Here is a 230686-nt window from a genome sequence, read left to right as displayed (position 1 = left end):
TAGCAGTTATGGTATAATTATGGTATTGTGTATCGTTTTTGGAGAAAAGGAGGCTGGACAGGTGACTGTGCAACCGATAACGAATCGACCTGTCACTAGGTCGGATGTCATGAAGGGATTAAAGGAGTTGGGAGTTCGGAGCGGCATGACATTGCTTGTTCACTCGTCGATGCGCAGCATTGGACGCTTTATTCCAGGCGGGGCCTCGGCCATTCTTGCCGCGCTAACCGAAGCGGTTGGCCCGGAAGGGACGCTGGTGATGCCGACACAGTCTCATGACTTGACTGATCCTTCGACCTGGATGAACCCGCCTCTGGATGAGTCATGGTGGGAACTGGTACGCGAGGAAATGCCCGCTTATAATCCGGCCTGGACGCTGACCGGGGGGATGGGCATCATTGTAGAAACGTTCCGTGGCCTGCCGGGAACCAAGCGCAGCGGGCATCCGCATGTTTCTCTGGCGGCACGTGGACCTGCTGCTTTGGGATTACTGACAGATCATCAGCTCAACTATGGGCTGGGTGAGCATTCGCCCTTGGCAAAGCTGTATGAGGCAGATGCCTATGTGCTGCTGTTGGGCTGCGGACATGACAGCAACACGTCCTTGCATTTGGCGGAATATCGAACAGCCTATAATGGACGAGAAGTGATCACGCATCAAGCTCCTATGATGGTGGATGGAGCAAAAGCGTGGGTATCTTTTCAGGATTTTAATATTACCTCAGATGACTTTGAGAAGCTGGGACTTGATTTTGAACGGGACTGTCCCTCAGCTTTTACGCGAGTGAACATTGGAGAGGCTTCATGTTTTTTCGCGAGGCAACGTGATTTGGTAGACTATGCGGAGCAGTGGTTGTCCACCCATCGCTAAAGCTTCTGGACAGTAAGAATTTCTAAAAAGTGAGATCAAGGAATAGATCGCAAGGGGGAACGCATATGGAGAAGACGCCGCACACCCGCCGCGAGAGTCAGGATGGCCCGCATCAGGGGGCCGCTATCCCTCCCGGTTCTTCGCGGCGTTCCGTTTCAAATGAACCAGCCAATCCTTCGCGCCGCCATTTTTTGAAAAAAGCGGCTTTAGCCACAGCCGGAACCGCGCTTCTGGCTGGAGGATATGCTTCCTTATGGGAGCCTAATCATTTGGAAATTACACGCTTCAACTTGACTCTCCCTCGTCTTCCGTCTGCTTTCGACGGAATCAGGGTCGTACATTTCAGTGATGTACACTTGGGTTTTCATATGGATGAGCAGGATCTGCGCGAGCTTGCGGACCGTATAGCAGGTCTGAAGCCAGATTTGCTCTGTTTTACAGGCGATATTGTAGATGACTATGCAGTATCCATGAAGGCTGCTGTTCCAGTTATGGCTTCGATGCACGCCACACTCGGCAAATTTGCTATTCTGGGCAATCATGATTATAGAGGCTTACCAGCCGGAGTTCAGGAATTATACCCGAAAACCGGATTTACGTTGCTGAGAAACGAGCATGCGATTGTAGAGCTTGCGGGACAGCGTGTAGCCATGGTCGGTTTAGAGGATAACATTATGGGCAAGCCCAATCCGCAGCGTGCCATCCACGGGCTACCTGATGAGATGTGCAAGCTGCTGCTGATGCATGAGCCGGACTATGCAGATGTAGCGGCGCAAATGTCCTTTGATCTTCAACTGTCGGGGCATACGCATGGAGGACAGGTACGCTTGCCGGTCATTGGAGCACCAATGCCGCCTCCGGGTGGACGCAAGTACATCCAGGGGTTATTTCATGTGGGAACAGAGAGAATGCCGCTGTATGTCAGCCGAGGCATTGGCATGACACATTTGCCGATTCGCGTGCTGTGCAGACCAGAGCTTAGTGTCATTACGCTAAAATCCGGCCAATAGGCCATGATCTTTTTTTCATCTTTATCATATATGTTGGAACTACATAAAGATGGCTTGAATGTAGTGTAGAGATGTAGTCGTTTTGGACAAAGGAGTGAGGTTCAGATGGATCGTATTGCTGTCATTTCAGATATTCATGGCAATTGGCCTGCCTGTGAGGCGGTGCTGGAGGATATTGCTTCCCGAGGCATTAGCCGTGTGTTTTGTTTGGGGGATCTGATCGGCAAAGGGCCTAGCCCGTGCGAGGTTCTGGATGCTGTCCGTCAACGTTGTGAAGTGGTCGTGCGGGGGAATTGGGATGAGCTGGTTAGTATTACGGATGATCTCAATTTTAGCTGGCAAGCCGAACGCTTGGGGGCAGAACGAGTGCAGTATTTGGCACAGTTACCGTTTCATTATGATTTCAGAATGAGCGGACGCCGTATCCGTCTGGTGCATGCCTCGCCGCAAAGTGTATATCACCGTGTGCAGCCATGGGATGAGCCGGAAAAACGGCTTGCCATGTTCGATCCGTTAGCAGAAGAAAATGGAAAAGTTGCTTTTGCTCCAGATGTTGTGGGATATGGTGATGTGCACAATGCTTTTATCCAGCATTTTCAGGGAAAAACCCTTTTTAACGTCGGCAGTGTCGGGAATCCGTTGGATGTTACGCAGGCTTCCTACTGCATTTTAGAGGGCGAGATGGGAGAGGATCAACCTACGTCCTTCTCCATTCATTTTGTACGTGTACCTTATGATATAGAACTGGCGGTAAAACAAGCGGAGGAAGCTGCTGTGCCTTCTTTGCCGTATTATATTCGAGAGCTGCGCACAGGAATTTACCGCGGGATTCAGGACCTGGATTAAGTATGGAAACATTCATTTCTAAAAGCCAATCCATCCGCAGGGGGGAACATTGTGCTGACCAGAGAAATGCTTCGTCTTGGGCTACCGGAGCTTTACGCCCGCCGAGTCCGATTGCGCCAGCTAAGAACGGAGGATTATCCCGCGCTGGAAAGGATTCTATCCGATCCATTGGTGATCCAATATGTGAATCGAATTCGCAAACCAGTCAATACACGAATGCGGCGTCTGGTTGCGCAAATTAAAATATCTGCTGATTCACTAGATTCCCTGCATTTTGCGGTGGAATGGCATCAGAGAAATACAGGAGAAAGCAATCTACTAGGTGAATCCAATGAGCTTACCTCCTCACCGTTGCTCGGTATCGTCTCTTTTCAGCAATGGAATGAAAGAACGGGTGAGGCACAACTGGGCTATATTCTGGATCGTCCTTTTTGGGGACAGGGGCTGGCTACAGAAGTGGTGGGAGAAATGCTGAATTTTGGTTTCGGATCTTTGAAGCTCAAGCGGATCGAAAGTCGTTGCCAAGAGGATAATCAGGCTTCCATGCGCGTACTTATTAAAAATAAGATGCGCCTGCTGCGTACAATTGGTGCTTATGATCCCTCAGGAGAGGTGCCGAGTGTATTGGTATTTTCGATGAACCAAGGAGATTATGCATAGAAATGGCAGTGGAATATTTTGTTACAAAGATGAAATATAACTGCAAAACAACTCTAACACAGGACGGGTACAATACAGACATGACCCCCTTTTGAATAATAAATGTTGCTGGGACCCGATGATTCGGGTCCTCTTTTTTTGTTATTCTATAGTTAGGACTGAACAGGAAAGAAGGGCTGATATTGGCTTTGAATATATGGAGTGCAGACATTCATCATTTATTTGACCAATTCACGGAGCTTGTGGATGGTCGTATTCATCATAAAAAATCGGAGCAACAACTCACGCTTCCCCCGCATATGGGCAAGGGAAGCATGACACGCACACAGATTCGCCCAGGTATGGAAATCGTGGTCACGGATCTCACCTTTGAACAGAATATGAAGCTTCATATTCAGGAGGCTTGTCCGCTCTTTGAACTCAGCTATTGCTTAAACGGTGAAATATACTGTGAATGGAACGGCAAAGAAAGTCATACCAATCGTTTGACCGGGAATGTTTTATATTTAGAGGATGAACTGGTTTATGAGGAAAAGAAGGCAGGAGTTCGCCATCAAATGCTGGAAATACGATGTTCTCCACAAGAGCTTTTTCATTATGCCGGAGATATCGCAGAAAAGCATAGCATGCAAACATGGTTACAGCGTTACAAGGGGAATATTGACTCTTATGCGGATACGCCAGCCATGCATAAGTGTGTTTTTGACATGATACATTGCAACTACAATGGGACGATGAAACGGTTATACATGGAAAGCAAGGCAATGGAGTTTATTGCATTATTTGGGGAGATGGATGGACATGAAACAAGGGGGACAAGCCATTTTATAAGTCGTGAAGATATATCTAAGCTCCAAAAGGCTCGTGAATTCGTCATTCTTCATTTTGAACATCCCCTGTCTATTCAAGCGCTGGCTCGAAAGGTTGGGCTTAATGAATTCAAGCTAAAGAAGGGATTCCCCCATTTATTCGGAATGACTATTTTTGAAATGGTGCGTAAGCAAAGAATGGAAAAAGCACTCTGGTACTTGGAAGTTGAACAATTAAACATTGGAGAGACTGCCTTTTCAATTGGGTACAGCAACGCCAGCAATTTTACGACAACCTTTCGAAAGTATTATGGTTGTAATCCTAGCGAATATATCAAGAAAATACGTAACCCAGATACATTTTCGAATAAATCTTAATGAAACCAATCCTTCAAGCATGTCCATCGTGTTTGGAGGATTTTGCATATGTGCTCCTTCTATAGGGATAGAAAATACCTCCGTAGGTAGAGCCTCCTTCCTTTATAGATGATAATGGTTATCAAGTTGAGATGAGAAATGAAAAGATCAAAGATAACCATTATAGAGTTGGAGGAACTACCATGAAAGATCGTTTTGCCATATCCATGACTAATCCTCAAGCAGTACAGCAGGTAGACTCGCGTCGCTGGTACGCATTAGCTCTTATTTTACTTCCCACTTTGTTGATTTCATTGAATACATATATGATGCAGGTTGCCCTTCCGATGATGCAGGCGGACCTGCACGCCAGCTTTTCGGAGGCACAGCTCATATTTACGGGCTATTCTCTGGGATTGGCTGTGGCCTTGATATTGGGTGGCAAACTAGGAGATATGTATGGTAGAAGACGCATGTTATGCATCGGGGTGTTGGGTTTTACATTGATGGCTTTGTTAGGAGGGATCGTATCGCACCCTATGTTGATCATTATGATCCGTGTGCTTCAAGGGATATCAGCTGCCATGATTCAACCTCAGGTTCTATCTATCATGCAAAGCAGCTTTCTTCCCAGAGAGAAAGGGCTGGTATTTGCGATTTATGGAGCTATCATTGGGGTTGGGTTTACACTTGGTTTAATTCTGGGTGGATTTTTGGTAGACTGGAACCTTTTTGGCCTGGGTTGGCGTATTATTTTCTTTTTTAATGTTCCCTTTGGGCTGTTAGTGTTACTCTTTTGTCCTATTATTTCGGAATCCTATGGCAGATCCGTGCCAAACATGGATTGGGCAGGGGCTTTTCTGTTGCTTCTTGGTTTATTGTTGTTTGTCTATCCGTTGACAACCGGACAAAAGCAGGGCTGGGCTTCATGGACATGGGGTTATCTGCTGTTGTCCATTCTGGTTTTGGTTGCTTTTATAGTTACGCAAATGGGAAAAGAAAAGAAGGGAGGCTCGCCTTTTATTCGTCTATCTATATTTAGAAAGAGTTCATTCGGCGCAGGGATATTGACGGTAATTGTCATCTATCTTAGTATGTTTTCGTTCTTCTTTATTTTGAATTATTATGTACAATCCGGTTTGAAATACAGTGTTCGATCCACAAGTATGGTCTTTTTACCGCTAGGTGTTGGCTTTTTTCTTACCTCATTATGGTCGTCTAGGCTGGTTAAGAGGTGGGGGAGCAAGGTGCTGAAATCAGGTATGCTAATCATGGGGATTTGTAGCTTTCTGCTCATTGGATCGTTACATCTAGATGCGTTCCACCTATTTCATATTCAAATTATCATGATACTAGGTGTATATGGTTTGGGTCTCGGAATGGCCACAACGCCACTGGCTCATGTCGTCCTGGGTGCTGTATCGGCTAAAGAGGCAGGAACGGGCTCAGGCTTGTTCACGACCTTTATGTACTTGGCTAATTCGTTGGGAGTCGCTTTGATCGGGTTCTTGTTCTCTTCCTCGCTTCATCACACGCTTTCAGAAGCTAAATTGTCAGATTATATTAGGGCATTCTCTATCTCTGTGGCGGGGAGTGGCCTTCTTGCCTTGGCTGGGCTCATTTGTATTTCAGTTTGTTACAAAAATGAAACATAAATGCAAAGTTACTTTAACATAGAGTGGGTACAACATAGACATGACCCCCTTTGAATTATATATATATTGCTGGGACCCGAAGCTTCGGGTCCTCTTTTTTTTATGATTTATAAGAACGGTTCAGGCTAGTTACCAGTTCTGTAAGCCATTCATGTAGGGAGAGAAATGAGTACCCCTCTGACTGGGCTTTGGACGTATCCATGTACCACGATTGTGTAATACCAAATGGAGACATGTACTCATCTGCTGTTTTTTCTTTCATCACAGCTTGTTTTCCCGTTACCTGCTCAATGATCGAAATGAGCTCTCCAATCCTCACTGTACCGTCGGAGCAAGCATTTACGGGACCAGTTAAATGAGTGTGACCAAGCCAAAACAGAAAATCTGCGGCTTCATCGGAACGAATAAATGAGATTTGTGCTGCGGAATTAGGGACTCCGATTTCTATTCCTTCACGAACATGTTCGATATGAAAATGAAGCCTTTTCGTATAATCGTCTGTCCCCAATACAATCGGAAAACGAACAGCAACTACAGGGAATGTAGCTTGCTGCATAAAAACTGCTTCTGCCTGCCGTTTAGCCTCCTGATATGTAAAATCGTCCTTCCCGCCCTTGCGAACCGGGTAAGCTTGAGGGTCAAAGATGCTCTCTGTCAGCACTTCCGGGCTCGAATCATAGACGGATAGGCTGGAGGTCACAATATATCTCTTGGCTGTAGCATCAAAAATGCGGCAGGCTTCGCTGGCTTCATCTGGAGAAAAGCAAATATTATCATAAACAACGTCCCACACTTGCTCACCTACCGCCTCAGCGAGCGCTTGCCGGTCGGTACGGTCTGCACAGATCCGCTGAATGCGGTCACCAAACGAATCGCTCGTTTGGCCTCGTGTGAGGATGGTAACGGAGTTCTCGGAACTCTCCAGCAGACGTTCCACCAGTCGCTTGCCAAAAAAGCGCGTTCCACCCAAAACAAGTATCTTTTTCATACTTACATCACTCCTTATAAGCTTGTTTTTATTAAGGTAGACGAAATAATGACTGTTAAGGATACAGGGCGAATGAAAAGAGTTTGATGAAGTGCTCTTAGTTACATAGCTCATCTAACAATTAAGTAAAAAGAGGAGGATCATAGGTTGTAGTGGAGTCGCATGTCCTGAGGGGCAGATGAATTTGAACCGGAGTGGAGAATTTGAATCTGGAGAAGCGCAGGCGTTCGCCTTTGCAATGGGATTCTACCCTTTAAAGGGCTTATAATATCCAGTGAATCCCGTTGCAACAGCGATCATAAGATCAAACCATTCGCATAACGGTGGAGCACCGCCTAATCTTACTCTCCTAGAAGCTTCAAGAAATTGGCCGGCACCGTAATTTGCTGATTATTAATCATAATCTTCCGAAGCTCCTCTATGGAGTCTTCTTCACCTCTAGCGTCTTTAATCTCCTTAATTTCACGATGCAGTCGCTCCATTTGAAGATCGAGAGCATTAGCGGAATCTGCTGCGTTCTTTAATTCACGTGTCAGGTTTTCGGGCACAGACTGGTTGTATTTATAAAAGATTTTATGCTCCAGGCTGGCCCAGAAATCCATCGCAATGGTTCGAATTTGCACTTCTACGCAGACTAGCTCCTCACAATCCGACATGAATACAGGAACTTGAACCAGCAAATGCAGGCTCTGGTAACCGTTCGGCTTGGGATTCTTGATGTAATCCTTAATTTCCAGTACCTTCAAGTCACTTTGTCTCTGAAGCATGTTACTGACATCATAAATGTCAGAAATAAAAGAGCAAGTAATACGCAAACCTGCGATATCCTTGATATGATCTTTGATAGCATCCAGCGATAACTCGCTATTTTTACGAATCATTTTATTCATGATGCTCTCAGGAGATTTAAGGCGTGATTTGGTATGCTCAATAGGGCTGTAATCGTGCAATGCTTGAAATTCCTGCTTTAATATTTCAATCTTGGTTTCCATTTCGTCGAGCGCAAATTTATAGATGAGCATAAATCGCGTGATGTCATGCTTTAGCTTTTTAAGCTTGTTCATAGGATCTTCCAAGTGCATATGTAATTCTCCTCACACATAGATGTCATAATCTTGCTAAGCGTTCGCCTTTGCAATGGAATTATCACCTTATAAATTATAATCCCCAACAATCCCATTGCAGCAGCGTTCGTAAGATCAAATGATTTGCGGAGCGGCGACCCCCAACTTAAACAAATTTTAAAGCGCCACAGGAATTTTACGTTTTTCTTTAAAATAGACCCATTCCCGGAAGCCGATATCCTTCAGCATTGCCTTTACTTCTTCCCAGTCATCGCCTACCCGCGAAGGCTTATGGGCATCCGAACCAAAAGTGACCTCCACACCAAAATGGTGCGCTCTTTCTAAAATAGAAGCAGACGGGTACCATCCGCCACTTAGCTTGGTTTTACCCGAAGTGTTAATTTCAATCGTCACATTAGATTCCGCAATTACCTGCAAGGTTTCATCAATGGCTTCATCGGCAGGAATGTCTGAAAAGGCAGGAAAGTTTCCCTTCATTGCGTCAATATGACCCAAAATTTGAAACATGCCGCTTCGCGCAGATTCCTGAATGAGCGCATAGTAGGCTTGTTTGACCTCGATTTTACGAGCGTCGCTTAATTTGTTCCAACGGTTACGGTTAAAAATGCTGTTCCCTTCGACATTGTGAATCGACCCAATGAGGTAATCAAATGGATAAGGAGCCAGAGTGGAACGATATAATTCAGCAAAATCAGGAAAATAATCCGTTTCCAATCCGAGGAGCACGTCAATACGGCCTTCGTATTCCTTTTTAAGCTGTTGTACCTCTTCTACGTATTCAGCAAGCTGTGACTTAGCCATATAAATTTTAGGAAAAGCCTGATCCTGTTCGCTGCCCAGGAAAGGGGAATGGTCCGAAATACCAATCGCTTGTAAGCCCGACTGAATGCCTGCTTCAATGTAATCTCGAATGTTTCCGTCTGCATGACCGCAGCGGAAATGATGGGTGTGCAGATCAAATTTCATAGCCTGTCTTCCTTTCGTAATCAGGGTTTATATTTCGTATGGTGTTCATAGCGAATTACGTTATTCAGAACTGGTGAAATTCGTCTCCGGCATCCCCTTCAGATCACTTAAAAATTGCTGCATGGCTGAGTTTAGATATCGGCCGGATTTATAAATCACTCCTACCGGATGACTAACTTCCAGCTCGGGAATATGGATCATTTTTAATGTGCCTGCACGCAGTTCAGAAGTGACCGATAGTCTGGAAATAATGGCAGCACCGAGATTAATTTCGACCATCCGTTTGACTTCCTCGCTGCTGGACAACTCGATCACGACATGAGGTACGATTTGGTGCTTTTTAAATACATCATCCACGAATTTTCGTCCCACCGTATCGGGAGAGAGCAGAATCAGTGGAATTTCCCGAAGGGCCTCAATGGTAGCATGTGGTTGTGAGGCCAGTGGATGAGTAGGAGACACGACGAGCTCAAAGGAATCGTAGTACAGAACCGAAGTGCTTAAATTGGGATTACGTTCAATCAGATAACCGATGCCAACATCAATAAGTCCGTTCTCCACCTGCTGATAAATCATTGAGGAAGCCATGGATTGAATGGAGGTTTTGATGAGAGGGAACTGATCCTGAAAGTAGGAAAGCACGCGCGGTAAAATTTGAATAGCGATGGATGTTGTGGTGCCCAACGCAATGTGACCCTGCGGTGTTTCGTTTAGATCGTATAATTTTTGTCTTAATTCCTCAACAACCTCTAATATGCGCTCGGCGTGTTCCAAAAAAACAGCTCCCCGGTCGGTCAGGGTAACAGGCTGGTTGCGGTCAATCAGAATGGTTTTGAACTCATCCTCTAGACTTTTAATTTGGGCGGACACCGCCGGCTGCGTCAAATTGAGAAGTTCCCCGGCTTTGCGGAAGCTCATCGTTTTGGAAATCATGATAAGTGTTTCAAGTTGACTGATGTTCATGAAGTTCCTCCTCTCTTTTCTTAATCTTATCGCAGCTGTATAGAATGAATATTTTTAGCCAATCCCATAGGTTCATATGTAAAACCGTCGTTATGCTTTATTTCATTAAATTATAGGTTATTCGAGCAGGAAGGGCAATGAATCGAAGCAGAGCACCTTAAAGTGTGGTATATTGGGAAATAAAGACTAAAGTCCTGATATACTTCAAAAATAATCAATCTAAAACCGGTAAGAAGCAAAGATATAGGACATTATTCACATTTTTTTGTGATGTAGCTATAAAAAATTACCGGGTAGCTGTCGATAAGTGATATAGAGAGCATTTTATTGAGGATCGATTCGTTTTACAGTAATATTTAATTAAAAAATTCTAATTTAAATGGGACTTTTGTTGTATGTCTAAAAGCCCATCGTAAAGGGGCGCTTTGATCGTGAAGGCAGAAGTGATAAATCCTTTTTTGGAGTCGGCGCGACGGGTCATTGAACAATTGATCCAAGTATCTCCTTCACCCGGAAATCTTGGTGTGAAAAATGTCGAGCTGGTGGACGACCACATCTGGATTATGATCGGGATGACCGGACAGCTTAGCGGAAATATTGTGTTCGGCCTGAATGAACAGGTGGCGCTACGTATGGTATCAGCGATGATGGGCGGATTTGTGTTGACTGAAATTGATGAGATGGGAAAAAGCGCAATTTCAGAATTGGGCAATATGATTAGTGGGAATGCCAGTACGATTTTGTCCAGTCAGGGAATTGTTGTGGATATTACGCCTCCGCAGGTCATGAAATCAGAAAACTTGACCACTTTTGTGCCTCAGCGTGCCCTTTATATTCCGCTTACGGTGGAAGGAATCGGTGAGCTGGATATTCAGGTGATGATCTCTTAATATTAAAGGAACAAGTTTCTTTAATGTGGAGGGATGACCGTGAATATACTACAGGACAAGATAGTTGTGATTACAGGTGCATCTAGTGGGATTGGCGCCCTTTGCGCTCAGTTGTTAAGCGAAAAGGGCGCGATTCCTATTTTAACAGCACGCTCGCAGGAGCGACTGAAGCAAGTATCTGCGGGAATCAGCGGCAGACATGAGCTTATCCAACTGGACGTCACCCGCCAGGAGCAGGTAGAAGCTGTTGCTGCACGAGTATTGGAACAGTACGGACGGGTCGATATATTGCTTAACAATGCGGGCTACGGAAAGTTTGAGTATTTTAATGAAACCGATCTGACGGAGTTTGAACAAATGATGGACGTGAACTACATGGGTGTTGTTCGCTGCATCAAGGCGTTTCTGCCGCAAATGACAGAGCGGGGCCATGGACAGATTGTCAATGTAGCATCAATGGCCGGGAAAATCGGGACAGCCAAATCGTCTTCTTACACAGCGACGAAACATGCGTTGCTCGGTTTCAGCAATGCGCTCCGGCAAGAGTTGCGCGGGAGTGGAGTGACTGTAACGACGATTAATCCGGGGCCGATTGACACACCCTTTTTTGAGCTGGCAGATCCTTCAGGAGGATATGTTCGAAATGTAAGCTGGTTTATGCTAAAACCTGATAAGGTAGCACGGCATATCGTAAGAGCGATGGAGCTTGGCAAGGAGGAGGTTAATCTGCCACGTTGGGTATCTCCTTTTCTCAAGCTGTATCAGTTAGCTCCCAGACTGACCGACAGGCTGGGTCATGGTGTGATGAATAAGAAATAAAAGATGTCCCGCAAGCCATTAGCTATGGTGAGGGACATCTTTTATTTTTGTGATTTGGTAACAGGGCTATTTTCGCATATAATGGAGAGTAACGAATTTACGTATAGGGGTTGGACCTTTTCATGACATTGAATTTTGAATCGCTCGGCGTTGAACAAGATCTGTTGGACAAACTGACTGAGCATGAAATTACACAGCCTTCGCCAGTTCAGGCAGAGGCTATACCGGAAATAATGAAGGGAAAGCATGTATTGGCGCGCTCACAAACTGGCACAGGTAAAACACTGGCTTATTTGCTGCCGCTGCTGCAAGTGATTGACCCACAGAAAAAGGCTACGCAAAAGCTGATACTGGCTCCAAGCCAGGAACTGGCCATGCAGATTGTACGCGAGGGTCAGCGCTACGGAGAGCATCGCGGAATCCGTGTACTCGGTCTGATTGGTGGGGCGGCTATCAAACGTCAAATCGAAAAGCTCAAGGATCATCCACAGCTTGTCGTGGGTACACCAGGACGTGTACGGGAACTCATCGCTTCGAAAAAGCTGAAAATGCACAATATTACTACCATTGTCATCGATGAGGTGGATCAGATGTTCCAGCTCGGTGGAGCAGGCGATGTAACCAACATATTGGGCACCGCCCAACGTGATCGTCAATTGGTATTCCTGTCCGCAACGCTGAACGATGAGATTCAGTCGCTGGCAAAACGGGAGATGCGTGAATACGTAGAAATTGGGATTGATCCCGACCAAAAGACGGCCAGTGGACTGGAACACTATTACTTTGTATCTGAAGAACGGGATAAGGTGGATATGCTGCGCCGTCTGGTGCGTCATTTTAATCCGAGAAAAGCGCTGGTGTTCGTGAATACGACCAATGCCATCGGGGAGATTGAAGCCAAGCTCAAGCATATGGGGCTGACTACGGCGTCCTTGTATGGAGATGCGGATAAAGTTACGCGTAGCAACGTGTTGGCCAAATTCCGCGAGGACAAGCTCAAAGTACTGGTCGCTTCGGATGTGGCAGCTCGTGGTCTGGATATTGAGGGACTTGAAATGGTCATTCATTTTGACCCGGCTACGGATAGTCAAGCTTATGTTCACCGTGCAGGACGGACAGGACGGATGGGACGCAAAGGATTAGTGGCATCGGTTGTCACCGACCGTGAAACGTTCATCATGCGTAAGTTCTCCCGTGAACTGGGCATTGACATCGCAGAGCGTGCGTTGCATGGAGGTCGAGTAGTTGTGCCGCGTCCGGCGGATGCCAAGCGTGCACCTGTAAGACCATCCGAGGCTAGATCCTTATCTAACGGAGCATCGACGGAGGACCGAAAGGCACCTGTTCGTGCCGAAAACGGACGTCCTGGCAGAAATTCCGCTAACGGTTCAGCTCCAGGCAAGAGCAAAGGAGCAGCCTTGTCCAAAGCAGGAAAAGCACAGCGCGAGCGTGATCGCAAAAACAAGGGTGCACCAAGATGGCTGAAGGAAAAAGGATCAAAACCGAACGAGTAGGGAGAAGAGGGGGAGCCATGGAACAACAGCCTGTGTTGCAAATTAACGGACTGACCGGCGGATATAGCGCCAAGCGCCCGGTGCTGCATCAGATTTCGCTGGATGTGAAACCGGGCGAAATGGTAGGACTGATCGGTCTGAACGGGGCCGGGAAAAGTACGACCATGAAGCATATTTTGGGCCTGATGACACCGCAGGCCGGAGAAATTCGTGTGCAGGGGCATAAGCAGGATGAGAATCCCGAGGAATATCAGGGAGCCATTGCTTTTGTACCTGAATCTCCAGAGCTGTATCCTGAAATGACGGTGATGGAGCATATGGAATTCACGGCCAGAGCGTACGGAGTTAGCGAAGCAGATTTCCGCACGCGTAGTGATCAAATGCTAGACTTGTTCCGTATGCGGGATAAAAGTGGGAGTATGTCGATGCACCTGTCTAAAGGGATGCGCCAGAAAGTGATGATTATGTGCGCATTTTTAGCGGGACCGCCGTTGTATGTCATAGATGAACCTTTTTTGGGGTTAGACCCGCTGGGTATTCGTTCCCTGCTTGACTTTATGTTAGAGATGAAGCGTTCGGGTTCGTCCATTCTGCTCAGTTCTCATATTTTGTCCACGATTGAAAATTATTGTGATCGTTTCATTGTACTTCATCAGGGTGCCATCATTGCACAGGGGACGCTGGACGAAGTGACAGCACAGGCGGGTAAGCCGGGCATGCCGCTGGAAGATGCATTTTATGAGCTGGTACAGGGCAGGGAATGAGCATGGATTTGCAACGTTTGCATAAAGAAAGACGTGTAGCGTTCTGGGGACAGGTGCTGCCCTATCTGGGCTATGTCATTCAGAGCGGTCTGGCGGTGGTCTTCGGCTTTGCGCTGATTGCCTTTGCCGCATGGTACACGTCGCTACTGATGCATACTCCACCGGATTTGCCCATCCGCTGGATCATGCTTATTGTGGCTATTCCGATTGCTCATGCGAGCTTTCGTACGTATTTAAACGCAGCGGATATTGTTTTCCTCCGTCCACAGGAGCACGCGATGCACCATTATTTTAGGGCCAGCCGGATTCGGGGTGTGGTGTATAAAATATTCGGTTTGCTATTGCTGTCTATTATCGTGTGGCCGCTGTATATTCGCAGTGATGCGGCGCCTAAGCCGTTGCTACTGACCCTGCTACTGTTTGTGCTGTTAAAGCTGCTATTCAGCTACGGCGGCTGGCAAGAGCTTCGCATGGTATCGATTGGCGGGAGTGTAGGCTATCGTCTGCTTCGGTGGGTGTTGGCTGTGCTGATGGTAGCCGCATGGCTATGGCAGCCTCCACTACACAGCGTGCCATTTATCATATTGGTCGGTGTGGTGTACGTGCTTGTTCTGCGTTTTCCGGTCAAGCTGCTAGTGGCTTGGGAAAAGCTGATTCGTACAGAGGGTATGCAGGCTGCTCGGGTGATGCGCACTTTGGGCTGGTTTGTCGATGTGCCCGCCCTTACGCAGAGAGTGACGCCACGTCGTTGGCTGTCCTGGTTGGGAGGTAACATACCTTGGAACAGAAGGGGAGCGTATCGTTACCTGCTGTTTAAGACATTCCTGCGTACAGAGCCAGCAGGTATTGTCATTCGGCTTGGAATTCTGGGGTTGTTAATTATATATATCACCCATGCTAGCTGGATTGGGATTGCAGTATATTTATTTTTCATATTCCTCATTGGTGTACAGGTTACTTCACTAAAGCAGTATCACAAGGATTCGTTGTGGCTTCAGTTATATCCGATTCCTGCGCATAGTCGTCGTGCGTCTTTTCTCGACTTTGTTGTTCGGTTGACGTTGCCGGCTGCTGTGGTTCTGTGGCTTCCTTTTCTGGCAAAAGGAACGGAAGATCTACTGTCTACACTGCTCACGCTGCTTGGGGGAGTTGCAGTAGTGTTCTTGTTACGAGGCGCTCAAGCCAAAAAATGGCGTTTGGACGGTCAGGATGAGGAAGAAGTGTAATTTGTATCTATGTGAATAAAGTAAAGGCTAATTCGCAAGCAGCAAGAGCTGTCTGCGAATTAGCCTTTTTTGTACGCTCGCTGTTATCGTAGCCGTGGGTGCAGATTTCCGCCTGCTTATATAAAGAGCGTTTTGCTGATGATAACTAATAAAATGAACAGTACCAGAATTGTTCCTGTGCTTGTGAATGCGCCGTAACCACCGTAACCGCCTCTTGTTTCTTCTGCTCCCATGCTCATTCTCCTCTCGGTCATTGTGATAAAGGACTACATCGTATCTTATGAATTGGATTTTCAGATTGCGTGGGCCAATGCTCAGGTATGTTGCTGAATCGCCTTATATTTTTCATCAGATGTAGGGGGGGATAGAGGAAAAGACACGTATTATCGAGAATAGAAGAAGTACGTAGTCATTATTACTTGGAAAGTGGGAAAGACGAGATGCTGGTAGATAAGCTGCTCGTGAACATATTTCTTGTGTTTGTACCGTTATTAGTATATAGCGCTTTGTCAGATCATCGGCATAGGAAACATACCCCGTTGCTTATGGGAGGGGTGCTGGGTGTGTCTTCTGTGCTTTGCCTTATGTTTTCGTACATTTGGTATGGATTATATTGGGATCTCCGATATGTTCCTTTGATCCTCTCTGTTTTATATTTTGGTCCAAAGGCAGGGCTTCTGAATATAACGCTGATAGTGATGGCTCGTATGTATATAGATCCTGAGTCTATGGTGGTGAGCTTTCCCAGCATGATGTTGTGTTATTTGGGCCCTCTCTTGGTGAGAAAAAAGTTTATACAGCTCAATAGTATGTTGCTTCGGGTGGGCATGAATATGCTAATGAGTATATGGACCAATATTGCCATGCTTATATTTCTGTTAATACATTCCTGGGCCAATGGCAGGCTGGATAAGGATGAGATCGAGCTGATCCGGGCAATACTCTGGTTCGGTGTGATTCAATTGCTAAGCATTGGAGCCTCCTCTTTCTGGATGGAGTTTAGTTTGGAACGGGAAGAAATGAGAAGAAAGATTAAATATGCTGAGCATCTGAATACGTTAGGTGAACTGGCTGCCTCTATGGCTCATGAAGTAAGGAATCCGTTGACCGTGGTTAAAGGGTTCCTGCAAATGGTTCAGTCAGGGCTAGAAGGGAAAAATCGCAGATATATTGCTTTGGCACTAGCAGAGGTCGATCGGGCTGAAAGAATTATTAGCGACTATCTGAACTTATCCAGACCGCAGATTGGGAACACAGAGCTGATGGATTTGTCTGGCATGGTTCAACAGATTGTTTTGCTTTTGAAACCGATGGCGACCAAGCAAGGCGTAAGACTGTATACTGAGCTAAGGAATGAAATATACGTACATATGGATCGTAATCAGCTGTTACAGGCGTTAATACATGTGACGAAAAATGCGATCGAAGCTGCGGATGATGGGGGCAGAGTATACATAAAGCTGGCGATTCAGGAAGAGAAGGCATGTCTGCATATTAGGGATACGGGAAAAGGCATGAGTCAGGAGCATCTGGAGCGAGTGGGTACTTTGTTTTTTTCAACCAAAGAGGTAGGAACGGGACTGGGAACGGTCGTCTCCTTTCGAATCATTGAAGCTATGAACGGAAGTATACACTATGAGAGTGAGCCGGGAGTCGGAACCGAGGTAGTCATCCTGCTGCCACTCGCACAGAAATCTTTGCTCGCTGCTGAAGGATAGTTTGTTGCGAAGTGTGACTTACAATGGTTCAGCTCATTAAAAAGCGGTATGCCGCAACATCCGGCATACCGCTAATGATGTTATATTTAATCTGTTACCTATTAGGCGTTCAACAAATCTTGTGCGCCACGGTAAACAATGTCATACAGGTCTTCCAGGTACTCTTCCTCGATACATGAGAATGCGATTCGGAGATCATATTCACCCAGCGCAATCGTCCCTACCCCATATTGTTCCAGCAAATGTGTGCGCAGTCGTTCAGCGGACAAGCCGTTCAGCTTGAGGCACATAAAATAACCCGAATTGAAAGGATAGTAGCTCCATACATCTCCGTATTTTCCACTATCGAGTAACGCTTTGACTTTATTAGCCCGACCCTTCATAATCTGGAACTTTTCTTTCTTCTGTTGTTCAAAGTCCGTTGACTTGAGGGCATCCAGGACGAAGGTTTGAGATGGGTGAGGACCGCTCGAAATCGTTGCCCGGATAATCCCTAATGTTTTTTGTTCCAGTGCGCTCAGTACATCCTGATGTTCCGAAGCAAAGGTAATAAATCCGACACGGAAGCCCCAAACGAATTCTTCTTTGGTAGCTCCGTCAATTTTGACTGGTAGAATTCTCGGATGAAGTCCAGCTAACTGACCGAATAGTGATTCATGCAGGGAGTCCTCGAAGAACAGACCAAAATAAGCGTCATCCGTCACAACTACGACATTGATGCCTGCTTCCGCGGCTTCCTGGATGGCAGCAACAATCGCTTTACCCTCTTGGACTCCCGGTGTGTAGCCTGTCGGGTTATTCGGGAAGTTCAGCACAACGATCGCTTTGCCGTATTCTTTCTGTGCCAGTAGCGCGTCGCGTAATCCTTCACTATTAAAACGTTGATCCTCTGTGAACAACGGGAAATTCACCAAACGTCCATGACGGCGAATACCGAAAGTCAGCTCATAGTTTTCCCAGTTTTTGTCTGGGTAAATAACAGCATCCCCTTCATCCGTGAACAGGTCGGCAACGATGCTCAAACCGTGGGTCAGCGCGTTCGTCACTACGGGAAGGCCGTAACTTTTTCCAGCCAACGAAGGGTTTTCCTTCAGCATTTTGTCGCGCCATACACTACGTAGTTCAGGTTTGCCCGCAGGGGGAGCGTAAGGGTATAGATCCTTGGGATTGTAAGCGGACAGCTTTTCCTGAATGACCTCCAAATGCATAGGACCATTGCCTTCTGTAGCAATGCCAATCGTAGCGTTGTACTTTTTAGCAAGCTTCCCTGCTTCTGCGGATTGACTCAAAATCCCTTCTTTTGGGAAATAAATTTCTTTCCCTAAAAGAGAAAGCATTTGATATACATGCTCGTTGCCTGTCTGAATGTTTTGGTTTAACTGCGCTGCCAGTGGATTCATTCCCGTTTCATCCTTCCAAGTCATTTTGATTACATATTATAGCATTACACACGGTAAGCGTCACGCAAAAGCATCTGGAACATAAAAGCGCATTTTTTTGCTTAATGACGGCGCTGAGCTTATATTATAAATTAACGGGTAGAGGACAACCAAAGATTAACAAAAGGAGGTGCAGATTTTGCTGGATACATCTGCGTCATCGTTTATCCTGTTGTCGGCCTTCGCCAAAATTGTGTGTGAGCCGGGCTGGAAGTGGCAGGTACGCGAGAAGCCGATGCCAAACTATGATTTATTTTATGTATGGAGCGGAGAAGGAACAGTGGTCTTAAACGGGACGTCGTATCCGGTGAGCAAGGGGAGCTGCTTCCTGTTCAAGCCGGGGGATGATACCCGTGCCACACATAACCCGCAAAAGCCGCTCATACTTACCTATATTCATTTTGATCTTATCGAACAACCAAAGCTAATTCCTGCAAGCTACCGTATGCTGGAGGAAACGTTCGAGGTAGAGCATATGCTTGCCAGATACGTTAGACTACGCCTAGAGCGTGCTTACGGAGCTGACGAGGAAGGCAAGCTGATCCTGAAACAACTGATGATTCATCTGCTGCGTGCGGACCGTAAGGAGCCTCAGGAGCAACAAGCCAGTAACCAGCTCACCGAGGTCATTCGAGAAACGGCCAACTACGTGCGTCAGCATCCGGGACTTCCTCATCGCGTCGAGGATTTGGCTGCACGAGCGGGGCTGTCACCGCGTTATTTTTCAATTAAATTCAAGGAGCTGCTGGGTGTTTCCGCGCAATCTCATATTATCAGCATGCGGATTGAGCGTGCACAGCATCTATTACTACATGCCGGAATGAATGTGACCGAGGTGGCAGAGGCTTTGGGGTACCGTGACATCTTTTTTTTCAGCCGCCAATTTAAGCAGTACACGGGGAAAAGTCCGTCTGAGATTCGGTAATGCTATGGACGGTGGACAAGCTGTTTCGGATTTAGGCGTGAAGAATATAATGGATAAATTCCAAAAAAGGACCCGGGCAGTTACGCCGGGTCCTTTTTTATATGAGCAATTTAACATCATCCGATCCCAATGCTCATATGTGTAGCTATAATCCTGTTATGATAAATTCACTTTTGCTTTGGGATCATGTCGAAAGCAACCCAGACGTTGTCCCATTTTCACCGCATCCCCCAGCTTCAATGCGGGGTCTGGCTCAAACGTGCCGTTTTCAGTTAGCAAAACAACAGTTGATCCAAATTCGAAATAGGCGAGATCGTCTCCTTTTGTCCATGAGACGGCCTTATCATCCGTATATTTGATGCTACTCACATTCATTGCGCCAACCTTGACGACCGCCACCTCACCATATTCGTGGGCAATGTACGTAATCTGTCGTTCATTGCGGCTAAGAACTGCTCGCATATGTTGCAAGCCGAAGTCATTCACTGGGTATACCTTGCCGCGCAGATGCTCTTTTTCTACCAGCGTACCGGATACTGGTGCATGAATGCGATGATAATCCGTCGGGCTGAGATAGAGCACAAAAGCATAGCCGTGTGTGTATTTTTCAAGACGCGGAGAGCGGTTAAGAAGCTCTTCCAGCGTATAGTCCTGCCCTTTGACATTTAAAAGAGTGCCGGACGTAATTGGGCCAGTGAAAGTAATCCGTGCATCCACCGGACTGGTCATCACCTCGGCGTTCGTATCAATCGGGCGCATGCCCGCTTTTAATTTGCGTGTAAAATAGGCGTTTAGAGAACGGTATTCCTTCCATTCCTGTTCCGCCTCATGCGTCTGGATCTGGTACGTACGTATAAAGGTGGGGATAAAAAGTCGGCTTGCACCGCTTTGCGCGAAGGAGCCTACAATCCGGCACACCCACTTGTGCGATGATAGCTCCGTCATGAGCCGCAGCCACTGTTTTGCCATTACAGATCCCCCTTGTTCATTTCCGAGCCGTCTTGGCCGGAACCTGTCCGGCCGCTCTGAACTATATTGACACAGAATGTGACGTAAATCAATACAGTGGACGGCTTGGTGAACGTTCGGTGTCTGACGAAGGCATCCGTTCGAGAAGCCAACGAGCGTAAGCCATCGGCTGAGAGTATGTTTCTTTCCAGACATTGTGCATGCCCGCCTGGCTGAAGCCATAGCGCTGGTCACGACCGTTGCATTCGATAAAAACAATCTTGCCTTCATGGGTAATTCCCAGATCCAGACCGACGTCGGCGAGACGGGGAAGGGTTTGTGCCAGTCGGTGCACGATTTGTAATGAGAGTCGCTCCAGTTCATTCATCAGCCGGACTGCGTTCGAAGTCTGAACTGTCTCTGTTTGTGATAACACTTCTAGTAAGGAACGGGCCGTACCGCCCTGTGCCACATTGGAGACGAAGGTGTGGGAAGGAGCAATTTTAGCATACATGCCTGTCACACCCCAGATACCGCCATATCCGCGCTGAACCGACACACGGACATCAAACGGACGATTGTTGTACAAAGCAAGCGGTATGGTTTCCTGTACGATATGAGGCACCTGCAGCAGTCGCTTGTGCAGAAATAATGGGAGTTCTCCGACATTCAAACGTAGGGTGGACCAACGCTCAGGTATAGCCGGATGAGCGCATTGCAAAGTCCAGCCTCCGCGGGAATGCCGCAGACGCATAATTCCTCTACCCACGCTACCGCTACTGGGTTTAATTACAACATCTCCGGTTTCTTCCAACAAGGTATGGATGGAGGAAAGGTTGCCTTGCAATGTTGTGGGGAGATGGATGCGTAGCAAAGGGTCTTCCTGCAGAATTGCATGTATATGGTCTTTGTGGAAACGGTTTTGTTCATTAAAAATATAGAACCCCTTTTGTACAAGCTTGCTGATATCTCTAGCATTTTCATTTTGCCGATAGAGAGTCCGATTGTGGATGACCGGCGGCAACGGAAGAATCATCTGCCGATACTCGTTGCCGTGTTTAACATAAGCCCGGCATGTTCCGGTCGCTATATGAATATCCTCCAGACGAAGAAAGCAGGGGATGAGCTCGTAGCTTAACCCGGCGTCCTCGTAATTGGCGATAGATTCATATCGCGTCCTCATGGCGGGGATGCCCCGGTAGGTTGCCGGGTTGAGCATGACGCCGACATGCAACATGAGTATGTCCGCCCTCCTTGTAGTCACTCCAACTGATCATACTGTGATTCTAGTCCATCATATGTATCAAAGATCGGCCAGGCATGGACGCTTGCCTTGCGGTAAGCCCAAAGTTAGAAGCGAGGCACATTTCAGCGAGGCAGACGATATGATACAAGATGAGTGTTGAAGAGTGTTGGAATAAGCTCAGAAAGTAGGTGAGGTGATGCAGAGGCCGAAGGTAGCAGTCGTTACACCGGGCTCCTTTGTTATACCTTCGCCCCGCAGCAGTTCTGTGGAGCGGGTAATTGCCCGCATGGTACCGCTGGCTAGTCATGAGCTTCAAGCGCAGATCTATGGCATAAAGGGAGCAGAGGCACCGGATCATGGCGATGTCGACGGAATTCCCTGCATGCGTTATACGCGGGGAACAGGATATATTTCTGAGGTGATCGCTGATTTAAAGAGATGGTTACCAGCGGTAGTAGATGTACACAACCGTCCGGCAGTTGCGTATGCAATTCGCGAGGCTTTGCCCGATAGCCGAGTTGTGTTGACTTTGCATTCGACCACGTTCATCCGGGAGCCTTACCTCAAACGGAAGGATATGGGCAGGCTGCTGTTGTCGATGGATCGCATTATCGTGAACAGTGCATATTTGGGGGCAATCGTAGCTTCTGACTGTCCCGAGGCCGTCAGAGAGCGCATCGTCATAAACAAGCTGGGTATCCATCCCGGCGATTTCCTGCCACGGTGGACTCCAGCAGCAGAAGCAGCCAGATCGGCGCGATTGGACGATTTCGGCTGGTCAGGCCGCCAAATCATGTTATTCGCGGGCAGACTGATGCCAGGGAAGGGCGTCCACCGGCTGCTGAAGGCCCTGCGGCATGTGGTTCGCGCCTGCCCGGACGTACTGCTGCTCATTGCAGGTAGTGCCTATTACGGGCATGACCGTCTCACGCCATACACGGCGTCGTTGCATCGGCAGATCCGTAAACTAAGGTTGGGGAAGCATGTGCAATTCCTGGACTATGTTCCGCATCCAGCATTGGCCTCGCTATATCAGCTAGCCGATGTGACCGTTGTTCCTTCAGTGAAGGATGAGGCCTTCGGGCTGGTCAATCTGGAAGCCATGGCGGCAGGAGTACCTGTGGTCGCTTCACGAATCGGCGGTATTCCAGAGGTTGTACAACACGGCGAGACAGGCTGGCTTGTGTATCCGTCTCACGGTGAGCAGGAAATGGCCGATGCCATCATCAGGCTGCTCCAGCAACCAAGCTTGCGACGACGGATGGGAGAAGCCGGGCTTGGCGAGGTACGGAGACGATTTTTATGGCAACACTCAGCACAACGCTGGGCACAAATCATAGCGGACTGCGTAGCGGAGTGACGTAGGCGCTGTTACGCGCATAGGCTATCTTATAGGCATTAGCCATGATTCCCAGCCGGGTGAATGAAGCGGAGCGACCGCTGGTTCACTCCTGTGCCAAAGGAGCGGTCACCATGAACCATCGTACGAACCATAGCCCTAAGGATAAAAGAACAGCACGGCGTAACCTTTCTCATGCGGTTCCCTCCCCCCGTGTTAACAAGGAGAAAGCGGCTTCGACTTCCGGCAGTCATAAATCGAACCAGCGTGGAACGGCAACGGTCCCTGCCCCCGTAGAGAAGGACACATCGGTTCAAGCTATAGAGGAAGCGGCATGGAAGAAGCATAAGCTCCCCAAAACGCTAGAGGAAGCGATGCAGATGAATCGAGCATCTGTACTGCTGTTGTCAGTGCCTGAGTCAGATACAGAATACAGGTTGGATAACGACAAACCGTCTATTACGACGGAAGATCAGGCAGAGCAAGATTCGTTACTGGATTGTTCCATAACCAGTATTCACATTGCTGAAGGAAGACCACGCCCAAAGCAACGTGTGGTCTTGTCTGAGCAAGATATCGATCTAGCTTTCGATACGGAGAAAGAATTAAGCCTGAATGTCATTCACGACGGATCAGCGACCAGTGACGAGGCTTCTGACGATCATATAGCTTCACCTCAATATGGGAGCATTTCTTTTCACCTCCCCGCACAAGCGGATAGGGGTGAAGTGAGCGTTGTATTTGAGAAGCCTTTTATAGATACACAGTATGTAATCACTGCCAATGCGAGTATACCGGGAGTGATGGTATCCGTCACACAACGTCAGAGGTATTCAGCAGTACTTACTGTGGAACGCATACACTCAGGTCCGAGATGTGAAGGGTTGGTCCTTTGGATCGCGCTGGGGCAATAATAAGAAGCCGGAAATATAATTACCAATAATTAACTTTATACTAGAAAAAAGGCGTCCCATAGTGGGACGCCGTATACATAAGAGACAAGGGGGGAGACTTGTAATACCGGGGAAATTTATATTATTTCACTTATCTCACACCTACAGCGTCAAAAGACTTCATAGCAGAGGTTACGGCTATTGAATTTTCACCATAACTATCTTTGGCCGCTTGGATCACAGCGGCACGCGCGGTGGAGAAGTTAGATGTGGAAGTCAGATAATTGGTGAAGGCATTATAATAAATATATACGGCTGCATCACGTCCAATTCCATCTACCTTGACACCATGGAAAGTGCCTCCTTGTGCCAGTAGATAGTAGGCTTTATTAATAATACCACTATTAATGTGGGCTCCACCATAATCCTCGTTGTTAGGATCAGGATAGAGATTGCTGTAGTGATCGACTTGACCGTATTTGACAGGATCGGAAAGGGAGCGAATGGCGTCGCCCTTAATATTAGGGGTATAAGCGACTTTGCCGAAATCCCAATTGGTGCGCTCAATGTCGTTGCCTATAATATCTGAGATGGCTTCACTTAATGCACCAGATTCAGCGAAATACACGAGCCCTGATGAATGCTCGGTTACACCGTGTGTCAGCTCATGGGCAACAATTTCAAGGTCGCTGCTAAAAGGGGCAAATAACGTGCCGTCTCCGTCTCCATAAAGCATATGAGTGCCGCCCCAGTGGGCATTATTGTAGTTCTTTGCGCCGTAATGGACTGCCGAAGCGATGGCCATGCCATGCCCGTCAATGCTGTCGCGTCCAAATCTATCCTTGTAATAATCGTAAGTGCGGATAGCGTAAGCGTGGGCATCCACCGCAGCCGGATCTTCCCATACGTTATCGGAATCTGTATACAGCGTGCCGGGGAGCGTCTCGGTGTTGTGGACGTTATAAGTTAGGATTCCTTTACCACGAGTCGTATCTTTTAGTTGATACTTTTTGCCCGAAGCTGTTGTGTCAAATGTTTTGGTATCACCGAATACACCGCGCCCTGTGCCGATCACTTCGTTAAGAAGGTCATACTTGAATACGATTTTTCCGTCATTAGCGTCAATAAAGTAACGTGTGCGCAGCAGAGCGGGCTGTAAAGTATTAACTTCGGTTACATAGACGAGATGTGTTGAGTCTCCATCGGGATAGATGTACAGTTCTGCTTTAGGGTCTACACTTGGTTCCAGATTGGCAATCTTGGGGATAGAGGATGCAGGTTCTACCACTTCCAATTTACTGTTCTCCAGTTCAACTGCTTTATCCAAATCCAAGGAGTCCTTATCAGTAGAAATTGATAATTCATTGTTAGATGCTTTTTCGTAAGTGTCTTTACTTACACTACTTGTATCCTCGTAAGGTTCAGGAACGATTTGAACGGAGGAGGAGAGAGATTGAACCCGTATAGCTGCATCTTCATATGCGGTATATACAGCCTCAGTAGCACTGATTTTTGGAGTTGTATTTTCTTTAGCATTGGCTTGTTGATCTTCCGAAATGACCGCTCCCACATAAGAGGTGATTTGGCCAGACTTGTTCACATGGATGGTCTGTTCGGCTCCAAATACGGGAATTCCGTTTACATATTGTTTTAACCGATAATGCTTTGTACCAAATTTGTCACTGGTGCGATCCACGATACGAAATTGCTCGTGCACAAGGGAACCGATGTGGGTATCGTCCAGACTCAATAATGTTTTTTGTTGTCGATTTAAAAAGCTCCAGACCAAATTGTCGCCTGTTACCGTTGAAGGAGACTTCCAGTTCACCGTTTGGAATGTTGGTGTAAACTGAGTCGGATCGGGAACAGAATTTTCAGCTGCGGAGGCCCCGGGCGCTATAGATCCTAATAACATAGCTCCTCCTAGAAGTGAAACCCATACTTTTTTCAATTCATACTCACTCTCCCTAGTTAATGTTGAGGTAAAAAACACCCTGTTTGAAGAAGTCTTGCGTCATATATGTAAGTCTTGTTGCTCTTTTGAAACGTGAAGAAGCTGGATAAAAATGACCTTATGTAAAATATTAAGGTTTATTTTTTTGCAATTTCATCGTCTCGGCTCTGATATTAGCACAGAGGTTGTCGAACGAGAAGATTAATTTTACAAAATACCCCAAAATGAATCTTTAGTCCCTGATTTACTGTTTATTTGTCTTATCTAGTCGAAAATGATCGGAAAGGACTCAATGAACAAGAAAAGGGCGCCCCTTTGAGGGGACGCCATAAATAAGGGGGGAAGGGGCGCAGACTTGTACACTGCACCCCTATTTTTTCGTCCATTATGAGCAGGCCTAAGTGACAGTTGCACAACGGCAAAGGTCTATGGACGGGATATGAGGATTATAGCGTATATGATTTAGTTTACGCCTACAGCGTCAAAAGATTTGGCAGCTGCAGTTGCTTGTGCCGAGTTCGCACCGTACAGATCATTTGCTGCTTGGATCACAGCAGCGCGTGCGTTGGAGAAATCGGAAGAAGAAGTCAGGTAGTTCGTAAAGGCACTATAGTAAATTTGGACCGCTGCATCGCGGCCAATTCCATTTACTGCTACACCATGGAAAGTACCACCTTGTGCCAACAGATAGTAGGCTTTATTGATAATGCCGCTGTTCGTATGAACGCCACCGTTATCGGAGCTGCCTGTATACAAGTCGGAATAGTGATCTGGTTGATCATATAGCGTAGGATTGGACATAGAGCGCAGAGCATCGCCTGCAATGTTTGGCGTATAAATATCATCGCCTACAAGCCAGTTTTTACGCTGAATGTCATTGCCGATGACGTCCGAGAAAGCCTCATTCAATGCACCGGACTCTCCGTAATATTCCAAATTCGAAGTGTACTCTGTGACACCGTGAGTAAGTTCATGACCTACCACATCGGGGTCCCCACTGAATGCGATAAATGTGCTACCGTCCCCATCTCCATAAGTCATTTGGGAGCCATTCCAGAAGGCATTGTTGTAGCGGCTACCGTAATGGACTGTCGAACGGAGTTGCAGCCCGCGTCCGTCAATGCTGTTGCGTCCGAATTTGGACTTATAGTAATCATATGTTTTGGCAGCATATGCATGGGCATCCACGCCAGCTGGATCATTCCATACATTATCGGCATCGGTCAGAAGGGTACCTGGGATGCTTTGACGGTTGGAGGCCGTGTAGGTCACAATACCATTACCGCGTGTTGTATCTTTTAACTGGTAGCTACTACCGGAAGCCGTCGTGGTGAATGATTTGCTATCACCAAGCACACCTTTACCTGTGCCTGTCGCTTCATTAATGATGTCATACTGGAATACGATGCTGCCATCATTGGCATCAATAATGTAGCGAGTACGCAGTGGAGCAGGTTCTAAAACATTGACTTCTGTTACATAAACCAGCTGCAGGTCATCCCCTTTAGGATAGAAGTACAGATCAGCTTTAGGATCTACTTCTGGCTGCAGATTAGCGATTTTGGCAATGGAACTTTTTTCTGTCTCCACCGCCTCAATTTTGCTATCTTTCAGGGCAGATGCTTTATCAAGACTCAGCTCGTCCTTATCAGTAGATAGCGTTTTTCCGTTGTTAGTTGCTTCAGTGTAAGTGTCTTTGCTTACACTGCTTTGTTCCTCAACATCTTTAGAAATCGTATCGTCGGAGGTAGGGAGGGCTTCAATCCGTGCAGCTGCTTCTTTATATGCAGTGTAGACTGCTTCAGAAGCGCTGATTTTTGGAGTTGTACCTTGCGTAGCTTCAGCTTGCTGATCCTCAGTAACCACCGCTCCTAAGTAAGAGGTGACCTCACCAGATTTGCCCACATGAATAGTCTGTTCAGCTCCATATACGGGAATCCCGTTTACATACTGTTTCAGCCGATAATGGCTCACACCGGACTTGTCGCTTGTGCGATCAACGATTCGGAATTGTTCACGTACACTAGAGTTGTCCGCACCCAGTAACGATTTCTTTTGCCGATTCAAATAGCTCCATACAATGTCGTCCCCGGATACCGAGGAAGGGGCTTTCCATTGCTCGGCGTGAAAGGTCGGTGTAAGCTGAGTTGGCCCCGAAACGGAACTCTCCGCTGATGCACCAGACGCGACAGACCCTAATAACATAGCTCCTCCAAGAAGCGAAACCCATACTTTTTTCATTAAAAATTCACTCTCCTCGATTATTGTCAGGATGAATCATCCTGTCTTGAATAAGGCATTGCGCCATTTATGTAGGTCGTGTTGTCGTCTGGAATAGAAGAAAATGGAACATGAAGAGAAATACCGAAGTGTTATTCATGAAGCGTACGTGAAAAGAGGGTACTGCAGTATGAAGCATGTAGCTTAAAAAGGTGACAAACTCCTCCTTTCCTGTCGTATAAAAAGAAAATAGAAAAATGGTGGATAATGGAAAAATATTGACTTATGCAAAAAAAACAAATGTTGATTTTTTGAACTCCCATCATCTGGCTCTGATATTAGCACAGAGAATGACGAACGAGAAGATCTATGTCACAAATTTATCCAAAATGATTCTTTAGACCCTAATAACTCATTTATTTAATAGGATTAATAAGTTATGTAAAAAAAAGTCGAAAATTGCTGTGTCGAAAAGACTCCACGATTGCCGTTACACACGGCTTTTGGACCGCATAGGTTATGTTGAACTGTCCTAATCATGCTGTCCATCTATACAGCAGGAAGGGAGGTGAGACGGGAGCATGAAGAAGCAGGGAAGAGCTGGATACAAGATCAAACGGAGGCGGCATTCCGGCGCTTACTATCATTCTAAGATGTGGCTGCCGTTACGAATGCCGAACATGCATAAGAATCCGGTAGCCCCTACCATGAGGGAGGTACTCGACACGGAGAGAGGGGCACAGATCGGCGAAGAGCGACCATCTGAACCGTCATCAGTGGGAAAGTTTTTCGTATCTGTCATTATTCCGGCCATGAATGAGCAAAAAACAATCGGAGCTGTGATTCGCGAAGCGCGCCGTGTCCATCCACATACAGAGGTTATCGTCGTTGAGAACGGATCACACGATAGAACGGCGAAGGTGGCAGCAGCGGCGGGAGCTCGTGTGCTTTCCTTTCCGGAACCGCTCGGACATGATGTTGGCCGTCGTATTGGAGCGGAGGCGGCATCCGGACAGATCCTGCTTTTCCTGGATGGGGATATCGTCATTCCCTGCGTTAGACTCCGGCCGTTTATACACGCCATATGTGCAGGGGCGGATGTGGTGCTGAATGATTACCATGGACCTGTGAATCGTACGCCCGCACACCCTGTAGTGGAGGCAAAGCATGTATTGAATATCTTGTCGAATCGTGCTGATTTAGGGGGAGCATCTATGACTGGCATTCCACACGCCATAAGTCAAAAGGCTCTGAAGAAAATAGGTCTAAAGCCCTTGGAGAAGCCTCCTTTATTTCAAGCTATGTCCATCGCCTCTGAGTTACGAGTGGTGACTGTATATGGAATAGCTGTCGGAAAAATAAATGCGACACGTAAAAAACAGAACGGCAAGGACCCGCTGGCAGATGTAATTGTTCAGGATCATCTGGATGCCATTGCCTGGCTTACATCGCGTCTGGGAACGCGTGCGGGATATACGGATTTGGAGCGCAAACGGATCAGAGACGAGGTGAAACTGTGAATAGACAGTATCGCAGAGGGAAGCGTGAAGAACCGAGTTGGGGCATGAGACGTGTTCAGCGAAAACGAGGAACGACGACTTCAATGCATAGCCGTAGGATGAGAAAGCCCACACCTCGGGCGAAAGGAATGACCGAAGTGACTCCGCCTGTGGAACGCGAAGTTCCGGGAGATATTGTGTTACAGGGAACGGCAGCGGCCGTGGTCAGCGCCTGTAATGAAGAGTCAACGATTGACCGGGTACTGGGCGAGCTGGAAAAACTTCCGCTTACGGAGATCATTGTCGTATTGAACGGCTGCACGGACGGCACGCGCTCCACCGTAGCCAAACATCATCCCAGTGTGACTCTTGTCAACGTGCCGGATCGACTGGGGCATGATGTTGGCCGGGCGGTAGGCGCGCGCATGACGCAGGCTGATATTGTGCTGTTCGTGGACGGAGATTTGCCGATTCCAGCATCTGATTTGCTGCCTTTTCTCCACGCGGTGGATCAGGGAACGGATGTTGCGCTTAATGATCTGGGCAGACATTTGCCGCCCTATGCCCAGCAGGACAGCGTGACACGGTGCAAAGCATTCCTGAATCGCGTACTGCGCAGGCCGGATTTGGGATCAAGCTCATTGACCGCCGTACCGCATGCATTATCTCGGCGTTTACTGGATCAGCTTGGCTCAGCCGTGCTTGCCGTACCGCCAAAAGCCCACGCCATGGCAATTCTGCATGGCATGATCGTGGCGGCAGTACATGCTGTCGATGTCATTAAAACAAACCGTAAGCGGACCTTCAATGTTGGCAAAGGGAACGCTATGGAACAGTTGATCGTCGGTGATCATGCAGAGGCACTGACGGCGGTGTTTCAGGTAGCCGGGTATTCCCCGCTCGGGCCTGTTCCAACACGGGTAGACGTTGCCAAAGGGAGGAATGCACAATGAGTCTGACGAGCATCATTATTCCGACTTATAACGGCCTCCATCTGTTAAAGCCGTGTATTGAGGCGATTCGGACACATACGATAGATGTACCGTATGAAATCATTGTTGTGGACAACGCTTCGAATGACGGAACGGATGATTTTTGCGCATCCGAGTGGCTGATCAGCATACGTCTTCCTGAAAACAGGGGCTTTCCAGCAGCATGTAATATGGGGCTCCGGCTGGCTTCGGGTGATCAGTTCGTTATTTTAAACAATGATGTGACGGTTACGCGGGGATGGCTATCGATTATGTTGGCTGCATTGCAGAGCGAAAGCATGGTGGGATTGGTGGGACCGGTGACGAATTACGTCAGCGGTATTCAGCAGATACACGGATTGGAAGGAGATTTGGCCAGTTGTCTGAGATATGCGGAGCAGAATAATGCAAGTAATCCCTCCAGATGGCAGGAGGTCAAGCGGTTGGTCGGGTTTTGTTTGCTGTTCCGGCGCGATCTGATGGAACGGATCGGATTGCTGGATGAACGGTTCAGCCCCGGACATTATGAGGATGACGATTATTGTCTGCGCGCACGCGTGCATGGCTACAAGCTGCTCATGTGCAACGACTGTTTTGTCTATCACGAGGGGAATGCGAGCTTCTCACGCTCGGAGACTTCCTGGATTGAAGAGCTGATCGAGCGGAACTATCGTTTGTTTATAGAGAAATGGAGCATAGATCCCAGAATGTTCATCGAAACTGGGAACACTGGGGTTGCATGCACTGAACATGCTGTCGAAGGAGGAAGGAAGATATGAAAGGGGTTATTCTCGCAGGAGGAACCGGATCGCGCCTTCATCCGTTGACTACATTACTCAACAAGCATCTGCTTCCGGTCGGCAAGTATCCCATGATCGTATATGGTATCGAGAGGCTACGACAGGCTGGAATCACCGATATGCTTATTATTATTGGTAAACAATCGGCCGGGCTGTATACCGATTTTTTGGGCAGTGGCAGTAATTATGGTGTCCAACTGACATACCGGATTCAAGAAAAGGCGGGCGGCATTGCGGAAGCACTCGAACTGGCAAGAAGCTATATGCAATCAGAAGAGAAATTCACTGTTTTGTTAGGTGATAATTTGTTCAAGGAAGACTTGGGACCTGTGATCGAAAGGTTTAAGCAACAGCCCCCAGGGAGCGCCAGAGTGTTGTTGAAAAAGGTAGCAGATGCTCGTCGTTACGGGGTACCCGTATTTGATCCTGAGCGCCCGGAGAGCATTACGCGGATTGAAGAAAAGCCGCAGCATCCCCAATCCAAATATTGCGTTACGGGTATCTATATGTACGATACTGCCGTGTTCGATAAGATCCGGCAAATTACACCTTCGGCACGCGGTGAGCTTGAGATCACGGATGTTAACAACTGTTATGCCGCTGAAGGCAAGCTGGAATATGATATTTTACGGCGCTATTGGAGCGACGCAGGAACCTTCGATTCCCTTCAGGAAGCTGGAGTGAAAATGAAAGGACTTCTACCCTGATCTCAACGAAACACCATCCGGCCGGGCCAGGCATATAGTATAGGCATAATGCCACCCGGAGGAGTGAACGGCATGAAACGCCTGAGTATGCAAAGGAAACACAGCAAGCGGCTCGGAAAGAAAGGCTATTGGTCAGGATATAAAAGGGGCCAGGAGCAGGGCAACAAGTTGGGCCAGGCTTCGTTCGGCAAGGTTTTTGAAGGTGTCAGTATTATCATTCCGTCCTGCAATCAGCTTCAGCAGCTCCGCGCATGCATTCACCGTATTGAGGAGAATACGAGCCATCCTCATGAAATTATTGTGGTGGACTGCGGATCGACGGACGGGACATCCACCTATTTGCTCCGTAAAAGCATCGCTGTGCGTTATGCGCTGTTAAAAAAGGATGTTCAAATGATAGGTAGCCTGAATCAGGGGCTGATGATGGCAAAAGGTACAACTATTGCGGTATTGGATCAAAACTGCATGGTGACCCCCGGCTGGTTGGATCGGTTATTAGGGTGTTTATACAGCGATCCGCGTATTGGTGTTGTCGGGCCTGTAACGAATGGTCCATTCAAAGAACAGCAGATTGAGGTTCCTTATATGAACGAAAATGGAGCCCGTCCATTTGCCATGAGCTTCAATATTCCCAATCCGGATGCATGGCGAGAGGCCGAAAGCTTAGCCGGATTTTGTTTATTGCTGCGCAGAGAGACATTGGAAAAAACGGGCTACTGGGACGAAGGCTGCCACAGTACTGAGGAAGCCCATGCAGATTGGCTATTGCGTGTGCGTTTGTTGGGGATACGTATGGCAATTGCCGGAGATGCTTTTATCCATTATGAAGAAAGAGATCGGGATACGGTGTATGGTTTTCCTCAAACGACCGAAAAAAGCGGTTCAATGGAGGAAAGCAGCCGGAACCGATCCTTTTTTGTACAAAAGTGGGGAGACGCGGATAAGCTGTTCCGCAATCTGGAATTCAGTACAGCGGAGACGGACGGCCAGATATCAACAGGTAAGGAAACACACGTATCAGCGGCAAGCTTTTATCCCATCGGAGCGGTTGTTCAGGGACCGTCCGGTGCAGTATTTCGGTTAGAACCGGGAAGAAGGCGGTATCTGCATGGAGTCAGTGCTGCGGGAGGTGAAAATGTGTGCCCTGTTAGAGTGTCTCAGCTGGATTTGTTGGTGCTTCCCTTGGTAGGGAAGCCGGAGGCTACAGTTTCCGGCAACATTGATGCACCTACAGCTGAGCTGCCAGAGGAACCCATTCCTGTACTGGCGGCTCCCGATCTGGAGAACATGTCCATGCTGCCCACACTGAATATACCGGCTCAACGCAAGCGATGGATCGAGGTATTGTATGCTGAGGGCGGGCAACTGTATCAAATCGGTAACGGCTGGAAAAGGCCGTTCCTTACCCTGTACGCTGCGATGAGCTGGCGGGCAGAGGACTACCGAATTCAGTTTTTGTCTCCCGGAGATTTGTCGGCTTTGGTGGAGAAGCAGCCTATTATTGCTCCACCGGTGCTGCACGGGCATCTGTAATGATCTGAATAGGCGCTTTTAGGCGGAACCGACTACTCGCTGCGGCATACGCTGTAGTAGCGGAAAGCCCGTAGGTAATTCGTGCGTTCCGCACGGCGGAGCACATAAAGGAGGGGCTTATGCATAACGAGTTAGATGATTTGCTGATCCACATTTCGCACTCGCAGCAGCAGATGTCAAGGTTGTTGGATGCGGAACGGCAGGTGGTTGTGCGCATGGCGCAGATCATACATGAACTGCCAGATGAGGAGCCGCGTTTTGACGGAATTCCGGGCATTCTCGACAGCTCGGGACAAGTAAACAAAAGCATTGTGGCCTACTTGAACGGTATTGCCGATCTTCAGGAAGCAATGGCTGAAATGCTCGTTCGTGTCGTGAAAGAGACGGCATACCCGGAAGAGGAGTAACGTACCAACCGAGGGCAGGGAGTGAACACATGAGTAGGGAACAAGCAATGATTCACATGCTGGACGCAGCCTCCAAAATGCAGCGGAATGTGTCTATGATCCTGGAGGCCAAGGCGGTCGAAGCAGAAAAAGTGCGTAATTGGGCGTTGAACCATCTGGCCCCCCACGCATTTGACACCGATGAAGAGCAGTTGGGACGGCCTTTGGAAATTCACGAGCAGATGGTGGAAATGCTGGAGGGATTAACGCGGCTTCAGACTGGACTTTGCAGCAATCTCAAAGCATTGCTGGATCAGGATGAGCAGCAGGGTGGCGGCATGGAAGGGATGATGGGAGGAATGGGCTCGGGGGATATGAACTAATGAGCATGAGGCGTGAACGTGAGATCAAGCTGGATATGATGGAGTCTATTGCTGCCAGCCAGCACGCCGTTGCTCGGATGCTGACCAGTCTTGCGGACTTGACGCCCCATGCGGATATGTCGGCTACCCGTCTGGAAGAAACCATTCGTATACTCAGCAACTACCAGGGCGAAATCACGCAAATGTTGGCGGGTATTCCATTAAGACGGCAGGTATATGGAAAACCGACTAAGCCGTGGCTCCATGTGCCTGTTCAGAAAAATGAAACCAACACGAGAAAGCAAAGGAGGAATGGAAATGAGTACAAGGTGGGAACGCGCCACTCGGGACAAAGCCCGCAAAAGACGTAAAGATGCCCGGCGTTCCAGCATTCGCAGATTAAAACGAAGAAGAAGACGTCTCCTTGCTCTAAGACGCCGTAAAAGGGGACTTTATTCTGCACGTAGAAGACATCCTCATTTGCGGCGGCGGAAAAAACCTCAAGCTAACCCGGTGGCAGCCCCTTCTGCGGAGAATCCACAGCCCGGGACTGTTGCATTGGAGCATGATCCGCAGGCATTTCAGCAGGGATATGATGCAGCTTACAACGAGGGTTTCAATTCAGGTTTTGCCAAAGGTTATGAAGATGGACACCAGCTCGCTTACAAAGCTCAGTAAACTGGGCAAATCATTCTATTACTGTTCACCCCCGAAGCTAACAGCTTTGGGGTTATTTGCGGTTCGGCAGTTGGACGGGCAAACGCCAATTTTGTCCGGGCAGTGGCAGTCGTCCATGATGCGTTTGACCCCTCCGCATATAGTTTAGGAGTGACAGAAGTTTATCCTACAACAGGACAGGGTGAAGGATGTGAACGATCAACAAAGCGGAAATGAACGCGAAGCGTACCGATGCGGCTATCGGGAAGGACGCAGAATGGGCGGTTGCACGGCTGCTCTGTCACAGGTCGTGGCAATACAGCCTGCTGTTCGTCATTTGAAAGTGTTGTATATTCCGCAAGGTTTCGCAGCTATAGACACAGGTGTGCAAGAGGCATTAGGCCAAATATGCAGCTCATGCGCCATCGGTACACCTGCTACGATGCTAGCTGACGCCGAGGCTCAACGTCCAGACCTTGTGCTGGTCATGAACGGGCTGCATGTTTTTCCGGCGGATCATCTGGAGCAGGTGCAGCAAATACGAGCCCTAGGCATTCGGACGGCCATATGGTTTGTAGATGATCCTTACTTTACGGAGGATACGGCGTTGATCTGTCAATCCTACGATGTCGTATTTACGCACGAAATTTCTTGCCTGCCGTTTTATCGCGATCAGGGAGTAACGAGGGTTCACTATTTGCCGCTGGCTGCGTCAGCTCGTATCTTTTATCCCCGAAGGGTAGAGCGGGAGCATCAGCATGATATTTGCTTCATTGGAAATGCCTTCTGGAACCGTGTGAAGCTGTTCGACCACCTTGCTCCCTTCTTGGCGGACAAAAGAGTGCTGATCGTAGGTGGACACTGGGATCGGCTGACCCGGCGGGATGTGCTGGAACGCTTTATCCGTCCGGGTTTTATGGAGCCGGAAGAGACCGCTCAATATTATAACGGCTCCAAAATTGTCATCAATATGCACCGCCCGACAGACCCCGGACTGGATAATCGGAATACACACCAGCTTTCAGCGGAGTCCATCAATCCTCGGACATACGAAATTTCTGCTTGCGGCACGCTTCAAATGACGGATGTTCGGAAGGATTTGAGCCGTTATTACCGACCAGGCTATGACATTGAAACCTTCTCTGGAGCAGAGGAATTGAAAGTGAAGCTGGACTACTATCTCAAGCATGACTGGGAACGCGAACGCATGGCCTGGCGCGCATTGTACACGACTATGCAAAAGCATATGTACTCCAATCGCATGGAAGAACTGCTGGACAAGGCGATGGCCTAAAGTAAACACCATAAACAGTGAGGAGTGAAAGTGATGACGATATCTACGACAGGACCGTATGACCCGGCTGTTCACCAGACGGCGGCAGCCTCCTGGGAAAGGGGGAGAATTGCGGGAGTGCATGACGGATACGACGAAGGATATCTGCGCGGACGTGCTAACGCAATTGTTGCACGGATGAAAGCAGTTTTCCCTTTTCGACAAGTCCATGTACTGTATGTCGTCTCTGGCAAAGGCCTTCCGTATTCTCCGCTGGATGAGGCGGTCATTACCACGTTGCAAAGCATGACGGCTCAGGTTACCGTAACAGACCCACGTCAGCCGGTAGGAGATATTGCCGCTCAGCTCCGTCCGAATCTGATGCTGGCACTGGATGGAATGGATCTTCCGTTGGAGCAGGTTACTGCGGTACGCCAGTTGGGCATCCCCACCGCCATCTGGCTAACGGACGATCCATATTACACCGATACGACGACCAAAATTGTTACGAATTATGATTATGTGTTCACGTTAGAAATGAACTGCATGGAGCTGTACCGTCAGTTGGGTTGCACGTCTGTGCACTATTTGCCCTTTGGAGCATTTCTGACTCACTATTTCCCACTCAGCTCGCCCGCTTCGGTACGACGTGAGATTGGGTTTACAGGCTCAGCCTACTGGAACCGCATCTATTTCTTCAATCCGATTATGCCGCAGCTCATGGCTCGTAACATTAAAATCAACGGAATCTGGTGGGATCGTCTCCCGGATTATCAGTCGTATGGTGACAAAATTGAGCTGGGTCGCTGGATGTCTCCGGTCGAAACCAATGATTCGTATAACGGCAGCAAAATCGTAATTAATCTTCATCGTTCCCATCAGGATGATTCGGTGAACAACAACTCACTGAAAATTCCGGGGGCTTCGCCCAATCCGCGCACGTTTGAAATTTCTGCCAGTGGCACGTTGCAACTGACAGATACAAGAGATGATCTGGCTCGTTTTTATAAGCCGGGGGAAGAGATAGAGACCTACAGCTCTCAGCAGGAATTGCTGGAGAAGGTTGAGTTTTATTTGACGCATGAAAAAGAGCGCCATGAAATTGCCCTACGTGCTCTGGAACGAACCCTGCGGGAGCACACGTATGGTCACCGGATTGACCAACTGTTGTCGGTCATATTTCCATAAGGTGATTCACACGTCCGATGGTTGCTATTTTAAAGGAGGTGAACTCCGATCAAGCCGAAAATGATGCTATTCAGCCATGTTAGCAACGTCCGCAGTATTACGGGGGCAGAGAAGCTGCTATTGCAATTTTGTCTAGACATGCGTACGTACTTCGATTGTATTCTCGTAACGCCTGGTGAAGGGCGGCTGACCTCAATGGCCCGCAAGCGCGGAATCACCGTTCTGACACAGAACCTGTTCATGCTGCATGGCATGTATACCCCATATGAGGGATTGGCGCAGGATGCGGAGAATTTGCGGACCCATGTGGCGTATGCACCGTTGTTCCAGATGCTTCGGCATGCTCGACCTGATGTGGTGCTGGTCAATACCTGTGTGAACGTCATGCCTGCAATGGCTGCCCAAGAGCTTAATATTCCGGTGATCTGGAAAATAACCGAGGTCATTAACCAGAATGCGTATACGCCAGTTTCTGTTTCTATCATTGAGCGCTATAGCCAATGGGTCATCGGCATTTCGCAAGCAGTAATGCGTCCTTTGCATGGTGGGGGACTGACACGTCCGCATACGGTGTTGTCTCCCTGCCGGGATATGGATATGCCATCTCCCAAAGAGCATGTGCTGGAACGGAAAAGGAAACGTGAAAAACTGGGGCTGCGGGATTTCCATATTTGCATTGGTTATATTTCTTCCTTTATTTACGAAGCCAAAGGGCTGTTGCCTTTTGTCCAAATGGCTCTAAAGCTGTGCGAAACCAATTCACGGTGTCGTTTCTGGATCATCGGCAGCTCAGTGGACTCGGAATATTACGTAAAATGTGTCTCTTTAATCCGCCAATCTCGTTATAGCCGCCGTTTCCAGTTCAATTCATTCGAGGAATCCGTATCAACGGCCTATAGCGCAATGGATATTGTTGTAATCCCAAGTATGGTGGAGGAAGGCTTTGGCCTGACTGCCCTGGAAGGGCTGGTATACGGTAAGCCCGTGGTAGCCTTTGCGCAGGGTGGACTTGTGGAGTTGATGGAGGCGACCGGAAATACAGATTTTTTGGTAGAGCCGGGCAACAGCGACATGCTGGCGCAAAAAGTGGGCTATCTGCTCGATCATCCCGAGGAAGTGGAACGGATTGGTGTGCGTAACAACAGTGCGGCTACACGTGTATACGGACCTGATTCCTACCGAGGTAGTTTACACCTCATGGTCAGTCAATGGGTATGTCATCATCCGCATTGGTTCCCGTTGATTCAGCAGCCGGGTGGACCTGTATGGACGAGGGAAGGCGAAGGGTTGCGTCAGGTCACCGCTCTACCGGAGGGATATACCAGCACGATTCGAGAATTTCCCGAATCGGTAGTGTGTCAACTGCCTGTGCTGGGTCTGCCGCCAATCGAATATGCAGCTATTCAAGGCTTGCCACAACCAGTATCCCCTTTACCTGACTCACCACCCGAATTGCCCCGCGGCAAGCGTAGTATTCGGGCGAGATGGCCAAAGGGCCGCAAGCGTACCCGACTGCAGAATCGCAGGTATAAGAGAAGCGGCGGCAAGAGTCGCCTCAAGAAAATTCACGGGTCCCCGTTGTCGAAGGGACTTTATCCGAAAACCAAGTCCAGACAGAAACTCAAGCGGAAATTCAAGCACCGGTCACGGCGACACAACACGCACAAGCAGAAGCGAGTCACGCTCAAGGCTGGACAGCATACAAAACGACGGTCCGGGTGAACCTACGCCGGACCGTTGAGATGAACGTTAAGCTGGAGCACAGCCAGTCTGCTGGATGGCTATCCTTCATTGAACGCTACAATTCAATGAAACAACGACAGCAAAGGTGGGTTCCAAAACCATGAAAATATTGACCGTGCTCGGCACAAGACCGGAGATTATACGGCTCAGCCTGATCATTCCGAAGCTGGACCGCCATGCAGATGAACATGTGCTTGTGCATACGGGCCAAAATTACACCGAAAGCCTGAGCGGGCAGTTCTTTCGCGAGCTGGGACTGCGTGCCCCGGATTATGTACTTCAGGAGAAAGCGGGGACACTGGGCAAACAGTTGTCCGCCATGTACTCGCAGATGGAGGATATTTTAAACAAGGAACGCCCCGATCATGTGCTATTGCTCGGTGATACGAACAGCGCTTTATGTGCCTTACTTGCGGAACGTATGGGTTATCCGGTCGTGCATATGGAGGCGGGGAACCGCTGCTATGATCTGGATGTGCCGGAGGAGAAGAACCGACGTGTCATTGATGCGATATCTACCATTAATATGCCTTATACGGAGCAAAGCAAGCAGCACCTACTACGCGAAGGCTTCCCAAGCCAACGAATTATACTGACTGGAAATCCGATCTACGAAGTGATGCAGCACTATAAGAAAGAGATATCGAGCAGTGGAATTTTGAAAAAGTTGGGACTGTCGCCGGGAGAATATTTCCTGGTCACTGCCCACAGAGCTGAAAATGTGGACCATCCACCGCATTTGCTGGCTATTTTAGATGGTCTTAACCGGGTAGCCCAGCAGTTCGGGCAGCGGGTCATTTGCAGTATTCATCCCCGCACTGCCGCCCGAATCGCAAGCCACCCGCCGATCCAGCTTGATCCGCTAGTGGAATTTCACGAACCGTTCGGTTTTTTTGACTTCGTTCTGCTGGAGCGGCATGCCCGCTGCGCTTTGACGGACAGTGGTACCGTACAGGAAGAATGCTGTGTCATGGGGGTGCCGACGGTTACGATGCGCCGGACGACCGAACGGCCGGAAACGGTAGATTGCGGCAGCAATATCGTGTCTGGTCTTGATGGCGAGGTTATAGCAAACGCAGTAGCCATAATGACCGGGATGACCCATAAGTGGCAATGTCCCGCGGGCTATCTGGCGGAAGATGTGTCGGATAAGGTAGTTAAATTTCTGCTTGGAGGGAAACGGCATGTTTGAAAACCAACGTATCTTGGTTACCGGCGGTACCGGCTCCTGGGGGCATGAGCTGGTTACCCAGTTACTGCCGCGTAACCCCAAAGAGGTCATTATCTTTTCACGCGGAGAATCCAGCCAGGTTGCAATGAATAGGCAGTTTGAGGATGAACGGCTCAGCTTCTGTATTGGCGATATTCGGGATAAGGATGCGCTGACTACCGCTTGTCAAGGAGTGGACTATGTATTTCATTTGGCAGCGCTCAAACACGTTCCCGTCTGTGAAGATCAGCCCTACGAGGCACTCAAAACCAATGTCGTAGGCACCCAAAACGTGATCGAGGCCGCTGTGGCCAATCAGGTAAAGAAAGTCATTTATATATCGACTGACAAGGCAGCGAATCCGTCCAATTTTTACGGCATGACGAAGGCGATTGGAGAAAAACTGATGGTTTACGCCAATCTGCTGAATAGCGATACACGTTTCGTGACGGTGCGCGGCGGTAATGTTTTGGGCACCAACGGAAGCGTGGTGCATCTGTTCCAAAGCCAGATTCGCCAAAAAGGCAAGGTTTCGATCACAGATATGAACATGACCCGCTTCTTCCTGACCTTGCGTGATGCGATCAGTCTCCTGTTCAAAGCCTCGGTGGAAAGTGTCGGCGGGGAAATTTTTATCATGACCATGCCAACCTGCCGTATTGTGGACTTGGCTGAGGTGCTCATTGAGGATTCAGGTGTGGAAAACGTAGAAATTGTAGAAAAAGGTGTGCGTCCCGGCGAGAAAATTCATGAGATTTTGATGAGTGACTTTGAAAGCCTGACGACGGTAGTCTATGACGAGCAATATTTGGTCATTCTCCCAACGCTGAATATTCCTCAATTAAAGGACCGCTATAATCAGTGCCCTCCCGTGTCATTCAGCAGCTTTAGTTCGGAGTTTAATTTGATGTCGAAAGAGGAGATTCGCAGCATTCTCCAAAGCGGGGGGTTCATCAAATGAAGCTGCTTATTTTGGGTGGTAACGGCATGGCGGGCCATGTTCTGGTTAAGTATTTCCAAAACCAGAGCGGGTATAACGTGTTCTACACCACCCGTGATCCCGAAAATAAAGGCGGTCTGCTGCTGGATGTAAAGGACAGCTTTATGGTGGAGCAACTGGTACGGAGTGTACGGCCAGACGTTATGATTAACGCGGTAGGCGTACTGAATCAGCATGCCGGGGAGGATCAGATTGCAGCATACCAAATCAATGGCTTGCTGCCACATCTTCTCCGGCGGATAGCGGACAGTATTGGTGCCCGATTGATTCATATCAGCACGGATTGCGTATTCGAAGGAAATCGGGTACCTGGTTTATATAAGGAGACGGATCAACCCGATGGGACAAGTGCCTATGCTTTGACGAAAATACTCGGAGAAGTAAAGGCCGCAGGGCATCTGACTATCCGTACCTCCATTATCGGGCCGGAAATTCGGCCGGGAGGCATTGGTCTGCTGCACTGGTTCTTGCAGCAGAGCGGAGACGTTAACGGGTATCGCCGAGTCTTTTGGAACGGGGTTACGACGTTGGAATTAGCGAAGGCGATACAGGTGCAGATGAATGAGCCGCTGGACGGACTCATTCATCTGGTTCACCCTGAACCGATCAGCAAGCATGATTTGCTGCTGCTGTTCAAAGACATCTGGAAAAGGGAGGATATTCGGATCGTGCCGAAAGATGAGCCGGTGCAGGACCGGACGCTTCGTTCTACCCGGGCCGATCTGCTCTACGATGTTCCTCACTACAGCATCATGCTGAAGGAGCTGCTGGAATGGACGGAAGCACAGCGGAACAACGTCGGCCTGTCATAGTCATTACCGGAGCGGCGGGCTATACCGGGATGCATGCTTGCCGCCATTTTGCAAAGCTCGGTTGGGAGGTAGCGGCGCTGACTCGCACTGCCGCTTCCGTCCCAGAACTGATCTTACTGGCTCACGATGATGAAAATAACAGCCCAGAGGCGGAGACCCGTAGCTGTATTACGCCTTATGTGTGTGACTTGCTCGACAAGAAACGTCTAGGCGAAGTCATTAGACAGATTGCTCCAGATTATGTGCTTCACCTAGGTGGTAAAAATTCCGTCCCTGAATCTTGGCAAAGCCCCCTGCTATACATGGAATCCAATGTACTGTCCACTCTGTATCTGCTCGATGTACTGCGACCTTTCCCCAAAGCCAGAATTGTTGTGGCGGGTTCTCGGCTAAAGACGGCTTTGCAAGCACCGTATCATCCAACGCATCCATACAGCCTTAGCAAAAGCCTTCAAGAGGCAGTCGCGCTCTCGTGGGGCGCGCTGTTCGAACAATCCGTCATGCTGGCAGAGCCTTGCAACTTGATCGGTCCGGGTCCATCTACCGGATTTTGTGCATTACTCGCGGGGTATATCGTTCAGACGGAACGTCTGGAGGGGCAGTCCGTAACTGAAACAGCCCCGTTCCGGGTATCTTCCCGACATGCGCAACGTGATTTCCTCGACGTTCGTGATGCCGTTCGCGCATACGGTGTGCTATTGGAACAGGGTGTGCCAGGCCGAGTTTACTCGGTCTGCACAGGCCGCATTGTGGAACTGGGCAATATCGTAGAACGTATGGTTGGGCTGGCCAAAACATCTATTCCCATACAATGGGGGGATGTGGCAGAGTCAGCATCCACCGAGGCATACCGTGCGAAAGAGCTGGAGGACATGGGCTGGAAGCCGACCATACAGCTGGGGCAATCGCTGGAGGATATGATTCAATACCGCCGAGCTGGAAAGGAAGGAACGATATGAGACCGAAAGTAACGATCGTCATTCCCTTTTATAACTGTGCATATGTGGATCAGGCTTTGCAAAGTGCACTAGAGCAAACTTATGGCCCCCTCGAGATTATTGTCGTCGATGACGGGTCCACGGAACATGTTGATATGCTTCAGCCCTATCGTCCATATATACATTATTTAGGAAAATCCAACGGTGGAACAGCCAGCGCCCTGAATCATGGTATCCGACATGCCAGCGGGGAGTATATTGCGTGGCTCAGCTCCGACGATACCTATCATAGGGACAAAATTAATAATCAGGTTTCTTTTATGGTGGAAAACGGTGCGTACATCTCCCATACCAATTTCAATTTCATCAATCAATACAGCCAAGTCACAAGCTACCAGGCAGCCGCCGTGTTTCCTTCTATGACGGAGTTTTACCGTTTTTTTCAGCAAGGAAATCCGGTCAATGGATGCACGGTTATGTTTAAAAAGGAGCTGTTTGCACATATCGGTTTGTTTGATGAACTGCTGCCGTACACACATGATCTGGATATGTGGTACCGAGTGATGCTGGCGGGATATCCATTTCCTTTTCTGAACGAGTCATTGGTTAACTACCGCTGGCATGATGAAATGGGAACCAAAAAACATTGGCCCGCTGTGGAGCGGGAGTACAACATAACCCAAGCACGTTATCGAGATCGCTTCAGTCAGGTGTTGAGTGGTTTATCCTCATGAAGCCGAAAGTCTGTCAGGGGGGATTGATATGGTAGATACGGGGATTGTTATGCCACTGTACAAACAGGATATCGGCTATCTGCAAGCCGCGATCTCATCCGTACTAGCCCAGAGCTACAGGGCATTTCGCTTCATCATTGTTATTGACGGAGCGCCGGAAATGGTGGGACCAGCGCTCCACGCAGCAATGGGAGACCCGCGCGTTCAGTTGGTTACGCTCCCTCAGAACAAAGGAGTATCCCATGCCCTTAACTGGGGATTCGATGAGTTGTTTAAAGATCCAGCGATCAAGTATGTGACCTGGGTATCCAGCGACAATGTTTATAATTCTTCCTTTATTGAACGATTGCGGCAGGAGCTGGAGCAGGGGCCGGACTCACTCGGCCTTGTGTTCTCTACCTTCCGCCAGGTTGATGCATATGGGAACCCGTTGTATGACGAGCAGCATCAACAAGCTTTGATCCGGTACCAAGGCCAGCCGCATCATGAACTGCTGAATGCCAGCATTGTCGGGGTTTCATTTATGTACAAAAGCAAATATGCCCGCCAGATTGGCGGCTATCGGCTGCAACCAGTTGAGGATTATGATTACTGGCTGCGGCTGACCGAGACGTGCAGCATGAAATTCATCCCGGAGATCCTGATGGATTACCGGGTGAATTCCACATTTAGTGTATCGGCTGGTTTGCACAGCCAGAAGGAGCACCGACGCTGGCGGCGCGCATTCCAAATCGCCAAGTATGAGGCAAGAGCACGCCGGGGCATCCCACTTGAAATGACCATTTTAATGCCTGTCACGGATATGGCTCAAGCTGAATCATTGCTGGATAATCTGCTGGAGCAGCACTACAGCAATTGCGTGGTACGGTTGCTGGATTTAACGCCAGAACAGGGAGCCAGCGCTTTCCTGTCGATGATGCTCGATCCTCGGTTAACCGTAACGCCACGTCAGCATTATTCGGTCCAAGAGGCACTGGTTCAGGCTATTGGTGAAACAACGACCCGCTTTGTAGTATGCTTCGGTGTCAAACCATATATTGCTGTGACGGATTTGCTGTATCTTACGGATTTGTTGCGCCCATTACAGGATACACATGCCTTTTCCTACTACACAGATGACCACTCAACCATCGGCAGCGGCCGAGGGGTTCAGTCTGTACCACCGGAATGGAATTACGTGTATTACACCCACAGATTGCATCAAGCACTGGAACAGGGCAGCTTTTAAATAACAGGAGACAGCGCCGGGATTGTGGTCAGCTCTGACTGAAGAACACGGTGTTCCTGTACAACATTACCAAACTGATCCAGTCCAAAGTTGGAGAGCACAACATTCGCTGGAGCAGCGGAGGCCACGTTGTATTGTACCTCATAGGCAAGAACCCCTTGTATAAAGAAGGTACGGCGGGCAATGGAGTTTGCAGGTAAGTTTACCGATGTCACATACAGTGGTGTCTTGGTATCCGGTACAAGCGAGAAAAAAATTTGGATGGTCACGGTTGCCGCATTCACCGTATCCTCGTTGACCAAATTTACAACGACATTGGAGCAGGCAGTACCAAAATCTCTAGTGTTGGTCATATATCCGGTTGTAAAAGCCAATCGAATCATCCTCTCAAAAAACAGAATATTGGAAAACCCCTGAAGGGATGCTTCTATACTATGAATCTATCGAAAAGAAAGCTTGTATGGTTGTCTGTAGGCTGTGCTGAAAAAAGTACATTTTAATAGAAATACTTCAGGCACGTCCATTTATATAATGAAGGGAATGCTCACGATGCCCTTTAATTTTCAGGTAACACCCAGCGGCTTGCCCAAATTTGAGCCCAGTGTCGCCGTTAATTTGTTGAATCCGAATATTGTTGTGGCTGTCGCTGTTGACTTTAGCAGCGGGCCCCCGTTGATTGGACTGTATCGTTCCTTGGACGCCGGGGCGAACTGGACTGATACTTTACTGCCAATTCCACCGGGATATACAGGAGCCGAGGCAGGAATGGTAGCCTATCTGTTCCCGAATATTTTCATCATATCCGCACATGTGTTTCCGGGAAATGAGAACGGGGCTGTCGTGATCTATCGCTCTACGGACGATGGAGCCACCTTTGATCCTCCAGTGGTCATTAATCCGGGCTATGGAGATTACATTAATAATGACTGGACCAATATCACGACGGATAACGCCGGGGCAAGTCCCTATCTGGGGCATGTCTATGTTACGTATAACCGTCAATATAATGTGGATTTTAATGCTCGTTCTGCGGCGTTCTACCAGCGTTCCACCGATGGAGGACTAACTTGGGATCGACCGTTATTGCTTTCGAATATCCAATCTTCTACAGAACGACCTGAACCTGCGGTTGACAAATATGGCAGTGTCTATGTCAGTTGGATTCGTACGGGGCCACAAACACCGGCTTTTTTTATTCGGAGATCCTTTGATGGAGGGGCAACTTTCAGCGGGGATATTCTCGTATCCAATATAACGCTGGTGCCCAATCCTTTGCCCGTCCCCGGTTATGACTTTCGGATATTGAATTTCCCCAGCTTGGCCGCAGACTGCTCGGGTGTGCCATCCACAACAAATACGCTATATGCCGTTTGGCAGGACTTTGGTCAGGGATACAGCAATATTTTGTTGTCCAAATCAAGCGATTTCGGCGGTACCTGGGGTGCTCCGATCATCGTGACGGACAGCCCGCCAGGCTCGCAAAATTTCTTTCCTGCGATTTCGGTGTCGCCTAAGACGGGTCTGGTCGTTGTCGTGTACTATACCAATCGCTTGGACGGCTTTAATCTGGATGTGTTCGCCGCCCAATCGTTAGATGGAGGCAACACCTTTACGAACAGTCGTCTCACGACGACCTCCTTTAATCCGAATGTCGGTGGAGGCGAATCAGAGCTGATCGGCGACTATATTGATGTCGCCATCGTACCGCCGAATAGTTACATTTCCGTCTGGACGGATACGCGTACAGGCAGCCTGACGATTTTTGCCGGTGTACCGGGAGGTGAAGCCTGATGCCGAACGTACAGCTCACGCCGAACGGAAGGCTGGCGCAGGAACCGAGTGTAGCTTTCAACCTGCTCGACGGTACCATTGTGTCTGCGGCGACTGATTTTACGACAGGGACGCCGTTGACGGCGGTATACCGTTCAGGTAACGGCGGTGTCTCTTTCACCCAGCAGATTTTACCGCTACCAGCCGGCTATGTAGGGGCGGAATCCCATAGCGTCAGCTACGGTTTTCCCAACTTGTTTGTCATAGCCTGTCATGTATTTACCTCGGATGGGTTGAGCGGTACCATCGCTACCTATGTATCCAGAGATAACGGTAATACATTTGATCCACCCGTGATTGCCCAGCGAGGGTATGGGACATTTGTCAACAATGTTGAGGTCAGCGTGAAATTTGATACTTCTCAGGTCAGCTCCTATACCGGAAACATCTATTTATGTTATACGCATCAATACAATCCTGACTTTTTTGGCGGAACAGTCATGTTTTTCCAGCGTTCGCAGGATGGAGGGATCACGTGGGATACACCCGTGGTGCTCACCGCTGGCTCCAATCAGATCACGCGGGGGGAAATCACCGTGAGTATTACTGGGGTGATTTATGTCGGGTACATTGTAACGAATCCGGTTAACCAATATCAGGTCATTGTGTCCTTCAATGGGGGGACAGCATTCAGTTCTTCGCTGCCTGTGTCTTCTGTTGTCCCGGTTCCGAGTCCGTTGCCCGTGGCCGGCTTTGGCTTCAATGTGCTGCCGATGGCCAGCATTGCGGTAGATCGCTCTACTAGCCCGAATCAGGGAACACTTTATGCGGTCTGGCAGGATAATCGGGCAGGATATGCGGATGTACTGCTCGCCCGGTCAGTGGATGGTGGATTAAGCTGGACTGCACCGCAATCGGTGACAGGAGCCAGTGCCGGGGCACAGCATTTTTTTCCGGCCATTGATGTTTCGCCTGTGACCGGCGTGATTAAGATCGTATATTATACCAATCAAATAACGACCTCTTTATTAGACGTATTTGTGGCCGAATCAACGAACGGAGGGAATACATTTACGAACCTCAGAATAACAGACAGCTCCTTTAATCCTAACGGGATTAGTCCGGTTCCCGTCGTTACGATCGGTAATTTTATTGATGTAACGATCGTGCCGAATAATGGATTTTTTGCGGTCTGGACAGATGCGTTATCGGGTTTCCAGCAAATTTACGGAAGTAACGGAATGTAGCTCAGCGTACGAGACAGAGGAGGTGAGCTGTTTTGAAAATTTTGTTGGCTACGTACTGGCCGATTCCTCATTTGGGTGGCGTATGGCCCTTTATGCTGCAAATTAAACGGAGACTGGAGCTACTGGGTCACACGGTAGACTTGATGGGGAACGGACCGGATACACCTAAATACCATATTGTTTTTGAAGATAGGGAGCTACTGAAGGATCAACTGCTGCCCCTGTTGCATACGAAGCTGAATGAATCGGCTGTCCCTGTATTACATCTGGATTCATGGGTGCAGACGGTGGAAAAGGATCGATACTGTATGGAACTGGCAGCGGCGTATTTCGGGGTTGAGCAGTATGATGTTATTCACACGCAAGATGTTATTGCGACGCGTGCTCTAAGTCGGGTCAAACGTAAGGACAGTGCATTGGTAGCGAATATTCATGGCTCGCTGGCTCGTGAAGTCATGATGGCTCTGGAGCGGGATCATGAGGAGGGTTACCGTGAGACGCTGATGTGGAAATATTATTGGGCGCTGGAGCACTATGGCGCTCTATCCGCGGATATTACCATTACGTCTACAGAATGGATGAAACAGACGCTCGTGCGTGAGTTCGAAGTGCCTGAGCAGCAGATTGCTACTTTCCAATACGGATTGGATACCGAGCACTTCTGGGAAGTCCACGCCCGGGGAACGGACGTCGTACGACCTGAGGGGAAAAAAGTTATAATTTGTCCTTCACGGCTGGTCTATATCAAAGGGCTGCATTATTTAATAAGCGCTCTTGGCCTACTGAAAGCAAGTCGTACGGATTGGGTTTGCTGGATTGTCGGGGAGGGAGATAAAAGGGAAGAGCTTCAAACACAGGCGAAGGAGCTAGGGCTGGAGGAAGACGTGGTTTTTCTGGGACATCGTGAAGATGTACCTGCTCTTTTACAACTGGCGGACCTTTTTGTTCATCCGAGCATACAGGACAATCAGCCGTTTTCGGTCATGGAGGCGCAGATTTTGGGGCTTCCGGCAGTGGTTTCGGATGCGGGTGGACTGCCGGAAATGGTGAAGCATGAACACACCGGACTGGTCTCCCCGGTTGGCGATGTGGAGGCACTGGCAGCTCATTTGCAGCATTTGCTGGCTCAGGATGAAGTGCGGATAGCTATGGGAAAACGTGCCAAAGCATGGGGGACCGCGCATTGGTCTCTGGATGTTATGATTGAGCGGCTCGTGAATATTTATGGGCAAGCGCTGAATCAAGTACGTTGAGTACGTTGATTCAACAGTTAGGAGGCAGAGCATGACTTTTCCTGTCGTTGGTGACTTGTACAACCGTATTTTTGAAATCCAGCAGTCGCACCCGGATATGAAGGTCGATTACGCAATATGGAACCGAATTAACACTTCGTTGCCGGAAGATTATAAGCTGCCAGACGCTGACATTTTGGAACGTCTGAGACAATCCGCACCATGAGGGCACAGACCATATAAAAAGGCAGGTCGGGCTTAAAACTCCCACCTGCCTTTAGTTTATTTCAGCTCATTGTCATCCAGTTTTCGTCAATCTTCATAAACGGAGCCTCGAATTATGAGCGGTCCCGTAACAACAGCACGGCGGTCAGCTGATTGTACGGTCAAGCAGTATACATAAGGCTCTGCCTGTTTTCCCGTTTCCTCATAGCTTAACTCAGCAAATCCCTCCTGATAACAGGAATCCTGCAACCAATCCAGCATAGGTCCCCGCTCATCATTGCGACGCAATCGAATGTCTAGCTCCCCGATATCCCAGTTGAGCAGCGGATTTTCCCATGCCAAAGAGACTTCAATGACAATATGTCCTTCAGATTCACTTGCAGGAATGATTAATGTAGAGAGCACGCTCTCCTGCTCGGTGACCTGAAAAGGCAGTGCATATGTGCCTGGCTCAGCTTTATTTTGAACTGAATATTTCAACATACCTTCTTCCTCCTCTGCCCGTTCATTAGGGCGTCACGGTAAAATGACTGGCTGTACGTTTAGCGACAACGTTCCCGTTTTCCAAAAATTCAGCCAGGATAAACAGCGTTTCCGGATTGTAAATACTCGTCACCACTCGCAGGTAAAAAGGATGTTGGGCGGTCTCCATATCCTTGAGTTCTAGCACGGAGTCAGCTTCAGGAGAAGGGCTCAATCGAAGGAGCTGCCGTCGGAAAACGCCACTGTCATTTCCCATTTCCAGCAACACATCGACGGCTCTCTTTTCGCGATTGAAAAAGGTCACATGGCAGCTTTCTATATGGGCGCTGTGGTAAGCGAGATGATGATCGACGGTTAAAAGAAACACGGACATATGATGATGCCTCCTTGAATTCCGTTAGGTTATCAGCCTTAATATGATATGAAAAATAACCGAGATTGGACTGGATAGTTGTACGCCTCTTTGACAAAAAGCGCATTGGTGTCCAACCCTTTTCGCCGTGCTGTGCATGTAATGTAGAGTGGAACATACTACGGCCTGAAGTCCCTTTTCGACTACAGAAGAAGGGCGCTGAGGGATGGGTCGTATTAAAAAAGGAGGCACGGCTATGAGACTCGCACAGCTGGCAGGGGAATATGAAGCGGTCTTCAGTCTGGGACAAAACTGTACACCTGCCATTCAATTGGAAAAGAACCGTTTGCGGCCGTTTGCCGGGGTACTGGATTGGATGATGTCTGACACGCTGTCCGATGTGAACCGCTTGCTAGAAAATCGGTTTGCCGGATTTATGGATTTGCCCAATTTAAGTGTCGTTGGTACGAGCCAACTGAATTATATGGTCAGAGATATCGCTTATAATGTGATCTCGGTGCATGATTTTCCACAGGAACGCAATACGTCCTCAGATCTGGTGACCTATCCCGAGTTCAGGGAAAAGATAGACCGTCGTATCGAACGTTTTTTTGCAAAAACACAGATGGCGAAGCGCAGCTTGTTCGTCCGTATGCTGGGAACCTATGAAGAAGTAGAGGAACTGGAACGTATTTTGTCAGGCATGGTAGCGAATGAATTTCGTTTGTTGGTGGTGAATTGTTCCGGTGTAACGGAGTTGACGGAGGTGGATTGGCAGCTTCCACATGTATGCGCGGTGGAAATGCCTTTTGCCGATGTATGGAATTACAAGAGTGATCCGCACTGGCGTACTCTTTTTAAAGGGATGACCTTGTCTTCGGAAAGGGGAGGGCGCCGTGCTTGAGCGGTTGCAGGGGGATTATGATGCTGCATTCAGTCTGGGTGGACATTGCTTGCCTTCCATTCAGCTGGATAAAAACGGACTGCGTCCCTATGCGGGTCCGCTGGACTGGATGATTTCCGGTAACTTGTCACAGGTCAGTCGCTTGCTGGACGCCCGTTTTGCCGGTTTTATGGATGTTGATAGTCTGCGTGTCACGGGGCACGATTACGGCGAGCATAATTTCATGGTCGAGGATGCAAACTATGGGATTACAGCGGCACACCATTTTCCGGTTAGCGAGAATACATCGGAGCAGCTGACTTCCTACCCTGCATTCAAAACGACGCTTGATCGCCGCATCGCACGTCTACTGGATCAATTCGCGCTTGCGTCTCGTCTGCTACTGGTTCGTCTCGGGGGGAGTCGGGAGCAAGCGGTGGAACTACATGATGTGTTATTGCAGAGGATTACACATGATTTTCGCTTGTTATACGTGGATTACACAGGGACTGATGGTGTGACGGAGCTGGATTGGGGATTGGAGCGGCTGGTTTCAGTGGAGCTGCCGCCTGAGGATATATGGAAGGGTCAAGATGAGATGTGGAGTTATATGCTGGAAAATGTCAGGCTGCATGTCTGAGGTGCTGAGATTCTAGAGACACACTATAGATTGTCTTCGGACTGTGCTTGTGCCTGCGCCAAGCTATAGGGAGTCGCATAACATGATGCGAAGGGAAGTCATATGCTTCGGTTCAAAAGGAGGGTGAGCTAGTGAAGGCTTTGGTCACCGGGGGAGCCGGATTTATTGGTTCTCAGCTGGTACGTGCGCTTGCTGATTCGGGCATCAGAGTGCATGTGCTGGATAATCTGACGACCGGGAATATCGCAAATGTGGACCCGCGCGCAGTCATGCATATTGCGGATATTCGCAGCTCTGAAGCTAGGACGCTGCTGATTCGGGAAAGCCCGGATATTGTGTTTCACTTGGCCGCACAGGCGGATGTACAGCAATCCATCCATCAACCCGATGAGGACGCGGATGTGAACGTGCTGGGGACGATTCATTTGTTGCAGGCTTGTCATGAAGCCGGTGTGTCAAAATTTATATTTGCGTCCACGTCCGGTGTATATGGAGAGCTACAAAAGCAATGTATACAGGAAGACGATCCCGTGGAGCCGATTTCAGGCTACGGACTGTCCAAGCTGACCGCAGAATCGTATATTCGACTTTTTTATCGGCTGTACGGGTTGAACTACACGATTTTGCGTTATGGAAATGTGTATGGTCCCGGTCAGGCTGCGAAGGGAGAGGGTGGTGTAGTCGCTCTCTTTATGGAGCGGCTGAAAAAAGGAAGCCCCTTGCTCATTCACGGTGATGGGACACAAACCCGCGACTTTGTGTACGTCAAGGATGTCGTTCGAGCGAATATGGCGGCTATTCATGCAGCGGATCAACGCACAGTACATGTAAGTACGGGACGAACGACGTCCATCAATCGACTGGCCTACGATTTACTAAAGCTGCATGGTTCGTCTGTCCGCCCTGTATATTCACCGGCGCGAGCGGGAGACATTCACCATAGCTGTCTTAGTAACGCAGTCGCCAGACATTGGCTTCGTTGGGAACCGCTATACGGCATTTCTGCCGGTTTACAGGAAACGTATGTGAGCAGTATGGGCTCAGGCAAAGAAGGTATGTCTTGATCAAAAGCGCGCGGATATCAAGAAAGAGACTGAGGAAATACTCAGCCTCTTTTTCATTTGAATAGCAATTAGATGTTCTCGCCAGCCAGCTTCAAGGCTTGATCCAGGACTGCTGCACCGTTTCCTCTACCATAAGCCAACGTGTCAATGACATCTACAGGAATGCTATAGGGAGCAGCAATTTCGGTTACTGCCTTTTTACGCATCCGTACTTGAGGTCCGAGCAAAATAGCAATCACAGAATCTGTAATGCCTTCCAGCTCTTCCTTAATGGTGCTTTCGGGGATGGCTTCGATGTTCAGCTCTATGGATCTTGCTGCTGCTTCTTTTTTCATTTTAGAAACCAAAATGGATGTGGACATACCCGCAGCACATGCCAGAATAATTTTTTTCATCGTTGAGCGCCTCCAGAAATTCATTTTTAACTACTTATACTCTTCACCCAGATCAGCAACAAACGAGCGTTCCTTGATAGCAGCTTGATACCAGTAGCCGGATTTCTTCAAATGCCGACTTCGATCATTGTCTAGGTTAATTTCCACCAGTCCGTAGCGATTTTTAAAAGCATTCATGGGAGAAACGTTGTCTGTAAAGGCCCACAGCATATAACCTGTACAGTTGGAGCCTGCTTCTACAGCTTGTAACGTGTAGTATAAATGCTCAGTTATAAAGTCAATACGATAGTCGTCCTGAACGATGTGCTCCTCATTTTTGAAGGCAACCTCATTCTCAATGCCCATACCATTTTCTGCGACAAACCACTCGATATTGTGATATTCGTTCTTGATACGCATTCCCATATCGTAAATGATTTTCGGATAAATCTCCCAGCCCCGTGACTTGTTCATTCTTTTACCCGGAAGATCAAAATGCTCATAGTAGTAAGAGGGGTGAAAGGGGGTGTTTTCATTCCACGTTTTACTCTGCGCTTTGACCCGGTGGGGATAATAGAGATTGATTCCGACGTAGTCAACGGTATTTTTCTTAATCACGGTCAGTTCTTCCGTTGTAGCTTCAAATGCAATATCATGCTTGCCCATGAGATCGAACAATTCTTGTGGGTATTCGCCTTTAATAAGCGGGTCCAGAAATACTCGATTGTAAAATAAATCATACACATGCGCCGCGTATTGGTCATGAGGGGCGCTTGATCGGGCATACGTGACTTCGGGATTCAGAATAACGCCTATTTTAGCCCCGTGCTGACTATAGTTATTTGCTTTGAAAAGCTGTACACACTTCGCGGTAGCCAGCGTTTTATTATAGTTCCATTGCATCCACTTCCGCGTATTTTGTTCATAGGGATAGCGGAGGGCATCTAGATAGACACGCGTTTGTACAACAATGGGCTCATTAAACGTAAACCAGTGCTTGACCCGATCGCCGTACCGTTCAAACACTTTTTCCGCATATTTTACAAACAGTTCCACTACATGCTTGGAGGACCAGCCCTCATATTTGTCCAGCAAATAAGCGGGTACCTCATAGTGTTCCAGACAAATCATCGGCTCGACTCCGCTTGCAATCAGCTCATCAATGACCCGGCCCATATAATCCGCATACGTTTCATCCACCACTACATTCTCATAATCCGTTAAGAAGCGGGACCAATTAATAGAAGTACGATAATGGGTTAAGCCAATCTGCTTCATCAGCGCAATATCTTCGGTATAGCGATTATAAAAGTCCGTTGCAACCGCGGGTCCATATCCATTGTGCCAGACATAGCGGTCATTTTTGTACCATTGGTCTAGGTATGAGTCCTGACCTTCCTTTTTACCGCTCCATCCCTCTGTCTGCCAAGCGGAAGCCGCTGCACCCATGATGAAATTCGACGGAATTTGTATCGTATGTTTAGCCATGACATGTTTCTCCTTTTCATTGTATAAAGAATGCGTTTTCAATTAATTGATGTATTTCTATAGTAACGCATTATTCAGCCGTTCGCTTGTTGGCAATTTTGACGAACGGGAAATAAATGATAATCGCTACCACAATACAAATAATCTGAGTTACGACGGCGCCAATGCTTCCACCTGTAGACAGGTAGGCATTAATAATAGGCGGAGTAGTCCATGGAACCATGACGACGGCTTTACCTGCAAATCCAAGCAACGTCGAGAAGTAACCAATCGTTCCTGTGATGAGCGGAGTAATAATGAAAGGGATAGCCATCAATGGATTCAACATAATCGGAAGTCCAAAAATGACAGGCTCATTAATATTAAACAGACCCGGACCCAACGAAAGCTTTGTTATTTCCTTCATATCTTCACGCTTGGAAGCGATCATAATACAAATCAAGAGAGCCAGCGTAATTCCTGAACCACCGATACTCATGTATACGTCCCAGAAAGGCATCGTAATAATGTTCGGAATGGGCAGTCCTTGCTCATAAGCAGTCATGTTGACGGTAATCGCGCCAAGCAGCAGGGGTTCACGAATGGGCTTTACCATTTGGTTCCCGTGAATACCGATCACCCAGAAGATTTGCGCAACCAGCATCAGCACCAGTATACCTGGCAGTCCCTGTACTACGGTCTCCAGAGGTTTTTGCACCACATTATAGACGGCATCGTACAGGTAGAGACCTGTAAACTTATGAAAGAAAAATCCGAGCATTGAGAAGACTGTCACCGTTATGATGGTTGGTATCAATGCAGAAAAAGAAACGGCCACATTGCTGGGAACACTTTCAGGCATTTTGATTTTTAGCTTATCGGACTTGCCCAACTTACTGTACAGCTCAACGGATAGGATGCTTATGAAAATACCTAAAAACAAGCTCTTGGTATCCGTAAATTGACGGGCTAAGACGTCTGTTACTTTTTGCATGTCACCGTTAACCATCAACTCTATCGTGGTTGGTGTCACAGAGATAAAACAGATTAAAGCAAGCAAACCGGGGAAGAGATTTTTCTCACCGTTAATTTTTCCTAGCTCCAGACCAATCATGAAAATAGCCAGAATGGTAAGGATATTCAAGCTGGCATAGTTAATGCCCGAGAAAATCGGTTTGTACTCAGCCAGGAATGAGAACGGCTTAAAATGCGCAAGGCCATTGACCGGGTCCATGACCATATTAGAAATCAATACAGCAAAGGCACCGACAATAATAACAGGCATCAATGTGATAAAAGCTGATTTGATCGCTATAATATATTTAAAATTATTGATTGCATTTGCTACCGATGTGAGGCCCTCGACCAGTTTGTCTTTGAATGCCATGGGATAGCGTCCCTCCCTCTACAATTTCGGTACGAATTGATCAATGCGTTCATACAGGTCTACAAACTCTGAGGCCATATCGCGAATGGTGATGGCATTCATCAGATGATCTTGAGCATGTACCATCATGACGGACATCTCTGTTTTTTCACCCGCTGCTTCCTTGCGGATAATTCTGGTTTGAATTTTGTGGGAGGACACCAGTTCATTTTTTGCTGTGGCTAATTCATCTTTGGCTTCCCGAAATTTCCCCGCCTTTGCAAGCTCAATCGCCTCCATGGCCGAGCTGCGTGCATTCCCTGCGTATAATATAATTTGGAATACAATCTCTGTATCATCCATGTCCTCCATGTTCACGGCGTGCTCTGTAGATTCATCATTATTCACGTGATCCTCTCTCCTTTCAATCATCCTCGTCGTATGGCTATTATAATTTGGAATCGCTTTCAACATAACGCACATTATTTCCTCTTCTTAACGGAAATAAATTGTTCTTCATACTCCTCATGTTCAACAATTTTTATGCAACACTTCTATGAATTCTGTATATGATTTGCAGCGAATAAGCTGCTGGACGAGCTGTTCATTATTTAAAATTTCAAGCAAAATATGATACATAGTCTGTAAATCTTCTGATTTGGTGCGCTGTATACAGAGCATACAAATAAACTGTACCGGCTTGCCATCCCAATCGATTGCTTTTTGTAATGTACAGATGGCCCAAAACGTAGAATCTGCGAAAGGTTCCATCGGATGCGGGATCGCGACCAAGTTGCCAAATGAAGTGGGGGAAACGGCTTCACGCTCTATTACAGATTGCAGGAGGGGGCCTTTTACAAGATCTGCTTCGTGTATTTTTTCGGCTATAAATTCAAGCACTTGGAGTTTGTTCTCAAACTTCTGCTGAAGAAAGACCAATTTTTTTCGTACATACTGCACAGCAGGAAGTCTGGCCTCAGAAATGGCTTGCTCAATTTTAGTAATATCGGAACCGCCTAAAAATGTATTCACATGGATCATGGGGATAGAAAGCGGTTCTGAAATGGGGATCGTGCTAATGACAAAGTCCAGTGTATCCAAAGGCATTTGTTTCAGCTTATAAAATTCAGTGGTTCCCACGATATCCAATCTGGAACCGAAGACCGATTGAAGCTTATAATACAGCAGCTTAGCGCTGCCGAGTCCAGAAGCACATACGATCATACATCTTTTGGGCGCGTCCTCCATTTTCTTTCTTTCCATCGCGACTCCGATATGAATGGCTAAATACCCAATTTCATTTTCCTCGATGTGTATATGAAGCCGCTGCTTGATGACTTCCGCAGCAATGATACCTGCTTCAAAGGCAAGCGGGTAATTGGCTTTGATTTCATCCAGCATAGGATTACGCAAATTCATTCCGTATTGATAACGGTTAATGACCGGTTTGAGGTGAAGGCAAAATGCAATCAGCAATTCTTGATCGTTATGAATGTTCATCTTCAACTGCTGATCAATTTGGTCTAGTATTTCGATAGTCAGTTCGTAGATATCTTTATCAATGATCTTTTTAATCTCCACCTCATCCATACGGGCACTAACGACGGTCCTTACACCCAACAGGTGAACAGCAATGTACGCAACTTCAACAAGTGGAAAGGAGTGCTTCATGATTTGTTCCAAGGCGGATACGATCTCAGTCGCCACCCTAAACTCTTTCTGCGCTTCAATTTTTTTCATCTCTTGCGGATAATACGACACATACCTTTCTTCGCGAATACGCTTACATGCTATGGCGATATGAATGACCAGATTGTTCAGGGCAATGTCCGACAACTGAATATCATGGAAATCAATACGATCCAGAATCACTTCTCTTATGAATTCCATCTCTTCGTTAGAGATCAGAAGAGGTGGTGACACCTGTTGCTCGCCTATTTCATCTAACCTGTTAAATATATAGTCGGAAATGCAATAACGCAGCTTGGCCTCATTACCTTTGACTCGAATACCATGATAGGGTCTATTCTCCAGAGATAGTCCGTAAGTTGCCAGTAACTTGCGCAGTTCTTTGAGGTCATTCTGTAAAGTAGATCGACTAACATACAGGATCTCGGCTAAATCATCAAGTTTGACATATGCATTGGTAAGCAATAGCTTTTTCATTAAAAAACGGTTTCTAGCTTCAGAAGAACTCGCTAATGGATAGGGCACATGATGATCATAATCCTTTAATTGCTTCAGTAGATGATGAAATGCTTGTTCGTCCCGAACCTCTAACTTGTAGCCTGTTCCTTTAAGGGGCTTAACTGCTGCTCCATGCTTTGACAACAGAGCACCCAATTCCTTTAAATCCGTTCGTATCGTTCGAGAAGATACCTTCAATGCATTTGCCAAGTGTTCTCCTTTGACCATCTGTTCTGCAACCAGTATACGAAGAATATCAAAAATACGCACAACGAGCCCCCTTTCTTAGCTGTTCTGATGAACAGTATACAACGGTTAGAGCGTAACCAAAAGAAGGATTAACAGCAGCGTGAATGCTAGATGACCTTGACACACTAGCAGATTCGGGGATATAGTGGATACAATAAGTCTTTGATTGAGGTGTAGTTATGAAATTTACAAAAGCAACGAATTATGCTCTGCACACTATGCTCATGCTCGTTACTGATTCGTCGGTGAAGCCGGTAGGTGTTCAGCAACTAGCCGAATCCCAAAATGTTTCACCAACTTATCTTTCGAAAATTTTGACAAGGCTTGTGAAGGCTGGGATGATCGAATCGGTTTCTGGAGCCAATGGAGGCTATCGACTTTCTCGTCATAAAGAGGACATTACCTTTTTGGATATTATCCATGCCATTGAAGGAACCAATTCTTTGTTTGAATGTGATTTTGTCCACGGCTCCGAGTGCCTGATTCAAGCTGTAATGAGGGAAGCAGAGGAGAAAATGGAACGACATCTTAAAAATACGAAATTGTCCGATTTGGCGCAAAAGCAAACGCAAGTTTCAAAGTAAGCGACTTTATATAGAAAGAGGGTGGTTGCCAGTTATGTAAAGCTTTTTTTTGTTTTATTGCAGACATAAAGAGTCTTTAATATCTCTTAAAAGGAGTTGGGTGTTATGCTGTACGATTGCGCTATTATTGGCGGAGGGCCCGCCGGATTGAATGCAGCCCTCGTGCTTGGCAGGGCCAGAAGAAGTGTGGCTTTGATTGATAATAATCGGCCCAGAAATGCGGTTACGCATGCGTCGCACGGTTTTATTACGAGAGACGGCGTAACGCCGGCCGAGTTCCGCCGTGTAGCTTATGAGGAAGTGTTGCGTTATCCGTCTGTCCATCATCTGCAAACCGAGGTTGTTTCGATTACAAAAAACGAATCTGGCTTTGAGGTACTTGATTCGTCAGGCCATCGCGTTCAAGCGCGGAAATTGATATTGGCGACGGGCGTAAAGGAGATATTCCCCGAGATTGAAGGTTTTTATCCGTTATACGGGAAAAGTTTATTTAATTGCCCTTATTGCGACGGCTGGGAGTTGCGGGATCAACCGCTTGTCCTCGTCTCTGAATCGGCAGCTATATTTCATACAGCCAAACTACTCCTTAACTGGAGTAAGGATTTGATCGTCTGTACGAATGGTCAGGCATCCCTGTCGGACGAGCAAAAAGAACGGCTCTATTCTAAAGGAATCATCGTAATGGAGCAACCTGTTGCGGCGTTCATCGGTCACAATGGAAAGCTTGAGCATGTGCGCTTTACGGATGGCACTCAAGTCCCGAGGGTCGGCGGCTTTGTGTCTCCCCAGTTTGTACAAAGTGCACCGTTTGGAGAACGTTTGGGCTGTGAAAGAACGGAGTCGGGCGGGATCAAGACGGATGAAGCGGGGAGAACCTCCATACCTGGTGTATATGCTGCTGGGGATTCATCGTACTTCATGCCTTCCCAGTTGATTTTTGCCGCGGCCGACGGCAGTCGAACCGCTGCGAGCGTAAATATGGATTTGACAGAGGAAGATTTCAACGAATAACGATAAATTTGAATATCCCATATGGAGTCCGAAAATAGAAATGGCCGCCAACACGGCGGCTTTATTCTAAAATCATAGAGAGAGCAAGCAATAATAAACCAATGATCATAGGTCATTTCAAGGCTACACAAGATCTTCTTTCAATAACCTCCGTATTCACAAGAACCTGGGTATGATGCCCCTGATGATTGTTAAGCCTCTCCATAAGCAAGTTTACAGCAGTTCGGGCCAAAATATCCTTTTTCACATGAATGGTTGTGAGTTCCGGGCTAATGACCTTGGCTTCATGAATATTATCAAATCCCATGACGGAAATTTGCTCAGGCACTCGAATATTCATTTCTTGAAACGTTTTAATGGCACTGATCGCCATATAATCATTTTCACAAAATAGGGCCGAAGGTAGCTCATTCAGTTCATGAATAGCTGTTTTAAATGCGTCCTGTGACATCACAAGCATGGGATGCATATCAAATGTAAGCCCATTTTCTATGGAAAGATTGTGCTCCTCTAAAGCCGCCATAAACCCTTCCTTTCGTTTTGTAAAGTTAAGAATCCTCGTACTGGATTGTACGTATCCTATCTTTCTGTGTCCTGACTGAATTAAATATTGGCCTGCCTGATACCCACCAAGATAGTTGTTAATAGATACGAAACTGGCATCGACGTGTTCAAAGCAAGTATCCAGAATCACAATATTGGAATGAATGGATTGTATGGAATGAATAATCTCAGAAGTTAAATTGGTACCAAGCAGAAGTATGCCTGAAGAAGGCTGATCTTTTTCCAAAGCAGATAATTCTTCTTCGAGGCTATGGCTATCAAAAGACGAAAAAATCAAGGTGTTTCCATGTTCTCTCACCTGATTGGTAATATGATGAATTAACTCGTTGAAAAATGGAAGTGAATCATAATGCTCTGTTACGATGTCTGTATTTTTACAGGCCACAAAGCGTATCACATGATGATTTTTAATAACTTCCTTGCTTGTCTTCATGGTGCGTGGTTTATATCCATGCTCTTGAGCTATTTTTAGAATTTGCTCCTTGGTTTCTTCACTGACTCCGGGTTTGTTATTAAAAGCAAGAGAGACAGCAGATTTTGAAACACCTGCAAGCCTTGCAATATCATCAATTTTCAATGTGGAACCCCCTATTGAACTAAACTACATAAATTATATCATTACTCTGGAAGAAAGTTTAGCTTATAAACTAAACTAAACTAAATAACTAAAAATAAAAATTCGTTGACCATTTATGATTTATAGTGTTAATATTCAAGTGTAAAGCGCTTTAATTTAGTTTATTTTGCGAAATAATCATATAAATTTAGTCGTTTATTTAGTTTTGTTTAGATAATTTTGTGAATACAGCAAGAGAGGAAGGGTGATTTATTTGAGTTTAAACATGGCTGAAAATCAAAGAAGTTTTACAAAAGAGGAAAAACCTTTTTTTTATTTGGCAGATACGGTTTGGAGTGTATTTACCAACGCGACGATAGAGGAGTGGAGCGATTATCTTGACTATCGGAAGATGCAAGGTTTCAATGTGTTGCAAATCAACATGCTCCGACAATGGGATGCAAGTGAATCGGATCTGAATCTACAGCCATTTGCATTACTGGAAAATGGGGATTTCGACTACCATACATTAAACGAAGCTTATTTTGACCGGGCAGAAATCATGTTGAAAATGGCTGTAGAGCGTGGATTTGTTCCGGCTCTGGTTCTATTGTGGTGTAACTATGTGCCGGATACATGGGCTGAAATGTTCCAAAAGGGTAATAAAATGCCGTTTGAATGCGTTGAACCCTATGTAACGTACGTCGTAAACCGTTTTTCTCCATTTGATCCTATTTTTCTGATCAGCGGGGATAGTGATTTTCCGACCGAACGTGCCAATTCCTATTATCTAAAAGCACTGGAAATTGTACAACAATTAAGCCCTGCAAGCTTAACTACGCTGCATATTCAAGGAAGATTGAGAGAAATTCCTCCAGCCTTTGAGAAACACCAGGGTCTTGGATTTTATATGTATCAATCAGGACATAATTCCGAGTTTCAGCATGTGGGCCATGAGATTGCTCAACATTTCTACCATAAGCCGGATATACGGCCTGTCATTAATGGAGAGCCATGTTATGAACAAATTAGTTATAGCCGCAATGTGTATGGCAGATACACAGCACTGGATGTCAGAAAAGTAGCATGGCAAAGCCTCCTTGCAGGCGGGGGTGCGGGCATTACCTACGGAGCACATGGCATTTGGAGCTGGCACAAAAAAGGAAAGAAATTCGGCATTGTAGAGGGGGAAGGATTCGATAGTCCCTATGATTGGAGAACAGCATTGCGATTTGAGGGCGCATGGGATTATTCCTTTATTAAATATTTGTTTGAAATGTATAACCTGATTGGCGTAAAGCCGTTGGATATTGTTTTAAACAAGACAGAGGAAATCAGAGCTGCGGGGAACGAGAATACCATTGTCTTGTATGTCCCGGTTAACACGAAGGTACGGCTAAGTATCAACGTGCAGGATTACAAGTTTACAACGATTGATTTAGCCGTGAAGCGGTTTGCCCAAACCGACGTGTCCGTCCAAAAGGATCAATCGGTGCTAGACATGCACAGCTTTGAAAGTGATGTTGTCATCATCGGAACGAAATAAAAACAGAGAAGAATGTGGATGGAGTGAAGCAACATGTGGAAAATCGGCGTCATTGGAACGGGATATTGGTCGGAAAAACATATAAAAGCATGGCAGTTTATCTCGGATGTAGAAATCCAAGGATTTTGTGATCGAAATAAAGGCTTACTTTTTGAAAAAGCAGCTCAATTCCATATCCCTACTGAATATTGTTATACCAGTCTGGAGGAAATGCTAAGCGAAGCGGATATTGATGTCGTGGACATCATTACACCTCCTGAGACACATCTGGAACTGGTTCGACTGGCGGCCGCAGCCGGAAAACATATGATGTGTCAAAAACCTTTTGCACGTTCTGTAGAGGAAGCTGAGCAAATTGTAGGTATTGCTGAAGCAGCAGGAGTCAGACTTATGGTGACCGAAAATTGGCGTTGGCTTGAGCCTTTTCAAATTATAAAAAAATTGCTGGCAGAGAATATCGTTGGGAATATGAATGTTATACGTTATACGCATACCGATTTTTATTCGCCGAGGTTTGCTCCGGAAAAAGAGCTGCCGCAGCCATTTTTCAGAGATATGCCCAAGCTCTTGTTTTATGAAATGGGAGTTCATTGGCTGGATACTTGGCGTTTCTTATTCGGTGAACCTCAGCGTTTGTATGCGGAAACCAAGCGAGTCAGCCCATACACACAGGGAGAAGACACGGGCATTATTATGTTAGGTTATGAACATTATTTTGGCCTCATGGATATGAGCTGGGCGACTCGTAGGGAACTGAATGGGCAGCTGCCGGAGCAGGTCCTTCCCGATCATAAAGAACAGCTGGTGATTGAAGGCGATGAGGCTACCCTAAAACTGTATAACACAGGTAAATTATCTCTCATTAATAATCAGGGAGTCGAAAAAGTATTGGTTGAAAAGACTGAATTAAACTATGAGGAAAGCCATAAAAAGCTACAGGCTCATTTTATAGATTGTCTCAACACGGGAAAAGAATTTCAAACGAGTGGTCACGACAATATCAAGACCCTTCAGCTTGTATTCGACACCTATGACAGCGCAGAAAATCATAAAGTTCATGTGTATTAAGAGGCAACAGGATGTCCATTAACGATATTGTGATGTATGTTATCGCTCTTTTTTTAGTGCTGGGTGCATTGGATCAATGTTTGGGAAATCGCTGGGGGTTGGGACAAGCCTTCAACAATGGGCTTATGACCATGGGTTCTCTTGCCCTAGTCATGATAGGAATTGTTTCCTTGGCTCCTGTACTCGCCTCATGGTTGATTCCTATTGTTTCACCATTATATGTGGCAATGGGTGCCGATCCGGCATCCTTTGCCAATACGATATTGGCGGTAGATATGGGAGGATACGCGCTTGCGGCAGAAATGGCGCACAGCCAGCAAGCGGGCTTATTTTCCTGGGTTTTTCTAGGGACCATGTTTGGCCCAACGCTCGTATTTACGATTCCGGTTGCCCTCGGCATTTTGGGAAAAGAGGATCATCCATATTTTGCAAAAGGAATCTTAATCGGTATCAGTACAATTCCCGTTGGTTGTTTCATAGGGGGAATAACCGCTGGTTTTGACGTGATAATGATTTTAAAAAATCTGATTATTCCCATGCTTCTTTCAATAATCATTATGCTGGGTTTACGTCTATTTACGGAGCTTACGATCCGATTGTTCAAGTGGTTTGGTAACGGCATTAGGCTTCTATCCCTTGTCGGTTTGGCAGCGATTGGGGTCGAAACCTTAACTGGATTTGTGATTATTCCCAATATGGCTCCGTTGTCTGTCGGTGTGCAAACGGTTGGAACGATTGCTATTGTATTAGCGGGTGCGTTTCCGTTGGTTGCTTGGATTACAAAAATATTTAAAAATCCGCTTCAACGGGCAGGACGTTTGCTAAGCATAGATCCATCGACTACTGCGGGTCTTGTGGCTAGTCTTGCTCATAACATTCCTACGTTCACTTTAGTCAAAGAGATGGAGCCCAGAGGCAAAGTGATCAGTATTGCTTTTGCTGTCAGTGGATCTTTCGTTCTGGGGGGACATCTTGGCTTTGTAGCAGGAATGGACAAGAATATGGTGATTGCCATGATCGTGGGTAAACTTGCAGGCGGGATCAGTGCCGTAATTGTCGCAGTTATAGCACATCCAGCTACTACGAATAGAAAAATAGAAAGCGCATCCAAGAAGGAGTGAACATGATGGATCATAAAAAAACAGCCAAAGAAGTATGGAGTGCCGTGGGCGGAAATGAAAATGTGAACAGTGTCATTCACTGTGTCACTCGATTGAGATTTAAACTGAAGGATAATCAATTGCCAGATAAAGAAAAGATCAAGCAGATTGACGGTGTCATTACCGTTGTAGAAAGTGGTGGCCAATTTCAGGTGGTCATCGGGAATGAGGTTCCCAAAGTTTATGAAGCTCTTTTGGATACAATGGGAGTAAAGCATGGAGATCAGATGGTTGAAGATGATCAAAAGAATGAAAAAGCGAGCCTATTCAGCCGCTTTGTCGATGTAATTTCAGGTGTGTTCATGCCCGTTGTGGGTGTGCTCGCTGCTGTGGGGATTCTAAAAGGACTATTGGCCTTATGCACATCCCTGGGCTGGATGACTGATCAGATGGGCACGTATAAAATTTTATATGCGACAGCAGACGCAATGTTTTATTTCTTTCCGGTTATTCTAGGGTTTTCAGCAGGTAAAAAATTTGGAGGAAACCCGTATCTGTCTGCCGTTTTGGGAGCAGCGATGGTGTACCCGACCATTACTTCCGCCTTTACGGATAAAACGGCGTTGTCCTTTTTGACCATACCTGTCGTTCTGATTAATTATACTTCTTCTGTTATACCTATCATTATTGGAGCGTTCTTGGCAGCTAAGGTCGAAAAAATGATAAGTAAGTATGCACCTGCTTCCATTAAAATGTTCATGGTGCCTTTTCTGACTTTGGTCATCATATCACCGCTTGTTTTTCTGGTTGTCGGACCGATAGCAACTATAATCAGCGATGGGTTAGCCAAAGGCTCCATGTGGATTTACCAGTTAAGTCCGGCTGTAGCTGGTCTCGTTCTGGCCGGGTTCTGGCAGGGCATTATTATCTTCGGTCTGCATTGGGCATTCATTCCAATTCTCCTGAATAATGTAGTCACGAACGGGTTTGATCCGATTAACGGTATGCTTTTCTGTACGACTTTTGCGCAAACAGGTGCGGCATTTGCTATCGCTTTGAAATCACGGGACCCTAAATTAAAACCTATCGCCACTTCTGCCACAATTGCGGGTTTGATGGGGGTTACTGAACCAGCTATTTACGGGGTTACTTTACCCGCCAAAAAACCGTTTATTTTAGCCTCGATCGCTGGAGGTATAGGAGGAGCTGCTGCAGGCTTACTCGGCTCAACGGCATATGGATTTGCTTCAGGCGGCATTTTTGGTATACCTCTATTCATTAATCCAAAAGGCATGGATGCAGGCTTCATCGGCTTTATTATATCTTTGGTTGTAGCTTTTGTAGTCGCATTTATTTTGACCTATCTTTTCGGTTATAAAAATGCAAAACCTGCGTCTGAGATTAAAATTGCAGATGAAAACAAAGAAGTAGAAAAAGCGGTATTCAGTCCTCTACACGGTGAATTGATTCCTTTAACTGCAGTAAAAGATGAAGCTTTTTCCAGCGGTGCGATGGGCCAGGGGGCCGCAATTATTCCGAAAGTAGGAGTAGCCTATGCGCCATTTAACGGAACTGTTGTTACCGTTTTCAAAACCAAGCATGCCATCGGTCTTATTTCTGAGGATGGAGTTGAACTGCTCATTCACATTGGGATTAATACGGTCAGCTTGAAAGGAAAACATTTCACTTCCTTTGTGTCTGAAGGGGATACGATTCAAAAAGGGGACAAGCTGGTTGAATTCGATCCCAAAGCTATAGGGGATGAAGGATATGATATTACCACATCCGTCATTGTAACCAATACAGCCGTGTACACGGATATTTTAGTTGAAGATCCCAAGGATATTCATGCAGGAGACCGCTTACTAAAGATTAGATAGATTCCAATATTCCATAATAAAAAGGCAAGTTAAAGCTGACGATGGCCCGTATATAAAAAGGGTTGTCGTCAGCTGTTTTTTAGTTACCTCACACCCAGCGTGTTCATCATCTGCCTGAAGGAGCGCACATATTTATCCGGTGCCAACAGACTAACGATTCGCTCCAGCCCTTTCCTGCGGATAGATTCGCGTTGAGGTACGTTGTTCATTAGGTCTAGTCCTTGCAGTATCGCCTGCAAGATGTCTCCCTGCTGATAAAATTTACCGGTTTCGTTGTGGTCAATAAATGCTCGTACTCCGTCTGAATCAGAGCTTAATACCGGGCAACGACAGGCCATCGCCTCAGCAACCGCATAGCCGAAGCCCTCTACCAGCGAGGTCGATAGCAGGTAGCCACCTGAGTCGCCAATCATGGAATAATACAGAGGCATTTGGGCATGAGGCACACTTTGAAAACGCTCGATCACCGAGGACATGCCAAGCTGAGCAAGCATTTTTTCGAATTGTATTTTATCTTCTGGCTGTGACAATGTGTCGTCATAAAACATCCAAATCCGAAGGTCCGCACGATTTTGTAGCATCCAGTAAGAAATGTCGATAAAATGCCTCCAGTTCTTGTTGGGCTCCAACCGCCCCACCCAGGCAATAATCGGATTGATCGGAGGAGTGTTAGGTACATAATTAAATACGCTGGTATCCAGTACGTTTGGAAATACATAACGATTAAGCCATGGACACATGTCGGTAAATAGCTGCACCAGATGAGTTGTATTGGGCAAGAGCACCGCGTTGGCATGTCTCTGAAGATACGGAACTGCATCCGCGACCACCCAAGCAGCCTCTTCGTGAGAACCAAAGCCCTGCGATTCATAGATTAATACCCCCTGATAGCCCAACATTCGCAGTCTGGGGAGCATAGGATAATCCGATGAGACGATAATTGCATCATAGCGGTTAGTCATTACCAGCATTCGAATTTCTTCTTCAGAGGAAGTCATGAATACAGGAATATCGCCGTTCAGGTTTTGCATCCCTGTACCTTGCTGATAATAGAGAAGATGACATTCAATCCCGTCCTGCATGAGCACTTTACAGCGTTGGCGGTTCAAGGTTTCTACGCCGCCGCTCGGTATATAAAAAGTAAATAGAACTTTGATCTCAATAACCTCCTTTGCCAATCAAAAGCTCCTATACCAAGTTATTCAACTAACAGAACGGGGTGTGGGTTTCTATGGAAGCCTAGATTGAATTAGCGCATAATTATGGCTAAGGCGAGAATCGTCCGGGGAGCGCTCTGTTGCTTCTCTCGCATATTCACAAGCTTTGTGTAAAAGGCCTAACTCGTAGCAAGCGAGGGCACCAAGATCATACAGTGTGGCGTCCCAGCAAAAATCTTCTTGCATGTACGTATCGGGTCGTGTTGAAATACGCAACGCTTCTTCAACCATATGATAGACGGCGGACCAGTTCCGTGTATGATAAGCCAGCTGAGCCATTTCCGTGTAAGGTTCACGTAAATACGGCGCTTCCGCAATAGCCCGGTATAACCAACGTGTTGCCTCCTGCCATTGTTCACTTGCTTTATAGGCTCTAGAAATAAAGCGCATCGAAGCGCTGCGTTCATCTGCCCAGCGTGCCTGCGGCATGGCAAGATGTTGTTGCAATGTAGTAATGCACTCATCCCAGCGGCCATGATACATATATTCTCGCCCCAAGTAATGCATGTTGCGGTCATCCTCGGGAAACTCGCGCACAGACTGCTCCAGCAGCGGAAGGTATTGGCTGCGGGATTTGTGCGGATCGGGATCATGATACAAGCGGAGCTGATCGGATCGAATGCTACGTTCTTCACCCTCCCCGATATATTCAAGCACCTCGTGAACCGGGCGTACCCAGCGGTAACCGTGACGAGTGTGTATTTTTTCTTTCCAGAACCATGTATAAACGGTATCTTGCCCAGGCTGTCCATGCGTAAAGGCATATAGCATCCGGGTAGTTCCTTCCTTCCAGTTACGTTCCAGCCGCGACCGCCAACCTTCCTCCCAGACTTCGTCCAGATCCGTGCAGACACAAATATCTATATCGTCAGGGACCAGCCGCAGGGACTCATTGCGAGCCTTGTCAAAACGCCAAGGATTTACCTCGATACGATGCACCTCTGCACCCGCTTCGCGTAGCAGGGAAACAGTATCGTCTGTAGAGCCGGTGTCCGCTACAATGACAACATCGGCTTCACGCATGGTGTGCATCCAGCGTTTGGCGAATCGGGCTTCATTTTTGCTAATGGCATAGACAGCTATCTTGTACCGATTCGATTGTTGCATTCCGCTTGCTCCTCCTTTGACTTACTTAAAGATTGAGGGGTGAGTATGGGAGACATCTCTATTGGGGAGGATTCAGGATTGAGCTGAAAAATTGCCGATTATGCAGGACATGCGGGTCGTTGGGAACGTACATTGCAGCTTGTTCGTTGTGCCAATTCGCACGTGTGTAATCCTTCATCCGAAAATGGCAAATGCATAGCTGGATATGAGGAAACCACGTTTGGTACGCGTCCTGCACCGGGCCCATCGTGTCGGGAGGATTCAGAGTGGTAGCCATGTCGTACCAATAAATAGCTTTGGAGATCTCATTTTTATGCAAAAAATAATGACCTATCCGACAGCATAGATCTGCCCTGGGCGTATCGAAGGTCAAACTATGGAGCGCCGCGGTAATACTTTGCTCCAGCTTGCCAAGTTGTTGCAGACAGTCGGCCATTTTGCTACATGCACTAATCGCATCCTCTACCCAGCACTGTCCGGTATCCAGAAAATTCTGGTAAGCCTGCACGGCTTGCTCATATCTTTCATTATCTCTTAACTCGTTAGCGTAGTAGTAGAGGTCACGAGGAGAGAAGGCATGACCTTGGGCGAGCAACTTCTCATAAATTCGCAGATTTCTTCCTGGAGAGACTGTATGTGTTCTGGTGTGAGTTATGGAGATATCGGCATGTTGAATATTCCCGTCTACGGCGAGGTACTCATGCACGGCTCCGTGCCAACGGAATCCGGCTGACCTTCTGATCAAGCGGTTTCGGCGAAAATGTAGGGTGACATTGCCATGATCATCAAAGCCATAATGATAATTCATAGACACGGAATCGACGGTTGGTACGGCTGAGGAATCAAGGGTTTGCTTCAGCTCAAGCAGCTTGACGGCATCCTGCTCCTTCAAAATATCATCGGCATCAAGCCAGAGAATGTACTCCTGCGTAGCTTGCTCAAACGAATAGTTACGTGCAAGGGCAAAATGATCTACCCATTCAAATGGAAAAATTCGATCCGTAAAGTTGCGACATATGTCAATGGTCCGATCCTGTGAACCTGTGTCCACGATGTTGATTTCATCCACAATAGAATGGATCGATTCCAGGCAACGGCCAATGGTATTTTGATCATTTTTGACGATCATGCACAGGCTGATACTGATCAATTGAGCATCACTCCTTTGGGAACCATCTGAGGGTTCGGGTCAATCATAAAGTTGGATTTAAAAGGGGTTTGATTTATAGAAGCCCTGCCACAATCGCGGCAGGGCAAGGATGACAAAGCCTTAACATGCTGTGCGGCTTTGTCGATAAGGTATGGTATATCGTTTGAAATCTACGATGTGGTAATAATAGGAGGTTAGAGTCCGGTAGGTCCAGTCGGTCCAGTTGGCCCCGTAGGTCCTGTAGGTCCAATCGGTCCAGTATCACCCGTAGGCCCGATCGGTCCAGTAGCGCCCGTGTCGCCAGTGGCACCGGTAGGTCCAACAGGTCCAGTAGCGCCAGTGTCGCCTGTAGCACCTGTAGGTCCGGTAGGTCCAATTGGACCTGTAAATCCAAGGCCAAATGGCCCCGTTGGCCCTGTAGGTCCAATCGGTCCTGTGTCGCCAATCGGTCCGATCGGCCCGATTGGTCCAGCAGGTCCGGTAGCACCAGTGTCACCCGTAGCACCCGTAGGTCCGACAGGTCCAGTAACACCAGTGTCGCCCGTGGCACCCGTAGGCCCGACAGGTCCGGTAACGCCAGTGTCGCCCGTAGCGCCAGTAGGCCCGACAGGTCCGGTAACACCTGTGTCGCCCGTGGCACCCGTAGGCCCGACAGGTCCAGTAACACCAGTGTCGCCCGTAGCACCCGTAGGCCCGATAGGTCCGGTAGCGCCAGTGTCCCCCGTGGCACCCGTAGGCCCGACAGGTCCGGCAGCGCCAGTGTCCCCCGTGGCACCCGTAGGTCCGACAGGTCCAGTAACACCTGTGTCGCCCGTGGCACCCGTAGGTCCGACAGGTCCAGTAACACCAGTGTCGCCCGTGGCACCCGTAGGCCCGACAGGTCCAGTAACACCTGTGTCCCCCGTGGCACCCGTAGGTCCGACAGGTCCGGTAACACCAGTGTCGCCCGTGGCACCCGTAGGCCCGACAGGTCCGGTAACGCCAGTGTCGCCCGTAGCGCCTGTGGCACCCGCAGGCCCCGTAGCACCTGTAGCGCCACTAGCGCCTGTAGCACCAGTTGGGCCGGCAGGTCCGGCTGGACCCACAGCTCCAGCTGCACTTGCTTTAACAAGAGCAACGGCATCAATAGCTACATCAGCGGTGTTAGCCAAGGCGTTTTTACTAATAACCAAAAAGGCATAGGCTGCGTTGGCTGGTACAGGAGCTGTTACTTCGTATAGGCTTTGCCATGTCCCATTCACAGCGTCTGGTAATGTACCTGCACTCAAATAGGTAGTTAGCCCCGTGCCAAGGAAGCCAAAGGTTGCGTCATAGTAATACAGAAAAATGTTAACTTGAGGACTGGACAGACTTCCTATTTTTGCAGCTGAAAGGCTTAACGTATAACTTTCGCCTGGTGCAGCAAAAACGACCTGGGAAAGAGATGCATCTACTGCGCCTCCTGTCAGGATCGCACTATAAAAGTTTGTCTTTTTTACAGATAAGTTAGTGACAGTCACATTGACAGAGCTCCAAAAAAGGGTTGATCCGATCTCGAAGTCGCCGTTAGAAACTAGATTGGTAAACAATACACTCATCGCTTTTATACACTCCCTTCACACGTTGTAATGATAGTAGATGCGAATCCATACCTTAGCGAACCGTACAAGTTTCTGAGGGTAGATGTGTAATTTTGTGTTCACATTTCAGACACATTATTTTAAGCTTCTATTTAAGTGACGTTAAGCTGGAGTTATATGTGGGGGATTATTATTAGAATTTAAAAGTGTAGCATAAGGTGCGAGGAGACCGCTCCGCGAAGGCTTTGGGCTTCCGATCGCTGTTGCCGTGGGATTTTTTTGTGATTAATAAGACATGTAAAGGTAAAAATCCCAAGGCAAAGGCGAACGCTGGCGCTTCTCCAGCTCCAAATCCTCCGCTTCGCTGCTACCCGCTACTGATGCAACATTTTAGGTGGGAGGGAAGTAGGGGAGCAGCAGGGAGAAGATTACGATAAAGGAAAGGGTGGAACATGTGCTCAAAGTGCAGCAGGTGAGCAAGTGGTATGAGGGCAACCGGGGTGTACATAAGCTGGATTTTGAAATGCAGCGCGGTGAAATTGTTGGTTTCCTGGGGCCGAATGGTGCGGGTAAAACGACGACGATGCGCATGATTACAGGGTATCTTCAACCCAACGAGGGAGTGATTACGATTGATGGTATCCCGATTCAGGATAAGGGCAGACAGGCCCGTTCCAAAATCGGTTATCTGCCGGAGACTCCCCCTTTGTATGAGGATATGTCCGTAAGATCCTATTTGAAGTTTGTAGCTAGTATTCGGGACGTGCCTGCGAGAGAGCAGAAGCTGCGTATTTCGGAGATGATTTCCAGGCTAGGACTGAATGGGCGGGAAAAACAATTAGTCCGCAGTTTGTCCAAAGGGTATAAACAGCGCTTGGGACTGGCAGGTGCGATTATTCATAACCCGGATTTACTGGTGCTGGATGAACCGACTTCGGGTTTGGACCCCAATCAGATTTTGGAGATTCGTCAGCTCATTCAGGAAATTGGCGAAAATCATACGGTATTGCTAAGTACACATATATTGCCTGAGGTGGATGCGTTATGCAATCGTGTTCTCATCATCCATGAAGGGAAACTGGTCATGGATGGGCGCCCTGACGCGCTCGGCGGTTCGATGGAAGATGGATTCAAGGTGAAGGTGGAGGTCAGAGGGAAGCGTGAGCAGGTGCTGGATGTCCTGCGTAATTGGGGAAAAGTAGAGGTTGAATCTATGGCGGCCACGCAGCCTCCAGCGAACACGAAGCTGACTGCCGCAGAGCCAGATATGACCGGATTGCTACTCACAGGAGCCTCCGGTGAGGATTTTCGCGAAGAACTATTTTATGTGCTGTCTGATGCGAAGCTTCCGATTTTGGAGATGAAAAAAGAAAGCCTTAGCTTGGAAAATATCTTCCAGCAGTTAACGACCCGCGAGACGGAAGAAGGTCAGGTCAGCGATCCAGCAGTACAAGATCTACATTCCTCGGAGAATGCAGCCCCTACGGCTATCACGGTGGAGCATGGAGATGCTGCGTCCGGCGACGATAAGGCTGAAGAAGATAAGGATACAGGAGGTAATCGGTCATGAGGCGTTTGTTCGCGGTCTGTCAAAAAGAGCTGCAAGCCTATTTGTGGACACCAACGACCTATTTTGCGCTTGCAGTGTACATGCTGCTGACGGGGTTACTTTTTTATACAAATTTTGTTATGTATCAGCCTAGCATTCTGGACTATCGGCTGGTACTCGGTGACACCTTGTCCATGCTGGTGTTCGTCGTCCCATTACTTACGATGAGGCTGGTTGCGGAGGAATTCAGGCAAGGTACGGATGAACTGCTGCTTACCTCACCTGTGAGTGTGACGGAAATGATCGTGGGTAAATTTTTGGCGTCGCTGGGCATGTTGCTCATATTAGTGCTGTGCAGTCTAGCGTATCCGGTCGTGATGTCCTTTTATGGGTCGCTGGATTGGACACTGGTATTTACATCTGTGATCGGTCTATTTATGCTTGGCGCAGCCATGATGGCGATCGGCTTATTCGCTTCGACGCTTTCACAGCATCAGATGATGTCGGCGGTCGTCGGTTTTATTATTTTACTTGTGTTCTGGATGCTGGATTCGTTTGGTGGACAGACGGGTGCATCTGCGGCGGTACAGCAATGGCTGGAACCTTTTTCACTAACCGCACGGTTTGACAGTTTCACCAAAGGATTGCTGAATGGAGCCGATGTGATGTACTACGTGACGGTGGCGGTGCTCTTTTTGCTATTCAGCATCCAGGTGGTTGAACGGAAACGGTGGAGGTAATGAATATGAAAAAATGGCTGGGTCATACCAATAGTGTGGTACTATCAGTTGCTGCTATAGGTATTTTTATTTTATTGACGTTATTTCTGCGGTCGTTAGGGGGCTTTCAACTGGATCTGACGGCAGGCAAGCAGTATACGCTGTCTGACCAAACGTTGACGACCATCCAAGGTGTAAAGGAAGACGTACGGCTCATTGCTTTTACCGTATCTACTTCACAAAATCAGAAGCTGAACCGGGATGTTACGGACATGCTGAATGAATATGCCAAGCGTAACAACAAGCTTAAGGTCGAACAATACGATCTGAATCAGGAACCGATACTGGCCAAGCAATATGGTGTTACTTCAGCATCTATTGTGTTGGTGCAGGGGGAGAAGAAGCGGGTTATAGATATTGGGAGTCTATTTACGCAAGCTCAGGGGAGTGGTGAAGGGGCATACCAATTTACCGGGGAAGAAAAGCTGACTAGTGGACTGCTGGGATTATCATCTACCCGTCAAGGGAAAGTGGTCTTTCTAACTGGACATGAGGAAATCCCATTGTCCCAAATGACTGAATTAAGCAGCTCACTGTCACAAGATAATGTGAAAACAGAGGAAGTTCAGCTTAATCAGGCGGGTAGCGTGCCCAAAGATGCGTCTGTATTGGCTATTGTCGGACCAGAACGTGATATCAGTGCAACGGAACTGAAGAGTATTCGTACGTATCTGAATGAAGGCGGAAAGCTTTTTATGGCACTAGGCTTTCACCCGAACATGGGGGCCGATTGGAAAAACCTTGATGCATTAGCAGCTGATTATGGAGTGAAGGACACTCATGCCATCGTGGTGGATCAGGAACAGACGAATACACTTGGACCTCTATGGACGGTTCCTACCTTCGGCAGTCATGCGATCACCGATAAGTTGGCGGCTTCCAATCTGTACCCGGTTCTTTCACTGTCTATTGCTTTGCAGGCAGGAGAGCAGAAGGATTGGAAGACGACGCTTTTGATGAAATCTTCTGCAGCCAGCTATGGTGAAACGAATATCCAAGGACTGCTGAACAACGAAACGCAAAAGGATGACAAGGACCCGCAGGGGCCGCTGAATCTCGGTTATGCGGTAGAAGGGAAAGACGGCAAGCCCAAAGCCGTTATTCTCGGAACGTCGGCCCTCTTAAGCGACACTGAGATCAGCACAGGAGGCAATCGAGACTTTGTGCTGAACAGTCTGAATTATGTGCAGGAACACTCTGATGGACTCACCATTCGTCCTCGTCAGGAGCAGGATTATAAGGTAGCGTACTTGACTCCTGCACAAGCGAAAACGATATTGACCATATCTGTCATCGGATTGCCGTTGCTGTTCGCGGTCATCGGAATCTTATTATGGTGGAGGCGAAGAAGAGCATGAGAAAATGGATACCCACAGTGCTACTGTTAGTTGTATTGGGAGCGGGTATAATCTATGCAAAGAGCCAAAACTTCTTTCGTGAACAAGCGCCGGCGGCTCGCCAGCTGGTTCAGCTTACGCAAGGGGATATTACGTCTTTCGCGATCACTGGAAAGGACGGCAAGTCGGTGGAACTTGAACAACATGATGGTCAATGGAGTATGAGCAAGCCACGGACTTACCCATTAAACCAATATACAATAGACAATTGGCTAGCGGCGATTCAAAATGTAAAGTTGGGTGAAGTGGTGGAATCTTCTCCTAAAGACGTAGCCAAATATGGGATCAGCTCTACCAATGATCAGATTGAGATTAAGACCAAGAAGGGTGACGTTCGTACCTTTGCCTTCGGTGAAACGTTGCCTTCCGGAGAGGCTGTTTATGTATTATCAGACAAAAAAGAGATAGCTTCTGTACCTATAGATACACTTTCAGGGTTGTTGCTGGGTGCTGATGATTTTATAGATACAACGCCGTTCGATTGGGACGATACCAAGCTGAGCGGAATAGAGTGGGAAGGCCAAAATGCTTCATGGATGCTCAAATCCTCCGGTAACAGCGGAACCGGAGACAGTGCTTCCACATCTTGGACGCTGAACGGAAAGTCAATAGCCAGTGACACGGCGACTTCCCTCTCGCAGCAAATCAAAAACCTGGCCAGCAGTCAGGCCTTGCGCAAAGCCTCTGAGCTGAACAAGCCTGTTCACCGCTTTACGCTGAGCATATCGCTGGGTAAGGATGATTCCCAGCTGGTCTATCAGGGCTGGACGCTTAACGATGATCCAGATACCGTATGGATTGTACCGCCACAAAGTAACTGGGCTTATGGTCTGTCAGTATCTGACGTGAACCGTGCTGAACAGAATGGACACGACCAAGCTCAGACTGGAAAATAATCATTAGAATTAAATTAACGCACAAAGAGGCTCCAACGGCGGATGATCGTCGTCTGGAGCTTCTTTGTGTTCGTTACTCGTCAGGTTTGCTGCTTTTGGAAGAAGAATTGTTAGTGTCGTTTAATTCTTGGATAACCTGAATCAGCTCATGAAGTGAGAGATCCAGCTTGTCCAGCTTTTCCTCCATCGTGTGCAGGATGTGCCGCAACAAAATAAAACAAAGTCCAGCCGGAAAGCCTACGTTGGTAACCAGAGAAAGAGCATCATCCATTTGCAATGTATTCCCTCCTTTTTAGCCATATATAAAGGAAGGTAAATTAAAAGAACCATATACAACTGATTGTAAAAATAGTATAATAAATAAGAACAAGTGTTCTGATTTTGGTTGTAAAATAGGTTTGGAAATTACCCTATAGTATGAGGATTAGAAAAAGTCAAATCCAAAGAGAAAGGGTGATTTACAATGGATCAGTCTCAGCTAACATTGGTGGAACAATATCGAAAGAAGCTGTACCGCATTGCCTGGAGAATCCAGTATCGTGCTCGGGTACAAACCAATCATGAATTTGTAATGGAAAAGAACGAAGCCGTCAGTACCCCATCCTTTACAGAATCTTCAAACTCTAATATGTACACATTACAGCTTATCAACTCTCTATCTTCTGAGATCGGAAAAATGATCATCTTTGACCTTTACATACTAGATAAAACCGAAGCACAGATTGCAAAAGAGTTAAAGCTATCCCAACAGGCGGTGAATAAATGGAAAAAGAAAATGCTCAAAGAGTTATTTCGGATGCTGAGTTCGTCCAATTGCTAAAATTAGTACGAAGTGGAGATCAGGAGGCCATGTATAGGATACTTCAATTGTTCGAGGAAGACATTCAAAAGACCAGTCGGTATATTCGTATGTCCCGTGAAGATGCTGTCCAAAGCATTGTAACTGATTTTATAGAAGAACTGCGACAAGAGTTAAAAACAGTTCAATAGAAAAGTGGACAATGGATATAGCCTTGGCTATCCTTATCCGTAGGTTTACTTATTTAACGGAGGGCTTATAAGTTTATGAGTGATAACAGGGCTTCTTTTGAGAAAAGTATGAAGATGTACCCAGTCAACAGTATTCGTTCCAATGTCATCATTCTTGTTTTATTACTGTTAGATCTGTTTCTGGTTATCCCCTTAGTGGGAAATCCATACATTGCAGTTTACGTTTATGTACTGTTGCCACCGATTGTTATGATAAACATTTGGGCTCTAGTACTGGTCATCATGCCACGCAAATTGCAGTTGAATTACATTTTATTCCGTGGTGTATTTGGTTTGATTTGTTCTATAGGCTTCATGATCATGACACAAAAGTTTGCTTATGGCATGTTGGGTCTGGATACTTCATGGTATTTTATAGGTTCCTTTGCCCTTTATGGAGTCGCCTTGTATTCCTTTATAAAATATAATTTGGCGAAATTCAAAGATCCTTCAGAACATAAGAAGAAACCAAAAGTTAAGGAAAAAAACAAGAGAGCGCCTGTAGTGACGATCACCACATTTACTGGGGCTGGTTATCTGATAGCTAATGTTTCCCTCGGATTTGCTACACAACAATTAGTTGCCACAGTATTGATCAGTGTATACTCCATGCTGGCATTTGTTCTTTTCCATTTTATTATGGATTTACACCGCTACTATTGGCTTCATAAGCTGAGGAATCAGACAACGGATTGAACACAACGAATGGAACGAAGTATTACCTCTATCAGGATGTTTTGTAATGAATAAAAGCCTGCAAACGCCCCATATATGTAGGGGTTCGCAGGCTTTTTAGGTTGTAGATTTATTTAGTCAACATACTTATTGCCGTCAGCATCAATATAGATGGATTGAACAGCTGTGCGACGGTACGGATAACCTGCCTCTGTGGTGCCGCTAATTTCATAGGTTACAGAATAGATGCCGGGCTTGTCCGCTTTGGATAGCTCTATTTGTCCGGTAGGGTTAACGGTTTTTTGCTGTACCGTCAAACCTTTGGAGGCAGAAGTGACTCCTTGCTGCGGATCACCATAATATTGAACTTGGTAGGTAACTTGTGTAACATTGTCCGGGGAATCCTGTGGTTTCAGGTTTAGCTTCGGGCCCACTGCATTCAGATTGTATTTCAGCTCTGGAACTTGAACAGCCTGGTAACGTGCAATCAGGAGATATGCTCCTTGATCAGGAACTGTGACGTTCAGTTTATAGGTGCCCGGTTTTGGATTTTGAATGACGGCGTTATGATGCCAGGCACCAGCAAAAATATCGTCATCATAGCCTGCTTTCAGATTAATAATTTCACTGGTACCGTCAGGCTTGGTTAGTTCCAGCTTACTCACACGTTTATCGCTGATCCAGTCCAGATCAATGGATTTGACACCATTTTCAACAGTGAGGGTTTCTGAGGCTTTTCCATTATAATCGCCGCCTCGGATAAAGTATGAATTATCGATCTCGTTATAGGTGGATTGTACAGCAGAAGCAGTCAGGGAAGATGCTGAAAGTGCTTCAGTTTCCTGATTCAATGCTGGAGTGTTCGCTTGGAGGTAGGGTTGGATCAGGGAGAAGACGTAAGAACCGGTACGAACCTTGGCATGATCCCAAGATCCTATTTTAACTACACGTCCGCCGGGGAGCTTAGCGTTGTCGACTGTGACCACCCCATCATTTTTACCAAAGGTTGAGAGGTAAAGTCCGCCGAGTATGTAGGAAGCAGTGCCGTCAGACCAGTTATCACCAGCAAACGTGAAGAATGGAATTGTAGTTGCGTTGCTGAGTGCATCGGTCTTGGATCGGAAATACTTCATATAAGATGTTTGTAAAGTGGAGGTACCGGGATTTTGTGAGCCGACGATGTCTGCCAGCCATCCGGCCCAGCTGCTGTAGGCGAGATCTGCAAGTTGTGAGCCATGATGGGGACTGCTGAGGGTGATGACACGTTGAACATAAGGAGCAGCTCCGTTATATACGAGAGCGGTTTGAGTATCCACTCCACCTTTGCTGTGGGCGATGACAATGAGCTTTTTTCCAAAGTGATTACTGATGACCTTGATTTTGTCGGCTAAAAGCTTACCATTGTCCCACATATCCTGGGATGTACCATTTGTATCGTACAGATTAATGGTGGCCGTCTGGTATCCGGCGTCACGTGCGCGATGAAGCATGTCGTTATTATTTTTGGTCCAGACTTCAGCGCTACTGTTTAAACCATGTACGAATAATAATGCAGGTTTGGCAGGATCAACGCGATTAGGTGGTGGGCCTTCTGCCCAACTTCCGGCGGGATCTTTCGGGGGTTGGGGGGTAGTGGAGCCTGCAAAAGCGCCGACGGGTACAAGAGTAACGGATAACATAAAAATGAGCATCAAAACAGTGATCTTTTTCAAATTGAAAATCCTCCTTTGTAAAATAAAGTATTTTTCAAGCTTATTATACATGCCATCTTGTGGTAAATCATCAATTGTATTTCATATTTACATTAAAATTTTATTTTTTTAGTCATTTTTTAGTCAGGATATCCCTATGATTCATAGCGCATGATAATCTCGTCACACATTTTATAATGTATGGAGGATGAGTTCATGCCAGGAACTAAGAAGGTCATCAGTTTTACGATTTCTGCTGCTTTACTCGCCAGTATGGCTGCTTTGACCGGGTGCGGAAATGCCGATCATAACGTTCGTACGAACAGTACACGCTATAACGCGCAAAGCACACATCATATGGATGGTGTGAACCGTAATGGTATGGATGGTGTGAATCGTTATGGGGTTAAGTCCAATGGTATGGACGGGATGTCATTGAATGAAAATGGCAACCGAACCGGACATCCAGTCCGTAATCTGCAAGTCGATCGCAGTTTGTCCAAACGTATATCTGAGATGCCGGATGTAAAGTCTGCGACAGTGCTGGTCGGTGAACGACATGCCTATGTAGCCGTTTCCTTGAAAGACCAAGCCAACGAAACAGGTGTCGGTGCTCCAAGTATTGACGGTACTCCAGGTGCTAATAGTATTGGACGTAACGGTAATGTACCGAGTGTGAATGGCGTTAATGGCACTAGAGGAAACCGTACTACAGATACTACGACGCCTGGAATGACAGACAATGGAGTTGCCGGAAATGGAGTTACCGGGAATGGAACGCCAGCGCGTCGTGATGACGGTTTATTCGGTACGATGGGTACAGGCTCGTACGGTATGTTGCGTGGCTTGACGGACAACAATCGCGGAGATAACGGAAACACCACAATCGAGGGAGCAAGAACTGCATATGAACCAAGTGATGCAGTCAAGAGCCGTATCGCGAATAAAGTTAAGCAATTTGCACCTTCGATTGAACAGGTACATGTATCCGCTAACCCGGATTTTGTCAAACAAGCCACTGACTTTACACACAGTGTGCAAAATGGTCATCCGATTAGAGGCTTGAGCAATGAAATGGTGGATGTGATTGAACGTGTATTCCCGACCTCGGCGGCTGATACAAACCGTCCAATGGAAAATACAGCACCCACACGTCCACAAAATCATACGCCCGCGCCGATGAATCATCGCTAATTCAAACCCTATAAGTGTGTGCAATGCCAAAGAAAGAGCTATCCATCTCAGCGAATACGCTGGTGGATAGCTCTTTAGTTTTGGGGAATGATAACTATAACTGAATTATTTGCGCAATCCTTTAATCCATACGCCTTGCAGCTTCAAGTCTCCATCCAGTAACAGGATATCTGCTTGTTTACCTGCTTCAAGCGAACCTGTACGATCATCAATGTGCAAGGATCGAGCCGGATTCAGGCTGGCCATTTGTGATGCCGCGGGAATACTCATACCTACATGTTGAACCAAATAGCGGAAGCCTTCAATCATCGTTAGTGTGCTTCCTGCCAAAGTGACCCCATCCTCCAGTCGTGCTACACCGCCCTGCACGATCACCGGCAAATCGCCGAGCGTATATTTCCCGTCTTCCAGACCAGTAGCAGACATGGCATCTGTGATGAGAATGAGATTATGATCCTGCTTTAACCTAGCGAGCAGGGAAATGGCGGCGGGATGCACATGAATGCCGTCCGCGATGATTTCTGCTTCAATGCGCGGATCAGCAAGTACGGCTCCGGCGGCTCCCGGCTTGCGATGATGCAGCGGAGTCATAGCATTAAACGCATGCACCGCATGGTTCAGCCCCGCCGTCGCTGCCTGTTCAACCTCTTCATACGTAGCATCTGTATGACCGAGGGCCGAGGTAATGCCATGGCTGCAAAGCCATGCAATCAGTTCCAGCGCTCCTTCCCGTTCGGGCGCAAGCGTGAGCTGGCGAACAAGGCCTGGATAGCGCTGCTCCCATTCTGCCACCCATGAGAGATTCGGTGGCACGATATGTTCCGGGTTTTGCGCTCCTGGCCAGTTCGGACTGATGAACGGCCCTTCTAGATGTACGCCCTCCAACTGAGCATAGGGCATAGGTAGTGCCATATAAGCGTGAACTTCACTCAATACTCGGTCAATCTGTTCCTTGGGCGCGGTCATGGTGGTAGCCAGCATGGCCGTCGTTCCTTGTGAACCGTGAAAGGAGGTGATCGTATCCAGCACCTTTGGACTGGAGTCCATAAAGTCCTCACCGTTACCGCCGTGAACATGAATATCAATAAAGCCTGGTAGCAGATAGCCTCCTTCCAGACGCACAATTTTTACCGCTCTCGCTGCACTTTCTTCCTGATTTGCCAAGACTACCGATGTCCAATCGGCGGGCAAATTTCCCTCGGAACCAGCATAAACAATGGACTGCCCCTCAATGACGACAACCCCTTTTTCAATGATGTCATTTCCAACGACAACTTGCCCATACAGTAGCTGGGGTACGTTACCACTCATTTCATCTGACTTCAATTGAACCAACCTCCCGCTTTCTGATCCAGTAAAATAAGTACGTTGGGGTGACATTGCAGCAAAGAAGCCGGACACTCAGTCGTGACAGGTCCAGTTAAAGCCTGCTTTATAATGTCGGCCTTATCCGCACCAAAAGCTACCAGTATAATTTGCTTCGCCTTAAGAATCGTGCCTACTCCCATCGTAACTGCTTGCCTGGGTACAGCATCTATTTCGCCAAAAAATCGAGCATTCGCCGAGCGCGTACTTTCTTTCAAATCTACAACATGTGTGGCTCCAGCCAAGCTGTGACCGGGTTCGTTAAAGCCGATATGCCCATTATGACCAATGCCAAGCAACTGCAGATCCACGGGGCCATGATCCAGAATAGCCTGCTCGTGCGCTGCACATTCTGCTGCCAGATCTAGTGCATTCCCGTCAGGAACATGTGTATGGGATATGGGAATGTCGATATGCTGGAACAAGTGCTCATTCATAAAGCTTCGATAGCTCTGCGGATGTTCTGGGGGAAGACCAACATATTCATCAAGATTCACGGAATAGGCGCGTGCAAAACTGACCTGTTCCTTGCGGTACATATCCGCAAGATGTTGGTAAATGCCAATCGGCGTACTACCGGTGGCCAGGCCAAGCATGGCCTGTGGTTTGGATAGCAGCAAGCTAGCGATCACAGCGGCGGCAGTAGCGTTCAGGTCTTCACGGCTGTTCAAAATGCGTATGTTCATCTTAGTGACCCCCTGGTTGTTTTTTGAGCTTGCTCACTTGTTGATATGAACCTTCTAATCTTGGAATATATTTGTCAAAATCCGCGCTCACCATACCTGTAAACAGAATATCTATAATATGAAGCTGGGCGATGCGAGAGGCCATATCCCCACGTCGCATTCCTTCCTCCAATGAAGAGGAAAATAGCGCAATATCCGCAAGGCCTGCCAGCGTATTGTTTCCGAAGGAGGTTAGGGATAGTGTCTTGGCCCCCTGTTCCTTTGCACAGCGTAGAGCCGCAATGGTCTCCTGGGTTTCCCCTGAATAAGAGACGGCAAAGGCGACATCTTCCGCTCCGAGCGAGGAGGCAGAGGTGATCTGCATATGGGAATCTGCAAAGGCAGTGCTGTTCTTGCCAATACGGATGAGCTTCTGGTAAAAATCCTGGGCCACAATCGACGATGTCGCCATGCCATAAAGATCAATGCGGCTCGTGGCTGACAGCCATGCAATGGCCTGCTCCAGCTTGTCGAAATCCAGCAGTCGGGTCGTGTCTGCAATGGATGCGGTATGGTTCGCCTGAATAGCCTGCACGATTCGGGAAAGTGAATTTCCGGCGACAATATCCTGATAGGATTCTTCACCATTACGGTTGGAATGAGACAACTCGGCGGCCAGCTTCATTTTGAAATCGGGATAGCCTTTAAAATGTAGTGATTTGCAAAACCGCGTAACGGTCGCAGCACTTACACCACAACGCTCTGACAGCTCCCGAATACCCAGATGCAACACATCTTCCGGGGATTGCAGGATGGATTCCGCTAGCTTGCGCTCCTGTACGGGTAGCTGCTCCAGTCTATGGGCTAATGTATGAAGAATGGGGGACATGAGCTGTGCTCCTTTGGCTGTAGAGTGTTTGTGTGAAAATAAGTATCGTATATAAGGAGGATTTAAAGAAAAACATTTTCACGTGTATTGTAAAATAATTCTGCTGCACATGCAAGAGATGTGAGAAGAATTTTTATTAGATTTTGCGAAAAAATAGCCAGCGAAAATTGTAGAAGTTATCATACATTAATTTACATATTGCGAGTTTTACTTACAAAACAACCTATTGACTTGTCTCTTCATTGGAGGAGTATAATTGAATAAAGTTCCAGTGAAGGAATTTTTCTAGGAGCTTTCTTTGCAGAGGGCATCGTTGGGTGGAACGAACAGAATCTCATTCACAAGGAGGAGTTTGCTATGCAAAGCCAAGTGATTGAAATGATCAGCGCGGTTAAGGAAGATCCTGAACTGGTCGCTAAGCTGGATGGACATTCGGACATTATTCATGATGCGGGACTGGATTCGTTGCAGTTGGTTCATTTCATGCTGCAAGTGGAGGATGCGTTTGATGTGGAGATTGATTTTGATTCCTTTGAGCTAGAGCATTTGAGCTCGGTAGATGCGTTTTGCAGCTACATTCAGGGGATCAGCGATGCGGAACAAGCGCCGCATCTGGAGGGAATGGAGACGGTCTGACGTACAGCTAGGTACATGTGCCTGAAAATCCATTAAACGAGGTGTTAGCATGCAGCCCAAAAGCAATGTGCTGATTGATGAGAAAGCGTTCAAGCTCATCAAGCGTAACCTGAAAAACGCTTCTGTATCTTACCGTAACGCCACACAGGACCCTACTTTCAAAACGGACATGCCCCAGACGATCGGCATTAAGCTGACTAACCGCTGCAACCTGAGATGTACACACTGCTTTGAATGGAACGAGGAAGGCTACCATCACCAAATGGATAAAGAAGAACAAAACATGGATCTTGCTCCGGACATGCTCCGGCAAATTTTGAGCGAAACCAAGGAAGCCAAGTCCAGACTGTACATGTGGGGCGGCGAACCGATGTTTCATCGACGTTTTGATGAAATTTTGGACGTGCTGGCGGAAGATCGGCGCGAAATGACCTTTTGTACAAATGGGTTACTTATTGATAAATATTTGGACCGGATTTTGGATTTGTCCGAAAATCTGGAGTTATTAATAGCGATTGAAGGTTTTGAAAGAGAACACGATTTAATCCGCGGTAAAGGCACTTTTCAAAAAACAATGCGGCAGATGGATAAGCTGATTGAACTGCGCGACCAGGGATTGTACAAGGGACGGGTAACTGTCCATGCGGTCATTAACGATAACATGATCGGACGGATGTACGAATTTCTGCAAATGCTGGAGGACAAAAGGCTGGATCTGGTGCTGCTGACGTTCCCCTGGTACATTTCCAAAGAAACCTCCCTCAAAATGGATGAATATTTTACACGTAATTTCTCCTGGCTCCGACAACTTGAAGAAAAAAATATTAGTAGCTGGCATGCTTTCAAATATAAAATCAACCCGGATAACATCGATCCTCTGATGCAGGAACTACAGCGGATCAATGAGCGAGTATGGAACATTCGCGTGCGCTATCAGCCCGGTTTGGATTATGAGGAAATTGATAAATTTATCCATGGCGAGGAAATGGTCAGTCGTTGTTCCAATCATTGTTTGGCGCTCACCTCCAGAACAGATATTTTACCAGACGGGAAGGTCATGCCTTGCAAATTTTTCAGTGAATTCACGATTGGAAGCATGCGTGAGCACAGTCTGAAGGAGATATGGAACTCGGATGCGTATGAGAAAACTCGTCAAAAGATTAATCATGAAGGATTGACTCCGGTGTGCTCCAAATGCAGCGTATTGTATCTGCATGGGGCAGGCTCTCTGAAGTACATTTAGTTTTCTATGGATGTTGTTTGTTACTGGATGGAAGAGAGAGGGATGATGACAAGACGTGACGACTAAAACGATTAACCTTGTGGAAGCGCTTGCGCATGAACGAGACCATGGAGTCCTGATTTGGCTGTTTAATATCGGCGCAGAGCAAGTGTGGCATCCATCCCCCCGCAAGGGGGGCATGGTAGACCGGGATGAACAGCAAGTCGTAAACCGGATGGAGGAAATGAATCTCCTGCTATGTCGAAGTCAGGATGTCATTGTACTTCGGGAACAGCCGGATGAGGCGTTTCTGGACATGCTTCAACGGTTGGGCTTTAGCCTGCCGCGTATTGAGGTGCCGGAGCCTTCTGATCCGCTAACGCCGATCTCAGAGCTGGTGCTGGCGGATGAGGCGCTTTTGGCACGACTGCGTACGGTTGCAGATGCAGGCCACAGCAGCGGCGGAGCCAAAGCGTGGCTCGTCCCCTATGCGGTCACACCGCAGGAGGAAGCGATCGCGGAGCTTTGCGGGCTGGAGCTGATCGGCGCTCCATCCGCGGTCAGTGCTCAGGTGAATGATAAAATATTCAGCCGCCTGACCGCGCAAAAGCTTGGTTTTGCTGTCAGCGAAGGCGCTGTATGTGCAGACGAATCGGCGATCCGCAGGGAGTGTGCCAGACTGGCTGACTTATCGGATGGACCTGTGAAGCTGATTATCAAGCAGCCGCACGGTGCCTCGGGACAAGGCATGTATATGCTGGACGAGCTGTCCAAGCTGGACACGCTGCTGAGTGTGATGAGGCGCTTTGGCGGCTCGTCGCCATCTTCCGGCGGCTGGTTGGTGGAGCGCTGGCACAATAAGCAGATGGATCTGAACTACCAGCTCTGTATTGACGAGGGCGGTGGTGTGACGATGTTTTCGCTAAAAAGACAAAACGTGGATGGCACCGTATATATCGGATCTCAAGTGCCGGCTGAGATTGGTGATGCGCTGGAGGAAGAAGTGAGACGTTGCGCCTATCAGCTGGGTACGTATCTCTATTCCATTGGGTACACAGGAATGGCCTCTATTGACGGTTTTGTTGACGAAGAAGGTTTGCTGGTTCCAGTCATTGAGATTAACGGTAGGTTTACGTTATCTACCTATATTTCATTCCTGTCATCCGTCCTGGGAGAACAGCATAAAACATTATCCCGTTATTACCGCAACGTTACTGCTACACCTCTCACCTACAGCCGCTTGTGCGGGTTGCTCGCAGAGGAAGGCTTGCTCTATACGCCCGAACGTCCAGAAGGGGTGTTTGTGTATACGGCGGGTACATTGTCTGGTATCCCTGTGAAGCGGGGCTATGTGAACCGAATTTTCACACTTATTTTGGCAGACAGCTGGCAGGAAGCTGATGCGTATGCGCACAAATTGGAAGGTATCATTGCTGGATTAGGATGCTCATAAATTGGAGGGAATCAAAAATGAAAACAGATGTATACCATGTAGTACCCTTGCTGGAAAAGATTTTGAAGCTGACTCCGGGAGAGCTGGAACAGTTGACTCCAGATCAGGATCTGCGAACCTTGGGGCTGAATTCCTTATCCGCTGTGGAATTAATTGTAGAGTTGGAAAATGAGCTTGATATTACGATGGAGGACGACGATCTAGTGCTGGAGCATCTATCTACACTGCAAGGCATTGAGCGTCTGCTGGGCAAATATGCATAAGGGCGCCGAAAAGACAAGGTTGATGCAGGGATCCGATATGGAGACTCGTCATGATTCCATTGTGGACTATGGTGCAGAAGAAGTGGCAAACGCTCTTCCAGGGAAACATTGTGTATATTCTTCCCTGCGTACTTCATTGCGGAGGTACGGGGTGAACATGGCCGAATCCGAGCTATTCATGCTGTGTGGGAGTATGTGCGCAGAGTATGGTGGAGATTTGAAGCGCTTCGGACCTGAGAAATATCCAGAGCAGCTTCAAGAAATGGCAGCCAGTGGCGGACCTGTTATTCGGGTGGAACCGTGGGTCGCAGGTGTCAGCGATGAAACCGACCTGTTGCGGGTACTCACATCGGGCTACGGTACCATGCTGCATACGTCGAGCACCGCTTTAACCTATCACGATGTATATGTGAAAAATTACCCAAGGGGCCACGTGATTGAGTTGTGCGGGTTGGACTTGCAAGAACGGACAGCACAGGTGAATGATAGCTTTCTGCTCGATTCCTCGGGACATGCCATGACTTATGTGGGCTCAGCCCGGCTCGACGATCTGATGCAGGGCATTATTGAGTATGCATGGCTGGTGGAGCAGCCTGCCCCGCTTTCGCCAAGTGAGATGCATGCTGCGTGTGCTCATCATATTCGACAGTATTTGACTGGACACGAAGCCATCTGGAGAGGCGTACCTACGTCTAATGAGTCGGAAAGTCAAACGGGGAAAGCTGTAACAGGCAAGCAGGTCAAGCGGGGAGATGAGGGGTACCGGGCATTTGTCGGTGACTTCCGTCTGTTGACAGACATGGAGGATCAGGATTTTCGGACGTACTGTCATGAAATCTATTACAATCTGCGATTGGGCAGTGCCCTTCATTTGACGGATTATACAGCTGATTATTGCCTGCTGCATCAAGCCACGCTGGGGCCACAAACACAGCATGTAATTGAATTGGCACAGGGGCTGTACGCGGATTGGCACAAGCTTAATCTGCATATTTACAAAACAGGGCTTCAACTGCGCAAGCATCGGATGCCTGAGATTACGGAACGAGCTTTGCATTTAATTGAAAGACAGCGGCATATGCTGGAGGAACTGATGATTTTAGCAGAGCAAGCAGCCGAGTAGTTCAGAGCACTCGGCCTTATCAGACACAGGTGTCCTGCACAGAGGAAAGAGGAGGGGAATTGATTGCCGTCCATTACATTAAACCAATTGTCGAAAACATTTACGTACTACAAAAAGGAGCCGGGCGTGCGCAAATCGTTACAAAACTTGTTCAAGCGTGAGCAGCTGACCAAAGAGGCTGTACAAAATGTCAGCTTTAGCATTGAGGAAGGCGAAATTGTCGGATTTCTCGGTCCAAATGGAGCGGGCAAAACAACGACGCTCAAAATGCTGTCTGGCATTCTCCATCCCACGGACGGGGAGGCATCAGTACTCGGCTTTACCCCGTGGAAACGACAAAAAGAGTTTAAACGTCAGTTTTCCATTGTAATGGGACAGAAAAACCAGCTCTGGTGGGATTTGCCTGCAAGCGAGTCATTCGAGCTGAACAAGCTTATCTATGAAATTGATGAAAACCGTTACAAAGAGGCGCTGGATGAACTGGTCACCCTGCTTGGGGTGGAGGAACAGCTTCATGTGCAGGTTCGGCGGCTGTCTCTCGGCGAGCGTATGAAAATGGAACTAATCGCCGCGCTGCTGCATCGTCCACGGGTCATTTTGCTGGATGAGCCGACTATCGGACTGGACCTTGTTTCTCAGCGGCGGATTCGAGAGTTTTTCAAAGCCTATAACCGCACGCACCGGACGACCATCCTGCTGACAAGCCACTATATGAAGGATATTGAGGATTTGTGCGGTAGATCCATCATTATCAGCGGGGGCAGATTGGTCTATGACGGAGACTTACACAAGGTGAATGAGGTCATCGGTGCCCGTAAATTACTTAAGGTTCGACTGGAGATCCCCGTATCCAACCTAACATTGGCGAGCCTCGGCAAACTTCGCTCCAACTCGGAGCTGGAGGCGGTATTTGAGCTGGATGTAGAAGATACCTTGGCTTGGTCCAAAAAGATTTTGGACGCACTGCCTGTCGTTGATTTTACGATTGAGGACGTCCCGCTGGAAGAGGGGATAGCCAATTTGTACGATGGGGGCAGGCTGGCCGATGCGAAATAACAAATATGTGAAGGTACTCCAGCTTGGCATGCAAAACGAAATGGAGTATCGGGCTAATTATTGGCTCCAAATGGCGGGATTTATGCTGCCGATCATGACGCAAATTTTTCTCTGGCTAGCTGTATTCGGTTCTTCGGGACAAGCAAGAGTGTTGGGCTATTCTCTGCCAGAAATGCTGGTGTATGTGGTCATGGCGGGAGTAACTGGAAAACTGATTGCTACGGGCTTTGAATACGAAATTGCTACAGATATCAAGGAAGGTGGACTGGCAAAATTCATGGTACAGCCTGTGCATTATTTCGCTTACCGTTTTTGCCGGTTTATCGGAGGCAAAGTCATACAGTCCGCGGTCGTGCTGCTGGCGGCTGCTATTTTGCTGTTATGTCTTAGCCTGGAAGGACAAATCAGCTTCGGGCTATCGTACATCTTGCTTTACATATTGGCGTTGCCGGGAGCGCTTGTGCTTAATTTTGTGGTCTATTATGCGCTGAGCGGCATAGCCTTTTGGGTGACGGAATCGGCGGGGCTATTTTATACGCTGTCGCTTGTCATTTACGTAGCTAGCGGTACCGTGTTTCCGCTGACGATTTTTGGAGATGTTTTGGCCCGTCTGTTCAGTCTGCTGCCGTTCAGCTACACCGTATTTTTTCCGGTGAATGCGTTAACGGGCAAGCTGACTTTGCTGGAAGCCGCTAAAGGCATTGGCGTGCAATGGCTCTGGATTGTAGTGCTGGCGGCCGTATCACGCTGGGTGTGGCAAGCCGGGGTCAAACGCTTTGTCTCGGTGGGGGGTTAACATGAAAAATGTTTTCCGAAACGTTAGGCGCTACATCAGACTGTACTGGAAGTTTGTCCAGTTTTCCGTCATGTCGCAGATGGAATACCGCATTAATTTTATAACTGCTTTTCTGGTTGAAACGGCTTATTTGCTTATCAAGCTGCTGTACGCATCGGTTCCATACCGCGCCGGGACGGACATTAACGGCTGGTCTCCTGACGCCATATTGTTATATATCGGCGTGTTTACGATGATGAGCGGATTTTATAGTGGATTGTTCTACAGTAATTTTACAAGCCTGCCTGACAAAATTCGTACCGGCTCACTGGATGTGCTCATGACCAAACCCGTATCACTGCAATTTATGGTGACACTGCGTCAATTTGAACTAGGCTATACCGTGCCGAATGTAATTGGCGGCGGAATTATGACAGGGATCGGCTGGTATCGACTCGGATTGCCATTTAATTTTGAAACCGCAGGAGGGTTCTCTGTGCTGCTCGGATGCGGAGTGCTTACGGCATACTCCGTATTTTTGCTCCCCCAACTGCTGGCCTTCTGGATTATCCGCACGAACGGCGTTACGGAGCTGTCCAACAGCATTTTCGAGACAAACTATGTGCCGATGGCCGTGTACAGTAATCTGATTCAGCGTATCGGTTTGTTCGTGCTTCCAGTGTTTGTCATTTGTAATTTTCCGCCCATGTTCATTCTCGGCAAAATGGATACCGGGTTGGTGGTATGGGCATTTCTCGCACCTCTCTGGCTGCTGGCGATCATCCGCCTGATATGGCAGTTTGCTCTACGTGATTATACGAGCGCGAGCCAGTAGTGCTACCGTGTAGCGGGCCAATAATGAAGCAGGAAAGGAAGCAAATCATATGAATGCGATACCGAATCAGCGTCATTTGTATATGGGAACGTTCGAAGCGGAGGCTTACTGGCGGGATGCCCAGTTAGCTTCCCTGCCAGCCCTGCCTGACCGGGCTTCTTCTGCGATTGTAGCAGCCATGGATGAACTGCTGTTCAGCTTTTGCCAGCCAGGAGATGCGTTATTGACCCGTTATGCTATTTCGCCTGTACATCGTCAGTATATCGCGCAGTTGGGCTTTCATCCGGCTGTCAACGAACGAGATTTGACCGACGGCATGGAGCGTGCAGGCAACGTATCGGCCGCTTCAGTATTTGAACTGCTGGGCAGTCGTAAGGCCGATGCTGGAGAGGGGTTTCCTCAACTGGAAGGCTGTGTGCTTAGCCCGTTTGCGGGTTTACCGCATGTGGAGGAGGCTGCACGTGCTTGGGGGATAACACTGCATCAGCCACCGCTGGAAACGATTCGCAAGGTAAATGCCAAAACGTATTCCTCTGATCTGAAACGCAGTCTCGGTCTGCGCAACCCGGGCTATATCGTGACTTCGTTTGCAGATGTCGCTGAGGCGGGGCGTAAGCTGCTGCGGGATGGAAGCTTTTTAATCAAGGATGATTTTGGTGTATCGGGCAAAGGGAACCTGCACATTACCTCGACACAAATGCTGGACCGGATCGTATCGTATTTGCGTGGACAGGAGCGTAAAGGCAAACAGGTGCTTTTCCTTTTGGAGCCTTTTCAGGAGAAAGAGCGGGATTTTTCATGCCAATTTACGATTGGTGATGATGGAAGTGTCGATATCCTATCTGTACAATGGCTGGCTAATACTCAATTCTCTTATCGGGAATCCTTGTCGCCGGACGGGGCTTTTTTAGAGCGGCTGGAGCGCGAGGGCTATTTTAGCTTAATGCAGGATGTGGGACGGCAATTGTATCAGGATGGTTATTACGGCGATGTATGCATTGATTCCATGACACTTCGTGGTGGGAAGCTGGAGCCTATTATCGAAATTAATGCTAGAAAGTCGATGAGTTTGATCAAGCATCAGCTCGATACCTTTCTGGCCGGGAAAAATATGCGTGGCACGCTGACGAATTATTCACTGTCCCATGATGGCAGTCTATCCTATGAAGAACTGCTGGAAGGGCTGAAAGGTGAAGGATTGCTGTTCACAGGTGAACGTGAAGAAGGTGTCATGCCTCTGGGTGCCAATACATTATATGTGAACACAGGTGGACGAGATGGCGAGAACAAGATTGTAGGCCATACAAGCACGCCAAGCAGAAATGCAACCGGGCGCGGAGGCAGATCGCCTGCCAAGCAGGTTCGTGTGAGCGGGATTGGGGCCAGCGATGGCGGATCAGAAGGGAACGGCATGGCTAAGCTGGACTTGAATGGTAACAAAGAAACTGCTGGAAGCGAACGGGCACGAGGTAAGGGGCGTCTTTATTTAGAGCTGGTTGCTGCGAGCGATGAGGATAAAATGCGATTGACTACAAAGCTGGAGCGTTTTTTGGCAGAGCATCATTTTACAGTGCTGAATTAAACGGGAGGCGTATGAGCATGCGTAAGAGTACGGATAAGCTTATGAAGGTAACGATTTTGTGTTCCGGTTTCGGATTGGGCTTTTATACCCCTGGCTTGTTGTTGCAAGCGGGTCTTCGCAGGCTGGGCGTGGATACGGCGATTCATGTATTTGAAAATGTGCTGCCAGAATCGGCTCGTCTCAAGGTCGACAAAAGCCGCAAAGCTTACCATGACAATTTTGCGGTGGCCTTAATGTCACAAAAGGTTCCGCAGGATATGCGTAATTCACTGGATCTCGCTGCGATGGAAGTGCTGCTGAACCAATGGATGGAGGAGGATCGGCGGTATTTTATATGCTTATCCGGTCATTGGATGTATGTACTGGAGGAGTATCGTAAGCGCAGAGAACCGGAGTCGGTGCATGTGGACATCGTGTACATGGATTCGACACCTTCTCCTTCCTGGAAAAATCTAGCCAAGCATAACCCGCGTTTTGCGGAGGGCTGTGGAGAAATGACCTTTTTTGAAAATGATAAGAATAGAGTCAGCCACTATATTGATGTGCCGGCCGTGGAGTATGTACCGTTTGAAGCACGGCAATCCCGCTTATTCGTACATGGCGGCGGTTGGGGGATGGGCACATATCGTGACAAGGTTGGAAGGTTGGAAGAAGCGGGCTGGGAGCTGGATCTGCTGTTGTATGATCAGGATCAACCGGATGAACAGCGGGACAGTATACGCTATTTTCAGATGGACCCGCAGTGGAGGACATGGCAGCGTAATGAAGCCGGGGAGCATACATTTCCGCCTTTCGGAGAGGTAAAAAAGGGCGAGAAGACAGTGTATCAGGTCGGACCGGATTACCATAGCATGCTGGACCAAGCATGTCGTGTCCAGGCCATTGTCAGCAAGCCAGGTGGTGGCAGCCTAACCGACTCGTTCGCTACGGCCACTCCACTCATTATGCTGGAGCCATTTGGTGTGCATGAGAAGCATAATGCGGATCTGTGGGAACGTTTGGGATTAGGTATGCGCTACGAGACGTGGATTGAAACCTATAGTGGTAGTGCTCAGATACTAGAGGATATGCATCGGAGGATCGTAGAGCTGCGCAGTCGGACGCCGCGTTATATAGAGTCGTATGTGAATAGCATACAAATGCAGGCAAGAGCATCGGGAATGGAGCAGGGATTATGAACGCTGCGGCGGCTGCGCAAGAGCCTGCGATGCGAGATATTCGCTTTGGGATCATTGGCTGTTCTGCCATTGCTCCCCGTGCGTTGCTGGAACCGATCCGACATGTTGCAGGGGCACGCGTGACCGCGCTTGCGAACCGCACGGTTGCCAAGGCAGGAGAAATGGCAGATCGTTTTGGCGTCAGTGTCGTTTATCGGCATGCTGAGGATATGCTAAAGGACCCGGAGATCGATGCTGTATATATTGCGCTCAGCAACGACTTACATGCCGAGTGGATTGACAAAGCACTACGGGCTCATAAGCATGTGCTGGTGGAAAAACCGTTATGCCTGAATACGGCTGATCTGGCTCCCTTGGCAGCAACAGTCGAACAGAGTAGGGCTTACCTGCTGGAGGGAGTCATGGTGCAGCACCATCCTTGGCAGCATGAACTACGGAGGATCGTAGAATCGGGGCGTTATGGTCGCTTACGCTCCATAGAGACGAGTCTATGCATTCCGGCAAAAGAAGGACATGCGGACAATTACAGATCTCGTCCAGAGCAGGGTGGGGGATGCTTTTGGGATCTGGGCGTGTACTGGCTCCAGCTGCTTCAAGCCGTCGTTGGATTAGAGCAGGCGGAATTCCACAGTCAATCGGATTTCGATGGTCCTCATGGCTGTGACTGGACATTTCGTGCGCAAGCCCGTTATCCGAGTGGATTGGAGGCATCTGCCCTCTTTTCATTTGAGCGCCCTTATCGCTGTGCTCATGTACTGACCTTTGATTCGGCAGTAGTCACCTTGAAGGACTGCTTTCGGGCAAATTTAGGTTTTTATAAAATAACACTCAGGACGGAAATAAAGAAGGATATCATGCCGAATATAACAGATGTGGACGCACTGCCTGGGTTATCACAGACATCTTCGCATACCAAAACGGTTTTCGAGCCTATGAACTATTATGTCAATCAGTTGAATACCTTTTGTAGCATCATCCGGGGAGAAGCGGAGCCCATTCCATTTCGCGAGGCTGCTGAACGCGTCAGACTGCTGGCAGCCATTCATGAAGCAGCACGCTCGGGCGAGACGACTTATGCAGTATGAGTATGATTGTGTATTCGAGCGGAGGGAAGCGAATGATGCAAAATACTGAGTATCAAGGCATAGAGAGGAGGAGAACTCAGGTGATGGATAAAAAGGACGAAGCCTTACTGGAGCGTTTCGGCGAGCATCCGACGCCATTTTACTATTATGACGGAGACGCGCTACATGCCCACGTCAGCTCGTTGCTATCCCGATTGCACCCGGCCGTGCGTGTACATTATGCACTCAAGGCTAATGGTAACGTAGCCTTGGCTGGATTGCTGCGTTCGTTAGGTTGTGGTGTTGAGATTGCTTCTGCTGGAGAAATGTTCGTCGCTATGGAGGCCGGGTATGTTGCGGAAGACGTGCTGTACGCCGGACCGGGAAAAACAGTAGCTGAGCTGAACGAGGCGATAGCCTATGGAATCGGCTGTATTCATGTCGAATCGGTGAGGGAGCTGCGTCTGTTGGAGGACATTGCTGCCCAAGCGGGCCAGCTTGTTAGGGCAGCGGTTCGCATCAATCCCGATAACGATCTGTCTGGAGCAACGATTAAAATGGGTGGTGTTCCGCGCCCCTTTGGAGTGGATGAAGGGCAGCTGGATCACTTTTTTAAGGTGCTGGAAGATTGCCCACACGTCCATTTTCAAGGTATTCAGGTATATACAGGTACGCAAATGTTGAAATCGGATCAGATTTTAGCTTCATTTGCGAATACGCTGCAGCTGGCAGAACGGGTACAGGCTCAGTATGGTGTGGCAATGCATACGGTCAATTTGGGCGGCGGGTTTGGTGTACCTTATTTTGCTCATGAGCAACCACTTAATATGGATCACGTCATTGACGGACTGAACGCACTCGCGGAGCAGACCCGAACCCGCATGCCCGGGGTTAAGCTAATCATCGAAAGCGGCAGGTATCTGGTTGCTCAATCGGGCATGTATGTCTGCCGAGCATTGTATACAAAGGAATCCAAGGGAGAGAAGTTTGTCGTGGCTGATGGTGGCATGAATCACTACGCCGCAGCTACTTTTCGAGGACGCCGTATTAGGGACAACTACCCGGTGCGAATTATGCGCAGGCAAGCGGGAGAATCGAAAGAACCCAAAGAACGAGAAGTGGAAGCAACCCTACGGATGGGGCAGAGAGATGCTTCTGCTCAAACGGCTGTTACTGTCGAACAATCATTAGAAGAGGTCGCAAGCCGAATAGGGGGGCCTCCGGAGGAAGCATCCTTGGAGCTTGAAACGGTAAGTATTGTTGGTCCGCTTTGTACACCCGAGGATTGTATTGTGAAAAAAGCGCAGCTTCCTCCGATTCACGAGGGCGATTATATTGCCTTTCCGAATGCAGGTGCCTATGGATTAAGCTATAGTCCACTACAATTTCTGGGACATGCTACCCCGGCGGAGCTGCTCGATTTTCGTGGGGAGGTGCATGTCATTCGTGAACACGGTGACCGCACAGACCTGCTGCATCATCAGCGCATGATTCCGTTGCCTGAGGATGCGTTGTAAGTATGTAAAAAAACGCCAAACTCATGGGAACCGATACAAATCGGACCTGTGATTTGGCGTTTTTTACATGATGAGTAGGGTAGTATCGACTTCATTGTTACTTGGAGCTGTGCATTTCTTGACGCACAAGCTGCCATACCATAAAGATCAGTACAGCGATTTGTGGGACAAAGGTTTCCCAAGTTGGATACATTCCCAGCCAGCTAATGGACGGAAGCGAGGAGGCAGTGTGCCCCGGAAGCTTGCCAGCCACCTGAAGCGAATGAATACTTTCGCCCAGAAATCGGAATACGAGATAGTAAATCAGTACAGTCGCAGTCAGGAAAAAGGCACGAATCGGCAATCGTACACTGAACTTAATGATCGCAAACGCCAGAATGACTAGAACAACCGTCGCCGAGCTAATGCCGAGCAGCAATTGCGAGGTTTCGATGGCTGGAGCCATACCGACATAAAAGATAGCTGTCTCGGCTCCTTCACGCAGAATTGCGAGCGCAGAAACCGCAAATAGCGACCACAGACTTCCCCGTGCCAGCGCGTTGCCCACGCTGTTTTCCACAAAGCGGTTCCACGCGGCAGCATTAGATTTGCTATGCAGCCAGCTACCAACGGTCAGCATCAGCACGACCGCCACCAGCCCGGTGACACCCTCCAGCAACTCACGCATGCTGCCTGATGCGGCAGCTGCCACCAGTGTGGTGAACAGTACTGCCAGAATTCCGCTCAGCACCAGCCCCGTTCCGGCTCCTGCCCATATCCACCGTCCAGCCACGGCTTCGCCGCTTTTTTTGGCATACGCCAGCAGAGCTGCGAGCACGAGGATGGCCTCCAGGCCCTCACGCAGCAAAATCAGCGCAGCATCCCACGCAGTGTAAGAACGTTCTTCCGTCAACGGACGGAGTCTGTCCAGCATCTGATCAAGAGTCTGAATGGCTTTGTCCGTATTCGGTGGAGAAGACAGCAGATATCCTGAAGTCTCGGTCATTTCATTTTCAATTGCAGTGTAAGACGTCGGATCGGCAATTTGTACATGTCCTTCGACAGAAGGCCACAGAGCGATAAACTGCACTACCTTGTCAGCCGCTTGCTCTGATTGATTAGCTACAGCATCTTGGCGTGCGGATTCGAGCAAGGTGACTGCATCGCCTAGGGAAGCTACCGAACCATTCGCCGTTCCGGCAATCGTATTGCCTGCATTCGTTCCTTGACCTGTGTTCATAGATTTACCCTGACTATAATCAGACAGCAGAGTCGTTAATTCCTGCATTTCCTTGAGAGCCTGTTCTTGGCGAATGGGCTCAGCTTGCATGGAGATGCGGATGAGACTGATTTTAGTTTCGAGCGAACTGTATACCGGGAAATTGTCCAAACGAATCGGTGTTTCTACCTGATACCAGTCTTTGACGATTCGATCGTAATCCACCCGGGCAGCAGCCCAATCGCCTTTTTGCATGGCGGCCAGACTGCCCTTCGCCATGGGAAGCAGTTTTTCCGCTGCTTTGGCTCCAGCCGGGGCTGGTTTGTCCCCTTCGGCAGCAGTGACGTACTCATTGACCGAGCGCGCCAGCACGGATAAGGCAGCTTTCGCTGGTTCCCCGCCACCACTGGCGAGTGTTTGTTCCGCATCGGTGAGTGCTTGATCTACAGCCGCGATGTGAGCTGAATCTCCGCCATTTGTTTTGGCGGCCTCCCACAGCGTGCGGAATTCTTTCAGATCCTTGGAGGCTTCCGTCCATTGGGCTTGTCCCGCCTCCACTAGTGCTCCGCCCACTACAGGCATTAGCTGATCATTGGTGACAGCTTTGGCATCTGTTTGTGCAAAAGCGACCGACCCGGAAATGAACGGAGCTACGGTCAGCAGCAGAGCTGCCACCAGCACAAACACCCATCCCAAGCTTTTATTGCGCCGATTCATATAAATCCCCTTCCTTGCCTGCTGTTAAAATAACGTATCCCCGATGTAGCCGCCTTGCGATACACCTGGGAAGCAGGCGAACACCGCACTGCCTTTGTGTACAATGTATTCGTTCAGCTTGTCATTGCGTGCAAGCTTCTCCTGAATATGAACGAACTGCTTGAACAGATCACGCTGGTAGCTGATGAACAGCAGCCCAGCATCCAGCTGTCCTGTTTGCTTGTCCAATCCGCTTGAATACGAATAAGACCTCCGTAAAATATTAATGCTCCCGTCCCCATGAGCCAAAGCGACATGAGAGGTGGGAGGTGTAACCGGCTTGCCTTCCGGATTTTTGGCCGCCAGATCAAGCTTGTCGAACTCCTTGACCTTGCCGAGTGGGGCCCCGCTGCTGCGATGACGTCCAAAAGTATCCTCCTGGTCGCCCAATGTTGAGCGATCCCACACCTCTACTCGCATGCGTACACGGCGAACAGCCATATAGCTGCCGTCGCCCATCCATGCTGGTCCGTCACTGGCCTGTGTCCACACCAGCCGATTCATCTCGTCTGCCTTGGAGGTGTCGGGGTTCCCTGTACCGTCCTTGAAGCCCAGCAAATTGCGTGGTGTGCTTCCCGCAGGATCAGCCTGTGCTGTTCGCTGGAAGCCTTCCTGCGTCCAGCGAAGCACCGCCGTTCCTCTGGCGATACGTGCCAAATTACGCAGGGCATGGAAAGCTACCTGCAAGTCATTGGCACATACCTGCACTCCGATGTCGCCACCGCACCATTGCTCCTCCAGGGCATCCCCTTGAAAACGGGGCAGCTCACGGAACCCGGCAGGTTTAAGCCCTGCCAGGCCGTATCGTCCATCAAAAAAGGATGGGCCCACACCAAAGGTGATCGTCGTGCGGGATGGCGACAATCCTGCCGCCTCGCCCGTATCGGAAGGAGGGAGGTTGAGATTTTCATTATCGTTGCCAAGCAGCACGCCAGAAGTCATTGTAGCGCTTGCTTCCGTCCAGGCTTTGAAGAGGCTGCGCACCTGTTCCTTGTCGCTGGTTGTTAGATCGAAAGCGGCGAAGCAGATGAAATCCTGCGCCGGAGTCACAATACCTGCCTGATGCTTACCGTAAAAAGGGATTACATCTTTGGTATCCACATCCGTCATCATGCTTTCGAGACGTTGACCGGCTGACAGCACGGCTCCCACGCCCCCGCCGCCAAGCAGGAGGCCTAGTCCACCTACCCCGGCCAGCTTCAATAGGTCTCGGCGTGATACGGATTTGCTTTTTCCTGACAGCTCATCTTCCACTAGCTTCGCATCCTTTTTTACCAGATCGGCCTGTTCATTATGGGATTCCGCATACTGCGGCTTTTCTTGCCCTTTTTGCCGCTTAAAGCCTTTCATATCATTACACTCCTAACAATTTCCCCATTTGGGACAACGGTTCTGCCAAGGCATCGAGGTTTTGGCTCAACTTTTTAACTTCTTCCGGTTTCAGTTTTGTATACGACACATAGCCTTCTCCGTCCTTAAAAGGAGCCAACTCTTGCTGTAAGGCCGTAAAGCGCTCACCAATTTGTTTTTCCAACGCCGCATCTTTTTGGTTCAGATCTGTTTTCAAAATGTCATATATCTTTTGTGCGCCCTCCACATTGGCTGCAAAGTCGTACAAATCCGTATGAGAATATCGCTCCTCTTCACCCGTCACCTTCGAGGTGGATACTTCATTCAGCAACTCCACTGCACCCGTTACCATCAGGCTGGCGTCAATATTAACTGTTTCTACTTTGGCACGCAGCAGCTTGGCATCACTCAGCAGTCGGTCGGAAAACTCGTCCATTCCTTTGGTTGTGTTTTCTTCCCATAATGTTTTTTCAATCCGGTGAAAGCCGCGCCAATCCGCTGCATCCACATCACCGTCACGTGCATCAATATTCGGGTCAAGATCACCCAGCGCTTCTGCAATCGGTTCAATCCGTTCATAGTACATACGTGCAGGAGCATACAGCGCCTTGGCTTTATCCAGCTCGCCAGCTTTGACTGCGTTCGTGAATTCTTCTGTCTTCTTCACAAACGTATCGCATTGCTCGATGGCATAGGTGCGGTAAGCTGCTACCGCTTGATCAAAATTGGGGGCAGAAGCGGCAGGAGTCGTTGTCTGTGTTGTTGCTCCTGCATCTTTGGTCGTCGCGGCAGGCTGCTGAGTAGCAGTTCCGGTTTGTCCGCAACCTGCGAACAGAATAGAAGAGACCAGCACTCCGGCCGGTACGGCATAACGTAGTTTCATAATCAATGAACACCCTTTCTGGCCAAACTGGCCTTGAACCATAGTCTGTTGCGCGATACCTATATCGAATTTTTATTTTGATAATGATTATCAGTCGCGGTTTTTCTTATCATAAGGCTGGCCCATATGCCTGTCAATACATAAATTAGACGCAGAGTCCAACCCTCCATCGAAGGGAGTTAGTAAGGTGCCTATGCCCATTTTTATCCGCATATTGAACCATACCTGAGCACATGACATAAAATGTGTTGACTGTATCCCTTAACCTTGTTACACCACACAAAACCCGAGCAAGGAGGGGTGAAATTGACGAAGGGTAACGACCACAAAAACAAGTTTTTGTTAACTCACCGTGAACGTGAAGTATTTGAACTGCTCGTGCAGGACAAAACAACACGTGACATCGCCGGACAGCTATTCATTAGCGAAAAAACGGTCCGAAACCATATTTCCAATGTAATGCAGAAACTGAACGTAAAAGGTCGTTCACAGGCGGTCGTGGAATTAATCAGGCTTGGCGAATTAAAAATCTGACCTCTCGTTCCTTGCGGGGTACAAAGTCTTCTCGATGATCCTTCGACAGTGAAGGGTGGTCGGGAAGGCTTTTGTTTTGTGGTATGTTAGCTGATCAAACCTAGCAAGTTTATTCTATATTTCAAATTGAGGAGAGAAGCTGGAAAATCTATTGTAAACGTAAAACAAGCGAGTGTCATAGCAATGGACATTCGCTTGTTTTGATCGTTTTTTAGTTTAGAAACGATAATCCTGAAGCTGTTCCTGGCAGTTATCTATTCTTGCTAGCTCTGATTTGGGATAGCCCAGTCGTTTTGTTTTATTACTGCACATCCAGCAGGAACAATGGATTTTTCCTTTGTAGAATACACCATCGAATTTGATGACCCATACCCGGTGTGCTGAAAGCCGTTTTTTACGCTGAATAACACGTTTTCTGTGGTGCCTAAAATAAGCTCGATTACGATTTTTTTGATTAGGTTTCATTACCATCACGCTCCCTTGGGCAAAGGCTCAGCCCGCAGGAGAAACCAAGGGTATAAGTAATACTTCTACGGGCTGAGCATGATGGTAATCAGATTTAAAGGAAGAGACATGTATCCACCTGCTTGGAATTATTTTAAAGGTGAAAGTGGGGAGTGGATGTTCATTAAATCAAAGTCAACAATTAATTTTGTTTTTAGCATAAAATCAATGCCTAATATACCATCAAATCCATACGGGTCTTGAATAGAGCTTAGTTGAATTGGAAATGTATCTAATTGAATATGACCGATTTTTAGATGAGGAATTACCTGTTCGTAGCAAATTTCACTTGTACCGCCCACCCCGTACATCCGCTTTGCTCTCCCGTTAATGAAATCAATGTGAATGCCGATTTGGGCAAGTAAATCCGTATCAAACACTGTTGCAGCGCACCCTGTATCGAACAATACGTTTGGTAATAGAGCAGTTTGGTCGTGATGTCTCAAAGTTAAGGAAACAATTGGCAAACCATTATGGAGGTTAATCTTCATGTACGCTGCCGTACTCCTGAGAAAAACTCTTCTACAACCTCGACATCGGATCGACTGGTATGGAACACATACAGTTCGCGTGACGGATACAGTTTGTGAAAATGTTTATACCCGCTCCAAGCATCTTTTGGGTTATCGTAATCCTGAATAACCGCCATGTCTTCAAGATTGCGCACGCGATTATTGGAACTGGCTTTTATAGCCTCAACCAACACAAATCGCCTTGGATGTGATTCGGCAATTTCTTCCCATTTCATCGACTTCACCTCGCTCTTTTTGCTTTATTTTATTATAACATAAGCGGGGGGACGGCAAGGAAGCAGTAACCTCTACCATGTGATCAGTCCCGTAACCCTTTTAAAAAGGATGAAGGCTTTTGTTTTACAGAATAACCGCTGAAATATGTGGGAATTTGCGTGTAAATGATGTACTATATATAGAAGGAAGAAACTACCATTAGAGATCATAGTGCAACTAACAGGAGTAATCAAAACATAAGACTGTACCACAAAGTTATACTAAGATAGAAATGCATCTGGTGATAGTCTAAGAATATAAATCCCTACAAAAGCAGTATTCAGCATGACGACAGGATGGAAGATGGATCAGGTTTTGAGTTATACTTTTATATATAGGTGTTGAAGAAGAATCACAAGGCAGAAAAAGCTCGTTGCTTCAGGTAGTAGGAAGTAGCTTTTGCCTAGAGCTACCTGTGGTATATTCTTGATCGGAGGTGAATGTTAAGACATATGACACCCAACCAACACTTGATGACTTATACGCTGAACAGCGGTATAAAGGGAACGGTCGACCTAACCAGTAAGCAGGTGCAGGAATGGATCAAAGCATATCGAATTGGCAGCAAGTTTGTAACGGTTGTGGGAAAACAGTATTTTGGTTTAAACCCTGAGTTGGTAGCAGATTTCAAGGTACATAATGAATACTCGGAGCAGAGAGAACACATATCCATAATACAGCCTGTAATAGAACGCAAAGCTGTAGAACTGGACCCACTGGTAGAGGCGTACAGTCAGTATAAAACATTAATTCAGGTAGAATGTAAATGTGGTGCTTCCTATATAGAAGAGTCACCGCACAAAAGAACCAAGTGGTCATGCAAGGAGTGTAATAACATTGTGTTCCTGGATCGTAAAAAGGGCATGGTGGATACAGATAAAGGAAAGGCATGGTACATGACCAACAAATACTATGTGGAAAGACAAAGCAACTGACAGATTGTCAGTTGCTTTCTAACTATACACTCACACCTCTTGTGTGCCTACTAAAATGATATTAGGTCTTTTGCCAAATAATAAAATTGATGTTTTTTACGCTTTGTAGTACATTATCAAGTGTATTATAAGGAGGCTTCTCATGTACGGACATAGACAAGATGATACTTTATACATCATGACTTACACATTAAATAGTGGTATCAAGGGCACAGTGCCTTTGTCTAATCAACAGATACAGGAATGGCTTGAGTGTTACAGAATCGGCAAGAAATTTGTAACCGAGATTGGCAAAGAGTACTTTGGACTGCATGCGGAACTGGTGGCTGATTTTAAAGTGCATAATCAGTATTCAAGCTATCAGGAGGTTATTATCCCGATTCAACAGCCGGATACTGGCCTAAAAGAGTTGTCCCAGGCTTACAAATCAACTGAAACCTTAATTAAAGTAGATTGCAAATGTGGTACATCGTATGTAACAGAATCTCCCTTTAAGCGGACCAAGTGGTACTGCACCAAATGCCGGGAGATTGTTTTTCTCGACAACAAAAAGGGAATGGTGGATACTTCCAGAGGCAAGGCCCATTATATGACCAATAAGTATTTTGTGGAACGGGAAACAACTGGCGTATAAGCCGGTTGTTTTTTTGTTCGCAAGGTTTGTGTACGTCCTGACTTTTCAAAGCCGATTGCGCTATAGTGAAAAAGGGGAAAGATAAATCTTGATATAACGATAGTCAGGTGGTGAATGTCATCCGGGAAGATCATACGAATGGTGCAAGAAACCGCATGAGCACAAACAATGTGTACATAAACGAAACGCTTCATTTGGAACAAATCATAAGTGACCTGCGGGTGATGGGTTATGTGGCTTTTCATCATCATCCGCAAATCACAGGTGAGATTGAAGAGCTGGAGGCGTTAAAAGAGCAACTATTATCGTTTTTTCAACAGCATCATGTATTGTGGATTGAGCTTGACCCGCTAACGCAATATGTGGTGGTGAATAACATGGGGAAGGCCACGGTTCTCAAACTCATGGGTCGAAAAATGAACCCGCTACGGGATCTGAGAGCAAACGCTGCTTTGGCTGGACAGCCGCTGCATGAGTTGGATCGGGAGATAGAACGGCTCAATCGGCTGGCTCACCTGTTGCGCTACACCCGTTTTTCTTAAGCGACGGAACTAACGTAAAAAAGCATTCACGAAGTATGGATGATCCCATGCTGTGAATGCTTTTTAGTATCTATTTTTTACCGCATAAGATGAGCAAATCTACTGTGACATACGGTAAATTTATTTCCTGCACTCGCTGCCAGTCTGCTTCCGTAGCTCCCCACGATAAGGGAGTCATATGGAGCAAAGGTTTCAAGAGGTCGGCATTTAACATAAAACGATAGGTTACCCGTTCGGCGGATATAAGTTTAAAATGATCTTTAAATCGGCTTAATATATTGTCATTCGAATAAGCAGGCTTATTCTTTTTCTGTTCATACAAGCATCTCAATTCCCGAAGATAATATCGTTCGGGAATAACTTTCAGGACGCAGCCGTCCTCCGAAAGAATTCTTGTAAATTCAGCATAATTAGAAGGGGATAAAATATTGAGTACACCGTCAAATTGTTGATTTGAAAATGGACAATGAGCCAGATCGGCAACACACCAGAGGGGATGAGGATATTCTTTGGCTGCGGCCACAATACCTTCTTTAGACAAATCCATACCTACGCTTGTTAGCTCGGTGATTCCCTTCCAAGTCAGGTTATCCTGAATGTGGCTCAAATGAGTGCCTTCCCCGCAACCTGCATCGAGCAAGTAAAGGTGTGATTTTTGATCAAACAGCGGCTTCATAAATTTCATTATAGTGCTGCTTATTGCTTCATTTAAGGGATCGAAAAATCCGCTATTGCACATCATTCTTCTGGAGGAAAATAGTTGTTTATCATATTTGGTCTTATAGGACCGGGCGGCTAAATGTAAATACCCGTATTTTGAAAGATCATAGCAATGCTGACTCGTACATAGGAGGCTTTTACCTTCCACCATACGCATCGGTTGAGAGCATAGAGGACACCTAAAGAGATGTTCATGCTTACCAATCAGGCCAGCCTTCATCTCGTGTTTATTCCATTTGGACACAGAAAAGCACCCCGTTCATTCGTATTTGGTGAATGAAAAAAGGCACAGCCAAATAGACCCAACCCCTTTCGGAAAATGGTTGAGTTTTCATGAACTGTACCTCACATTACCGTAAACGAATAAACTGAATAATCATATTATGTAGCGCTCCTCCAAAAAAAATAGAAAGGGCTTTCGCCCTCTCTATTGTAACTTAGTCATAAGAAGTTGTCATGTGCTTACACCGATTTCAAAAACTCTACAATCGTCAGCAGACCCTTGTCAAAATTGTCTAAGTTGAAATGCTCGTTAGGCGCATGCAGGTTCTCATCTGGCAAGCCGAAGCCCATCAGCACGACTGGGGCAGTCAGCACACGGGAGAAGGTTTCCACGATTGGGATGGAGCCTCCATCCTTGGTAAAGAGGGCACGCACACCGTATACCTTCTCAAAAGCATCGGCTGCCGCTTGCAGAAACGCGTGGGACGGGTCGATGTTAAAGGCGTTTGCTTTTTCACCCTGTTGAATATCCAGAGTAGCTCCTGCCTGAACATGAGCGCGTAAATGGCGCTCGATTTTGTCCAGAATGTCTTGCGGATTCTGGTTAGCCACCAAGCGGCACGTGATTTTAGCATGAGCTTCTTTCGGAATGACCGTTTTCGTGCCTTCCCCTTGGAAGCCGCCGTATACACCGTTCAGCTCCAGTGTTGGACGCGCCCCAACACGCTCAACGAAGCTGAATCCTTCTTCGCCATAGAGGGAATCAAGTGCAAGATCTTGTTGCAGCTTGCTCTCATTGAAGCCTTGCTTCTCAAATTCTTCTCTCATCTCTGCCGATAATGGAGCGACATCGTCGTAGAATCCTTCGACGCTTACGCCGCCTTTGTCGTCATGCAGGGTTGCCAGCAAGGACACCAGAGCATGCAGGGCATTCGGCACACCGCCACCGAAAGAGCCGGAATGTAGATCTGTGTTCGCCGTGTGAATGGCGACTTCCAGTGAACATAGTCCACGCAAACCTGTGCAAATGGCAGGCTTCCCTTTTTCGATCAAGGAAGTGTCGGACACCAGTACAGCATCGGCAGCCAGACGTTCAGCTCCAGTTTGCAAAAACTCAAGCAAGTTCGGACTGGACACTTCTTCCTCGCCTTCAATGCAGAATTTGATGTTCAGCGGCAATGTGCCTTCCTGCTTCAGAATGGCCTCAACTGCCTTAATGTGCAAGAAAACCTGTCCTTTATCATCTGTCGCTCCGCGCGCATACAATTTTCCATCACGGATGGATGGCTCAAACGGCGGCGTTTCCCACAGGTGAAGCGGGTCTACGGGTTGTACATCATAGTGTCCATACACGAGGATCGTTGGTTTACCAGGTGCGTGCAAATGATCGGCATATACCAGCGGGTGCCCTTTGGTTGGAATGATTTCAACGTTTTCCAGACCGGCAGCAGTCAGTTTGGCAGCCAGCCAATCAGCTGCTTGGTTAATGTCCTTTTTGTGCTCCGATAATGCTGAGATACTCGGAATGGACAACCACTCCTGTAACTCGCCTAGTTGTTGCTCTCTGGCTTTTTCAAAATATTCGGAATAACTCATAAACTATGTATCCTCCTTTTTCAATGTAAATCGTGTGAATGTTGCGCTATCCTCCGAACCGAGGTTGTGGACGATATGTCTAGTTTACTACGTTTTGTGCTGAACGAAAAATAGGGAGATAAAAAAACGATTCTACCCGGGTCTGTTCAGACCTGAGCAGAATCGCCCCTAACCAAGCATATGGATGCACTTATGCGCGAATGTCCAGTTGACCCCCGAGATGAGGCTGTACGCTTTTTTCCATCATCTGCACTAAAGCCTGTCCTTGTTCACCGGCCTGATCCTTAGCCATACTTAATACTTTCACACTTACGGCTTGAGCTAAGCTGGCCTGACTCATACCTGTTGATAATGCTGCGATATCCATGTTCCAACCCTCCTTCATTGTGAAGACTCTTTCTCTGTATTTATCGGTTGGAACGGTTATTTTGTTTCATCCAATTGGAATTGTGTCAGTAAATCTTGAAGCTGCTCTGCCAGACGGGTCAAATCTGCGGCAGACGAACCGATCTCTTCCATGGAGGCGAGTTGCTCCTCTGCGGCTGCGGACACGGTCTCTGTATGGGATGCCGCTTCTTCAGCGATGCGTGTAATTTCCTCCATGCTGCTGACGACTGTACTCGTTCCATCTGCGACGCCAGCGGTAGAAGCTGCGACGTTATCAAGCTGCTTCGCTGATTTGGCTACTGCTCTACGGATGCGAGAGAAGGAGCGACCGGATAGGTCAATGGAATTGATACCATCATTTACGCGTTCCTTCGCTGATTCCATAGCAACCAGAGCTTCAGACACACCGTTCTGTATCCCTTGAATTTGTTCACGAATTTGTTGTGCGGAATGAGCTGAGTTTTCAGCCAGCTTGCGGACCTCTGTCGCCACGACAGCAAAACCTTTGCCATGCTCTCCTGCGCGTGCTGCCTCAATGGAAGCATTCAATGCGAGCAGATTAGTCTGGCTGGCAATTTCCGTAATGACAGTGACGATCGTTCCGATTCGTCCAGATCGGTCACTCAAAGCACCGATAATCGTATCCAGTTCTTCCACGGTAGTACGAATGCCGTCAATGGAGACGACGCTGTTGCCGATATGCTCACTGCCTGCATCCGACGCCTGAATGGCCTGTGTGGAGTAAGTGGTCATTTCAGCCATAGTTTCAGTCATCGCGGTGATGTCTGTTGCCATGTCGCTAACCCGTGTCTGATTAGCTTTAGCGCTGCCCACTTGGCGTTCGCTGCCTGCGGCCACATCTTGAATGGCTATGGTCACATGCTCGATAGCCCGGGTCGTTTGTTCTGCACCTGCTGCAAGCTCCTGCGAGGATGCCGACAAATTGCCTGTCATCGCTTGAATTTCTTTAATCATGTTACGCAGGTTATCTACCATTTGTTGAAAATATCTTGATAATTCACCAATTTCATCTGTGCTGGTCGTAGCTACGTTAATCGAAAGATTACCTTTGCTGATGGCATCCATAGAATTACGTAATCTTTGGATGGGCTTAAGTATACTGCTGATTAGCCACATTGCGAGTACACCAATGATGATGGCTGCAATCACCAACACGATGATCGTCGTGATAAGAATCGGCTGGGCGGAGGCACTGGTTTCTGCTTTGTCCATCGTTCCGGCAATTTTCCAGCCCGTCAGCGCATTAGTTTTGAAAATCAGGTGTTTGTCTACGCCATTAAAATCGTAACTAAAGCTACCTTCCTCGGAGGCAAACAGTTTGGGTATCGTTTCCCCCATTTTGGTACTTCCGCTGACTTCTGTCGGGTGGGTTACGATACGTTTGGTACCATCCAATATCATAATAAAACCATTTTGTCCTATTTTTAACTTTGTGATTTCTTTTAAATTATTCAGGTTCAGGGAAAGACCAAGAACGCCGCTGTTGTCGGGAAGTGTGCGTGAAATATACACAACGGGGACCTTAGCCGTATTGAGTCCAACCGGGCTGATTACGGTTTGTCCGGGTTTCTCCATGGCCTGTTTGTACCACGGACGCTCACGAGGATCGTTTGTGGAGCCTACGGCTTTACCAATAATGAGTTTACCTTCGGGAGTTCCGACAAACATATCAACAGCTTCTGCATGCATTTTTAAATATACTTGTAATTTTTTCAGAATGGCATCATCTGCTTCAGCACTGTTATCACTAACCGTCATCGTTGTAGAGTAATATTCGAGATCAGCAATTTTGGCCTGAATCGTTTGAGTAACCGCACGATCAGATGCGGTAACGCTAGACGTTGCACTGTCCAGTAATTGGCGATCTGTCTGGTTGTACGCTGCCTGATAGGAGAAAGAGCCCACAATAATACTAGGAACAAGCATGACCAGTAGAAATGCTGCTGTCAATTTCTTGCGTAGTGTTAATGTTTTCAGTCGTTTCAGTTGTTTCATTAAACCCCTGCTTTCTATCTACATATTCATTTCTGATATTTATACCATATGTAATTACTATCGGTTATTTTGAGCTGAATTGATAGATTTATTACTAATTTGTCCAATACGCTAAAGAATTTCTTGCATAGCATGGAGTATCTTGCAATTTGGAGGGATAGGGTATGGGTTTTTTTCTGGATATGAGAAGCTCCACCAATTCATCAAAAACAGGTGAGGGTCCCGATATACAGCTGGGTCCTATACCGGAGCGGTTCGGTTTGATCACCCTGCGAACCTTTCTTGTGCCGGGTCCGATTGTAACTTTTAGTGGTTCCATTGGTCTGATCGGTGAGCTTGGCGATACGTATGCGGTTGAAATCGTGCGTGGAGCCGACTATGATCCGAGCGAGGTAGTCTACCGCGCCGAGGGAGTACTGGGCGTGACTGGATCTAATGAAACGCAAGCTTTTAATGCACAGGATCTGTCCGCTCCCTGGGCAATACAAACCGTATATTCTTCTTATATTTCTGGTGTATCGACCACTGTTCGTAATGGTCCAGAGGTATTCACGGGTATTGCTTCGACTCCGTTTTTGTAAATATATCAGGTGAATATTTCTTTAGGAAATGCTCGCTGCCTGTTCGTGGTTCTCCTAGGATAGGCCGCTGCGCCCAAGCTTAACTAGCCACGAGCATAGACAGACATCTGCTGCAGGCTCGTGGCTATAATTCTCAACAACACCTAGAGCACAAATGACCTAGTTGTCGTAATTTCCTTTATGAGCGTGTTCTACAGAGTTGATTGTGCTTCTCGAATTCTAATTTTTTAAGATCTCTCGCAAATACACTGTCAACTCATCTGCTGCTTTGGCATGGGCGGAGAGCCCGGGATGGCTGCGAGATCCTATCGTTTCTTCCGTCGTGTTAGGCAGTTGGAATACGGACACATTCCGATCCATCGTTCTTTTCTTGTATGCGTCTACCGCTCGGTAGATTGAGGGCATCATCGGAGTACCCAGCATCCCATAGGCCCACACAATATGGGCAGCAGGATTGCAGGTCCGAAGATTGACAAGAAAACATTCGATAGCGCTTTCAAAATCTTGTAAATCCTCTTCATTGAATGTACCGTCCTCGTTCAAGCGTTGCTTGTACACTTTCCCGTTTGCTGGGTCCGTCCATGCAGGAGAATAAAAGGCTCCTCCGTCATTAGTCCCCAAATTCACTACGACCACGTCCGGCTGCCATGAGGTAAAATCATGATCTGAAAATGCCCCTAATGCTTCATTTCTCTCACCGGTTAGCACACCACATACCTGCTCATAATATGCGGGTATGTTTGCATGCGGATTATTATCCCAGCTTGTTAGGACACCCCATCCGCTTTGTGATAACACTCGGTAGTCCGCATTCAGTGCTTCGGCTGTTATGGCTGTATAATTGCGTAGTGCTGTGAACAGCATGGGAACCCAGTCTGTCTCCTCCTTCGCTCCAATCGTTCCTTCTCCCGAGGTAATGCTGTCACCGATAAATTCCACCTTGAGGGACTTATCAGTGACTGGCAGCAATTCCCCGTCAACCTTCAGGGCATGGATTTGCAACAAGCAGCGCGAGTCCGAACTCATAGGCTGGACATCCTTGACCACACGGACATTTTTGACCGTATCAGGGTTCAACCCTCTCAAAACACAGATCCAATGTCGTCCCGCGGTCACCATCAGGCGACTCATCGGAACATCATTGATGACAATACTGATCCAGGGTTCATACACCTGGTAATCGGCCTCAATTTCAATCCACAGCTCTGAGCCTTTGATGTTCAATTCAATGCCACTGCCTGTCCAAAACAGAGTAAGAGGTGAACGTGTTTGCGTAGTTCGACCATGAACCTTTACATGCTTTGCTTTTGTAAGTGGGTATGTCTTCAATCTCTTGTTATGTGACATTTAAACACCCTCCTCATGGTATATAAATGAATGCTAGTTTCTGTAATATTGTAAAAGAAGTGACAGGGAATCTCAAATTCTATTTCTAAACAAGCAAGGGTCCAAGGCTTTATATGGATTATTCTTTTCGATCACGGACTTTAGAACAACATATGATATCAAAGAAGCACCAGCCCATTGAATTTTGCTGGTGCTTCTTTGATATACGGAGCAAAGATTACTTGCTAAGTGGATTTTTTCACAAATATTATTTTATCTATTAATTAGCTTTGCCAAACATGACGATATTAATCGCCTTGCCGAAGTCTATACCTATTTTGCCAGTTAACTCTGCTGTTTTTTGTGCTAACACGACTGCATTGACACCACAAGAGAACAGCGCAATATCAAAGTCATCTTTATGTGCTGCGATCCATTGGAGTGTTTCAGGCATTTGTTCATATTGATGAAATGCCAGCGTGTGCGCGATATGCAACTTGTACGGATCGGCCTCAAGAACAGGCTTTACTTCAGCAGCCGCTCGGGTGACTAGCAGAATGCGTCGATTTTTCAGCATGTCCCAGAAAGCAGGTGTCTCAGCCAAATACCGATTCAGGCAGGCATGGCAAGTCAGCGCGGGGGAAAGAGCATAGTGAGCAAAAACCTGATCGGTCAGCTCCCGCTTCATATAGGATGGTGCTTTAATAGATTCGTCATCATATGGCAAAATGCCAGCAATGCTGGCTTTGCTCACTGCCTCAGCCACCGCGTCCCGTAGTTCCGTATTCGGTAGAAACAGTCCCTTTTGACCGAGATTGGCTTTGACCGCCCAACGTTCCTGCAATACCTTTTCCATCGGCCAGACGGTGTCCTGCGCCAACACCAAATTTTCACCATCCCCAATACGAATGAGCGAAAAGGACTGGTGCTGATCAAGTGCCAGCTTCAAACGTTTCAGTACCTCGTCAATCTCCAGATACTTTGGATTCGTCATATCATGTTACCTCCCTGTCGTTCCTGCTTGTTCAACTTTTCAGATGGAGTAAAAAACTTTGTATTCTATCATATGTCGAAAGCGAAAAGGTTTTTGTATGAACGGCTATTCTTTTTGGATTCTACCTATTTTTACAAGATTCGTTGCATCTGTACGTGCCGTTTCAAAAGCGTCTTCATAACTTGAGAGAAGACGGTTGAAAGGGAGGAAGATCAATGAATCGCAAGATTGTAATTGAAATTAATTTTAATAACTATGGGATGAACCCCAACCGCCTGACACGTGAGTGGATCAGTGAGCGACTGGATATATTCAGAACCTTTACGCTGCGTAGTTTACTCAGTCAGACAAATACGGATTTCTTATCTGTCGTCAAGCTGGCGGGCGGATGCAGTGACATTGTGGAAGAGGAGCTGGCCAAGCATGAGCCCATTCCCGACCGCATTCGTTTTGGTACGAGCATTGAAAGTAAACGTCGTATCAATGCGTATATCGAAGATGCGGACGAACTGCTCATTGCTCGAATAGATTCTGACGATTTGTATCACCAGTCATTTGTACAACAGTTGCATGATTACAAGTTTCAATCGGAGACGGTTGCGTTGGTGAACCAGATGGGTTACCTGTGGGATGCGGTTGAGGGACAGATGGCACCGGTGTTTCACCGTTCGCCTTCTTTTTATGTGTTTCGCTATCAAGTGGAGGATTTTCTAAATGATTACCGTGTCGTCATTCCTGGGAAGGGTACGCACGGATATGTAACGGAGCTGCCGCATGAGGTCATTCCGCTTCGCAACTATGTGAACGTCATTCATGCCGCCAATACTTCGGTGAAAAAAGTGCCAGAGAAGGATCGGCTGTCAGAGAATGAAATGAATGCTGTGCTGGCTGAATTTCTGGGAACAGGCATTGCCAATTCATAACGGTCAGGAGGAGATTATATTGTTCAAAGGAAAAAAACTGCTGGTGACCGGAGGAACAGGATCTTGGGGGCAACGCCTAACGGCTGAATTGCTGAAGGAGGGACCGGCAGAAATTCGTATTTTCTCACGCGGTGAATTTGCACAGATTGCCATGCAGCGGCAATTTCAATCTGATCCGCGCCTGAATTTCATTATTGGAGATATTCGAGATCTTCAGGCATTGCAGGAGGCATGTCGCGGAGTGGACTATGTATTCCATTTGGCGGCATTAAAGCATGTCCCCGTGTGTGAGAGACAGCCGGAAGAGGCTTTTAAGACGAACGTACACGGTACGGAAAATGTGATCCGGGCCAGTATTGAACAGGGAGTCGCCAAGGTAATTGATGTCTCTACAGACAAGGCGGTAGACCCGGTGAATGTATATGGCATGACGAAGGCGATAGGTGAAAGACTGATGATCCGCGCCAACACTTTAAGTGAGCGTACTCGCTTTGTGTGTATTCGTGGCGGCAACGTGCTCGGAACAAGTGGAAGTGTCGTGCCCCTGTTCAAGCGCCAGATCGCGGAAGGGCAGGATTTAACGCTGACGAGTCCAGATATGACACGCTTTTTCCTCACGCTAGGAGAGGCGATTGGCTTGCTGCTGAAGGCTTCTGTCACGGCGATTGGGGGAGAGACACTTGTGATGAAAATGAAGGGCTGCAATATTGCAGATCTGGCAGAAGTGATGAAAGAACAGGCGGGACAGCCTGCGTTGAAAGTGAAGGAGATTGGTATACGTGGTGGAGAAAAGCTGCATGAGGTGCTGATTTCGCCCTATGAGGTGCCGCACACGTATCGCTATGATGATCGTTATTTTGTTATTCTTCCCCAGCAAGCAGACGAACGCTTACTGAGCCAATATGGTGGATTGGAACGAGTGAGCTTCGATCAATATCGCTCGGACGATGAGTTGATGAACCGCGCTGGAATTGCTGAGCTATTGAGAGGCATGGAGTAACGATGAAAGAGGTGGGTATTTTGCAGCTTATGGAAAAAATAACTAAAGGAACTGTAAAGGTTGCGGTCATCGGCCTCGGTTATGTAGGGCTGCCCATGGCAGTGGAAATGGCAAAGGCTGGTTATCATGTATATGGTGTGGATTCCGATCCCGTCAAAGTAGCCAAGCTCCTTCAAGGAAAGTCGTACATCATAGACATTGGCGATGATGCGTTGGAAGGTCTGATCGGGCAGCAATTGCATCCGGTTACGGATATCAAGGTGCTGGAGCATGCGGATGTCGTTGTGATCTGCGTGCCTACGCCACTGACGGACGGACACCAGCCGGATACGTCCTATATTGAAACGGCTATTGATCAGGCCATACCTCATTTGCGTAGACAAACACTGTTGATTCTGGAAAGCACCACCTATCCCGGAACGACCGAGGAACTGATTCGGCCGGTGATAGAGCAGCGCAGGGGCTGGACAGTAGGTAAGGATTTTTATGTGTGCTTTTCACCGGAGCGTGTTGATCCGGGCAGCGTTCATTTTAACATTCGCAACACACCCAAGGTGATCGGCGGTTGCACACCGGATTGTCTGGCAGCGGGAGTAGGTTTTTATGGGTCCTTTTTGGACCAGATTGTACCAGTCAGCTCGACAACCGTGGCGGAAGCCGCCAAGCTGTTCGAGAATACATTCCGCAGCGTCAACATTGGAATGGTTAATGAGCTGACAGCCGCCTGTGAGAAAATTGGCATCAATATATGGGAGGTACTGGATGCGGCGGCAACCAAGCCATTCGGTTATATGCCTTTTTATCCGGGACCTGGGATCGGGGGGCACTGTATCCCGGTTGATCCGCTATACTTGTCATGGAAATCCGAGCAGCATGGTTTTCCACTGGAATTCGTGGACTTGGCAGATCGCATGAACCGGCGTATGCCGCTGTATATCGCGGAGCGAATTGAAGCCATGCTCGCTCAGAAAGGTAAAGCCATAAACAAAGCCAAAATTATTCTGGCAGGTGTGGCCTACAAAAAGGACATTGATGATGTTCGGGAATCCCCAGCTCTTGTCCTGTTTGAACATCTAATAAAACTGGGAGCTTCGGTGAGCTTCACCGACCCGTATGTATCGAGCTTTAAGCTGAACGGTGAAGCAATCTCCTCTCGAACAGCAAATGCCCAGTTATGGGAAAGTGCAGATATCGTAGTCATCACGACAGACCATTCTGTGGTGGATTACCAACAGCTGGTCGACCATGCCCCGCTGGTCTTTGATACACGTAATGCGACTGCACATTGTACAGGTGGACATGTCGTCATCTTGGGGCATCCCGGTGATGGGGGGGGCGCCGCTGTTGGCTAACCGTGATCAGGTAAATGAACGTTATTACGGGCAAATCAATTCGGAAGAGTCCCATGAAGCCACCCGCAATAGAATTCACTGGATTTGCCGCCATGTACAGGGCCATACTGTGCTGGATGTTGGGTGCAGTCAGGGCATAACGTCCATTTTGCTTGGGCGGGAAGGATTTAAGGTAACGGCCATTGATTTGGAAGAGGGCAGCATTTCTTATGCGAAAAAAGAACTTCGCCAGGAATCCGCACCCGTCCGGGGAAGAGTCCACTTTCAGTTAAAGGACATTTCACAATTTGAGCGTCCTCCCGGTGGATTTGACACCATTATTTTAGGGGAGATTTTGGAACATTTTGCGCATCCCGACACCCTGCTGGCTCATGCTTATCGCTTGTTGAATAAAAAGGGAACGCTCGTCTTGTCTGTACCTTATGGATACCATCCGTTTCATGATCACAAGCGGACTTACTATGCTGGGAGCCTCTCCCGTGTGTTGTATCCTTATTTTGATGAACAAGCGCTGGAGGTGCATCACAAATATTTGTGCTTTGCCGGCCGCAAGAAGTCGAAAGAACTGCGTGAGGCCAAACCAGGGGTAGAGCATCTGAATGAGTGGATGAAACTGGACGAGGAGCAATTTCGATTGGTGGAGCAGCAGCATGTTCGCAAAATGAATCAGCGAAAGGCCGCACTCGATAAGGCGGTACAGCGAATCCGGCATATGGAGGAACAACTTTTGCCGTTGCAAAGGTATTCACGTGTCGAACAGCTAGACAAGACGCAGGCTGAAAGGAGAGGTGCATATACTGATGGAGAGTCTACCGGAAAAGCGACGGCAGAATCAGCCAAAGGTAAAGGGGATGACGTGAAGTCATGATTGAGCATCCAATGACTATCAGCTTGTGTATGATCGTAAAAAATGAGGGCAGACACTGGCCCGCTGTCTGGATTCGGTCGCAGACCTGATGGATGAAATCATCATTGTGGACACGGGATCGACGGATCAGACGAAGACGATTGCAGCCCGCTATACGGATCGGCTATACACGTTTGTATGGAGGGATGATTTTGCAGCCGCCCGTAATGAATCGTTTGACAAGGCGACGTGTTCCTACATCATGTGGCTGGATGCGGACGATGTGCTGCTGGAGCCGGACCGTGAGCGCCTGCGTGCCTTGAAGCAGCGTTTGTCTATGGATATCGACGCAGTGGTAATGCCACTTCATCTGGCAGAGGGGGAGCAGGGTGAACTGTTGTTCACCTCACGCCGTATCCGTCTCGTGAAGCGTGAGCGACAATACCGCTGGGAAGGGCGTCTGCATGAGGATCTAGTGATACCTCAGGGGCAAATCGTGCATTCGGATGTGGCAGTAACTCACCGTCGAATGCAAGACCACACGCTCCGTAACCAACGTATTCTCGCCCGGTGGATCAGCGAAAGCGGCAAGCTGGAGGGGCGTCTGCTGTATTTGCACGCCAATGAATGTTTTGACCGTAAAGAATATGCCGAGGCGGCAGAGGCGTTCAACCATCTGTTGGAGGAGCCAAGCGGCTACCGTGAGGATCGGATTACCGCTTGTGCGCGGTCGGCGGAATGCTATCTTCACCTCGGGAAGCCGGAGCAACAGCTGGATAATCTGTTACGCTCCTTTCGATACGGTGTACCGCAATCAGACTTGTGCTGCATGATCGGTGACTGGTTTTTCACACGAAACGAATGGACCACCGCCGCATACTGGTATGAAAAGGCATTAGAGCAACAGCATCACCTTCCGGGTATGCGACCTGTTTCACTACCATGCTATTCCTGGTTACCTCATGTGCGGCTTAGCCATTGCTATGCCCATGTAGGTCAGCTGGACGCTTCGTATGAGCATAACCAAACCGCTTTACGCTATTTGCCCGACGACCCGCATTTACTGGATAATGCACGCAAGCTCAAGGAGGCTATTTCCAACTCCCCACCCTCAGCCCGTTCCTCAAAATAGTTCAAGCTGTTCCGGTCCGTTATCCTCTTCGGGTGGCTTGCGAAGGGGAAAAGGTTTAGGGTCCATGCCAAGCATGGTCATGAGCTGCTTGGCGTTAGCAGCGGCGTCTCCACCTGAATTGTTATTGAAAATAACACACACCTCACGGCTTTGCTGTTCCAGCTCCAGCAATCTGTCTCTCCATTCGGTCAATTCTTGTTCATTGTACCGATACAGATAACGAACCTCCCGCCAATTAGGCGCGGAGCTTTGATTCCAGCCCGATATGTTCCGTCCGTGGAGACGTACAACTGTCAGATTGCCGTCTGTAGCCAACGGCACAATGGGAACCGACCCCGGTCCCGCCTGCGGCTCGTCGCATACGCTGTGTATCCAGCCTTCTTCACGCATGAAAGCCAGCGTTTGTTTCCGAAAATCAGGTGTGAACCAGCTTTGATGTCTGAATTCAAGTACGGATGGGACCTCTCCCATCCTTTTTTTCGTGTCTCGCAGTACAGCGACATTCTCACGTGTACAGTCGAACCAGGGTGGGTACTGAAACAGCACGGCTTTGAGCTTGCCCGCTTCTCGAAGAGGTTGTATAGATGCATGCAGTGCTTCGTACATGGCATCTATTGTTTTGAAGTAAGGCTGCTTGCCGCGGGTATGTCCAGTCATGCCTTGATAGGCTTTGACGAGAAATGAAAAAGAGTCAGGGGTTTCCGCCGCCCAGCGTGCCATACGATCTGTGGGCTGCACCGCATAGAAAGAACTATCCATCTCTACTACCGGAAAATGGCTTCCATAGATGCTTAGTTTTTGGTTAGCTTTGGTGCCGGTTGGATACAAGTCATCATGATCGCCCCAACCCGTAAGTCCAATTTGAATCATAACTTCCCGGCTCCTTTCTCTTATGAATCCTTCTAAAGACGTTCCCATGAATCATTTTAATGATAAAATGGGGTGAATCACATGAAGTTGGTATGAAGTTCCTATGAATATTTAAGACTCAAATGAATCCATTTCATAAATGATTAAACCATTTTGATCTATATGTACTCTTTATTAAAGCTACTGAAGGTATTATGAAATGGATTCAAATAACGATTATTGTAACATGTTTGTTGTTCAGGTTTTTTTGTAAAACCCTTATTCGTAATGCTTTTGAGTTTCCAGTTTGAAAAAGCTAATATAGTATGTAATAGAGCGAAATGAGTTCATGGAGGAGAAACGATATGGCAGAATGGTACGAGCAAAGCTTTGGGGAAGATTATTTATTGGTATACAAGCATCGCGACTTTCAGGGAGCCTATCAGGAAGTGCAAAAAATGATCTCCTGGCTCAAATTACCGCAAGGCTCCAGCGTATTGGATTTATGCTGTGGGATGGGACGTCATTCGCTTGCACTCGCAGATGCAGGTTATAAGGTGACAGGTGTAGACCTTTCCAATGTGCTGCTGAGAGAGGCTCGTGCAGCTGATTCCGAAGGGCGGGTAAGTTGGCATCAAGGGGATATGAGAGAGGTGCCGCTGGATGAAAACTATGACGCGGTGATGAATTTGTTCACCTCCTTTGGTTATTTTGAAAAGGATGAGGAGCAGCTTAAAGTATTAAAGGAAATATATCGGCTGTTGAAGCCGGGAGGACGCTTTATCATAGATTATTTGAACCCTGCTTATGTAACCGCTCATTTGGTACCGCATTCGTCACGGGAGGATGAAGGGAATTGGATTGAGGAGCATCGGGTCATTGAAGATGGCTTTGTGAAAAAACAAATTGCGATTCGGTCAGCTGCATCCGTTGCGGGCACTGAGGTAGCCTCTGCTCTGGGCACGACTCCTACTGAGGGAGAACCTGCGCGTGTGTATCATGAACGAGTGAAGCTATATCCATATGAAAAGTTTCGTGGATTGCTAGAGCAAGCCGGACTATCTGTAGAGCAGGTACACGGAAGCTATAATGAAGATCAATATATTGAAGATGCTTCGCCTCGAATGATTTTTGTCGGCGTGCGGGCTTAAAACAGAAAGGCGGATGGAAGCCATGAAATTGCCAGAGCTTACACCGTGTGAGCGAATAGACGGAGGCTTTCAGGTCAAAATATCCATGTCCTTTCCGCTGCGCTGGGTGAATAGCTATGTGCTCAAGGGACAGCACGGTTTTACGATTGTAGACCCGGGGCCGCGCAATATGGACACTGAGGCAGAATGGGCGCATGTCTTCCAACAGCTGGGGATGTCTTTTGGGGATATCTCTGACATTGTGGTGACTCATCATCACCCCGATCATTACGGATTGGCGGGCTGGATGCAGCAGCAAAGTCAGGCTCGTGTACATATGTCAGCTCGAAGCCATAAGGAAGCGATGATGATGTGGGACGCTCCAGAGTCGACGGTCGCTATGGAGAACAGGCTTCCCAGCTTTTTTGTCCAGCATGGCTTTCCTTTGGAGCAAGTGTCGGCCTTGGAATTACATATGCGGCAGGCATATTTGCAAGTAAATCCACAGCCTGAAATTACCGTTATTCCTACCGGAATGGACGCTCGTCTGGAATGGGGTGAACGTAGTTGGCTCCCCGTCGAGACAGGAGGACATGCGCCCGGACATGTGTCCTTATATGACCCGAATAGCGGCGTTATCCTCTGCGGTGACGCAGTTTTGCCACAGATTTCTCCTAATATCAGTCTGCTGCCGGGCAGTGATGCCCAGCCGTTGAAGTCTTATGTAGACGGCTTGCAGCGTCTAGGCGAGCTGGAGGTAGCGTGGGCATATCCGGGGCACCGCAATCCGTTTGGTTATTTTCGGGAGCGGACGCAAGCGTTGCTGGCGCATCATGAAGAACGGCTGGAGAAATTCCAGCAGCTGATCCAACCGGAGGGCAGCACAGCCTATGAGCTGTGCATTGCCATGTTCGGTGGCAAGCTGGGTATTCACCAGCTAAGGTTTGCCATGTCCGAGACGCTGGCTCATCTGGTGGAACTGGTGCGCCTTGAACGGGCCTCTATGAGCGAGACGGACTCAATCACGCGCTTCTATCCCCTTTGCCGTCAATAGTCGCGGAAAGTTAACCAACAAGTGACATGACGAAGCAACATGACAAGCGGCATGCATGCCGGAAAAGAGGATTTTATGAATTTGCTGCTGCTGGGAGCTACCGGACGCGTAGGACGGTACATATTAGATTATGCATTAGCGGACGGCCATGCCGTTACGATCCTTGTTCGTTCACCGGACAAGCTGGAGGATTACGCACCCGGATACGGGAATCAGCTGCAAATCGTACAAGGCGATGCCACTAATGCAGAGGACGTAGCACAAGCGCTGAAGGGTGGGGCGACGGCTGTGATCAGTGCGCTGAATACGGATGGAACGACTACTTTATCCGCTAATATAGCCCTGCTGATCCGGCTCATGCAGGAGCGGTCCATTTCCCGGCTCATTACGGTAGGAACGGCAGGGATTTTACAAAGCCGGACCGAACCAGACCTGTATCGGTACGAGTCCTCCGAGACCCGGCGACGCAGCACTCGTGCGGCTGAGGAACATCGGCGAGTGTACGAATTGCTGCGTGAATCAGCACTAGACTGGACAATCGTATGTCCAACCTATCTGCCAGATGGAGCGCGGACAGGGATTTATCGTGTGGAAAAAGATTTTTTGCCTGAAGGTGGCTCACAAATTACCACCGCGGATACGGCTGATTTTACCTATCGTCAATGCAAGAGTTACGAATTTGTCCGTACACGAGTAGGCATTGCCTACTAATCATGGAACGCCAAACATAGCTTCATTTTTAAGTATTCAACCAGAGCGCGGTAAGTGTACCTACTCATTGCGTTCTTTTTTTAATTTGACAAACACTCAGGCTTAGAATACTATGATTCTTAACGGAAACACTGTTACCTAAAAATCTTATGTAGATCTTTAATTTATTATAGTAGCATCAAGCTACAGTTCTTAATAAGCAAAAGGAAGTGTATTGAATCATGTCCGAGCCATCGCATCCCTATAAAACCTATTCGGAAGTGAAGCTACAGCAGCAGCAATTGCTACGTAAAAATGTCATCGATGCGGCATGCATCCTTCTTGCGGAAGAAGGGCCAGAGGCCGTGACCGTGCGGCGAGTTGCGCAGAAATTAAGCTGTTCCACCAAGATCATTTACAGTATTTTTGGCAGTAAGGACGGTCTTGCCAATGAGATGTACCTGGATGGATGTCGGCTATTGGCTGAATCCTTCCAGCAAGTACCTGTTACCGAAAGTGTACTCGTTGATCTTGAAGCTCTATGCTGGGCGTACTGGGAATTTGCGCAGCTTCATTCAGCTTATTACAAAATGATGTTTGGCGGTGCATTATCTGATTTCAAGCCGGATGAACAGAGCTTGGAGGGTACCACAACGGCATTGTCACGAATTCTGCACACCGTCACACATGCTATGGAGATAGGGGCACTGAAAGAGGAAGATCCGCTGTTGGTTGTCCGAATGCTGTGGTCTGCTTTACATGGAGTCATACATCTTCAGTTTGCAGGTCATTTTTCAGATGTAGATATGGCTCAAGGAGTGTATACATTTACACTGAAGAATACGCTCGTAGCATTTAAAAAATCCTCATCCCCATCGTAAATATGAAGTGTACTGAGGTCGTCATAGTAGATGACTTCAGTTCATTATAGAGTAGTGGTAACAATGTTTCTAAAATAAAACTATGATACTATGGAGGTTATCATCATGTTTATGTACGCAAACAAAACAGCTCTGATCACAGGGGCTTCATCAGGGATTGGCGAGGCCTTTGCCTATTCGCTCGCAGCTAAGAAATGTAATCTCATTTTGGTTGCACGCAATGAAACCAAATTAGAGACGCTGGCTAAAGAACTCTCAGCTAAATATAACGTAAAAGCAACGGTGATTGCGATGGATCTTTCCACACCAGGAGCACCACAAGCATTGCATCAGGAGGTTCAAAAGCAACAGCTAAAGGTAGATCTCTTGATTAACAACGCCGGTTTTGCCACCTATGGATACTTTGAGCAGGTTTCAGGAGAACGACAGCATGAGGAAGTGATGCTCAATGTGGCTGCTTTAGTCGACATCACACATGCATTTATGCCTGATTTATTGCGTAAGCGGGATGGTGGATTAATCAATGTTTCTTCCACAGCTGCATTTCAGCCCGATCCTTATATGGCGGTGTATGGAGCAACCAAAGCATTTGTGCTTTCTTTTACTGAAGCGCTATGGGCCGAAAATCGGAAACGGGGGCTTAAAGTTCTGGCCCTTTGTCCAGGCTCAACAGAAACGCCTTTTTTTGATATTGTTGGCGCAAGTGAAGCGTCAGTTGGAATTAGGGAAACTCCCCAAACCGTTGTGAAGAACGCGTTGAGAGCATTTGAAAAGGGGCGTAGTCACGTCATTTCCGGTCGCCAGAACTATTGGGTAGCTCAGGTGTCCCGGTTATTCTCTCGTCAATCCACGCTGGGAATTGTAGAACGTGCACTGCGTCCAAAAAATGGATTGTAATTTATGAATGAAGGTAATCTGGGCTTGAAATGTCAGGATTGCTAATCAATATGTTGTGAGTTTTATGCACCGGGTCTGATCGTTTCTAACTCGACTTGAATCAGACCCGGCGTTCCTATTTGTATAGATCAAGCACTTAGACCCTATTCAAGCCCTCGGGAATATAGTAAAATTCCATCCCGTTTCTCCCAGCCGTTAGCTGACCAGAAGCGTTGACCCCCTGCGTTATGCTCCATTACAAACAGATGACATTTATCAATGCCTTCTCTCAGCAAAGCAGATAACGCCTTATCCACCAGTCTGGGCGCGATCCCTTGACCACGATGTGCTGTGGCTACACCCAGATGATACAAAAACCCCCTGCGAGAATCGTGACCCGCTAAAATCGTGCCTATAATGTTTCCGTTGTACTCACAGACAAAGCTAAGTCCTTCGTTCCGTTGTAAAAAGCGTGCAATCCGCTCCGGTGAGTCGGCCTCGCTTAATCCTAATCCGTCTAAGCCATTCCAAAGCTCAATGGCCTGATCATAATCGTCAGCCTGCATCGTACGGAATGTATATCCTTCAGTTACGTTTGCCATGTCTAGTTCTCCTCTAAGCTTGTCTATATCTGTTATATTCCAACGTTTTGTTTATAATTTAGGGTGTTGTTGTTTTTTTAACGTGTTGTATTCGGTGCACTTTCTTCCCCAAGCTCCTGCTCGCGCTCTGCCTGTTTGCGATGGGCGATACGGCTGCTGGCCGAAGCTGCGATAGCGCCCACGATGTCGTCCAGGAACGTATGGATCGGCCCGAGGCTTTTATCGTTCAGGCGTTCCAGCACACCCGGTTTGAGCTTATCGACATAACCGTAATTGGTAAATCCAATGCTGCCGTACACATTTACGATGGAGAAGGCCAGAATCTCATCCACTCCGTATAATCCCTCATCATTCTCAATCATGTCTTGCAATGGGGGAAGAAGAGCGCCCTGTTCAGCAAGGATATCCAATTGGATGCCCGTGAGTACGGCATTTTGAACCTCGCGCTTCATCAGTACCTTGTCCACATTCTCAATACATTCTTCCATTGTTAGGGTTGGGTAATATTTCTTTTGTAAAAGCATGACCAGTTCTGCAATTTCAGTCAGGTGTACACCACGCTTGTGCAGTAACTCGCGGGTGGCATCGGCTACCTTTTTACTATTCAGGCTGTATGGTGCTTTTTTCTTGTCCATAAAGTTGAAATTCCCTCCTCGTATAGATCCTGATTTCTACTGCAATTATGACCAGTGTGTCCAGTCTGCTGAAAAAGTAGTTATTTTTTACGCGAGGCTCGTATACATATTAGTACAATCTGTACAAAATTGTTAGGGAGGAACTTCACTTATGAATATAAAACACCCATGGCGTATGACCTCTGTAGCTGGACTGCTATCCCTACCCCTGTTGTTGTCAGGCTGCAGCCTTTTCGGCGACGAATCGGCATCTATTGACCCCCCGCCGTCCACGACAGAGCAGTCCATGATTAAGGCTGTAACCGGAAAAGCACCTGCCAGTACAGGGCAACTGAGGGCTGTTTTTTTGCAAGATCATAACGGTTTGCTGGCCCCGGTATCTTTACCGATTGCTACAGGCGATGTGCAGGCAGATGCCAAGTCAGCGCTGGAAACATTGGTTGAGGGCGGGCCGTATGCTGGATTATTACCAGAGGGATTTAAAGGGGTAATACCCCAGGGTACAGAAGTAAAAAGTGTGACAGTGGACAAGAACAACAAGCTGGCTGTTGTCGAATTCAACAAATCTTTCGCCAACTATAAGCCACAAGAAGAACGAAAATTAATGGAGAGCTTGACTTGGACCCTAACCGACCGTCCCGATATCGAGAGCGTACAGATCTGGGTGGAGGGCAAAAAGCTGAACGAAATGCCTGTTGGGGGCACACCGCTGGATCATCCATTGACGCGTGCAGTAGGTATTAATTTGGAAATTGGTCATGGCGTGACACCCCTGGATTCCAGTCCGGTCACTGTGTATTTCTCTTCCTCTTCACCTGCTGGAGTTCAATACTATGTACCTGTAACACGGTTGGTTAGCCCTGAGAAAGATCGTGTCCAGTCAGCACTGCATCAATTGATTCAAGGGCCGCAGACCAAAGATGGGTTACAAGAAGTGATGACAGGGGAGACGGCGCTGAAATCGGTAGAACGCTCCAAAGACAACGTAATTACGGTATCTCTCTCAGATGATATGTTTGCTAAAGGAGAAGCTGTGCCTGCTGAATTTTTGGAATCGGTTGTGCTGACAGCGGCAGACAATTCAGATGATGCGGTCAAAACAAAAATTCGGATTGAACTGAATGGTGAAAAAAGCGTAATTGGACAAAATAATCAAAATTATGGAGAGCCTGTAGCCAAGCCGCAACATATTAACGAAATCCCTCTTTAAGGGCGGGAATCGTCCTTGGGGTGCTTTTGCCTGCACACTTTGGTAAAATAAACATATAAGAACAGGTTGCATACGACGTAGGAGGAAAAAGCATGAGTAGATCTAACGGACGAAACGGTGATGAGCTGCGCCCGATGAAATTGACAGCAGGAGTAAATAAATACGCGGAGGGCTCTGTTTTTATAGAGGTTGGCGAGACGAAAGTCATTTGCACGGCTACTGTAGAAGAACGCGTACCCCCCTTTATGAAGGGACAAGGAAAGGGCTGGGTGACCGCGGAGTATTCCATGCTTCCGCGTGCGACTCATAGCCGTAATCAGCGTGAAGCTGCGCGTGGCAAGCTGACAGGCCGTACCATGGAAATTCAGCGTCTGATTGGAAGAGCGTTGCGTTCGGTGGTCAATTTGCAGGCGCTTGGTGAACGGACGATTACGTTGGATTGTGACGTCATTCAGGCGGACGGCGGAACACGCACAACCTCAATTACCGGTTCTTTCGTAGCGTTGGCGATTGCGGTTAATAAAATTGCCATCCAGCACAAGCTGCCTGTTTTTCCAATTACCGATTTTCTGGCTTCCGTCAGCGTAGGGGTTGTTGGTGAAAAAGCGTTGCTGGATCTGAACTATGAAGAGGATTCCAAGGCCAAAGTAGACATGAATCTTGTCATGACTGGCAGTGGAAAATATGTTGAGCTGCAAGGTACAGGTGAAGAAAGCCCATTTGACCGTAACGAATTGGATCAACTGCTTAGCTTGGGCGAACAAGGGATTCTGCAAATGATTGAGCGCCAAAAAGAAGTGCTTGGACCGATTGCTGATAAGATCGGTGCTGGACGTACAGGAGCTGGCGCCTAATGCGGCTGGATGGTCCGGTCGTCATTGTCGCTACGAAAAATAAAGGAAAGGTGCGGGAATTTGCACATGCTTTTGCGCCGTTTGGCAAGGAAGTCAGAAGCATGTACGATTATCCCGACATTCCTGATGTCGTTGAAGATGGCAAAACCTTTGCCGAAAATGCACTGAAAAAAGCTAAAGCGGTTGGAGATGTGCTCGGATTGCCCGTACTGGCCGATGATTCCGGCCTCTGCGTGGACTTGCTGGACGGTGCACCGGGGGTATACTCGGCCCGTTATGCTGGAGAAGGTGCCAGCGATCACGAAAACAATATTAAGCTGCTCGACGTTCTAGAATCGAAGCAGCTGGGTGATGATACGGGACAGCCTTTGCTAAGCCCGGCTCAATTCGTCTGTACCTTGATTCTATATAATCCGCAGACTGGCGAGACGTTGGAATCGACAGGCTCTGTGGAGGGCTGGATTACTACTGAAACCGCCGGCAGCGGCGGGTTTGGGTATGATCCGCTGTTTTATTTGCCAGAGTTTGAAAAGACAATGGCCGAGCTGACGTTGGAACAAAAGCAGGCTATCAGTCACCGAGGGATAGCTCTGCGTGATTTGGCAACAAAGCTGGGTAATCCACAGGCATAGCATTGGTAACAGGGGCGAAATCATCCCCCATTCACATAATGAAAAAAAGGCTATCCGTCAGTCATAAGCTGCGGATAGCCTTTTTGGTACTTTCTGTTCCCCATATAGTACACAGCGAAAAATTGCCGCTGCCGCTTAGAAGCTCTATTGCTTCAGCATTCAGCGTAGCTTATCGAATAGCAACCTTGTAAGTGCGTAACCAGTTATCCACTTGAGCAAAGTAGGCGAACAACTGGGGACCCGACATCAGCTGACCAAACCAAGGCAGATTGGTGGATGCCTCCGGTGAGGCGGCAATATCACGTACCTTTTGCGCATCGATCAGCTTGAGCAGTGGGGAAGAGGAATCATCCAGCAGTTGCAGCGCCTGCTTTTTCACAGCGGCAAGATAGGAAGGATTATGCGTTTTAGGATACGGGCTTTTTTTGCGATACAGCACATCATCCGGCAATACACCCTCCAGCGCCTTGCGTAAAATACCTTTTTCACGTCCGCCTGTCATCTTGATACTCCACGGAATGTTCCATACATATTGTACCAATCGATGATCGCAATACGGCACCCGCACTTCCAGTCCGGCCCCCATACTCATCCGATCCTTGCGATCCAGTAGAGTAGGCATAAAGCGGGTGATGTTCAAATAGGACATGACGCGCATTTGCGCAGCTTTTCCTGTTTCCCCTGGTAGCTTCGGCACTTCTCCTACCGCTTCTGAGTAGCGATCGTTCAAATACTCCAGCGGCTTGATCCAGTCCCGTACCTCAGGAGACAACAGACTGGCTCTCATATCGGGTGCAACTGCCCACGGGAATGTACCCGAATTCAGCATATCCTCCCGGTGGAACCAAGGATATCCGCCAAAAACTTCATCCGCAGCCTCGCCGGAAATAGCGACCGTAGCTCCTTTTTTAATCTCCCGGCAAAAGAGATATAGCGACGAATCCACGTCCGCCATTCCGGGTAAATCCCGCGTTAGTGTGGAGTTGTTCAGAGCTGCTACGACTTCTGGCGTATCGAATTCAATCCAGTGATGATTTGTCCCTAATTCATCCACCATCCGCTGAATCCAGGGGGCATCGGCTCCGGGTTGAAACGCATGGGCTTTAAAATGCTTGTCGTTATCCACATAATCGACCGAATACGTATGAACTTGTCCCTGCCCGGTACGTTTGTAATAATCGACAGCTAATGCGGATAGAGCGCTTGAATCCAGCCCGCCAGACAATAAGGTGCACACTGGAACATCCGAAATGAGCTGCCGCTCCACCGTATCCAGCAACAGTTCTCGTACCTTAAGTGCCGTTTCTTCGGTGTTATCCTCATGCGCAATGCTTTCCAGTGTCCAGTAGGCTTGGATGCGCACGCCGTCGCGGCTGTAGGTTAACGTATGTCCGGGGCGTAGCTCCTTCATAGACGAATAGACGCCGTGTCCGGGGGTACGTGCAGGCCCGATGATAAAAATTTCGGCCAATCCCTCGGCGTCCACTGCTGCCTCTACCGCTGGATGCTGGAGCAGTGCTTTGGGTTCTGAGCCAAATACGAATACTTCTTCGGTTTGGCTATAAAATAGCGGCTTCACTCCCAGCCGATCCCGTGCCAGAAATACCTGCTCCCGCTCGCTATCCCAGACCGCAAACGCAAAAATGCCGTTTAACCGATCCACACATTCAGGGCCCCATTCGATATAGGATTCGAGCAGCACCTCCGTGTCGCATTGTGTACGGAAAAAATGCCCGCGCTGTTGCAGCTCTTTTTTCAGCTCAGGCGCGTTATATATTTCCCCGTTATATACAATCGTATAAGTGATATCCTCCAGCTGCCGGATCATGGGCTGAGCACCATTTTCCGGGTCCATAACACTCAATCTTCGGTGTCCGAAGGCACACGGGTTGGATATCCAGGTACCCGCAGCATCCGGTCCGCGATCGGAGAGCGTTTGTGTCATATTCAGCAGCAGCTCAGATTGATGCATTAAGTCTCCGTTCCACTGTATGAAACCTGTAATTCCGCACATGTCTGTTCATCCTCTCTTTGTCGTGTTCATCCAGTGTTGGAATGAATCAAAACTAAATCCCCAGTTCATCAGTATATATGCCGAAAAGAAGCATAAAATGTCTGTCCGTTCCGAAAACTACAGATGGGGCAACCCGTCTACTCGCAAGGAAGGAGGGAGACCATGTACTACATCAAGGATGCCAAAATACGCCGCTTCACTGAACTTGACGGAGTGCGCTGCGCTGAGGTAGAGGTGCGGCCCGGTGCCGCAGATGACCCGGAACTGCTGGTCTATATTACGGCCAAGGATCAGACGGATGGTCAGCATGACTATGACATGGTACGGATCATCCGCAATGACGCCGATCTGGAGCTGGATTGGTACGACAATAATCTGCATTCGGCATTTGAGGAAGTGACAGACAAGGCCTTTACCGACTCTACACACATTACTGCCGGTGAGGAGCGAGAGAAGTTTAAAAAAGAATTGCTCTCCTATGGGCAGCTCAGCACAGAGTTTGCCAAGGAGTTCGGGGCATGAGGATATGGTGTGCTATGCCCCGGCTTTTGTTGATTTGGGCCCCGGCGCCATCGCCGGATCAGTGTGAAAGGAGGGGGAAATCATAGACGGCAAAGCGAATTATAAGAAAAACAAAGGCAGCAGTTATATTCATAACAATGAGTTCGCGGAAGAAGTGCTGGAGAAAAACGTAAGACATGAAGTACGGAGAAGTCCTAAACGCTTTGGGAATAAATAAGCAGCCATTGAACCAAATAGCAACAGCAACTCATCAAGAATGACCCTAAAGAAGCCTCCGTATCCCGCCAAATTAGCGGTATGTAGGAGGCTTCTTTTTGAACTAAGCCGCTTCACGCAGCGTCATAATCCCTTTATAGATGTTATAAACAAAAACCCCGAGATAAACCACTACGAATAGCAGTACAAACCCGATCACTGAACCTGCATGATTCGCCGTAATAATAAAATACACGAGCGGAATTGCCGCAATAATGGGGAAAATATGCGATAAAATAGCTTTTTTTGCATGTCCCTGAACATATTCGTCCCGTACTGCAATCCACACAATGACAGGCACTAGAAAAGGTGCGAAGAAAATGCTGAAATAACAAAGTGACGACAAAAGACCTCTCACGGCTTTACCCCTCCTTTATGCATGGTTCTTTGTACATAATACCCCGTTAGTGTCCAAATGATTCCTTTTGCAGCCCACTTCCCTACATCATGAAAAAATGCTTTTGACAGTTGCTCGAAATGTGATATAATAATCAATGCGCTGAATACATAAGGTTTTATTGATCAGCATCTTGTCCCAGTAGCTCAGCTGGATAGAGCAACGGCCTTCTAAGCCGTCGGTCGGGGGTTCGAATCCCTCCTGGGACGTCGAAGCGTTCAGATATGTAAAGTTTGAACGAAATTAAAAATGCTTCAAATCCTTGATATATAAGGGTTTGGGGCATTTTTTCTTTTATTGGGGTTACGATAGAAAACGTTAGAAAAAGGTGTGATTAATACACCTGTTTACTCAAATTATACACACGATTTTTACACGCTATATAAATGTTCAAAAATGTCTGTTGTTTTGAATCCTGTCCACGTAGCTCTTTCATAAGGTGGGCATATGTAGAGGTAGTGATATCTAATGAGGCGTGACCAAGCCGCTCCGAAACATACAGTAAACTAACACCTTTATATAGTAGCACGCCTGTTGAATAACCACAAAATGGTAGAAAAAAGATCGTCTTTTCTGTAGAATCGTTGGTACCATCCAAACGAATCCGTAAGAAGACGATCTCATGAAAAATTCTATCACGATTACATCTATCCTTCAATCCATGCTGACTCCTGAAGAAGTTCAAAGGGTTGTGAAGTTAATAGGTTATGAAGACAAAGCCCGCAAGTTTACGGTCTACCATTTACTCCAATACTGGTGCATGGCTGCGTTGGAACAATGGGGTAGCTATCGATCCAGCGTAGATTATGCGGCTCTCTGTGGCTTGCCCGTCATCCACTACTCACGCTTTTCAACCAAAGCCGCCGAAGTCCCGTTTTCCGTATTTAAGGAACTTTTCCATCTACTTGTTTGCAAATGTAACCGGGAAGCACGTCGGAAACTGACTTTCCCAAAAGAATTATTACTCATCGATTCAACCACGATGACGGTGGGAAAAACGCGTTTGCCTTGGGCTCCTTATCACGGGGAGCGTGCAGGTATTAAACTTCAAGTCGCTTTACGAGCAGAAAATGGGCAACCCTTCAGGTGGTCGAAACGCTGGGCTCCAAGCATGATGGCCCCATGAGTGAAGCGTTGGCTCAACCGGACTACATTTTGGTGATGGACCGTACTTATGGGAAACTGGAGCGTCTGGATCACTTCAAAACCCATGGACAATCGTTTGTCATTCGGCTTCGCGACAACGTCCATTTGGAAAAGCCTCATGCGCTACGTCGCCTTACGAAGCCAGATTCATCCGTCATTCGGGATATCACTTGCCAGTTGGGAACCCCTCAGTGTCGTTCCAGACAACGTCATCGTGTGGTGATGTTTCGGGATTTTGAAGGTCGGGAAATTCGGGTGGTTACCGATTTAATGCAGGTGACCGCAGAACAAATCGCACAGATCTATAAGGCTCGATGGCAGATTGAAGTCTTCTTTCGTTGGATCAAGCAACATTTGAATATTCCAACGCTGTTTGGTACGACTGAAAATGCGGTCTATGGGCAATTATTCTGTGCTCTAATCGTCTATGTCCTGCTCAATTGGCTATTTGTTGCTGCTCAGACTTCATGGCCCCAACATGCCGTTCATTCCTTTGCGCGATTTTCTCGTCTATTTCTTCTTCAAAACTACCTGTTGAATGGCTGATTCAGATTCGGCGCGTTCTTCTTCAGTGCACCTCTTGTTTCATGAATTGAGTTACTTATTTTGGTTATTCAACAGGCGTGGCAGAATCTAAAAGTATCTATAATCATAAAAGATTTATTCCACTTTTAGATAAGGATTGAGAAGACCATTTCAGCTAACTGCGGCTTTAGTTTAATAACAACTTCCATAAAAGAGCGCGATTCTATAATAAGGATCAGTTCGTTTTCATTAAAGGGCCATATTATATCTTTTAATTTAAGTGAAACTGCCTAAAAAGTATGTTAATATCGGATTTAACAGACAGACAAACTAGTATTTATAGAGGCGAAATTATGAGAAAATATAGAATATATCAAGTAGACTCATTTACAAAAAATAGATTTCATGGTAACCCTGCTGGGGTTGTTCCAAATGCAAATGGACTTACAGATGAGCAGATGCAGAGAATTGCAAGAGAATTAAATAATTCGGAAACTGCATTTATTTTTGAAACAGATTCTTCAAATTATGATGTTGAAGTAAGATTTTTTACTCCAACAACAGAGGTTCCAATTTGTGGTCATGCAACAGTAGCAGCACATTATATTTATGCAATTGAGAGAAAAGCTGAAACTGGAAGAATTATTCAAAAAACAAAAGCAGGTATATTGCCTGTTGATGTTATAAAGTATGAAGATGACTATTCTATTGTAATGACACAGGGAGAACCTTCTGTATCAGAGCCTTTAAATGATGAAATAAGAAGTCAGATTGCAAATGCGTTAGGTATTTCTTGTAAAGATATTTGCATGGAATATCCAGTTGCAATATCTTCAACAGGTCATTCTAAGGTAATGGTTCCGATTTACTCCAATGAAATACTACATAGTTTAAAACCTGATTTGCAGAAGCTTACAGAAATCAGCAAGCATATTGGATGTAATGGATATTATGTTTTTACATTAAATCCACAAGAGGATATATTGGTTCACGGAAGAATGTTTGCTCCTGCAATTGGAATAGCTGAAGACCCGGTGACAGGAAATGCAAACGGACCGCTTGGAGCCTATTTGGTACACTATAACATTTTGCAAAATGAGAATGAGCAGTCTTTTGATTTTGATATTTTACAAGGTGAGGCAATCAAAAGAGAGGGAACAATGCATGTTCATGTGAAAAAGGAACAGGGAAAACCCGTATTAGTTCAAATTACGGGGAAAGCGGTTATTGCTTTTTCAACGGAGATCATACTTTAAAAAAGTCTAACAAATTTATCAATAAGCTTAATGACGGATTGTCAAGCCAAGTACAAACCCAATAACACCAACGTCCCAGCAAGTACTCCTGGGACGTATAGCAAAGCTTCCTACATGTAGGAAGCTTCAGAGTGTCGAGAAAGTCCAGAGGACTTTTCGACACTTCTATTTTTATATGGGGAGACGCATCTTTTAAAACAAAAATCGATTTAAAACGATCTGAGGACCCTAGTTTTTAGACCACTAAGACAGTTTTAAACCCCCTGCAAAAAAACAGGGGGTTTCTCGACAGCCTGAAGCTTCCTACATGTAGGAAGCTTTTTTGTGTTCCAGCAGGATGATAGCGACCTACCTTTTTATACCGTCGCCTTCTCTTTATGAGCAAAGAACTGCGGCAGATGCTCTTTGTGTGCCTCCAGCAATTCATCCAGCACGGTTTGAGCAATATCCCCACTTGGTACGAGCGGATTCAGGGTGAAGGCTTGCAGTGCGGTTGCATAGTCACCGGTGACCGCCGCTTCAATCGTCAGCTCTTCCATTGCCTTCATTACTTGCAGCAAGCCCCGCTGTGCAGGTGGGAATTTGCCAAAGTTGACAGGTTCGGCACCATGGGCGCGAATGACACTGGTCACTTCGATGGCGCTATCATAAGGAACATCATCAATCGCACCATTGTTACGTGTACTAACGACCATCAATGTGCCTTTGTTGTTATAAATGGAATTAATGATCTCACAGGCTGCATCGCTGTAATGCGCACCACCGCGTTTGGATAATTCCTCTGGTTTGTAATCCAGATTCGGATCTTTATACAGTTCGAACAGACTTTCTTCCAGACGTTTGACCACTTGGCCCCGAGTTCCTTCGTTTTTGGCTTCCTCTAATTCTTCCTTGAGCATGTTATCCGTCATATAGTAATACCGATGGTAAGGACAAGGCAGCATTTTCAATTGACGAACTTGATCATACAGGAAGCGCATGTTCTTAATATTTTCAACGACTTTCTCTGGCTTTGCACCCGGAGCGTACAGTCCTTCAATAACTTGCTCTGTTAATTCGGCCCCTGTTTTGTCATAAACCTTGTGCCAATGAAGGTGGTTAATCCCTGCAAATTTAAAGAACAGCTCTTCTTCCGGTTTGTCCAGCACAGCTGATGCACTCTTGATCGCGCCGATTGGAACATTACATAATCCGATGACTTTATCCCACTGACCATAACGAAGCACGGCTTCGGTGACCATACCCGCAGGATTGGTAAAATTAATCAACCATGCATTCGGACATAGTTCTTTCATATCTTCCACAATACTGAGGATAACGGGTATGGTGCGAAACGCTTTGAACATTCCTCCGGCCCCATTGGTCTCCTGACCGATCATGCCATGTTTTAACGGAATACTTTCATCCTTAATCCGGGCTTCCAGCAAGCCTACCCGAAATTGGGTCGTTACAAAATCGGCGTCCTTCAACGCTTCCCGACGATCCAGCGTCAAATGTACCTCACAATCAATGCCTGCGGCCTTCACCATCCGTTTGGCCATAGCACCTACGATCTCCAATTTTTCACGTCCTGCCTCAATATCTACCAGCCACAATTCCCGAATGGGAAGCTCTGCATAACGTTTGATGAAGCCTTCTACTAGTTCTGGTGTATAGCTGGAGCCTCCGCCAATGGTTGCAATCTTTATGCCTTTTTTCATAGTTAGTGCCTCCTAAGTATGTTTTGTAAACCGCTTTCTTAAGCACAAATTCACTGTAACCCCTGTAATGCATTACAGGTCAAGCGCTTTTAAAAAACTTATTTTGGGAAGGTGACAATTATAGGGCGGACACTACGAACATGCTAAACACGAACATGCTAAAATAGAAAGAACGAGGTGAGAAAAATGGCGAATATTCATGAAATTGCAAAGCTGGCGGGGGTATCCTCGGCTACGGTATCCCGTGTCATTAACAACCATCCGTACGTGAGTGAACCCACAAGGCAGCGTGTGCAGGAGGTCATAGATCGGCTGGATTATGTTCCCAATTTAAATGCGGTATCTTTAAAAAAGGGCATGACCAAGCTCATAGGGATTATTTCACTTTCTTTTAATGATTCATTGGGTTTATTTGTGCGTGGATTTACAATGTATGCCCAGGAGCATGGCTTTAATATAGCGCTATTTATTACGAATGGGGAGAAGGGGCGAGAACTTGAAGCGCTGGAAATGTTGCGGAGAAAGCAACTGGACGCTTTGGTCTGTATGATTCGCGTCAATGAGTGGAGTGTGATTGAGCATTATACAAAATATGGTCCGATTGTGACCTGGCAGCGTGTAAACATTGAGGCAATCCCGTCTGTATTTATGGATCAGTATCAGGGCTATACGCTGGCATTGGAACATTTGTACGCTCGAGGATATCGGAAAATTGTGAATGTGTACGGCAGCATGCGGGGGTTGAATACAAAAGAACGCATTCGAGCTTATCATGACTTTTGCGAAAAATATGATTTGGACGCTGAGGCCTTCCCGCATTTTTATGATTTAAATTCAATAGCAGCTGGTGAACAAATAGCTCATTGGTGGGCAGAACGAGCACAAACTGACAGGCCGGACGCCTTTGCCTGTTCTACCGATTATTTGGCAGCAGGTCTTTTGACTGAAGCGCGTAGGCTAGGTGTTTCTGTACCGAGTGATTTTGCAGTAGTAGGCTTTGATAACACCGAAATCTCGCATTTGCTTGATTTAACTACGATTCATTACCCGATAGACAAGCAAGCTGAGAACGCGTTCATTATGATTCGAAATGCCCTCGAAGGGCTGGATGAAACGATACATCATCTGGAATTCAAATTAGTAGAGCGAGCGACCACCTGATTCCAAAAGGGACTTCATGTTAGTGGTTATTAATTTCCATATTAAAGTTTATATAGTAGGAATAATGGAAGAAAAATGTTGACACATGTTAAAACTTGGTGAATAATTTGAGGTGAAAGTATAAAATTTGGATTTTTTGTATGAAGGGTGGTTATGACTTGGGACATACACCTACGATTTTGACGAAGTTAGAGGATTATTTAGGGGAAAACAATTTGACGCTGGCACAATTTGCCGAACATTCAGGTGTTCATCAAAGAACACTTAATAATTGGATTGCCAAGCATCGTCCTGTTGCTATACATCAGCTTGATCGAATCACTTGGGCTATGGGACTACCAGAAGGTTTTTTTTACGAACTATACATAGATAACTACATCATTGAGCGTTCCCCGGATTGGAGGCGAATTGAGCCGTTGTTGTTTCGCTGTGCGGAACTGGACAAGTTGGATGCTATCCAGCTTGTAGTGGGACATATTATGGACAACCTTCTATATTCCCCAAAGTTATTTGATGCAGCAGAAAAATTATTCGCACAAGGCCAGCACAATGCTGCATTGTTGCTCTACGAAGGGATTGCGGAAGGCGAGAAGTACCAGCATTCTGAACGTTTGGCTATCTGTCAGTATCGTCTGTTTACCATTCAGGTGGGTAACAATCAGATCCGAAATCTCAAGGCGGCTACACGATTTGAACCCTTTGTCGAACGTCTGAATGAAATAGACCAACTTGATGCGTTAAAAGATTTGGCGAATGTGTATCGTTCTCTGCGTGAATGGGACAAGCTCGATGCAACTGCTCGAAAAATGAGAGCCAAAGCGGAGATCCAATATTCTTTGAAGCATCAACAGAAAAAGCGAGAGTGGGAGGAGTCTGAAAAGAGGCTGAGTCGTCCGATGTTTGTGTACATTACCTATGCTGATTTACTGTGTGCGAGTGTCTGTGAAGCCCAAGGCGATTATCAGCAAGCATTACAATTTACAAATGCCTACGCAGATTTAGATTGGGTGATCGAGACAGACCAGAAAACTCAACACTGGGTCAACTTGTTCAAGCATTGGGCAGAAGGTAATACTTATGTAAATAAACTCCTATCTGGAGATACGAATGTGCTTCCTCAGTATGTTGAATATATTGCATCCACATCAATCACTACCGAGAATGAAAAGCTATCCAAGTTGCTGAACGTTATGATAGCTGCTAACCGATATGCAATAGATATCAATGATGTCCTTTCACGTTTTGAAGTGGAGATTAATTCTTTTGCTCTGCTATCACAATCTACTGATATGTACACCCAACAAGTGATGCCGGATTATTTTGCATGGTTTGGTTATGAACTGGCTTATTACTATTTAAGACGGGGAATGTTCAATGATGGCTTTAAACACTTAATATATGCATTGGTAAAAGCCCACATACTAAATAATGAGACTTATTTTATAAACTGTACGGGACTTTTTGCACATTTCCAAGCACATGCGCTTCCCGAAACGAGGGAAGAGTATTTCAAACTATTAGAAAAGGTGTGGTTAGACAATGTTGAAAAAAATGATTCTGCTGGTCATCGCAGCTAGCTTCTTGTTTATTTTAGCAATGCCTGTTCAGTCGCATAACCAAAATCAAAGAATAACGCCTCAAGTACAAATTGGAGGTGCTTAAAACGGTTAGGTTGTATGTTCTAATATTCATTGAATCTTTTTATGAAAAAAGCCTCGGTCCCGCTTTATTAGTGGAGACGGAGGCTTTTTTACGTGGATTTTGGGGCTTCGCTGTTTATGCAAACTTTTGGGATGTTCTTTTTTATTAGGCGCATCATTTGGAAATCCAAAAAACGTCTTTTTGTTATAAAATATGACATATAGGAGGGATCATGCTGATGAATCAAAGTGTGACTTTACTTTGTGTCGAAAGAGCTAGGAAGAAACTGTACCAGGTCCAGAAAAAGTATGGATTTTTAACACATCCTAAAGTAATAGAACAATCTAAAAAGCTGGATGATCTGTTGAATCAATATCAAACATGTAGATCGGATCATTGAGAAATGAGACCATATTTTTCTTTAATTCCTTGACCACATCTCTAACCTGCTCTGTCTGTGTCACGGCTGAAATCACCGCTACACCATCTGCACCTGCACGTGCGACTTCCTCAACACGGTCCACTGTAATACCTCCGATCCCAACAATCGGCACATCAATTCCCGCTTTACGCATCTCATATAAAATTGCCGGTCCCTGTACGGCACGGGCATCATCTTTCGAGATGGTGGGATAGATGGGCCCAACGCCGAGATAATCAGCACCTTGCAGGATGGCTCGACGTGCTTCCTCAATGGTATGGGCGGAGACGCCTAAAATTCGATTTCCGATACGCTCGCGGACGGAATCGGCGGATTCATCGTCCTGACCGATGTGAACACCGTCGGCGTCGAGTTCAAGAGCCAACTCCACATCGTCATTGATGATGAAGGGGACACCAGCGTGACGGCACAGTTCCTGTAGCTGGCGCGCAAGTTCGAACATAGGAACGCCCGTTAACGCGCCGAGACCCTTTTCTCGGAACTGGACCATGGTTGCCCCGCCAGCCAGAGCCTCCTGCACGACCCAGCCTGGTTCCGCGAGGCAATTCACGCTTCCAAGCACCAGGTATATCTGTAGATGGCGGCGCACTACCTCTGACAATATTCTGCCGCTCATAGAAGCATCTCCTGACGACGTCGGTAGGCCCAATGATTGGTTGGGCCGTGTCCCTGTCCCAGAGACAACGTATCCTCAATCGCCGCCTGGATGAAGGCTTTACCATTCGAGATAGCCTCCGGTACAGACATCCCTTTCCCTAATTCCGCGGTAATCGCTGCCGAGAAAGTGCACCCTGTTCCGTGTGTATGGACAGTCCGTACTCGCTTGCCGCTCAGCTCTATAAAGGCGGTTCCGTCAAAAAGCAGGTCAACAATCTGTCCGCTGATGTCGCTCTCGTCAGCGTGGCCACCCTTGATCACAACGAATTTTGGTCCCATACTGCTAATATGTCTCGCAGCCTCGCGGCGATCCTCCATCGTATGGATACTGATCCCTGTCAGGGCTTCCGCCTCCGGGATATTCGGTGTAACGACCAGGGCCAAGGGGAGCAGGTCGTCCTTCAAAGCCTGCACCGCTTCCAGCTGCAGCAGTTCAGCGCCTCCCTTGGCAATCATCACGGGATCGACGACGACCTTTTTCCAGCCGAACTTTCGAATCTGCTCGCTCACAAGACGGATGATGCCAGCATTAAACAGCATGCCAGTCTTCAGGGCATCCACTCCAAGGTCTAATCCTACGGATTCGATCTGTTCCGCTGTTGCTTCCTCTGGTAGCGGATATACGCCGTGGACCCCTAAGGTATTCTGTACGGTAACGGCTGTAATAGCCGACATGCCGTACACGCCAAGTTCTTGAAAGGTTTTGAGATCAGCTTGAATTCCGGCCCCGCCGCCACTGTCCGAACCAGCAATCGTCAGCGCTCTGGGTACACGAACGTCTGTCATCGCGCACCACCTGCTGCTGTTGTTCCGGCTTCATGGATCGAGACATGCCCTTCTAGTGAACCTGTATGCAGTTTGGCCAGCTCGTCGAGAAAGGCAATCTGGAAGCTGCCGGGCCCCAGTTCTGCGGTACGTGCTGCGGCTCGAGAAGCTGCTGCACCGTAAAATGCCAAACCTGCTGTACCTGCGAGCAGCAGGTTGGGTTCAACAGCTGCAAAGGCACCTAACACAGAGGTCAGCAGGCAGCCTGCTCCCGTTACCTTCGTGAGCAGCGCGTCTCCGCCGCTAATCATTCGTGCTTCGGCCCCATCGGTGATGACGTCCTCTTTTCCAGTAATGACAACCATCGTATTGAGCGTTCGAGCAGCCCGAATTGCCAGATCGACATGGCCGCTGGCAGCACTGTCACCGGCATCTACGCCTTTAATCTTACGCGCTTCTCCAACAAGATGTGCGACTTCGGCTGCATTGCCCCGCACCAATGAGATTTTGACTTCACTCAGGATTCGCAGTGCCGATTCGGTTCTAAAGCTCGTTGCTCCCGCACCGACCGGATCTAGCAGCACCGGAACACCGTGTGCATTCGCCGATTGTCCAGCAATGATCATGGCATCCACCAGTTCGCGGTTCAGTGTACCGATGTTTAACACGACGGCGCCTGCTATTTTTGCCATATCTGCTACTTCCTCAGGTGCATAGGCCATCACCGGGGAGGCGCCCAATGCATACAGACCGTTGGCCGTAAAGTTGGTGACTACCACATTGGTCATATTGTGAACGAGGGGTTTGCTGTTTTGTACCTTCGTCAGGAGATCCGAATAACTTTTTTTCCATGTACTCATAATGATTATCCTCTCTATAGTTGGTGGTTCAACAGGGCATTAACCGTACTTCACACATCGAATCGCCAGGCTGACTATTCCAAGACCGCTGCCTGCATCTGGACCGGCCATTCTTCCTGCTTATAAGCCATGTCCCAGAACTTATATTCCAGCTGGCAGCTCAGTATAAAATGCTCAATCATCCGCTCCCGCTCAGCAGCCGTTGCGTCTTCCGCCCAAGCATCTACACGTTCTCGGAACTTGAGTGTTGTATCATCAAGCTGGTCTCCATAGAAGCCAATCCATTCATAGAACGGATGAGACTCATCCGGCTTTACTTCATCCAGCAGCCTGCGACCAATCTCGGCATACGTCCACATACATGGCAGCAGCACAGCCAAGATCTCGCCCAGGCTACCCTCATGCGCAACCGTCAGCATGTGACGGATATAGTGATGAGCCGACGGAGCGAGCGGATATCCCTGCAACTCTTCATAGGTCACCCCTGCGACAGCACAGAAATTTTGATGCGGATGAACCTCGCTGTGGAGAATAAAAGAGATTTGTTCATTAAATACAGCCATATCCTCCCGATTCGTGCATTTGGAGATTGCGATGCCGTATATCCGCATGTAGGCGTTCAAATATTCAAAGTCCTGTTTTACATAGTGAATCAGCTGTCCCCTTGTCAAACTGCCTTCAGCAATACCTCTCACAAAGGGGTGCTCAAAAATCGCTTGAAAAATGCCGTCCGCCTGCCGACGGAGTTCTTCTGTAAAACTCAATTTCCCCACCTCCATCAAATTGAAGAGCAAGAAGTCCTGTAAGAATATAATTCCGGAACAACGCTAAAAAGCCGCCCCGGAAAAATGGGAGCGGCTTCAACAATAGGCCCAATACGCAAAAAAACGTTTGAAACCTTATATATGAAGGCTCCACTTTCCTACGCTAGTACGAACTAGATCAGGTTCAAAGGGTCCAAGATACGTTCTTGTCTCAGCCATAGCGGCTCCCCTAGTGGACTTCTATTCTTTTGACTATTACTGTACATACGTTCATACGCTATGTCAAACATAGTGTGCAAAATATTAAATTTCCTCTAGTTAGGTGTTTTGAGCTTAGTGAGGGTGATGAATTACACTTTCCACAGCTTTGACCTTGGCATATTCCGGTTTCCACATTGCATCTCGTATAGCTTGTTCCACATCTGAAATGTGCGCCTGAGCTACCTGATCCTGTATCGCGGCTTTTGCAACCGCAATCGCAACAGCGTACGAAACTTCGCGTAATTTTCGGATATGAGGGAGTAGCGCACCGCCAGGCGTATTCGAATCTACACCATTGGCAACAGCAACTGCTGCCGCTGTAAACATCGCAGGGGTAATCCTTTTGGCTTTAACCACAATCGCACCCAGACCCAGTCCCGGAAAAACAAAGGCATTGTTCGCCTGTCCAATCTCAAATTTCGTACCGTTATAGGTGACGGGCTCAAAAGGACTTCCGGTTGCAATCAGTGCTTTGCCATCGGTCCACCGGATCAAATCCTCGGGTACTGCTTCTGCAAGGTTTGTAGGATTGGACATGGGCATAATGATCGGGCGTTCTACATGTTTCGCCATCTCCTTGATGATCTCTTCAGAAAAGGCACCTGCTACACCGGAAGTTCCAATCAATATCGTAGGCTTCACCTGACGGATGACCTCTAGCAGTGGTATTTTGCCGTCACCCGATCGGGTCCATGAGCTGACTTCATCCTTTTTGCGCACATACGGTTTCTGATACTCCAATACGTCTTCCATATCTTCCATTAACAGCCCGCGATAATCAAAGGCCCAAAAGGACTTGAAGGAATCTTCTGCGGAAAGGCCGTCCTCAATCATAGCACCCCGAATTTGATCAGCATTACCGATTCCTGCTGCCCCTGGGCCGAAAACAAGTATTTTTTGTTCACGCAGCGGAGTCTTGGTGACATCCACCGCCGAAAGAATCGCAGCCAAGGTCACCGCTCCTGTACCTTGTATATCATCGTTGAAGGTGAGTATGCTTTGACCGTATTTTCCTATAATATGGCGTGCATTTACGCTACCCACATCTTCCCAATGTAAAAGCGCTTTTGGGAATTGCGCTAACGTTTTGCTGATAAAAGTATCAATAAACTGGTTATAGGCTTCTCCGCGAACCCGTTTATGGCGGTTTCCGATGTACAGTGGATCATTCAGCAGCTTTTCATTATTTGTACCTACATCCAGTACAATTGGCAGCACCCGCCCGGGATGAATGCCTGCCGCAGCCGTATACACTGCAAGCTTGCCGATAGCAATGTTAATCCCCCCAACGCCCCAGTCACCAATCCCCAAAATACTTTCGGAATCTGTCACGACGATCAGATCCACATCATGGCCGCTCAAACCAGAATTATGGAATGCTTGTCCAATACCGTTCAGGTTATCTATCGACAAATATATGCCTCCAGGGCGGTTGTACTCGTGACTATATTCTTGAATCGCGGTTCCTACGGTCGGCGTGTAGACTACGGGCAGCATTTCACTCAAATGATCGGTTAGCAGCCGGTAGTAGAGTACGACATTTCGGTTGTGAAGGTCGTTGAGAGAAGCATTTTTTCGCAGCATGGTGGGTTGCGCCAGAAACTGCTGATATGCCCGTACGCTCTGTTTCTCCAATGAAAGGACGGTTGGAGGAAGGATTCCTTCCAAACCCAGCTCTTTGCGTTCTTCTTCTGTAAAAGCGACACCTTTGTTCAAAAGGGGATTTGCCAACACATCCTTTCCCCGTAATGGAGTAGATAATGACCCATCGCGATTGATATAAAATGCTTCCATAGAAAGACCTTCCTTCTCTTCATTTTCATAACTATTCATAACGAAAGATGACATGTTGTCCATAGTATGGACGTGCAAATATGTTTTATTCTTGCATTTATATATGACAAAATAACCATATTTGTTTCTTTCTAATGATATAAAAGAACTAACTTTCAATATAGATTCGCTAACCATTCCTGATGACTTTGGTTCTAATGAATCAGGTCTAAATACTCTGTTTTTATCAAATATGAAAATTAGTTTTTCTTCTCTTAACTCCATATATATCATGGAGTGTCAGTTATTTTGTTAAGGAAATATGAAGTATTTGGACATTAATTTAACTCCTATAAGCAAACATTCTTAATTCTTTTTCAACAAAATAGAACTATTCGGAGGAAAAGGAGAGGTTTGTGTGCAGGGACCTATAGCCATTTTTAGCGATAACGACAGGGCTATTGATTATCCCAATGTGATTTGTTTTTACCAATATATACAGTGCGAGGACACGGAGGCAGCTTCAGTCTACGAGAACGCATGTTGTTGCCTGATTGATTATAGGGAGCCGGGGCAGGCAGTGCGGAAAGCCAATCAGATCCGTAGCCAATTTCCGCAAATGCCATTGTTACTGGTGACGGATGTAACATTTCCGTTCAGTGATCAGCATATGGTGCAAATCATCGGAGTAGGTCGTTTGCGGCTGCTATTTTGGCAAGCCAATGACAACGAAGAAATGCTTTCGGAAATACAAAGCTTGCTCTATCCCGAGTATTCGACCAAAAGCCAACATATTGCATTTATCTTGTCTGTATATAACGAAGAGCAACGTTTTGTTCATGTCAAAACCTTTGCTGAACGATTGCAGGTCTTTATCCGCAGCCATATTATTGAAGGTTCGATTTATCTCATTGATGATGGCAGCTACGATGGTACGAATGCCTTGATTAAAGCGCTGGAGGCAGCCACGGACTTGTCCGTAAACCGGATTAATCAGAATCTTAGCCCGCTGCTTCAAACAAGGGAATTGGGACGCAATACACGTAAGGCAGGCACGTATCTGGAAGGGATGCGGACCATTGGTGCGGATTACTACGTATTTGTGGACGCAGATGACTCCTTTTTTATTGAGGATATTGCCAGAATGATTAATGTTGTTCAGCAGGGCTATTATGATGTCGTGATCGGAACCAAGGATATGACCGCCGAAAATCGATCTTTTTTGCGATCTGTCGTCAGCTTTGGTAAGCGGGTCATTTCCCGCCCTTTTTTACCCACAGGTGTGGTGGATTCCCAGACTGGGCTTAAAGTGATGAGTTCGGTTGCAGTGAAGCGAATGTTTCCGCATTTAAAGGAACAGCTTGGACTGGCGTTGGATTTGGAAATGATGTTTATTGCCAAGCGACTCCAGCTTCGTGTGCTGCAATTACCCGTCAAATGTATTGACCGGGATGGCTCGCACATCCATGTCTGGAAGGATTCTATTCGTTTTTTGCGCTCCATCATTGATATTTGGCGACTGGATCGGCGGGTGAGATAACAACGTGAACAACCGAGTACGATCGTTGATGTTTCCTCTCTTTAATGTGCTGCTTAACGGATTTAATTTTTTCTTCCACATTGCAGCGAGCTGGTATCTTACCGGACAAGCTTATGGCCAGGCGAATGCGCTGCTGGCGCTTTTTGCGCTTTTATCCGTTTTGGGTTTATCCATCCAGCTATTAACTGCCAAACTGGTCTCTAAGGGAGACCAGAAGCTTGCGCTACGAAGCTTACCGCTCGGTTCTCTATTACTCAAAGCACCTCTGGTGCTAACCGTGCTTGCCATGATCATTTTACTCATCTTTCATCCGTTACTGCGTTCGCTATTAGGCGTCGAATCCGGCCCGCTGTTCATGCTGTATGGCTTGATCGGACTGCATATTCTTGTGAGTTCGTGCCGCGGAGATTTACAGGGCAGGGAACGCATGTTGGCGCTCAATGTGAACTATTACATTGAGGTATTAGGGAAGCTGAGCCTGTTTTTTGTTCTGGCTGCACTGGGGTTAAAGCTGGAAGCCCTACTGTTAGCGAGCTGTGGGGGAATGTTACTGTCGCTGCTCCACGGCTGGATCGTTTCGGCTCGTGGCTTGTCCTTATTCACATACGGTAGAGAACATATCCCTTCTGGGCTATGGAAATCATTGAGTCAGGATTTCACCGATAGCCTTATGACAAATTTATTCATTTTGTTTTGTATCTCCATCGACATGTTGTATGTACAGCATTACTTTCCCGAGCAGGCCAGCAGCTATGCCATTGCGCTGAAGTACAGCCAGTTGGTCTATTACGTTTCGTATAGCCTCATTGCTGCCTTTATTCCAAAGATCGGTGCGCAGGGGCATGACCGCCAAGCTTTGGGCAAGTTGATTGCCGTCTATGCCGCATTAATGGCTGTAGCTGCGATCTGTGTATATGTGGGCACGACCTTTGTGTTCCCATCCTCTATTTCTATATTATTCGGAGCCTCTTACCAATCGGCTGAGGCCTATATTCCATGGGGAGGATGGGTGTACTGGCTATTTTCCATCGTGCTGTTTTTTGTACATGTGCACGTATTGGTGGGCAGACGCAAATTTATGTTCAGTTTGATGGCAGGAGCCGCGGCTTTATTAGTAGCCTTTCATATTGCCCACACAGATCCGGTAGATTTTTTGCTATCTGAGTTCATTGTTTATGGGGCTATGGCTCTCTACTTTGTGATAGACGCCTATGTGCATTTGTTTAAAATAAAGATAAAGGGGGATTTACCCCATGAATACCATACATGAACAGGACGGTAAAACCGTAGTTCTATTGCTTTCCTGGCGTGACATTCGTTCACCTAAAAGCGGGGGAGCAGAAATTTTCACCCACGAAATGCTTAAACGCTCACAGCAAGGCCGCTTCCAATTCATTCATTTTTCACCTCAATTTGAGGGGATGTCTGAACATGAAGTTATTGACGGTATTACGTATATTCGAAAAGGGAACATATACAGTGTTATTTATTATGCGATGCGCTATTACCGTCGTCATCGAAGGAAGATCGACTATGTGATTAACCAGGCGAATACGCATCAATTCTTTACCCGATTTTGGGTGGAGGCATCCAAACGGATTTTTTTCATACATCAGCTAACAAGGGAAATATGGTTTGAGAACGCCAAATTCCCGCTAAATGTTATTGGGTTTCATATGGAGCCCTTGATGCTTAAGCTGGCTCGTAAGGATCGGACGCTTACGGTATCTCCGTCTACTCGATACGATCTACTTAAGCTGGGCTTTCACCCGGATCGTGTCCATCTTTTACCGGAAGGCATTGAGTTTGATCATTGGCCGCGCGAACAATTTTTAACGAAGGAGTCTAATCCGACCTTCATGTATGCTGGGCGCTTCGTCAAATATAAAGGGATCGATCTGGTCGTTGAGGCCTTTGGGCAGCTCAAGGAAAAGTTCCCTCAGGCTATGTTATGGATTGCCGGAAAAACCGATAAAACCTATGTGGCAGAACAATTGTTGCCGATTATGAAACGATATGGATTAACATACGGAGAACCGGATGAACAGGGGCAATCGCAAGCCGATATTACCTTTTACGGATTTGTTTCAGCAGAGCATAAGCTGGAGCTGATGAGTCGTGCCCACGCGCTGGTGTTTCCTTCCTTGCGTGAAGGCTGGGGGTTGACGATTACCGAAGCGGCAGCCGTTGGAACGCCCAGCATTGTCAGCAATTCACCGGGGCTGGTGGATGCAACGGATTTCGGAAAAAGCGGGTATCTATGCTTTCACGGCGACATCCGTGGATTATCTGAACAAATGGAAAGAGCAGCCAAGGGCGGCGAAGATTACATGGCCATCCGTGAGCGGGCGTATCAATATGCGTTAAGATTCCATTTTGATCATACGGCTGCTGCGTTTGAGCAGTTGATGGAAGATTGGGTAGAGGAGGCGGAACAGAGTGGACAAAGTGGTCATTCTCTTCTCCACGTACAACAATGAGCGGACGATAGAGCCTTGTTTGCGAAGCTGTATGGGGCAAAATTACAAGGATCTGCATATTGTAATTGCTGATGATGGCTCCAATGATCGGACCGTCGAGACGATTCGTATGCTGTCGGCAGGGAGTTCAGTACCCGTAACGGTACTGGAGCTTCCCCATGGGGAGCGGGGAGTCGCTAGGGTCAGGGCGGTTGAGGAAGCGAAACACTTGGGGGCCGAATACATATTTGTATTGGATTCCGATATGATTTTAGCCGAACATCTGATTCAGCAGAGCATCGACTTTTTTGACGATCATCAGGATATTGGCGCCTTGGTCATTCCGGAGGAGGCGTATTCGGAAGCGGACAATTTTTTTTCCAAAGTGAAAGTTTTTGAGCGAAATGTGATTAATAACGCGGGTGAGACCTTGGGAAAACGCTCCATTGAAGCGGCACGCTTCTGGCGAATGAGCGCTTATGAATCGACGGGCGGGTTTAATGCGGAGCAGATTGCTTTTGAAGAAATACAGCCAACCTTGCGTTATATAGAGTCTGGCGGAGTTATTCGCCGGGCGGTATTTACACGGGTATACCATGATGAAAAACAGGTGTATCTGCACGATGTATTACGTAAAAAAGCCTATTACTTTTCGGTGATGGATCGTACGATGTCATCTGAAGAGGGCGGATTGCGAAAGGCGCTGGAACGTTGGTACTTCTTCCGTCCGGTGCTGTATACATGGGGGAATATGAAAAAATATATCCGTCACCCCTTGCTGACGATAGGGATGTTGTGGATGTATGTATGCCTGACTGTGATTGGGGTAGCCGCCGTGTTAAAGGGCGGCACCCGTCACTCAGGCGATCTCGCTAAGGCGGATAAGGCGTAACGATGAATGGCCGAGGGTCAGCGTATCCAGCGTGTACAGGTCGGGATCAGAAGATTCCGACTCCTCATACGGTATATATAATGAATGCGTGGTTAACTGAATACCTTCCCCGTCAGGATGACGTAGTGAGCAGCCGACAGGATACAGCTCAGCGAGTGCAATGTGTACAGCGGTTACGATATCTTGTTCATTCAGTAGCACATAGGGTCGGTACGGAGCGTTCAAAATGCTGTCTATAAATGCTGACAGGTCGGAAGCTACGTTCTGTTCTGCATGCAGGCTATTTCGGTTGAGTTTGGCCTGATCAAGCGCCTCATACAGTATTTTTTTTAGCGTATCATCATCCAACTCCAGCGGTTTCGTCAAAAAACGGAACACACCGACTTGATTAATCGCCGATAAAATGGACTGCGTATGCAGGTGACCAGACAAAATGATTCGTACGATATGCGGATAATCCTTCTTAATCATGCGAAGGAAGGTAATCCCATCCAGACCAGGCATGAGCAGATCGGAAACGACCACATCAATCGGGTGCTGTTCCAGCACTTGTAAGGCTTCTTTGGGCGTGTGAGCGGTATGTAAGTTAAATGCTTCTTGCGTCAAGGTCCGTTCGAGCAGGGACAGAACCATAGGGCTGTCGTCAACAAATAGAATGTTTTGGGGTGTCATAAGAACTGCGCAACTCCAATCAGGAAGTAAGAAATGAGGAACTACATGTATAATATCAGCGTTTTGGCATTTTTGAAAGATGTCAATACAGAACGGGCGTTGCGTCTTTTTTGTGAACGATTTGATTCGGCTGAACATGCCCTCTGGGAAAAAGGTATGCGTCTCCTTCATCAGTATCATGCTGCACGGCATACAGGGGTGACCCTGGCTGTCTCCAGCGCACTTCAGCATATGGACGATCGTCATGATATTTACGTTGTTGATCTGCGAGAATACGGCGAGGAAGAGCTGGATCGCTTATATATCGCAAAAACATGCGAGTTGATCCTACTGACGGACGGGGCAACGGAAACCGCTGCGAGGTTTGCTGCCCTCCAGCGTCGCACTCCCCGGTTGCTGTGCGCACGGCTACCGCTGGTCAGCTACGAGCTGGAATGCCTGATGCAGGCTATTTTGAGCCGTCTTGAACAAAATGGAGGGGACAGGGAAGCATGAAACAATGGGCTTTGTTGAAACCAGGTTGGCAAAAGCTGATCCTGTACCTGATCGTTCTGGGTGTGACAGTGTTTTTGGCCGCCGTGCTTCAATGGTTTGTCGTGCGACAATTCAGTGTTCACTTAGCGGAGATTCAGAACGAACGGCTCCAGTATGAGGTACAGGAACTTTCTAGCAGCATAACCGAGCGTTATGCCGCATGGCAGGCTGAACTGAAGGAGCTGTCGTCCAGTCTGGGCAGAGATATGCTGAATCAGGGAACACGCCAGTATCCTGAGGGTTTTAAGCGTGAAAGCGGGGCCTTTTATGTGCTGGATGAGCAGTATCATGTGATGGTCGGACGAGATAATCGTGAGATGAAAAGTGTAGTCCAGCAGATTAAATGGCTGCAAAATGGTTGTGCAGTAAGCTCTTTTGTGACAGAGGATCATCAGCCTGCCCAGTATATAGCATGCAGGATTCAAGGGGCGCAGATGGGCGGTTTTATGGTGCGCACGGTTGACGCTGATATGCTCAGCGGGATTATTAAAAGTAAACCGATTAACCAGCATGAGACTTTATTTTATAACGGTCAATTTAAGGTCGTAGCTTCCCGAAGTACTTCGGATATTAACCGAACGGACATCACGGGCGTAACCCGTAGGTTGCTGGAAGGCAATACAGGTATCATCGAAGATGGCGGAGAGAAACACGGAATAGGATTCAGCCGCATTGGGGAAGAGGCCCTTTACATATCGGTTAAGGATGTCAGTGAGGATACAGCTCAGCGAATCAGCTCCTTTCGCAAACAGTTATGGATGGCCATGGTTCTGATATTGTTCATTCTGTGGGCCATGCTCGTACAGTTCCGCAAACGGATTGTAAAGGATGCCATCGTGAACAATCAGGTGCGTGACCAACGGCGAGATGAAGATATGCGACAGCAGCAGGACACATATTATTTGCCGTTAATGCAGACGATTGAGCAGCAACTACAAGAGCTGCAGGAGCAGACTAGCCGTCTCACGGGCGGCGACGATTTGAAGCTACTGGGATTTTATCATGATCTAGCAAACCGCTTTGAAGCGGCTTCGAGTCAGGGAAAAGGAGCCTCTCATGAGGAACTGGAGTATTTTCGCGAGTTGAATGAAAATTTCATCCAGGGTCGTCTCAGACAGGAATCCTCACTGGGAGAGTTACTGACGGGAGTTCGTAGCTTGCGCGATGAGCTGGAAGAGAAGATGCATGATAATAGTGGAATTAGCTTTACAGATATGAATGAAGTATTGTCTGAGTCGCTGAAATGGGCGAACCGTTCATTGAACATGAAGAACATTCAAGTGATCTTGCGGCAAGAGCCTGTTCCATCAATTGCAGCACAAGCACCCATGCTGTACAAAACGATTCAGGGGCTGCTGGAAAATGCAGTGCAGGCCATGGGCCAAGGTGGGGAGCAGCCTGAGAATCAGGAAAAGGGCCGAACAGGTCTGCGGTCCAAGCGGCAATCTCAAGTGCTTAAGGTTAGTTCACGGCTGGAAGAAGGAGAAATTATTATTAACATTGAAGACACGGGCGGCGGGATTGATGATAAAATGCGTTGGAGCTATTTCCAGCCAGACTATTCCCAAAACTCACAGGAGCATGCGTTCAGCCTGTATCATATGGATGCATACCTGAAGACCATAGGCGGTCGTTTAAAGCTGCGTAATACCGATCAGGGCTTGCAGGCAATCGTTCGTTTGAGAAGATAGGCCCAAGATAACCGACAGATATACGAGAAGTTCAAGAGAGGGGGACAAGCATGAAAAAATGGATATTTCGCTACCGCTACGATATGGCGGCAATGATGTTGATGCTGATTGCGATTGTTGCATATCTTGCACCCATCTATGGACCAGGGCAAATTGTGTTTAGCGACATTGCTTTTGGAGCCACCTCTCATCGGTATCTGGAGGAAATAACCGGAGTATGGAACGAGCGATGGTCTACCTCGACCTTGTTCAATGCTCCACGTATCCTGTACATCTTGCCCTTCTATGGACTGTCACTCTTATTTGACGAAAGCGGCCCGGTCTTGCTCAAGTCGTTTATTACAGGCTTGTTATTTGTTTCGGCATTTTCGATGTATGCCTTTGCCAAGCGTCTGGTTAGCGTGTATTATTCACCAAGCTTTACGAAGACCCGTATTTTTGCCATCATGGTTGGCTCGTTGTTTTATGCGCTGAATCCGTGGGTTATTTTCCGCATTCAGCATATTTATTTGCTCTGTGGATATAGTCTGTTTCCGTTAATGCTGCGATTCTTCTTTAGTGCGGTGGACCCCAAGTTTCAAATTCAACAAATTAAAAACTATCATCCCCACAAGCTTTATCAACGGAACTGGATCGACCTGTTCCTGTTGGCTGCGGTATTCACCGTTAGTGCTGCGGCAATTCATTATTTTTTCTTTGGCATGATTTATTTGGGATTGTTCACCTTGTTGCTACTGATCAAACTAACTTGGACCCACCGAAAGGCTGGTCGCAGCTATTTGCAGCCGTTATACGGCAATTTTTTGCGTAAAGGGATCATTTTTGGCGTCTTTTTTGGTCTGCTCAGTTTTTATTGGTTGTCTCTATATGTCGGTAGCATGTTGATGGACGCTCAAGCGTCTCAGCATAATATCAACGTCGTGGATACGTTATCTCTGTTCAGCCGCAACAGCAGTTTATATAACGTAGGTTATTTACTGAGCTATTGGTGGCCCATGTTTTCCTTGTCCTCACTGCCTAGCATGTTTTATGTAGGAGGGGGATTTTTGTTGCTATTGATCGGATATGCGATGGTGACACGTTCACATAAAAATCCGATTATTCTGATCTTCTCGCTACTTACGCTACTGTTTCTAGTTGCAGCTACCGGGACGACGTTCCCATCCATTGCCAAGTGGTTTGTCATTTTGGTTACGAAAACCCCTGTGATTGGTTCGGTTTTCCGTGACCCTAACAAATTTATTGGACTGATTGCCCTTAATTTCGGGGTGTTGCTGACCTTTGGTGTCATTCAATTTATGGAATGGTTCGGATCATCCCCGTTACAGCGTGTATATAAAAAGCTAGCAGTAGTTATCGTTGTCTTGTGCCTCGGGGTATATTTTGCTCCCTTGCGTACTCAGTTCATTGAGGGGTACTACAAGCCGGTACAAGTGCCGGAGGCTTATAGTCAAATGGCTGAAAAGCTGACTGACCCGGATCGTTACGATAGCAAGGCATTATACTTTCCGATTGCTGACAATATGATTCAGAGCTATAACGGAGTAGCCACGCCCAAATGGAATAAAGGGAAGACCGCAAACGAGAAGGCAACCGGAGATTTTCAGGTATACTCTTCTCCTAAAAATACGATCTTTCATCATGAGGGGAATGATCCCGGCATTACATACTATATGAATTTTCTGCAGTATGTCATGGACAATGGATTAAGCTCTCGATTAGGCTGGCTGTTCTCTACCTTTGGGGTCAATCAGTTGGTCTATCATGATGAATATGTGGGGCAGGAGAAGCGGCAGGATTTCCACCTGTCTCAGCTGGAAGGTCAGACCGGGCTGAAACGTACGTACCGGAACGGGCTATTTTCCATATTCAATCTCGATCAGACACCGCCCTATATGAACATCCTTGCGAGTAAAATTGTAACACCTTACGGTTTTAGCCGACTGGAGAGCTACAGTCATCTGCCTGGTTTTGATTTTAACCGCTTTGGAGTGCTGTTCAGTGCGTTAAGGCCTGAGCTAAAAACCATCCAGACGATTAACAAAGGGGATTACGTGGAGGCGGCGTCCTTTAATGACTTGCTGTTGTCACAGCTTCCAGCAGAGGATTACTTACGGCCTTTTGATGCCATTGAGGATGGTAATGCCTTTTTAAAATGGTCCAAAACCTTTGCCTCGACCAACGATTGGTTATGGTATTTATCCTCTCAAAATATACGGAACTTTCCGTTCGATATGGAAATGGATGCAGGGATTGCGGTTACCTTTGCCAGTAAGAAGCTGGATGTGGCCCCGTATCAGATGAGCAGCATCGATGGGAAGACGGTCGTGGACTTTGATTCCATGTTGCGGACCGAAACCTTCTTCAAGCCGGATAATCCGCAGTTGTTTAGTGTGCAGGCTAATCCCCGTGAGGAATTGAATGATGTGCCCACTCTGCATGGCGAAATTATGAAGGGAGACCCGAGTAATATATGGCAAGTCGCTAGATCGGGTTTGCTGGAAGCCAAGGAGAATAATCCGTATCAGTTCCAAATCACTGTTTCTGGCCGCGGGACGAACAAAATGCATGTAAAAATGAGATTTTACGATAAGCAAATGCGTGAGCTGGGGGTTAGCTATGTTGTGGCGCCCTCGGAGGGATATAATTTTGACAGTGTGAAATTTTACGGGGAATACGTTTCGCCGCCAGGCAGCTATTGGATGCGAATGGATTTGTTAACCTTACAGCGTCCACAGCAAAAAAATTACTGGTGGATTCATGATATCCAGCTGCGTGATTTGGGGCAATACAGCAAGCCTAATACGTTTACGATGCACAAAAAACTGGACCAACCTCAAACCTCGCATGTATATGCTAGAGTGTTTATGAATAAGGCAGGCGGGAAATTGCAAGTCACACTGCCCGACAAAGTGGTTAGTATCAAAACTCAGGATGATGGCTTGAACCAATTCCAATGGATCGATCTGGGAGTGCATGCCTTTCCCAAAGGAGATACCCCGGTCACGGTTAATAACCTGCAAGGCTTTAATGCGGTCAATCAATTTGCGATTGTGCCTACAGACCAGCTAGATCAGCTATCTTTTCCCGTGGAGCAGGCATTGAAGCGGGGCAAGCTCTTTTTCACCTTGGAGGCAGAGAACGATTTTAACGCCCAAGGGAATGTGCAGACGGAACGTGCTTTACCAAGACTTAGTATGGGGCGGGGGATCAGCTATCAGAAGGGGACGTTAAGCAGGGATGTGGAAGTCGCCAAAACGGGAACCTATGCCACAGCTATTTTGGCTAATCTCCCCGCCGGGTACCAGGGGGCATTAACGATGAAGTGGACGAATGAAGAGACTGGAGAGGTGTTGACCAGAACGATTCATACGGGGGAGCCGTATAAGCGATTACCTGCTACCTCTTTATCCGAAAAGCAGGTTATTGAAACGGTGCCCAATCAGGATGGTTTTGCCAAGAAAATCATACAGATTCCCGGTCTGCTGAATGACTATGGCCGAGTCGAATTTAAAAATCTGTTCCTAACCAAGGGGAAGTATCGCTTAACCCTTGTCCTGGATAGTCAGGTGCCGTCATTGAGCCGTTTTGGAGATATTCATCGAATGGGCGGGCAGGAAGTGACGGTGATGCCTGGGGAGGATACGAAGGAATCATTGAGCACGACGGATGTCGGATGTGTGGCGGATATTCGACCTGGGCAGACGAATCTGTCAATCAAGGACACAGGACTGTCTATCCGTTACGCACCTAGCTATTCCTGTGACTGGAATATTTATGCGTCCAAGAAAATGAAGGCAGAGCCGCTGCAAGAGTATGCCGTGCAGTTGGATGCGCGATCAGAACAAATTGGAAGTCGGCATATGAAGGTCATTTTTTTGAATAAAGCGTCCCAGGTTCTCCAAACCTCCTATATTGATGAGGTGGAGGAGAGAGATAAGGAACAATGGAATCATTACGATCAAATTGTGAAGGCTCCGGCAGGAACTGCCTTGATGCAGTTTCAGATTTTGGCGCACGCGCACAAGAAGCAGTCAGGCTTATTTCAAATGAAGCAATATTCCATCATCCCTTATCAAGCGATGATTACTGTGGATCAATTTACGTTGTTTGAGGGAACGGATTTGGATACCTTTTTTATGGCTCCCCACACTTCGGAAAGCATTCAGGCTACTCGTGAAAATTCCATGGAACGCAGTTTTACGCTATATAATCCAACGCATGAGCAGGTGCTGATCCGGGAGACCGAATCACCCAATCCACTGTGGGAGTTCAGGCTGGGTAGCGAAAATCAGCGAGCCCGTCTGTCCGTCAATGGAGTGACTACCGGATTCATTACCGATGGTAACGGAAACGGGAAAGTCGTCGTTATTCTGGCTTCCGCCTACCGTTTCGGCTGGGTGCTATTCCTCATAGGGATACTGGGTGGAGCAGCTTGTTTTCTTCCTTATCGGCGATGGAAGAAGCGAAAGCTTCCATAAAAAGCAAGCTGCTCAGTGGGGAAATGGGTAGCCATGATACGGCTACATCTCATATTTGTAGCCTCTGCCCCATACAGTACGGATGTGCTGAGGATTTTTAGGGTCACGTTCTATTTTTTTGCGGAGGCTGGAAATATGTACGTCGATAGTGCGATCCAGATAAGCGCCATCTCCGCCTTTGATCCGATCCATCAGCTCACTGCGGGTAAAGACTTTACCTGGATAACAGGACATCTCTTTTATAATAGAAAATTCGATTTGAGTAACTTCTATTTCTTGGTCATCGACTAACAGACAATGACGGTAATCATTCACCCAAATCCTTACCTTTTTAATCTTTTGAGTTACCGTTTGCGATTCAGTGAGCATGTTGCGGCCGCAGCGGCGCAGCAGGGCTTTAATGCGAGCATTTAACTCTATCAGACTGAACGGCTTGCATAAGAAGTCATCTGCTCCGTCATCCAGAGCCTTTATTCTTATATTCAGTACGGTGTTATTAGAGATGACCAGCATAGGGACTGTGGTAAATTGGCGGATTTGGCTGATCAGCGCACATTCGACTTTACCGGAAAACATCAGAGCGGTCACAATAATATCCGGCTTAAAACGCATAAGTGTAGGAATTGCAAGTTTAGAGTCATAAATAAGCTCGGTATGATAGCCTTCCTCCTGAAGATGAAGAGCAATCATATCTGCCAAACTTTTTTGATCTTCAATGACGAGTATTTTTATGGGCATGACTGACATCTCCTGTACAGACAAAGATACAATAGCAGTGCATAATCATGTATTTTCCACGATAATACATACTTATGTATTCGGCAGAAATGCGAAAATTGAACAGTCCTATAATGTAAGAAAAATATTAATTTACAGGAAGAAGGTTGCATCTTTGCGAATGATTTTATTATCTGGAGGTTCGGGTAAACGTCTATGGCCCTTATCCAATGTGAACCGTCCCAAGCAGTTTCTTTCCATACTACGTCACGACGAACGGCCCGAAAGTATGCTGCAACGAATATGGAGGCAATTAGATGACGCGAATTTGGCAGATAAGGCCTATTTTTCGACGAGTGGAACTCAGGCCGAGCTGATCCGGGGGCAAATTGGCGGAGGTGCTGTAGTCATTGAGGAGCCGACTCAGCGGGATACCTTCCCGGCCATTTCCCTGGCTACGGCCTACTTGCATGATGTTGCAGGCGCATCACGCGACGAGATCGTAGGGGTCATGCCTGTGGACGGGTATGCGGGGGATGAATTTTTTGAACATCTGCGCAGGCTTCCTTCAATATTAGAGCAATCAGGAAGCCATATCGCATTAATGGGGGCTGCTCCAACGGAGCCCTCTGATAAATACGGATATATTGTGCCTTCAGCCTCTTCTTCACTTGACCAGCCATATTATAGAGTTAGTTCATTTGTAGAAAAGCCGGATATGATCCGTTCAGAAGCGTTGATCCGCGAAGGGGCCTTATGGAATTGCGGGGTGTTTGCTTTTAGACTGGGCTTTTTGTTGGATATTCTGGAGCAAATGGGTTTACCAGCCGACTACAATTCTCTTTCGACAAATTATGCAGACTTGCCTAAAACTAGCTTCGATATTGCAGTAGTAGAGCATACTCATAAGCTCTCCGTGCTTCCATACTATGGAGAGTGGAGAGACTTGGGCACATGGGATTCGTTGGTGCGGGAAGTAAGTTCGAAGCTAAGTGGCCCAGGATATATTTCAGAAGCTTCACATGACTCGCATATCATCAATGAACTGGAGATTCCGGTTAGCATCTGGAATGTCCCGGACATTATTGTCGTTGCTGGTCCAGATGGCGTGCTGGTTACGGACCGACAGTCGTCAACAGGAATTAAGGATATGGTGGCGGAAATTGAAATCGGCCCGCGTTTTGAAGAGCGCTTCTGGGGAAAGCAAACTGTATTATCCCATCAGCAGGCGGCAAGTGGATTGCAGACAGTGACCAAACGCGTGGTCATATCGAACGGAAGATTTATCAGCTATCATGAGCACCAGTACCGTAAAGAAGTATGGACCATAGTTTCTGGAACCGGAAGTGTCTCTATCAATGGCGTGACACAGATAGTCAGCCCAGGTGAGATTATTGTCGTAGAACCCGGTACAAAGCATTTTATAGGGGCAGTAGAGGGAGATTTAGAATTCATTGAGTCACAAATCGGACATATCGTATCCGAAACAGATATTATCCGATATGAATTTCCTGATTCGATTGACGACCATGCTCTATAAGTGCCTACCATTATAGGGACTGATAGATATGAATGAGCGTTTATCAGAACGCAGTGAAGAGTAGGAGGAACTATTTTTTATTAGAGCTTGGAAGACCTGTGCATTCCTAAGAAAAGGTATTCATGCATTATAGACATGAATACCTTTTTTTGCATAAACAGTTCTTTGTGTTTGTAATGAAATGAATAGAAAAGAGACTTATAAAATAATTTTCTTGGAAGTCAGCCACTCTTTTACGGCGTCCGTACTGAGGTCTCTTTTAGGTGTCCATTCTATTTTATCAACCAGTTTGCCATTTCTGAATTCTGCAATGGTGGGGGTGTATTTAACGTTGTAATCCTCTTTGAATTTATTCCATTGGGACTTGTCCTTATGGATTTTGTGAACGTTCAAAAAAGTAATTTTAGAGCCTAGATTATACTGCTCAATCATCTTATTAAAGTTAGGCTCAAACCGGTTGCAGTCGCCACAACTGGGTCTGCCGACATAGACAAGTACACTTCGATCCTGTTGAATTAAACTCTTAAAATTTTCAAATGTAACCGCATTCAAGTGGTCATATATTTCCGGGTAATTGCTTTTGCTCGCTTGGATTTCTTTGTCTTTTTGTTGAACAACCTGCTCTATGTCTTGAAATTTAGCTACAGCTGAAATAGCGATACCAATGATAAGTAATACAATGACACTTAACCCAGCGATATATCCTTTTTTCACAGAAATCCTCCTTTTTTTACAATCTTACACTTACAGTAAATGATATTTCCATTTCTAGCTGTAACACTTGTCTCATTATGTATAAAAAAAGAAGCTTTCCATTGTTGGGAAAGCTTCTTTAGTCTGATAGTTAAAACGTTAGACCACAACAGTCAACAAGTAATCCTCACGCTTCACTTCAGTTTCCATTGTGTTCAACACATCCAGGTATTGAGCGGAATTTGTTACGATAATTGGTGTAGCTGTAATATAGCCTGCCGCCTTAATTTGCTCGATATCAAATTCAAGCAACAGTTGTCCTTGCTTAACCACATCGCCTTCCTTGACGCGCTTGTCAAAGAATTGTCCTTTCAGCTTCACTGTATTCACACCCACGTGAATCAGAATTTCTGCTCCGTCATTGGAAGTAATACCGATTGCATGTCCGGTCGGGAATACTGTTGTAATCGTTCCATTGACAGGAGATGTCAGCACACCCTCTGTAGGATCAATGAGGATTCCTTTCCCCATAGCACCTGAAGCAAAAGCAACATCAGAAGATTGTTCCAAAGGCAATACTTTACCTTGCAGTGGGCTTACGAGAATTTCTTTCTCGATTGCCACTTCTTTCTTTACGGGTGCAGCTTCTGTTTTTGCAGTTTCTTCTTTTGGATCTTCAAAGCCCAAAATCATAACCAACACAACTGCGAGTACAAAGGCAACGAGCAAACCGATGACTACCCACAAGAATCCAGTTCCAAAATAAGTTGGCAACGCCAGTAAACTAGGCAGGGAGAAGGATTTTGCAGTCGCTCCGCCAGAAGCGATAATAGCGCCCCCAATACCACCGGAAATACAAGCATAAATGAAAGGCTTTTTCAATTTCAAAGTTACACCATAAATCGTTGGTTCAGTAATACCGAATACAGCTGCCAGTGTAGAGGAACCAGCCAAAGCCTTCATCTGGGTGTTCCGGGATTTCAGGAATACCCCCAGTGTTGCACCGGCTTGAGAAAGTACAGCTGCTGTAAGCATCGGAAGCATCGTGTCATACCCCAATGTTGCAATATTGGACAGCATGATAGGAACAAAGCCCCAGTGTACGCCGAAAATAACAAATACTTGCCAGAATGCTCCGGCAACAGCTCCGGCGATCAATGGGCTTAAATTGTATACCCATGTAAAACCGTTCGCCAAGCCCTGACTGATCAGGTTACCGACTGGACCAAAGGCCAAAAACGTCAACGGAACAACGACCAGTAGTGATAGCATAGGTACGATAATGTTTTTAACTGATTGATGGATAAAGGAATTGAACCAGCGCTCCACATAGGACTGTACCCATACCGCGAGAATAATTGGGATTACGCTAGAACTGTATTTAATTAAAATGATTGGAATCCCGAGAAAAGCCAGTTTTGCCGGATTGTCCACCGCCGCAATAACATCCGGGTAGACAAGGGCTCCAGCAACTGCGACAGATACAAAGGCATTTGTCTTAAATTTACGGGACGATGTAATAGCCAGAAATAGAGGCAAGAAATAAAATACACTGTCTGAAGCGGCGTTCAGAATCAGATACGTACCGCTTGTATTATCAATCCAATGGAGCGACAAAATTAATGCCAGAATCCCTTTGAGCAAACCTGCCCCTGCAAGAGCTCCCAAAAGAGGAGAAAAAATGCTGGAAATGATATCGACCGCTTTTCCAAGGAAATTCGTTTTTTCGGAAGACTCTTCCTTTTTCGCATTTGGATTGTCAGCATCCTGTAAATTTGTTTCTGCCATCATATGTTCAAACACTTGACCTACATTGTTGCCGATGACCACTTGAAACTGGCCGCTGCTTTCCACTACTGTAATGACACCAGGGGTTGCTTCCAGTGCGGCTTTGTCTGCTTTTGTACGATCATTTAATTTAAATCTCAAGCGTGTAGCGCAATGGAATACCGAATTGACATTCTCTTCGCCACCAACGAGGGTCACTATTTTTTTAGATAGTTCTTTATCACTCATGTTCAGAACTCCTTATGGGTTATTCTTGCTACTGATAGGATTTACTGTTTACAGCTGTTGCTAAGATACGCCGGCGTGCATCTTTTTAAACTTGTAAACAAGAAAAACCTAAACTCATGGTGAAAACTACGCACTCTCTCCTATAAGGGAACGTCGATTTCACCATCAGTTTAGGTTTTGCCTGCCTTACCAGTCACAATCCATGAACGATGAAAGTATGAAATTGTTAGTCTTATATGTTATTACGTTCAGTTACGCGATGAATATGGATAGTTAGATATACGTATTCATCCTTGCTTAAATATTGATCGTATGTTTTTTCCAGATACTCATTGATCTTTTGAGCACAAGCAAAAGCTTCGGTATACGTCTGCTTTACCTGGTTGTACAAAAATTCTTCACCACTGTGAATGACTTCTTTGCGAATCACTCGCATCGCAAAATATTGCAAATGTGTCAAAAATCTCGAGTAGCTAAAAGAAGACTCATCCAGCACAATTCCGTAATGATACGTAATAATGTTCAAGATATGTTGGACAATCTCAGTCATTTTCAGTGTGGACTTCATTTCGTTACCGTCGATCCGTGCATTCACCATATGCAATGCAATAAATCCCGCTTCATCTTCGCCTAATTTTACTCCGAGCGTATTTTCAATTTTTTGGAGAGCATCCAGCCCAACTGCAAATTCCTTTTTGTAAAAGCGTTTAATTTCATACAGCATCGCGTTTTGGAGTGCCAGTCCTTTTTCTTGCCGTTGTATGGCAAAATGAATATGGTCGGTCAACGTTAAATAAATATTATCGCTTAACTCCGTATCCAACACTTCCGTTGCATGGGTTACGATTTCATTCACGACCTCCAGATGAGATACAGGAATATCGTTCAGCAACTCGGTTAGTTTGGCCGTGAACTCGTTTTCATTTAACATGAAAATCTTATCTATTTTATCATCATCGACTTGATCGCCAGCCACCTTTTTGAAGGAAATACCTCTTCCCATCACGATGACCTCTTTGCCTTTATCGTTTTTAGTCAATAGGACGTTGTTATTGAGCACCTTCTCAATAATCATTGAAGTTCCCCCTCCCATCCTTTACCAATAAAAAATGCCTAAGCACAATTCAATACTATTGTTAGCAATAGCACTCAATTGAACTCAGGCATTGCCCGCATCACCGGTCACAATCCTTCGATATAGTGCTATTGTAGCACAAAAAAAAGCGATTTCAACATATTTTATTCTCTTTCGACAAAAAATATTTCATATCAAGGCCCTTTTGCCTAATTTGCAAGTACATCGTTACCTTATGTAGTCGTACGTTCAATGAGGCTGTACTCTAGCGAATGAAGCTTCATTTGGCGTCCAATCAGCTGAGGGGAAAGCATGAAAAAGGCATTTTGTGCTTGAGCCATGATAGGATTTTGAATCGTTGTAATCCCCAGCGTATGCGCCAGCTCCGTGTTATCAAATCCAACAATTGCCAGATCTTCCGGTACATTCAGTTTTTGTCTGCGTGCTTCGCAGAGAATGCCCACTGCTACATAATCGTTAGCACATAAAATAGCCTCTGGAAATTCGTCCGGATGCTGTAACAGATCCCGTACGACCTGTTCGCCATCACGGATATTATAAATAGAAGAGTGATTCCAGTGTTGCAACACGGGCAGATTGTGCTCACTCATGATCTGTTCGTAGGCTCGTTGTCTACTATGGGTATTAATACTGCTCGGACGGCCAAAAGCATTGGCTATACGAGTATAACCTTTTTGTATCAAATGTTTGAGCGCTAACATATATCCTTCATACTGATCCATAGCGACGGAGCGAATATCGGTATGCTCCATTCGTTGCCACGACACGATCGGGCCATATTTGCAATAGGTGCTCAAAAAATCAGTGTCATTCACGCAGGAAATGATGACCAGCGCATCGACTCTTTTTCTTTTTAAATCCTCAAAGGCTTGAAGCTCTTTCTTTTTGTCTTCTCCCGAAGTATAAATAATGGTTTGAAATTCATATTGGCCTGCTACTTCCACAAAGCTGTCCAGAAAAGCGAGAACAATTTCATTAATAGTTGAAGTAATGATACCGATCTGAAGCGTCTGACCCTTGGATAGAGAAATGGCATTCCGATTAGGAACATAATCTAATTCCTGCATGATTTTCAAAATCTTAGCTCTTGTTTCGTGACTAACATGGGGGGACTGATTTAATACTCTGGATACCGTAGCTTTGGAAAAGCCCGCCAGTTTTGCAATTTGATCAAGATTCGACATGGTGCTTCTCCTCACATAAGAAAAAATACTTGACATGAAACGCGTTACAACGATTAGGATGCTTATGAAGGCATTACGTCTATTCTAAGGTATCTGTCAATGCATTTCAAAGGAGAACGGTTATCGTTAGGTTGCATTGTTCGCTGAAATGGGCTTTAAAGTATTCCGTATGTCCATCCGCTGGTCGCGGATTTTCCCGAATGGCTATGATGCCGAGCCGAATGAAGCAGGATTGCAATTCTACGACAATGTATTTGATGAGCTGCGCAAGTATAATATTGAGCCGCTGGTAACATTGTCACATTATGAAACACCGCTAGGTCTGACGCAGAAGTATAATGGCTGGCTGGGACGTGAAGTCATACAGCATTACGTAAATTATGCCGAAACGGTGTTTACGCGCTATAAGGATAAAGTAAAATACTGGCTGACCTTTAATGAAATCAATGTAATGACCATGAGCCCGTTCACCGGTGGCGGTGTGGTTATTGACCTCTGTGCATGACACGTATCGAATTGATTACTTGCGTCAGCATATTGCCCAAATGAAGGAAGCGATTGCCGACGGTGTTGATCTGCTTGGTTACACCAGCTGGGGCCCTATCGACCTTGTGAGCATGTCTACTTCCGAAATGTCCAAGCGCTACGGATTTATTTACGTTGATCTGGATGATGACGGTAACGGAACGCTCAAACGCTCCAAAAAGGACTCATTTAACTGGTATAAAAATGTGATAGCAACCAATGGTGAAGAATTGTAATTCCATATCGTCTCGGGCGGGTATAGCAGAGGACATTCTAAGGATGCAATCTGCTGTACCCGCTTTTTCGATAGACACAATAATAATATTTCAGAGGGCTTCACAAACTTTTCACTTGTAATAAGCTGAAAGTTTTCTGTATAATAAATAAAAATTTCATATGTCTGGTTGATGTTTGCGGGAGATGGAACGAAAGTTCCGACCGAAGGGGCAAAACTCTCAGGTGCTTAGGCTGGTTACAGCAACAAGCGGGGACCGTAAACGGACAGAACTCTGGAGAGACCCTTAATTGGGCGCCGAAGGTGCACCGCAGAGAACATCTGCTTAAACTCTCAGGCAAAAGGACAGAGACGCGAATAACCTGTGACAGGGAGTGCTCTAGGCTTTTTTATAAGCTATTAGAGGGAGAAACCTGCACAAGATGGTTGTATTTTTTCGTGCCTTTAACCTCTCCAGGAGTCGAATCAGCGGATTTGACTCTTTTTTGTTTTCTAATATGCTGGAGGAGCGGGTTGAAATGAATTTGGTACATGTATTAGAAACGATTGACAGCTGGATATGGGGAGCGCCGCTTCTTATTCTCGTAATGGGCACTGGGTTGTGGCTAACGATCCGTTTGAAGCTACTTCAGATTATTCGATTGCCTTTGGCGCTCAAGCTAATTGGTAAAGCGCCGGACGAAGGTAGCGGAGATGTAAGCAGCTTCGGAGCATTGAGTACGGCACTGGCAGCTACTGTAGGTACAGGAAGTATCGTCGGCGTGGCAACAGCGATCAAACTGGGTGGGCCCGGTTCATTATTCTGGATGCTGGTTGCAGCTTTTTTCGGGATGGCAACCAAATATGCGGAAGGATTATTATCCGTTAAATACCGTGTTAAAGACCGGAACGGACAATTTTCAGGTGGCCCGATGTATTATATTGAAAACGGGCTTGGCCGCCGTTTCAAGCCGTTGGCGATGTTGTTTGCCTTTTCTGGTGTTCTTGTAGCCCTATTTGGAATCGGTACTTTTCCGCAAGTAAAGGCTATCGTTTCTTCGACGGAAAGTAGCTTTGGAGTGCCAACGGTAGTTACAGCGATCATTATTGCCGTGTTAACTGCTGTTGTTACGATTGGAGGACTCAAAAGTATTTCCAAGGTATCCACAAAGATTGTTCCATTCATGTCGGGGCTCTATATCGTAGTTTGCTTAATTGTACTCATTAAGTTTGCAGGAGAGCTTCCTCATGCGATTGCTTTAGTATTACAAGGGGCCTTCTCGACCACATCTGCAACGGGTGGATTTGCCGGAGCGACGATTATGTTGGCGATGCGAAGCGGAGTTGCCAGAGGTATTTTTGCTAATGAAGCCGGTTTGGGAAGTGCGCCGATTGCAGCAGCTGCTGCTAAGACGAAATGGCCTGCAGAACAAGGGCTGATATCCATGACAGGCGTATTTATTGATACAATGATTATTTGTAATCTGACGGGATTTACGTTGCTGGTTACGGGAATATGGAGTGGAAATGACGATGGAGGTCTGATGACCCAGCATGCGTTTTCCAGTGCCTTTCCGGCTGGTGCAGAGCTCGTGACGATTAGCCTTATTTTATTTGCGTTCACAACGATACTTGGCTGGAATTACTACGGGGAACGTTGTGTTGAATATTTACTGGGTGTCAAATGGATTAAACCATACCGTTATCTGTTCATCGCACTTGTAGCAGGAGGTGCGTTCATCAAGTTGGAAGCCATTTGGCTGCTGGCAGATATCTTTAACGCAATGATGGCTTTCCCGAATCTGATTGCACTGCTTGGCTTATCGGGAATCGTAGTTGCAGAAACCCGAAACTATATGGATTCTCTGTATCCTAATAAGAAAAAGGGCATTCTTGCAGGTGCCAATGTAGGGGCAGCTATTCAAGTAGAAGAAAAGGGACACACGGTTAATTCATAAATTCCAAAAGGGAGTGCCCTCAGCCATCATAGGCTTGAGGACACTCCCTTTTGAATGTTATAACGATGCACGCAAAATAGCTAAAATATCTTCTTGATTCAGCTTTTTATAATTACCAAAGCCTCCGTATTCCATTTCATGGGCTGCAATGTTTGCGATTTTTTCCAATTGCTCATCATTAATATTGTAATCGGCCAGGGTGGAAGGGGCACCGAGACTTGTCCAGAATGCACTAAGACGGTCAATACCTTCCAAGGCGATTTCTCTATCTGTTTTACCTACGGTGTCTAAGTCAAACATGCTGAGCATCAGCCGCTTCATGCGTGCAGCATCCTGATCCACTGTATGTCTCATCCAGTTGGGAAACAGAATTGCCAGACCGCCAGCATGAGGAATATCATATACAGCGGATAATGCATGTTCAATCGTATGCGAAGCCCAATCCCCGAAGTAGCCCATTTGCAGTGTTCCGTTAAGAGCAATCGTTCCGGCATATAAAATCGTTTCACGATGCTCGTAGTTGTGCAAATCCTCCAGCAGTTTAGGTGCAGTTTCGATCACGGTTTGCAGCACGGAAAAGCACATACGATCTTGCAACGGTGTATTTTTAACATTGTGAAAATACTGTTCAAACACATGGCTCATCATATCCACCATGCCATATACCGTCTGATCACGTGGCACAGAGAAGGTATTTTTAGGGTCCAGAATCGAAAATTTCGGATGCGTCACCGCGCTGCCCCATACGTATTTTTCGTTCGTTTCCCAGTTGGTGATGACAGAATCCGGATTCATTTCTGAACCGGTGGCGGCGAGTGTGAGGATGGTGCCGAATGGTAGAGCCTCGGTCGGCATGTGCTTTTTGTTGATAATATCCCACACATCGCCGTCATATTTAGCCCCTGCTGCGATGGCTTTGGTGCAATCAATAACGCTTCCGCCGCCTACTGCAAGTAAGAAGTCGATGTTGTCGTTTCGGCAAATGTCGATGCCCTTTTTAACGGTGGACAAGCGCGGATTCGGCTCTACGCCGGACAATTCATGAATGTTAAGATGTAGCGGCTCTAACGCGTTTAATACCTGGTCATACAGACCATTTCGCTTGACACTTCCGCCTCCGTATATCAGTAAAATATTTTTGCCGTAATTCAGCAGCTCCTGCTGCAGTTCTTCAATTTGATTGTCTCCAAATATTAATTTGGTGGGGTTATAATATGTGAATTTGTTCATCTGGAAAGTTCCCCTCAGTTCATAGTTCATGTTCAAATCGTAAATCGCTTAACCTGATTGCCTGTTGGATACCTAACTTCATCATGTAAGCTATTTGAAATGACGATTAACTATTATACATGAAATGAATAAGGGAATTCAAGTAAATCTAATCTTTGACCGCTCCAGCGGCAAGATCGGAAATAAACTGGCGGCTAATGAAAAGAAACAAAATAATAAGTGGCAGTACAGCCAGCAGGGTGCCCGCAATGACCATCGCATAATCCGTATTGTAAATTCCGTTCAATTGTGACAGTGCAATCTGGAGCGTGAATTTATGCTCATCCGTTAAGACGATTAGCGGCCATAAATAATCATTCCAAGCTCCTATAAAGGTAAAGGCGCCGAGAAAAGCGAACGCAGGACGTAGAATAGGCAGTGCTACATTCAAGTACAGTCGAAAAAAGCTGCATCCGTCCATCCGGCCCGCATCCAGCAGCTCCTTTGGGATGGATTCTTCCGCATATTGACGAATCCAGAAAATGCCGAAGGCATTTACCATCCCCGGGATGATAAGCGCTTTGAACGTACCTACCCATCCAAAGGAGGCCATCATGACAAAGGAGGGGACAAGCGAAAGTTGTGAAGGGACCATCATCGTAGCTAGCAGAATGATAAATAGCACTTTTTTGCCCGGAAAATCAAACTTGGCGAATGCAAAACCTGCCAGTGAATCGAAAAACAGAACCAATAGGGTAACAGAACTGGCTACAAAAAGGGTATTAAAAAAGGCTCCGGCAAAATTAATCTGCTGTAATACTCTCGTTATGTTATCCAAGAAGTGGCTGCCAAACCACAATTGCGGTGGAAAACGGTAGATGTCTGAAGTGGTACGAGTTGCCATGACGATCAGCCAGTAAAATGGAAACATCGACAGGATGATTCCCACTAACAATCCGGCATATAAAACAAAGGATTTTGCGCGTGTCTGCATCATGTTGTGAAGCTCCTTCCCATCGTTATTTTTTACCTTGAACGAGTTTCCAGTTTATGATGGAGAATAGAGCAATGATGAGGAGCATGCCCCATCCGACGGCTGCACCATATCCAAAATAGTTGTTAATGAACGACTCGCGGTACAGGTATAAAACGATGGTCATGCCACTTGCCCCGGAACCGCCGTCATTACCGACCAGGACCTGTGGCTCGGTGAAGAGCTGCATACCGCCGATGGTGGACGTAATGACCGTAAACAGAATGACTGGGCGCAGCATGGGGATAGTGATGCGGAAAAAAGCTTGCGCTCCGGTTGCCCCGTCTATTTTGGCGGCCTCATACAGCACATGCGGAATACTCTGGAGTCCGGCCAAATAGATGATTGCGTTATAGCCCATCCATCTCCATACGACCATAGAAGAAATGGCAATTTGGATACCCCATGGCACATTCAACCATTGAACCATGGGTAGTCCCAAGAGTTGCAGAAGGTAGTTGAGAAATCCAAAATTGTTGGCAAATAAGGCACCAAATATGATGGCAACAGCCACAATAGACGTCACATTGGGCAGGAAGAATCCAACTCGCCATAAGGTGCGCATTTTCACAAAAGGGGCATAAAGCAGAAAGGCAATAATCAGTGCGAAGAATAGCATCGGAATCGTTGCATACACCCAGATCACAAAGGTGTTGCCTACAGCCTGCCAAAATTCATTGTCTGTCACAAGGTAGCGAAAGTTGCCCCAGCCGTTGTAGGTCATGTCTCCGATCCCGTCCCATTTGTGAAACGCTAGATATAATGAAAAGCCAATCGGAAACAGTCCAAAGATGCCAAACAGCAGATAAAACGGCGAGATCGCAGCATAAACGGCACGGTGCTTCCAGATTTCTCTCAGCATAATGTCCACACGCCTTTTTTGAATTTTGTTTTTTATCGCTGTAATTCCCGTTCGATTCGATCCATGGTTTCCGTCCATAATGCATCGGGATTGGCATCCTGCTTGGCGACATTAGCAAGGCGACGGGTCACAATGCCGTGGATGACAGGATAGCGCTCGCCGAAATAGCTGCTTTTCACATGACGTGCGGAAGTGGCAAAGATGAGTCCGGTGGCCTGACCACCAAAGAAAGGCTCGGGTGTCTCCATGATAGGATCGTCATAGACGCCGGGAGTGGACGGGAACAGTCCGATTTTGTGGTAGGCTTCCAGCTGGTGTTCCGGGTTTTGCAGCCAGGTCAGGACTTCAAAAGCTTCTTTGGGATGTTTGCTGGATTTGAGGATAGAAATGAAAGAACCACCCAGGTTGCCGTCTCCTCCAGGAGCACGGGCGACTCTCCATTTGCCCGCTGTATCCGGCGCGGCCTCTGTGAGAACTTGCTTCATCCAGATAGCCCCTACAAAAGAGGCAATTTTGCCGTTATTGACCGAAGCGTTCCATTCGGGAGTCCAGCCATCCGCATTGGCGAGCAGATGCTTCTTGTGGAAATTGACAGCGGTTTTCCAGCCCAGACGGATGTCAGGAGATTGATTGCCGATGTAGCTGCCATCCGGCTTGAAGTAAAGGTTTGTGTGCTGAGCGAGTACCTGATTGTAAACGTTTACAATATTATCAGCCAAAAATGAACGGCTTCCGAATTTCTGCTGAAGTTGTTCTCCGGCTGCCATGTAATCATCCCATGTGCGGATGGAGGCACTAACCTTTTCAGGCTCACTAGGCAAGCCTGCTTGTGCAAACAGATCACTTCGATAGAAGAGGGCGGTAGGCCCAGTATCCATGGGAAATGCAATCATTTTACCATCAGGAGTGATCCCTTGATTCCATTTCCATTCCAAATATTGATCCTTCAAGCGGTCTGCTCCGAGTTCCCTTAAGTCATAAAAACGATCCGCACTGGGGAACAGCTCCACCATCCAATCGTTCAGAGCTACGATGTCTGGTTCACCAGAACGAGCTGCGAGCGTTGTCTTCAGTTTGGCTTTGAAGTCACCGCCTATTTTTTGAGTTTTTAATTCAATGTTGGGAAATTGTTTTTCCGCCTGAGCGAGTAGTTCATCGTCAATGGAACGGTTCCAGTACCATAATGTAAGCGTTATCTTTTTTCTGCTTGACAAATTAGTTTCAGATGATTGACTTTCAGAGGACGAGGGTTCACTACAAGCACTGAACATCGTGAGAAAAGCAAGACATAATACCAGCCATTGTACTGTCTTCACATCATTTCCCTCCTTGCTGTCTGAGATAATCTGCCTGCTAAACAAGTTGTAAATGGTTTAGCTCCATCATATGAAGCTGTTACCCATTTATGTGCATTGCCTTAACCAAAAACAAAAAATTTGAAACGTTTATTACTAAAAAAAAGCACGCGCGTCTGTTATAAGAAGAACGCACGTGTTTAAGTTAGGGATTCAGCCTATGACATCAGCCGCTGTATTTCATCTTTCAGAATTTCGGACCGAGTCCCGAAAATAACCTGCAGGGTACCATTACCAAGCCTGATGATTCCCGACGCTCCGAGCTGCTTGAGAGCTTGATCGTTAACCGCTTTGTCGTCTTTGACGACAAGACGCAGCCGCGTGATGCAGGCATCAATGCTCTGGATATTGTCCGTACCGCCGAGATAGGTTAGTATTCTGCCTGCCTGACTGGATTGAGTGTCGGATGTGGTGCTTGCCTTTCCATCGGATATAGTTTCGTTAACCTCAGACAGGAGACTGTCTTCTACATCATCTTCACGCCCAGGAGTTTTTAGGTTGAATTTGAGAATGATAAATCGGAACAGAAAGTAATAGATGAGGGCGAACACAAGCCCGACCGGAATCATTCGCAATGGGTGGGTGGAGAGTTTCATATTGACCAAATAGTCAATGAGTCCTGCTGAAAAAGAAAAGCCAAGTTTGACATCCAGTAGGTATACGACCAGGCCACTCAGGCCTGTCAGCAGAGCATGAACGCCGTAAAGCAATGGTGCAATGAACATAAACGAAAATTCGAGGGGCTCGGTAATTCCGGTCAGGAACGATGCCAGCGCAGAACCGATGAAGATGGAAGCGACGGCTTTACGTTTTTCCGGTTTGGCGGTATGGATGAATGCGAGGGCTGCTGCTGGCAGCGCGAACATCATAATGGGGAAGAAGCCGGACATGAATATACCCGCCGATGTATCGCCTGCAAAAAAACGCGTCAGGTCACCATGAACGACTTCACCGGCAGCATTGGTGTAGTCACCAATTTGAAACCATGCGATCGAGTTCAACACATGATGCAAACCGAGCGGGATCAGCAGCCGATTGGCAATCATGAATACCATTGATCCGATTCCGCCAAAGCCGACAATCCAGTTGCCGAAGACTGCAATCCCATCTTGTACCGGACTCCAGATCATACCGAGCAGAATGGCCAGAATCATGGTCGTAAAGGCGGTGATCATGGGGACAAAGCGTTTGCCTGAGAAGAAGCCAAGCCAATCTGGAAGTTGAATATTGTGATATTTTTTAAACAGAAAAGCAGACCATCCACCGATAAAAATACCCCCCAATACGCCCATGTCCAGCTTGACGTCGTCTGGAATATATGCAAATATACCCGGCACTGCCGCCAAAATACGGGTCAGCACCATATAGGCAATGACTGCCGATAATGCGGCTACTGCGTCGCCTGCCAGACCAATGGCAACACCAATGGAGAAAATGAGCGCAAGGTTACCGAAGATGGCCCCCGCCCCCTCGTTCAGAAAAGGAGTGATATAATGATTCAGAAATCCGCCAACTCCGGGACCAAGTGGTATATCCGTTTCATAATTAATCAGAGCTAATCCTTGCAAGATCCCTGCAGCGGGTAGAGTGGCTACTGGAAGCATTAACGACTTGCCGATTTTTTGCAGAAATTTCAGCATAACATTCTTCCCTTCTTCATCGAGTTTGGGAGTGTCGTATTCATCCTGAAATCCTCACATTAAACCATTTTTTCACATCATAAATCGGAGAATCTAACATGGTCAACGATTATTTTAAGCTATGAAAAAACGTAAATCCGCAGTTGACATCGCTTACATGCTTATATAGTATCAAATTTAAGTTAATAATCGTGACGGAGACAAGAGAGCCACGCAGACATCCCATGGTACAGCACAGGGTTGGTTTGTGATGGCTTTTCTTTTTTTGTGCGATGAAAGCGATCAAAATCGGATGATCTATTGAGGAGGTAGGTTGTATGTCGCCATACGCAGCCGAATTCATAGGGACAATGATTCTTATTGCCCTAGGTGGCGGAGTGTGCGCAGGGGTGTCCCTGAAAAAGTCATTTGCCCACGCTTCCGGCTGGATTGTGGTCGGAATGGGTTGGGGGCTCGCGGTAGCTATTGCGGTGTATGCAGTGGGTCAAATCAGCGGAGCGCATTTGAATCCGGCAGTTACACTGGCGTTGGCATTTCAGGGTAGTTTTCCATGGCAAGATGTTCCCGGCTATATTGTGGCTCAGCTTCTCGGGGCCATGGCGGGTGCAGTGATCGTTATTTTGCATTATTGGCCCCACTGGAAAGAGACGGAGGACACAGCAGCCAAACTCAGTGTATTCGCGACAGGACCAGCTATTGATCATCCGTTTGGCAACGTGCTTAGTGAAATGATAGGTACTTTCATCTTTGTTCTTGCTTTACTGTCGTTTGGCGCCAATTCATTTACAGACGGCCTGAAACCGTTGATTGTTGGTTTTTTAGTTGTGAGTATCGGTTTATCCCTTGGAGGCACAACGGGCTATGCCATCAATCCAGCGAGGGATTTTGGGCCGCGTCTGATGCATTATTTACTACCGATTCCCGGTAAGGGGGCGTCCAACTGGAAATATGCATGGGTGCCCGTTATAGGACCGCTATTGGGGGGATCTTTCGCAGGGCCATTTTATCAGGCCGTTTTTAAGGGGAGTGTGACTCCGGCTTTTTGGATTTTACTAGGGATCATCGTGATTGTACTCTTGATTACCTTCCGTATGAGTCGAACTTATAAAAATCATAAAATGGATCACAAACTTACAGCGTAAAAACGGTGGATTTACACGGGGAGAGATGAACAATGGGAAAATATATTTTGTCACTAGATCAGGGAACGACAAGCTCAAGAGCGATTTTGTTCAATAGCGAAGGAGATGTAGTGTACTCGGCTCAGCGAGAATTTCCGCAGTATTTTCCTCATCCCGGCTGGGTAGAGCAGAATGCGAATGAAATCTGGAGCTCTATTCTCGGGGTCATTGCCTCCTGTCTTTCCGAATCCGGTGTAAAAGCAAATCAAGTGGCTGCCATCGGCATTACCAATCAGCGAGAATCGGTGGCTGTATGGGACAAAAATACAGGAGTGCCCGTGTATAACGTACTCGTATGGCAATCACGCCAAACCTCGGACATCTGTGAAGAATTGAAGCGGCAAGGGCACGAGGAGCTTTTTCACAGCAAAACAGGCCTGTTGATCGACCCGTATTTTTCAGGCACTAAAGTAAAGTGGATACTGGACCATGTGGAGGGCGCGCGGGAAAAGGCGGAACGAGGTGACCTGTTATTCGGTACGATAGACTCGTGGCTGATCTGGAAACTATCCGGCGGAACGGCACATGTAACGGACTACTCCAATGCAGCCAGGACGCTGATGTACAACATTTATGAACTAAAGTGGGACGAAGAGCTGCTGGACATTCTGGGTGTTCCGAAAATCATGCTACCTGAGGTAAGACCTTCTTCCGAGGTATATGCGCACACTGTGGATTACCATTTCTTTGGTCAGAATGTACCGATCGCCGGTGCAGCAGGTGACCAGCAGGCAGCCTTGTTTGGTCAGGCATGTTACGAAAAAGGGATGATCAAAAACACTTACGGCACAGGCTGCTTCATGCTGATGAATACGGGGGATCAACCAGTGGAATCCAAGCACGGCCTGATTACGACCATCGCTTGGGGACTGGAGGAAGGCAAAGTGCAATACGCACTCGAGGGGAGTGTGTTTGTAGCAGGGTCGGCGATCCAGTGGCTGCGAGACGGGCTACGTATGTTCCGTGAAGCGAAGGACAGTGAACCCTATGCCGCGCGTGTTTCGTCTACGGAAGGAGTGTATCTTGTACCCGCTTTTGTCGGACTGGGCAGCCCCTACTGGGATAGCGAGGTGCGCGGAGCGATGTTCGGCCTGACACGCGGGACCACGAAGGAGCATTTTATCCGCGCCACATTGGAGTCACTCGCTTATCAGACCAAGGATGTGCTTACAGCCATGGAGATTGATTCAGGTATTGCAGTGAAATTGCTGCGGGTGGATGGAGGAGCTGTATTGAACAATTTTCTGATGCAATTCCAGAGCGATATTTTGGATGCAACAGTGGAGCGGCCAGTTATCCATGAGACGACGGCACTGGGGGCTGCATGTCTGGCAGGTTTGGCTATTGGATATTGGAAGAGTACGGATGAACTTCGCAAGCGGGTGAGAGTGGAAACCTCATTTGCCCCGAATATGGATGAAGCAACACGTGAAAGCTTGTATGAAGGCTGGAAAAAGGCTGTGAATGCGACGATGGCCTACAAGTAATAGATTAAGCGATGGGTCTCAGAATATTAAACTGCAAAAAGATGACTTCTGAATTTATCAGGAGTCATCTTTTTTAAGACATATGCTAACTCTTGACCTTCGTATGGTCCCAATGTTGCCGGGCTCCGCAGGAGCTACGAATGACTAGTTCCGGCTCTACTTTAATACATTTCGTATCCATTTGTTTATTCATCAGGTCAAACAGCACCATAGCGGCTAGACGGCCTATTTTTTGCTTGTCTTGTTTTACAGTCGTCAGTGGAGGCTCGGTATAACGACAGGCTTCTATATCATCACATCCCACCACAGCAATATCCTCGGGTACCCTCAAGCCGCTTTCCTTGAAAGCACGTATGGCACCAAAAGCAAGCAGGTCGGTCGCCGCAAAAATAGCTTTTGGTAAATTTCCTTGCTGTATCCACGCCTTCGCGACCTGGTATCCATCTTCTGCCGCGTAGTCCTTACAATACACGACCCATTCAGGTCTAACGTCAAGACTAAACCGCTTTAGTGAGGCGATAAAGGCTTCCTCTCTCTCTTTAATAACCAAAGAGGGGCGTTCAATGCCTATAAAACCCATTTGGCGGTATCCATTCATGTAAAAGTGCTCAACAACCTTCATTGAAATCTTCTGATTGTCGGACATGATATAGCAGGAACTAGCTCCGGTTAGCTCAATATCGACACCGATGCAGGGGATAGGGCTGGCATCGAGATCAAAAACACTCTTCTCCACCTCATCTCCAGCAATAATAATGCACCCGTCCACTGAAAAATATTTCGAGCGAGCCAAATAGTCCTCTCCATTATCCAGAAATTTCTCATTTGAGAAAAATAGCAGATCGTAACCGAGCAAGCCAATCTGTTTTTTGAAGACATTAATGATATCTACAAAAAAAGGATGACTAAAATCAACATTCAGCTTGCCGGCAAATATAACACCTACCAGATTAGATTTTTTGGTAGCAAGCGTTTTAGCCGAGGAGGAGGGTCTATAGCCTGTTTCCTCCATGATTTTAAGTACCCGCTGTCGGGTTTCCTCACTGATGTCTGTGTAATTGTTAATGATTTTCGAAACCGTTGCCACTGAAACGCCTGCCATGCTAGCTATTGTTTTTATATTCATGGAATCCTCCGTAACTAAACTGATTTAGTTAAATTAACTTTGCTTTTCAAACTTAATGATTACTCGTATTCTATGCTACCTCATAGAAGTGAGTCAACAGTGTGAATAAAGGATGTTGCCTAATATTTCAAGGAGTAATAACGGTGATTTATGTTTTATTTGATAATTTACAATTCTCTATTTACAAATACAGGCTATCCGATACATAATAGTAGCTGTAATTAACTAAACCGCTTTCGTGAAAGTAAATGCATTTATTCTAAGCGTACAGGGGGAATTTTGCAATGCTGAAAAAGTGTTTTTCCTGATATCCATTAGCCTGGGATTTTACAATACCCAGCTTGGTTTTGTTTTGCTGAAAACAACAGGTACCGGCATCGCTTTTCTGATGTTTGTGGGGTATATCAAGTCTGTCTCCCGAGAGCTGGATGAAGCGGCTGCCATGGACGGGTGCGGATATTCACGATATTTGTTTACAATTCTTGTCCCGCTGATGAAGCCGGTGTTGGCAACAGGCATTATTTTGACAGCTATAGGGGCGTGGAATGACATTATAGGTCCTACTATTTATTTGTCTGATCCTGCTTATCAGCCAGTGACCAAGGGATTGTTCTCTTTCTACGGACAATACATGAACAACTGGCCGCTGCTCGCTTGCGGCATTCTGATTGTTACACTACCGCTCGTTATTTTGTATATTTTCCTCCAGCGCTTTATTGTCGGCGGTGCAATGGCCGGAGCTGTGAAGTCTTGATTCCTGAAAGGATGATACCGAGTATGAGTGAGAATACCTATACATTCCCCACCACGTTTATGTGGGGAACTTCGACCTCTTCTTATCAAATTGAAGGTGGCGTGGATGAGGAAGGAAGAACGCCTTCTATTTGGGATACTTTCTGTCGAGCACCCGGGAAGGTGATAGGAGGGGACTGCGGAGATGTGGCTTGTGACCATTTTCACCGCTTTAAGGAAGACGTGCAATTAATGAAGCAACTTGGCTTTTTACATTACCGTTTTTCCGTGGCCTGGCCGCGCATTATTCCCGCACCCGGCGTGGTTAACGAACAGGGGTTGCTCTTCTATGAGCGTCTGCTGGAGGAGATTGAGTCGGCCGGGCTAATTCCAATGCTGACGCTGTATCATTGGGATCTACCGCAGTGGATTGAGGACGAAGGCGGTTGGACGCAACGAGAGATTACCCAACATTTTAAAACGTATGCTTCTGTAATCATGGATCGATTTGGACAGCGTATAAGCTGGTGGAATACGATAAATGAACCCTACTGTGCCTCTATTTTGGGCTATGGCACAGGAGAGCATGCCCCCGGCCATGAGAACTGGAGGGAAGCCTTTACTGCCGCTCATCATATTCTGATGTGTCACGGGATAGCCATGAACTTACACAAGGAAAAGGGCCTGACGGGCAACATCGGTATTACGCTGAACATGGAACATGTCGACGCAGCCTCTGAACACCCCGAAGATGTAGCCGCTGCTGTCCGGCGGGATGGTTTTATTAATCGATGGTTTGCCGAACCAATGTTTAACGGGAAATACCCTGAGGATATGGTGGAATGGTACGGGGCGCACTTGAATGGATTGGATTTTGTACAGCTTGGTGATATGGAGCTGATTCAGCAGCCAGGGGATTTTTTGGGCATCAACTACTACGCCCGCAGCATCATTCGAGCGACTACAGACGCTTCGTTGCTTCAGGTCGAGCAGGTTTCCATAGAGGAACCGGTAACGGATATGGGATGGGAGATTCACCCTGAGTCCTTTTATAAGCTGCTAACGCGGATTGAGAAGGATTTTTCCAAGGGGTTACCCATCCTGATTACGGAAAACGGAGCAGCGATGAAGGACGAACTGGTGAATGGAAAGATTGAGGACATTGGACGTCAGTATTACATTGAGGAACATTTAAAGGCATGCCATCGCTTTATTGGGGAGGGAGGTCAGCTTAAAGGCTATTTTGTCTGGTCATTCCTCGATAACTTTGAATGGGCCTGGGGATACAGCAAACGTTTTGGTATTATACACATCAATTACGACACGCAGGAACGGACACCCAAACAAAGTGCGCTGTGGTTCAAGCAAGTGATGGCGAATAACGGGTTTTAAATAGAAAAGGCGTCGAAGACTTGGTTTCACAGCAGCCTGTGACGACGAATAAAGTGTCTTGTGGGTTTAGCGGCTACACAGCACGACTGGCGGCAGGTACTGCCGTCAATCACTGTACGATCATCGGGCATGTGAATGATATTCACTCTATCAATGAACGGATTACGGAAATCGCAACCATGCCTTATATCGAGCGGTAGGTGGAGGAAGCCAAAGCGCTGATCGAAGAGTTGACGGATGAAATGGCAACGCGGACATCCATTCCGTTATTTGACGAATACTGCCGTCAGAACTATCTGGATAACCTGTTACGTGGTGGTTATCCATTGCTGCTGGACAACGGCACTGAGCAACCGTTTGTATATCATGTATTTTCACGCAAGCATGGGGATCTGGAACGTGACTATAATTTCTTTAAGCTCCAGGCGGGATATTATTCTCAAGGAAATGGTAATTTTCGCGATGCAAACCAGAACCGGAGAAATGATGTGTGGTTTAACCCCGGCATAGGAGATTTCAATATCCGTTTGTTTATGAGCCTGATTCAGCCGGACGGCTATAATCCGTTTGTTGTAAAGGGGTGTAGCTTTCAAATACGAGAGCTGGAACCGTTGCTGGGACAGGTGGAGGTGGCAGATCATTCGTCTTTGCGTGCTTTTTTCCAATTGTCGTTCACCCCGGGTGAGCTGATTCAACATATCATTCATGACAACATTGCGCTAAAGCAAACGGTTGAGACGTTTGTAACATTTATATGAAAAGCTGCTGTCATTGGCAGCCATCAAGCTGTCCACGCTGGACCCGGAGGGCTTGGGAATTGAGATGGAGGCGGGCAAGCCGGGATGGAATGATTCCATGAACGGACTTCCGGGGCTGTTTAGCTTCTGGATTCAGTGAACTGTGTGAATTACAGCGACTTGTAAGATTTTTAATACATGCACAGGAGAAGCTTTCGGGCGATTCTGTGCTACGGCTACCGCGAGAAGTTGCTAAGTTGATCCAAAAGCTGAGGCTCGCAATGGAGGAATACTACCACGATTCGGATGAGGCTGATTACAGGGATGAAAGCAAGGATTACAGCTTCTGGTCACGGATTTCCTTCTTTTATTATGAAGCCAGAGAATTCGAGGTACAGGAGGATGACTGCGAGGGCAAGCTCGTAAACATACATTCCTTCGAACGTAAGGATACACCATATTTTCTAGAGGGACCGACTCGGGCTATGAAAGTGGTTGGCGACATTGTAAATGGGCAGGAGCTATATCGGCAAATCAGGCAAAGTGGGCTTTACGACAGGAAGCTGGGCATGTATAAGGTGAATGAAAGTCTGGCGAGGCAGCCGTTTGGCTATGATCATAGGGGACTATCCTTGAGGCTGAAGCCCAAGCTGCCAGGCTGGCTGTTCACAGCTACAGGTGAGCTATCTTTCTGTTTTCTCGGAAGCTGCCAGGTGACTTATTTTAATACGGATCGTAAGGATACTTATGCACCGAAATGTAGAGCGACCCAATATGTACTGCATTACGTCAGTGGCGAAAAGAAGACGATAAGCCATGCTGTATTAGATCAAAAAGAGGCGCAAGATGTGAGAGAGTGGTTGATTTCCCGTATCGGGGTATATTGGGGGACATAGCTCCATTAATTAAAGCCGTCATGCTGCCATAACAGAGCATAACGGCTTTTTAAGGTTTCATAAATCCTTGTGTCAGGGCAGGGGGGACCTATGCTGAAATATCTTTCAAATCCAATCTCACAGGGCAGTGGTCACTGCCTGTAATATGACAATCAATGCTCGCATCCATCAATAGCGGACGAAGTCTCTCCGAGACGAGGAAGTAATCAATCCGCCAGCCAATATTCCGTTCTCTCACCTTCGGCATGTAGGACCACCAGGAATAAACATCCGTCCGGTCAGGATAAAAGGATCTGAAGGTATCTATAAATCCGGCGTCTAGCAGCTGTGACATGCGTTCCCGTTCCTCAGGCGTGAATCCGGCATTTCCGTAGTTAGCTTTGGCATTTTTGAGGTCGATCTCCTGATGAGCTACGTTCAAGTCTCCACAAATGATGACAGGCTTCAAAGCATCCAGTTGTTGCAGGTAGCTGCGAAAACGGTCTTCCCATTCCAGTCTGTAGGGCAGTCGGGATAAGTCCCGTTTGGTATTCGGTGTGTACACATTGACGAGATAAAATTTTTCGAATTCCAGAGTAATGGTTCGGCCCTCTGGTTCTTCGTTTTCCTCAAGTCCATAATGCACAGAGAGCGGCTTGATTTTGGTGAAAATAGCCGTGCCGGAATATCCTTTTTTCTCAGCGTAATTCCAGTATTGTGTGTATTCCTCCATGTTCTCCATGAGGATTTGACCTTCTTGAAGCTTCGTCTCCTGTACGCAAAAAATATCGGCATTTGTTTCTTTTAGATAAGTATAAAACCCTTTGGTCACACAGGCTCTTAAGCCGTTTACATTCCAAGATATTAATTTCATTTGATTAATCTCCTTGCTAATTCACGCAGTCAAGCGATGTGATTTGATATCCTTTGTTGACATAAGCTTATAGAATCTTCTATCTGGACTTCATAGGTTTTTTATCAAAATGGTCCTGAAATGGTGCAACATGATAGATGATAGCAATTTCTGCGATTTTTTGAAAGAGTAGAGACTTGAAACCAGCGCCTAAAGTAGCGTTGGGCAGACTAATCTTTCTACATTATTTATAATGAAAAAAAGCTCCCTTGTGGAAGCTTTTCAGGCTGTCGAGAAACCCCCTGTTTTTTTGCAGGGGGTTTAAAACTGTCTTAGTGGTCTAAAAACTAGGGTCCTCAGATCGTTTTAAATCGATTTTTGTTTTAAAAGATGCGTCTCCCCATATAAAAATAGAAGTGTCGAAAAGTCCTCTGGACTTTCTCGACACTCTGAGCCTCCATTATGGAGGCTTCTTGTTATGACGTCCCAGGAGGGATTCGAACCCCCGACCGACGGCTTAGAAGGCCGTTGCTCTATCCAGCTGAGCTACTGGGACATAAAATTCAAGCGAATATTAATATATCATATGGATAAAAGAAATTCAAGTCTTATTTTGCATATATCGCTTATTTAGGCTTTATACAGCATAAATTCTGAGTAGACGTAGTTTTTTTTGCCTTATAAAAGGGTATGTTAGAATACAGGTGAATATGTGTAAGACGAGTGGTTGGACTTCGGCTACTGTTTCTCATATAATCTACAAATACTTGAGCTTGCGCAGGAGAGGGGGTGCCTTGAATAAAGGACTCCAAGGTGACGACAAAAGAAAATAATATTGTATTGTTTCCGAAGACACTGGACTATTATCAAATTCAACTTACTGTGATGCTTGAAAACGAACGTTACGGAGAGGCGATGGCGATGCTGCGTTTTTTAATGCAGTGTCAGGGACAGGAGCAGAAGCAATACGATGAATGGAACGCTCTATTACAATGGCTGGAAGCTGCATTTCCACAGTACGCTGACAGCGGGGCGGTAACGGACGCTGTGGAAGAAGAGGTCAGTGAAGTAGAGTTAGCTCGCCGTCATGCACGCTTTAAGCAGGAGCAGGATGCAGGCTACGGCAACAAGCTGTTGCGGATGGCTATGGATGAACCCTTATCCGAACAGACGATTTTAGCGTTGGAGCAGTTGTCCTATCTGGAACTGCCAGAAATCGACGATGCCTTGCTTCGCTGGATTACGGAACGGGAAATCCATCCTTTACTTCAATTCCGTGTTCTACAGACAATGCGACGACGTGGAATGGAAGGGACGATAGAAATCAGACGGGGTGATGAACAAGCGGAAATCGACATTGAAACGGTTCCGTTACAGCCAGGTGATTTTCCAGAGTCTATTATGCGTATTTTGGAACGGGTGGCCGATCAAACTGAGGTGCACGAGCCTACACTATTCTATTTTGCACAGGAGCTGTGGTCACAGTTTGTGATGGCAGTATACGGTACGAAAAATTATAGATCAATGTTGGTGGAAGAGGACGGAATGCCGGATATTTGGGCTGCAGCACTCCATCAGACAGTTTCGGAAAGTTTGAACGGAAATAATAATGAGGAAGAAACCCGTGCTATTTATGGTATTACAGATGCGCTGCGCTTCCGTTTTGAGCAGGCGTATCGGTCGATGCGACTATTCGTAGCGGCGGGAATGAACACTCCTTAATGACCGGAAACGTTTACCTGTGAAGCATTCAAAGGGCTGCTCTTGAAAAAGACAGTAATGTTAGATATACTATAGTGGTTATTTTGTGTGCGTTGATTGTAATGAAAACTAAGTGAAGATTTTGTTGGAGGGGAAAGCATAAAATGAAAGCAACTTGGGAGAAAATAGAGAAGAACCTTGGGGTTCTTGAAGTTGAGGTTGACGCGGATCGTGTAGCCGCTGCACTCGACAAAGCTTTTAATAAAGTGGCAAAACAAGTAAGTGTACCAGGATTCCGTAAAGGTAAAGTACCACGTCCTATCTTTGAAAAACGCTATGGTATTGAAAGTCTGTACCAGGATGCAATTGACATCCTGTTGCCAGAAGCTTACAGCCAAGCTGTAGAGCAAACAGACATCTTCCCGGTTGACAGCCCTGACGTTGAAATTGATCAATTTGCTAAAGGCGAATCTTTCAAATTCAAAGCAAAGGTTACTGTTAAACCTGAAGTGACTTTGGGCGATTACAAAGGCGTAGAAGTGCCTGTAAGCAAACTCGAAGTAAGCGACGAAGAACTGGCTCAAGAACTGGAGCGCCTGCAACAACGTCATGCTGAATTGGTTGTCGTTGATGAAGATGCTGCTCAATCCGGTGATACAGCTATTATTGACTTCGACGGTTCCGTGGATGGTGTACCATTCGAAGGCGGACAAGCTGAGAAGTATTCTTTGGAACTGGGCTCTAACACATTTATCCCTGGTTTTGAAGAGCAAGTGGTTGGTTTGCACACTGGTGATTCCAAGGACGTTGAAGTAACGTTCCCTGAGAACTACCATTCTGCTGACCTCGCTGGCAAACAAGCGGTATTCAAAGTGAAAGTTCACGAACTGAAACGCAAAGTTCTTCCTGAACTGGACGATGAATTTGCTAAAGATGTAAGCGAATTTGACACACTGGCTGAATTCAAGGAAGACTTGAAAAAGCAATTGTTGGATCGTAAGGAAAACGAAGCTAAAGCAGCCCGCGAGGGTGCTGTAGTGGAGAAAGTTGCTGAGAATGCAACAATCGACATTCCTGAAGCAATGGTGAAGAGCGAAGTGCAAAACATGGTTCGCGATTTCGACAACCGTTTGCGTAGCCAAGGTATGAACCTTGAAATGTTCCTCGGATTCTCTGGTCAAAGCAAGGAAGACCTGGAAGAGCAAATGAAAGCTGATGCTGAGAAGCGCGTACGTAACAACCTCGTGCTGGAGCAAGTGGCTAAAGCAGAAAACATCGAAGTTTCCGAAGCGGAAATTGATGAAGAACTGAAAAACATGGCTGAAGCTTACAAACGTTCAGTTGAGGAAATCCGCAGCATTCTGGAAGGTAACGGCTCGTTCGCTAACCTGAAAGAAGAAATTTCACTGCGCAAAACGATTGCTTTGTTGGTGGAAAACAGCAAAGAAGTAGAAGCGCCAGTTGAAGCTACTGAATAATTCAGACGATAAAATATACGGAGTATGCTGTAACAAGCTGCAACGTAGCAATTAGATAGGGATAAGGCACGTAGTGAAAGTTACGTGCCTTATTTTTACCTTTGGTAACCCAAATTTTAGTCGTTTATGGAAAGTGCTGTGAGTCGTGTTTTTTTGTTTTACATAAGTCACTACCGTATATTTGCACATACATACGAAACATGGTTAAATATGAGAAGGTCTCGGCAGAGTGTACTTTAAACAGCCCGCACTGCATATATGAGCGCATGCAAATATGACACGAGACTCTGAACATGTTAAAATATTTTGTAAGGTGTTCACGTTTCATGCTTGCTGCTTCCGTTTTAATGGGACATAAGGAAGCGGATGAATACAGGTGTTCATTTTAATAAAGAAAAGAGGTTGGTCGTGATGAGTCTCGTCCCTATGGTTGTGGAACAAACGAATCGAGGAGAACGATCTTACGATATTTACTCGCGGTTGCTTAAGGATCGTATTATTTTCCTAAGTGGCCCGATTGATGACGATGTCGCCAATCTCGTCATTGCACAGTTATTGTTCCTTTCTGCGGAAGATCCAGAGAAGGATATTAATTTGTACATTAACTCGCCAGGCGGTTCTGTAACTGCGGGCATGGGTATATATGATACAATGCAATTCATTAAGCCGGACGTATCGACGATCTGTGTAGGCATGGCTGCAAGTATGGGTTCGTTGCTGCTCACAGCGGGTGCGCCAGGCAAGAGATACGCGCTTACCAACAGTGAAGTCATGATCCATCAGCCGCTCGGTGGCATTCAAGGGCAAGCCTCCGATATGCTGATTCATGCGGACTGGATTATCAAAACACGTGCTAAGCTGAATCAAATCTATGTAGAGCGTACGGGTCAGCCCCTCGAAAAAATCGAACGTGATACTGACCGGGATTTCTTCATGGAAGCGGAAGAGGCAAAAGCATACGGTATCATTGACCAGGTGCTGTCTAAACCGATTAATCTGTAAAGGGGTGGCTCTATGTTTAAATTTAATGATGAAAAAGGACAATTGAAATGTTCTTTCTGCGGTAAATCTCAGGATCAGGTTCGCAAGCTTGTTGCTGGACCGGGCGTATATATATGTGACGAATGCATTGAGTTGTGCACGGAGATTGTAGAAGAGGAATTGGGTCATGAAGAAGAAGTAGATCTGAAAGACATTCCGAAACCAATGCAAATCCGTGACATTCTGGACCAATATGTCATTGGTCAGGATCAAGCGAAAAAATCGTTGTCTGTAGCGGTATATAATCACTACAAACGTATTAATACTCAAAACAAAATTGATGATGTGGAACTGCAAAAAAGTAACATTTTGATGCTTGGACCTACTGGTTCGGGTAAAACGTTGCTTGCGCAAACCATGGCTAAAATTTTGAACGTTCCTTTTGCTATCGCAGATGCCACTTCCCTTACGGAAGCAGGTTATGTGGGTGAAGACGTTGAAAATATTTTGTTGAAACTGATTCAAGCTGCCGATTATGATGTGGAAAAAGCCGAACGCGGCATTATCTACATTGACGAAATTGATAAAGTAGCCCGCAAATCCGAAAACCCGTCCATTACGCGTGACGTATCGGGTGAAGGTGTACAGCAGGCGTTGCTTAAGATTTTGGAAGGCACAGTTGCTTCTGTACCTCCGCAAGGCGGTCGCAAGCATCCACATCAAGAGTTCATTCAAATTGACACCACGAATATCCTGTTCATTTGCGGTGGTGCCTTTGATGGTCTGGAGCAAATGATCAAACGCCGTATCGGTAAAAAGGTTATCGGCTTCAACGCTACTAGCGAACAAAAAGATCTGAAACCAGGCGAATATACTTCAATGGTATTGCCTGAGGATCTTTTGAAATTCGGTCTGATTCCGGAATTTGTAGGACGCTTGCCAGTAATTTCTACGCTGGAGCCGCTTGATGAGAACACATTGGTTCGTATTCTGTCCGAACCGAAAAATGCGTTAACCAAGCAATACCAGAAGCTGCTTGAACTGGATAATGTGCAACTAGAGTTTAAGCAAGATGCTCTGGAAGCTATTGCTCGCGAAGCGATCAAGCGTAACACGGGTGCCCGTGGCCTTCGTGCGATCATCGAAGGTATTATGCTGGACGTAATGTATGAGGTTCCTTCCCGTGAGGATGTGACTACTTGCGTCATCAATGAGCAGGTTGTAAAAGACAAAATTGCACCGGAACTCGGTGGTACAGATAAGGATAAAAAACAAGAAGAGAGCGCCTAAGGATTGATACTTCGCGATCTCTAAAACATGAGAAGCCGGATCTCCACTTCACTAAACCTGTATGAGGTTTTAAGGGGTGGAGGTTTGGCGTTAATGGGAGAGAAAAGTACATGTTCTTAAGACAAGACACACGTCCCGTTAAAGTCGGGAATCTGACGATTGGCGGCAGCAATGAAGTCATCATCCAAAGTATGTGTACAACCAAAACAGCAGATGTAGAAGCAACTGTAGCCGAGATTCTTCGCTTGGAAGAAGCTGGATGTCAACTGGTGCGGGTTACCGTCAACAATGAGGAAGCTGCCGCAGCCATTAAGGAAATAAAAAAACGGATTCATATTCCGTTGGTTGCAGATATTCACTTTAATCACAAGCTGGCTCTACTGGCAATTGAAAATGGAATTGATAAGGTTCGCATTAATCCAGGTAACATTGGACGACGTGAAAAAGTGGAAGCTGTCGTGAAGGCATGTAAGGAAAAAGGGATTCCGATTCGGATTGGTGTGAACGCCGGATCATTGGAACAGCATTTACTGGATAAGTATGGATACCCTACGCCAGAAGCGATGGTAGAAAGCGCACTGTATCATATCGGGATACTGGAAGAACTTGATTTCCATGACATTATTGTGTCACTGAAAGCGTCTGACGTTCCTATGGCGATTGCAGCTTATACGAAGGCCGCTGAAATTATTAAGTACCCGCTCCATCTGGGTATTACCGAAGCGGGTACACTCTTTACTGGTACGGTTAAAAGTGCGGCAGGTATGGGCGCTTTGCTGGCCTCAGGCATCGGCTCTACAATGCGTATTTCGCTCAGTGCTGATCCGGTGGAAGAAGTGAAGGTAGCACGTGAGTTGCTCAAGACATTTGGATTGATTACAAACGCAGCTACACTGATTTCTTGTCCGACTTGTGGACGTCTGGATATAGATCTGTTCTCTATTGCCAACGAGGTGGAGGACTACATTGCGAAACTCAAGGTACCGATTAAAGTATCAGTACTGGGTTGTGCAGTAAATGGCCCGGGTGAAGCGAAGGAAGCTGATATCGGAATTGCTGGGGCACGCGGTGAAGGCCTTTTGTTCCGTTATGGAAAAATGATTCGCAAAGTACCAGAGGCTGATATGGTCGACGAATTGAAAAAAGAAATTGATATCATCGTCAAGGCATATGAGGAAACAGGGAAAATCCCTGGACGTGAAGAACGTCATACCGCCGAGAAGGTGTAGGCAAAGCAGTTATATAAAGAGGCATAGTCATAATCTATTGTCATCATTTAAACGCCGTGGAGAGCAGCTCTGCTACAGAACTGTTCTTCACGGCGTTTTTGTATTTCTCTCTGATCTTTTGAAAGACCGCCGTTTAGCTATCGCGGAAAAGGAAATACTGTTTTTCATAGAGCGGCATTTTTCAAATTGCTGAGATGAGAAACGGAGGAAATACGATGGACTTGACTATGATTTTGTTATTGGTGCAAATGTTTTTCGGGATTGTAATTGGTCTGTATTTCTGGAACCTCCTGCGGAGCCAGAAAACAAACCGTAGTGCGGTGGATCGGGAATCCCGCAAGGAATTGGATAAGCTGCGCAAATTGCGCTCTATTTCACTTACTAAGCCGTTGGCTGAACGCACACGTCCTGCCACATTACAGGATATCGTGGGTCAGAAGGACGGACTGCGCGCACTCAAGGCAGCGTTATGTAGTGCGAATCCGCAGCATGTCATTATTTATGGCCCGCCGGGTGTAGGGAAGACGGCTGCTGCACGCGTGGTGCTGGAAGAGGCTAAGAAGAATCTGTCCTCCCCGTTCAAGGGAGATGCCAAATTCACGGAGATTGATGCTACGACGGCCCGCTTTGACGAGCGCGGTATTGCGGATCCGCTGATAGGTTCAGTGCATGATCCAATCTATCAAGGGGCAGGAGCGATGGGGGTGGCTGGAATCCCGCAGCCTAAGCCCGGAGCTGTGACGAAGGCGCATGGGGGAATGCTGTTCATTGATGAGATTGGTGAGCTGCATCCAACGCAGATGAATAAACTGTTGAAAGTACTGGAGGATCGCAAGGTATTTTTGGAGAGTGCGTATTACAACTCGGAAGATTCGAACACTCCTGCTTATATCCACGATATTTTCCAAAACGGTTTGCCAGCCGATTTTCGTTTGGTAGGTGCGACGACCCGTTCGCCGCATGAACTGCCACCTGCGATTCGCTCCCGGTGCATGGAGATTTATTTCCGTGCCTTACAGCCACAGGAGATTGCTCGTATTGCAGAGGATGCTGTCCACAAGCTAGGCTTTGGCCCTTGCCCTGAGGCGGTAGAAGTTGTACAACGTTACGCAACGAACGGTCGGGAAGCGGTCAATATGATCCAGCTGGCTGCTGGTTTGGCACTTACCGAGAAAAGGGAGCGTCTCAATGCTTCCGACGTGGAATGGGTAGCGGGCAGCAGTCAGATTCAACCACGTCCTGACCGAAAAATACCGGGCTTGCCGCAAATCGGATTCGTTAACGGATTAGCTGTATATGGCCCGAACATGGGGATGCTGCTGGAAATTGAAGTTACAGCAGTTCCGGTTCCTGAGGGAAAGGGAATTTATAATATTACGGGGGTCGTGGATGAGGAAGAAATTGGAGGTGGGTCCCGCACGCTGCGCCGTAAGAGCATGGCTAAAGGTTCTGTGGAAAATGTTTTAACCGTTTTGCGTACGCTCGGATTATCTCCATCGAATTACGATTTGCATATCAATTTCCCTGGGGGTACGCCAGTAGATGGCCCATCCGCAGGAATTGCGATGGCAACAGCCATTGCTTCCGCGATGCGGGGAATTCCGGTGGATCATGAAATTGCTATGACTGGCGAAGTTAGCATCCATGGTCGTGTCAAACCGATTGGTGGTGTATTAGCCAAGGTTGAAGCCGCTTTTCAGGCTGGAGCCAAAAAGGTGATCATTCCGCAGGACAACTGGCAAGCTCTTTTTGACGGTATTGAGGGTTTAAAAGTCATTCCTGTACAGTCAGTTACCGAAGTGTTCCGACATGTGTTTGGGGAAGAGATGACGTCAGATTTGCCTGTGCATGCGCCAATTGAGACTTTTCGCCCATCCCAATCTTCCTTGTTACAGGCTGATGGAACGCATAACGGGACGATATCAGATACAGGATCTTGCTGATGAACCACCCTTTCATTGGTTTTTTCATAAAACATTTGATAAAATATGAAAGATAACAACGTGAGGATTGTAAAATCCGGAACCTGAGAATCACTGGAGGTGCGAAAGCGATGGGACCCACCAAGACAAAAGGTCGTCGTTTTCCTTTGCTGCCTTTAAGAGGACTTCTGGTCTACCCGAGCATGGTTCTGCATCTCGATGTGGGCCGGGAAAAATCGGTCAAGGCTTTGGAAAAAGCGATGGTTGAAGACAATTTGATTCTCCTGTGTTCTCAATCAGAAGTAAATATTGAAGAACCTACACAAGAGGACATCTTTCGAGTCGGCACGGTAGCCAAGGTGCGCCAGATGCTCAAGCTTCCTAATGGAACTATTCGAGTATTGGTGGAAGGGCTGGAACGCGCCGAGATTATTCAATATACGGACAATGAAGAATATTACGAGGTAATGGCGAAGGAGCTGCACGAGGCAGAAAACGTACAGCCTGAGACGGATGCGCTTATGCGCACTGTATTAACTCAGTTCGAGCATTATATCAACTTGTCCAAAAAGGTAACACCGGAGACTCTCGCTGCGGTATCCGATATTGAGGAGCCGGGACGGCTTGCAGACGTGATCACAAGTCATCTAACGCTCAAAATTAAGGAAAAGCAGGATATACTGGAGACCGTCGACGTTACTCAGCGTCTGGAGAAGCTTCTGGATATTTTGAACAATGAGCGTGAAGTACTGGAGCTGGAACGTAAAATCAACCAGCGTGTGAAGAAGCAAATGGAGAAGACGCAGAAGGAGTATTATCTGCGTGAACAAATGAAGGCGATTCAAAAGGAACTTGGCGAGAAGGAAGGCCGCGCAGGAGAAGTTGAAGAACTGCGCAACCAGCTAAGTGAACTGGAGCTACCTGTTCCGGTGAAGGAGAAGGTCGAAAAGGAAATCGATCGTCTGGAAAAAATGCCAGCAAGCTCTGCCGAGGGTGGCGTCATCCGTAATTATGTTGATTGGTTGTTAAGCTTGCCGTGGAACAAGTTTACCGATGATGATCTGGATATCGTCAAAGCGGAAGAGGTACTCAATAACGACCACTACGGACTCGATAAACCCAAGGAACGTGTATTGGAGTATTTGGCTGTGCGCAAGCTGGTGAAGACCATTAAGGGACCGATTCTGTGTCTCGTAGGCCCGCCAGGGGTCGGCAAGACCTCGTTGGCCCGTTCGATTGCCAAATCCATGGGTCGGGAATTTGTTCGCATTTCTCTCGGAGGTGTGCGGGATGAAGCGGAAATCCGTGGTCACCGCCGGACTTATGTTGGCGCGATGCCGGGGCGGATCATTCAAGGGATGAAGACCGCAGGAACGTCTAATCCGGTATTTTTGCTGGATGAGATTGATAAAATGGCTTCCGATTTTCGGGGGGATCCATCGGCAGCATTGCTCGAAGTGCTTGATCCTGAACAAAACAATACGTTCAGTGACCATTTTGTCGAGCTGCCGTTTGATCTGTCCAATGTGATGTTTGTAACGACAGCCAATGCTGCACACAACATCCCGCGTCCGCTAATGGACCGTATGGAGACACTCTATATTCCAGGCTACACCGAATTGGAGAAGCTGGAAATCGCCAACCGGTACCTATTGCCCAAGCAGAAGAGAGAGCATGGCTTGAACGAGGAACAGTTGGTCATCGGGGAGGATACGCTCCTGCGTGTCATTCGTGAATATACCCGTGAATCCGGTGTGCGGAATCTAGAACAGCAAATGGCTTCTCTGTGCCGCAAGGCAGCGAAGTCCGTTGTATCTGGTGGCGAAGGGCCGATTCAAATCACACCGGATAATCTGAAGGATTATCTGGGTATCGCTAAATTCCGTTACGGTGTTGCAGAACTGGAGGATCAGATCGGTACGGTTACAGGCTTGGCATGGACAGAGGTCGGTGGTGAAACACTGATGATTGAAGTGACGGTCGTACCTGGTAGTGGTAAACTGATTCTTACGGGTAAATTGGGAGACGTTATGAAGGAATCTGCCCAGGCGGCATTCAGCTACACTCGTTCCAAAGCAGTTGATCTGGGCATTGAACTGGACTTTTATGAGAAAAATGATATCCACATTCATATTCCTGAGGGTGCGATTCCGAAGGATGGTCCATCTGCGGGAATTACTATTGCTACCGCATTAATTTCAGCTTTGACCAACCGTCATGTATCCAAGGATGTAGCTATGACGGGCGAAATTACTTTGCGCGGCCGAGTATTGCCGATTGGTGGTTTGAAAGAGAAGTCGCTGGCTGCCCATCGGGCAGGCTACAAAAAAATTCTGCTTCCCAAAGATAATGAACGGGATTTGAAGGATATTCCCGACAGTATCCGGCAGGATGTTGAATTTGTCCCCGTTGCCCATATGGATCAGGTGCTAAAGCATGCTTTGGTTGAGCAGGCAAGGGTACATTAGAGAGGAATTAAGAACACAATGAAAGTAACAAAAGCAGAATTTATAATAAGTGCGGTTGGCCCCGATCAGTTTCCTGTGGACGCTTTGCCAGAGATTGCTCTGGCGGGGCGCTCCAATGTAGGAAAGTCTTCACTGATTAATCGGTTGATTAACCGTAAAAATTTGGCACGTACCAGTTCTACGCCAGGTAAAACCCAGCAACTCAATTATTACCGGATTAATGATGATCTTTATTTTGTCGATTTTCCCGGTTACGGTTATGCCAAGGTATCCAAAACGTCCCGCAAGGCTTGGGGGCAGATGATTGAGTCTTATTTGCTGGAGCGTGAGCCACTTAAGCTGGTGCTTCAAATGGTGGATTTGCGTCATCCGCCGTCCAAGGACGATATCATGATGCACGATTGGCTGCGCCATCACGGGCTTCCAGTCTGCGTTGTAGGCACTAAGGCAGATAAAATCCCTAAAACGCGGCGAGAAAAGCATTATAAGGTAATCAAGCAGGAACTCGGAATACTTCCCGGGGGATTGTTTATCCCCTTTTCATCCGAAGAAGGTATGGGCAAGGAAGAGCTGTGGTCTGTCATCTCCAGCTATATAGAGAATGACGACGAAGAGCAGACGGAATTGTAAGGTTAGGGACGTCCTTAAGGGCGTCCTTTTTTCATGATTCGGGCTTTGAAAAAAATTAAACTCACTAAATCGGTGGGAATAATATATAATAACTAAAGGCACTGATGGAATTTAAGCAGAAAAGTGAGGATATGGGGTATAATGCAGTCTCAACCCTATCATTTTCCGTTTATTTCCGATGTATGGCGGAAATTTATGATTTGATGTGCAAGAAAAGCGTTGTAGGTCTGATGTATAATAAAGCATAAAGCTTAAACTTATAGGTTCAGGAAAGAATTGAGGAGATTGGTATGGCTCAGCGGTTAGCCACAGAGTATGTTAAAACCACTTTGACCTTGTCGGAAACTCAAATGGACGAATTTTTGCGGGCAGTGGATGATCCCCAGGTGCATTACTATATTAAAGTTCTAGATAACGGAAGACAGGAAATCGTTCTGGAGCATAGTGCGGGTGAGGAAGTTCATTTGTTTTTTGAAGCCCAAGAGGGAGCGTTTGTGTGTGAATTGACTTGCCGCTTAATTCATCCGCAACTAACCCTGTTTATACGCAAACTTTTTGTTCGTTTTAAGGGCGAAGGCATCGTTTACCGAATATATCAAGGATTCACTATGGTGTATTTTTATAATGAAGGTACGGTTCGTAAAATTATGGAGAAGAATGCCGTAGGCTCCAGGCTGGTATTTGAATATAAAAATACGGTTCAGGAACTGCAACAGCTTTTTCAGCATCAGAACGTCGAAAATGAAATATCAGACGTATATCATCTCATTAATTCGTTGCTTGACCAGCGGAATTTGGCGCGTACTTTCTCGGAGTTGGAACAGATTGACCACAAGCTTCGAATGAGTTGCTCGAAATTATTTGCACTGGAAGCTTAATAAGGCATGAATACATGGAATGAATCGTTATGCAGTGTAGTCCCTTTCTTTACCGAAAGGGGCTTTTTTATTCCAAAAAAATGATTGCATTTGCTTCACATAGATGTTATTTTTAATCTCGTTGAAAATGAATATAGGAACCAGGATTCACTCAGGACATTGAATGTTGCGAGAGGTTATTCCCTCGGGAAGTGAATGACGTAGGTCCTAGCGGATGAAATTTTTTCAAACATTTTATTCCTAGGAAGGGGGAACCGAAAGATGGAATTGGAGTACTCAACTTTCGGAAGACACGTTGCCGTAGATTCTTGGGGTGTTGAGTTTGAATTACTGAATGATGCGCAGTTTTTGGAGGCTCAATTAGTTGAAGCAGCTGAAGCTTGCGGAGCAACGGTGATGTCCGTTCAATCCAAGCAATTCGAACCACAGGGAGCTACCGTGCTTGTACTGTTGTCGGAGAGTCATCTCTCTATTCATACGTATCCTGAGAGAGGATTTGCCGCTATTGATTGTTATACTTGCGGTGAGACTGTCGATCCGCAGCTGGCTATTGATTACCTGGTATCCGTTCTAAAACCGAAAAAAACATATGCGAAGAAGCTGATTCGCGGCTTGGGAGAACTTCAGGTGGAATCACCGGAGTGCAAGCTGGCCGAGTTGGTGTAAATCGTTCTTTTATGGAGCCATTTGTGCGTCCTATATTATAACCATGGAACATTTCCATGGTTATTTGTTTTAAAAGTGGTTTACACTAAATCAAATCATACAGAACGTGCTAGATATTCATGAACGTCATCCAATTTTCATAAACAATTCATAAAACAGCCGGAGGACATTCGGACTTCTGTGATATAATTAACATAGTTTATGATAACAGTGGTTATTCTTATTACAGTTTAGGCAGGTGAATTTGCAATGCACATCGTCGTTGTTGGGTTGAATTATCGTACGGCGCCTGTGGAAGTCAGAGAGCGTTTTACATTTGCAGAAGAAGATTTGCCAAAAGCGCTGGAACAACTCAAACTTACCAAAAGTGTGTTGGAGGGCGTAGTTGTCGCAACCTGCAATCGGACTGAAATATATGTTGTGGTGGACCGCCTTCATATGTGCGGTTATTTTATACGCAGTTTTATGGAGCAATGGTTTGGCATTCCACGTGATCAATTTACACAACATTTATATATATATGAGGACGAGCAGGCGATTCGGCATTTGTTCCGTGTGACTTGTGGCCTTGATTCTATGGTAATCGGAGAAACACAAATTTTGGGACAGGTAAAGAACGCTTTTCTTCAGGCTCAATCCCAGAAAATTACGGCAACGTGGTTTAATATGTTGTTTAAGCAAGCCGTCACATTGGGCAAGCGTGCCCATTCGGAGACGTCTATTGGAGAAAGTGCCGTATCTGTCAGCTATGCAGCAGTTGAGCTGGGCAAACGGATTTTCGGGATGTTTACCGATAAAAAGGTACTGATTCTCGGTGCTGGTAAAATGAGCGAGCTTACTGTTAAGCATTTGTACAGCGGTGGAGCAGCTGAGGTTATTGTAGCAAACCGGACCCTGTCCCGTGCGGAAGACCTTGCCTCCAAGTTCCATGGAACGCCGGTTACGATGGAGGAAGGCATGAATCGGTTGGCGGATGTGGATATTGTCATTAGTTCGACAGGTGCCCAGGGTTATATTCTGGATCGGACTCGGGTTGAAGCAAGTATGAAACGTCGACAGTCCCGTCCTTTGTTTATGATTGATATTGCGGTTCCGCGTGATCTCGACCCGGCTATTGGTGAATTACAGAATGTTTTCCTGTACGATATTGATGATCTGGAAGGGATCGTGGAGAGCAATTTGGAAATGCGCCGTACCGAAGCTACAAAAATCGAGCATATGATCGAAGATGAGCTTAGCGAGTTTTATCAATGGTTGAAAACGATGGGAGTGCGTCCGGTGATTCGTGCATTACAGGAAAAAGCGGAGTCTGTACATCAGGATACGTTGGAAAGCTTGTTCAATAAGCTTCCTGAGCTGGATGAACGGCAACGCAAAGTGATTAGCCGCTTGACGAAAAGTATGCTGAATCAGATGATGCATGATCCGATCAATCGGGTAAAGGAACTGGCTGTCCAAAAGCAGGGAAATGAGGCCCTAGACATGTTTAGCCATATTTTTGCTCTGGAGGATCGTTTGGATGACGCCGCTCAGAAAGTAGATAAAAGCGATGCATCTGCGTTAATGAAACCGGAAGCCGGTGTTCATGAAAAAACCGTTCAGGCTCAGGCTTTGCCAGCGTCGTTTGCGCCGGCCAGCCTGTAAAGGTGGGTGAACAGAAGTGGCTTCAGGCATGCTTATATATGATTCAATGATTTATGTTTTTGCCCTGAGCCTTCTGTTTGTATTCTCGGATGGGATTCGTCGTAATGCGAATGCTAAACGGACAGGTACAGGGCTTCTTGTTGTCGTTCTGGTGCTCCAGCTTGCTTATATGGGGATAAGAACCTGGAATGAAGGGCATCTTCCTATTTTCGTGACCTATGATTTTCTATTTCTGTTCTCAGTTATTTTGGTACTGATTTCTTTGATTCTGACACGTTATCAGCGATCCGAATTTGCGGTATTGTTGCTTAATATTATTAGTTTTGCAGTGCTAGTGCTCAACAATATATGGATGGAGCCTCTGGACAACCCACTTGGAAATTGGCATACCGTGCATGGTCTGCTCCTGATTCATATTGCGCTGGCTAATCTTGGTTTTGTAGCAATGACGGTAGCAGCTGTATTTTCGGGGTTATATCTGTTTTTGCATCGTAAATTGAAAGTAAAGAAATGGAATGACACGATCCGACGCTTGCCGAGTCTAGAAATGATGGACCGGTATACGCATATGGCGCTGTTGATTGGTACTCCTTTGTTGGGAGTCTCTATTGTAGTTGCCGTTATTTCTATTATTGCCGAGGAACGCTGGCGTCTCTTGCTAGATACCAAGGTGCTGATGACAGCGATTGCCTTGTGCGTGTATATTATATTTTTAGTGAGCAAAAGATTGAATCAGCGTTCAGGGCTAGTAATGGCAAAGTGGGCATTGGTGGGCTACACGCTATTGATTCTTAATTTTTTGCTAAATTCCTGGTCTGTATTTCATCAGTGGACGGGAGAGTGAAAAGCCTTTTGCAGCATTTTGTCCCGATTTCGTTGAATTGTAAGAATAAGATCTGTTGTGTTGTAGGTGGCGGTAGGATTGCGGAACGAAAGGTAAAGGGGATGATGGAAAGTGGGGCATTCATTACCGTCATTAGCCCGAATATAACGCCGGATTTACAGGTTCTGGCGGATCACAAGCAGCTCCACTGGGTAAATCGCGTATATCGCGAGGGTGACCTCCAGGGAGCCTTTCTTGTATATGCGGCGACGAACCAGAGAGAAGTGAATGATGAGGTTGCGCACGAGGCCAGACAAAGGGGTATACTGGTAAATGTGGCGGATCGATCGGAAGAGGGAAACTTTATAACGCCGGGTACCATTCGACGAGGAAGACTGACGATTAGTATTTCCACAGAAGGGGCTGGCCCTGCTGTGACCACTGATATTACATCAGCTTTGAATACGTTGTTTGGTAGCGAATACGAGCCATATCTGGATTTCATGCACGATATGCGACAGATCATCAAACGTAAGATAAGTTCCCCACAGCAAAGGACCAAACTACTGAGGCGCTTGGCGAGTAGCGGAATTTTGGATCAAATACGGCGTCATGAATTTATGGCTTGGACCGAAAAAGAAATAGACCTATGGATTGCGCAAAATCAGGAGGAATAACATGCGAACAATTGTGGTAGGCAGCAGACAGAGTGCGCTGGCGTTAACTCAGACCGGGCATGTCATTGAAGATTTGAACGCGCTGTGCGCGAAGCATGGAATGGATTTGCAATTTGTCGTGAAGAAAATCCTGACCAAGGGTGATCGAATATTGGATGTAACCTTGTCCAAAGTGGGTGGCAAAGGGCTTTTTGTCAAAGAAATTGAACAGGCCATGCTGGCTGGTGAGATTGATATGGCAGTACATAGTATGAAGGATATGCCTTCCGAATTGCCGGAAGGGCTTGTCAACGGCGCTGTGCCGCGCCGTGAGGACCCACGTGATTGCCTGATCACATTGGGCGCCAAGAGCCTGGAGGATTTGCCTCAAGGGGCAAAGGTGGGCACGAGCAGCCTGCGCAGAGCCAGTCAAATCAAGTCCATGCGACCTGATCTACAATTGGAGCCTGTGCGGGGTAATATTGATTCCCGTCTGAAAAAGCTGGAGACGGAAGGTTTTGATGCTATCATTTTGGCGGCAGCAGGCTTGCATCGGATGGGCTGGAAAGAGCGAATTACATCCTATATATCGGAAGAAGACTGTTTGCCGGCGGTTGGGCAGGGAGCGCTAGGTATTGAATGTCGTGCGAGCGATGAAGAACTATTGGCCTTGCTGCGCCTTTACAACGACCGGGATACCTCGGCTACCGTTGCGGCAGAACGAACCTTTCTGGGCGTGTTAAATGGGGGGTGTCAAGTGCCGATCGGGGCTCATGCGGTCTGGGCTGGTCAAGAAATCAGCCTCACGGGCATGGTAGGCTCGCCAGATGGCGAGGTTATTTTGAAGGAAACGCTCCAGGGAAATGATTCGCAAAAGCTGGGAGAAGCGGTGGCGGCCAGTTTGATAGCCAAAGGAGCGGAACAGATTCTTGCGCAGGTGAGGGGATGATAGCATGGCAGGAAAAGTATATTTGGTAGGTGCAGGACCCGGAGACGCAAGATTAATTACGGTCAAGGGTTGGGAATGCATTCAATTGGGCGATGTCATTGTATATGACAGACTGGCAAGCCCGCGCCTCTTGGGATTGATGAAGCCAGGTGCCCAAAAAATCTATGTCGGCAAGTTGCCAGATCGTCACACCATGAAGCAAGAGGAAATTAATCAGCTGCTGGTGGATTTGGCCTTGGAAGGAAAAACAGTTGTTCGTCTTAAAGGGGGAGACCCCACTATATTTGGACGAGTCGGCGAGGAAGCCGGGCTACTGCGTAAACATGGTATTTCTTATGAAATTATACCCGGCATCACATCAGCAATCAGTGTGCCCGCCTATGCGGGCATTCCAGTCACACACCGGGATATGGCCTCATCGCTGTCTATCATTACAGGTCATGAAAGTCCCGATAAACTCGACAAAAGTATTCATTGGGATAAAGTGACGAACGCAACGGGCACACTGATCTTTATGATGGGTGTAGCAAAGATCGGCTATATCAGTGAACAGCTGATAAAACACGGCAAGCCGTCAAATACTCCTGTTGCCTTGATCCGTTGGGGGACCCGCGCTGAGCAGGATACGCTGGTGGGTACGCTGGCGGATATTGAAGCTAAGGTGAAGGCCGCGAATTTCCAACCTCCCGCCGTCATCGTTGTCGGAGAAGTGGTCAATCAACGTGAACAGTTAAAATGGGCTGAGGACATGCCTTTGTTTGGCAAGCGGATTTTGGTTACTCGCGCGCGTGCGCAGGCCAGCAGTCTGGTTCACCGGATTGAGGAGCTTGGTGGCGAGCCATATGAATTTCCAGTTATTCAGACGGTCGCCCCTTCGGACGAGCCAACCAAACAGGAAATTAAAGAGGCATTTGCGCGACTACCTGAATATGATTGGGTGTTTTTCACCAGCGTTAATGGAGTTGAATACTTTTTCACGCACTTAAAGGAACAGGGCAAGGACGTACGCATGCTGTTCAAAGCGCGTATTGCCGCAGTCGGACCAGCTACAGCAGCTGCGCTTCGGACACACGGAATTGTGGCAGAACAGATCGAAGGCCCTTTTCAGGCAGAAGGCTTGCTCGAAGGGTTTGAGCAGGATTTGCAGGCAGGGCAGAACGTATTTCTACCTAGAGGTGATCTAGCACGGCCGTGGCTGCCAGAAAAGCTGAGGGAGATGGGGCTTCATGTGACCGAGGCTGATTTGTATCAAACTGTGCTGGCAGCCAACACACAGGATGACGAGCTCCTCAAGCTGCTTGAGGAACGTGCCATTCATGCGATTACGTTTACGAGTTCCTCAACCGTCACCTTTTTTCTGGAAGCGCTCAGGCAAATGGGGATCCATGATCCGTTGTCGCTGCTGGAGGGAGTTACGATTGCTGTAATAGGTCCTTTGACCGGTGAGACAGCTACCCAAGCCGGTTTGACTGTGAGTTTTATGTCAGAGAAGGCAACCATCGAAAGTCTGATCCAATCGTTATGTGACTGGAAACGATCAAGTACTCTTATGACATTATAATTTTTTTTGTTTTTGCTAATGAATGTATAAAAAATGGAGGTTTGTATTCATGAGTGTTCCTTTTACTAGACATCGTCGTTTGCGCCAGTCGGCTGCAATCCGCAGTATGGTGCGTGAGACGGTATTGAATCCCGCTGATTTTATCCAACCGATCTACGTAACATTTGGCACTGGGGTGAAACAGGAAATTAGCTCTATGCCAGGTGTATACCGTTTTTCTCTGGATCGGCTGGAGGAAGAACTAAAAGAGATTAGTGAGCTTGGCATTCCCGCCGTGCTCCTGTTTGGCATACCGGAAACAAAAGACAGTGTAGGGACTTCGGCTTTTGTGGACGATGGTATTGTTCAGGAAGCTACTCGTTTGATCAAGTCTCGTTATCCCGAACTGCTGGTTGTGGCTGACACTTGTTTGTGTGAGTTTACGGACCATGGACACTGCGGTATGGTACACATGCATGAGCATGATGGTGAGGTATGCGGTGAAGTATTGAATGATGAATCTCTGGAGGTGCTGGTACGTACAGCCGTTTCTCAGGCCAGAGCTGGTGCGGATATTATCGCGCCATCTAATATGATGGACGGTTTTGTACAAGCGATTCGGCAGGGGCTGGATCTGGAAGGCTTTTCACATATTCCGATTATGTCGTATTCCGTCAAATATGCGTCTGCTTTTTATGGTCCTTTCCGGGAAGCCGCAGATTCTGCGCCGCAGTTTGGTGACCGCAAATCCTATCAGATGGACCCTGCCAATGCACGTGAAGCATTGCGAGAAGCGGAGTCTGATGTGCTGGAGGGTGCGGATATGCTGATGGTGAAGCCTTCTCTTTCTTACCTGGACGTGATGCGCACGATTAAGGATCAATTTGATCTGCCTATGGTGGCTTACAACGTTAGTGGTGAATATGCCATGGTCAAGGCAGCCGCTCTTCAAGGCTGGATTGATGAAAAAGCAATGGTGTTGGAGATTCTGACAAGCATGAAGCGTGCGGGTGCAGATATGATTATTACCTATTCGGCCAAGGATGCGGCAAGATGGTTGAAGCAATAAGTCTATTTTCAGAAGATAGGAGTGGTCAGATTGATCGACGAACAACGAAAAGTGCGTAAGGATACGAACTCCAAAGTAGCCTTTGATGAGGCAAAACAATACATTCCGGGTGGCGTTAACAGCCCGGTACGGGCTTTTAAATCTGTTGGGATTACACCTGTATATATCGACCATGGCGAAGGATCGCGTGTATATGATATTGATGGTCAATCCTATTTAGACTATGTATGTTCATGGGGACCGCTTATTATGGGCCATGCACATCCCGAAGTGGTTAAAGCTTTACAGGCTGCTGTTGTAAAAGGAACCAGCTTCGGCGCACCAACGTTGGCAGAAACCGAAATGGCCAAGCTCGTATGTGAGCGTGTTCCTTCTATGGACATTGTACGTATGGTTAACTCCGGAACTGAGGCGACTATGAGTGCGATTCGACTCGCACGCGGATTTACGAGCCGTAGTAAAATTCTTAAATTTGAGGGATCATATCACGGTCACGCGGACAGCTTGCTGATTAAAGCAGGCTCTGGTGTTGCGACATTAGGTTTGCCCGATAGTCCGGGCGTACCTGAAGTCGTAGCTACCCATACCATCACCGTCCCTTATAATGATTTGGCTTCGGTGAAGCTAGCTTTTGAGAAATTTGGCGAAGAGATTGCCGCAATTATTGTCGAGCCAGTAGCAGGCAATATGGGAGTTGTACCGCCACAGCCTGGATTTTTGGAAGGTTTGCGTGAGGTAACCCAGCAGTACGGAAGTCTGCTGATTTTTGATGAAGTGATGACTGGATTCCGGGTTGGACTTCATTCGGCTCAAGGTCGTTTTGGTGTGACGCCGGATCTTACCTGTCTGGGTAAAGTGATTGGTGGTGGACTCCCTGTAGGTGCTTACGGCGGACGTCGCGATATTCTGGAACAGATTGCTCCATCGGGGCCAATTTATCAAGCGGGTACGCTTAGCGGAAATCCGCTGGCTATGGCAGCAGGTTATTCGACACTTAAATTGCTGACGCCAGAAGTATACGATCGCCTGGAAGAGCGGGCAGCAAGACTTCAAGCCGGATTCGAACGTAATGCGAGCGAGCTGGGTATCCCTGTCACGATCAATCGCGTGGGTTCCATGGTTTGTCCATTTTTTACAGAAGAAAAGGTTGTCAATTTTGACACAGCTAAAACGAGTAATCAGGACCACTTCCGCCGTTACTTTACTGAAATGGTGAATGAGGGAGTCAGTGTGGCACCATCTCAATTTGAGGGTATGTTTGTGTCGGGCGTGCATACGGTAGAGGATATTGATGCCACCATTGAGGCGAACTATCGCGCGCTCAAACGTCTATGAGCTGGCAAGGTGGCTGGAAAAGAAGAGGACCGTGGCTGGAAGTCACGCCAGGACGGGAAATCACAGACGGGGAAAAAAACAATGCTGATGCTGTAGATCAGTGGTTGCTGAATCGTTTGGAATTACCGGAAAAGCTGTGGCGCAGACTGCGTCATGCAAAAGAGATTGAACTTACAGGGGACCGGCTGCGGCTGGCCCTTTTTCCTGTAATGAACCTTGGAATCACCCCTCGTTGGTATGATTTGAAGGTACTGTATGAAGATGATTTTTGCCTGGTAGTGCATAAACCGGCAGGTATGGCAGTACATCCGGACGGCGCTGTGCAGGATGGTCCGCTGACGTTGGATCATGCTGTCGCATCCTACTATGAGATGAATGGCATTCATGCGGCGGTACGGCATGTACATCGTCTGGATGTGGATACGACGGGCCCAGTGCTATATGCCAAAAATGAATTTGCGTTGCTCAAGCTGGACGAGCAAATGCGAGCTAAGGATATAGGCCGCAGGTATGTAGCTTTGGTACGAGGGAAAGTACCCCCATCGCTGCGAACGTTGGATTGGCCGATTGGCAAGGACAGGCATCATAAGCAGCGCCGTCGTGTATCTCCAACTGGGCAAAAGGCGGTTACCCATATTGAACTCGGAGAAGTATGGGGAAGCGGTCCAAGTGCAGTGAGTCTCGTATATCTGACGCTGGAGACAGGCCGGACGCACCAGATTCGCGTACATCTTAGTCATGCTGGCTACCCGTTGCTTGGGGATGTATTATACGGGGGGCGGGCTACTGATTTTGGCAGGCAGGCGCTGCACGGAGAGCGTCTTACCTTCTGTCATCCGCTGAGTGGCGAAACGATTACCGTGGAGGATGCTTGGCCGGATGATTTTCAAAAGCTACACAAACAGCTATAAAAGATGGCATGCCTTCTATTTTGGCGCATATACTTGAACCTAGAAACGGTTTGCAATATGGAGTTTCCGTGCGCCTGACCAGAAGTCAGAGGATGTGCGGAGACTGCCCAAAGGAGGATGCCATCCTTGAACAAACAACAGAATGATCAGCCGCAAGGCTTGCGTTTTGATATTTATGAACGCATTCATTTGACGGAGGAAGCTGCCGGGATTGCTGAGTTGGAGGAAATTGAGCTTCTGCCACGCATTCAGGTTGTAACCCACGGCGACCATGCCGCTTTGCGAGGGCATTTGCTGCTGGAGGGCGTGTACCGCACACCTGAACAGATCACGAGCGAGCTTCATCATTTGATCCCTGTGGAAATTACCATTCCGCTAAACCGCGTAGGGAGATTGGAAGATATCTCTGTCGAGATTGAAAATTTTGATGTGGACCTGCTTTCTTTACGTAGTCTAAACATTACAGGCGTTCTTTCTTTGCATGGCGTGGAAAGCTCGCACGCGGAGGAGACGGCGGTTTGGCTGGATGAGGAATTTACCGTAGTGCATGCACCTGAGCATCCGGTTCAATCCCTTTCCGCCGATGGAGAGGATCATCATGCAGAGGCCTATTCTACCAATGACTCGTCCTCCGATCACGTTACAGATCCTGAAACTTCCTACAGAGTGCCAGCACAACAGGAGTCCGTTTCTTGGGAACAGCCGTCTGAGGACCATGAGGAACAGAAGTCATTGTCGGAACAGCAAGCTTATGAGTCGGCAGTAGATCCTAACCGATTCTATGAGCCTTGGACGGGCAAAGCAGTTGGAGACAGCTCTCCCGAGGTCAAGCATGAGCATGCGTCTCCGGAAGTGTGGGGATTTCAGCAAGAGGAAGCATGGGCAGGGGGAAATGAGCCCAAAGTATCTCCCGCATCTCCTAATATAGTATATGAACCTTTGCTGTCTGAACCGCATCCTGCCACGGAGTCCGAGGTCTATCTGGAGCCACAGTTGGAAGCGAGTCAAGTAGATAACTTCGACTTCAGGCCTGAAGCGTCAGAACAGGTTAACCACGAGGCCCATGATACCTTTACTGAGGATAAGCCAGAGATGCGTGTAGCGCTCAACAGTAAAAAGGATGAAGGGGCAGACGAGCCAGACCCGGTTGTCTACTCATCATTGCTCCAATCCAGCCGTTCGGTGAAGGAAGCCGAATACCAGCAGCAGTTGGAGCAGGAGCCGCAGGATCAGGATCAGAAAGCCGAAGAAGAGCGAGAGAATGCCAAGTGGAAGAACCTTTTTTTTCATACACAAGATGAAACACCTTTTCGCAAGGTGCGGTTATGCATTGTACAGCGCGAGGATACACTGGAAACCATAGCTGACCGTTATCAGCTCAGCACACGTGAGCTTCAACTGTATAACAGATTGGCGGAGCATCATGTGGAAGAAGGACAGGTATTGTATATCCCTTGATCCGGTTGCTGAAAAATGCACGGCGGGTGTTGACTATAGTCAATGGGAAATGTATGATGTGGTATAGTTATTGAAAGACTGAGATCGGGAAGAGTAGGCAGCAAGCCCTTCAGAGAGTGGAATTGCAGCGCTGTGAGGTTCCGCAGGAAGCTACTGGCCGAAGTCACCCGGGAGTCGCCTGTTTGAACGGTTCCTCATTTAATTCCTACGGAAGATAAGAGGCTCACGGTAGAATAAGGCCGGTCCGCAACCGTTATCTGCATAAAGTGTCACACCATGTGTAATGGATCAGTGGATACATACACAAGGGGTGAAACAAAGGTGGTACCGCGAGAGAACAGCCTTTCGTCCTTTGAGGATGAAAGGCTTTTTTTATTTGCCAATTGAAAAATCATGGAGGTATCCTGATATGTCAGAACAAGACAACAAGACAACCTTGGAAATGCCAACAACGTACGATCCAAAATCAGCAGAACAAAAATGGTACAAAACGTGGATGGAGAAGGGGTATTTCCGCGCTGGTCAACATCCAGAGGCTGAGCCTTTTACAATCGTTATTCCACCACCGAATGTTACAGGTATGTTGCATATTGGACATGCTCTTGACTTTACTTTGCAGGATATTATTATTCGTGCCAAGCGGATGCAGGGGTATGATGCCTTGTGGCTGCCAGGGGCAGACCATGCGGGTATTGCTACCCAAACAAAGGTAGAGCAAAAGCTGCGTGAAGAAGGCCTGACACGTTATGATTTGGGCCGCGAGAAGTTTTTGGAGAAAGTGTGGGAGTGGAAGGATCTTTATCTAGATAATATCCATAACCAATGGGAAAAGATGGGTTTTTCTCTCGATTATTCTCGTGAGCGTTTTACGCTGGATGAGGGACTGTCCCAAGCGGTACGTGAGGTATTCGTTAAACTGTACAAGAAAGGTCTGATTTATCGCGGTAAACGCATCATTAACTGGGACCCTGCTGCACGTACTGCATTATCGGACATTGAGGTGGAATACAAAGAGGTGAACGGAAATCTGTATCACCTGCAATATCCACTGAAAGACGGTAGCGGATTTATTACGGTAGCCACTACACGTCCTGAAACGATGCTGGGCGATACAGCTGTAGCTGTACACCCGGAAGATGAACGCTACAAGCAAATGATCGGCAAAACGCTTGTGCTCCCAATCATCGGACGGGAAATTCCGGTCATTGCGGATGATTATGTTGATAAAGATTTCGGTAGCGGCGCGGTTAAAATTACACCGGCTCACGACCCGAATGACTTTGAAATGGGACAACGTCACCAGCTGCCACAAATTACGGTGATGGACGAAACGGGAACGATGAATGCCGAAGCAGGCAAATATCAGGGCCTTGATCGTAGCGATTGCCGTAAGCAAATCGTCGCTGATCTGAAAGAGCAGGGCGTACTGATTCGTATTGAAGAGCACGTACACCAAGTAGGCCACAGTGAGCGTACAGGTGTAGTTGTAGAACCTTATCTGTCCACACAATGGTTTGTGGAAATGAAGCCTCTGGCAGCTAAAGCGATTGAAGTGCAGAAGGCTGGCAACGGTGTAAACTTTGTCCCGGATCGCTTTGAACGTACTTATCTGCATTGGATTGAAAATGTGCGTGACTGGTGTATTTCCCGTCAATTATGGTGGGGACACCGTATTCCGGCTTGGTACGATGAAGAGACCGGAGAAGTTATTGTATCGGCGGAGGACCCTACAACTTTGCCTGAGTATGCTGGCAAAAAGTTAAAACAGGATGAGGATGTGCTGGATACTTGGTTCAGCTCGGCTTTATGGCCGTTTTCGACATTGGGCTGGCCTGAGCAGACAGAGGACCTCAAACGCTACTATCCGACTAATGTCTTGGTTACAGGCTATGACATTATTTATTTCTGGGTATCGCGTATGATTTTTACCGCGTTGGAGTTTACGGAAGAGATTCCGTTCAAGGACGTACTTATGCACGGGTTGGTTCGCGATGCGGACGGTAGAAAAATGTCCAAATCCCTCGGCAACGGTGTTGATCCGCTCGACGTGATTGACCAATATGGTACCGATGCCATGCGTTATATGATTTCCACCAGTAGCACGCCTGGGCAAGACCTTCGTTTCCGCTGGGAGCGTGTGGAGCAGGCCCGTAACTTTGCCAATAAAATCTGGAACGCGTCACGCTTTGCGCTGATGAATCTGGAAGGCGTCACTTCGGCAGATATAGACATTACTGGTGACTTAAGCACTGCTGATCGTTGGATTTTGCATCGTCTAAACGAAACTTCACGCGACATCACGCGTCTAATAGATGCTTATGAATTTGGCGAGACAGGCCGCCTTCTGTATAACTTTATTTGGGATGATTTGTGCGACTGGTACATCGAGTTTGCGAAGCTTTCTTTATATGGCGAAAATGCAGAGGCGAAAAAGAAAACGCAGTCCGTCCTTGCATATGTATTGGATCGGACACTGCGCATGATTCATCCGTTCATGCCGTTTATCTCTGAGGAAATATGGCAGCATCTTCCGCATGAGGGAGAGACGATTACACTGGCCGCTTGGCCTGTTTATGATCCTTCTTTTGAGGATAAGGATGCAGTTGCAGAAATGAATTTGCTGATCGACGTAATTCGCGCTGTGCGCAATATCCGTGCTGAAGTCAACGTGCCGATGAGTAAAAAAATTGAATTACTCATAAAACCCGGTGATCAAGCCGTTCTCGATATCATTAACCGCAATGGGGAATATGTACGTAGATTCTGTAATACGTCTGAATTCGACGCGGGATTAGAATTCACCGTTCCAGATAAAGCGATGACATCTATAGTTAGCGGCGCAGAGCTATACCTGCCGCTGGCCGGACTGCTTGATATTGCCCAGGAAATTAGCAGACTGGAAAAAGAACTTCAGCATTTGAACAGTGAAGTGGAGCGCGTGGAGAAAAAGTTATCTAACCAAGGCTTTGTGGCGAAGGCACCAGCTAAAGTCATCGAGGAAGAGAAGGCCAAGCAAGCCGATTACTCAGATAAGCGCGCTAAAGTTATCGCACGTATTGAAGAACTCAAGGGATAATTTCACTCACAATAAAATGACCTGAAGGTGAAGAGGATGTCAGATACGATCAGGGGCGGAGACACGGCTCCTTTACAAAGCTATGATGAAGCAGTGGAATGGATTAACGGCTTGATTCCGTTTGGTATCAGACCCGGATTGGAACGAATTGAACAGCTAATGAGTAAATTGGGTGATCCGCAACGACATCTGAAATTTGTGCATATTGCGGGAACCAACGGTAAAGGCTCAACTTGTGCCTTTCTGACCTCTGTGCTACTGAAATGTGGGTACGATGTCGGAACTTTTACGTCTCCGTACATCACCCGATTTACGAACCGTTTTCAATTCAATGGGACTGATATTCCCGATGAAACGCTGGTTTTGCTTGCCAATCGCTTGTATCCGTTGGTGAAAGAAATCGCAGATAGTGAATTGGGATCACCTACAATGTTTGAGGTATCGACAGCATTAGCTATTTTATACTATGCTACGGTATCTTTCCCAGATGTTGTGGTATGGGAGACAGGTCTCGGGGGAAGGATGGATGTAACTAATATCGTGAATCCAATCGTCTCAGTTATTACGAATGTCGGCTATGACCATACGGATATTTTGGGAGATACGCTCGAACAGATTGCAAGGGAAAAGGCCGGTATCATCAAACCGGGTGTACCTGTCGTCAGTTGTGTTTCCCAACCCGAGGCTATTCAGGTCATACGTGAAACGGCGACAAAGCAAGGAGCTACCTTGTACCTGGCAGGAGAACAGTTTACGTATGAACGGCTAAATGGGGATGAAACAGCTCAGACTTTTTCATTCGCGGGGCCCTTCCGACATATGGAAATTGACATCACGTTGTTAGGCGAGCACCAATGTTCTAATGCGGCAGGAGCTATGATGGCACTTGAGGTCCTACGTCAGTATATGGCTTTTGTGTTGGATGATGCAGAATTGCTGGAGGGCTTTAGGCAAACTGCCTGGGCAGGGCGTCTCGAACAAGTCAGTACCTCGCCGAGGATTGTCCTTGATGGAGCTCATAATCCAGAAGGAGCACAGACGCTGGCCAAGAGTCTTCCTCAAGTGTATTCGTACAAAAAATTGGTTTTAATGATGGGAATGCTGTCAAACAAGCATCATGAAGCATACTTGCAGCATATACTGCCACTAGTGGATACGCTTATCCTGACCGAGCCCGATTTTCGCCGCAAAATGAATGCCGCTGAATTGGCTCATCTCGTGGAGAAGCTGCGGCCGTCTTATGCCAAAACGGATTTAAAAATAATTGTAGAAGGTGACTGGAAAAAGGCTCTTGGCCTGCTTCAGTCACATACGGAAGCGGAAGATCTGGGGGTGGTGTCCGGCACGCTGTACCTTATTGCGGATGTACGGGCTACCCTTATGTATCAAACCGATTCGGAAAAAGGTTGGTGAAATTTGTTGATTACTTCGGAACATGTTCATTTTATCGGTATCGGCGGCTACGGGATGAGCGCGATTGCTCGGGTCATGCTGGAGATGGGTTATACCGTGACTGGCTCAGATGTGGCATCACAGGAGCTGACAGAAAAACTGGCAGCAAAAGGCGCAAAAATATATATTGGACACACACCTGAGCATATTGCAGGCGCGGATATCGTCGTCTATTCAACAGCATTGTCACGTGACAATGTGGAGCGGGTGGCAGCGGAGGAATTGAATATTCCAACTCTGCATCGTTCGCAGATGCTGGCTCGCTTGCTTAACGAACGTAAGGGAATAGCTGTTGCGGGTGCGCACGGTAAAACGACAACCTCTTCCATGATCGCTCTGGTTATGGAAAGATGTAACGTTGATCCAACGTATATTATTGGCGGCGAAATCACGAATTTGGGGACGAATGCTAAAGCAGGTAAAAGCGAGTTTGTCGTTGCTGAGGCGGATGAGAGTGATGGTTCTTTCCTGCAATATCATCCTTGGCAAGGTATTGTAACCAATATTGAAGCGGATCATTTGGAAAATTACGATGGCGACTTTAATCGTCTGAAAAGTGCCTATGTACAGTTTTTGAGTCAAATTCGACCGGATGGGGCGGCTATTGTATGTGCAGATGATCAGAACATCCGGGAAATGTTGCCTCAGCTCCAGACTCGGGTCATTACTTATGGAGTGGAGCATGAAGCGGATTATATGGCGACAGATATCCAATTAGGTGACCGTCGATTAAGCTTTACTATGAGCCGTAAAGGAACAGCACTCGGAACGATCGAACTATCAGTGCCGGGTAAACATAACATGTATAATGCGATGGCTACTGTGATTTCCTGTTTGGAAGCAGGGATTCCATTCGATCAAATCGCTGCTACTATTGTAGAATTTCACGGAGCGAAGCGTCGTTTTCAAGTACTAGGTGAAAGCAATGACATACTGATTATTGATGACTATGCGCATCACCCAACAGAGATTGAGGCTACGATTAGCGCAGCGAGAGCGACTGGCAAGCGTATTATTGCTGTATTCCAACCGCAACGCTATAGCCGCACCTTTTTCCTGCTCGATGCGTTTAGCCGCGCGTTTAGCGAGGCTAGTGAAGTCATCATTACCGATATTTATTCACCAGCGGGAGAAAAACAGATTGAAGGCGTGCATTCTTCTAAGCTCGTGGATTTAATTGTCCAAAACAGCAATGCTAATGCAATCTATTTGCCGACCAAAGAAGCCGTGATCGAGGAGTTGAAAGATCGATTACAGCCGGGGGATCTTGTGCTGACGATGGGAGCGGGAGATATCTGGAAAGCAGGTGACGCGTTAGCGCGCCATCTTCGCGGACAGCAAGTGTAATACGTATAATAATGAGCTGTTACGCCAATGAATTACATTTATTCAAGGGTATTCCGAACACGACTGTGTTTCGGGATACCTTTTTTTTGTAATGCTGGGGCATATATTCTTAGCTTGACTCATACAACAGACTATGAGGAAGTATGGGACAAGGAGGGAGTGCATCCATGAACAAGACCAAGATGACATTCCGGTTCGACCAACAGTTGCCGGAGACAAGCCGGGAGGATAAGCTACAGGTGCTTCCGTACAAAAACGAGTCGATTACGAACGAACAGCGTGAAACGATTAGAGGAATGAATAAAAATGCTGTAACTACGCAAGAAGCAGAGCTCAATGAGCCTGAGGATCTGAATAAACGCATTTCAAGTCGGCGCTTTGCTCCGACATTAAGAGTACAAGAGGGATGGGATGACCCCTTTGGCCGTTCGGCGGCTTCTTGGTCAGATGCAGACGTTCTACCAGATAGCCTAGAAGAGAATGAGGAAGCTTATCATTCTGGCCAAGAGTACAGAAAACGTCCGCCCCACCCTTCTAGATGGAAACTGGTTGGCTCTGTAGCCAGCGCACTGGTGACCGGGGGGATGTTTGGATATATTATGTTGTTACTGTTTAACGGAGGAGGCATGGTCCCGGGAGCAGATCCCTCAGTAGAGGAGGCTGTACCGGTCTTTAAAGAATCCGTTGGTGTGGATGCAATATCTGCAAAAGAGAATTCTGTCCCTGTCCCTGTCATAGAGGCTCAGGTACCTCCACAAACCTACTATTTGCTGCAATATGGGGTTTTCAGCACTCCAGAACGGGCCTTACAAGCAAAAGAAGAACTGTTGAAGGCAGGCATTGCAGCAGGAGGGGATACCGAGGACCAAAACCGGGTATATGCAGGAATATCACCGGATAGGGAGCAAGCTAAGTTACTCAGCAATCAGTTGAAAACACAAGGAGTCGAATTGTATGTTCGTGAGCTTGAATTGCCTGGATTCGAAAAAGCGGCTTACGGAGGCGAAGGCGATAAACTCACTGGCTTTTTTCAGTTAAGTAGTTCATTGGTGGGTAAGTTGAGCGGACTTTCCTCAACCTTGCTGGGAGAAGGAGGTCCGAATACGGTGCCAGCCTCCGACATGAAGGAGCTGAACGACCTGCATCAGCAGTGGACACAAAATATCACTGCACTTCCTACCGGTCTTCCAAAGGAAGCGGTTGCTTCCGCAACCTCACTTGAAAAGGCGATGAACAGCGCGATCTCTGCACTTGGGGAATATAATAAGAATACAGCCAAGGAACACATTTGGGAGATTCAGTCCTCCATGATGGAATATGTTTTGCGTGAGAAGGAATTTATCCAATTCATAAAACAATAGACTAACCATATTTTCCGGCAAGGAACTGGAAATAGTTCCCCATGCCGGATTTCTGTTTGTATTGCAGTACAAATCACCGTATAATAATGAAGGTGTCAAAAAATGGCGAGGGAAGATCAGGATGAAAAAAAATGTAGGAATGCTTATACTGTTTTTGTTGCTCGGTTGGCTCTTGGGTGCATGGATTGCCAAAGCCCTTCAATCGATCAAATTCCTTTCCTTTCTGACCCACCCCACTAGGATATCTTGGTCGCCGAGAGCGGACCTGGATATTATCAGCTACAACATAACGATAAATTTTGAATTGAGCCTGCTTAGTCTGATCGGCATCATTGCCGCGTTCTGGCTGTACCGCAGGCTCTAACTGATGAAAAGGAGCTTCCCTTATGGACGGGAAAATTACGCCCCGCATTATTCTGGCATCGACTTCACCAAGAAGGAAGGAATTACTCGCATTTTTGAGACTCCCCTTTGAGGTGGTGCCGAGTCATGCGGATGAGAGCACGCCTGAGAGCTGGACGCCTCAGCAAATCGTGGAGACCCTTGCGGCACGCAAAGCCGAAGCGGTCGTGAACACCGCCACTCAGTCGAAGGAAGCCGGACTGGTGATTGGCAGTGATACCATTGTCGTGCTGGATGGTTCGGTACTGGGCAAGCCTGCCGACCATGCGGACGCGGTTCGCATGCTGACTGCATTGCAGGGAAGAACACACCGTGTGTACACCGGGGTAGCCTGCATACATACCGGAACCGGCGAAATGCTTGTCAGACATCGCCAAACGGAGGTTACAATGAAGCCTCTGAGTCAAGAGCAAATTGTGGCATACGTGAATACTGGTGAACCGTCTGATAAAGCAGGAGCGTATGGCATTCAAGGCATGGGTGCTACGCTGGTGGAATCTATTCAGGGTTGTTATTTTAACGTCGTAGGATTGCCGCTTTCCTTGCTGTCGGACATGCTGTCCGATTTTGGAGTGAATGTGTTGCGTCCATAAAGGGGATAAACATATGCTGGAGTCGCCAATACTGATGCTTCGCGACCTCCCCCATGAAGAACGACCAAGAGAGCGCATGATGACATATGGGGCGGATGCCTTAAGCAACGCGGAGTTGCTGGCAATATTGCTGCGTACAGGAACGCAAAATGAGTCTTCGGTGCATTTAGCGCAGCGTATTTTGCAGCAGGCAGGAAATTTGCGTCAACTGGTGGATATGAGCTTGAGCGAGTTGACCCAGATTAAGGGCATTGGGGATGCTAAAGCGATACAGCTAAAAGCGGGTATCGAACTGGGGCGTCGATTAGCATTGTCTCGCCATTTGGAGACCCCGGTGATTAGTTGCCCGAGGGATGTGGCAGATCTGCTGTTTGAGCAGCTTCGTTATTTGCAGAAAGAGCATTTTGTATGCTTGTTCCTTAATACTAAAAATCATGTCATTGCTCAGGAAACACTATCTATGGGTAGCCTGAATTCTACCATCGTGCATCCTCGTGAAGTATTTCGGGCAGCAATCAAATGCAGCAGTGCTTCAATAATTTGCGCTCATAACCATCCGAGCGGTGATCCGAAGCCAAGCCCAGAGGATGTTCAGTTGACTCGCCGCCTGATGGAAGCGGGCAACATCGTGGGTATCGACGTGCTTGATCATATTGTGATCGGGGACGGGACCTTTGTAAGTTTGAAGGAACAAGGTCTGATATAATATAATATTTAAATCAAACATTTAAACACGACCGGATAATCCGGCCTGAATAAACCGTTTATACATGGATAACAGATTTCAGGGAAGAGAAAAGGAGATTACATCATGCTGGGTGGCTTTACAAAAGATTTGGGAATAGACTTGGGGACGGCAAACACGCTTGTATACGTAAGAGGTAAAGGAATTGTGGTTCGTGAACCATCTGTAGTTGCTTTGCGTACAGATACAAAAACCATTGAGGCTGTTGGTGAATCTGCGAAAAAAATGATCGGTCGCACACCGGGAAATATCCGTGCGATTCGTCCGATGAAAGACGGTGTCATTGCTGATTTTGATACAACAGCAACGATGATCAAATATTTTATCCGTCAGGCGCAAGCCCAACGCTCTTTGTTTCCACGTCATCCGAACGTGATGGTTTGTGTGCCTTCAGGCATTACTGCGGTGGAGCAGCGTGCTGTTGAAGATGCGACGAAGCAAGCAGGTGCAAGAGAGGCATATACGATAGAGGAGCCGTTTGCAGCAGCAATTGGCGCTGATCTTCCTGTATGGGAGCCAACAGGAAGTATGGTTGTCGATATCGGTGGAGGTACAACCGAGGTGGCAGTCATCTCCCTGGGCGGGATTGTAACAAGCCGCTCCGTGCGTGTGGCAGGTGATGAAATGGACGAGTCCATCATCCAATACGTAAAGCGTCAATACAATCTGATGATTGGTGAACGGACTTCAGAGCAACTGAAAATGGAAGTTGGCTCAGCTATGCCATTAGAGCAAGTGGAAACCTCGGAAATCCGCGGACGTGATCTGGTAACAGGTTTGCCGAAGACGATTACGATTACTTCTGATGAAATTAGCGAAGCATTATCGGATACAGTCAATGCAATCGTGGATGCGGTCAAAGTAACACTGGAAAAATGCCCTCCCGAGTTGGCAGCGGACATCATGGATAGAGGAATCGTACTGACGGGTGGTGGAGCACTTCTGCGTAATCTGGACAAGCTGTTGGCAGGTGAAACCGGAATGCCGGTGATCGTAGCAGAAAATCCTCTGGATTGTGTGGCAATCGGTACAGGCAGAGCGCTGGAAAATATTCATTTGTTCAAATCGCGCAGCAGTTCTGCCGTCCGTTCCAAACGTTGAATCGGGGGTGTAGGAACTGTTTAAGCTGTTTGGCAATAAAAGACTATTTGTTCTATTGATCGGAATCGTTCTGTTTATTGCCCTTATGGGGATTACACTTGGACAGAGAAATTCCTTAACCTGGCCCGAGAAGTTCGCCAGAGATTCAATTGGCTTTGTGCAAGGTATCTTTTACAGGCCCGCTTCAGCAATAGCGGGCTTCTTTGAAGATATCGGAAATATGCGCAGCATCTACGAAGAAAATGAACGATTAAAAATTGCTGTGGCAAAGCTGACTCGTGACCAGATTCAGACCCATAATTATGTTGAAACAAATGCCAGACTGCAGAATGAACTGAAGTTCACCCAAACGCAAAAGGCGAAAAATAATTATGATTATCGTGTTGCTCAAGTGAACAGCGTCAGCAATGATTCCAAAACGCTTGTGATCGATATTGGTGAGAAGGACGGAGCGAAGGTTGGTCAGGAAGTCAGTTCGCTTGAAGGATTTGTAGGAGTCATTAGTCGTACGGGGAATTTTACGTCCACCGTTACGTTGTTGACTACATTGGATCCTAAAAATCCGAATTCTTATGCCATTGCAGCGACAGTCTTGGGCAAGGAGAATCAATCGTTTGGTATGATTGAAAGCTATGATCCGGGTACGAACAGATTTCAAATGACTCGCATTGAAGAAAAAGACCCAATCGCAAAGGGCGATCAGATTATTACATCTGGTGCAGGTGGGAAATTCCGCAAAAACCTAATGATTGGAACGGTAGAGAAGATTCAGGTTGGGGAATTTGGCAAAACACGGACAGCGATTATTAAACCGGCAGCCAGCTTTGTGGATTGGAAAGAACTGCTCATCCTTTATACTCCTGAGGTACCGGAATAATGAAGATGCGCGGTCAGGTTCTAATACTGCTGCTGTTTGTACTGTTTATAGCTGAAGGGACGATTCTTCCGTGGCTTCTTCCGGATAGTTGGCATTCAAGAATGGTTCCGAATTTTGTATATGTCGTGATCTTGTTTGTGTCTGTGTATTACAGTCGTCATACAGCATTGGTGCTAGGTATTGTTTTTGGACTTATTCATGATGTAGTGTTCTACGGGTTTATCATTGGACCTTATTCTTTTGCAATGGGGTTGTCTGCATACTTATTGGGGCTTGTTTTTACAGCCAGGCGTGCGCCGATGCCTATTATGATGGCAGCCGTGTTGATTGGTAGTTTCCTGCTGGATTCTATGCTTTTTGCTATTGATCAGCTGTTCCAGCTGAATCATCAGACTTTCAATTGGGCACTTGCTCAGTATATGATTCCTGATTTATTTATCCATTTTCTGTTCGCCCTCATCATTTATGTCCCGGTTCGCAAGCAATTGCAGCGTTTGGGTACCCGTGTGAAAAAGGAAGAGGCCGTCTAGGTCTTTTTACACACATTTTGTCCGGGTTAGCAGGGATTTGACGTCCCGGGGACGAAATGATTGAGATAGGAGGGACAGGCTAATGGCGGTGAAATCGAATCATGTCACGATTAAAGGCATCAAAGATGGCCTGGTATTCCTGCTGGACGATCAATGCGAGTTTGAGGATTTGCTAGGTGAGCTGCGTTTTAAGCTGGAGCACAGTCATCAAAATATTTTAACAGGCCCGATCATTCATGTGGATATTAAGCTGGGAAGCCGAGAAGTGACAGAGGAACAGAAGGAAAGTATTCTGGAGATCTTGAAGCAAAAGGGGAATCTGCTCATCAGGTCTGTAGAATCACCTGGACTGCCTGTGGAAGTGCAGGGAAAGCCCCCTATTCACACGGTGACAGGGATTATCCGTTCTGGTCAAGTGCTTCATCACAATGGGAACCTACTCTTTTTGGGAGATGTAAACCCGGGCGGAATTATAACATGTACTGGTGATATTTATGTCCTCGGCGCTTTGCGAGGCATGGCGCATGCAGGGATGGAGGGGAATAGTGAAGCGATTATTGCGGCTTCCTATTTTGCACCGACACAGCTGCGAATTTCCGAAATGATCAGCCGTCCACCAGACGAATGGGAGACACGTGAATCCGGTATGGAATTTGCGTATCTCAAGGATGGCGCTATGCAAATAGATAAAATGAGCAATATTGTGCGTCTGGGCCGCGATTTTAACGTGTTCAAAGGGGTGTAGCACATGGGAGAGGCTATCGTCGTCACTTCAGGAAAAGGCGGCGTCGGCAAAACGACGACGTCAGCCAATATAGGAACAGCGCTTGCACTGCTCGGCAAAAAGGTATGTTTGGTGGATACGGATATCGGGTTGCGTAATCTAGACGTTGTGATGGGTCTGGAAAACCGGATTATTTATGACCTTGTTGATGTAGCGGAAGGTCGTTGCCGTTTAAATCAGGCGCTGGTTAAGGACAAGCGTTTTGAGGAGCTGTATATGCTGCCAGCCGCTCAAACCAAGGACAAGAGTGCTGTTACGCCGGAGCAAGTTAAGGATATTATTTTGGAGCTTAAAAAGGATTTTGAATATATATTGATCGACTGCCCTGCGGGTATTGAACAGGGCTTTAAAAATGCCATTGCCGGGGCCGATCAGGCCATTGTTGTGACCACCCCGGAAAATGCAGCCGTACGCGATGCAGACCGGGTAATTGGTTTACTGGAAAGCTCACATGTGGTATCACCCAAGTTGGTGGTTAACCGCATTCGCAATAGCATGGTTAAATCCGGAGACATGTTGGATATTGATGGGATTTTACAAGTGCTTAGCATAGACCTTATTGGGATTGTGCCGGATGATGAAATGGTAATTAAAGCCGCTAATACAGGGGAGCCTACCGTTATGAATCCAGATTCACAGGCCGCGATTGCTTATCGTAACATTGCGAGACGAATCTTAGGCGATACAGTGCCCCTCATGCAGCTGGACCAAAAGAAAAGCGTGATGACACGCTTTAAGAAGTTTTTTGGTATGGGTGGATGAGGAAAACAGGAAGTTATGGCTGGTAAATTGCTTCCACACTTCCTACGTAATTTTCCATTGGTTCTAAGGTAGGAACTGTAGTAGTATTCATTTGTAATACTAGACACTTAAATAAGTGATAATCTTATTTAAGTGTTTTTGGTTTATCTTTTTAAGTTCCTATAATACGGTTTCTCAAAATTTAGAGTCACTACATAAATATCATAAATACAAAACATATCCGGTGCGCTAGCGCCGGTTTTTTTGATTTTTAGGTGCGTAATCCCGAACCGGACAACATAAGTTGAAGCCCGTCCTCATAAGATGTATCAAACATACCTCGCTGAGGGGGCTGAACAGGATGAATAAAAATTCCGGAATCAAGCAGCGCAGAGAAGAACGTATACAGCAGCTAATCGCGGGAAGCAAAGCGGAGACGTATCCCTCTGGCATATATCAGAACAGGCACGGGGATAAAGATATGAAGTCGATGCCTATAGACAGTGCCAACTCGCCCAGAGACCCAGAAACTGAGTGGAAAAATGAGCGGCAACGCTGGCAGCAATCTTTTGGGACGAATCGTGGTCCGTCTTTTTGGACTTCCTTTTGGCGAAGATCAGTCATAGCAACGGTGTTATTTGGAATGGTATGGGGAATGTTTCGTTGGGATATTCCCTATGCAGTGAATTTGAGAATGTTTATTGCGGATGCCTTGAATAAGGATATGGATTTTGCAGCCGTCGGACAATGGTATGAAACTTATTTTGACGGAGCACCTTCCTTTTTGCCGATTTTTGGCGAGGAGCATGAAACGCACAAGGTAGACGCAAGTCGAAAGGGCTCTCCACCGATTGAAGGCAATATAACACAACCTTTTGTACTGAGCCTTAAAGGGGTAGAAATTACGCCGAATGTTACCGATAACGGGGCAATCGCTGTTAAAAGTATAGATGCAGGTCGAGTATTAGACATATTAAATCATCCCAAAAGCGGGATTTCGATTACAATTCGACACACTGGCGGTATCACAGCAACTTACGGAAGGCTTTCCCGCTCTACCTTAAAAGTGAACGACTGGGTTCAGGAGGGAGATGAGATCGGTGTACTGCCAGCAAGTCACAGCGGCAGCGAGGCGGCGACTTTGTTTTTGGCAGTTCAGAGAGGGGATCAATACATTGACCCGTCGGAAGTGGTAGCCCTTGATTAATGTCCGAGGGGTGACCTTATCACTACATCCACTGTTTGTATTGGTTATGCTGACCTCTATATTAACGGGACATTTTATCGAGATCATAACTTTATTTACATTGGTATTTATTCATGAGCTAGGCCATGCGACAGCTGCTTCGTTGTTGGGTGCGCGGGTGCTTTCCATACAGATGTTACCCTTTGGAGGAGTGGCGGTCATTGAGGATCAGGGGAAGCTCAATGCGTGGAAGGAGATTGTCATTGCGCTAGCGGGGCCCCTGCAAAACGGAATCATGATCATCATCCTTTTGTGGTTCAGAAATGTGAGTGGACTGGAGTATGATTATGTAAATTATATCATTCAGGGGAATGCAGTTATTGCACTGTTTAATTTGCTGCCCATTTTACCACTTGACGGTGGAAAAATATTGCAGGCACTGATTAGCTTATCTTGTTCTTATCACCGCACATTAGTGTGGACTTTTAGAGCCAGTATCGTAACGAGTTTGCTATTTTGTATATATGGTATTTCGCCGTTGTTAAGGCAAAATGGACCTATCCATTTAAATCTGCTGGCGGTAGGGATTTTTTTGCTTTATTCTAATATTGTGGATTATCGGAATATCCCTTACCGTTTTATACGGTTTTTGCTGGGGAGGGACGAGCTTTTTTACCACGAAGTAGCTAAGGGAAGTATTGCCTTACCTATTGTATCCCTGCCAGTGAAACATTTGGAGCCTATTTTGCGTCTTTTCAGAAGAGATCGGTATCATATGGTTTATGTTATGAATGAACAGGGACGGATTGTAGCCGTATTGCCGGAGCAACGTCTTATTCGCTCTTATTTTGCGACACGCCCGCCAGATGGTGGAGAACCCAAGCCCAAATAATGTTTTGTGAGTTAAGGAAGAGGCTGTATCCAGAGAGGTTGAAAAACCATGAAGCAAATGATTGTACAATGCCAGCAGCAGATGACCCAAATGGCGTTGTTGGAAGAGGGACGATTGGTTGAATATGCGGCTGAACTACCGCGAAAACGGGGAATTCTAGGTTCTTTTTTCAAAGCGAGGGTGGTCAATGTGCTACCAGGTATGCAAGCCGCCTTTGTTGACATTGGACAGCGAAAGAATGCCTTTTTGTATGTAGATGACGTACTTCATGCTCATTTGGACAAGCAGCCGAAGGTAAAGCCATCCATTTCTGAAGTGTTAAAGGTAGGGCAGGAAATTGTAGTGCAGGTATTAAAAGAGGCTGTTGGTAGTAAAGGAGCCAGGGTCACCACTCATTTTTCACTTCCGGGTCGCTGGATCGTATATATGCCCCGTGCTGATTATGTGGCCGTATCTAAGAAGATCGAACGTGAGGGCGAACGTACCCGTTTGAAAGCAATGGGAGAGCAGCTACGCACAAGTGAGGAAGGACTCATAATCCGTACCGTTTCGGAGGACATGAGTATAGAGGCGATTGAAAATGATTTAAATCAACTGCGTAAGCAGTGGGTGGCTATTCAGCGTAAAGCTGGTGAACACTCGGCTCCGTGCGAATTACACCGGGATTTAAGTATTGTTCAGCGGTTGATTCGGGATGTGTTTACACCTGAACAGGATGAACTGGTCATTGACAGTGAAGAGCAAGCAAAGGATGCAGAAATAATGCTGCAACAGATTGGTCCTGCGAAAGCTCATGTAAGTATATTTCGTGGTCCAGAAGAAACAATTTTCAAAGCTTATGGCGTTCATGAGCAGCTGGAACGCGATTTTGCGCGAAAGGTATGGCTGCAGGGCGGCGGATACATTGTCATTGATCATACGGAGGCATTAACCGTCATTGATGTGAATACCGGGAAGTTTACGGGAGGCAGTAATCTGGAAGAAACGGTGACCCGGACTAACATTGAAGCAGCTGAAGAGATTGCCCGCCTGGTACGTGTGCGTGATATTGGTGGTATCATCATCATTGATTTTATTGACATGGAACAAGAGGAGAACCGTCGGGAAGTATCCTCTGTGCTGGAAGCAAGATTGAAGAAGGATCGGACCAAATCTTATGTTGTCGGTTGGACGCGGTTAGGTTTGCTGGAAATGACCCGCAAAAAAGTGCGTGAGGAAAAGACGCTCGTGTAGAGCGATGCGTAACCAAAAATCATTTTAAAACTAAAGGTTGAATGTGCACAAAGCTTGTGCTACAATCATTTAGTATGTGTGATGCGTAAGATTGGCTGCACATGCTGTAACCGCTCCAATCAGGTACTGAAGTGCAGTATCCTAAGGGAATCTGCCACCTGCTATTAGGCGAGTCTGAGACATAAGGAGGTGCAAGCAAATGTACGCAATTATCGAAACAGGTGGTAAGCAATACAAAGTTCAAGAGGGCGACGTATTGTTCATCGAGAAGTTGGAAGCTAATGATGGTGAAACTGTAACGTTCGATCGTGTTCTGGCAGTGTCCGGCGACAATGGCTTGACAGCAGGTACACCGCTTCTTTCTGGAGCTTCTGTAACAGCTAAAGTTGAGAAGCATGGTCAAGGTCAAAAGGTCATCGTATACAAATACAAACCTAAAAAGAACTACCATGTGAAGCAAGGTCATCGTCAACCGTACACGAAAGTGACGATTGAAAAAATCCAAGCGTAAGAGGGTGCGATAAGTGATTATCGTGCGTATTACACGACTGGAGGATGGCAGCATACAGGGGTTTTCCGTTAAAGGACATGCAAATTTCGCTAAATCTGGCGAGGATATCGTATGTGCTGGCGTTTCGGCGGTAACAGTAGGAACTGTCAATTCGATTGGAGCTCTTACGGACGTTGAGATGGAAACGGAAATGGAAAACGGCTTTTTAAGCGCGTATCTTTCTCCTGAAAGTTATCATGATGCGAACGCACAGGTTCAACTGTTGCTGGAGTCCATGGTGATTATGCTGACAAGTATTGCTGAATCATACGGTAAGTATATTCAAATAGAAAATAATCAAAGAAGGAGGTAGACATCATGTTGAAATTGACATTGGATCTTCAATTATTCGCATCGAAAAAAGGTGTGGGTTCCACAAAGAACGGACGTGACAGTAAATCGAAACGTCTTGGAGTGAAACGTGCTGACGGTCAAGCAGTTACCGGCGGTAGCATCCTGGTTCGTCAACGCGGAACGAAAATTCACCCGGGCACGAACGTGGGCATCGGTAAGGACGACACTCTGTTCGCGAAAGTGGACGGCGTTGTGAAGTTCGAACGTTGGGGCCGTGATCGCAAAAAGGTGAGCATCTACCCGATCGACGTTGCTCCAGTAGCAGCTACTGTAGAAGCTTAATAGCGGCTTAGACACGCTGAAAAGCCTCCGGCACTTTTGTCGGAGGCTTTTTTGCATGATGGTAATGAACTGGAAAGTTAGTCTGTGCTATACTGGATTAAGGTTCTTTAATAATCCATTTAATTTCGCAGAACGGAGAGAAGCCATGTTCCAGCGGATAAGAGCGCCTTATCTGGCGTTGGGTTCCATTCTGATTCCTTTGGTTTTTTCACTGCTCTATCCTAAAGTATTAACGATTATCTTATTAGCAGTATGGTCTGTAGTTGCTGCATGCTTTGGTATGTGGTATACGCAAAGACAGGTTGAGTATGAACGGAAAGCTGCTTTGCGTTCTTTTGAACGTACAGCGATTTCAATGCTTAACCATCATCGGCATGACTGGATGAATGACTTGCAGGTGCTTTATGGATATATTCGTATGAATAAGCATGATAAATCTGTTGCTTATGTGGAAACAATAAAAGGGCGCGTGGCGGAAGACAGTAAAATATCTAAGTTGGGTATTCCCTCACTGGTGTTTTATTTGCAGTCTTTTCGCGTGAACGCCGGTAATTTACAATTGTCGGTACAGGTTGAGGAGCAGTTAAAGTTAGACGCTGTCATGTCTCCCGAAGACGGCGAGTCGCTTGCCTCGGCCGTCATAGAAACGGTGCGTGCGTATCAATATGGCGGGGGCCGGTCGTCCTGGGGAGAAGTGCGCAGATTGACACTTTTTTTCGGTATGGATCAGAATGATGTTATCGTCCGTTTTGAAGGAAGTGACATACCTGCGGATTTGAATATCCTAAAGCAGGTCAGATCCGTACCCGGAAGTAAACGCATTCGAACAGAGAAGCTTCCTACGGGCGAAATGCTTCAAATTCGGATGCAGTGCCAGACATAAGGAAGGTGTAACCATGTTTGTAGATAAAGCGAAGATTTTTGTTAAAGGCGGTGACGGTGGAGACGGATTAATTGCGTTTCGCCGTGAGAAATACGTTCCTGAAGGTGGCCCAGGTGGTGGTGACGGAGGGAACGGTGGAGATGTAATTTTCCGTGTGGATGAGGGTTTGCGTACCTTGATGGATTTTCGGTACCAACGTCATTTTAAAGCCCAGCGTGGAGTAAAAGGTCGCAACAAAAGCCAACACGGAGCCAATGCGGAGCACATGATCGTACGTATACCACCGGGAACGGTCATCATAGATGATGATACTGGTGAAGTAGTAGCAGATATGACACGTCATGGTCAACAAGTCGTCGTAGCTAAAGGAGGACGCGGAGGACGCGGGAACATCCGTTTTGCTACGCCGAGTAATCCAGCGCCTGAGTTGGCTGAGAACGGTGCAGAGGGACAAGAACGTTATATCACGCTTGAGTTAAAAGTAATGGCTGACGTAGGTTTGGTCGGGTTCCCTAGTGTTGGGAAGTCTACCTTGTTGTCGGTTGTATCTTCCGCAAAACCGAAAATTGGGGCCTACCACTTTACAACGATTACTCCGAATCTGGGTGTTGTGGATGTGGGTGATCATCGTAATTTTGTGATGGCGGATTTGCCTGGTTTGATTGAAGGAGCTCATGAAGGTATTGGGCTGGGACATGAATTTCTGCGGCACATTGAGCGCACGCGTATTATTATCCATGTCGTGGATATGGCGGGCTCCGAAGGACGTGACCCGTTTGAAGATTGGACTAAAATTAACGACGAATTGAAGCAATATAATGCAGCATTGGCTGAGCGTCCGCAAATTGTAGCGGCCAATAAAATGGATATGCCAGAAGCTGAAGAAAACTTGGCTCACTTCAAAGAGAAGATTGCTTCTATACGTCCTGATCTTGAAGTCATGCCTATTTCCTCACTGACACGTCAAGGTGTGAAGGAACTGCTCTACCGGGCTGCTGATTTGTTGGATCAAATACCGGACGAGCCAGTTGTTGAGGAAGTAGCAGAAGTCAATGAACGTAAGGTATTTAAGCTGGATACAGCAGAAGACGATGGCTTTACAATTGTACGTGAAAACGACACATTCGTGGTGCAGAGCCCTAAAATTGAGCGCATGATGAAGCGCATGCAGTTGAACTCGCATGATGCCATTTTGAAATTAGCAAGAACGTTACGCCACATGGGTGTGGATGCTGAGTTACGCAAGCGTGGCGCCAAAGATGGTACATCTGTACGCATTGCTGATTTCGAGTTCGAATTTGTTGAAGGCAGCAGCTACTACTAAAAATCAAATAAAGGTCTAAAACCTGAACGGTTACTGTACTATAGGAAACTCTATAGAAGGCAGTAGCCGTTTTTTGCATTGTTAGCTTGCCGATTTTCATGAGTTTCGATATAATGTCCTCTATACAAAAACATAAGTCTTTGAGGAGAGGACGTTCTTGAAAGAGCGCTATTACTTGGTACGGGAAGATATTTTGCCTGAAGCTATTGTTAAGACCATACAGGTGAAACTGCTGCTGGCTTCAGGAGATGTTAAAACCGTGCATGATGCCGTGGAGCAAGTTGGGCTAAGCCGAAGCGCCTTTTATAAATATAAGGATGGCATACATTTGGTTAACCAGCTGGAGCGTGAGCGAATTGTCAATATCTCTATTGATTTAGAACATCAATCCGGAATGTTGTCCAGGGTGCTTGGCAGAGTGGCTGATTTCGGAGGCAATGTGCTGACGATCCAGCAAAGCATTCCACTGCAAGGCAGAGCCAACGTAGTTATCTCGGTAGAAATGTCCAGACTCAGTGAAGAGTTGGGTGTTCTACTGGAGGGCTTGGAGGACATCTCTGGAGTCAAACGTGTTCGCCTGATTGGGCAAGGTTAAGGCAATACAGTTCATTAGATATAAGTTTGCGGGAGGGGAATGGATGAAACCGGTCAAAGTAGGATTGTTAGGTTTGGGGACGGTAGGAACGGGAGTCGTTCGAATCGTAGAAGGCAATCAGGAAGATTTGAGCAGACAAGTCGGTTCACCGATCATCATTGAAAAAATAGCTGTAAAAAACATAGAAAAATATCGTTCCATTGAAGTGGACACGGCCAAGCTTACTGAGGACCCATGGGAAGTTATTCGAGACCCTGAAATTGATGTAATTATCGAAGTCATGGGCGGGGTTGATCAGACGAAGGAGTACATTCTTGAAGCGTTGGAGCGGGGTAAACACATCGTAACAGCTAACAAGGACTTAATGGCTTTGCACGGTTCTGAAGTATTAGCAAAGGCGCAGGAAAAGCAATGTGATATTTTTTATGAAGCTAGTGTAGCAGGCGGTATCCCGATTATTCGTACACTCATTGAAGGTTTCTCCTCCGACCGTATTACCCGCATTATGGGGATTGTGAACGGTACGACCAACTTTATTTTAACAAAAATGAGTCAGGAAGGAGCCTCGTACGAGGAAGTTCTCAAGGAAGCGCAGGAGCTTGGGTATGCTGAATCCGATCCGACCTCAGACGTGGAAGGACTGGATGCAGCTCGTAAAATGGCAATTCTCGGCACGCTTGGTTTCCGCTCTAATGTAGAACTCAAGGATGTAAGTGTCAGCGGCATTTCAAAGGTAACCAGTGAAGATATTGCTTTTGCTAAAAAACTAGGATATGAAATGAAATTGCTCGGCATTGCAGAGCGTCAGGGTGATGAATTTACGATTAACGTTCAGCCGACCATGGTACGCAAGCAGCATCCATTGGCTTCGGTGAACGGGGTATTCAACGCGGTGTATGTGCATGGTGAAGCAGTGGGTGAAACCATGTTTTATGGTGCGGGTGCAGGTGAAATGCCGACGGCAACATCGGTTGTAGCTGATTTAGTAGCTGTAGTGAAAAATCTCAAACTTGGTGTCAATGGGCTTAAAGCCATCGTTCCTTACAACCCTAAAAAAATTAGTAACGACGAAGATGTGTATTTCAAAAACTTTGTGCTTCTGCATGTGGATGATAAAGCAGGGGTGTTGGCACGGATTACGCAAGTATTTGCTGAATTTAATGTCAGTCTGGCATCTGTTGTGCAGCAACCGAATGAGGTTAACCCCGATGCTGAAATTATTATCGTGACTCATTTAGCCAGTAAAGCGAGTATGAAAAAGGTTTTGGAGCATTTTGAAACTTTAGACGTCATTCGTCGCATCAAGAGCGTATATCGAGTAGAGGGATAGTCAATAAAAGCAGGAGGAATTGTCTGTATGACCGTTTTAAAAACAGCAAGAGTGCGTGTGCCTGCGAGTACGGCCAACTTGGGTCCCGGCTTTGATACATTGGGCATGGCATTGTCCTTATATGCATGGATTGAAATGAAGGAGGCCGAACAGACGGCTTTTCATTTATACGGAGATGAAATGAATGGTGTTCCCCAAGATAAAACTAATCTGATTTTCAAGGTAGCACAAATGGTTTTTCGGGAAGCAGGTGTATCTGTTCCTGAGCTCGATATTTCGATGTACTCGGATATTCCGCTTACCCGCGGTTTGGGTAGCAGCGCTTCTGCTATTGTGGGCGCTTTGGTCGCTGCCAATACGTTGATTGGCTCGCCTCTGCCGAATTCCAAGCTGTTCGATATGGCAAGCGCCATTGAAAAACATCCGGACAATGTTGGAGCTTCCCTGTTTGGTGGTATTATTACAGCGATGTGGGACGGCGAGCATGCTAAGCATTTACGGCTTGAACCAGATGCCAATCTGGAGGTTATGGTAGTTATTCCAGATTTTCAGCTGTCCACGTCGAAAGCTAGAGAGGTTCTACCCGCTCATGTATCGTTGAAGGATGCTGTATATAATATAAGTCATGCTTCCATGTTGGTAGCAGCATTGGCGTCGGGACGAATCGATTTAATCGCCGAAGCGATGCGTGATCAGCTTCATCAGCCTTACCGCGCGGCACTTGTGCCAGGTATGACAGAGATCTTGCAGGATGCGCACCATTATGGTGCTTTGGGTGTGGCTCTAAGTGGGGCTGGACCAACGTTGCTGGCATTGACAGATCGGCGGGAAAATCGGAAAGCAGAGCTGGAGCAGTATTTAACGGATACCATGAACAAAGAGGGGATCACTGCTTCTGTTTTAAAATTGCGCCCTGAGAATGAAGGAGTTAAAGTATATACAGAAGGGAATACTCTCCCTTTTATGGATATGATTAAAGGGGAACTTACGATATGAAACGAATTGCACTTCTTCCTGAGGGGACTGTTTCTCATGAAGCGATTAAGTATTTGTTAGGAGATACGTCCCATGAATTACTTTTTTACAAACATATTGCGGACGTATTTCAGGCAGTAGGCAAGGGTCAGGCAGACTATAGTGTAATTCCCATTGAAAATACGATTGATGGCTCTGTAAGTTTGCATATGGATTGGCTTGTACATGAAGTAGACATTCAAATGCAGGCGGAATGGGTATATCCTTCAATTCAAAATCTTATTGGTCATCGTAGTGAATTTACGAAGGATTTGGACAAGCTGGATTTGAGCAAAGTGGTCAAAATTATGTCTCATCCTGTAGCGCTTCCCCAGTGTAAAGAATTCATACAGGCTTTCGCTCCTCAGGCCGAGTTGGAGAGTGCAGGAAGTACGGCAGAAGCCGTCGAAATTGTTAAACATAACCCCGGTAAAGGCTGGACCGCTCTCGGAACCAAGCTTGCGGCTGCCAAACACGGATTGGATATTTTGGCCAGCAAAGTGACGGATCACGATAACAACTTTACCCGCTTTGTCTTGATCGGTCATCAACCTATAAGTCTCCCGGGTACGCCTGAAGGTCAGCGAACCAGTATTTTGGTCACGCCGCCGCAGGATTTCCCGGGAGCGCTGCATCAGGTTTTATCCGCATTTGCATGGCGCAGGTTAAATCTGTCTCGTATTGAATCGCGTCCGACCAAAAAGCAATTGGGGAATTATTATTTTTACATTGAAGTTTTGGAATCTCTGCATTCCGTGCTGCTTCCGGCAGCCTTTGCAGAGATCGAGGCTTTGGGGTGCCATGTACGTGTTCTTGGCTCTTATCCAAGCTACAAGTATGTTGAAGCAGCGATCGAACCTATTTTAAAGGAACATTAATCGGAGGTGTGGTTTTAATGGCAGAACAATGGATCTATCTGGATGGGCAGCATGTGACTAAGGAAAACGCAAAGGTTTCCGTATATGATCATGGATTCTTGTACGGAGACGGTATATTTGAGGGCATTCGTATATATAACGGGAATATTTTTAAATGTAAGGAGCACTTGGAGCGTCTGTATGATTCTGCGAAATCCATTCAGTTAAACATTCCGTTGTCTCCTGATGAAATGTTGGAAGCAATGGCTGAAACGATTCGTCTTAACGAAATGCGTAACGGATATATCCGTCTGATTGTATCCCGAGGTGCAGGAAATCTAGGTTTAGATCCTCTTCGTTGTGCGAAGGCGAGTGTCATCATTATCGTGGAGCAGCTCGCCATTTACCCGGAAGAAGCTTACTTGACTGGCCTGAAGACAATTTCTGTCTCTCAGCGTCGCAACATCCCAGACGCTTTGAATCCGAAGATTAAATCATTGAACTATCTCAACAATATTCTCGTGAAGATCCAGTCTAACTATGCTGGTGTAGGTGAGGCTATTATGCTCAATTCCCAAGGGTATGTGACGGAAGGCTCTGCGGACAACATTTTCATTGTTAAAAACGGAGTGTTATATACACCTCCTTGCTATTTGGGGGCGCTTGAAGGGATTACTCGTAATGCTATTATCGATTTGTGTGCTAAGCTTGGATACCCCCTTAAGGAACAACCTTTTACACTGCATGATGTATATGTTGCGGACGAGGTGTTTTTTACAGGAACTGCGGCAGAAGTTATTGCAGCTTATGAAGTGGATGGTCGTACGATCGGCTCCGGCGTTGCTGGCCCAGTGACTTTGGAGCTCCTGTCTGAGTTCCGGAAGATCGTGGATCAGGATGGCTACAAAGTGTGGCAGGACTAAAATAAAACCGAATCCTTTTAACTGAATGCTCGCGTGAGTATTCGGTTGAGAGGATTTTTTTGTTTGTATGGGGTCATTCGCCCGGGAGGTGCATAGGATGTAATAACAGAAGCCGGGCGTTTATCCCGCCCGAACGAAAGTCTAGGAGGTTTGTGACCTGTGAAAATACACATCGTCAAAAAAGGTGACACTCTGTACTTGCTGGCACAGAAGTATAATGTGACGCTGGAGAAAGCTATTGCCGCCAATCCCCAATTGGCAGACCCTAATCAGTTAAGTATCGGCGAGAAAATTAAAATTCCAACAGACCCTGTTACGATGGAAACACAGCCGTCAACGGTATATCAACACAAGGTTAAGCAAGGAGATTCATTGTGGAAGTTGTCCAAGGCGTGGAATGTACCGCTTAAGCTAATTATTGATGCCAATTCCCAGCTTAAAAACCCTAACGCACTTCTGGTTGGAGAAACAGTTAATATTCCACACTACAAAGAAGAGGCGTCTGATTTTACTGAGAATAAAAAAAATACCGCAGTCAAAGAAGAGATGACACAGCCTAAACCTGAATCCCCAACCAAGCAAGAACTTACCCAGCCCAAGGAGGAGTTGACGCAGCCTAAGCAGGAAAATATGCCTAGCCCCAAAGAAGAGATGACACAGCCGAAAGAAACAGTGAATCCTCCTAAGCTCCCTGAATTAAAACTGCCTGAAGTTCCTATGGCACCCGTAAATCCTGCTCCACCTCAAATGCAGCCCATAGTTACTCCACCTGCTCCACCTCAAATGCAACCTATAGTTACCCAACCGATTGCATCTAAGCCACAGCTTCCTACAACTATTGTGAAGCAAACTGTAGCTGAAAAATTTTGCGGCTGCGCAAAATCGGAGCCGATGGTAAATTCCGAGTGGTCGATACAACAGCCGACATTTGATTATAGCTCACAAATAAATGCAATGCCGAACTCGTGGTATCCGGGGATTGAGTCTCCTCAAACTTGGGGGAATGCGCCTATAAATACCTCCTTAGCAGAATACGCCTCTCCTACTGTAGTTTCTGATCAGGGCTATCATCATGATTGTGAGCATCCATGGTGCTGGGGGGCTGTGCAGACACCACCTATAAATGCCCATCCAACACCTTATCCTGCCTATTCAGATTGCTGCGCCCCTGGATATTATCCGAGTCATGAGGCGTCTGAAAATGCATCCTACCCTGTCTATCCTCCATTTATCCATCAAGGGCATCCACAGCAGTATCCAGAGAGTACAGTCCAGAGCAGTCAATGGAGCCAGGCATGGGGAGGACCTCCATATGGTTCGCCTGCGGGTGGGCACGTGTCCGACTATAGCCAACTACAAGGACAACAATCTGCGAATTCCCCTTATCATCCGTTTGCGCATGGGAATGCACCTATGTATCCATTAGAGGGATATACAACACCCTATATGTTTATGCCAGACTGTGGATGCCGGGAAGAGAACGTCCAGTCGGCACCAGCAATTCCAGGAACGCAGGAGATTGGTAACAATCTGACTATTGCATCCCAAAATGAAGTTGGTTCTTCTTCTAAACCAAAGGATCGTAGCGTGCGTAAAGGTAAATCAAAAGACAGTTCCGGCAGTACATCCAAAGAAGAGACATCCAAAGCCAAGGTTTCCAGTAAAAATGCTACTAATAAAAAGCAAAAATCCCGCTCCTCATCCTATAATGCACGTTCGCGTAAAAATCCGTGGATTAAGGACTGACGTGGCTATATGTAAAAGGAGAGGAACCTCCTGGTAGTGCCCGGCTTTATTATTCATTAAGAGGAAGAAATGAATGTTAAAGAGACTGTTATTCTGCTTGTGGGAATAATGGTCTCTTTATTTAAATGCAGTGATTTTAAAGATGAGAAAAAAACTGAAAAAAGGTGTTGCCTTTTAGCGTAATTTTGTGGTATATTCTTATAGCTGTCTTTTGCAAGATAGTTAGCAACACGAAAACAAAGCAGAATTGATTAAAAAATTCTTTTGAAAAAAAGTGTTGCAAAGACGTAGAAAACATGATATATTATTTAAGTCGCCGCTGAGATGCGGTGGTGAAACAAAGTAAGGCATTATGCAGGTTTGATCTTTGAAAACTGAACAACGAGTGAGTAAAACGATTTTGTTCGCAAAATCAAACAAGAGATATTTTTATCTCGTCAGTTTCAACATGAGCTTATCGCTCTTTCTATAAACCAGCTTCGGTTGGTCTTTAATGGAGAGTTTGATCCTGGCTCAGGACGAACGCTGGCGGCGTGCCTAATACATGCAAGTCG

Annotated in this window: 215 protein-coding genes, 2 tRNA genes, 1 rRNA gene, 4 pseudogenes, 3 riboswitches and 1 other annotated feature; of the genes and pseudogenes, 156 read left to right on the top strand and 66 right to left on the bottom strand. The window is 47.0% G+C overall.

All coding sequences use genetic code 11. The features are described from left to right. Window positions 1–61: 61 nt before the first annotated feature. From ACL9RM_RS14545 to ACL9RM_RS14520, 6 genes are all read left to right on the top strand, one after another. Window positions 62–871 carry an aminoglycoside N(3)-acetyltransferase gene (locus tag ACL9RM_RS14545; RefSeq protein ID WP_165179096.1) on the top strand — a complete coding sequence of 270 codons (810 nt, stop codon included), beginning with the start codon at window positions 62–64 and terminating at the stop codon, window positions 869–871. 65 nt (window positions 872–936) lie between these two features. Further along, window positions 937–1881: a metallophosphoesterase gene (locus ACL9RM_RS14540; RefSeq protein WP_250266607.1), complete on the top strand. Its 945-nt coding sequence runs from the start codon at window positions 937–939 to the stop codon at window positions 1879–1881. 105 nt (window positions 1882–1986) lie between these two features. Then, window positions 1987–2727 (top strand): metallophosphoesterase family protein, encoded by a 741-nt coding sequence (locus tag ACL9RM_RS14535; RefSeq protein WP_250266606.1) that lies wholly within the window; start codon window positions 1987–1989, stop codon window positions 2725–2727. 51 nt (window positions 2728–2778) lie between these two features. Then, window positions 2779–3387, top strand: coding sequence for a GNAT family N-acetyltransferase (locus ACL9RM_RS14530; protein WP_069290316.1), 609 nt, complete (start codon window positions 2779–2781; stop codon window positions 3385–3387). Window positions 3388–3569: 182 nt separating this feature from the next. After that, on the top strand, window positions 3570–4574 hold the full coding sequence (locus ACL9RM_RS14525) for a helix-turn-helix transcriptional regulator (protein ID WP_250266605.1): 1005 nt from the start codon (window positions 3570–3572) through the stop codon (window positions 4572–4574). 182 nt (window positions 4575–4756) lie between these two features. Beyond that, window positions 4757–6208 carry an MFS transporter gene (locus ACL9RM_RS14520; RefSeq protein ID WP_250266604.1) on the top strand — a complete coding sequence of 484 codons (1452 nt, stop codon included), beginning with the start codon at window positions 4757–4759 and terminating at the stop codon, window positions 6206–6208. A gap of 100 nt (window positions 6209–6308) precedes the next feature. On the opposite strand, the gene ACL9RM_RS14515 is transcribed toward ACL9RM_RS14520, so the two are convergent. From ACL9RM_RS14515 to ACL9RM_RS14500, 4 genes are all read right to left on the bottom strand, one after another. Then, entirely contained in the window at window positions 6309–7196 is an 888-nt protein-coding gene (locus ACL9RM_RS14515; RefSeq protein WP_250266603.1) for an NAD-dependent epimerase/dehydratase family protein, read from the bottom strand. Between the two features lie 341 nt (window positions 7197–7537). After that, the gene (locus ACL9RM_RS14510) at window positions 7538–8278 is read right to left on the bottom strand and encodes a GTP pyrophosphokinase (RefSeq protein ID WP_061830104.1); all 741 of its coding nucleotides are present in this window, start codon (window positions 8276–8278) and stop codon (window positions 7538–7540) included. Window positions 8279–8437: 159 nt separating this feature from the next. Further along, entirely contained in the window at window positions 8438–9247 is an 810-nt protein-coding gene (locus ACL9RM_RS14505) for a histidinol-phosphatase (RefSeq protein ID WP_250266602.1), read from the bottom strand. Between the two features lie 60 nt (window positions 9248–9307). Next, window positions 9308–10210 (bottom strand): LysR family transcriptional regulator, encoded by a 903-nt coding sequence (locus ACL9RM_RS14500; protein ID WP_023990132.1) that lies wholly within the window; start codon window positions 10208–10210, stop codon window positions 9308–9310. A 431-nt stretch (window positions 10211–10641) separates the two neighbouring features. Here ACL9RM_RS14500 and ACL9RM_RS14495 point away from each other — a divergent pair, with 431 nt between their 5' ends. The 5 genes from ACL9RM_RS14495 to ACL9RM_RS14475 all read left to right on the top strand — a co-directional run bounded on the left by ACL9RM_RS14495 (window position 10642) and on the right by ACL9RM_RS14475 (window position 15423). Next, complete coding sequence (locus ACL9RM_RS14495; protein WP_061830098.1) at window positions 10642–11100, top strand: chemotaxis protein CheX; 459 nt, start codon at window positions 10642–10644, stop codon at window positions 11098–11100. A gap of 39 nt (window positions 11101–11139) precedes the next feature. Beyond that, window positions 11140–11919: an SDR family NAD(P)-dependent oxidoreductase gene (locus tag ACL9RM_RS14490; protein WP_250266601.1), complete on the top strand. Its 780-nt coding sequence runs from the start codon at window positions 11140–11142 to the stop codon at window positions 11917–11919. Between the two features lie 122 nt (window positions 11920–12041). Further along, window positions 12042–13433, top strand: coding sequence for a DEAD/DEAH box helicase (locus ACL9RM_RS14485; RefSeq protein ID WP_250266600.1), 1392 nt, complete (start codon window positions 12042–12044; stop codon window positions 13431–13433). 17 nt (window positions 13434–13450) lie between these two features. Next, window positions 13451–14197 carry an ABC transporter ATP-binding protein gene (locus ACL9RM_RS14480; protein ID WP_013311782.1) on the top strand — a complete coding sequence of 249 codons (747 nt, stop codon included), beginning with the start codon at window positions 13451–13453 and terminating at the stop codon, window positions 14195–14197. A 2-nt stretch (window positions 14198–14199) separates the two neighbouring features. Further along, a complete protein-coding gene (locus tag ACL9RM_RS14475; protein WP_250266599.1) occupies window positions 14200–15423 on the top strand; it encodes an ABC transporter permease in 1224 nt (407 codons plus the stop codon). A gap of 116 nt (window positions 15424–15539) precedes the next feature. On the opposite strand, the gene ACL9RM_RS14470 is transcribed toward ACL9RM_RS14475, so the two are convergent. Further along, entirely contained in the window at window positions 15540–15656 is a 117-nt protein-coding gene (locus ACL9RM_RS14470) for a YjcZ family sporulation protein (RefSeq protein ID WP_216637468.1), read from the bottom strand. A 207-nt stretch (window positions 15657–15863) separates the two neighbouring features. Between ACL9RM_RS14470 and ACL9RM_RS14465 the strand changes: the two genes are divergently transcribed. Beyond that, a complete protein-coding gene (locus ACL9RM_RS14465) occupies window positions 15864–17141 on the top strand; it encodes an ATP-binding protein (RefSeq protein ID WP_323873123.1) in 1278 nt (425 codons plus the stop codon). Between the two features lie 101 nt (window positions 17142–17242). On the opposite strand, the gene ACL9RM_RS14460 is transcribed toward ACL9RM_RS14465, so the two are convergent. Next, complete coding sequence (locus ACL9RM_RS14460) at window positions 17243–18541, bottom strand: aminotransferase class I/II-fold pyridoxal phosphate-dependent enzyme (protein WP_250266598.1); 1299 nt, start codon at window positions 18539–18541, stop codon at window positions 17243–17245. A 178-nt stretch (window positions 18542–18719) separates the two neighbouring features. Here ACL9RM_RS14460 and ACL9RM_RS14455 point away from each other — a divergent pair, with 178 nt between their 5' ends. Continuing rightward, a complete protein-coding gene (locus ACL9RM_RS14455) occupies window positions 18720–19505 on the top strand; it encodes a helix-turn-helix domain-containing protein (RefSeq protein ID WP_061830088.1) in 786 nt (261 codons plus the stop codon). 156 nt (window positions 19506–19661) lie between these two features. Here the strand turns inward: ACL9RM_RS14455 and asd are convergent, their stop codons facing one another. Both asd and ACL9RM_RS14445 read right to left on the bottom strand, forming a co-directional pair. Then, entirely contained in the window at window positions 19662–20474 is an 813-nt protein-coding gene (gene asd / locus ACL9RM_RS14450) for an archaetidylserine decarboxylase (protein ID WP_250266597.1), read from the bottom strand. A gap of 88 nt (window positions 20475–20562) precedes the next feature. Continuing rightward, window positions 20563–21690, bottom strand: a complete 1128-nt coding sequence (locus tag ACL9RM_RS14445) for a YheC/YheD family protein (protein WP_250266596.1) — start codon at window positions 21688–21690, stop codon at window positions 20563–20565. Between the two features lie 205 nt (window positions 21691–21895). Here ACL9RM_RS14445 and ACL9RM_RS14440 point away from each other — a divergent pair, with 205 nt between their 5' ends. Together ACL9RM_RS14440 and ACL9RM_RS14435 are read left to right on the top strand one after the other, a co-directional pair. Continuing rightward, on the top strand, window positions 21896–23059 hold the full coding sequence (locus ACL9RM_RS14440) for a glycosyltransferase family 4 protein (RefSeq protein ID WP_250266595.1): 1164 nt from the start codon (window positions 21896–21898) through the stop codon (window positions 23057–23059). A gap of 113 nt (window positions 23060–23172) precedes the next feature. Further along, window positions 23173–23952, top strand: a complete 780-nt coding sequence (locus ACL9RM_RS14435; protein ID WP_250266594.1) for a WIAG-tail domain — start codon at window positions 23173–23175, stop codon at window positions 23950–23952. 130 nt (window positions 23953–24082) lie between these two features. On the opposite strand, the gene ACL9RM_RS14430 is transcribed toward ACL9RM_RS14435, so the two are convergent. Both ACL9RM_RS14430 and ACL9RM_RS14425 read right to left on the bottom strand, forming a co-directional pair. Then, window positions 24083–25882 (bottom strand): M4 family metallopeptidase, encoded by a 1800-nt coding sequence (locus ACL9RM_RS14430; RefSeq protein ID WP_250266593.1) that lies wholly within the window; start codon window positions 25880–25882, stop codon window positions 24083–24085. Window positions 25883–26347: 465 nt separating this feature from the next. Beyond that, on the bottom strand, window positions 26348–28126 hold the full coding sequence (locus ACL9RM_RS14425; protein WP_250266592.1) for a M4 family metallopeptidase: 1779 nt from the start codon (window positions 28124–28126) through the stop codon (window positions 26348–26350). Between the two features lie 560 nt (window positions 28127–28686). On the opposite strand from ACL9RM_RS14425, the gene ACL9RM_RS14420 reads away from it, so the two are divergent. From ACL9RM_RS14420 to ACL9RM_RS14335, 18 genes are all read left to right on the top strand, one after another. Beyond that, entirely contained in the window at window positions 28687–29625 is a 939-nt protein-coding gene (locus ACL9RM_RS14420) for a glycosyltransferase family 2 protein (RefSeq protein ID WP_250266591.1), read from the top strand. Continuing rightward, entirely contained in the window at window positions 29622–30557 is a 936-nt protein-coding gene (locus ACL9RM_RS14415) for a glycosyltransferase family 2 protein (RefSeq protein WP_250266590.1), read from the top strand. The genes ACL9RM_RS14420 and ACL9RM_RS14415 overlap by 4 nt, the downstream gene beginning before the upstream one ends. Next, window positions 30554–31354 (top strand): glycosyltransferase family 2 protein, encoded by an 801-nt coding sequence (locus ACL9RM_RS14410; protein WP_250266589.1) that lies wholly within the window; start codon window positions 30554–30556, stop codon window positions 31352–31354. Before ACL9RM_RS14415 ends, ACL9RM_RS14410 begins: the two co-directional genes overlap by 4 nt. Then, the gene (locus ACL9RM_RS14405) at window positions 31351–32082 is read left to right on the top strand and encodes a sugar phosphate nucleotidyltransferase (protein ID WP_250266588.1); all 732 of its coding nucleotides are present in this window, start codon (window positions 31351–31353) and stop codon (window positions 32080–32082) included. Before ACL9RM_RS14410 ends, ACL9RM_RS14405 begins: the two co-directional genes overlap by 4 nt. 72 nt (window positions 32083–32154) lie before the next feature. After that, window positions 32155–33615 (top strand): glycosyltransferase family 2 protein, encoded by a 1461-nt coding sequence (locus ACL9RM_RS14400; RefSeq protein WP_323873122.1) that lies wholly within the window; start codon window positions 32155–32157, stop codon window positions 33613–33615. Between the two features lie 119 nt (window positions 33616–33734). Next, window positions 33735–34022, top strand: a complete 288-nt coding sequence (locus ACL9RM_RS14395) for a hypothetical protein (protein WP_013311765.1) — start codon at window positions 33735–33737, stop codon at window positions 34020–34022. Window positions 34023–34051: 29 nt separating this feature from the next. After that, the gene (locus ACL9RM_RS14390; protein ID WP_029518277.1) at window positions 34052–34384 is read left to right on the top strand and encodes a hypothetical protein; all 333 of its coding nucleotides are present in this window, start codon (window positions 34052–34054) and stop codon (window positions 34382–34384) included. 5 nt (window positions 34385–34389) lie between these two features. After that, window positions 34390–34734, top strand: coding sequence for a hypothetical protein (locus tag ACL9RM_RS14385; protein ID WP_422759374.1), 345 nt, complete (start codon window positions 34390–34392; stop codon window positions 34732–34734). Further along, window positions 34682–35041, top strand: a complete 360-nt coding sequence (locus ACL9RM_RS14380) for a hypothetical protein (protein ID WP_061830076.1) — start codon at window positions 34682–34684, stop codon at window positions 35039–35041. Before ACL9RM_RS14385 ends, ACL9RM_RS14380 begins: the two co-directional genes overlap by 53 nt. 181 nt (window positions 35042–35222) lie before the next feature. Further along, entirely contained in the window at window positions 35223–36314 is a 1092-nt protein-coding gene (locus ACL9RM_RS14375; RefSeq protein ID WP_250266585.1) for a CgeB family protein, read from the top strand. Between the two features lie 33 nt (window positions 36315–36347). Beyond that, complete coding sequence (locus tag ACL9RM_RS14370) at window positions 36348–37481, top strand: CgeB family protein (RefSeq protein ID WP_235308461.1); 1134 nt, start codon at window positions 36348–36350, stop codon at window positions 37479–37481. Window positions 37482–37541: 60 nt separating this feature from the next. Further along, the gene (locus tag ACL9RM_RS14365; protein WP_250266584.1) at window positions 37542–39203 is read left to right on the top strand and encodes a glycosyltransferase; all 1662 of its coding nucleotides are present in this window, start codon (window positions 37542–37544) and stop codon (window positions 39201–39203) included. 121 nt (window positions 39204–39324) lie between these two features. Beyond that, entirely contained in the window at window positions 39325–40416 is a 1092-nt protein-coding gene (gene wecB / locus ACL9RM_RS14360) for a non-hydrolyzing UDP-N-acetylglucosamine 2-epimerase (RefSeq protein ID WP_165179119.1), read from the top strand. After that, window positions 40409–41395: a polysaccharide biosynthesis protein gene (locus ACL9RM_RS14355; RefSeq protein ID WP_235308463.1), complete on the top strand. Its 987-nt coding sequence runs from the start codon at window positions 40409–40411 to the stop codon at window positions 41393–41395. Before wecB ends, ACL9RM_RS14355 begins: the two co-directional genes overlap by 8 nt. After that, window positions 41392–42246: a dTDP-4-dehydrorhamnose reductase family protein gene (locus ACL9RM_RS14350; protein WP_165179120.1), complete on the top strand. Its 855-nt coding sequence runs from the start codon at window positions 41392–41394 to the stop codon at window positions 42244–42246. The genes ACL9RM_RS14355 and ACL9RM_RS14350 overlap by 4 nt, the downstream gene beginning before the upstream one ends. Continuing rightward, window positions 42207–43205 (top strand): NAD-dependent epimerase/dehydratase family protein, encoded by a 999-nt coding sequence (locus ACL9RM_RS14345; protein WP_250266583.1) that lies wholly within the window; start codon window positions 42207–42209, stop codon window positions 43203–43205. The genes ACL9RM_RS14350 and ACL9RM_RS14345 overlap by 40 nt, the downstream gene beginning before the upstream one ends. Continuing rightward, window positions 43202–43918 carry a glycosyltransferase gene (locus tag ACL9RM_RS14340; protein WP_061830068.1) on the top strand — a complete coding sequence of 239 codons (717 nt, stop codon included), beginning with the start codon at window positions 43202–43204 and terminating at the stop codon, window positions 43916–43918. Before ACL9RM_RS14345 ends, ACL9RM_RS14340 begins: the two co-directional genes overlap by 4 nt. A gap of 28 nt (window positions 43919–43946) precedes the next feature. Next, a complete protein-coding gene (locus ACL9RM_RS14335; RefSeq protein WP_250260502.1) occupies window positions 43947–45146 on the top strand; it encodes a glycosyltransferase in 1200 nt (399 codons plus the stop codon). Here ACL9RM_RS14335 and ACL9RM_RS14330 read toward each other — a convergent pair. After that, on the bottom strand, window positions 45143–45529 hold the full coding sequence (locus tag ACL9RM_RS14330; RefSeq protein ID WP_231109445.1) for a hypothetical protein: 387 nt from the start codon (window positions 45527–45529) through the stop codon (window positions 45143–45145). The genes ACL9RM_RS14335 and ACL9RM_RS14330 overlap by 4 nt on opposite strands. Before the next feature lie 94 nt (window positions 45530–45623). On the opposite strand from ACL9RM_RS14330, the gene ACL9RM_RS14325 reads away from it, so the two are divergent. From ACL9RM_RS14325 to ACL9RM_RS14310, 4 genes are read left to right on the top strand one after another with little or no spacing between them, the layout of a single operon-like run. Continuing rightward, the gene (locus tag ACL9RM_RS14325) at window positions 45624–46937 is read left to right on the top strand and encodes a sialidase family protein (RefSeq protein WP_250266582.1); all 1314 of its coding nucleotides are present in this window, start codon (window positions 45624–45626) and stop codon (window positions 46935–46937) included. Beyond that, window positions 46937–48163 carry a sialidase family protein gene (locus tag ACL9RM_RS14320; protein ID WP_250266581.1) on the top strand — a complete coding sequence of 409 codons (1227 nt, stop codon included), beginning with the start codon at window positions 46937–46939 and terminating at the stop codon, window positions 48161–48163. Before ACL9RM_RS14325 ends, ACL9RM_RS14320 begins: the two co-directional genes overlap by 1 nt. Window positions 48164–48195: 32 nt before the next feature. Next, entirely contained in the window at window positions 48196–49416 is a 1221-nt protein-coding gene (locus ACL9RM_RS14315; protein ID WP_069290293.1) for a glycosyltransferase family 4 protein, read from the top strand. Between the two features lie 31 nt (window positions 49417–49447). Then, the gene (locus ACL9RM_RS14310) at window positions 49448–49621 is read left to right on the top strand and encodes a hypothetical protein (RefSeq protein WP_172828270.1); all 174 of its coding nucleotides are present in this window, start codon (window positions 49448–49450) and stop codon (window positions 49619–49621) included. An 86-nt stretch (window positions 49622–49707) separates the two neighbouring features. On the opposite strand, the gene ACL9RM_RS14305 is transcribed toward ACL9RM_RS14310, so the two are convergent. Next, complete coding sequence (locus ACL9RM_RS14305; protein WP_250260506.1) at window positions 49708–50103, bottom strand: hypothetical protein; 396 nt, start codon at window positions 50101–50103, stop codon at window positions 49708–49710. Window positions 50104–50128: 25 nt separating this feature from the next. Continuing rightward, complete coding sequence (locus tag ACL9RM_RS14300; protein WP_069290291.1) at window positions 50129–50476, bottom strand: hypothetical protein; 348 nt, start codon at window positions 50474–50476, stop codon at window positions 50129–50131. 235 nt (window positions 50477–50711) lie between these two features. On the opposite strand from ACL9RM_RS14300, the gene ACL9RM_RS14295 reads away from it, so the two are divergent. The 3 genes from ACL9RM_RS14295 to ACL9RM_RS14285 all read left to right on the top strand — a co-directional run bounded on the left by ACL9RM_RS14295 (window position 50712) and on the right by ACL9RM_RS14285 (window position 53042). Next, on the top strand, window positions 50712–51359 hold the full coding sequence (locus tag ACL9RM_RS14295; protein WP_134903945.1) for a DUF1796 family putative cysteine peptidase: 648 nt from the start codon (window positions 50712–50714) through the stop codon (window positions 51357–51359). Further along, window positions 51352–51978: a DUF1796 family putative cysteine peptidase gene (locus ACL9RM_RS14290; protein ID WP_250266580.1), complete on the top strand. Its 627-nt coding sequence runs from the start codon at window positions 51352–51354 to the stop codon at window positions 51976–51978. The genes ACL9RM_RS14295 and ACL9RM_RS14290 overlap by 8 nt, the downstream gene beginning before the upstream one ends. Window positions 51979–52109: 131 nt before the next feature. Beyond that, entirely contained in the window at window positions 52110–53042 is a 933-nt protein-coding gene (locus tag ACL9RM_RS14285; protein WP_069290289.1) for an NAD-dependent epimerase/dehydratase family protein, read from the top strand. A 68-nt stretch (window positions 53043–53110) separates the two neighbouring features. Here ACL9RM_RS14285 and ACL9RM_RS14280 read toward each other — a convergent pair whose 3' ends face one another. The 5 genes from ACL9RM_RS14280 to ACL9RM_RS14260 all read right to left on the bottom strand — a co-directional run bounded on the left by ACL9RM_RS14280 (window position 53111) and on the right by ACL9RM_RS14260 (window position 58706). Continuing rightward, window positions 53111–53437: a PTS sugar transporter subunit IIB gene (locus ACL9RM_RS14280; RefSeq protein WP_061830059.1), complete on the bottom strand. Its 327-nt coding sequence runs from the start codon at window positions 53435–53437 to the stop codon at window positions 53111–53113. Between the two features lie 30 nt (window positions 53438–53467). After that, window positions 53468–54904, bottom strand: coding sequence for a glycoside hydrolase family 1 protein (locus ACL9RM_RS14275; protein WP_250266579.1), 1437 nt, complete (start codon window positions 54902–54904; stop codon window positions 53468–53470). Between the two features lie 70 nt (window positions 54905–54974). Then, a complete protein-coding gene (locus ACL9RM_RS14270; RefSeq protein WP_250266578.1) occupies window positions 54975–56270 on the bottom strand; it encodes a PTS sugar transporter subunit IIC in 1296 nt (431 codons plus the stop codon). Window positions 56271–56288: 18 nt separating this feature from the next. Further along, window positions 56289–56612: a PTS lactose/cellobiose transporter subunit IIA gene (locus ACL9RM_RS14265; RefSeq protein WP_061830123.1), complete on the bottom strand. Its 324-nt coding sequence runs from the start codon at window positions 56610–56612 to the stop codon at window positions 56289–56291. 168 nt (window positions 56613–56780) lie between these two features. After that, window positions 56781–58706, bottom strand: coding sequence for a BglG family transcription antiterminator (locus ACL9RM_RS14260; RefSeq protein ID WP_081112451.1), 1926 nt, complete (start codon window positions 58704–58706; stop codon window positions 56781–56783). 158 nt (window positions 58707–58864) lie between these two features. Here ACL9RM_RS14260 and ACL9RM_RS14255 point away from each other — a divergent pair, with 158 nt between their 5' ends. Then, a complete protein-coding gene (locus ACL9RM_RS14255; protein ID WP_061830056.1) occupies window positions 58865–59269 on the top strand; it encodes an Rrf2 family transcriptional regulator in 405 nt (134 codons plus the stop codon). Between the two features lie 105 nt (window positions 59270–59374). Next, on the top strand, window positions 59375–60280 hold the full coding sequence (locus ACL9RM_RS14250) for an NAD(P)/FAD-dependent oxidoreductase (RefSeq protein ID WP_061830055.1): 906 nt from the start codon (window positions 59375–59377) through the stop codon (window positions 60278–60280). Between the two features lie 112 nt (window positions 60281–60392). On the opposite strand, the gene ACL9RM_RS14245 is transcribed toward ACL9RM_RS14250, so the two are convergent. Next, window positions 60393–61421: a LacI family DNA-binding transcriptional regulator gene (locus ACL9RM_RS14245; RefSeq protein ID WP_061830054.1), complete on the bottom strand. Its 1029-nt coding sequence runs from the start codon at window positions 61419–61421 to the stop codon at window positions 60393–60395. Window positions 61422–61665: 244 nt separating this feature from the next. On the opposite strand from ACL9RM_RS14245, the gene ACL9RM_RS14240 reads away from it, so the two are divergent. Genes ACL9RM_RS14240 through ACL9RM_RS14225 form a run of 4 tightly spaced genes read left to right on the top strand, consistent with a single transcriptional unit; the run spans window position 61666 to window position 66994 of the window. Continuing rightward, on the top strand, window positions 61666–62946 hold the full coding sequence (locus ACL9RM_RS14240; protein ID WP_250266577.1) for a DUF4038 domain-containing protein: 1281 nt from the start codon (window positions 61666–61668) through the stop codon (window positions 62944–62946). A 33-nt stretch (window positions 62947–62979) separates the two neighbouring features. Next, window positions 62980–64014 carry a Gfo/Idh/MocA family protein gene (locus ACL9RM_RS14235; RefSeq protein WP_250260511.1) on the top strand — a complete coding sequence of 345 codons (1035 nt, stop codon included), beginning with the start codon at window positions 62980–62982 and terminating at the stop codon, window positions 64012–64014. A gap of 11 nt (window positions 64015–64025) precedes the next feature. Beyond that, on the top strand, window positions 64026–65135 hold the full coding sequence (gene eutH, locus ACL9RM_RS14230) for an ethanolamine utilization protein EutH (RefSeq protein WP_250266576.1): 1110 nt from the start codon (window positions 64026–64028) through the stop codon (window positions 65133–65135). Window positions 65136–65140: 5 nt separating this feature from the next. Then, the gene (locus ACL9RM_RS14225; protein ID WP_250268958.1) at window positions 65141–66994 is read left to right on the top strand and encodes a beta-glucoside-specific PTS transporter subunit IIABC; all 1854 of its coding nucleotides are present in this window, start codon (window positions 65141–65143) and stop codon (window positions 66992–66994) included. An 83-nt stretch (window positions 66995–67077) separates the two neighbouring features. Here ACL9RM_RS14225 and ACL9RM_RS14220 read toward each other — a convergent pair whose 3' ends face one another. From ACL9RM_RS14220 to ACL9RM_RS14205, 4 genes are all read right to left on the bottom strand, one after another. Continuing rightward, window positions 67078–68172 (bottom strand): glycosyltransferase family 4 protein, encoded by a 1095-nt coding sequence (locus ACL9RM_RS14220; RefSeq protein WP_250266575.1) that lies wholly within the window; start codon window positions 68170–68172, stop codon window positions 67078–67080. A 51-nt stretch (window positions 68173–68223) separates the two neighbouring features. Continuing rightward, on the bottom strand, window positions 68224–69318 hold the full coding sequence (locus tag ACL9RM_RS14215) for a tetratricopeptide repeat-containing glycosyltransferase (RefSeq protein WP_061830049.1): 1095 nt from the start codon (window positions 69316–69318) through the stop codon (window positions 68224–68226). A 58-nt stretch (window positions 69319–69376) separates the two neighbouring features. After that, window positions 69377–70468 carry a glycosyltransferase gene (locus ACL9RM_RS14210; RefSeq protein ID WP_250266574.1) on the bottom strand — a complete coding sequence of 364 codons (1092 nt, stop codon included), beginning with the start codon at window positions 70466–70468 and terminating at the stop codon, window positions 69377–69379. A gap of 194 nt (window positions 70469–70662) precedes the next feature. Continuing rightward, a complete protein-coding gene (locus ACL9RM_RS14205) occupies window positions 70663–72045 on the bottom strand; it encodes an NTTRR-F1 domain (RefSeq protein ID WP_323873121.1) in 1383 nt (460 codons plus the stop codon). 436 nt (window positions 72046–72481) lie between these two features. Between ACL9RM_RS14205 and ACL9RM_RS14200 the strand changes: the two genes are divergently transcribed. Genes ACL9RM_RS14200 through ACL9RM_RS14185 form a run of 4 tightly spaced genes read left to right on the top strand, consistent with a single transcriptional unit; the run spans window position 72482 to window position 76648 of the window. Next, complete coding sequence (locus tag ACL9RM_RS14200) at window positions 72482–73597, top strand: ABC transporter ATP-binding protein (protein ID WP_250268957.1); 1116 nt, start codon at window positions 72482–72484, stop codon at window positions 73595–73597. Then, window positions 73594–74316, top strand: coding sequence for an ABC transporter permease (locus ACL9RM_RS14195; protein WP_013311725.1), 723 nt, complete (start codon window positions 73594–73596; stop codon window positions 74314–74316). The genes ACL9RM_RS14200 and ACL9RM_RS14195 overlap by 4 nt, the downstream gene beginning before the upstream one ends. A gap of 5 nt (window positions 74317–74321) precedes the next feature. Then, window positions 74322–75713 (top strand): GldG family protein, encoded by a 1392-nt coding sequence (locus ACL9RM_RS14190; RefSeq protein WP_250266573.1) that lies wholly within the window; start codon window positions 74322–74324, stop codon window positions 75711–75713. Further along, on the top strand, window positions 75710–76648 hold the full coding sequence (locus ACL9RM_RS14185; protein ID WP_250266572.1) for a DUF4340 domain-containing protein: 939 nt from the start codon (window positions 75710–75712) through the stop codon (window positions 76646–76648). The genes ACL9RM_RS14190 and ACL9RM_RS14185 overlap by 4 nt, the downstream gene beginning before the upstream one ends. Window positions 76649–76721: 73 nt before the next feature. On the opposite strand, the gene ACL9RM_RS14180 is transcribed toward ACL9RM_RS14185, so the two are convergent. Further along, window positions 76722–76919 carry a YvrJ family protein gene (locus ACL9RM_RS14180; protein WP_223822138.1) on the bottom strand — a complete coding sequence of 66 codons (198 nt, stop codon included), beginning with the start codon at window positions 76917–76919 and terminating at the stop codon, window positions 76722–76724. A gap of 192 nt (window positions 76920–77111) precedes the next feature. Here ACL9RM_RS14180 and ACL9RM_RS14175 point away from each other — a divergent pair, with 192 nt between their 5' ends. From ACL9RM_RS14175 to ACL9RM_RS14165, 3 genes are all read left to right on the top strand, one after another. After that, window positions 77112–77468, top strand: a complete 357-nt coding sequence (locus ACL9RM_RS14175; protein WP_250266571.1) for a sigma-70 family RNA polymerase sigma factor — start codon at window positions 77112–77114, stop codon at window positions 77466–77468. Continuing rightward, the gene (locus tag ACL9RM_RS14170; protein WP_081112418.1) at window positions 77411–77638 is read left to right on the top strand and encodes a helix-turn-helix domain-containing protein; all 228 of its coding nucleotides are present in this window, start codon (window positions 77411–77413) and stop codon (window positions 77636–77638) included. Before ACL9RM_RS14175 ends, ACL9RM_RS14170 begins: the two co-directional genes overlap by 58 nt. 75 nt (window positions 77639–77713) lie before the next feature. Continuing rightward, window positions 77714–78373 (top strand): hypothetical protein, encoded by a 660-nt coding sequence (locus ACL9RM_RS14165; RefSeq protein WP_250266569.1) that lies wholly within the window; start codon window positions 77714–77716, stop codon window positions 78371–78373. A gap of 113 nt (window positions 78374–78486) precedes the next feature. On the opposite strand, the gene ACL9RM_RS14160 is transcribed toward ACL9RM_RS14165, so the two are convergent. Beyond that, a complete protein-coding gene (locus tag ACL9RM_RS14160; RefSeq protein WP_250266568.1) occupies window positions 78487–80064 on the bottom strand; it encodes an esterase/lipase family protein in 1578 nt (525 codons plus the stop codon). Window positions 80065–80259: 195 nt separating this feature from the next. Here ACL9RM_RS14160 and ACL9RM_RS14155 point away from each other — a divergent pair, with 195 nt between their 5' ends. Beyond that, window positions 80260–81237, top strand: a complete 978-nt coding sequence (locus tag ACL9RM_RS14155; RefSeq protein WP_250266567.1) for a YhcN/YlaJ family sporulation lipoprotein — start codon at window positions 80260–80262, stop codon at window positions 81235–81237. A gap of 105 nt (window positions 81238–81342) precedes the next feature. Here the strand turns inward: ACL9RM_RS14155 and nagA are convergent, their stop codons facing one another. Genes nagA through ACL9RM_RS14140 form a run of 3 tightly spaced genes read right to left on the bottom strand, consistent with a single transcriptional unit; the run spans window position 81343 to window position 84156 of the window. Further along, window positions 81343–82563, bottom strand: a complete 1221-nt coding sequence (gene nagA / locus ACL9RM_RS14150; RefSeq protein ID WP_250266566.1) for an N-acetylglucosamine-6-phosphate deacetylase — start codon at window positions 82561–82563, stop codon at window positions 81343–81345. After that, window positions 82560–83288, bottom strand: a complete 729-nt coding sequence (gene nagB, locus ACL9RM_RS14145; protein WP_250260521.1) for a glucosamine-6-phosphate deaminase — start codon at window positions 83286–83288, stop codon at window positions 82560–82562. Before nagB ends, nagA begins: the two co-directional genes overlap by 4 nt. A 1-nt stretch (window position 83289) precedes the next feature. Then, the gene (locus ACL9RM_RS14140) at window positions 83290–84156 is read right to left on the bottom strand and encodes a MurR/RpiR family transcriptional regulator (RefSeq protein WP_069290270.1); all 867 of its coding nucleotides are present in this window, start codon (window positions 84154–84156) and stop codon (window positions 83290–83292) included. 357 nt (window positions 84157–84513) lie between these two features. On the opposite strand from ACL9RM_RS14140, the gene ACL9RM_RS14135 reads away from it, so the two are divergent. From ACL9RM_RS14135 to ACL9RM_RS14080, 12 genes are all read left to right on the top strand, one after another. Further along, window positions 84514–84792 carry an acyl carrier protein gene (locus ACL9RM_RS14135; protein WP_013311713.1) on the top strand — a complete coding sequence of 93 codons (279 nt, stop codon included), beginning with the start codon at window positions 84514–84516 and terminating at the stop codon, window positions 84790–84792. A 49-nt stretch (window positions 84793–84841) separates the two neighbouring features. Then, window positions 84842–86035: a radical SAM/SPASM domain-containing protein gene (locus ACL9RM_RS14130; RefSeq protein WP_061828875.1), complete on the top strand. Its 1194-nt coding sequence runs from the start codon at window positions 84842–84844 to the stop codon at window positions 86033–86035. A 55-nt stretch (window positions 86036–86090) separates the two neighbouring features. Continuing rightward, window positions 86091–87467 carry a peptide ligase PGM1-related protein gene (locus tag ACL9RM_RS14125; protein ID WP_250266565.1) on the top strand — a complete coding sequence of 459 codons (1377 nt, stop codon included), beginning with the start codon at window positions 86091–86093 and terminating at the stop codon, window positions 87465–87467. A 17-nt stretch (window positions 87468–87484) separates the two neighbouring features. Next, entirely contained in the window at window positions 87485–87730 is a 246-nt protein-coding gene (locus ACL9RM_RS14120) for an acyl carrier protein (RefSeq protein ID WP_250266564.1), read from the top strand. Further along, window positions 87723–88853 (top strand): hypothetical protein, encoded by a 1131-nt coding sequence (locus ACL9RM_RS14115; protein WP_422759373.1) that lies wholly within the window; start codon window positions 87723–87725, stop codon window positions 88851–88853. The genes ACL9RM_RS14120 and ACL9RM_RS14115 overlap by 8 nt, the downstream gene beginning before the upstream one ends. A gap of 63 nt (window positions 88854–88916) precedes the next feature. Beyond that, window positions 88917–89909 (top strand): ABC transporter ATP-binding protein, encoded by a 993-nt coding sequence (locus ACL9RM_RS14110; RefSeq protein WP_250266562.1) that lies wholly within the window; start codon window positions 88917–88919, stop codon window positions 89907–89909. Continuing rightward, window positions 89881–90705, top strand: a complete 825-nt coding sequence (locus ACL9RM_RS14105) for an ABC transporter permease (RefSeq protein WP_237166303.1) — start codon at window positions 89881–89883, stop codon at window positions 90703–90705. Before ACL9RM_RS14110 ends, ACL9RM_RS14105 begins: the two co-directional genes overlap by 29 nt. A gap of 1 nt (window position 90706) precedes the next feature. Next, window positions 90707–91519 (top strand): ABC transporter permease, encoded by an 813-nt coding sequence (locus ACL9RM_RS14100; protein ID WP_061828870.1) that lies wholly within the window; start codon window positions 90707–90709, stop codon window positions 91517–91519. Window positions 91520–91568: 49 nt separating this feature from the next. Next, entirely contained in the window at window positions 91569–93101 is a 1533-nt protein-coding gene (locus tag ACL9RM_RS14095; protein WP_250266561.1) for a hypothetical protein, read from the top strand. 17 nt (window positions 93102–93118) lie between these two features. Next, a complete protein-coding gene (locus ACL9RM_RS14090) occupies window positions 93119–94279 on the top strand; it encodes a UDP-glucuronosyltransferase (protein ID WP_250266560.1) in 1161 nt (386 codons plus the stop codon). Continuing rightward, complete coding sequence (locus ACL9RM_RS14085) at window positions 94276–95364, top strand: Gfo/Idh/MocA family protein (RefSeq protein WP_250266559.1); 1089 nt, start codon at window positions 94276–94278, stop codon at window positions 95362–95364. Before ACL9RM_RS14090 ends, ACL9RM_RS14085 begins: the two co-directional genes overlap by 4 nt. An 83-nt stretch (window positions 95365–95447) precedes the next feature. After that, the gene (locus ACL9RM_RS14080) at window positions 95448–96860 is read left to right on the top strand and encodes an alanine racemase (protein ID WP_250268956.1); all 1413 of its coding nucleotides are present in this window, start codon (window positions 95448–95450) and stop codon (window positions 96858–96860) included. A 97-nt stretch (window positions 96861–96957) separates the two neighbouring features. On the opposite strand, the gene ACL9RM_RS14075 is transcribed toward ACL9RM_RS14080, so the two are convergent. From ACL9RM_RS14075 to efeO, 3 genes are read right to left on the bottom strand one after another with little or no spacing between them, the layout of a single operon-like run. Continuing rightward, window positions 96958–98775 carry an FTR1 family iron permease gene (locus ACL9RM_RS14075; RefSeq protein WP_250266558.1) on the bottom strand — a complete coding sequence of 606 codons (1818 nt, stop codon included), beginning with the start codon at window positions 98773–98775 and terminating at the stop codon, window positions 96958–96960. A gap of 24 nt (window positions 98776–98799) precedes the next feature. Further along, window positions 98800–100164, bottom strand: a complete 1365-nt coding sequence (gene efeB / locus ACL9RM_RS14070) for an iron uptake transporter deferrochelatase/peroxidase subunit (RefSeq protein ID WP_250266557.1) — start codon at window positions 100162–100164, stop codon at window positions 98800–98802. 4 nt (window positions 100165–100168) lie between these two features. After that, window positions 100169–101047 (bottom strand): iron uptake system protein EfeO, encoded by an 879-nt coding sequence (gene efeO / locus ACL9RM_RS14065; RefSeq protein WP_025721876.1) that lies wholly within the window; start codon window positions 101045–101047, stop codon window positions 100169–100171. Window positions 101048–101353: 306 nt separating this feature from the next. Between efeO and ACL9RM_RS14060 the strand changes: the two genes are divergently transcribed. Continuing rightward, entirely contained in the window at window positions 101354–101581 is a 228-nt protein-coding gene (locus ACL9RM_RS14060) for a helix-turn-helix domain-containing protein (protein WP_007431813.1), read from the top strand. A 216-nt stretch (window positions 101582–101797) separates the two neighbouring features. On the opposite strand, the gene ACL9RM_RS14055 is transcribed toward ACL9RM_RS14060, so the two are convergent. The 3 genes from ACL9RM_RS14055 to ACL9RM_RS14045 form a co-directional block, all read right to left on the bottom strand. Further along, a complete protein-coding gene (locus tag ACL9RM_RS14055) occupies window positions 101798–102046 on the bottom strand; it encodes a hypothetical protein (protein WP_250266556.1) in 249 nt (82 codons plus the stop codon). Window positions 102047–102174: 128 nt separating this feature from the next. After that, window positions 102175–102576, bottom strand: a complete 402-nt coding sequence (locus ACL9RM_RS14050; RefSeq protein WP_250266555.1) for a retropepsin-like aspartic protease — start codon at window positions 102574–102576, stop codon at window positions 102175–102177. Then, window positions 102573–102833 (bottom strand): hypothetical protein, encoded by a 261-nt coding sequence (locus ACL9RM_RS14045; protein WP_023990050.1) that lies wholly within the window; start codon window positions 102831–102833, stop codon window positions 102573–102575. Before ACL9RM_RS14045 ends, ACL9RM_RS14050 begins: the two co-directional genes overlap by 4 nt. A 492-nt stretch (window positions 102834–103325) precedes the next feature. Between ACL9RM_RS14045 and ACL9RM_RS14040 the strand changes: the two genes are divergently transcribed. The 3 genes from ACL9RM_RS14040 to ACL9RM_RS14030 all read left to right on the top strand — a co-directional run bounded on the left by ACL9RM_RS14040 (window position 103326) and on the right by ACL9RM_RS14030 (window position 104984). After that, entirely contained in the window at window positions 103326–103808 is a 483-nt protein-coding gene (locus ACL9RM_RS14040) for a hypothetical protein (RefSeq protein ID WP_235308509.1), read from the top strand. Window positions 103809–103950: 142 nt separating this feature from the next. After that, window positions 103951–104442, top strand: a complete 492-nt coding sequence (locus ACL9RM_RS14035) for a hypothetical protein (RefSeq protein WP_013311697.1) — start codon at window positions 103951–103953, stop codon at window positions 104440–104442. A gap of 155 nt (window positions 104443–104597) precedes the next feature. After that, window positions 104598–104984 (top strand): hypothetical protein, encoded by a 387-nt coding sequence (locus tag ACL9RM_RS14030; protein WP_250268955.1) that lies wholly within the window; start codon window positions 104598–104600, stop codon window positions 104982–104984. A 70-nt stretch (window positions 104985–105054) separates the two neighbouring features. Here the strand turns inward: ACL9RM_RS14030 and ACL9RM_RS14025 are convergent, their stop codons facing one another. From ACL9RM_RS14025 to ACL9RM_RS14005, 5 genes and pseudogenes are all read right to left on the bottom strand, one after another. Continuing rightward, a complete protein-coding gene (locus ACL9RM_RS14025) occupies window positions 105055–105669 on the bottom strand; it encodes a methyltransferase domain-containing protein (protein ID WP_414126391.1) in 615 nt (204 codons plus the stop codon). Between the two features lie 123 nt (window positions 105670–105792). Further along, a pseudogene (locus ACL9RM_RS14020) lies at window positions 105793–105924 on the bottom strand (putative RNA methyltransferase); the annotation flags it as partial. A gap of 242 nt (window positions 105925–106166) precedes the next feature. Continuing rightward, window positions 106167–107522, bottom strand: coding sequence for a dipeptidase (locus ACL9RM_RS14015; protein WP_250266553.1), 1356 nt, complete (start codon window positions 107520–107522; stop codon window positions 106167–106169). A gap of 190 nt (window positions 107523–107712) precedes the next feature. Then, window positions 107713–107889, bottom strand: a complete 177-nt coding sequence (locus ACL9RM_RS14010) for a YjfB family protein (protein ID WP_235308518.1) — start codon at window positions 107887–107889, stop codon at window positions 107713–107715. A gap of 56 nt (window positions 107890–107945) precedes the next feature. After that, a complete protein-coding gene (locus ACL9RM_RS14005; protein WP_250266552.1) occupies window positions 107946–109925 on the bottom strand; it encodes a methyl-accepting chemotaxis protein in 1980 nt (659 codons plus the stop codon). Window positions 109926–110089: 164 nt separating this feature from the next. Between ACL9RM_RS14005 and ACL9RM_RS14000 the strand changes: the two genes are divergently transcribed. Then, window positions 110090–110506: a hypothetical protein gene (locus tag ACL9RM_RS14000; protein WP_103050091.1), complete on the top strand. Its 417-nt coding sequence runs from the start codon at window positions 110090–110092 to the stop codon at window positions 110504–110506. A gap of 219 nt (window positions 110507–110725) precedes the next feature. Here the strand turns inward: ACL9RM_RS14000 and ACL9RM_RS13995 are convergent, their stop codons facing one another. Both ACL9RM_RS13995 and ACL9RM_RS13990 read right to left on the bottom strand, forming a co-directional pair. Then, the gene (locus ACL9RM_RS13995; RefSeq protein ID WP_250266551.1) at window positions 110726–111853 is read right to left on the bottom strand and encodes an SGNH/GDSL hydrolase family protein; all 1128 of its coding nucleotides are present in this window, start codon (window positions 111851–111853) and stop codon (window positions 110726–110728) included. A gap of 259 nt (window positions 111854–112112) precedes the next feature. Beyond that, window positions 112113–112826: a GT-D fold domain-containing glycosyltransferase gene (locus ACL9RM_RS13990; RefSeq protein ID WP_250266550.1), complete on the bottom strand. Its 714-nt coding sequence runs from the start codon at window positions 112824–112826 to the stop codon at window positions 112113–112115. Between the two features lie 215 nt (window positions 112827–113041). Here ACL9RM_RS13990 and ACL9RM_RS13985 point away from each other — a divergent pair, with 215 nt between their 5' ends. The 5 genes and pseudogenes from ACL9RM_RS13985 to ACL9RM_RS13965 all read left to right on the top strand — a co-directional run bounded on the left by ACL9RM_RS13985 (window position 113042) and on the right by ACL9RM_RS13965 (window position 118080). After that, window positions 113042–113749 carry a glycosyltransferase family A protein gene (locus tag ACL9RM_RS13985; RefSeq protein WP_250266549.1) on the top strand — a complete coding sequence of 236 codons (708 nt, stop codon included), beginning with the start codon at window positions 113042–113044 and terminating at the stop codon, window positions 113747–113749. Between the two features lie 19 nt (window positions 113750–113768). Continuing rightward, a complete protein-coding gene (locus tag ACL9RM_RS13980; RefSeq protein ID WP_250266548.1) occupies window positions 113769–114749 on the top strand; it encodes a polysaccharide biosynthesis protein in 981 nt (326 codons plus the stop codon). 2 nt (window positions 114750–114751) lie between these two features. Continuing rightward, a complete protein-coding gene (locus ACL9RM_RS13975) occupies window positions 114752–116101 on the top strand; it encodes a nucleotide sugar dehydrogenase (protein ID WP_250266547.1) in 1350 nt (449 codons plus the stop codon). Next, window positions 116094–116969, top strand: coding sequence for a class I SAM-dependent methyltransferase (locus ACL9RM_RS13970; RefSeq protein WP_250268954.1), 876 nt, complete (start codon window positions 116094–116096; stop codon window positions 116967–116969). Before ACL9RM_RS13975 ends, ACL9RM_RS13970 begins: the two co-directional genes overlap by 8 nt. Next, window positions 116966–118080: pseudogene (locus ACL9RM_RS13965) on the top strand (tetratricopeptide repeat-containing glycosyltransferase family 2 protein). The gene ACL9RM_RS13970 and the pseudogene ACL9RM_RS13965 overlap by 4 nt, the downstream one beginning before the upstream one ends. Here ACL9RM_RS13965 and ACL9RM_RS13960 read toward each other — a convergent pair. Then, complete coding sequence (locus ACL9RM_RS13960) at window positions 118072–118950, bottom strand: DUF72 domain-containing protein (RefSeq protein ID WP_250266545.1); 879 nt, start codon at window positions 118948–118950, stop codon at window positions 118072–118074. The pseudogene ACL9RM_RS13965 and the gene ACL9RM_RS13960 sit on opposite strands and share 9 nt — an antisense overlap. A gap of 344 nt (window positions 118951–119294) precedes the next feature. Here ACL9RM_RS13960 and ACL9RM_RS13955 point away from each other — a divergent pair, with 344 nt between their 5' ends. The 5 genes from ACL9RM_RS13955 to ACL9RM_RS13935 all read left to right on the top strand — a co-directional run bounded on the left by ACL9RM_RS13955 (window position 119295) and on the right by ACL9RM_RS13935 (window position 123581). Continuing rightward, entirely contained in the window at window positions 119295–120080 is a 786-nt protein-coding gene (locus tag ACL9RM_RS13955) for a class I SAM-dependent methyltransferase (RefSeq protein WP_039272606.1), read from the top strand. 22 nt (window positions 120081–120102) lie between these two features. Then, entirely contained in the window at window positions 120103–121113 is a 1011-nt protein-coding gene (locus ACL9RM_RS13950) for an MBL fold metallo-hydrolase (RefSeq protein ID WP_250266544.1), read from the top strand. Window positions 121114–121188: 75 nt separating this feature from the next. After that, window positions 121189–121824 (top strand): NAD(P)-dependent oxidoreductase, encoded by a 636-nt coding sequence (locus tag ACL9RM_RS13945; RefSeq protein ID WP_250260545.1) that lies wholly within the window; start codon window positions 121189–121191, stop codon window positions 121822–121824. Between the two features lie 221 nt (window positions 121825–122045). Further along, the gene (locus tag ACL9RM_RS13940; protein WP_250266543.1) at window positions 122046–122684 is read left to right on the top strand and encodes a TetR/AcrR family transcriptional regulator; all 639 of its coding nucleotides are present in this window, start codon (window positions 122046–122048) and stop codon (window positions 122682–122684) included. Window positions 122685–122789: 105 nt separating this feature from the next. Further along, complete coding sequence (locus tag ACL9RM_RS13935; protein ID WP_250266542.1) at window positions 122790–123581, top strand: SDR family NAD(P)-dependent oxidoreductase; 792 nt, start codon at window positions 122790–122792, stop codon at window positions 123579–123581. 143 nt (window positions 123582–123724) lie between these two features. Here ACL9RM_RS13935 and ACL9RM_RS13930 read toward each other — a convergent pair whose 3' ends face one another. Both ACL9RM_RS13930 and ACL9RM_RS13925 read right to left on the bottom strand, forming a co-directional pair. Further along, the gene (locus tag ACL9RM_RS13930; RefSeq protein WP_250260547.1) at window positions 123725–124162 is read right to left on the bottom strand and encodes a GNAT family N-acetyltransferase; all 438 of its coding nucleotides are present in this window, start codon (window positions 124160–124162) and stop codon (window positions 123725–123727) included. A gap of 77 nt (window positions 124163–124239) precedes the next feature. Then, window positions 124240–124797: a phosphatidylglycerophosphatase A family protein gene (locus ACL9RM_RS13925; protein ID WP_039272599.1), complete on the bottom strand. Its 558-nt coding sequence runs from the start codon at window positions 124795–124797 to the stop codon at window positions 124240–124242. 151 nt (window positions 124798–124948) lie between these two features. Here ACL9RM_RS13925 and ACL9RM_RS13920 point away from each other — a divergent pair, with 151 nt between their 5' ends. The 3 genes from ACL9RM_RS13920 to ACL9RM_RS13910 all read left to right on the top strand — a co-directional run bounded on the left by ACL9RM_RS13920 (window position 124949) and on the right by ACL9RM_RS13910 (window position 127493). Then, a complete protein-coding gene (locus ACL9RM_RS13920) occupies window positions 124949–126007 on the top strand; it encodes a GerMN domain-containing protein (protein WP_069290244.1) in 1059 nt (352 codons plus the stop codon). Window positions 126008–126099: 92 nt separating this feature from the next. Next, window positions 126100–126861 (top strand): ribonuclease PH, encoded by a 762-nt coding sequence (gene rph / locus ACL9RM_RS13915; protein WP_323873120.1) that lies wholly within the window; start codon window positions 126100–126102, stop codon window positions 126859–126861. Further along, the gene (locus tag ACL9RM_RS13910) at window positions 126861–127493 is read left to right on the top strand and encodes an XTP/dITP diphosphatase (protein WP_013311674.1); all 633 of its coding nucleotides are present in this window, start codon (window positions 126861–126863) and stop codon (window positions 127491–127493) included. The genes rph and ACL9RM_RS13910 overlap by 1 nt, the downstream gene beginning before the upstream one ends. 169 nt (window positions 127494–127662) lie before the next feature. Here ACL9RM_RS13910 and asnB read toward each other — a convergent pair whose 3' ends face one another. Continuing rightward, window positions 127663–129507 carry an asparagine synthase (glutamine-hydrolyzing) gene (gene asnB, locus ACL9RM_RS13905; RefSeq protein ID WP_250266541.1) on the bottom strand — a complete coding sequence of 615 codons (1845 nt, stop codon included), beginning with the start codon at window positions 129505–129507 and terminating at the stop codon, window positions 127663–127665. A 162-nt stretch (window positions 129508–129669) separates the two neighbouring features. On the opposite strand from asnB, the gene ACL9RM_RS13900 reads away from it, so the two are divergent. Then, window positions 129670–130029, top strand: a complete 360-nt coding sequence (locus ACL9RM_RS13900; protein WP_013311672.1) for a hypothetical protein — start codon at window positions 129670–129672, stop codon at window positions 130027–130029. A 319-nt stretch (window positions 130030–130348) separates the two neighbouring features. Here ACL9RM_RS13900 and ACL9RM_RS13895 read toward each other — a convergent pair whose 3' ends face one another. Continuing rightward, on the bottom strand, window positions 130349–130642 hold the full coding sequence (locus ACL9RM_RS13895) for a DUF4870 domain-containing protein (RefSeq protein WP_016324668.1): 294 nt from the start codon (window positions 130640–130642) through the stop codon (window positions 130349–130351). 174 nt (window positions 130643–130816) lie between these two features. On the opposite strand from ACL9RM_RS13895, the gene ACL9RM_RS13890 reads away from it, so the two are divergent. From ACL9RM_RS13890 to ACL9RM_RS13875, 4 genes are all read left to right on the top strand, one after another. Beyond that, a tRNA-Arg gene (locus ACL9RM_RS13890) sits at window positions 130817–130890 on the top strand. A gap of 413 nt (window positions 130891–131303) precedes the next feature. Beyond that, the gene (locus ACL9RM_RS13885) at window positions 131304–131807 is read left to right on the top strand and encodes a hypothetical protein (protein WP_250266540.1); all 504 of its coding nucleotides are present in this window, start codon (window positions 131304–131306) and stop codon (window positions 131805–131807) included. Then, window positions 131804–132373, top strand: a complete 570-nt coding sequence (locus ACL9RM_RS13880) for an IS4 family transposase (protein WP_250266539.1) — start codon at window positions 131804–131806, stop codon at window positions 132371–132373. Before ACL9RM_RS13885 ends, ACL9RM_RS13880 begins: the two co-directional genes overlap by 4 nt. A 332-nt stretch (window positions 132374–132705) precedes the next feature. Beyond that, a complete protein-coding gene (locus ACL9RM_RS13875; protein WP_250266538.1) occupies window positions 132706–133608 on the top strand; it encodes a PhzF family isomerase in 903 nt (300 codons plus the stop codon). Between the two features lie 356 nt (window positions 133609–133964). Here the strand turns inward: ACL9RM_RS13875 and ACL9RM_RS13870 are convergent, their stop codons facing one another. Continuing rightward, the gene (locus ACL9RM_RS13870) at window positions 133965–135308 is read right to left on the bottom strand and encodes a 6-phospho-beta-glucosidase (RefSeq protein WP_013311670.1); all 1344 of its coding nucleotides are present in this window, start codon (window positions 135306–135308) and stop codon (window positions 133965–133967) included. Window positions 135309–135494: 186 nt separating this feature from the next. On the opposite strand from ACL9RM_RS13870, the gene ACL9RM_RS13865 reads away from it, so the two are divergent. The 3 genes from ACL9RM_RS13865 to ACL9RM_RS13855 all read left to right on the top strand — a co-directional run bounded on the left by ACL9RM_RS13865 (window position 135495) and on the right by ACL9RM_RS13855 (window position 138510). After that, window positions 135495–136469 (top strand): LacI family DNA-binding transcriptional regulator, encoded by a 975-nt coding sequence (locus ACL9RM_RS13865; RefSeq protein WP_061828852.1) that lies wholly within the window; start codon window positions 135495–135497, stop codon window positions 136467–136469. A gap of 158 nt (window positions 136470–136627) precedes the next feature. Next, complete coding sequence (locus ACL9RM_RS13860; RefSeq protein WP_250266537.1) at window positions 136628–138046, top strand: helix-turn-helix domain-containing protein; 1419 nt, start codon at window positions 136628–136630, stop codon at window positions 138044–138046. A 296-nt stretch (window positions 138047–138342) separates the two neighbouring features. After that, window positions 138343–138510 carry an aspartyl-phosphate phosphatase Spo0E family protein gene (locus tag ACL9RM_RS13855; protein ID WP_080682975.1) on the top strand — a complete coding sequence of 56 codons (168 nt, stop codon included), beginning with the start codon at window positions 138343–138345 and terminating at the stop codon, window positions 138508–138510. On the opposite strand, the gene thiE is transcribed toward ACL9RM_RS13855, so the two are convergent. The 5 genes from thiE to ACL9RM_RS13830 all read right to left on the bottom strand — a co-directional run bounded on the left by thiE (window position 138455) and on the right by ACL9RM_RS13830 (window position 143653). After that, window positions 138455–139168 (bottom strand): thiamine phosphate synthase, encoded by a 714-nt coding sequence (gene thiE / locus ACL9RM_RS13850; RefSeq protein ID WP_250268952.1) that lies wholly within the window; start codon window positions 139166–139168, stop codon window positions 138455–138457. The two genes, ACL9RM_RS13855 and thiE, sit on opposite strands and share 56 nt — an antisense overlap. After that, the gene (gene thiD, locus ACL9RM_RS13845; RefSeq protein ID WP_250266536.1) at window positions 139165–139995 is read right to left on the bottom strand and encodes a bifunctional hydroxymethylpyrimidine kinase/phosphomethylpyrimidine kinase; all 831 of its coding nucleotides are present in this window, start codon (window positions 139993–139995) and stop codon (window positions 139165–139167) included. The genes thiE and thiD overlap by 4 nt, the downstream gene beginning before the upstream one ends. Further along, window positions 139992–140834, bottom strand: coding sequence for a hydroxyethylthiazole kinase (gene thiM / locus ACL9RM_RS13840; protein WP_250266535.1), 843 nt, complete (start codon window positions 140832–140834; stop codon window positions 139992–139994). Before thiM ends, thiD begins: the two co-directional genes overlap by 4 nt. A gap of 74 nt (window positions 140835–140908) precedes the next feature. Continuing rightward, window positions 140909–141598, bottom strand: a complete 690-nt coding sequence (gene tenA / locus ACL9RM_RS13835; RefSeq protein WP_250260555.1) for a thiaminase II — start codon at window positions 141596–141598, stop codon at window positions 140909–140911. 138 nt (window positions 141599–141736) lie between these two features. Further along, window positions 141737–141839, bottom strand: a riboswitch (TPP riboswitch). A 92-nt stretch (window positions 141840–141931) separates the two neighbouring features. Then, complete coding sequence (locus ACL9RM_RS13830; protein ID WP_250266534.1) at window positions 141932–143653, bottom strand: NAD-dependent malic enzyme; 1722 nt, start codon at window positions 143651–143653, stop codon at window positions 141932–141934. A 397-nt stretch (window positions 143654–144050) separates the two neighbouring features. Between ACL9RM_RS13830 and ACL9RM_RS13825 the strand changes: the two genes are divergently transcribed. From ACL9RM_RS13825 to ACL9RM_RS13810, 4 genes are read left to right on the top strand one after another with little or no spacing between them, the layout of a single operon-like run. Continuing rightward, complete coding sequence (locus ACL9RM_RS13825; protein ID WP_250266533.1) at window positions 144051–145172, top strand: glycosyltransferase; 1122 nt, start codon at window positions 144051–144053, stop codon at window positions 145170–145172. 4 nt (window positions 145173–145176) lie between these two features. After that, on the top strand, window positions 145177–146442 hold the full coding sequence (locus ACL9RM_RS13820; RefSeq protein WP_250266532.1) for a transporter: 1266 nt from the start codon (window positions 145177–145179) through the stop codon (window positions 146440–146442). Continuing rightward, on the top strand, window positions 146426–147652 hold the full coding sequence (locus ACL9RM_RS13815) for a glycosyltransferase family 4 protein (RefSeq protein ID WP_414126388.1): 1227 nt from the start codon (window positions 146426–146428) through the stop codon (window positions 147650–147652). The genes ACL9RM_RS13820 and ACL9RM_RS13815 overlap by 17 nt, the downstream gene beginning before the upstream one ends. Further along, window positions 147612–148523 (top strand): glycosyltransferase family 2 protein, encoded by a 912-nt coding sequence (locus ACL9RM_RS13810; RefSeq protein ID WP_250266530.1) that lies wholly within the window; start codon window positions 147612–147614, stop codon window positions 148521–148523. Before ACL9RM_RS13815 ends, ACL9RM_RS13810 begins: the two co-directional genes overlap by 41 nt. Here the strand turns inward: ACL9RM_RS13810 and ACL9RM_RS13805 are convergent. Further along, entirely contained in the window at window positions 148491–149195 is a 705-nt protein-coding gene (locus ACL9RM_RS13805; protein ID WP_061828841.1) for a response regulator, read from the bottom strand. The two genes, ACL9RM_RS13810 and ACL9RM_RS13805, sit on opposite strands and share 33 nt — an antisense overlap. Before the next feature lie 45 nt (window positions 149196–149240). Between ACL9RM_RS13805 and ACL9RM_RS13800 the strand changes: the two genes are divergently transcribed. Genes ACL9RM_RS13800 through ACL9RM_RS13790 form a run of 3 tightly spaced genes read left to right on the top strand, consistent with a single transcriptional unit; the run spans window position 149241 to window position 155901 of the window. Further along, window positions 149241–149690: a hypothetical protein gene (locus tag ACL9RM_RS13800; RefSeq protein WP_023990008.1), complete on the top strand. Its 450-nt coding sequence runs from the start codon at window positions 149241–149243 to the stop codon at window positions 149688–149690. Then, window positions 149687–151420, top strand: a complete 1734-nt coding sequence (locus ACL9RM_RS13795; protein WP_250266529.1) for an ATP-binding protein — start codon at window positions 149687–149689, stop codon at window positions 151418–151420. The genes ACL9RM_RS13800 and ACL9RM_RS13795 overlap by 4 nt, the downstream gene beginning before the upstream one ends. A 50-nt stretch (window positions 151421–151470) precedes the next feature. Beyond that, a complete protein-coding gene (locus ACL9RM_RS13790) occupies window positions 151471–155901 on the top strand; it encodes a nucleoporin NDC1 (RefSeq protein WP_250266528.1) in 4431 nt (1476 codons plus the stop codon). 42 nt (window positions 155902–155943) lie between these two features. Here ACL9RM_RS13790 and ACL9RM_RS13785 read toward each other — a convergent pair whose 3' ends face one another. Beyond that, a complete protein-coding gene (locus tag ACL9RM_RS13785; protein WP_061828838.1) occupies window positions 155944–156639 on the bottom strand; it encodes a response regulator transcription factor in 696 nt (231 codons plus the stop codon). A gap of 160 nt (window positions 156640–156799) precedes the next feature. Between ACL9RM_RS13785 and ACL9RM_RS13780 the strand changes: the two genes are divergently transcribed. Next, complete coding sequence (locus ACL9RM_RS13780; RefSeq protein ID WP_250266527.1) at window positions 156800–158158, top strand: sugar phosphate nucleotidyltransferase; 1359 nt, start codon at window positions 156800–156802, stop codon at window positions 158156–158158. 198 nt (window positions 158159–158356) lie between these two features. Here the strand turns inward: ACL9RM_RS13780 and ACL9RM_RS13775 are convergent, their stop codons facing one another. The 4 genes from ACL9RM_RS13775 to ACL9RM_RS13760 form a co-directional block, all read right to left on the bottom strand. Continuing rightward, a complete protein-coding gene (locus ACL9RM_RS13775) occupies window positions 158357–158872 on the bottom strand; it encodes a thioredoxin family protein (protein WP_235308575.1) in 516 nt (171 codons plus the stop codon). 138 nt (window positions 158873–159010) lie between these two features. Further along, the gene (locus ACL9RM_RS13770) at window positions 159011–160867 is read right to left on the bottom strand and encodes a beta-glucoside-specific PTS transporter subunit IIABC (protein WP_061828836.1); all 1857 of its coding nucleotides are present in this window, start codon (window positions 160865–160867) and stop codon (window positions 159011–159013) included. A 232-nt stretch (window positions 160868–161099) separates the two neighbouring features. Beyond that, a complete protein-coding gene (gene licT, locus ACL9RM_RS13765; RefSeq protein WP_023990001.1) occupies window positions 161100–161942 on the bottom strand; it encodes a BglG family transcription antiterminator LicT in 843 nt (280 codons plus the stop codon). A gap of 233 nt (window positions 161943–162175) precedes the next feature. Further along, window positions 162176–163147 carry a LacI family DNA-binding transcriptional regulator gene (locus tag ACL9RM_RS13760; protein WP_061828835.1) on the bottom strand — a complete coding sequence of 324 codons (972 nt, stop codon included), beginning with the start codon at window positions 163145–163147 and terminating at the stop codon, window positions 162176–162178. A gap of 130 nt (window positions 163148–163277) precedes the next feature. On the opposite strand from ACL9RM_RS13760, the pseudogene ACL9RM_RS13755 reads away from it, so the two are divergent. Together ACL9RM_RS13755 and ACL9RM_RS13750 are read left to right on the top strand one after the other, a co-directional pair. Next, window positions 163278–163908 (top strand): annotated as a pseudogene (locus ACL9RM_RS13755) (glycoside hydrolase family 1 protein); the annotation flags it as partial. A 168-nt stretch (window positions 163909–164076) separates the two neighbouring features. After that, a riboswitch (glycine riboswitch) is annotated at window positions 164077–164153 on the top strand. 18 nt (window positions 164154–164171) lie between these two features. Beyond that, window positions 164172–164266, top strand: a riboswitch (glycine riboswitch). Window positions 164267–164425: 159 nt separating this feature from the next. Next, the gene (locus tag ACL9RM_RS13750; protein ID WP_323873119.1) at window positions 164426–165844 is read left to right on the top strand and encodes an alanine/glycine:cation symporter family protein; all 1419 of its coding nucleotides are present in this window, start codon (window positions 164426–164428) and stop codon (window positions 165842–165844) included. 57 nt (window positions 165845–165901) lie between these two features. On the opposite strand, the gene ACL9RM_RS13745 is transcribed toward ACL9RM_RS13750, so the two are convergent. From ACL9RM_RS13745 to ACL9RM_RS13725, 5 genes are all read right to left on the bottom strand, one after another. Further along, on the bottom strand, window positions 165902–167074 hold the full coding sequence (locus ACL9RM_RS13745) for an iron-containing alcohol dehydrogenase (RefSeq protein ID WP_414126387.1): 1173 nt from the start codon (window positions 167072–167074) through the stop codon (window positions 165902–165904). Window positions 167075–167222: 148 nt separating this feature from the next. Beyond that, window positions 167223–168050, bottom strand: a complete 828-nt coding sequence (locus ACL9RM_RS13740) for a carbohydrate ABC transporter permease (RefSeq protein ID WP_250266525.1) — start codon at window positions 168048–168050, stop codon at window positions 167223–167225. A gap of 22 nt (window positions 168051–168072) precedes the next feature. Continuing rightward, window positions 168073–168948, bottom strand: a complete 876-nt coding sequence (locus ACL9RM_RS13735; RefSeq protein ID WP_250266524.1) for a carbohydrate ABC transporter permease — start codon at window positions 168946–168948, stop codon at window positions 168073–168075. A 32-nt stretch (window positions 168949–168980) separates the two neighbouring features. Next, window positions 168981–170264 carry an ABC transporter substrate-binding protein gene (locus ACL9RM_RS13730; RefSeq protein WP_250266523.1) on the bottom strand — a complete coding sequence of 428 codons (1284 nt, stop codon included), beginning with the start codon at window positions 170262–170264 and terminating at the stop codon, window positions 168981–168983. Window positions 170265–170461: 197 nt separating this feature from the next. Further along, window positions 170462–171943 (bottom strand): PTS transporter subunit EIIC, encoded by a 1482-nt coding sequence (locus tag ACL9RM_RS13725; RefSeq protein ID WP_250260567.1) that lies wholly within the window; start codon window positions 171941–171943, stop codon window positions 170462–170464. Window positions 171944–172260: 317 nt separating this feature from the next. Here ACL9RM_RS13725 and ACL9RM_RS13720 point away from each other — a divergent pair, with 317 nt between their 5' ends. Both ACL9RM_RS13720 and glpK read left to right on the top strand, forming a co-directional pair. Then, the gene (locus ACL9RM_RS13720) at window positions 172261–173085 is read left to right on the top strand and encodes an MIP/aquaporin family protein (protein WP_061828828.1); all 825 of its coding nucleotides are present in this window, start codon (window positions 172261–172263) and stop codon (window positions 173083–173085) included. A gap of 32 nt (window positions 173086–173117) precedes the next feature. Continuing rightward, window positions 173118–174611: a glycerol kinase GlpK gene (gene glpK, locus ACL9RM_RS13715; RefSeq protein WP_061828827.1), complete on the top strand. Its 1494-nt coding sequence runs from the start codon at window positions 173118–173120 to the stop codon at window positions 174609–174611. 85 nt (window positions 174612–174696) lie between these two features. On the opposite strand, the gene ACL9RM_RS13710 is transcribed toward glpK, so the two are convergent. After that, entirely contained in the window at window positions 174697–175737 is a 1041-nt protein-coding gene (locus tag ACL9RM_RS13710) for a LacI family DNA-binding transcriptional regulator (RefSeq protein WP_250266522.1), read from the bottom strand. Between the two features lie 295 nt (window positions 175738–176032). Between ACL9RM_RS13710 and ACL9RM_RS13705 the strand changes: the two are divergent. The 6 genes and pseudogenes from ACL9RM_RS13705 to ACL9RM_RS13680 form a co-directional block, all read left to right on the top strand. After that, window positions 176033–176491 (top strand): annotated as a pseudogene (locus tag ACL9RM_RS13705) (carbohydrate ABC transporter permease); the annotation flags it as partial. 23 nt (window positions 176492–176514) lie between these two features. Further along, complete coding sequence (locus ACL9RM_RS13700) at window positions 176515–177861, top strand: GH1 family beta-glucosidase (RefSeq protein ID WP_250266521.1); 1347 nt, start codon at window positions 176515–176517, stop codon at window positions 177859–177861. Window positions 177862–177881: 20 nt separating this feature from the next. Then, the gene (locus ACL9RM_RS13695) at window positions 177882–178061 is read left to right on the top strand and encodes a hypothetical protein (protein ID WP_414126386.1); all 180 of its coding nucleotides are present in this window, start codon (window positions 177882–177884) and stop codon (window positions 178059–178061) included. Further along, complete coding sequence (locus ACL9RM_RS13690) at window positions 178062–178619, top strand: hypothetical protein (protein WP_250266519.1); 558 nt, start codon at window positions 178062–178064, stop codon at window positions 178617–178619. Window positions 178620–178632: 13 nt separating this feature from the next. Next, on the top strand, window positions 178633–178758 hold the full coding sequence (locus tag ACL9RM_RS13685; protein ID WP_323873118.1) for a hypothetical protein: 126 nt from the start codon (window positions 178633–178635) through the stop codon (window positions 178756–178758). Window positions 178759–178879: 121 nt separating this feature from the next. After that, window positions 178880–179494, top strand: a complete 615-nt coding sequence (locus ACL9RM_RS13680; RefSeq protein WP_250266518.1) for a hypothetical protein — start codon at window positions 178880–178882, stop codon at window positions 179492–179494. A gap of 88 nt (window positions 179495–179582) precedes the next feature. Here the strand turns inward: ACL9RM_RS13680 and ACL9RM_RS13675 are convergent, their stop codons facing one another. Further along, window positions 179583–180347 carry an exodeoxyribonuclease III gene (locus tag ACL9RM_RS13675; protein WP_250266517.1) on the bottom strand — a complete coding sequence of 255 codons (765 nt, stop codon included), beginning with the start codon at window positions 180345–180347 and terminating at the stop codon, window positions 179583–179585. Window positions 180348–180808: 461 nt separating this feature from the next. Beyond that, a tRNA-Arg gene (locus tag ACL9RM_RS13670) sits at window positions 180809–180882 on the bottom strand. Window positions 180883–181139: 257 nt separating this feature from the next. Here ACL9RM_RS13670 and ACL9RM_RS13665 point away from each other — a divergent pair. From ACL9RM_RS13665 to ACL9RM_RS13440, 46 genes are all read left to right on the top strand, one after another. Then, the gene (locus ACL9RM_RS13665; RefSeq protein ID WP_250266516.1) at window positions 181140–182048 is read left to right on the top strand and encodes a hypothetical protein; all 909 of its coding nucleotides are present in this window, start codon (window positions 181140–181142) and stop codon (window positions 182046–182048) included. A 143-nt stretch (window positions 182049–182191) separates the two neighbouring features. Continuing rightward, the gene (gene tig, locus ACL9RM_RS13660) at window positions 182192–183505 is read left to right on the top strand and encodes a trigger factor (RefSeq protein WP_250266515.1); all 1314 of its coding nucleotides are present in this window, start codon (window positions 182192–182194) and stop codon (window positions 183503–183505) included. Window positions 183506–183916: 411 nt separating this feature from the next. After that, window positions 183917–184507 carry an ATP-dependent Clp endopeptidase proteolytic subunit ClpP gene (gene clpP, locus ACL9RM_RS13655; RefSeq protein WP_016324659.1) on the top strand — a complete coding sequence of 197 codons (591 nt, stop codon included), beginning with the start codon at window positions 183917–183919 and terminating at the stop codon, window positions 184505–184507. 12 nt (window positions 184508–184519) lie between these two features. After that, window positions 184520–185776, top strand: coding sequence for an ATP-dependent protease ATP-binding subunit ClpX (clpX, locus tag ACL9RM_RS13650; RefSeq protein WP_013311623.1), 1257 nt, complete (start codon window positions 184520–184522; stop codon window positions 185774–185776). Between the two features lie 110 nt (window positions 185777–185886). After that, entirely contained in the window at window positions 185887–187005 is a 1119-nt protein-coding gene (gene ispG, locus ACL9RM_RS13645; RefSeq protein WP_025718670.1) for a flavodoxin-dependent (E)-4-hydroxy-3-methylbut-2-enyl-diphosphate synthase, read from the top strand. Window positions 187006–187220: 215 nt separating this feature from the next. After that, window positions 187221–188948, top strand: a complete 1728-nt coding sequence (gene lonB, locus ACL9RM_RS13640; protein ID WP_061828822.1) for an ATP-dependent protease LonB — start codon at window positions 187221–187223, stop codon at window positions 188946–188948. Window positions 188949–189058: 110 nt separating this feature from the next. Further along, window positions 189059–191395 (top strand): endopeptidase La, encoded by a 2337-nt coding sequence (gene lon, locus ACL9RM_RS13635; protein WP_061828821.1) that lies wholly within the window; start codon window positions 189059–189061, stop codon window positions 191393–191395. 18 nt (window positions 191396–191413) lie between these two features. Then, window positions 191414–192025 carry a ribosome biogenesis GTP-binding protein YihA/YsxC gene (yihA, locus tag ACL9RM_RS13630; RefSeq protein ID WP_061828820.1) on the top strand — a complete coding sequence of 204 codons (612 nt, stop codon included), beginning with the start codon at window positions 191414–191416 and terminating at the stop codon, window positions 192023–192025. Between the two features lie 290 nt (window positions 192026–192315). After that, window positions 192316–192903: a non-ribosomal peptide synthetase module gene (locus tag ACL9RM_RS13625; RefSeq protein ID WP_250266514.1), complete on the top strand. Its 588-nt coding sequence runs from the start codon at window positions 192316–192318 to the stop codon at window positions 192901–192903. A gap of 267 nt (window positions 192904–193170) precedes the next feature. Further along, complete coding sequence (gene speD, locus ACL9RM_RS13620) at window positions 193171–193569, top strand: adenosylmethionine decarboxylase (RefSeq protein ID WP_250268951.1); 399 nt, start codon at window positions 193171–193173, stop codon at window positions 193567–193569. 249 nt (window positions 193570–193818) lie between these two features. Further along, window positions 193819–195213, top strand: a complete 1395-nt coding sequence (hemA, locus tag ACL9RM_RS13615; RefSeq protein ID WP_069290219.1) for a glutamyl-tRNA reductase — start codon at window positions 193819–193821, stop codon at window positions 195211–195213. 16 nt (window positions 195214–195229) lie between these two features. Then, the gene (gene ccsA / locus ACL9RM_RS13610; protein ID WP_061828817.1) at window positions 195230–196057 is read left to right on the top strand and encodes a cytochrome c biogenesis protein CcsA; all 828 of its coding nucleotides are present in this window, start codon (window positions 195230–195232) and stop codon (window positions 196055–196057) included. An 8-nt stretch (window positions 196058–196065) separates the two neighbouring features. Further along, window positions 196066–196713: a precorrin-2 dehydrogenase/sirohydrochlorin ferrochelatase family protein gene (locus tag ACL9RM_RS13605; protein ID WP_414126384.1), complete on the top strand. Its 648-nt coding sequence runs from the start codon at window positions 196066–196068 to the stop codon at window positions 196711–196713. A gap of 1 nt (window position 196714) precedes the next feature. Beyond that, window positions 196715–197641, top strand: coding sequence for a hydroxymethylbilane synthase (hemC, locus tag ACL9RM_RS13600; protein ID WP_250266512.1), 927 nt, complete (start codon window positions 196715–196717; stop codon window positions 197639–197641). 4 nt (window positions 197642–197645) lie between these two features. Next, window positions 197646–199202: a uroporphyrinogen-III C-methyltransferase gene (gene cobA / locus ACL9RM_RS13595; RefSeq protein ID WP_250266511.1), complete on the top strand. Its 1557-nt coding sequence runs from the start codon at window positions 197646–197648 to the stop codon at window positions 199200–199202. A gap of 49 nt (window positions 199203–199251) precedes the next feature. Further along, entirely contained in the window at window positions 199252–200250 is a 999-nt protein-coding gene (hemB, locus tag ACL9RM_RS13590; protein ID WP_028541574.1) for a porphobilinogen synthase, read from the top strand. A gap of 30 nt (window positions 200251–200280) precedes the next feature. Then, a complete protein-coding gene (hemL, locus tag ACL9RM_RS13585) occupies window positions 200281–201585 on the top strand; it encodes a glutamate-1-semialdehyde 2,1-aminomutase (protein ID WP_025722720.1) in 1305 nt (434 codons plus the stop codon). Continuing rightward, the gene (locus tag ACL9RM_RS13580) at window positions 201582–202496 is read left to right on the top strand and encodes an RluA family pseudouridine synthase (protein ID WP_250266510.1); all 915 of its coding nucleotides are present in this window, start codon (window positions 201582–201584) and stop codon (window positions 202494–202496) included. The genes hemL and ACL9RM_RS13580 overlap by 4 nt, the downstream gene beginning before the upstream one ends. 126 nt (window positions 202497–202622) lie before the next feature. Continuing rightward, window positions 202623–203954, top strand: a complete 1332-nt coding sequence (locus tag ACL9RM_RS13575; protein WP_323873116.1) for a LysM peptidoglycan-binding domain-containing protein — start codon at window positions 202623–202625, stop codon at window positions 203952–203954. A gap of 409 nt (window positions 203955–204363) precedes the next feature. Then, entirely contained in the window at window positions 204364–207030 is a 2667-nt protein-coding gene (locus ACL9RM_RS13570; protein WP_250266508.1) for a valine--tRNA ligase, read from the top strand. A gap of 36 nt (window positions 207031–207066) precedes the next feature. After that, window positions 207067–208443 (top strand): bifunctional folylpolyglutamate synthase/dihydrofolate synthase, encoded by a 1377-nt coding sequence (locus tag ACL9RM_RS13565; RefSeq protein WP_039272579.1) that lies wholly within the window; start codon window positions 207067–207069, stop codon window positions 208441–208443. Between the two features lie 6 nt (window positions 208444–208449). After that, on the top strand, window positions 208450–209829 hold the full coding sequence (gene murC, locus ACL9RM_RS13560) for a UDP-N-acetylmuramate--L-alanine ligase (protein WP_013311605.1): 1380 nt from the start codon (window positions 208450–208452) through the stop codon (window positions 209827–209829). 167 nt (window positions 209830–209996) lie between these two features. Next, a complete protein-coding gene (locus ACL9RM_RS13555; protein WP_250266507.1) occupies window positions 209997–211190 on the top strand; it encodes an SPOR domain-containing protein in 1194 nt (397 codons plus the stop codon). A gap of 121 nt (window positions 211191–211311) precedes the next feature. Next, window positions 211312–211554, top strand: coding sequence for a DUF4321 domain-containing protein (locus ACL9RM_RS13550; RefSeq protein ID WP_023989955.1), 243 nt, complete (start codon window positions 211312–211314; stop codon window positions 211552–211554). Between the two features lie 22 nt (window positions 211555–211576). After that, entirely contained in the window at window positions 211577–212185 is a 609-nt protein-coding gene (locus ACL9RM_RS13545) for a Maf family protein (RefSeq protein ID WP_061828812.1), read from the top strand. Between the two features lie 13 nt (window positions 212186–212198). Next, a complete protein-coding gene (radC, locus tag ACL9RM_RS13540) occupies window positions 212199–212891 on the top strand; it encodes a RadC family protein (RefSeq protein WP_250266506.1) in 693 nt (230 codons plus the stop codon). Window positions 212892–212996: 105 nt separating this feature from the next. Then, entirely contained in the window at window positions 212997–214031 is a 1035-nt protein-coding gene (locus ACL9RM_RS13535; RefSeq protein WP_013311600.1) for a rod shape-determining protein, read from the top strand. Window positions 214032–214086: 55 nt separating this feature from the next. Beyond that, a complete protein-coding gene (gene mreC, locus ACL9RM_RS13530) occupies window positions 214087–214908 on the top strand; it encodes a rod shape-determining protein MreC (RefSeq protein ID WP_043882320.1) in 822 nt (273 codons plus the stop codon). Next, window positions 214908–215438, top strand: coding sequence for a rod shape-determining protein MreD (gene mreD, locus ACL9RM_RS13525; RefSeq protein ID WP_069290212.1), 531 nt, complete (start codon window positions 214908–214910; stop codon window positions 215436–215438). The genes mreC and mreD overlap by 1 nt, the downstream gene beginning before the upstream one ends. Window positions 215439–215520: 82 nt before the next feature. Next, window positions 215521–216183 carry a septum site-determining protein MinC gene (gene minC, locus ACL9RM_RS13520; RefSeq protein ID WP_013311597.1) on the top strand — a complete coding sequence of 221 codons (663 nt, stop codon included), beginning with the start codon at window positions 215521–215523 and terminating at the stop codon, window positions 216181–216183. A gap of 3 nt (window positions 216184–216186) precedes the next feature. Next, a complete protein-coding gene (minD, locus tag ACL9RM_RS13515) occupies window positions 216187–216984 on the top strand; it encodes a septum site-determining protein MinD (protein ID WP_061828810.1) in 798 nt (265 codons plus the stop codon). Between the two features lie 340 nt (window positions 216985–217324). Beyond that, window positions 217325–218170 (top strand): peptidoglycan DD-metalloendopeptidase family protein, encoded by an 846-nt coding sequence (locus ACL9RM_RS13510; protein WP_235308621.1) that lies wholly within the window; start codon window positions 217325–217327, stop codon window positions 218168–218170. Continuing rightward, on the top strand, window positions 218163–219041 hold the full coding sequence (locus ACL9RM_RS13505) for a M50 family metallopeptidase (protein ID WP_165179233.1): 879 nt from the start codon (window positions 218163–218165) through the stop codon (window positions 219039–219041). Before ACL9RM_RS13510 ends, ACL9RM_RS13505 begins: the two co-directional genes overlap by 8 nt. 48 nt (window positions 219042–219089) lie before the next feature. Then, window positions 219090–220274, top strand: a complete 1185-nt coding sequence (locus ACL9RM_RS13500) for an Rne/Rng family ribonuclease (RefSeq protein WP_250266505.1) — start codon at window positions 219090–219092, stop codon at window positions 220272–220274. Between the two features lie 98 nt (window positions 220275–220372). After that, window positions 220373–220460 (top strand) — a sequence feature (ribosomal protein L21 leader region). A 13-nt stretch (window positions 220461–220473) separates the two neighbouring features. Next, window positions 220474–220785, top strand: coding sequence for a 50S ribosomal protein L21 (gene rplU, locus ACL9RM_RS13495; RefSeq protein ID WP_013311592.1), 312 nt, complete (start codon window positions 220474–220476; stop codon window positions 220783–220785). Window positions 220786–220798: 13 nt separating this feature from the next. Then, complete coding sequence (locus ACL9RM_RS13490; RefSeq protein ID WP_013311591.1) at window positions 220799–221137, top strand: ribosomal-processing cysteine protease Prp; 339 nt, start codon at window positions 220799–220801, stop codon at window positions 221135–221137. Window positions 221138–221142: 5 nt separating this feature from the next. Continuing rightward, the gene (gene rpmA / locus ACL9RM_RS13485) at window positions 221143–221460 is read left to right on the top strand and encodes a 50S ribosomal protein L27 (protein WP_039272574.1); all 318 of its coding nucleotides are present in this window, start codon (window positions 221143–221145) and stop codon (window positions 221458–221460) included. Window positions 221461–221605: 145 nt separating this feature from the next. Then, window positions 221606–222343: a Spo0B domain-containing protein gene (locus ACL9RM_RS13480; RefSeq protein ID WP_061828886.1), complete on the top strand. Its 738-nt coding sequence runs from the start codon at window positions 221606–221608 to the stop codon at window positions 222341–222343. Window positions 222344–222356: 13 nt separating this feature from the next. Beyond that, on the top strand, window positions 222357–223667 hold the full coding sequence (gene obgE / locus ACL9RM_RS13475; protein WP_235308625.1) for a GTPase ObgE: 1311 nt from the start codon (window positions 222357–222359) through the stop codon (window positions 223665–223667). Window positions 223668–223824: 157 nt separating this feature from the next. Beyond that, the gene (locus ACL9RM_RS13470; protein ID WP_013311587.1) at window positions 223825–224262 is read left to right on the top strand and encodes an ACT domain-containing protein; all 438 of its coding nucleotides are present in this window, start codon (window positions 223825–223827) and stop codon (window positions 224260–224262) included. 43 nt (window positions 224263–224305) lie between these two features. After that, window positions 224306–225592, top strand: a complete 1287-nt coding sequence (locus ACL9RM_RS13465) for a homoserine dehydrogenase (protein ID WP_069290208.1) — start codon at window positions 224306–224308, stop codon at window positions 225590–225592. 27 nt (window positions 225593–225619) lie between these two features. Continuing rightward, window positions 225620–226588 (top strand): homoserine kinase, encoded by a 969-nt coding sequence (gene thrB / locus ACL9RM_RS13460; RefSeq protein WP_250266504.1) that lies wholly within the window; start codon window positions 225620–225622, stop codon window positions 226586–226588. Further along, a complete protein-coding gene (gene pheA, locus ACL9RM_RS13455; RefSeq protein WP_250266503.1) occupies window positions 226585–227484 on the top strand; it encodes a prephenate dehydratase in 900 nt (299 codons plus the stop codon). Before thrB ends, pheA begins: the two co-directional genes overlap by 4 nt. A 17-nt stretch (window positions 227485–227501) precedes the next feature. Further along, window positions 227502–228386, top strand: coding sequence for a branched-chain-amino-acid transaminase (gene ilvE, locus ACL9RM_RS13450; protein WP_061828802.1), 885 nt, complete (start codon window positions 227502–227504; stop codon window positions 228384–228386). Between the two features lie 159 nt (window positions 228387–228545). Continuing rightward, window positions 228546–230132: a LysM peptidoglycan-binding domain-containing protein gene (locus ACL9RM_RS13445; protein WP_250266502.1), complete on the top strand. Its 1587-nt coding sequence runs from the start codon at window positions 228546–228548 to the stop codon at window positions 230130–230132. Between the two features lie 490 nt (window positions 230133–230622). Continuing rightward, window positions 230623–230686, top strand: a 16S ribosomal RNA gene (locus ACL9RM_RS13440); the annotation flags it as partial.

It is taken from the genome of Paenibacillus sp. S29 (assembly GCF_049319765.1).
Classification (GTDB): domain Bacteria; phylum Bacillota; class Bacilli; order Paenibacillales; family Paenibacillaceae; genus Paenibacillus; species Paenibacillus polymyxa_B.
This window is presented reverse-complemented; position numbering and strand designations above follow the sequence as displayed.

What these genes read in the sequence shown, in the direction of transcription:
- ACL9RM_RS14130 (WP_061828875.1), top strand. Translation starts at nt 84,842, where the DNA reads ATGCAGCCCAAAAGCAATGTGCTGATTGATGAGAAAGCGTTCAAGCTC.
- clpX (WP_013311623.1), top strand. Translation starts at nt 184,520, where the DNA reads ATGTTTAAATTTAATGATGAAAAAGGACAATTGAAATGTTCTTTCTGC.
- eutH (WP_250266576.1), top strand. Translation starts at nt 64,026, where the DNA reads ATGTCCATTAACGATATTGTGATGTATGTTATCGCTCTTTTTTTAGTG.
- ACL9RM_RS13750 (WP_323873119.1), top strand. Translation starts at nt 164,426, where the DNA reads ATGAATTTGGTACATGTATTAGAAACGATTGACAGCTGGATATGGGGA.
- ACL9RM_RS14155 (WP_250266567.1), top strand. Translation starts at nt 80,260, where the DNA reads ATGCCAGGAACTAAGAAGGTCATCAGTTTTACGATTTCTGCTGCTTTA.
- ACL9RM_RS13535 (WP_013311600.1), top strand. Translation starts at nt 212,997, where the DNA reads ATGCTGGGTGGCTTTACAAAAGATTTGGGAATAGACTTGGGGACGGCA.
- ACL9RM_RS14300 (WP_069290291.1), bottom strand. Translation starts at nt 50,476, where the DNA reads ATGTCCGTGTTTCTTTTAACCGTCGATCATCATCTCGCTTACCACAGC.
- ACL9RM_RS14005 (WP_250266552.1), bottom strand. Translation starts at nt 109,925, where the DNA reads ATGAAACAACTGAAACGACTGAAAACATTAACACTACGCAAGAAATTG.
- ACL9RM_RS14050 (WP_250266555.1), bottom strand. Translation starts at nt 102,576, where the DNA reads ATGAAGATTAACCTCCATAATGGTTTGCCAATTGTTTCCTTAACTTTG.
- ACL9RM_RS14195 (WP_013311725.1), top strand. Translation starts at nt 73,594, where the DNA reads ATGAGGCGTTTGTTCGCGGTCTGTCAAAAAGAGCTGCAAGCCTATTTG.
- ACL9RM_RS13725 (WP_250260567.1), bottom strand. Translation starts at nt 171,943, where the DNA reads ATGCTGAAATTTCTGCAAAAAATCGGCAAGTCGTTAATGCTTCCAGTA.
- ACL9RM_RS14480 (WP_013311782.1), top strand. Translation starts at nt 13,451, where the DNA reads ATGGAACAACAGCCTGTGTTGCAAATTAACGGACTGACCGGCGGATAT.
- ACL9RM_RS14045 (WP_023990050.1), bottom strand. Translation starts at nt 102,833, where the DNA reads ATGAAATGGGAAGAAATTGCCGAATCACATCCAAGGCGATTTGTGTTG.
- ACL9RM_RS13885 (WP_250266540.1), top strand. Translation starts at nt 131,304, where the DNA reads ATGAAAAATTCTATCACGATTACATCTATCCTTCAATCCATGCTGACT.
- ACL9RM_RS14400 (WP_323873122.1), top strand. Translation starts at nt 32,155, where the DNA reads ATGAAACGCCTGAGTATGCAAAGGAAACACAGCAAGCGGCTCGGAAAG.
- ACL9RM_RS13770 (WP_061828836.1), bottom strand. Translation starts at nt 160,867, where the DNA reads ATGAGTGATAAAGAACTATCTAAAAAAATAGTGACCCTCGTTGGTGGC.
- ACL9RM_RS14250 (WP_061830055.1), top strand. Translation starts at nt 59,375, where the DNA reads ATGCTGTACGATTGCGCTATTATTGGCGGAGGGCCCGCCGGATTGAAT.
- hemA (WP_069290219.1), top strand. Translation starts at nt 193,819, where the DNA reads ATGCACATCGTCGTTGTTGGGTTGAATTATCGTACGGCGCCTGTGGAA.
- ACL9RM_RS13675 (WP_250266517.1), bottom strand. Translation starts at nt 180,347, where the DNA reads ATGAAATTAATATCTTGGAATGTAAACGGCTTAAGAGCCTGTGTGACC.
- ispG (WP_025718670.1), top strand. Translation starts at nt 185,887, where the DNA reads ATGTTCTTAAGACAAGACACACGTCCCGTTAAAGTCGGGAATCTGACG.
- nagB (WP_250260521.1), bottom strand. Translation starts at nt 83,288, where the DNA reads ATGAACATACGCATTTTGAACAGCCGTGAAGACCTGAACGCTACTGCC.
- ACL9RM_RS14410 (WP_250266589.1), top strand. Translation starts at nt 30,554, where the DNA reads ATGAGTCTGACGAGCATCATTATTCCGACTTATAACGGCCTCCATCTG.
- minC (WP_013311597.1), top strand. Translation starts at nt 215,521, where the DNA reads ATGGCGGTGAAATCGAATCATGTCACGATTAAAGGCATCAAAGATGGC.
- hemC (WP_250266512.1), top strand. Translation starts at nt 196,715, where the DNA reads ATGCGAACAATTGTGGTAGGCAGCAGACAGAGTGCGCTGGCGTTAACT.
- ACL9RM_RS13480 (WP_061828886.1), top strand. Translation starts at nt 221,606, where the DNA reads ATGTTCCAGCGGATAAGAGCGCCTTATCTGGCGTTGGGTTCCATTCTG.
- ACL9RM_RS14215 (WP_061830049.1), bottom strand. Translation starts at nt 69,318, where the DNA reads ATGCAACAATCGAATCGGTACAAGATAGCTGTCTATGCCATTAGCAAA.
- ACL9RM_RS14025 (WP_414126391.1), bottom strand. Translation starts at nt 105,669, where the DNA reads ATGAAATTTATGAAGCCGCTGTTTGATCAAAAATCACACCTTTACTTG.
- mreD (WP_069290212.1), top strand. Translation starts at nt 214,908, where the DNA reads ATGAAGATGCGCGGTCAGGTTCTAATACTGCTGCTGTTTGTACTGTTT.
- ACL9RM_RS13500 (WP_250266505.1), top strand. Translation starts at nt 219,090, where the DNA reads ATGAAGCAAATGATTGTACAATGCCAGCAGCAGATGACCCAAATGGCG.
- ACL9RM_RS14190 (WP_250266573.1), top strand. Translation starts at nt 74,322, where the DNA reads ATGAAAAAATGGCTGGGTCATACCAATAGTGTGGTACTATCAGTTGCT.
- ACL9RM_RS13740 (WP_250266525.1), bottom strand. Translation starts at nt 168,050, where the DNA reads ATGATGCAGACACGCGCAAAATCCTTTGTTTTATATGCCGGATTGTTA.
- ACL9RM_RS14515 (WP_250266603.1), bottom strand. Translation starts at nt 7,196, where the DNA reads ATGAAAAAGATACTTGTTTTGGGTGGAACGCGCTTTTTTGGCAAGCGA.
- ACL9RM_RS14275 (WP_250266579.1), bottom strand. Translation starts at nt 54,904, where the DNA reads ATGGCTAAACATACGATACAAATTCCGTCGAATTTCATCATGGGTGCA.
- ACL9RM_RS13925 (WP_039272599.1), bottom strand. Translation starts at nt 124,797, where the DNA reads ATGGACAAGAAAAAAGCACCATACAGCCTGAATAGTAAAAAGGTAGCC.
- ACL9RM_RS14035 (WP_013311697.1), top strand. Translation starts at nt 103,951, where the DNA reads ATGTACGGACATAGACAAGATGATACTTTATACATCATGACTTACACA.
- ACL9RM_RS14225 (WP_250268958.1), top strand. Translation starts at nt 65,141, where the DNA reads ATGGATCATAAAAAAACAGCCAAAGAAGTATGGAGTGCCGTGGGCGGA.
- ACL9RM_RS14485 (WP_250266600.1), top strand. Translation starts at nt 12,042, where the DNA reads ATGACATTGAATTTTGAATCGCTCGGCGTTGAACAAGATCTGTTGGAC.
- ACL9RM_RS13580 (WP_250266510.1), top strand. Translation starts at nt 201,582, where the DNA reads ATGAGCTGGCAAGGTGGCTGGAAAAGAAGAGGACCGTGGCTGGAAGTC.
- efeO (WP_025721876.1), bottom strand. Translation starts at nt 101,047, where the DNA reads ATGAAACTACGTTATGCCGTACCGGCCGGAGTGCTGGTCTCTTCTATT.
- thiD (WP_250266536.1), bottom strand. Translation starts at nt 139,995, where the DNA reads ATGACAGACGTTCGTGTACCCAGAGCGCTGACGATTGCTGGTTCGGAC.
- ACL9RM_RS13780 (WP_250266527.1), top strand. Translation starts at nt 156,800, where the DNA reads ATGATTTTATTATCTGGAGGTTCGGGTAAACGTCTATGGCCCTTATCC.
- ACL9RM_RS13910 (WP_013311674.1), top strand. Translation starts at nt 126,861, where the DNA reads ATGCGGCTGGATGGTCCGGTCGTCATTGTCGCTACGAAAAATAAAGGA.
- ACL9RM_RS14205 (WP_323873121.1), bottom strand. Translation starts at nt 72,045, where the DNA reads ATGAGTGTATTGTTTACCAATCTAGTTTCTAACGGCGACTTCGAGATC.
- ACL9RM_RS14330 (WP_231109445.1), bottom strand. Translation starts at nt 45,529, where the DNA reads ATGATTCGATTGGCTTTTACAACCGGATATATGACCAACACTAGAGAT.
- ACL9RM_RS14100 (WP_061828870.1), top strand. Translation starts at nt 90,707, where the DNA reads ATGAAAAATGTTTTCCGAAACGTTAGGCGCTACATCAGACTGTACTGG.
- thrB (WP_250266504.1), top strand. Translation starts at nt 225,620, where the DNA reads ATGACCGTTTTAAAAACAGCAAGAGTGCGTGTGCCTGCGAGTACGGCC.
- ACL9RM_RS14320 (WP_250266581.1), top strand. Translation starts at nt 46,937, where the DNA reads ATGCCGAACGTACAGCTCACGCCGAACGGAAGGCTGGCGCAGGAACCG.
- efeB (WP_250266557.1), bottom strand. Translation starts at nt 100,164, where the DNA reads ATGAAAGGCTTTAAGCGGCAAAAAGGGCAAGAAAAGCCGCAGTATGCG.
- ACL9RM_RS14000 (WP_103050091.1), top strand. Translation starts at nt 110,090, where the DNA reads ATGGGTTTTTTTCTGGATATGAGAAGCTCCACCAATTCATCAAAAACA.
- ACL9RM_RS14340 (WP_061830068.1), top strand. Translation starts at nt 43,202, where the DNA reads ATGAGACCGAAAGTAACGATCGTCATTCCCTTTTATAACTGTGCATAT.
- ACL9RM_RS13960 (WP_250266545.1), bottom strand. Translation starts at nt 118,950, where the DNA reads ATGATTCAAATTGGACTTACGGGTTGGGGCGATCATGATGACTTGTAT.
- ACL9RM_RS13800 (WP_023990008.1), top strand. Translation starts at nt 149,241, where the DNA reads ATGTATAATATCAGCGTTTTGGCATTTTTGAAAGATGTCAATACAGAA.
- ACL9RM_RS13550 (WP_023989955.1), top strand. Translation starts at nt 211,312, where the DNA reads ATGAAAAAAAATGTAGGAATGCTTATACTGTTTTTGTTGCTCGGTTGG.
- ACL9RM_RS14080 (WP_250268956.1), top strand. Translation starts at nt 95,448, where the DNA reads ATGGATAAAAAGGACGAAGCCTTACTGGAGCGTTTCGGCGAGCATCCG.
- ACL9RM_RS14165 (WP_250266569.1), top strand. Translation starts at nt 77,714, where the DNA reads ATGAGTGATAACAGGGCTTCTTTTGAGAAAAGTATGAAGATGTACCCA.
- ACL9RM_RS13900 (WP_013311672.1), top strand. Translation starts at nt 129,670, where the DNA reads ATGTACTACATCAAGGATGCCAAAATACGCCGCTTCACTGAACTTGAC.
- ACL9RM_RS13975 (WP_250266547.1), top strand. Translation starts at nt 114,752, where the DNA reads ATGAAAGAGGTGGGTATTTTGCAGCTTATGGAAAAAATAACTAAAGGA.
- ACL9RM_RS14380 (WP_061830076.1), top strand. Translation starts at nt 34,682, where the DNA reads ATGAGTACAAGGTGGGAACGCGCCACTCGGGACAAAGCCCGCAAAAGA.
- ACL9RM_RS13570 (WP_250266508.1), top strand. Translation starts at nt 204,364, where the DNA reads ATGTCAGAACAAGACAACAAGACAACCTTGGAAATGCCAACAACGTAC.
- ACL9RM_RS14105 (WP_237166303.1), top strand. Translation starts at nt 89,881, where the DNA reads ATGGGGGCAGGCTGGCCGATGCGAAATAACAAATATGTGAAGGTACTC.
- ACL9RM_RS14505 (WP_250266602.1), bottom strand. Translation starts at nt 9,247, where the DNA reads ATGAAATTTGATCTGCACACCCATCATTTCCGCTGCGGTCATGCAGAC.
- ACL9RM_RS14255 (WP_061830056.1), top strand. Translation starts at nt 58,865, where the DNA reads ATGAAATTTACAAAAGCAACGAATTATGCTCTGCACACTATGCTCATG.
- ACL9RM_RS13940 (WP_250266543.1), top strand. Translation starts at nt 122,046, where the DNA reads ATGTCCGAGCCATCGCATCCCTATAAAACCTATTCGGAAGTGAAGCTA.
- ACL9RM_RS14420 (WP_250266591.1), top strand. Translation starts at nt 28,687, where the DNA reads ATGAAGAAGCAGGGAAGAGCTGGATACAAGATCAAACGGAGGCGGCAT.
- clpP (WP_016324659.1), top strand. Translation starts at nt 183,917, where the DNA reads ATGAGTCTCGTCCCTATGGTTGTGGAACAAACGAATCGAGGAGAACGA.
- cobA (WP_250266511.1), top strand. Translation starts at nt 197,646, where the DNA reads ATGGCAGGAAAAGTATATTTGGTAGGTGCAGGACCCGGAGACGCAAGA.
- ACL9RM_RS13805 (WP_061828841.1), bottom strand. Translation starts at nt 149,195, where the DNA reads ATGACACCCCAAAACATTCTATTTGTTGACGACAGCCCTATGGTTCTG.
- ACL9RM_RS13785 (WP_061828838.1), bottom strand. Translation starts at nt 156,639, where the DNA reads ATGCCCATAAAAATACTCGTCATTGAAGATCAAAAAAGTTTGGCAGAT.
- ACL9RM_RS14540 (WP_250266607.1), top strand. Translation starts at nt 937, where the DNA reads ATGGAGAAGACGCCGCACACCCGCCGCGAGAGTCAGGATGGCCCGCAT.
- ACL9RM_RS14090 (WP_250266560.1), top strand. Translation starts at nt 93,119, where the DNA reads ATGCGTAAGAGTACGGATAAGCTTATGAAGGTAACGATTTTGTGTTCC.
- ACL9RM_RS14395 (WP_013311765.1), top strand. Translation starts at nt 33,735, where the DNA reads ATGCATAACGAGTTAGATGATTTGCTGATCCACATTTCGCACTCGCAG.
- ACL9RM_RS13865 (WP_061828852.1), top strand. Translation starts at nt 135,495, where the DNA reads ATGGCGAATATTCATGAAATTGCAAAGCTGGCGGGGGTATCCTCGGCT.
- ACL9RM_RS13855 (WP_080682975.1), top strand. Translation starts at nt 138,343, where the DNA reads ATGCTGATGAATCAAAGTGTGACTTTACTTTGTGTCGAAAGAGCTAGG.
- ACL9RM_RS14385 (WP_422759374.1), top strand. Translation starts at nt 34,390, where the DNA reads ATGAGGCGTGAACGTGAGATCAAGCTGGATATGATGGAGTCTATTGCT.
- ACL9RM_RS13875 (WP_250266538.1), top strand. Translation starts at nt 132,706, where the DNA reads ATGAGAAAATATAGAATATATCAAGTAGACTCATTTACAAAAAATAGA.
- ACL9RM_RS14055 (WP_250266556.1), bottom strand. Translation starts at nt 102,046, where the DNA reads ATGAAACCTAATCAAAAAAATCGTAATCGAGCTTATTTTAGGCACCAC.
- ACL9RM_RS14295 (WP_134903945.1), top strand. Translation starts at nt 50,712, where the DNA reads ATGAGACTCGCACAGCTGGCAGGGGAATATGAAGCGGTCTTCAGTCTG.
- pheA (WP_250266503.1), top strand. Translation starts at nt 226,585, where the DNA reads ATGAAACGAATTGCACTTCTTCCTGAGGGGACTGTTTCTCATGAAGCG.
- minD (WP_061828810.1), top strand. Translation starts at nt 216,187, where the DNA reads ATGGGAGAGGCTATCGTCGTCACTTCAGGAAAAGGCGGCGTCGGCAAA.
- ACL9RM_RS14030 (WP_250268955.1), top strand. Translation starts at nt 104,598, where the DNA reads ATGAGCACAAACAATGTGTACATAAACGAAACGCTTCATTTGGAACAA.
- ACL9RM_RS14075 (WP_250266558.1), bottom strand. Translation starts at nt 98,775, where the DNA reads ATGAATCGGCGCAATAAAAGCTTGGGATGGGTGTTTGTGCTGGTGGCA.
- ACL9RM_RS13815 (WP_414126388.1), top strand. Translation starts at nt 146,426, where the DNA reads ATGAATACCATACATGAACAGGACGGTAAAACCGTAGTTCTATTGCTT.
- ACL9RM_RS14265 (WP_061830123.1), bottom strand. Translation starts at nt 56,612, where the DNA reads ATGGATGATACAGAGATTGTATTCCAAATTATATTATACGCAGGGAAT.
- rplU (WP_013311592.1), top strand. Translation starts at nt 220,474, where the DNA reads ATGTACGCAATTATCGAAACAGGTGGTAAGCAATACAAAGTTCAAGAG.
- ACL9RM_RS13995 (WP_250266551.1), bottom strand. Translation starts at nt 111,853, where the DNA reads ATGTCACATAACAAGAGATTGAAGACATACCCACTTACAAAAGCAAAG.
- ACL9RM_RS13950 (WP_250266544.1), top strand. Translation starts at nt 120,103, where the DNA reads ATGAAATTGCCAGAGCTTACACCGTGTGAGCGAATAGACGGAGGCTTT.
- thiM (WP_250266535.1), bottom strand. Translation starts at nt 140,834, where the DNA reads ATGAGTACATGGAAAAAAAGTTATTCGGATCTCCTGACGAAGGTACAA.
- ACL9RM_RS13935 (WP_250266542.1), top strand. Translation starts at nt 122,790, where the DNA reads ATGTTTATGTACGCAAACAAAACAGCTCTGATCACAGGGGCTTCATCA.
- ACL9RM_RS13625 (WP_250266514.1), top strand. Translation starts at nt 192,316, where the DNA reads ATGGCTCAGCGGTTAGCCACAGAGTATGTTAAAACCACTTTGACCTTG.
- lon (WP_061828821.1), top strand. Translation starts at nt 189,059, where the DNA reads ATGGGACCCACCAAGACAAAAGGTCGTCGTTTTCCTTTGCTGCCTTTA.
- ACL9RM_RS13465 (WP_069290208.1), top strand. Translation starts at nt 224,306, where the DNA reads ATGAAACCGGTCAAAGTAGGATTGTTAGGTTTGGGGACGGTAGGAACG.
- ACL9RM_RS14440 (WP_250266595.1), top strand. Translation starts at nt 21,896, where the DNA reads ATGCAGAGGCCGAAGGTAGCAGTCGTTACACCGGGCTCCTTTGTTATA.
- ACL9RM_RS14460 (WP_250266598.1), bottom strand. Translation starts at nt 18,541, where the DNA reads ATGAATCCACTGGCAGCGCAGTTAAACCAAAACATTCAGACAGGCAAC.
- ACL9RM_RS13565 (WP_039272579.1), top strand. Translation starts at nt 207,067, where the DNA reads ATGTCAGATACGATCAGGGGCGGAGACACGGCTCCTTTACAAAGCTAT.
- ACL9RM_RS14470 (WP_216637468.1), bottom strand. Translation starts at nt 15,656, where the DNA reads ATGGGAGCAGAAGAAACAAGAGGCGGTTACGGTGGTTACGGCGCATTC.
- ACL9RM_RS14345 (WP_250266583.1), top strand. Translation starts at nt 42,207, where the DNA reads ATGGACGGAAGCACAGCGGAACAACGTCGGCCTGTCATAGTCATTACC.
- ACL9RM_RS14040 (WP_235308509.1), top strand. Translation starts at nt 103,326, where the DNA reads ATGACACCCAACCAACACTTGATGACTTATACGCTGAACAGCGGTATA.
- hemB (WP_028541574.1), top strand. Translation starts at nt 199,252, where the DNA reads ATGAGTGTTCCTTTTACTAGACATCGTCGTTTGCGCCAGTCGGCTGCA.
- ACL9RM_RS13930 (WP_250260547.1), bottom strand. Translation starts at nt 124,162, where the DNA reads ATGGCAAACGTAACTGAAGGATATACATTCCGTACGATGCAGGCTGAC.
- ACL9RM_RS13745 (WP_414126387.1), bottom strand. Translation starts at nt 167,074, where the DNA reads ATGAACAAATTCACATATTATAACCCCACCAAATTAATATTTGGAGAC.
- thiE (WP_250268952.1), bottom strand. Translation starts at nt 139,168, where the DNA reads ATGAGCGGCAGAATATTGTCAGAGGTAGTGCGCCGCCATCTACAGATA.
- ACL9RM_RS14185 (WP_250266572.1), top strand. Translation starts at nt 75,710, where the DNA reads ATGAGAAAATGGATACCCACAGTGCTACTGTTAGTTGTATTGGGAGCG.
- ACL9RM_RS13790 (WP_250266528.1), top strand. Translation starts at nt 151,471, where the DNA reads ATGAAAAAATGGATATTTCGCTACCGCTACGATATGGCGGCAATGATG.
- ACL9RM_RS14140 (WP_069290270.1), bottom strand. Translation starts at nt 84,156, where the DNA reads ATGTCCCCCATTCTTCATACATTAGCCCATAGACTGGAGCAGCTACCC.
- ACL9RM_RS13880 (WP_250266539.1), top strand. Translation starts at nt 131,804, where the DNA reads ATGAGTGAAGCGTTGGCTCAACCGGACTACATTTTGGTGATGGACCGT.
- ACL9RM_RS14095 (WP_250266561.1), top strand. Translation starts at nt 91,569, where the DNA reads ATGAATGCGATACCGAATCAGCGTCATTTGTATATGGGAACGTTCGAA.
- ACL9RM_RS13955 (WP_039272606.1), top strand. Translation starts at nt 119,295, where the DNA reads ATGGCAGAATGGTACGAGCAAAGCTTTGGGGAAGATTATTTATTGGTA.
- ACL9RM_RS13710 (WP_250266522.1), bottom strand. Translation starts at nt 175,737, where the DNA reads ATGAATATAAAAACAATAGCTAGCATGGCAGGCGTTTCAGTGGCAACG.
- radC (WP_250266506.1), top strand. Translation starts at nt 212,199, where the DNA reads ATGCTGGAGTCGCCAATACTGATGCTTCGCGACCTCCCCCATGAAGAA.
- ACL9RM_RS14010 (WP_235308518.1), bottom strand. Translation starts at nt 107,889, where the DNA reads ATGGATATCGCAGCATTATCAACAGGTATGAGTCAGGCCAGCTTAGCT.
- ACL9RM_RS13720 (WP_061828828.1), top strand. Translation starts at nt 172,261, where the DNA reads ATGTCGCCATACGCAGCCGAATTCATAGGGACAATGATTCTTATTGCC.
- ACL9RM_RS14425 (WP_250266592.1), bottom strand. Translation starts at nt 28,126, where the DNA reads ATGAAAAAAGTATGGGTTTCGCTTCTTGGAGGAGCTATGTTATTAGGG.
- ACL9RM_RS14445 (WP_250266596.1), bottom strand. Translation starts at nt 21,690, where the DNA reads ATGTTGCATGTCGGCGTCATGCTCAACCCGGCAACCTACCGGGGCATC.
- ACL9RM_RS14435 (WP_250266594.1), top strand. Translation starts at nt 23,173, where the DNA reads ATGAACCATCGTACGAACCATAGCCCTAAGGATAAAAGAACAGCACGG.
- ACL9RM_RS14365 (WP_250266584.1), top strand. Translation starts at nt 37,542, where the DNA reads ATGATGCTATTCAGCCATGTTAGCAACGTCCGCAGTATTACGGGGGCA.
- ACL9RM_RS14465 (WP_323873123.1), top strand. Translation starts at nt 15,864, where the DNA reads ATGCTGGTAGATAAGCTGCTCGTGAACATATTTCTTGTGTTTGTACCG.
- ACL9RM_RS13945 (WP_250260545.1), top strand. Translation starts at nt 121,189, where the DNA reads ATGAATTTGCTGCTGCTGGGAGCTACCGGACGCGTAGGACGGTACATA.
- ACL9RM_RS14170 (WP_081112418.1), top strand. Translation starts at nt 77,411, where the DNA reads ATGGAAAAAGAAAATGCTCAAAGAGTTATTTCGGATGCTGAGTTCGTC.
- ACL9RM_RS14180 (WP_223822138.1), bottom strand. Translation starts at nt 76,919, where the DNA reads ATGGATGATGCTCTTTCTCTGGTTACCAACGTAGGCTTTCCGGCTGGA.
- ACL9RM_RS14350 (WP_165179120.1), top strand. Translation starts at nt 41,392, where the DNA reads ATGAAGCTGCTTATTTTGGGTGGTAACGGCATGGCGGGCCATGTTCTG.
- ACL9RM_RS13700 (WP_250266521.1), top strand. Translation starts at nt 176,515, where the DNA reads ATGAGTGAGAATACCTATACATTCCCCACCACGTTTATGTGGGGAACT.
- ACL9RM_RS14280 (WP_061830059.1), bottom strand. Translation starts at nt 53,437, where the DNA reads ATGAAAAAAATTATTCTGGCATGTGCTGCGGGTATGTCCACATCCATT.
- ACL9RM_RS14120 (WP_250266564.1), top strand. Translation starts at nt 87,485, where the DNA reads ATGAAAACAGATGTATACCATGTAGTACCCTTGCTGGAAAAGATTTTG.
- asnB (WP_250266541.1), bottom strand. Translation starts at nt 129,507, where the DNA reads ATGTGCGGAATTACAGGTTTCATACAGTGGAACGGAGACTTAATGCAT.
- ACL9RM_RS14500 (WP_023990132.1), bottom strand. Translation starts at nt 10,210, where the DNA reads ATGAACATCAGTCAACTTGAAACACTTATCATGATTTCCAAAACGATG.
- ilvE (WP_061828802.1), top strand. Translation starts at nt 227,502, where the DNA reads ATGGCAGAACAATGGATCTATCTGGATGGGCAGCATGTGACTAAGGAA.
- asd (WP_250266597.1), bottom strand. Translation starts at nt 20,474, where the DNA reads ATGGCAAAACAGTGGCTGCGGCTCATGACGGAGCTATCATCGCACAAG.
- obgE (WP_235308625.1), top strand. Translation starts at nt 222,357, where the DNA reads ATGTTTGTAGATAAAGCGAAGATTTTTGTTAAAGGCGGTGACGGTGGA.
- ACL9RM_RS13795 (WP_250266529.1), top strand. Translation starts at nt 149,687, where the DNA reads ATGAAACAATGGGCTTTGTTGAAACCAGGTTGGCAAAAGCTGATCCTG.
- ACL9RM_RS13985 (WP_250266549.1), top strand. Translation starts at nt 113,042, where the DNA reads ATGAATCGCAAGATTGTAATTGAAATTAATTTTAATAACTATGGGATG.
- lonB (WP_061828822.1), top strand. Translation starts at nt 187,221, where the DNA reads ATGGACTTGACTATGATTTTGTTATTGGTGCAAATGTTTTTCGGGATT.
- ACL9RM_RS14390 (WP_029518277.1), top strand. Translation starts at nt 34,052, where the DNA reads ATGAGTAGGGAACAAGCAATGATTCACATGCTGGACGCAGCCTCCAAA.
- ACL9RM_RS13545 (WP_061828812.1), top strand. Translation starts at nt 211,577, where the DNA reads ATGGACGGGAAAATTACGCCCCGCATTATTCTGGCATCGACTTCACCA.
- ACL9RM_RS13760 (WP_061828835.1), bottom strand. Translation starts at nt 163,147, where the DNA reads ATGTCGAATCTTGATCAAATTGCAAAACTGGCGGGCTTTTCCAAAGCT.
- ACL9RM_RS14115 (WP_422759373.1), top strand. Translation starts at nt 87,723, where the DNA reads ATGCATAAGGGCGCCGAAAAGACAAGGTTGATGCAGGGATCCGATATG.
- tig (WP_250266515.1), top strand. Translation starts at nt 182,192, where the DNA reads ATGAAAGCAACTTGGGAGAAAATAGAGAAGAACCTTGGGGTTCTTGAA.
- ACL9RM_RS13870 (WP_013311670.1), bottom strand. Translation starts at nt 135,308, where the DNA reads ATGAAAAAAGGCATAAAGATTGCAACCATTGGCGGAGGCTCCAGCTAT.
- rph (WP_323873120.1), top strand. Translation starts at nt 126,100, where the DNA reads ATGAGTAGATCTAACGGACGAAACGGTGATGAGCTGCGCCCGATGAAA.
- ACL9RM_RS14370 (WP_235308461.1), top strand. Translation starts at nt 36,348, where the DNA reads ATGACGATATCTACGACAGGACCGTATGACCCGGCTGTTCACCAGACG.
- ACL9RM_RS14305 (WP_250260506.1), bottom strand. Translation starts at nt 50,103, where the DNA reads ATGTTGAAATATTCAGTTCAAAATAAAGCTGAGCCAGGCACATATGCA.
- ACL9RM_RS14355 (WP_235308463.1), top strand. Translation starts at nt 40,409, where the DNA reads ATGTTTGAAAACCAACGTATCTTGGTTACCGGCGGTACCGGCTCCTGG.
- rpmA (WP_039272574.1), top strand. Translation starts at nt 221,143, where the DNA reads ATGTTGAAATTGACATTGGATCTTCAATTATTCGCATCGAAAAAAGGT.
- ACL9RM_RS13555 (WP_250266507.1), top strand. Translation starts at nt 209,997, where the DNA reads ATGAACAAGACCAAGATGACATTCCGGTTCGACCAACAGTTGCCGGAG.
- wecB (WP_165179119.1), top strand. Translation starts at nt 39,325, where the DNA reads ATGAAAATATTGACCGTGCTCGGCACAAGACCGGAGATTATACGGCTC.
- glpK (WP_061828827.1), top strand. Translation starts at nt 173,118, where the DNA reads ATGGGAAAATATATTTTGTCACTAGATCAGGGAACGACAAGCTCAAGA.
- ACL9RM_RS14235 (WP_250260511.1), top strand. Translation starts at nt 62,980, where the DNA reads ATGTGGAAAATCGGCGTCATTGGAACGGGATATTGGTCGGAAAAACAT.
- ACL9RM_RS13680 (WP_250266518.1), top strand. Translation starts at nt 178,880, where the DNA reads ATGGAGGAATACTACCACGATTCGGATGAGGCTGATTACAGGGATGAA.
- licT (WP_023990001.1), bottom strand. Translation starts at nt 161,942, where the DNA reads ATGATTATTGAGAAGGTGCTCAATAACAACGTCCTATTGACTAAAAAC.
- yihA (WP_061828820.1), top strand. Translation starts at nt 191,414, where the DNA reads ATGAAAGTAACAAAAGCAGAATTTATAATAAGTGCGGTTGGCCCCGAT.
- ACL9RM_RS13510 (WP_235308621.1), top strand. Translation starts at nt 217,325, where the DNA reads ATGAATAAAAATTCCGGAATCAAGCAGCGCAGAGAAGAACGTATACAG.
- ACL9RM_RS13990 (WP_250266550.1), bottom strand. Translation starts at nt 112,826, where the DNA reads ATGACGAATCCAAAGTATCTGGAGATTGACGAGGTACTGAAACGTTTG.
- ACL9RM_RS14085 (WP_250266559.1), top strand. Translation starts at nt 94,276, where the DNA reads ATGAACGCTGCGGCGGCTGCGCAAGAGCCTGCGATGCGAGATATTCGC.
- ACL9RM_RS14335 (WP_250260502.1), top strand. Translation starts at nt 43,947, where the DNA reads ATGGTAGATACGGGGATTGTTATGCCACTGTACAAACAGGATATCGGC.
- ACL9RM_RS14015 (WP_250266553.1), bottom strand. Translation starts at nt 107,522, where the DNA reads ATGAGTTATTCCGAATATTTTGAAAAAGCCAGAGAGCAACAACTAGGC.
- ACL9RM_RS14310 (WP_172828270.1), top strand. Translation starts at nt 49,448, where the DNA reads ATGACTTTTCCTGTCGTTGGTGACTTGTACAACCGTATTTTTGAAATC.
- ACL9RM_RS14475 (WP_250266599.1), top strand. Translation starts at nt 14,200, where the DNA reads ATGGATTTGCAACGTTTGCATAAAGAAAGACGTGTAGCGTTCTGGGGA.
- ACL9RM_RS14535 (WP_250266606.1), top strand. Translation starts at nt 1,987, where the DNA reads ATGGATCGTATTGCTGTCATTTCAGATATTCATGGCAATTGGCCTGCC.
- ACL9RM_RS13920 (WP_069290244.1), top strand. Translation starts at nt 124,949, where the DNA reads ATGAATATAAAACACCCATGGCGTATGACCTCTGTAGCTGGACTGCTA.
- ACL9RM_RS14520 (WP_250266604.1), top strand. Translation starts at nt 4,757, where the DNA reads ATGAAAGATCGTTTTGCCATATCCATGACTAATCCTCAAGCAGTACAG.
- ACL9RM_RS14175 (WP_250266571.1), top strand. Translation starts at nt 77,112, where the DNA reads ATGGATCAGTCTCAGCTAACATTGGTGGAACAATATCGAAAGAAGCTG.
- ACL9RM_RS14405 (WP_250266588.1), top strand. Translation starts at nt 31,351, where the DNA reads ATGAAAGGGGTTATTCTCGCAGGAGGAACCGGATCGCGCCTTCATCCG.
- ACL9RM_RS14270 (WP_250266578.1), bottom strand. Translation starts at nt 56,270, where the DNA reads ATGGCATTCAAAGACAAACTGGTCGAGGGCCTCACATCGGTAGCAAAT.
- ACL9RM_RS13735 (WP_250266524.1), bottom strand. Translation starts at nt 168,948, where the DNA reads ATGCTGAGAGAAATCTGGAAGCACCGTGCCGTTTATGCTGCGATCTCG.
- ACL9RM_RS14135 (WP_013311713.1), top strand. Translation starts at nt 84,514, where the DNA reads ATGCAAAGCCAAGTGATTGAAATGATCAGCGCGGTTAAGGAAGATCCT.
- ACL9RM_RS13830 (WP_250266534.1), bottom strand. Translation starts at nt 143,653, where the DNA reads ATGGAAGCATTTTATATCAATCGCGATGGGTCATTATCTACTCCATTA.
- ACL9RM_RS14510 (WP_061830104.1), bottom strand. Translation starts at nt 8,278, where the DNA reads ATGCACTTGGAAGATCCTATGAACAAGCTTAAAAAGCTAAAGCATGAC.